The organism is Aromatoleum sp., from assembly GCF_032027225.1.
GTDB lineage: Bacteria > Pseudomonadota > Gammaproteobacteria > Burkholderiales > Rhodocyclaceae > Aromatoleum.
Map to the genome: position 1 here is coordinate 1 of NZ_JAVSMM010000006.1, position 219,025 is coordinate 219,025.

Sequence of the window (219,025 nt, forward strand, 5' to 3'; positions counted from 1 at the left end):
ACTACCGTCAACCCCCACCGTGCTTTTTATTTCAACCCGGGGAAGCTTCTCTTGCCGCCGCCTCGTCGCGCCCCAACCAAAACCACCGAGGCGCTGCGAAGAGCGGCGAATTATAGACACTTCAAAATAGGTGTCAACAGGAGGTGAAAAAAGGCGGCAAGGAAAACGCGCGCGCCGACCGATTCCTTAGTTAGCCGCTCGCCCGCCGCGCTCTGCGAGAGGCTCGCCCCGCCGGCGCCCGGCTTTCCGGCCTGCTCAGTACCCGCCGGGTGCCCCCGCGTAATTCTCGAACCGCGTGCATTCGCCGATGAAGGTCATGCGCACTGTGCCGGTCGGGCCGTTCCGGTGCTTGCCGATAATCAATTCCGCCGATCCCTTGTCGGGCGAGTCCGGGTTATAAACCTCATCGCGGTAGATGAACATGATGATGTCCGCGTCCTGCTCGATAGCGCCCGATTCGCGAAGGTCGGACATTACGGGGCGCTTGTTCGGACGCTGCTCCAGGCTGCGGTTCAGCTGCGACAGCGCGATAATCGGCACGTGCAGTTCCTTCGCGAGGGATTTGATCGAGCGCGAGATCTCCGAGAGTTCCGACGCGCGGTTGTCGCTTTCCTTCGTGCCGCTCATCAGCTGCAGGTAATCAATGACGATCAAACCGAGCTTGCCGCACTGACGCGCAAGACGACGCGCGCGCGCGCGCAGATCGATCGGGTTCAGCCCGGGGGTTTCGTCGATGAACAACGGCGCGTCGTAGAGCTTGCCCATCGCCATCGTCAGACGCTGCCAATCCTCGTCTCCGAGTCGCCCCGTCCGGATCTTCCCCTGGTCGATGCGCCCGACCGAAGAGATGAATCGCGTCGCCAATTGCGTCCCGGGCATTTCCATCGAGAAGATCGCGACCGGCAGACGACAATCCACCGCGACGTGCTCGGCGACGTTCAACGCGAAAGTCGTCTTGCCCATCGCCGGACGGCCCGCAACGATGATCATGTCGGACGGCTGAAGGCCCGAGGTCTTCTCGTCGAGGTCAACGAGGCCGGTCGGCACGCCCGTGACTTCCGAAGGATTGTCACGGTCGTACAGCTCCTGCACCCGATCGACGACCTGTTTCAGGATTGGCTGGATCGAAACGAAGCCGCTGGCGTGCCTCGCGCCGGCCTCGGCGATCTCGAAAACTTTCGCCTCGGCCTCGTCGAGCAAGGTCTTCGCGTCCTTCCCCGATGCACTCAGCGCGCTCGCCGCAATGTCGTCGCCGACCGCGACCAGTTTGCGCAGGATCGCGCGCTCGCGAACGATTTCGGCATAACGGCGAATGTTCGCTGCCGAGGGCGTGTTGTTCGCGATTTCGGCGAGATAGGCGAGACCGCCGGCCTGCTCGGCTTCGCCGACCTTCTCCAGGGACTCGAACACGGTGACGACGTCCGCCGGTTTCCCGAGGTCGATCAGGCGTGCAATCTGCCGGTAGATGCGCCGATGGTCGTCGCGATAAAAATCGGCGTCGTTCACGAGATCGGCAATGCGTTCCCATGCGGCGTTGTCGAGCAGGATGCCGCCAATCAGCGACTGCTCGGCCTCCAGCGAATGCGGAGGGAGCTTGATCGCGGAAATCTGCGGATCAGCGGGGTTGTCGGAAAATCGTCGCTTCGAGCTGGCCATGACGGAAAGTCCACGAAGGAAGGGGAATCTTACCGAAGCCGGCCCGGCGGCTGCCGCGGAAAGAACCCGATGAGGGACAAAAAACAAAGGGGCTGCCGAAGCAGCCCCTCATGGATCGGAAAATCCGACCTGCTTACGCTTGCTCGCCGAGCACCGAGACCGTCACGGGGACGACGACGTCCGAGTGCAGCGCGATGTCGATCTGCGTGTCGCCGATCTGCTTGATCGGGCCTTCCGGCATCCGCACGGCGCTGCGCTCGACCTTGAAGCCCTGGGCTTCAAGCGCGTCAACGACGTCGATGTTCGTGACCGAGCCGAACAGACGGCCGTCCATGCCGGCCTTGCGGGTGACCTGGACCATAAGCCCTTCGAACTTCGACGCGAGCGCCTGAGCTTCCGCCAGCTTCTCCGCGTGCGTGCGCTCGAGCTCGGCACGCAACGCTTCGAACTCGGCCATGTTGGCCTGGGTCGCGCGCTTGGCCTTGCCCTGCGGAATCAGGTAATTGCGGGCGTAGCCGTCCTTGACCTTGACGACATCGCCGAGCACGCCGAGGTTGGCGACTTTTTCGAGCAGAATGATTTGCATGTCCGATCTCTCCTATTACTTGTGCAGATCGGTGTACGGCAGCAGCGCGAGGAAGCGCGCACGCTTGATCGCGGTCGACAGCTGACGCTGGTAGCCCGCCTTCGTGCCGGTGATGCGGGCCGGCATGATCTTGCTGTTCTCGGTGATGAAGTCCTTCAGGATGTCCACATCCTTGTAGTCGACTTCCTCGATCTTCTCGGCCGTGAAGCGGCAGAACTTGCGACGCTTGAACAGACCGCGGTTGCCGCGATCATCCTTTTTCTTGAACTTCGACTTGGGCTTGAAAGCCATTTTCGTTTCCTTCCAGAAATTCGATCTTGCTCAGGTGCAACACCGGCGCCCTGCTGCGAAGACTCTTCGCAGCGAGAAATCCGGTGGCCCGTATCCTCATGCCGGGAGAGGCGCCGGCCAGCACGCTGGCCAGTTCGCCGACCGCGACCGCCTGCAGTTCCACCGAAACATCGCGGGCCATGCCGGCCTCGTCCTGCTTCGATTCGTGCGCGAGGCCGCAAGCGGCGATCGGCACTCCTGCCGGGGTTCGACGCAAGGGCAGCAGCTCCGCTATCCGTGCATCGAGGCGCAGTTCGTTCGCCCCGGGCTCAGCCACCTCAGGCCGACGCGGCTTCGGCCGGCTTCGACTCGGCAGCGGGCGCAGCGGTCAGCGAGCGCGACTTTTCTTCCTTCATCATCGGCGACGGCACCGTCACGGCCTTCTTCATCTTGACCACGAGGTGGCGCAACACGGCGTCGTTGAACTTGAACGCATGCTCGAGCTCGCCGAGCGCTTCGCCGTCGCACTCGATGTTCATGAGCACATAGTGGGCCTTGTGCACCTTCTGGATCGGATAGGCCATCTGACGACGACCCCAGTCTTCGAGGCGGTGGATCTGGCCGTCGCGGGCGGTGACGATCGCCTTATAGCGCTCGATCATCGCCGGGACCTGTTCCGACTGGTCCGGGTGGACGATGAATACAACTTCATAATGTCGCATGCAGACTCCTTGCGGTTTGATGTCAGCTCCCCGGCATGCGGACCGGTGGAGCAAGGGAAAGCCGGGCACGATAGCAGGAAAGACGTGGCGAATCAATGCCATTGGCGGTCACTATGAGATCCGGCAGCCGCGCTCCGGTCGCTCGAGGCAGCAACGCCCGAGCCCGGCCGAAACGCGCCGGGCGAGACGGCGTGCGGCTTAACGCGGCCGCGCGTTCCAGATCTTCTGCAGCCGCTTGACCGACATCGGCATCGGCGTCTTCAGCTCCTGCGCGAACAACGCGACGCGCAGCTCCTCGAGCAGCCAGCGGAACTCGTCGAGAGCCGGGTCGATGACGCTCGCCTTGCGCTTCGCGAGGAGTTCCCGCTCGAACGGTTGCGCGAGCGAACGCCAGTCGGCCAGGAGCTGCGCGTCGCGAGCCGGGTTGTTGCGCAGCTTGTCGAGCCGCACACCGGCCGCCTTCAGATAGCGCGAGCACTGTGCGAGCCGCTCCCATGGCTGCGCGACGAGGAAATTCTTCGGCAGCAGCTCGCGGACTTGCGCCTGGATGTCGGCGGCGACTTCGGGAAAGGCACGGAGCGCGGCGAGACGCTTCTGCAGCGCCGCGTGTTCGGCGATCAGCGCCGTCGCAAGGCGCATGAACTCTTGCGCGACGAGCGTGATGCGCGGCTTCGCCTCGGCACAGCGGCGCTCGAAGCTGGCGGCGTCCATCGGCAGCGGATCGAGCAGGCAGGTGCGGGCGAGCGTCGCGGCGACGAGCTGCGCCTTCAGTTCCGCGTCGGTGCCGAACGGGATGAACGCGAGCGCCAGCTCCCGCAGGCCCGGCAGCTTCTCGATCGCGCGCACCTGGTCTTTCAGCGCGAGCGCGAAGAGACGCGCGAGTCCCTTGCGATGGACTTTCGCCGCTTCTTCCGGCGTGTCGTAGGGACGCAGCGAAACGCTGTCCCCGTCGTCGTGCAGCGCCGGGTAGCCGATCACGTCGCGGCCGGCGACCTTCACTTCGAGGAGTTCCGGCAGCGGGCCGAAAGTCCAGGCGGTCAGCCCTGCGAGACCGGTCGCCGCAGCCGGGTCTTTGGTCCGCCCCGCTGCGGCACCCTTCGCCGCCTCACGGCCGCCGCCGGACACGGAGCCGCTCGGCGCCGGCCGTCCCTTGCCCGCTCCGTTGGAGGCCGTCGGCGCACCGGCAGCAATGCCGGCATCGATCGGCCCGGCTGTCGACAGCGCGATGCGCGCGCCGCGGAAACGTTCGGCGACCTGGTCGCGCAAACGCGTCCGCATCTCCGCGAGAGTGCGCGACTGCCCGAGCACGCGGCCGTGCTCATCGACCACGCGGAAATTCATGAAGAAATGCGGATTCAGGTTTTCCGGGCGGAACGACTCGATCGGCAGCTTCAGCGACACGCGCTCCTCGACGAAGCGCTGCAGCGCGCGCAGCAACGGCTCGTCGACATCGAACTCGCCCGCCCCGGATTGCGCGGCGAATGCCGCCGCGCTGTCGGCGATCGGCTGCAGGCGGTGGCGGTGCTTTTGCGGCACGGTACGCAGCAGCGCGGCGGCCTTCTCCTCGAGGAGCCCCGGCACTAACCATTCGCACCGATTCGCCGGGATCTGGTTCAGCATCGCGAGCGGCACCGTCAGCGTGACGCCGTCGTCGGGCTCGCCCGGCTGGTGGAGATACGTCAGCTTCAGCCTCTGGCCGAGCACGTCGAAGCTCGACGGGAAGCGGTCGGTCGTGATGCCTTCGGCCTCGTGACGCATCAGCTGGTCACGCGTCAGATAGAGCAGCTTCGGCTCGGCCTGCTCGGCGGACTTGCGCCAACGCTCGAAGCTCGCGACGTCCATCACATCGGACGGCAGTTTCGACTCGTAGAACGCCTCGATCAGCCTCTCGTCGACGAGCACGTCGGGGCGGCGCGACTTGTGCTCGAGGCGTTCGATTTCGGCGACGAGCCGGCGGTTGTGCTGCAGGAAAGCCATGCCGCGCGCGGGTCCTTCGGCGATTTCGCCCTGCACGAGGCCTTCGCGGACGAAGAGTTCGCGGCACAGCGTCGGATCGATGTCGCGGTAGCCGACGCCGCGTCGGGCGTACAACACCAGACCGTGCAGCGTGCCGCGCTCCCACGCGCGCACCGCGCCCGACGCCTTCGACCAGTGCGGCTCGAACACCTGGCGCTTCACGAGATGGCCGCCGACCTCCTCGAGCCACTCCGGCTCGATCTTCGCGAGGCAGCGGCCGAAGAGCCGCGAGGTCTCGACGAGCTCGGCGCAGACGATCCACTTGCCGGCCTTCTTCGCGAGCGTCGAGCCCGGATGCGGCCAGAACTTGATGCCGCGCGCGCCGAGGTAGCTGCCCGCCTGCGGACCGCTCGCGTCCTCGATCTTGCTGCCGACGTGACCGAGCAGCCCGGTGAGCAGCGCCTTGTGGATCGCGTCGTAGTGCGCGGACTCGGAGTTTTCCTTCCAGCCGTGCTCGGTGCACAGCGTCAGCAGCTGGCTGTGCACGTCGCGCCATTCACGCAGTCGCAGGTACGACAGGTGATTCCGCTTCGCCCACGTCTTCTGCTTGCTGCCGGATTCGTGGCGGACCGTCTCGTCCCACGCCTTCCACAGGTTCCAGTACCACAGGAACTCGGAGCGCTGGTCCTGCTCGCCGCCGCGGAATTTCGCGTGCGCCTGGTCGGCGGCGCCGGGGCTCTCCGGATTGCGCTCGCGCGGGTCCTGCACTGACAGCGCGGCGGCGATCACGAGCACTTCCTTGACGCAGGCACGATCGCGCGCGGCGAGGATCATGCGGCCGATCTTCGGGTCGAGCGGCAGCTTCGCGAGTTCGCGGCCGGTCGGCGTCAGCTCGCGCGCCGCGCTGTCCTCGTCGAGCGCGCCGAGCTCGGTGAGCAGCTGGTAGCCGTCGGCGATCATGCGCGGCAGCGGCGCGTCGAGGAACGGGAAATCCTCGACTTCACCGAGCCGCAGCGACTTCATCCGCAGGATCACGCCGGCGAGTGACGAGCGCAGGATTTCCGGGTCGGTGTGCGGCGGCCGCTTGTCGAAATCGGTTTCGTCGTAGAGGCGGAAACAGATCCCGTCCATCACCCGTCCGCAACGCCCGGCGCGCTGCTTCGCCGCCGACTGCGCGATCCTCTCGACCTGCAGCTGCTCGACATTGTTGCGGTGCGAGTAACGCTTGACTCGCGCGAGGCCGGTGTCGACGACGTAGCGGATGCCGGGGACGGTCAGCGAAGTCTCCGCGACGTTGGTCGCGAGCACGACGCGCCGGCCGCGGCCCGGGGAAAATACACGCGCCTGCTCCTGCGCGGACTGGCGCGCATAAAGCGGCAGGATCTCGATGCTGCCGGCGTGATGCGCCTTGCGCAAGGCCTCGGCGGCTTCGCGGATCTCGCGCTCGCCGGGCAGGAATACTAGGGTGTCGCCGGGGCCGCTGCGGTGCGCCTCGTCGACCGCGTCGACGATCGCGTCGTACAGGTCGCGCCCCTTGTCGCGCCGCGGCGTACGGCGCTCGTCTACCGCGGTGTCGTCGTCCTCAACCGGGCGGTAACGCATTTCAATCGGATACAGCCGGCCGGACACCTCGATCACCGGCACCGGACTCCCCGGCGCGCCGAAATGACGCGCGAAGCGGTCGGCGTCGAGCGTCGCCGAGGTCACGATGACTTTCAGGTCGGGGCGGCGCGGCCGCAGCGTCTTCAGGTAGCCGAGCAGGAAGTCGATGTTCAGGCTGCGCTCGTGCGCCTCGTCGATGATCAGCGTGTCGTACGCCGCGAGCAGCGGGTCGCCCTGCGTCTCGGCGAGCAGGATGCCGTCGGTCATCAGCTTGATGTGGCTCGCGGCGCCGATGCGGTCGGTGAAGCGGATCTTGTAGCCGACCGCCTGGCCGAGTTCGGATTTCAACTCCTGCGCGATGCGGCTCGCCGTCGCGCGGGCGGCGAGCCGGCGCGGCTGCGTATGGCCGATCAACCCGGCGACGCCGCGGCCGAGCGCGAGGCAGATCTTCGGCAGCTGCGTCGTCTTGCCCGAGCCGGTTTCGCCCGAGACGATCACGACCTGGTGCGCAGCGATCGCCGCGGCGATCTCGTCGCGCTTCTGCGTGACCGGTAGTTCCGGCGGGAATTCCGGCTGAGGCAGCCGCGCCCGGCGCTCGGCGAACGCGGCCCGGGAGCGCGCGAGCAGCGCGTCGAAGTCGGCTTGCGCGCGTTCGCGCCGGCCGGTTTGCGGCCGTTTCAGCTCACCGGCAAGTCGCCGCAGCCTGGGCCGGTCGACGCTCAGGCAGTCGGCAAAGGCGGAGCGCTCGCCGGCGCGATCGTTGGGCGTGTCGATGATCGTCAATATCGGAAAGTGGCCGGATGGAAGGTCCGCTCGGCGTCGCAGAGGACAGAAGTCGTTCGTTGGCGGCCGCTGCCGCGCGCCGCAGGTGCGGCGGGATTATGCCAGAAGGCGCCGGGCCGCCGACTTCGCCGGGCGCAAGCCGCGGCAGGCGCTCGCGGCGAGACGCGCGACCGCCTCATCCGGCGGCGAAGCGGGCACGCTCCGCCGCCCGTTCCCGTCAGCCGCGCAAGCCGACGATCATGCTCATCGCGAGCGCAAGTATGACCAGCAGCGCGAACCACGCGACGACCCCGGTCATCAGCACGAAGGACCCCATGATCCGCGCCTTGCCTGGGTGGTCGAGCCGGAACAGCGGATAGACGCCGTGGTAGATCAATGCGGCCGAGGCGACCCACGCGAGCGCGACGACGACTACCGCCACCCACGAGACCGGTATGAACAGCGCGAGCGCCGACAGCCACAGCGGCGTCGGCGCGACCGCCGCGAGCACAAACGCGTCTTCGTACGTCGGTGTCCGCTCGACGACGTCACCCATCTGCTGAATGATCGACGCCATCAGCGCAACCATCGCGAGTTCCGCGACGTAGAACGCGACCGCGACGCCGACCGCCTCGGCAACCGTGATGTGCGGCACCAGCGCCGGGAACACCGAGCCCGGGGTCACCAGCATCGCGTACAGCACCATCGCCGGCGGAATCAGCGACATCGGCATCACGAAGGTGAGAAAAAGCCTGCTCACCGTCGGGTGGATCCGCATCAGCTCGTCCCAGCCCTCGCGATACGAATAAAACATCTTCGGAAAGTTGTGCGTGTTCATCGTCGACCTCCTCTGGTGACGTGGCGAGACTCACATTCGACCGACAGGAAGTTCGAACGATCCCGCCTCGTTCCATTGTAGGCAGCCGGCAGTTTTCGGCTGGCGGACGCGCCGCGCTTGCCGAGCGCAGGTCGCGTCGGTACCTTGCCTGGCTTTCCCCGCCTGTCCGATCCGATGTCCCGACTCGAAGGCTTTGCGCCGATCGCCGCCGCCGGCGCCCATACGTTGATCCTCGGCAGCATGCCGGGCGCCGCGTCGCTCGCGGCGGTCGAGTATTACGCGCATCCGCGCAATCACTTCTGGCCGATCATCGGCGCGGTGCTCGGCATCGACCCGGCGCTGCCGTACGCGGAACGCACGCGCCGCCTCGCCGAAGCGGGCTACGCGCTATGGGACGTGCTCGGCGCATGTCGCCGCGAAGGCAGCCTCGATTCGAACATCCAGACCGACTCGATCGAGGTCAACGACTTCGCGGCGTTCTTCGTACACCACCCGGCGATCGACCGCGTGTTCTGCAACGGCACCGCTGCCGAGCAGTGCTTCCGCCGCCACGCGCTGCCGGTGCTCGGGGAGCATTTCGACTTCACGCTGCGGCGCCTGCCATCGACGAGCCCCGCGAACGCATCGATTCCGTATCCGGCGAAGCTCGCCGCCTGGCGAGAGATCGCGCGGTGCGCGTAGTCGTCATCGGCGGCGGGCCCGCCGGACTGATCGCGGCCGACATGCTCGCCGCGCGCGGCCACGCGGTGGATCTCTACGACGCGATGCCGTCGGTGGGGCGCAAGTTCCTGCTCGCCGGGATCGGCGGTTTGAACCTGACGCACTCGGAAGCGCCCGAAATCTTTCTTACCCGCTACGGCGAGCGACGGCGCGAGCTCGAGCCGCTGCTCGCGGCCTTCGGCGCCACCGAACTGCGGGCCTGGGCGACCGGCCTCGGGGTCGAGACTTTCGTCGGCAGCTCGGGGCGCGTCTTCCCGACCGAGATGAAGGCGGCGCCGCTGCTGCGGGCCTGGCTGCACCGACTGCGGAGCGCCGGCGTGCGCTTTCGCCCGCGCCACCGCTGGCTCGGATGGCAAGACGAAAGCGCTCTCGCGACGCGCGGCCTGCGCTTCGCGACGCCCGACGGCGAGATCGGTGTCGATGCCGACGCGGTGGTCCTCGCGCTCGGCGGCGCGAGCTGGGCGAAGCTCGGGTCGGACGGCGCGTGGGTCCCGCGCCTTGCCGAACGCGGCGTCGCGATCGCGCCGCTGCGGCCGGCCAACTGCGGCTTCGACGTCGGTGCGCGCGAAACGGGCGCTGGTGCGAGCGGCTGGAGCGAGCATTTCCGTACGCGTTTCGCCGGCCACCCGCTGAAATCCGTCGTGCTGTCCTTCACCGACGCCCGCGGCGACCGCCACCAGCGCGCCGGCGAATGCATGATCTCCGACCACGGACTCGAAGGCAGCCTGATCTACGCACTGTCGGCGCCGCTGCGCGACACGATCGCCACCGCCGGCGCGGTGACGCTGTCGCTCGACCTCGCGCCGGGACGCAGCCTCGAACGGCTCGCCGACGAACTCTCACGTCCGCGCGGAACGCGCTCGGTCGCGAGCCACTTGCAGAGCAAGGCGGGCATCGCAGGCGTCAAGGCCGGACTGCTGCGCGAATGCCTGTCCCCGGCCGAGTTCGCGTCGCCGGCGCGGCTCGCCGCTGCGATCAAGGCGCTGCCGCTCGCGCTCGTCGCGCCGCGGCCGCTCGACGAGGCGATCAGCACCGCGGGCGGCGTCGTTTTCGAGGATCTCGACGAGCGGCTGATGCTGCGCGCGCTGCCGGGGGTGTTCTGCTGCGGCGAGATGCTCGACTGGGAGGCGCCGACGGGCGGCTATCTGCTGACCGGCTGCTTCGCCACCGGGCTGGCCGCGGGACTCGGCGCGAGCGACTGGCTCGAGGCGGGCGGCCGATAGCTTCCCGGTCAGCCGCGCCAGGCGTTGAACGCGGCGTAACCCACCCAGGCCATCAGCAGCGAGCCGACGACATGGACGACGGTGTGGACCGCGAGCCAGCCCCACTCCCCGCGCTGCACGAGATGCAGACCTTCGGCTGAAAACGTCGAGAACGTCGTCAATCCGCCGAGAAAGCCCGTCGTCAGCAGCAACCGCAGCGCCGGCGGCATTTCGGGCACCGCGTGGATCCACGCGAGCGCGCCACCCATCAGCAGGCCGCCGAGCAGGTTTGCCGCGAGCGTGCCGAACGGGACCATCAGGAACAGTGGGTTCAGCAGCAGGCCGAGTCCCCAGCGCAGCCACGCGCCCACCGCCGCGCCCGCGCCGATCGCCGCGAACGCCGTCACACCGATTGCCGACGTCATCGTCTCTCCTCAGGACGTGCCCGCGGCGAGCGCCCGCATGTCGGCGCCGCTCGGGTGCTGGAATACGCGCAGCCCGAACTCGGGCAGGATCGCGAGCAAGTGGTCGAAGATGTCCGACTGCGTCGCCTCGTAGTCGACCCACACGATCGTGTTCGCGAAGCAGTACAGCTCGAGCGGCAGACCGTCGGAGGTCGGCGCGAGCTGGCGCACCATCAGCATCATCCCCTGGTGCACGCCCGGGTGGCGCCGCAGGTAGCGCTCGACGTACGCGCGGAAGGTGCCGATGTTGGTCACGCGGCGGCGATTGACGGCGTCACGCCCGGCGCCCACGACCGACTGGTTCCACGCTTCGAGCTCGGCCTCCTTCGCCGGCAGATAGCCGTCGAGCAACGCGAAACGGTCGAGCCGGCGGCGTTCCTCGTCGGTCAGGAAGCGCACGCTGTGCTGATCGAGGAACAGGCTGCGCTTGATGCGCCGTCCGCCGGACTCACGCATCCCGCGCCAGTTCTTGAACGACTCGCTGATGAGGCGCTTCGTCGGGATCGTCGTGATCGTCTTGTCCCAGTTCTGCACCTTCACCGTGTGCAGCGCGATGTCGATGACGTCGCCGTCGGCGTTGAACTGCGGCATCTCGATCCAGTCGCCGACGCGCAGCATGTCGTTCGACGAAATCTGCACACTCGCGACGAGCGACAGCAGCGTGTCCTGGAAGATCAGCATCAGCACCGCGGCCATCGCGCCGAGGCCCGACAGCAGGATCAGCGGCGAGCGGTCGACGAGCGCGGCCACCATCAGGATCGTCGCGATGACGTAGATCGCAATCTTCAGGACTTCGAGATAGCCCTTGATCGGCCGCCGGTACGCATTCGGCCGCCGCATGTAGAGCGCATTCAGCAGCTCGAGCGCCTCGCCGACCGCGAGCGCGATCGTCAGCACGATGAATGCGGCGCAGACGTTGCGCACGACGGTCACGAACGCGTCGGGCAGGTCGAGCAGGCCGACGCCGCCGTACAGGATCAGCGCCGGCACCAGGCCGGCGAGGCGCCCGACGACTTCGAGGCGGGACAGGACCGGGTCGTCGCGCAGCGAGGTCGCCGCGAGCCCGCGCCGCAGCGCGCGCAGCAGGACGTGCCGCGTGAGCCAGTTCGCGAGCCACGCGACCGAGACGAGCGTCACGATCGCGACGACCGTGTAGGCGAACGGGTACTGTTCCAGCCAGGCGTCGGCGCGGACGAGTTCTTCGGGCATCTCTCTCCTTCTGGTCGGGGCCGCGGCGCCCGCGAAGCCGTCGGCGCGCGCCAGGCGCGGATTATAGCCGGCGCGCCCGCCGCCCCCGGGACCGGCCCACGCTCGCGTCATCGGCTACAATCGCCGCCATTCGCAACCCGCGCCGCTGCTGGCGGCGCCCGACTCCCGGAATTGCCCGAACCGATGAATCCGAACACGCCGAAAGAAGGCACTCCCGCCGCCCCGTCCAACTTCATCCGCAACATCATCGAAGAGGACGGGCGGAGCGGAAAATGGGGCGGCCGCGTCGAGACGCGCTTCCCGCCGGAGCCGAACGGCTACCTCCATTACGGCCACGCGAAATCGATCTGCCTGAACTTCGGTCTCGCCGAGCGCTACAACGGCGTCTGCCACCTGCGCTTCGACGACACGAACCCGGAGAAGGAAGAGCAGGAATACGTCGACTCGATCATCGAGGCGGTGCACTGGCTCGGCTTCGACTGGGGCGAGCACCTGTACTTCGCGTCGGACTATTTCGACCGCATGTACGCGTGCGCCGAGTACCTGATCACCTCGGGGCGCGCCTACGTCGAGTCGCTGTCGGCCGACGAGATGCGCGCCTATCGCGGCACGCTGACCGAGCCGGGCCGCGAAAGCCCGTACCGCAATCGCAGCGTCGAGGAAAACCTGGACCTGTTCCGCCGCATGCGCGCCGGCGAGTTCGCCGACGGCAAGCACGTCCTGCGCGCGAAGATCGACATGGCGTCGCCCAACCTGAACCTGCGCGACCCGGCGATCTACCGCATCCGCCGCGCGACGCACCACCGCACCGGCGACGCCTGGTGCATCTACCCGATGTACACCTTCGCGCACCCGATCGAGGACGCAATCGAGAACATCACGCATTCGGTCTGCACTCTCGAGTTCGAGGACCAGCGGCCGTTCTACGACTGGCTGCTCGACGCACTCGCGACCGGAGGCTTCTTCCCGCGGCCGCTGCCGCAGCAGATCGAATTCGCGCGGCTCAACCTGACCTACGTCGTGCTGTCGAAGCGCAAACTGATCCAGCTGGTCGACGAGCGTCACGTGGACGGCTGGGACGACCCACGCCTGCCGACGCTGATGGGCGCCCGCCGCCGCGGCTTCACCGCTGGCGGCTTCCGCCTCTTCGCGGAACGCATCGGCGTGACGAAATCCGACAGCTGGATCGACTTCAGCGTGCTCGAGGAATGCATGCGCGAAGACCTCAACGATGCGGCCGAGCGGCGCGTCGCGGTGCTCGACCCGCTGAAGCTCGTGATCACGAACTACCCCGAAGGCCACACGGAACAGTGCGAGGCGCCGAACCATCCGCTGAAGCCCGAGCTCGGCCGCCGGGAGATGCCGTTCTCGCGCGAACTGTGGATCGAACGCGAGGATTTCATGGAAACGCCGGTAAAAGGCTTCCACCGGCTCTATCCCGGCAACATGGCGCGGCTGCGCTACGGCTATGTCGTCAAATGCACCAGCTGCGAGAAGGATCTCGACGGCAACGTGACCGCGGTGCTGTGCGAGTACCTGCCGGATACCAAGTCCGGCACGCCGGGCGCCGACAGCGTCAAGGTCAAGGGCAACCTGCACTGGGTGTCGGTCGCGCACGGCTACGAAGCGGAGGTGCGGCTGTACGACCGCCTGTTCGCACAGCCCTACCCCGGCAACCGGCGCGAGGACGACCCGGAGGACTTCGAGCGCAGCTTTGTCGACGACCTCAACTACGACTCGAAGCGCACGATCCGCGCGCGGCTCGAGCCCGCGCTGCGCGACGCGCGCGCCGAAGATCGCTTCCAGTTCGAACGCCACGGTTATTTCGTCGCCGACCGCCTCGACTCGAAAGCCGGGGCGCCGGTGTTCAACCGGACGGTCACGCTGAAGGATTCGTGGAGCAAGACGAAGGGGTGATGGCGGTCGTTGACGCGGCCGCGCACGTTCCCCGCATTGTGGTTCCGAGGGGCGCGGCTCGGGTGTGTCGACGCGCGGCCCGCCCGGCTCCGGCCCGCGGTCGCGAACGCAGAAGCTGCGGCGGGCGCCGCGGAGGCACTCGACGAGCAAGTGGCGCAACTCGAGACCGATGTCCCGCCCCGCGCGGCGGTGGCGCGCTTCTTCTCCGCATGGAGGTGACGGCCCCGATGGCCGCGCCTCACGCGCTTGCAAGCTTCATGTCGTCGGCGGATGATCCCCCGAAAATGCCGACTGGAAACCGATGACGCCCTTCCTGCGGCGCAGCCGCGCAATTCTCGTCACCGTCCTCGTTGTCGCTCTCCTCGCCGCCGCCGTCTGGTGGCTGACCCGCCCGAAGCCGATTCCGGTTGTGCTCGTCGAGGTCGGCCGCGGCACGGTCGAAGCGACGCTGTCGAACACCCGCGCCGGCGAGGTCGAGGCCTGCCAGCGCACGAAGCTGTCGCCGATCATCGGCGGGCGCATCGACTATCTCGGGGTCGAGGAAGGCGACCGCGTCGAAAAAGGCCAGGTGCTGATGCGCCTGTGGAACGCGGATCAGGATGCGCGGCTCGCGGTGAACCGGGCGCAACTGGCGACGGCGACCAAGCGCGTCCGGGAAGCCTGCACGCAGGCGGACAACGCCGAGCGCGAAGCGGCGCGCCAGACCGAGCTGTTCCTGCAGAAATTCATTTCGGCGTCGCGCGAGGAGCAGGCGCGGACCGAGGCGCTCGCGCGGCGCGCGGTCTGCGAGACGGCCCGCGCCGACGTGCGCACCGCTGAGGCGCAGATCGACGCGACCGCGGTCGACCGCCAGCGCACGGTGCTGGTCGCGCCGTTCGCTGGCACCGTCGCGAAGATCACTGGCGAACTCGGCGAGTATTCGACGCCGTCGCCGCCGGGGGTGCCGACCCCGCCGGCGATCGACCTGATCGACGACAGCTGCCTGTACGTGAAGGCGCCGATGGACGAGATCGACGCACCCAAGATCCGCCCCGGGCAGGCGGCGCACGTGACGCTCGACGCGCTGCCGGGCAAGGTGTTCGAGGGGCGCGTCAAGCGCGTCGCGCCCTACATCATCGCGATCGAAAAGCAGGCCCGCACCGTCGACGTCGAGATCGACTTCGTGCAGCCGGACGAGGCGCACGGGCTGCTCGTCGGCTACAGCGCGGACGCCGAAATCATCCTCGACGTGCGACAGGACACGCTGCGGATTCCGACCGCGACGCTGCGCGAAGGCAACACGGTGCTCGTCTACGACGCGGCAAGCGGCACGCTCGCCGAACGCGCAGTCAAGCCGGGTATCGCGAACTGGGACTACACCGAAGTGCTCGACGGGCTCGCGGCCGGCGAGCGCATCGTCAGCTCGCTCGAACGCGCGGGCGTAGCCCCCGGCGCGCGGGTGGCGCCCGAAGACGCTGCATCGGCCGCGCAGTGACGCCGCGATGTCGCAGATCGAACTGGCCGGCATCGAGCGCGTCTTCAAGCTCGGCGACAGCGAAGTCCATGCGCTGCGCGAGGTGTCGCTGAGGATCGAGGCCGGCGAATATGTCGCAGTGATGGGCCCGTCCGGATCCGGCAAGTCGACGCTGCTGAACCTCCTCGGTTTGCTCGACCGGCCGAACGCCGGCACCTACCACCTCGAAGGCCGCGACGTCACGACGCTGAGCGCTGACGAACAGGCCGAGGTACGCCGCAGCCGGATCGGCTTCGTGTTCCAGAGCTTCCATCTCGTGCCGCGGCTGACGGCGGCGGAGAACGTCGCGCTGCCGCTGATGCTCGCCGGCGTACCACCCACGGAGCGGAAGCACCGGGTCACCGAGGCGCTGCGCAACTTCGGCCTCGAGTCGCGCGCCGGCCACCGCCCGGACGAGCTTTCGGGCGGCCAGCGGCAGCGCGTCGCGATTGCGCGCGCGACGATCATGCGCCCGGCGCTGATCCTCGCCGACGAACCGACCGGCAACCTCGACCGCGCAACCGGGCAGGACGTCACCGCGCTGCTCGAAGGGCTCAACGCATCCGGCGTCACGTTGATCGTCGTCACGCACGACCCGGTGATGGGCGCCCGCGCGCGGCGACGGCTGATGATGGAAGACGGCGCAGTGGTTGCCGACCTGCACACGGCCACCTCCCCACCGTCGTCGCCGTCACCATAGATGACGCCCGCGGACACGCTGCGTTTCGCCCTGCGCGCCGCGGCCGGCTATCCGCTGCGCACCGCGCTGATGATTCTCGCGATGTCGATCGGCGTCGCCGCGGTCGTCATCCTCACCGCGCTCGGCGACGGCGCCCGGCGCTACGTCGTCAATGAGTTCTCGTCGCTCGGCAGCAACCTCGTGATCGTGCTGCCCGGCCGCTCGGACACGGGCGGTCTCGGACTCGGTGGCCTCTTTACGAACACGCCGCGCGACCTGACGATTCGCGACGCGCAAGCGCTGCTGCGCGCGCCGTCCGTGCAACGGGTCGCGCCGATGTCGGTCGGCAATTCCGAGATCGCATACGGCGGGCGGCTACGCGAAGTCGTCGTCGTCGGCACAACCGCCGCGTACCTCGACATCCGCCGCATGGGCACCAGCGTCGGACGCTTCCTGCCGGCCGGAGACCCCGAGCAGGCAACGGCGGTCGCGGTGCTCGGCGCGACGCTGCAGAACGAACTCTTCGGCACCGAGCCCGCGGTCGGCCGCATGATCCGCGTCGGCGACCGCCGTCTGCGCGTCGTCGGCGTGCTGCAGAAGTCCGGTCAGGGCCTGGGCATGAAGAACGACGAGCTCGTCATCGTCCCGGTCGCGACCGCACAGGCGATGTTCAACACGAACACGCTGTTCCGCGTGCTCGTCGAAGCGCGCGGCCGCGACGCGATCGCGTCGGCCCAACGGCAGGTCGAGGATCTGATGCGCCAGCGCCACGACGGCGAGCTCGACATCACGGTGATCACGCAGGATGCGGTGCTCGGCACCTTCGACCGCATCCTCGGCGCACTGACGTTCGCGGTCGCCGGCATCGCCGCGATCAGCCTCGCCGTCGCCGGCATCCTCGTGATGAACGTGATGCTCGTCGCGGTCACGCAGCGCACCGGCGAAATCGGCCTGCTGAAGGCGCTCGGCGCCACCGCGCGCAACATCCGGCTCGCCTTCCTGATGGAGGCGGCGCTGCTGTCGCTCGCCGGCGCGCTCGTCGGCTTCGCCCTCGGGCATCTCGGCGCATGGGGCCTGCGGCTCGCGTTCCCGGTGCTGCCGGCGTGGCCGCCGGACTGGGCGGTCTACGCCGGCATCGGCACCGCGCTCGGGACCGGCATCCTGTTCGGCGTGATGCCGGCCCGGCGCGCCGCGCGCCTCGATCCGGTCCAGGCGCTCGCGAAACGATGAAATTCGCGGACTTCCTCCAGCTCGCGCTGCGCTCGCTCGTCGCGCACCGGCTGCGCAGCTTCCTGACGCTGCTCGGCATCGGCGTCGGCATCGCGGCGGTGATCCTGCTGACGTCGATCGGCGAAGGCCTGCACCAGTTCGTGCTGAAGGAATTCACGCAGTTCGGCACGAACATCATCCAGGTCACGCCCGGTCGCCAGGGCGCGCGCGGCGGCCCGCCGGGTCTGCCGAGCACGACCCGCGAACTCACGCTCGACGACGCCGCGGCGCTCGCCCGGCTGCCACACGTGACCGGCGTGACGCCCATCGTCTACGGCAACTCGGAGGTGCATGCCGCGGGACGCGTGCGCCGCACGAGCATCTACGGCGTCGGCGCCGACATGGCGCGGATCTTCTCGATGCGCGTGGCGATCGGGCGCTTCCTGCCGCCGGACGACCCGGTCGGCGCGCGCGCCTTCGTCGTGCTCGGTGCGAAGCTCGAGCGCGAGCTGTTCGGCAACGCCAACTCGCTCGGCGAGCGCGTGCGGATCGGCGACGAGCGCTTCCGCGTGATCGGGGTGATGGAGGAGAAAGGCCAGTTTCTCGGGGTCGATCTCGACGACACCGCCTACGTGCCGACGAGTCGTGCGATGGCGCTGTACAACCGCGACGGACTGATGGAGATCAACGTCACCTATCCGGAGACGACGCCGGCTGCGCCCGTCGCGGCCAGCATCCGCGCGTTGCTCGCGGCGCGCCACGGCCAGGACGACGTCACGCTGACGACGCAGGAAGACATGCTCGCGCGGCTGTCTAACATCCTCGGCATCCTCACCGCTGCCGTCGGCGCGCTCGGCGGCATTTCGCTCGCGGTCGGCGGCGTCGGCATCGTCACGATCATGACGATCGCGGTCAGCGAGCGCACGAACGAGATCGGTCTGCTGGTCGCCCTCGGCGCGCGACGCTCGACGGTGCTCGGGCTCTTCCTCGGCGAGGCGGTCGCGCTCGCCGCCGTCGGCGGCGCACTCGGCCTCGTCGTCGGCATGGGGCTCGCGCAACTCGTCGGCCTGCTCGTCCCGGCGCTGCCGGTGCATACCCCGTGGCATTTCGTCGCCGTCGCGGAAGTGCTCGCGGTCGTGATCGGACTGCTTGCCGGCGTCCTGCCGGCGCGCCGCGCAGCCGGGCTCGACCCGGTCGAAGCCTTGCGCTCGGAATGAACCGCGGCGCTCGATTTGTTGCGCCAGGTCAAGCCGGCGTCATTCCCGGCGGCACGCTGCCCGGGCGCTGACTACAGTGAAATATGGATACGTCTTTCGCATCACCCTTCAAGGAGACCGTCATGTGCTTCTTCGATTCGCCGATCGGCCGCTGCGAGGCGGTAAGGGAATTGGTGCTGCTGGACGAGACCCAGCACGAGTGCGCGTGCGAACACGGATGCGCGGCGGGTTTCGACTGCCCGCTGAAAGGCTGGTTCACCGAGCAGTCGGGCGTCAGCGATGCGGCGAGCCTGCCGTGGGGCGCGCGCTTGCGTCCCGCGGCGGCCGGTTCGACACGGGTCGAAGCGCCGCGGGTCGAGGCGCCGCGCCTAGAAGCTTTCGTCTTCTCGTAGAAAGCGCCACTGCCCGAGCGGGAGGTCGCCGAGCCTGACGCCGCCGATGCGCACGCGCTTCAGGCCGACGACCTTCAGCCCGACCAGTTCGCACATCCGCCGGATCTGGCGCTTGCGGCCTTCACGCAGCAGAAAGCGCAGCTGATCCTCGTTGAGCCACTCGACTTTCGCCGGCCGCAGCTTGCGGCCGTCGAGTTCGAGGCCGTGATTGAGCAGCGCAAGCCCGCCTTCATCGACTTCGCCTTCAACGCGGACGAGGTATTCCTTTTCGACTTTCGAATCCTCACCGATCAGCTGCCGCGCGATCCTGCCGTTCTGGGTCAGCACGAGCAGGCCGGTGGAGTCGATGTCGAGCCGGCCGGCCGGCGCGAGGCCTTTCAGGTGCGAGTCGTGAAAGCGCTGCGCGTCCGCGACATCGAACTGGTTGTCCGGGCCGATCAGCGCCACTGCCGGCTCGAAGCCCGGCTCGGGCTGACCCGAGACGTATCCGACCGGTTTGTGCAGCAGGATCGTGACCTGCTCGGCCTGCCGGCGTTTCGCCTGCGCCGCGAGCGTGATCTCCGCGTTCGGGTCGATGCGGATGCCGAGTTCGCTGACGCGTTGGCCATCGACGAACACCCAGCCGCGCTCGATGATCGCGTCGGCCTCGCGGCGCGAGCAGATGCCGCGATCGGCCATCACCTTCGACAGGCGCACGCCTTCCGCGCGCGCCTCGGACGGCGCGGCAGCGGCACGTGCGGGTTCGCGCGGCGCTTCGTACCGGTGCGGCGCCCCGGCGCTCCCTTCCGGACGACGAGTCCGCGGCGGCCGTTCGTCCGCTACCGTCTTCCGCTTCGCCGAATCTCCCGCCGGTATGCGCCCGCCCGCAGACGGCGCGGGTCCGGGCAGCCCCGAGAATCCGCCGCGGCCGGCCTCCGATCCGGCTCCGCGCGGACGCTTCGCGTCGTATCCCGAACTCGCCTCGCGCTCGCCGCGGCCCGACGAACGAGGGTTCGCGCCACCGCGAGCTGCGCCGCGCTCGCTCCGTTCGCCCCGCGGCTCGCTCCCCGGACGTCGCGCATCCGCCGGCCCCGGGCCCCGCGCGGGCCGATCGTCCCGCTCGCGGCGATCGTCGCGCACCGAGCGATCCTCGCGCGACGCCCGAGCCTCATGCGCCGGCCGACCTTCGCGCGCCGGACGCCTCTCGCGCGCGCCCCGGTCGTCCCGTGCTGGCCGATCGTCGCGCTCGCGGCGCCCCTCGCGCGGTTTCTCACGACCGGGGGAGGCTGAGTTTTCGCGCTCCGCACGGTTTTCCCGCGGCCCGCGATCGTCACGCGCCGGGCGCTCGTCGCGAAGCGCGCGTTTCTCCGGCGCCGCGCCGCGTTCATTCGACGCCGCGCGACGGTCTGCGCCGCGGTCCTCACGCGGGCGCTCGTCGCGCCGCGGCCGATCCTCCCGCCCTCCGCGGCGCGGCGCTTCGTCGCGACCCGCTGCTTCGCCGCGCCCCTCGCGCTCCCGGCGCGGACCACGCGCCTTGTCCGCTGCGGCGGCCTTCGCCGCATCCCGTGGCTGGCGCTCGCGCACCTTCGGTCCGGCGTTCCGTTCCGGCGGTTTCCCGGTCCCGCGCCGCTCCGCCGACGGGAGGAAGCGCGCACGCAGGCCCGCCTTCTTTGGCGTCGCGTCGCCACTCGCAGCCGTCGACTTGACGCCGAGCGTCTTGCGCCCGGTGCCGGTAGCTGCGTCCTTGCCGCCGGCAGCCACGCTGTCGGATGGCGCGCCGGGGACTTCGGGATCGGTCTTGCCGGCGTCGCCGGGGGTGGAGGAGCGTTTCATGGATCTCTGCATTCGAAAGGAACGGCGCCGGACGGCCGGAGGCGAATCATACGCGCGGCGGGCGCTGCGGTCTTTGCTCGCGCGACGGGCGGACCTCTTCCGAGGACGACGGCTCGAACCTCGCCCAGCCCGCTTCGCGGCATGCCGGCGGCAGGCGGCGCACCCGGTCCGGATGGCGGTGGAGATAGGCTTTCGCGAGGAAATGCGCGGTGACGGGCGCGGTCAGGAACAGGAACAGCGTGATCAGCAGCTCGTGCGCGGACAGCTCGCCGGTCCGCAAGAACGCATACGACATCGACGCGAGCAGCACGCCGCCGACGCCGGCAGTCGTCGCCTTCGTCGGCGCGTGCAGACGCATCATCAGATCGGGCAGCTTGACGAGCCCGATCGAGCCGATCAGCGTGAAGCTGCTGCCGGCGACGATCAGCAGCGCGACGAGGACTTCTCCGAGCGTGTGCATGCCGGCCTCCTTACTCGATTACGTCGCCGCGCAGCAGAAAGCGGCAGTACGCGACCGTCGAGACGGTGCCGAACATCGCGTACAGCAGCGCGGCCTCGAAATACACGCTGGTCGCCTCGCGCATCCCGTACAGGATGATCAACGCGATCGTGTTCGTGATCATCGTGTCCGCGGCGAGCAGCCGGTCCACCGGCGTCGGCCCCTGCGCGAGCCGCCACAGGTTCAGCAGCAGCGCGAGCGAAATCGCGAAAAAACCGAAGTCGAGCGCGAGGTCGATCATTCGAAGATCTCCTTCAAGCGGGCCTCGTAGCGCTGCTTCAGCAGGCGCACCGTGCCCTCGGGGTCGTCATTGTCGAGGCAATGGACGAGCAGGCTGCGCCGGTCGGCCGACAGGTCGCAGCTCACGCTGCCGGGCGTCATCGTGATCGTGCCGGCGAGCACCGCGATCGCTTCCGGCGACTCGAGCTCGAGCGGCACGACGAGCCAGCAGTAGTTCAGGCGAGCGGCGGGCCGGAACAGGATCAGCCGCGCGACATGCACGTTCGCGGCGAGGATGTCGCCGAGCACCAGCAGCACGTACGCGAGCCCCTTCCCGCAGGCGCGGATGCGCGGTCGGCGCGGCCAGAAACGGGCGGTCACGCGGGCGACGACGACCCCGAGCACGAGGCCGACAAGCAGCGCGCCGACGGTGAAGCGGTTCTGCAGCAGCAGCCACAGCGCGGCGAGCGTCAGCGTCAGTCGGGGATACGGCAGCCCGCCCATCCGCGTCCGCGTGCCCGGGGACCGGCGCATCACTCGTTCCCTCCTTCCGCACCGAGCACGGCGTCGATATAGCCGGCGGGGGCGAACAACTGTATCGCGGCGGCATCGAGGTAGCCGAGCACCTGACCGGCGCCGAGCGTCCACGCGATGTTGGCAGCGAGCAGCAGGCCGATCGCGATGAGCGGCAAAACGGCGGCGCGCGCCGGCTGAACAGCGGCGTTCTGGGCGCTCTCGCCACCCTTCCAGAACAGCACGCTGCCGGCGCGGGCGAAACCGACGATCGCGAGCAGCGAGGTCGTGAGCAGCAGACTCCAGATCCAGCTGCGGTTAAAGGCGTCGCGCGTCGCGTCGAGGATCAGCAGCTTGCCGACGAAGCCGGCCAGCGGCGGCAGACCGGTCATCGCGATCGCCGCGACCAGGAACAGCGAGCCGAGGAGCGCGGCCTGCGCGATTCGCGGTCCAGGCGCGAGCAGATCGCCGAGCGCAGGCCGGCGTTCGCCGACGAGATCGACGACGAGAAAGAGCGCGCCCGCGGCGAGCGTCGACTGGACCAGGTAGTAAAGCGCCGCGGCGATCGCCTGCGGCGTGAACAGCGCGACCGCGATCAGCAGCGTGCCGACCGAGCCGACGACGGCGAAGCTGATCATCCCTGCGAGGCGACGCGCGGCGAGCACGCCGAACATGCCCAGCGTCAGCGTCAGCATCGCCGCGGGCATCAGCCACGGCGTGACGAGCCACGCGAGCTCCCCGGCGGCGTCGCCGAACGCAAGCGTCGAGAGGCGGACGATGGCGTACGCGCCGACCTTCGTCAGCACGGCGAACAGCGCGGCGACCGGCGCCGGCGCGTTCGCGTACGTGCCCGGCAGCCACAAGTGCAGCGGCACCAGCGCGGCCTTGAGCGCGAACACGAAGAGCAAGAGCAGCGCGCCGCTGCGCAGCACGCCGTGGTCGGCAGGCGGGACGGCGGGCACCTTCAGTGCGAGATCGGCCATGTTCAGCGTGCCGGTGACCCCGTACAGCAGGCCGACCGCGAAGAGAAAGAGCGTCGAGCCGACGAGGTTCACGACGACGTACTGAAGCCCTGCCCGCACCCGTTCCGCGCCGCCGCCATGAACCATCAGGCCATACGACGCGATCAGCAGGATCTCGAAAAAGACGAACAGGTTGAAGAAGTCCCCGGTCAGGAACGCCCCGTTGAGGCCCATCAGCTGGAACTGGAACAGCGCGTGAAAATGGCGCCCGCGGGCGTCCCAGCCATTCGCGCAGTGCAGCAGCACCGCGAGCGCGAGCCCGGCGGTCAGCGTCAGCATCAGCGCCGCCAGTCGGTCGACGACGAGCACGATGCCGAACGGCGCCGGCCAGTCACCGAGCGCGTAGGTCCGGATCATGCCGTCGCTCGCGCCGACGACGAGCGCGATCGCGACGAGCAGCAGCACCGCGGCCGACGCGAGCGAGATCGTCCGCGCAAGCACGAGGTCGCGCCGCCCGGCGAGCGCGAGCAGCGCCGCGACGATCGCGGGCAGCAGGATCGGCAGGATGGCCAAGTGGGTCATCGGCGCCCCGCGTCCTCTTCGTCGGCCGCGCCCGCCGCACCCACGCCGTCATCGCCCGATTCGAGGAAGGAGCGGACGGCCATCGCGACCGTCACCGCGGTCATCCCGAACGAGATCACGATCGCGGTCAGCACCAGCGCCTGCGGCAGCGGGTCAGTGTAGGAGCCGGCCGCGCGGATCACCGGCGGCAGATCGACCGCGAGCCGGCCGGACGCGAACAGGAACAGGTTGACCGCATACGACAACAGCGCGAGGCCGAGCACGACCGGGAAGCTGCGCCCGCGCAGGACCAGATACACGCCCGATGCCGTGAGGACGCCGATCGCGGACGCGACGAGCAGCTCCATTTCAGTCCTCCGCCCGGCGTGCGGCGGTGGGCGGAACCGCGGGCGCCGCGGCGCGTTTCGCCCGGCCGCGCCCGACGCGCGCAAGGGACGCGAGCATCAACATCACCGCGCCGACCACGGCGAGGAAGACGCCAGCGTCGAATGCCGTCGCGCTCGCGACTTCGACCGCACCGACGAGCGGCAGCGCGAAATGTCCGTACGTGCTCGTCAGGAACGGGCGCGCGAAGACCCATGCTGCGAGACCGGTCGTCGCGGCAAGCAGCACGCCTGCACCGATTAGCACGGGGGCATCGACGTGCATCCGCCGCACGGCCCACCCGGTGCCGCCGGCGACGTGCTGCATGATCAACGCGATCGCGACGATCAGGCCGGCGACGAAGCCGCCGCCGGGCGCGTTGTGTCCGCGGAAGAACACGTAGGCGGCGACGACGAGCGCGAGCGGAAGCATCACGCGCGCGACGACCGCGAGCAGCAGCGGGTGGAGGTCCGCGGCGAGCATGCCGGGCGCGACGCCCGTCCGCGTCAGGCCGCGCGCGCCATCGACCAGGGCGAACACCGCGAGCGCGGCGATGCCGAGGACGATGATCTCGCCGAAGGTATCGAAGCCGCGGAAGTCGACGAGGATCACATTGACGACGTTCGCGCCGCCACCGTCCGGCAGCGAGCGCTCGAGGTAGTAGCTCGACAGGCTGTCGAAATCGCGCGTCATCAGCGCAAACGCCGCCGCACCGGCACCGAGGCCGGCGACTGCGGCGAGGGCCGCATCCCCGAGGCGCCGCAGGCGCCGCGTCCCGCGCGGCGTCTCATGCGGCAGCACCGTCAGCGCGAGCAGCATCAGGATCACCGTGACGACTTCGACCGCGATCTGCGTCAGCGCGAGGTCCGGCGCGGAGAGGTAAAGAAAGCCGAACGCGACGATCAGGCCGACCACGCCGAGCATCACGAGCGCGAGCATGCGCCGGCGCTCGAACGCGAGCACGCCGGCGCAGCAGGCGACGAGCAGCAGCCACGCGACGATCGCGACCGGGGGGGCGGCGAGCGTCGCCCGCGTCCCGGCCTCGTGCCCGCCGCCGAGGAAGCCGCCGACCCCGACGACGAGCGCGCCTGCGATGATCCAGCCGAGGTAATGTCGGAGCGAACCGTCGTGCAGGCCATCGGTGACCGCGCGACAGAACTCCGTCACCGCCGCGACCGCCGCGTCGAACGCCGGCTTCGCCTGCGGCTGCGGCGCGGCCAGCCACAGCCGCCGAGCGTCCGCGTAGCGCCACAGCAGGATGCCGCCGCCGGCGAACGCGAAGACCGACAATGCGAGCGCCGGCGTGACACCGTGCCACAGCGCAAGGTCGTAGCTCCGGACCGGCGCACCGACGACGGCCTTCGCCGCCGTCGTGACGAGCGGTCCCGCGAACGTGCCCGGGAACACGCCGATCAGCACGACGAGCGCGACGAGCAGCATCGGCGGCAGCCACAGGCCGAGCGCGGGATCCCGTACCTTCTTGCGGTAGGCCTCGTGCCGGCGGACGAAGAACGCCTGCGCCGCGTAACGGAGCGAGTACGCGACCGAGAACATCGCGGCGAGCGTCGCGACGAGCGGCACGACCCAGCCCTGCCCCGCCCACTGCGCCTGCGCCGCCGCGTCGAGCATCATCTCCTTCGACAGGAAGCCATTCAGCAGCGGAACGCCGGCCATCGACGCGGCAGCCACGGCGCCGATCGTCGCGGTCAGCGGCATCAGCGCCGCGAGCCCGCCGAGATGGCGCAGGTCGCGCGAGCCGACCTCGTGGTCGACGATGCCGGCGTTCATGAACAGCGCGGCCTTGAAGATCGCGTGATTGAGAATGTGGAACACGCCGGCGACGGCCGCGAGCGGCGTACCGAAGCCGAACAGCATCGTCACGAGCCCGAGATGACTGACGGTCGAATACGCGAGGAGCGCCTTCAGCTCGTCGCGGAACAGTGCGACGACCGCGCCGACCAGCATCGTCACGAGCCCGGTCGTCGCGACGAGGTAGAACCACGCGTCGGTGCCCGACAGTACCGGCCACAGCCGCGCAAGCAGGAACACGCCGGCCTTCACCATCGTCGCCGAGTGCAGATAGGCCGAAACCGGCGTCGGTGCGGCCATCGCGTGCGGCAACCAGAAATGGAACGGGAACTGCGCCGACTTCGTGAAGCAACCGCCGAGGATCAGCAGCAGCGCCGGCAAATACTGCGGCGAAGCGCGAATCGCGTCGCCGCGCTGCAGAATCACGGTGAGGTCATACGAGCCGGCGATATCGCCGAGGATCAGCATTCCGGCGATCAGCGCAAGGCCTCCGCCCGCGGTCACCGTCAGCGCCATCCGCGCGCCCTGCCGGGATTCCGGCAGGTGCCGCCAATAACCGATCAGCAGGAAGGACGCGAGGCTCGTCAGTTCCCAGAACACGAGCAGTAGCAGCACGTTGTCCGACAGGACGATGCCGAGCATCGCGCCCTGGAACAGCAACAGCAGCGCATGGAAGCGCCCGCCGGGATCGCGTGCCGGCAGATGGAAGCGCGCGTAAACGATCACCAGCAGGCCGATGACGAGGATCAGCAGTGCGAAGAGGAAGCCGAGCCCGTCGAGGAAAAGATGCGCGTTGAGACCGAGACGCGGCAGCCACGGCCGGCCGGCGTGCACGACCTCGCCGCCGAACACCTGCGGCGCCAGCGATAGCAGCAAACCGAGCGCGAGCGCACTGACGCCGAACGCCGCGAGTGCCGACGCCCCGCGGCCGAGGCGCGCGAACAGCGCCGGCAGGAGCGCCCCGGCGAACGGCAGGATGACGATCAGCGCGAGCGCCACGTTCGGCCGACGGTGGAAATCCCGGGCGCCGCGCGACGGGCGCGATCAGGCGATTCGACCCTGCTCCGCCGCCCCCGCGTCGCCGGAACAGCGACGGCGGCGAAACGCATCGCGGGCGGAGCGCCCGTCACGTCTACAACAGCTGGAACGCGAGGACCGCGACGAGCGTCGCCGGCAGCGCCGTCACGAACAACCCCAGCGGGTTGATCGCCTCGTCGTCGAAGTGCCCGCGCAGGATCGCGAAGCCGGCCGGATTCGGCGCGTTCGCGATCACGGTCAGGCCGCCGCCGGTCACCGCGCCGGCAACGAGCGAGTACTTGAACGCCGCGTCGGTCCCCTCGACGAGCGAGCCGAGGTAGGTCAGCGCCGCATTGTCGGTGATCGCCGTCAGCGCGGTCGCACCGAAATAAAGCGCGGTCGAATCCATCCCCGCGAGCACGTCCTGCAGCCACCACTGCTGGAGCGCGCCGAGCGTCACGAGCCCGGCGAGGAAGAAGCCGACGAGCAGCCCCTCGCGCAGCATCAGCCGGTCGTGATAGTGGCGGTAGGCTTCGGCGACCCCGAGGAAGAATAGGAACAGGCCGACGAACACGATCGGGTGATGCGCGAAATAGACGATACCGGCGAGAAACGCGACATGCGCGACGATCAGCGTCCACGGCACCGTGCGGTCGCTCGTGGCTGCGTCGACCTGCAGCGCCTTCAGCTCCTTCGCGAACAGGAAGGTCACGACGCCCGCATTGACGAACACGGCGATCGCCGCCTTCCAGCCGAAATGTCCGAGCATGAACCAGGTGTCCCAGTTCCACTTAGCCGCGACCATCAGCACCGGCGGCGCGGCGAAATGGGTCAGCGTGCCGCCGATCGACACGTTGACGAACAGCGCGCCGAGGGTGACGTACTTGAGTTTGTGCGAGATCCCCTTCGCGTAGAAGTTGTCGCGCAGCATCAGCGCCGCGAGCGTCATCGCTGCGGGTTCGGTGATGAAGGAGCCGAGCAGCGGCAGCACCGACAGGCAGATGAAGAAGAACGCGACGCTGTCGTTCACCGGCACATAGTGCGCCAGCGCGCGCGCGCCGACCCGCGCGAGATCGAGGATCGGCCGGCTCGCCGCGACGACCATGATCACGAAGACGAACGCCGGCTCGGTGAAGTTCAGGCGTTCGAGATACGCGGTCGGCGCATCCACGCCGCTCGTGAGGGCGAGAAAGATCAGCAGCACGAAGGCCCAGAACCCGAACACGACCTCGACCTCCCCGAGCAGGTGCCAGATGCCGGCGTGGTTCGGGTGACGATGCGCGAGGTGCTCGAAGTATTTGGTCAGAAAGGTATGCGCGACGGCAACGGCGAACAGAACGGTGCCGACGACTTCGATGAAACTCGGATTCATCAGGATCCTTGCCGGGAAAGAGAGGAAGTGGCGGATTATAGGGGCTTAGAACAGGAGGCGCCCCGTGCGCACGCATCCCGGGCCACGTTCCGCCCGGCGCGCAGCCATTTCACTGGGCGAAATCCCGCTCCACGGTTACACTGCGCATCTTCCGGAAAACCCTGCAGCCTCCGCGTGACCCCTCCAACCGAAACGAAGAATCCGATCCAGGTCGTCGAGCGAATGATGAAACTGCTCGATGTCCTCGCGCATCACCCCGATCCCGCACCGCTGAAACAGATCGCGCAGGAGACGGGCCTGCACCCGTCGACGGCGCACCGCATCCTCGGCGCGATGGCGCAAAGCGGATTCGTCGAGCGCGGGGAAGGCGGCACCTATCGGCTCGGGATCCGTCTGCTCGAACTCGGCAGCCTCGTGAAGTCGCGCATTTCACTGCGCGAGACCGCGATGCCGGCGATGCTGAAGCTGCATGCGGCAACCGGCGAAAGCGTGAACCTCGGCATCCGCGACGGCGACGAGATCGTCTATGTCGACCGCACGTCGAGCGGGCGCTCGGCGGTGCGGGTCGTGCACATCGTCGGCGCGCGCGCACCGCTGCACACGACCGCGACAGGGAAACTGTTCCTCGTCGAAGAAGGGATCGAGCGCGTGCGCGATTACGCGCGCCGCACCGGGCTGCCGGCGTCGACGTCGAACTCGATCCACGAACTCGGCGCGCTCGAAAAGGAACTGGACAAGGTTCGCCGTCACGGCGTCGCGTTCGACCTCGACGAAGTCGAATCCGGCGTGCGCTGTGTCGCCGCCGGCGTGCGCGACGATTCGGGCGAGCTCATCGCGGGACTGTCGCTGTCGACGCCGTCCGAACGCTTCGACACGAGCCGCGCACCGCTGGTGCGCGAAGCAGCCGACGAGATCTCCCGCGCCCTCGGCTACGTCGGAAGGCGCAGCTCCCGCTGAAGCACGGCGCGGGGATTATCGAATTGGCGACTGATTACAACTGTTCGCCCTGAGCCTGTCGAAGGGCGCTGCCAGCGCTGCGACAGGCCCGCCCCGAGCGCAATCGAAAGACTTACCCGGGACGGTGCCAGATGCCGGACCAGCAGGCGATCAGCTGCTGCCGCCGGGTCCGACCGCGACGCGCTGGGTCGCCGCCGCCTCCATCCATTTCTTCACGCGGACCGCATCGGCGGTACGGGTGTAGCGACCGTCCGAATCCATCAGCACGATGATCACCGGCTGCTTGTTGACCCACGCCTGCATCACGAGGCAGCGCCCGGCCTCCTGGATATACCCAGTCTTCGACAAGCCGATTTCCCACTCGGGACTGCGCACCAGCGAATTCGTGTTGCCGAAGCGCTGCACGCGGCTGCCGATCTGGACATGCTCCTCGGACGAGGTCGAGAACTGCCGGATCAGCGGGTAGGTCGACGCGGCCGACACCATGCGGGCGAGGTCGCGCGGGCTCGATACGTTCATCGGGTTCAGCCCGGTGCTGTCGCTGAAATGGGTGTCGGCGAGGCCAATCATCCGCGCCTTGATGTTCATCGCGTTCACGAACGCGGCGATTCCGCCCGGATAGCTGCGGCCCAGTGCCGACGCGGCGCGGTTTTCCGACGACATCAGCGCCAGATGGAGCAATTGCTCGCGCGTCAGGCGCGTGCCGAGTGCAAGCCGCGAGCCGGTGCCCTTCAGCGTATCGAGGTCTTCGTCGGTGATCACCACCTCTTCGGACAGGCTCTGACCGCCGTCGAGGACGACCATCGCGGTCATCAGCTTCGTGATCGACGCGATCGGCAGGACGGCGTCGCTTTTCTTTTCGAGCAGGACTTCGCCGGTGTTCTGGTTCTGGATCAGGAATGCGGACGAGCGCAGCAGCGGCAGACCGAGGCGGTCCACCTCGACCGCCGCCGCGACCGGAGCCGCCGCTGCCAGCGAACGTTGCGCCGACACCTTTCTCGGCGCGGCCTTGGCTGCCCGCTTGCGGACCGTTTGACGGGTCGATGCCTTCTTGGTTTTCGTGGCCTTCGTGGCCTTCGAGACTTTCGTCGAGGTCGCCCCGGAGGCGGCGCCCACGGGTTCGGCAAAGCCGAACTGCAGCGCCGCGCAACTCAGCACGGCGATTACGAGATGATGAAATTTCATGGCGGGGCGGCCCGGAATGCGACAAGAAGCGGATGCTTCTATTTTTAATCAAATTAGGCGGATATCAAGTTTTTCTGAAGTGTTTTCAAAAAAACTTCCAAGACATTGTTACACAACCGCAGCGCTGCAGATTGCGCTGAGGCAAGCAGCGGGAAAATTTTTGCTCAGATCCTCAGGAACGCTTCCACCTCGCGCCGCCGCGCGAACGCATCCTCGTAACCGAGCTGCATCAGCGCGTGCGTGTATCCCGGCTCGAACAGCAGGTAGGACAGCAGCGCCGAGCCCTCGCGGCGCATCGCGCCGACACCGCGCAACAGGGTTTTCAGCGGCCGCGGCAGCGCGTCGCGGTGGCGCCCGGCGATCGCGTCGAGGCGCTGCGACGGCGAGATCACGAGGGTTTCGATCGGTCTCAGGACGATGCCAGCCGCGTCCCGCTCCGCCTCATCGAACGCATTCAAGGTCGAGTTGATGCGCTGCATCCGCTCGAGGTCGACGGTGAGGCCGTCGAGGAAAATGCTCGACAGTGCGTGACCGGCAATCTGCGCGAGCGACGGATAGCCGTCGGCGTGCTGACGCCCCTCGTCGGCCAGCCTGCCCGAGCCGATCACGAGGATGCGGGTGGCGCCCATGTGGATCGCCGGGCTGATCGGCGCGAGCTGTCGCATCGAGCCGTCGCCGAAATATTCGCGGTTGATCATCACGGCGGGAAACAGGAACGGTATCGCGCTCGACGCCATCAGGTGCTCGACGCCCAACGTCGTCGGCGTCCCGACGCGCTGCGCGCGGCGCCACGGCTGCACCTCCGGCACGCCTTCGTAGAACGCGAGGTTTTCGCCCGACGAATAGCCCGACGCGGACACGCTGACCGCATGCAGATGGCCCGCGTCGATCGACTGCCGGATCCGGGAAAAATCGAGCACACGGACGAGGAGGTCGCGCAGCGGGCTGTTGTCGAGCAGTGAGCGCGGCGTCTGCCGCACGACCCAGCCGAGCAACAACGCACCGCTCCAGCGCAGCCCGGTCGTCAGCAAGGTCGGGGCGTCGGACCGATACACCTGGTCGACGTGAAAATGCCGCCAGATCCACGCGAGCTTGCGCACGCCGGCGTTGAAGTCGGCCGAGTAAACGGCGAGCGCCGCGGCGTTGATGCCGCCCGCCGAAGTGCCGCACAGGATCGGGAAGGGGTTGCCTCGTCGTCGCCCGCGGATCTCGCGGATCGCGGCGAGCACGCCGACCTGGTACGCGGCGCGTGCGCCGCCGCCGGTCAGAACGAGTGCCGCCTTGCCATCCGCCATGCAGATCCCGATTGCGTGCAGGTATGCCCGGGATCATGCCACGGCCGTGCGCGGCCCCGGAAGGCCGGCACGACCGGGATTGCGGCGACGCGCCTCAGGCCGGGGTCTGCGACGCCTCGACGGCGGTCAGCGCGGTCATATTGACGATGCGGCGCACCGTCGCCGACGGCGTGAGGATATGCACCGGCTTGGCCGCGCCGAGCAGGATCGGCCCGATCGTCATGCCTTCGCCGGCCGCGGTCTTAAGCAGGTTGAACGCGATGTTGGCGGCGTCGAGCGTCGGGAAGATCAGCAGGTTCGCCGGTTCGCGCATGCGCGCGTTCGGGAAGATGCGCAGGCGCAGCTCGGCGTCGAGCGCGGCGTCGCCGTGCATCTCGCCCTCGACCTCGATCTCGGGATGACGCTCGTGCAGCAACTGCAGCGCGGCGCGCATCTTCTCCGAAGTCGGCGAGTCGGCCGAACCGAACGACGAATGCGACAGCAGCGCGACTTTCGGCGTCAGACCGAAGCGCGACATCTCTTCGGCGGCGAGCAGCGTCATCTCGACGATCTGCTCGGGCGTCGGGTCGTAGTTCACGTAGGTGTCGGCGAGGAACAGCGTGCGCCCGGGCAGGCTCACGACGTTGATCGCGTAGCAGTTCTCGACGCCCGGCTTGCGGCCGATGACCTTCTCGATGAACTCGAGGTGCAGCCGGTGCATCCCGTAGGTGCCGCAGATCAGGCCGTCGCCGTAGCCGTGCTTCAACATCAGCGAGCCGATCAGCGTCGTGCGCCGGCGCACTTCCTTCTTCGCGTAGTCGACCGAGACGCCGTGGCGCTCCATCAGCCGGTGGTAATCCATCCACAACTCCTTGAAGCGCGGATCGGAGTCGGGATTGACGAGCTCGAAGTCGCGCTCGGCGCGGATGCGCAGGCCGAAGCGCTCGATGTTGGTCGCGACAACGTCGGGACGGCCGATCAGGATCGGGCTCGCGAGACCTTCGTCGACGACGGTCTGCACTGCGCGCAGCACGCGCTCGGACTCGCCTTCGGAGAAGATGATGCGCTGACCGGTGCCGCGCGCGGCCGCGAACACGGGCTTCATGATCAGGCCCGAGTGCCAGACGAAGTTGTTCAGCTGACCGCGGTAAGCGTCCCAGTCGGTGATCGGCCGCGTCGCGACGCCCGAGGCCATGCCGGCGACGGCGACCGCGGGCGCGATCTTGACGATCAGGCGCGGGTCGAACGGGCGCGGGATGATGTATTCGGGGCCGAAGCCGGAGACTTTCTCGCCGTAGGCCGCGGCGACGATGTCGCTCTGCTCGGCGCGCGCGAGCTCGGCGATCGCGTGGACCGCGGCGAGCTGCATCTCGTCGGTGATCGTCGTCGCGCCGACGTCGAGCGCGCCGCGGAAGATGAACGGGAAGCACAGCACGTTGTTCACCTGGTTCGGATAGTCCGAACGCCCGGTCGCGATGATCGCGTCGTCACGGACCGCGTGCACCTCTTCCGGCAGGATCTCGGGGATCGGGTTCGCGAGCGCGAGGATCAGCGGCTTCGCCGCCATCTTCGCGACCATGTCGCGCTTGACGACACCACCGGCCGACAGGCCGAGCAGCACGTCCGCGCCATCGATGACTTCGGCGAGCGTGCGCGCCGAAGTCGGCTTCGCGTAGCGCGCCTTGATCGGGTCCATCAGCGCAGTGCGGCCCTCATAGACGACGCCTTCGATGTCGGTGACCCAGATGTTCTCGACCGGGATGCCGAGCTTCTCGAGCAGGCGCAGGCACGCCAGCGCCGCGGCACCGGCGCCGGAGGTCACGAGCTTGATCTTCTTCAGGTCCTTGCCCAGGAGATGCAGGCCGTTGAGCACCGCCGCGCCGACGACGATCGCGGTGCCGTGCTGGTCGTCGTGGAAGACCGGGATGTTCATCCGCTCGCGCAGCTTCGACTCGATGTAGAAGCACTCCGGCGCCTTGATGTCCTCAAGGTTGATGCCGCCGAAGGTCGGCTCGAGCGCGGCGATCATGTCGATCAGCTTGTCCGGGTCGTGCTCGGCGATCTCGAGGTCGAACACGTCGATGCCGGCGAACTTCTTGAACAGCACGCCCTTGCCTTCCATCACCGGCTTCGCGGCGAGCGGGCCGATGTTGCCCAAGCCCAGCACCGCGGTGCCGTTCGTGACGACGCCGATCAGGTTGCTGCGCGCGGTCAGCGTCGCCGCCTCGGCCGGGTCCTCGACGATCGCATCGCACGCGGCGGCCACGCCGGGCGAATAGGCGAGCGACAGATCGCGCTGATTGGACAGCACCTTCGTCGGCATCACCGAGATCTTGCCGGGCTGCGGATATCGGTGGTACTCAAGGGCGGCGGAGCGTATCAGTTCATCCATGGCGGTCTCTTCGTTCGAGTTGTAGGGCGCGGCGAGTGGGACTTCGGGCGCGCGGAGCGCGAAAGCGGGCCCGGCACGAGTATCGAAAGAAAAGCTTTCAATGCCATTTCGGGCCAATGCGCTGACGTGGCATAATATTAGGCTTTCGCCGACTGCGGTTAACCCTAGTACTTTCCGCAGCCGCGACAGCAAGGCGGACGCCTTGCGCCCGCCGGCCAGCACGCCAGAGGCACGACCGACGGGACCGGTTTCGCACGTGCAATCTGGAGAATATCCAACCATGAATCAACGCTTCGCCGAGGCCGCCCTGGCCGCCGCTCCCACCTACGTCCGTCATGAAGGCCTCAAGAAGTGGGTCGCCGGCATCGCCGCCCTCACGCAGCCCGAGCGGGTCGTGTGGTGCGACGGCTCGCAGGACGAGTACGACCGCCTGTGCGCCGAAATGGTCCAGGCCGGCATGCTGGTCAAGCTGAATCCGGAAAAGCGCAAGAATTCCTACCTCGCGTGTTCCGATCCGTCGGACGTCGCGCGCGTCGAAGACCGCACCTACATCTGCTCGAAGGACAAGGCGGACGCCGGTCCGACGAACAACTGGGAAGACCCGGCCGAGATGCGCGACACGCTGAACGGCCTCTTCGCCGGCAGCATGCGCGGCCGCACGATGTACGTGATCCCGTTCTCGATGGGTCCGCTCGGCTCGCCGATCGCGCACATCGGCGTCGAGATCTCCGACAGCCCGTATGTCGTCGTCAACATGCGCACGATGACCCGAATGGGTCGCGCCGTATTCGACGTGCTCGGCGCCGACGGCGAGTTCGTGCCGTGCGTGCATTCGGTCGGCGCGCCGCTGGGCGAGGGCGAGAAGGACAGCCGCTGGCCGTGCAATCCCGACACGAAGTACATCGTGCATTTCCCCGAGACGCGCGAAATCTGGTCGTACGGTTCGGGCTACGGCGGCAACGCGCTGCTCGGCAAGAAGTGCTTCGCGCTGCGCATCGCCTCGACGATGGCGCGCGACGAAGGCTGGCTCGCCGAGCACATGCTGATCCTCGGCGTCGAGTCGCCCGAAGGCGAGAAGACCTACGTCGCGGCGGCCTTCCCGTCGGCCTGCGGCAAGACGAACTTCGCGATGCTGATCCCGCCGAAGAGCTTCAACGGCTGGAAGATCACGACGATCGGCGACGACATCGCGTGGATCAAGCCGGGCAAGGATGGCAAGTTCTACGCCATCAACCCCGAAGCCGGCTTCTTCGGCGTCGCGCCCGGCACGTCCGAGAAGACGAACTACAACGCGATGGCGACGCTGAAGGAAAACATCATCTTCACGAACGTCGCGCTGACCGACGACGGCGACGTGTGGTGGGAAGGCATGAGCAAGGAAGCCCCTGCCCACCTGATCGACTGGCAGGGCAAGGACTGGACGCCGGAGATCGCGAAGGAAACCGGCCGCAAGGCGGCGCACCCGAACTCGCGCTTCACCGCGCCGGCTTCGCAGTGCCCGTCGGTGGATCCGCAGTGGGAAGACCCGGCCGGCGTGCCGATCTCGGCGTTCATCTTCGGCGGCCGGCGCGCGACGACCGTGCCGCTCGTCTATGAAGCGTTCAACTGGAACTTCGGCGTCTATATGGCCGCGACGCTCGGCTCGGAGACGACCGCCGCCGCGTTCGGCGCGCAGGGCGTCGTGCGCCGCGACCCGTTCGCGATGCTGCCGTTCTGCGGCTACCACATGGGCGACTACTTCAACCACTGGCTGAAGATGGGCCACGTCGTCGAGGACACGCCGCGGATCTTCTGCGTGAACTGGTTCCGGATGAACGAGCGCGGCGAATTCATGTGGCCGGGCTTCGGCGAGAACATGCGCGTGCTGAAGTGGATCGTCGACCGCGTGCGCGGCCGCGTCGGCGGCAAGGAAACCAGCCTCGGCTGGATGCCGAAGTTCGAGGACATCGACTGGACCGGCGCCGACGTCACGCGCGAGCAGTTCGACGCGCTGACGAGCGTCGACGCGGATGCATGGAAGAAGGAACTCGCGCTGCACAAGGAATGGTTCGACAAGCTGCAGGATCGCCTGCCGCGCGAACTCGTACTGAAGCGGGAGCTGTTCGAACTGACGCTCGCCGTCTGAGTCCGATCCGCTGCCGGACGCCCGACCGACAGCCCGACCGAAAGCCGAAAGCGCCGATTCGTCGGCGCTTTTTCATTTTCGCCCCTGCCCGCCCTTCATCCCGGCGTTGCCGCTGAAAGGAAACCCGATGACCTCGCACTTCGCCCGACGCCTCGCCGACATCCAGCCCTTTCACGTGATGGAGCTGCTGCGCCGCGCGCGCGAACTCGAGGCGCAAGGGTGCGACATCATCCATATGGAGGTCGGCGAGCCGGACTTCTCGACGCCGCCGCCGATGGTCGAGGCCGCGACCCGCTTTCTCGCGACCGGCGACGTGCAGTACACCGCGGCGCTCGGCCTGCCGCGCCTGCGCGATGCGATCGCCCGCTTCTACCACGACCATCTCAAGGCCGACGTGGCACCGGAGCGCATCGTCGTCACCCCCGGCGCGTCGGGAGCGCTGATCCTCGCGCTGGCCGCGACGACCGACCCCGGCGACGAATGGCTGCTGCCCGACCCCGGCTATCCGTCAAACCGCCACATCGTGCGCAGCTTCGAAGGCGTCGCGCGTGCGCTGCCGGTCGACGCCGCGACGCGCTACCAGCCCACCCCCGGGCAGCTAGGCGCGGCCTGGTCGCCGCGGACCCGTGGCATCGTGGTCGCGAGCCCGTCGAACCCGACCGGCACCCTGCTCGACGCCTCCGAGCTCGTCGCGCTGCGTGACGCGGTGCGGGCGCGCGCCGGGACGCTGATCGTCGACGAGATATATCAGGGCCTCACGTACGGCGTCGACGCGAGCACGGTGCTGCAGTCGGTCGACGATGTCTTCGTCGTGAACAGCTTCTCGAAGTACTTCGGCATGACCGGCTGGCGGCTAGGATGGCTCGTCGTGCCGGCCGGCTACGAGCGGGAAATCGAGAAGCTCGCGCAGCACTTCTTCATCTCCGCGTCGACTCCGGCCCAGCACGCGGCGCTCGCCGCGTTCGCGCCGGCGACGATCGAGCTTCTCGAAGCGCGCCGCGCCGAGTTCGCCGTGCGCCGCGACACGCTATTGCCCGCGCTGCGCGAGCTCGGCTTCGTCGTCGCGGCCGAGCCGCAGGGCGCGTTCTACATCTACGCGGACGTGTCGCGCCTCGCCGATGACAGCGCCGCCCTCGCCCATCGCCTCATCGAGGAGGCCGGCGTCGCCGCGACGCCCGGTCTGGACTTCGGCGATCACGAGTCGCGCCGTCATCTGCGGATCGCCTATACGACCCGAGCCGAGCGGCTGCTCGAAGCCGCCGAACGGATCGAACGACTCCATCTGTCGCGTTGAGCGCCGGGCGCCACGCGCTCCGTGCGGGAATGCCGGCGGCCTGGCAGCGACCGGATGTCGAGAACGCCGATCAGGCGTCGGTAGCGCTCGGCAGGTCTCGACCGGCTGCAGTCAGCAAGCGGCGCTTCATCGCCAGCACCTTGTTCGCGTAACGCGCCTGCGGATCGCTGAGCGCGCCACCGTAGTACTGCAGCGCAACCTGCAGGCTGCCGAAGCGGCGCAGGCCTTCGGCAAGGACCTGCGTGCCGACGCGCACATTGGTCTGCGGGTCGAACAGCGGATTCTTCCCGCGCGCATCGCCGATCTTGTCCATGTGGTAGCGCGGAATCACCTGCATCAAGCCCTGCGCGCCCATGCTGCTGACAGCGACCGGGTTGAAGCTCGATTCGATCGCCATCATCGCGACGATCAGCAAGGGATCGATGCCGGAAGTGCGGCCGTGCTGCTCGGCGGCGGCGAGCACCGGGTCGAGCTCCTTCGTCGGCACCTTGTAGCGCCCCGCGACGTAGTCGCGCACGCGGCGCATTTCGGACGAGAGCACTTCCTCGACGATCGCGGAGCGCCGGACCGGCTCCTTCAGCGCAAGAACGGGCACCGCTGGCACGGGCTCCGCCGCCGCGACGGCAAAGGTCTCGCTCGCCGCGCCGCTGCCGCTCACTCCGACGTCGGCAAACGCGACAGGTTCATGTTTGAGATAGCCGGTACCGAGCCATCCCGCTACGAGCATGCCCGCCACCACCGTGGAGGCCTGGGCAAAATGGGTGACGGCGTCGGACGCGGTTCGCTTCCGCCCGTCACGAGTTGCGTTGACCATGGTTCCTCCGTGCTGCGATCGGGCACATCGATCTCCCGCGGCGCCAAAAAACGGCGTGACGGTGCCCTTGGTCTTGCTTGGGCTGGGAACCGGCGCGGCAGAACTGCCGACACCCGATATCGACGTACTCGGTCTTCAGTGGTCGTTGAGGCAAGCCGACGCAACTTGACGACGTGCCCCCGCGGTGCGCGCGGCCATGCTGTTATGCGCCGTCCTCCCTCGGGGAAAACCCGGCGCCGCACCTTATCTATTCAATCTAATCAAGACGTTGCTACTGGTTACTGCGACGCAGCAACGGCTGAAATGTATTTATCGGAGGCATCCCTGTCAACGCGCGCGGGGCAAGATCGAGTCCCGCTGCGGGGGAATTCGGGCGGCAATCCTTTGTGTCGCGCGGGTTTTTCGTTTTGTGAGGAAATGTAGATTTCGACGCGAAAGCAGGGTTTCGGGCTTGACGCCGTGCGAATTTCGCGAGCGAAACTAACCCATTCAGAGTATCCGGGCATACCGCAGCAATGCTTTCCGGCTCGGCCCGACGGCCATCCGTGGCGCTCGCCGTTCCCCGGGGCAACAGCAGTCGCGTCCGGCCCCATTGCTAGCGGACGGCAGCGGGCGTCGTATGGGTGGCAGACCTCGCGATACGGCGCCCGTCGACGCCGGATAGGGGCCCCAGCAAACGGGCGTAACGACCCTTAGCGCTCCCGTCGCCAGCGTTGGGCAAACCGCTGCGCATCGCCGATGAAGGCGAAGAAGTCCGCCTCGAAGCCTGCGTAATCGGCGACCAAGTCGGCACCGCTGCCGCGCAGCAGGTTTTCCCGGCTCAGCCGCACGCCGATGCGGTCGAGCGCGAGCGCGGTGCTGTCGATCGAGCGGTACGAACCGAGCCAGTCGGTTTCGCGCATCCGCGGCAGGATCTCCAGCAGCCGCGGCGGCAGCAGCGCCGCATTCGCATCCATCAGGCGATACATCCGGGCCGTGAAGGCATCGAGCGGCTCGGCGTGGAAGCGGCTCCAGTGCAGCGCGAGGAAGTGGTCGTAGACCATGTCGACGATCACTCCCGCGACACGACGGCGCGGCGGAGAAACGCGCGCGCGGCTGCGTCCGAAAGCCGCTTCGGTTTCAGCGAACACGTCGATCAGGCGGTGCAGCTTCACGCCGGCAGCTACGTCCGCGGGCAGCCCGGCGGGCAACGGCCCCTTGACGAAATCGCCGATCAGACCGCCGAGCTGGTCTGCGGGCGCATCGCCGGCGAGAAAGGCATGTGCGAGGAAGTTCATCGGAAGGAGACGGGTAGGGAGCTCACAGGAGGGACGGCGCCGCTCGTCGGGAGTTCAGAGCACGGTGCGAAGTGGTCGAAGTCCCGACCTCATCGCCCCCGCTCGCGCGCAATCCGCGCGACTTCGGCGTGGCGAAAACACCCGACCGGGTGGTCATTGACGATGCCGACCGCCTGCATGAACGCGTAGCAGATCGTGCTGCCGACGAACTTGAAACCGCGCGAGCGCAGCGCCTTGCTCATCGCGTCCGACGTCGGCGTCGAGGCCGGCACGTCGGCGGGCGACGCGAACGCGTTGTCGACCTGGCGTCCGCCGGTGAAGCCCCACAGCCACGCGACCGGGTCGATGCCCGCCTCGCGCAGCGCGAGCCAGGCACGCGCATTGCCGATCGCGGCGTCGATCTTCGCCCGGTTGCGGACGATGCCGGCGTCCGCGAGAAGCTCGGTCTTCTTCGCGTCGTCGTAGCGCGCGATGCGTTCCGGATCGAAGCCGTCGAAGACTTCGCGATAGCGCGTGCGCTTCTTCAACACCGTGATCCACGACAGCCCCGCCTGCGCGCCTTCGAGCAGCAGATATTCGAACAGCCGGCGCTCGTCATCGACCGGCACGCCCCACTCGGTGTCGTGATACGCACGGTAGAGCGGGTCGGCGCCGGCCCATGCGCAGCGGCGCGGAAAATCATCGTCGGAGTTCAAGCGGACGCCTCGTGCAGAGCAGGTTTCGATCGGGATCGGACAGGCGGAAGTTTACCCGCAAGCGCGTCGCATCTTGGTCCGCAGCCGAAGCGCGGCCGCCGCCGTCGGCGGTCGGCGTGACGCCGCGGGGAAGCACGCCGGACGGATGTTTGTCACCGATCAATACATTTGTGCAAAACGGTTCCCGACTAAACTGTCTGGTCCCTCGGACAAATGAGGAGACGAATCGATGTGTGGAATCGCCGGAGAGATCCGTTTTGACGCCGTTGAGGCCGACGCCGCCGCGGTCGGGCGCATCGCCGAAACGCTCCGCCCGCGCGGGCCCGACGCGAGCGGCACATACCAGCAGGGACGTGTCGCGTTCGCGCACCGTCGGCTGAAGATCATCGATCTGAGCGAGCGCGCGCAACAGCCGATGGTCGCCCCGGATCTCGGCCTGACACTGGTCTTCAACGGCTGCATCTACAACTATCGCGAACTGCGCGCCGAACTCGAAAATCTCGGCGAACGCTTCTTTTCCGACGGCGACACCGAAGTCCTGCTGCGCGCGTATCGGCACTGGGGCATCGGTTGCGTGTCGCGGCTGCACGGGATGTTCGCGTTCGCGATCCACGAACGCGACAGCGGCCGCGTCGTGCTCGCGCGCGACCGCTTCGGCATCAAGCCGCTGTACCTCGCCGAGTCGGCCGACGGACGCCGGCTGCGCTTCGCGTCGTCGCTGCCGGCGCTGCTCGCGGGCGGGGACGTCGATACGCGCATCGACCCGGTCGCGCTCGAGCATTACCTGATGTGGCACGCGGTCGTGCCGCCGCCGCTGACCATTCTGCGCGGCGTGCGCAAGCTGCCGCCGGCGACCGTCGCGGTCTTCCAGCCCGACGGCACGCGGCAGGACAGCTGCTACTGGAATCCTCCGTTCGCGACCGACCTCGCGCTCGCCGCGGCGCCCGTCGAAGAGCGCGAGCGCCTCGTGCAGACGGCGCTCGAGATCGCGGTGGAACGGCGCATGGTCGCCGACGTGCCGGTCGGCGTGCTGCTGTCGGGCGGGGTCGATTCGAGCCTGATCGTGTCGCTGCTCGCGCGCGCCGGCCAGAAGGACCTCAACACCTTCTCGATCGGCTTCGAGGCCGCGAACGGCGAGCTCGGTGACGAGTTCAAGTACTCCGACCTGATCGCCGCCGAGTTCGGCACGCGCCATCACAAGATGCGCATCGACGACGCGACGCTGCTCGCGACGCTGCCCGACGCGATCCGCGCGATGTCCGAGCCGATGGTCAGCTACGACAACATCGGCTTCTACCTGCTGTCGAAGGAAGTCTCGCGCCACGTGAAGGTCGTGCAGAGCGGCCAGGGCGCGGACGAGGTGTTCGCCGGCTACCACTGGTATCCGCCGCTCGCCGCAAGCGGCGACGCCGTCGCTGACTACATGCGCGTGTTCTTCGACCGCGACCCCGAGGAGTACCTGCGCACGGTTACCGACGCGTACGCCGCGCCGGGCGCGAGCCGCGACTTCGTCGCCGCGCACTTCGCCCGTCCCGGCGCAGCGACGCCGCTCGATCGCGCGCTGCGGCTCGACTCGACCGTGATGCTCGTCGACGACCCGGTGAAGCGGGTCGACAACATGACGATGGCCTGGGGCCTGGAAGCGCGCGTGCCCTTCCTCGACCACGAACTGGTCGAGCTCGCCGCGCGCCTGCCCGAGCAGGACAAGCTCGGCGACCGCGGCAAGGCGGTGCTGAAATCGATCGCGCGCCGGCTGCTGCCGAACGAAGTCATCGACCGGCCGAAAGGCTACTTCCCGGTGCCGACGCTGAAATACCTGTCGGGCCCGACGCTCGACTGGGTCCGCGACGCGCTGCACAGCCCGTCGGCCCGGGCGCGCGGGCTGTTCCGCGAGGACTACCTCGACATGCTGCTCGCGGCACCCGAGCGCCACATCACGCCGCTGCGCGGCTCGAAGCTGTGGCAGGTCGCGCTGCTCGAACTGTGGCTGCAGTCCCACGGCCTGTGAGCGGAGGCGACGACATGAACGCAACGCACGAACGCAACCCGCTCGACCCGCAGGACATGATGTCGCTGCGCCACTGGGAAGACCCGACCGGCGACCCGGATCTCGAAGCCGCCGACAACGACTCGATGGTCGATTGCGGCTGGGGCCGACTGATCTTCGGCCAGACCTTCGCCGACCCGCACACGCTCGCCGACGCGATCTGCCACGAGCAACCGGGCAAGCGCGACATCGCGCTGTACCTGCGCGACCCGCAGGTCGTCGTGTCGCTCGCGCCGCAGGATCTCTTCATCGATCCGTCGTACACGTATCGACTCGCGCTGTCGCGCGCGCCCGGCCCGGCGGACGCGGGCTGGAACATCCGGCGGGCGCGGGTGCAGGACGCGGAGGCGATCCGGCGCATCTACCAGACCCGCCAGATGGTCCCGCCACCGAAGAGCTTTTTCGCGACGGTCGAGGATCGGGACGAGATCGACGTGCTCGTCGCGGAGGACAGCAGCGGCATCATCGGCGTCGTGACCGGCATCGATCACGTGCGCGCATTCAACGACCCGGACGGCGGCGCGAGCCTGTGGGCGCTCGCCGCCGACTCGCAGAGCTGTCACCAGGGCGTCGGCGCGGGCCTGACACGCGCGCTCGCCGACCTGTTCCGCGCGCGCGGGCGCACCTTCCTCGACCTGTCGGTCGTGCATGACAACGCGCAGGCGATCGCGCTGTACGAGAAGCTCGGCTTCGTGCGCGTGCCGGTGTATTGCGTGAAGAAGAAGAACCCGATCAACGAGCCGCTGTTCCTCGGCCCGAACGGGGCCGCGGACCTCAACATCTACGCCGGGATCCTCGTGCGCGAAGCGCGCCGGCGCGGCATCGGGGTCGAAGTGCTCGACGCCGACAACGGCTACTTCCGGCTGACGCTCGGCGGGCGTTCGATCACGTGCCGGGAATCGCTGTCCGAGCTCACGTCGGCGATCGCAATGAGCCGCTGCGACGACAAGAGCCTGACGCTGCGCGTGCTCGCCGCCGCCGGCCTGTCGGTCCCGGCGCAGATCGACGCGAACGACGACGCCGCGGTCGAAGCCTTCCTCGCGCACCACGGCCGCGTCGTCGTCAAGCCGGTGCGCGGCGAACAGGGCCAGGGCGTGCGGGTCGACCTGCAGTGGCTCGACGACATGCGCGCGGCGATCGACGCCGCACGCCGCTTCAGCGACCACGTCATCGTCGAGCAGATGGTCTCCGGCGACGACCTGCGCATCGTCGTCATCGACCACCGCGTCGTCGCCGCCGCGACGCGCCGGCCGGCGGAGGTCGTCGGCGACGGCCGCAGCAGCGTCCGCGCACTGATCGAACGCCAGAGCCGGCGGCGCCAGCTCGCGACCGCCGGCGAGAGCCGCATCCCGATCGACGACGAGACCGGACGTTGCCTCGCCGAACAGGGCTACACGCTCGACGGCATCCCGGCCGCCGGCACACGGGTCGCGGTGCGCAAGACCGCGAACCTGCATACCGGCGGCACGATCCACGACGTCACGCCGATCCTGCATCCGGGCTTGCGCGATGCCGCCGAGCGCGCGTCGCGCGCGCTGGAGATCCCGGTCGTCGGCTTCGACTTCATCGTCACCGCGCCCGACCGGCCCGACTACGTGATCATCGAGGCGAACGAGCGGCCCGGACTCGCGAACCACGAGCCGCAGCCGACCTCCGAGCGCTTCATCGACCTGCTGTTCCCGCAGACCGTCGCGGCGAACCGCGACAGCGGCCACGGAGGCGCGAATGGCGCCTGATCGCGACTACCTCAAGGACGTCCTGAACCGCCTGTTGAACACGCCGAGCCCGTCGGGGATGACCGACGCGGTCGTGCATCTGGCGTGCGGCGAGCTGCGCGAGCTCGGCATCCCCTACGAGCTCACGCGGCGAGGCGCAATCCGCGCGCGGCTCGAGGGCGTGCGGCGCACTCCCGCCCGCGCCGTCGTCGCCCACCTCGACACGCTCGGCGCGATGGTCAAGGGCTACCTGCCGAACGGCCGGCTGCAGGTCGTACCGATCGACTTCTGGTCGGCGCGCTTCGCCGAAGGCGCGCGCGTGACGATCTACTCGGACGGTGGCGTGATCCACTGCGGCACGCTTCTGCCGGCGAAGGCCTCCGGCCACACCTTCAACCTCGAGATCGACACGCAGCCGGTCAGTTGGGACAACCTCGAATTGCGCATCGACGCGCGTACGCGCAGCGAAGCCGAGACCCGCGCGCTCGGCATCCATGTCGGCGACACGATTGCGGTGCATTCGCGGCCGGAGTTCGGCGCCGAAGGCTTCGTCAATGCCCGCCATCTCGACGACAAGGCCGGCGTCGCGGCGATCCTCGCGGCGCTGCGCGCGATCCGCGAGTCCGGCGAGCTGCCGCCGGTCGACTGCTTCCCGCTGTTCACGATCTCCGAGGAGGTCGGCGTCGGCGCGTCGCACGTGATGCACGGCGACGTCGCGGAGCTGATCTCGATCGACAACGGCACCGTCGCGGAGGGCCAGTACACCTGCGAATTCGGCGTCACGATCGCGATGCAGGATTCGAGCGGGCCGTTCGACTGGCACCTGACGCGGCGTCTGCTCGACTTGTGCGCGACGCAGGGTATCGAGCATTCGCGGGACGTGTTCCGCTACTACCGCAGCGACGCCGCGTCGGCGCTCGAAGCGGGCAACGACATCCGCACCGCGCTGGTGTGCTTCGGCCTCGACGCGTCGCACGGCCACGAGCGCGTGCACCTCGACTCGCTCGACGCGCTCGCGCGGCTGCTCGTCGCGTACCTGACGAGCCCGCCGCTGTTCCACCGCGATCGCACGCCGCTCGGACCGATGGACGACTTCCCGCCCGGTGAGACGCAGACGCCCGACTGGCACGAACATCTTCCCGATTCCCCAGCCGACGAGTGACCGGCTCGACGTGACCGCGCTGATCGCGAGCCTCGGTATCGGCGGCATCGCGCTCGCGGCGCACAACATCCGTGGCGGCCGATCCGCGCCGCGATCGAGGCGCAGCACGGCAAGCTCCGCTTCGACCGCGCGCATTTCAAGGGCTTCGGCGCGTCGTCGCTGGAGTTCGAGGCGGTCTATATCGTGCTGAGCGCCGATTTCAACATCTACATGGACGTGCAGCAGGCGATCAACCTGCAGCTCGTGCGCGCGTTCGCCGAGCGCGACATCAAGTTCGCGCTCCCGACGCCCACGCTCCATCTGAACGGCGGACTGCAGCTCGAAGGCGATGGCGACGTCGGTCGTTCGCGGACGAAAAAGCCGGCGTCGGACGAGGCCGACGCGCGACCTTCCCCGGTCATCGTGCCGGTCGAAGCGGCGCGAGCGGGCGCCCGCTGACGGGCGCCGGTGCGCCGAGCGCCCGAACTTCATCCGCGCTTACGCCCCCCGGAAACCCGCGACCGGCGGCCGCGGTGCGGGCGATATCCTCCCGACTGACGTAACGGCAGCTTGCGGAACCCGTCGGTCATCGCCTATCCTCGCGCTGTTTTCGATCCGGGTTCCCCGCCATGCGACCGCGTGACGGGGTGAAACGGGAAGTCCGGTGACGTCCGGGGACGAGATCCCCGACCAGTCCGGCGCAGCCCCCGCTGCTGTAAGCCTGACGGATTCGCCAGATGCCACTGAGCCTTGCGCTCGGGAAGGCGGCGAAATCCGAAAGAAGGCAAGCCAGAAGACCGGCCCGATCGAATAGTTAGGTTTGTGCCCCGGGGTGAGGGCTTGCCGACTGGATTTCGATCGCGTCTGACGCGGGCATCGCAGCCTGCCCCGCCGCAGTCATCGACCAGCCACAAGAATCGACCGGATCGTCCGCGGTTTTCGCGGTTGCGGTCTGTCGTCTCCGCTCCCGGTGCGCGTTCGTCACGCATTCGTCGGGAGCTGGCATGCAGATCGATCAATCCGGGCCGCGCGAGGTCGCCGCTTTCACCGCCCGTCGGGCGCCCAGGGGCAGCTGATGGCGACGGGCACCGTGTGGTTCGTCGGCGCCGGGCCGGGCGATCCGGACCTCATCACCGTCAAGGGCCGCCGCCTGCTGGAACAGGCGGGCGGCATCCTGTTCGCCGGTTCGCTCGTCGACCAGGCGGCGACGCGGTATGCACCCGAAAACTGCGCGATCCGCGACTCGAAGGACATGACGCTCGAAGAGATGGGCGCGTGGCTGATCGACGCCGCGGCGCGCAATGAAACCGTCGTGCGCCTGCAGACCGGCGACCCGGGCCTGTATGGGGCGCTGGTCGAGATGGCGCGGCTCCTCGACGCCGCCGGCGTGCCGTGGAAGGTCGTGCCGGGCGTGTCTTCCGCGATGGCCTCGGCCGCTGCCGCCGGCGAGACGCTGACGCTGCCCGAAGTCACGCAGACCGTGATCCTGACGCGCGTCGCCGGCCGCACGCCGATGCCGCCGGGCGAGGAGCTCGACGCGCTCGCGGCCCATCGCACGACGCTGTGCATCTTCCTGTCGATCACGCTGCTGCACGAAGTGCAGGACGCGCTGCGCCGGGCCGGCTGGCCGGAAGATGCGCCGATCCTGGTCGTGCAGAAGGCGAGCTGGCCGGGAGAGGAGAAGGTCGTCCGCGGCACGCTCGCCGACATCAAGAAGAAGTGCCAGGCCGAGAAAATCGCCTCGCAGGCGATGATCATCGCGAGCCCGGCGCTGGGCGCGCGCGACTGGCCCGAAGTCGCCCGCTCGAAACTCTACGATCCCGCGTTCAGCCACCGCTTCCGCCGCGCCGCGGCTGTCGCGCTCGCAGGCGCGGAGATCCCCGTAGCGCGCGGCGAAGCACGTTCCGTTTCGTCGGCGCCGAGCGAGGCGACGAAACACCCGGCCCCGTCCGCGGCGAGCTTGTCGAACGCCACGCCCTCGCCGGAGCTGCGCCAGGACGCCCCCAAACCCGGCCGAAAGGCTCGCCACGTACCACCAAGCGGAGAACGCACATGACGGCGCACGACACGACTGTCCTGCTGGTCGGCCACGGCTCGCGCCGACGCGCGGGCAACGACGAGATCGAGCGCTTCGCCGCCGAATGGCGCGCACGCCGACCCGGGTGGCGCATCGAAGTGTGCTTCATCGAGTACGCCGACGTGCTGCTCGACGCCGGCCTCGACCGCGCCGCGGCGCACGTCGGGCGCGTGATCGTGATCCCCTTCATCCTGAATGCCGCCGGCCACGTGAAGATGGAAATTCCCGCCGCGATCGACGCGGCGCGCGCACGTCACCCCGACGTCGCCTTCCACTGCACGCGCCACCTCGGCATGGGGCGCGAAGTCTTCGCGGTGCTGATGGCGCGGCTCGACCGTCTGATGGACGAGCTCCACATGCCCGATCCGCGCACGACCGGCGTGATCCTGCTCGGCCGCGGTTCGTCCGACGCGGGCGCGAACGGCGAGCTCGCGAAGATGGCGCGCTGGGTGTTCGAGGACGGCGACCACGAGCTCGTCGACCTCGCCTTCACCAGCGTGACCTGGCCTCGGCTCGAGACCGCGGTGCAGCGCCAGGTACACCTGGGGATGACGCAGATCGCGGTGGTGCCGGTGTATCTCTTCACCGGCGTGCTGATCGAACGCATCGACGCACAAGTCGCGCGGCTGCGCGCGCAGTATCCGCAGATCGCGTTCGCGCTCGGCACGCACTTCGGCTTCGACAAGGGCATTTTCGAGCTGGTCGACGCGCGCGTCGCCGATGCCGGGGGCGCGGAAGGCAGCCTCCTCGAATGCGACGGTTGCAAGTACCGTCTCGCCGCCGAGGCCGAGCATCTGCACGACCACAGCCACACCGCAGGTCACCAGGCGTCCGGCGGGGACGACGATCGGCATCACCGCCACGATCACGTCCACCACGCCGACGGTCACGACCATGCCTGCGCCCACCCTCACGCGCCGCACACCGGCTGCGCACATCACGCCCACGCCTGAAACCATGAACAACAACGTCATCACCGAACAGCTCACCGCCGCCGGACGCGCAATCGAGCACGATTCCTTCGCGATCATCGACGCCGAGGTCGGCCATCACGACTACCGGCCGGACCAGTGGCCGGTCGTGCGCCGCATGATCCACGCGAACGCGGACTTCGAATTCAACGGCCTGACCGATTTCCACACCGACGCGGTCGCCGCGGGGCTGGCCGCGATCCTCGAAGGCGGTACCCGCATCGTCGCCGACGTCGAGATGATCTGCGTCGGGCTGTCGGCCTCGCGGCTCGCACACTTTGGCATGCGCACGCACCAGTTCATCTCCGACGCGGACGTGATCGCGCAAGCGAAGGCCGAGGAGACGACGCGCGCAGTGCAGGCGATGCGCAAGGCGCACCGGCAGGGGCTGCTCGACGGCGCGATCGTCGGCATCGGCAACGCGCCGACCGCGCTGATCGAGGTCGTGCGCCTGATCCGCGAGGAAGGCGCCCGGCCGGCGCTCGTGATCGGGATGCCGGTCGGCTTCGTGTCGGCGGCGGAGTCGAAAGACCTGATGGCGGAAGTCGCGGACGTGCCGTGGATCGTGATCCGCGGCCGCAAGGGCGGCTCGACGCTGGTCGTCGCGGCGATCCACGCGCTGCTGGGGCTGGCCGAGGCGCGCCAGCGCGAGCAGCAGGCGCCGACGGCGTAAGGGGGTCCGTGTTGCCGACATCCCACAGGTCCGTTCGTCCTGAAGCCGTCGCAGGGCACAGGACGGGCTCCGACCGGCTCAGCCAGAACGGCGTTTGGCCGCAGCAGGGTCAATAGGCGTAGCGATGGCAGCAGGCCACTCCCTGCCGGAGAAGGTACGCAAGGGCGACGCGAAGCGCGCGCGCGGCAACCGCACGGGTTTCACGACCGGCGCGAACTCGGCCGCCGCGGCGGCTGCGGCGACGCTCGGCCTCGTCCGCGGCGAAGTGCCGGCCGAGATCGAATGCGTGCTGCCGAACACGACGCGCGTGACTTTCCGCATCACCGACGGGCGCGTCGAAGGCGATTGCGCGCACGCGGTGAGCATCAAGGACGCGGGCGACGACCCGGACGCGACCGACAAGGCGCACCTGACCGTCGACGTGACGCGCATCCGCGACGGCGGCGGCGAAGTGATCCTGAAAGGCGGCCCCGGCGTCGGTGTCGTCACCAAGCCGGGGCTCGGGCTCGAAGTCGGCGGCCCGGCGATCAACCCGGTGCCGCGCAAGAACATCTGCGAGAACGTCGCGCGTGCCGGTGCTGCGATCCTCGCCGCGGGCGACAACCTGGAGGTGACGATCTCGGTGCCGGGCGGCGAGGAGATGGCGAAGAAGACGCTCAATGCGCGCCTCGGCATAGTCGGCGGCATCAGCATCCTCGGCACCACCGGCATCGTGCGTCCGTTCTCCACGGCCGCCTGGCGGGCGAGCGTGGTGCAGGCGATCGAAGTCGCCGCCGCCCAGGGTCAGACCACGGTGGTGCTGACCACCGGCGGGCGCACCGAGAAAGGCGCGATGCGCGTGTTCCCCGAACTCGACGAAGCCTGTTTCGTCGAGTTCGGCGACTTCGTCAAGGCCGCCTTCACCACCGCGGTCAAGCTCGGCATGCGCCACATCGTGCTCGGCGCGATGGTCGGCAAGTTGACCAAGATCGCGCAAGGTCTGTCGGTGACGCACGCGTGGCGCGCGGAAATCGACCGCGCGCTGATTGCCGACGCCGCGATCGAAGCGGGCGCGCCGCCCGACGTCGTCGAGCAGATCCGCGCCGCCGAGACCGCTCGCTTCGCCGCCGAAAGCCTCGCCGAACTGGGGCTCACCGTGCCCTTCCACCGCGCGCTCGCGTTGCGCGCGATCCGTACCTTGCGCGAACGCTATCCCGGCCCGCACCGCCTGACCGTGCTCGCGTTCAACTTCGAAGGCGTGCCCATCGTCACCGTGGAGGAATCCGAATGTCCGACCTGCGCTGCCTGATCCTGGGCATTCTCGACGACGGCTGGGAGGGGCTATCGGCGGCCGGCCGCGCGCGCCTTGCCGCGAGCCGCGTCGTCATCGGCGCACGCCGCACGCTCGATCTCGTCGCGCCGCATCTCGGCGGCGAGGTCGAGCTGCGCGACATGGACGGCGCGCTCGGCAAGACGCCCGAATGGGTGCGCGCCGCGCTCGCCGACCGCCTGCCGGTGACCGTGCTCGCGACCGGCGATCCGCTGTGCCATGGAATTGCGCGCTTCCTCGTCGACAAGCTGGGAGCGGGCGTGATCGAAGTGCTGCCGGCCCCTTCGACGGTCGCGCTCGCCTGCGCGCGGCTCAATAAGACCTGGCAGGACGCGGCAATCCGCTCCTGCCACGGTGCCGACGCCGGCGAATGGTTCGACGGTGCGACGCCCGGACACGGCCTCTACGGCATCGTCCGTGCGGTCGCCGAACACTCGCGCGTCGCCGCCTTCACGGGCCCGGCGAACAGCCCCGACCGCATCGCGCGCGCGCTCCTCGCCGCCGGTTACGCCGACGACGCGCGCATCTCGGTCGCGGCGCGCCTGTGCCTGTCCGACGAGGCGATCTTCGCCGACCTCACGCTCGCGGACGCCGCCGCACGCCGCTTCCCCGACCCCAACGTCGTCGTCATCGACCGGATTGCGAAACCAGGGACTGCCGCAGTCATTCCCGCAGGCGCCGATCTGCCTCCGGATTTTCCGCTGTTCGGCCTGGAAGACGCGGCCTACGTACAGCGCCAGCCCGAGAAGGGGCTGATCACGAAGCTCGAAGCGCGCGCGGTGTCGCTCGCGAAGCTCGGGCTGCACGCGGACAGCGTCGTGTGGGACATCGGCGCCGGTTCCGGCTCGGTCGGGCTCGAAGCGTCGCGCGTCGCGCGGCTCGGCCACGTCTGGGCGATCGAGAAAAACGCCGGCGACGCGGCGAATGCACGCGAAAACGCCGGCCGTCTGCGGGCGACGAACTACACGCTGACCGAAGGCAGGGCGCCGGAGGGTCTCGACCAGTGGCCGGATCCGGACGCGGTCTTCATCGGCGGCTCGGGCGGCGAGCTTGCGTCGCTGATCCGGCTGTGCCTCGACCGGCTGCGCCCACACGGTCGCCTCGTGATGAACTTCGTCACGCTCGAGAACCTCGCGACCGCGACCGCCGCGCTCGCTGCCGCCGGCGCCGGGTGGGAGGTGACGATGCTGTCGGCCGCGCGCAGCCAGCCGATCCTCGACATGCACCGCCTCGCCGCACAGAACCCGGTGTGGATCGTCAGTGCACGCAAGCCCCTGCCCGCCCCCTCCACCGTTCGCCCTGAGCCCTTCGACTGCGCTCAGGACAGGCCTGTCGAAGGGCAATCGCAGGGTTCCGACAAGCTCGGCCCGAACGGTAATTGATTCCGCATCATCGACAGAGAACAAGAATGAACAATGAACTCCCCCCGCCCCGCTACGGCCGCCTGATCGGCGTCTCGCTCGGCCCCGGCGATCCCGACCTGATCACGCGCCGCGGCTGGACCGCGCTGCAGTCGGGTGCGCGCTGGACCTATCCGGTGAAGAAAGCCGAGGAACGCTCCTACGCGCTCGACATCGTCGTGCGCGCCGACCTCGATGTGCCGGCGGACGCGGTCGAGCTGGTATTCCCGATGACGCGCGACGCCGCCGCCCTCGCGAAAGCGTGGGCGCGCGCCGCCGCCCAAACCGCGGAGCTCCTCGCCGAAGGGCGCGACGTCGCCTTCCTCGTCGAGGGCGACGCGTCGACCTATTCGACCTTCCGCCACCTCGCCCGCGCGGTGCGCGAGCTGGCGCCGGAGGTCCGCGTCGAGACCATTCCCGGCGTCAGCTCCTTCGCCGCCGCCGCCGCGTGCGCCGACATCGCGCTCGCCGAGGAAGACGAAACGGTCGCGGTGATCCCGGCGGCCTACGGCGTGTCGGTGATCGACCACCTGCTCGACGAGTTCGACACGCTGGTGCTGATGAAGGTGAAGCCGCTGCTCGACGAAGTGCTGGATCTGCTCGCAGCGCGCGACCTGCTCGCGACGAGCTGCTTCGTCGAGAAGGTCGGCTCGCCCGAGGAGCGCGTCGTCATGGACATCGCGAGCCTGCGCGGCGAGAAGGTCAATTACCTGTCGCTGCTGCTGGTGCAGAACCCGAAGCGCGCGCGTGGCGAGCTGCGTCGCGGCTGCCGCAAGCGGGCCAGCGCCGAGTCGACGACCGAGACCGCGGCATGAACGCCCAGCTGCCCTTCCCCGACAACCGCGTCGCGGTCGTGTCGATCACGAAGCACGGGATCGCGCTCGCCGGCCGCGTCGTCGCGACGATTCCCGGCGCGCAACTCTTCGCGCCCGAGAAATTCCGCACCGAGGCGGAAGCCGCCGCGCCGGGTGCCGCAAGCTGCTACAGCGGCAAGACCGGCGACCAGATCCCGGCGCTCTTCGCAGGCTTCGACGGCATCGTCGCGATCGTCTCGCTCGGCGCGGTCGTACGCCTGATCGCGCCGCATCTGAAGGACAAGGCGCAGGACCCGGGCGTCGTCGTCCTCGACGAGGGCGGGCGTTACGCGATCCCCGTGCTTTCCGGGCACCTCGGCGGCGCGAACGCGCTCGCGGGTGTGCTCGCCGCGGCGCTCGGTGCGCAGCCGGTCCTGACGACCGCATCGGATGCACGCGAAACGCTCGCCGTCGACCTCCTCGGCCGCGAACTCGGCTGGAGCTTCGACGCGAGCCACGACGAGATCGTACGCGCGAGCGCCGCGGTCGTGAACGACGAGCCGGTCGCGCTCGTGCAGGAAGCCGGCAGCCACGACTGGTGGGCGCGCCACGCGAACGGCCGCAGCGGTCCGCTGCCCGCAAACCTCAAACGCTTCGAGCGGCTCGAGGACGTCGATCCGACCCAATTCGGCGCGGTGCTGTGGATCAGCCATCGCCCGCTTCCCGCCGGCTGGGCCGAGCGCCTCAAAGGCCGCCGCGTGATCTACCGTCCGCCGCAGGAGGCCGCGTGAGCCCGTCACCCCACGTCGTCGCCCTCGGCCTCGGCTGCGACCGCGGCACGCCGGCTGAGACGATCGCGCGGGCGATCGATGAGGCGCTCGCGCAGGCAGGAGCCCGCCTCGCCGATGTCGGCGCGGTCTCCAGCATCGACCTCAAGGCGGACGAAGCCGGGCTGCTCGCAGTTGCCGCGCACCACGGCTGGACCATCGTCTTCCACCCCGCTGCGACGCTCGCCGCCGTCGACGTGCCGAACCCGTCCGAGACGGTGCGCCGCTACACCGGCACGCCGTCGGTGTCGGAAGCCGCCGCCCTGCTCGCGGCCGGCGCCGACCTCACGCATCTGGTCGTGGAAAAACACAAGCTGCGCGGCCCGGACGGCCGCAACGCCACCGTGTCCATCGCCCGGATGCCGGCATCGAACTGATTTTCAACGCTGTCACACCCATCGAAAAAGGAGAACTACCATGCAACAGCAAGCCACCCTGCACATCGCCCGCCCTAAGAGCGTCCTGCTCGCAATCGCGCTGCCGGTCGTCACGGCCGCGCTGCTCGGCGCCGTGATCATTCATGGCGTGGGCTTCAGCCACATCGCGGCAGCCCACAACGCGGCGCACGACTCGCGCCACGCGAACGTCTTCCCCTGCCACTGAGCGCGGAGCCCCAGATGCTGTTCCGCCGTATCGTCCTGTGCGCGCTGCTGGTCGGCGTGCTCGCCGGCCTGCTGACGAGCGCCGTGCAGCACTGGCAGGTGATCCCGATCATCGCCGCGGCCGAAGTATTGGAAGGATCGGGCCCGGCGGTCGAAGAAATGGCGGCCGCCTCGCACGCTCACGCCGACGGCGACGCGCCGGCCCACGGCCAGACCGAACCGGCATCCGACACCGGGCGGCATCTGTGGACCGCGCTCGCGAACGTGCTCACCGCGACCGGCTTCGGCCTCGTGCTGGTCGCGGCGATCACGAGCTGGGAACACGTGCGCGGCCGCGCGCTGGCGTCGGCGCGCAGCGGTCTGCCATGGGGCGCGGCGGGATGGCTGTGCGTCTTCGCGCTGCCGGCGCTGGGCCTTCCACCGGAGCTGCCGGGCAGCGGCGCGGCGCCGCTCGCGGACCGGCAGGCGTGGTGGCTGCTCGTCGCGGGCAGCGGCGCGGCGGGCCTCGCGCTCCTCGCCTTCGTCCGCGGTCCGCTGCGCTGGGCGGGCCTCGCGGTGCTCGCGCTGCCGTTTGCCGTCGGCGCTCCGCATCTTGCGGGCGGACCGTTCGCCGGTTACGACGCCGACATCGCCACGCAGATGCAGGCTCTCACCGGCCCCTTCGCGCTCGCGACGACGATCGTCACCGCCGTGCAGTGGCTCGCGCTCGGCACGCTGTCGGGCTGGGCGGTCGGCCGCTGGGTGCGGCCGGCGCTCGCCCGTTCGTACGCGTGGGATTCGTACGGTGGATGAGCGGCGGCCGTCATCCGCCGCGGAGCTCGTCTACCGGCGTCGGGTGGCGGAAGGCGCTGCGCTTTTCCGCCCTACCGACGCGGTCCGGTCGGGCGGTAAGACGTCGCGGGTACGCGCCACGTGCCCGTCCGCCTTTTTGGGCCGAACGGGGTCGCAGGCCTTACCCGCCGCCTACCGCCTCCGCCGGCAACACCCGGCGCAAGGCATTTCGCGTCGGCCTGCACCGCAACTCCCTTTTTCGCCCTTGAGGCGACCCAACCCCAACGAGAACAAACACATGACCACCGGAAAAATCATGCTGGTCGGGCTCGGCCCGGGCAGCGTCGAGCACATGAGCGGGCGCGCGCGCGCTGCGATCGCCGAGGCCGACACCATCATCGGCTACGTCACCTACATTCGCCTCGTCGCCGACCTCGTCGAAGGCAAGGAAGTGGTCAAGAAGTCGATGACCGAGGAGCTCGACCGCGCGATCGAAGCGCTCGATCGCGCGAAGCAGGGGAAGAAGGTCGCGCTGATCTCGTCGGGCGATGCGGGCGTCTATGGCATGGCCGGACCGACCTTCGACGTGCTGTTCCAGGCGGGCTGGACGCCCCCCACCGGCCGACCGGGCGACATCGAAGTCGAGATCATCCCCGGCGCCTCCGCGCTCAACACCTGCGCGGCGCTGGTCGGCGCGCCGCTGACGCATGACTTCTGCGCGATCTCGCTCTCGGATCTCCTCACGCCGTGGCCCGCGATCGCGCGCCGCCTCCACGCTGCGGCCGCCGCCGATTTCGTCGTCGCGCTGTACAACCCGAAGAGCGGCCGCCGCGCGCGCCAGATCCTCGAAGCGCAGCGCCTCTTCCTCGCGCACCGCCGCCCCGACACGCCGGTCGCGATCGTCAAGTCCGCCTATCGCCCGAAGCAGCGCATCGAATTCACGACGCTCGAAAAGATGACCGAATGCGACATCGGCATGCTGAGCACGGTGCTGATCGGCAACTCCAACACCTTCGTGCGCGACGGCCTGATGGTCACGCCGCGCGGCTACGCGAACAAATACGACGTCGAATCGGGTACGACGCGCGACGGTGAAAAGGCCGGCCGTTCGCTGTCGACCGGCCTCCTCGGCTGGCTCGAAAGCCTGCGCGAGAGCGGCGAGAGCGTCGAGGAACTCGCGCGCCGCCACGGCCTGCCCGTCGCCTACATCGCCGCAGCGCTCGCCGACAGCAGCGACGACGAACCCGCGGACACGGACGAGGCCGTGGCGTGAGCGCGCAGCCGGATCGGCCGCAGGGCCCGCCGGACATTCCAGCCGCCCCGCTGGACAAGCCGAGACTCGGCACCTACCGCCGCCACCTGCTGGTGTGCACCGGGCCGCGCTGCACGCAGAACGGCGACGCGCAGGCGCTCTTCGACAGCCTCGGCGACACCTTCAAGGCGGCCGGCCTCGATAAAGGTGAGCTGCGCGTCAAGCGCACCCGCGTGTCCTGCTTCGCCGCCTGCAAGGGCGGGCCGCTCGTCTGCGTGCAGCCCGACGGGGTCTGGTACTACAACGCCACGCCGGAGAACATGCAGCGCATCGTCGATCGGCACCTCGTCGGCGGCGAGCCGGTCGAGGACCTGATCTTCCACCGCGGCCCCGGCCGGGGCGAGAACGACCGGGAGGCAACGCCCACCTCCGCCTGACGCTCTCTTTCCCCCTTTTTTGCGGCGGTGACCCGCCAGCATCACGGGTGAAACGGGAACAGGGCGCGCCCCTGCGGATCTCCCGCGGGTCGTCATGCCGCGGGCCGTCATGCCGCTGGCCGTCGCGAGGGGCCGGCGTTGCGCCCGCTGGTCGTTGCGCCGGCTGCTCGTCGTGCCGGGTGGTGTTGCGCCGCTGGTCGTTGTATCGAGCGGCGTCATGCCACAGCGATCGTCGCGCCGCCGGGTCTCATGCAGAAGGCGCCGGCCGCAATTCCCGGCGCCCGTCCGCTCAGCGGATGTCGCCGGCGGCCGCCTGCGCTTCGCGCACCGACTCGACGAGTGCGGACGCGGAGTCCTCCGCCGCCCCCTGCCAGCGGTCGAAATGCAGCAGCTCTTCGAGCGGCCGGCGTGCGATCCAGCCGGCGGACTCGAGCTCCGGCTTGCGGTAGAAATGGCTCACGTGGCCGATGCATAGGTACGCGATCGGCACGATGTTGCGCGGAATGCCGAGCGCTTCGCGCAACGCCTCCTGGTGGAAGATGCTGACCCAGCCGACGCCCAGGCCTTCGGCGCGCGCGGCGAGCCACAGGTTCTGCACCGCGCAGACGCTGCTGTAGACGTCCATCGTCTTGATATGCGTGCGCCCGACGACGACCGGCCCGTTGCGGTCGCGGTCGCAGGTGATGCACAGGTTCACCGGCGCTTCGAGGATGCCCTCGAGCTTCAGGCTCCGATAGGTATCGCGCTTGTCGCCTTCGAACATGAGCGCGGCTTCCGCGTGTGCGCTGCGGAAGGCCTCATGCACCCGCCCCTTGACCTCGGGCGAGCGCACGACGATGAAATCCCACGGCTGCATGAAGCCGACCGACGGCGCATGGTGCGCGGCGCTCAGCACGCGTGCGAGCACGTCGTCCGGAATCGGCTGCGGCGTGAACTGGCCGCGCACGTCGCGCCGGGTGTAGATCGCGCGGTAGACGGCCGCTTTCTCGTCGTCGCTGAACGAAGGCCGGTGCTGCTGTTCCTGCATGGAGCTGCTCATGGATAGTCCCCTTCTGATGGAGCAGTCGGGCGCCGCGGTCCAGGCGGCTGCCTACAAGTCTCGAGGCCGGTCTTCCGACTGAGGCTCGACTCGTCCGGGCGCCTTCCCGGCTTTCGCCAGTGGCTGACGCCTGCCCGGACGATCCTCATCACGGCGCTGGGCACGTGGCGGAATCGCACCGCCTTCCCGATTCTCCCGCTGGCGCGGGCACCTCGAGACGGTTGAAAAGCTGTTCGACGTTTCCGCTATTCCTGGTTCTTCCTTGTTCTTCCGGGTCCTCGCGTCCGCGTTCCTCGTCCGGGGTCGCGTCGACCGTCCCCCGCCATCGCCTTCCGCTTGCGGAACTCCGCGTCGCCGCGGGGTCCGGGTCACGCGCCGAACAAGCGGGCGACCGCGGCGGGATTCGACGGGAAATAGAAATGCACATACGACGCGGTGAGCCGGTCGCGACGGTAGATCGCCTCGCCCTCGCGCCCGTCGGGCGTCTGCGCCCGCAGCAGCGGCTGCAGCGAGGTGTCCGACTTCGAATAGTGAAAGGTGTGGCCGGTGAGCCGCCCTTCCGGCAACTCGGCGACCTGCATCCCGAGCGCGGCGAGCCGCGGATGCATCACCGCGCGTCCGGGCAGCAGGCCGACGAACGCGTGCGTCTGCCCGGCCTTGTCGACGACCTCCTCGAACAGGCTCATCATGCCGCCGCATTCGGCGAGCACCGGCTTGCCAGCCGCGGCGTGCGCGCGCAAGTCGCGGACGAAAGCCGCGTTGCCCGCGATCGCGGGAGCATGCAGCTCCGGGTAGCCGCCCGGCAGCCAGACGGCGTCGCACGCGGGCAGCGGCTCGCCGGCGAGCGGCGAGAAGAACGCGAACGTCGCGCCGAGCGCGCGGAGCGTGTCGAGATTCGCCGGATAGATGAAGCCGTACGCGGCGTCGCGCGCAATCGCGATCGTCCGACCGGCGAGCGCGGGTGCGACTTCGGGCCCGGGCACCGCGCGAAACGCGACCGGCGGCGGCAGGCCGGCCGCGCCGGTCGCGGCGAGCGCATCCGCCATGCGGTCCAGCCGCGCGACGAGGTCGTCGATTTCGGCGGCCTGCAGCAGGCCGAGATGGCGCTCCGGCAGCGCCGCTTGCGGGTCGCGCGCGATCGCGCCGTACCAGCGCATGCCTTCGGGTAGCGCGGCGCGCAGCATCTCGGCGTGACGCGCGCTGCCGACGTGGTTCGCGAGCACGCCGGAGAACGGCAGGTCGGCCTCGTAATGCGCGAGCCCGTACGCGATCGCGCCGAAAGTCTGCGCCATCGCGCGCGCGTCGATCACCGCGAGCACCGGCAAGCCGAAGCGGCGCGCGATGTCGGCGCCCGACGGCGCGCCGTCGAAGAGCCCCATGACGCCCTCGACGAGGATGAGGTCCGCATCCGCGGCCGCGCGATGGAGGCGCGATGCGCCGTCCGCTTCGCCGCACATGCCGAGGTCGACGTTGTACACCGGCGCACCGCTCGCGACCGCGTGGATCTGCGGGTCGAGGAAATCCGGACCGCACTTGAACACGCGTACCCGCCTTCCCTGCCGCGAGTGCAGACGCGCGAGCGCCGCGGTGACGGTCGTCTTGCCCTGGCCGGACGCAGGCGCCGCAACGAACAGCGCCGGGCAGGACGCCGCGCCCGATTCGGTCCCGGTCGTCATCGGCGAGCCCCTCCGCGGAGGGGACTGCGCGCATCGATTCGCAGCCGGCCCACACGTCCGGACGTTGCACAGCGTCGGGACGTCATGACTTCGGCTCCGCCTGCGGATGCACCGCCGTGCAGCCGACATGCGGCGCGTGCTGCGGCTGCTCGACCGTCTCGGGCGAGAACCACGCGAGCCGCGGGTACAGGCCGACGACGTCGCCGACGATCGTCAGCGCCGGCGGCCGGATGTCGGCGTCACGCACCACGTCGGCGAGCGTCGCGAGCGTGCCGGTCGCGACGCGCTGCGCCTGAGTCGTGCCGCGCTCTACGACTCCCGCCGGCGTCGTCGCGGGCAGCCCGTGTTCGATCAGCTGGCGGCAGATCTCGGCGAGCCGCGAAATGCCCATGTAGACGACTAGCGTCTGGCCGGGCCGTGCGAGCATCGGCCAGTCGAGGTCGAGCGCGCCGTCCTTCAGGAAGCCGGTCGTGAAGATCACCGAGCGCGCGTGGTCGCGGTGCGTCAGCGGAATGCCGGCGAAGGCGGCGATGCCCGCCGCGGCGGTGACGCCGGGCACGACCTCGACGGTGACGCCGGCCGCGACGAGCGCCTCCATCTCCTCGCCGCCGCGGCCGAAGATGAACGGATCGCCGCCCTTGAGCCGCACGACCCGCTTGCCTTCGGCCGCGAGCCGCACCAGCAGCCGGTTGATCTCGTCCTGCGGCAGCGTGTGGTCGGACGCCTTCTTGCCGACGTAATGCCGCTCGGCCGACGGCGGCGCGAGGTCGACGATCACCGGGCTGACGAGGTTGTCGAAGACGACCGCATCGGCGCCCGCGATCAGGCGCGCGCCGCGCAAGGTCAGCAGTTCCGGGTCGCCGGGGCCGGCGCCGACGAGATAGACGTGGCCCGCGGACGGCCCTGGGCGCGGCGCGGGAACATCAGGAAGGGACATCGTTTTCTCTCGGTTCCATTGCAGTGTCAGTCAAGCCCCCCGAACCGGGGCAAACAGCGAAACGCAGCGCGGGCAACGTCCGATCCGGCGCAGCGGTGTGCTCGTTCGGCGCGGGAGAAACCGGAACCGCGCGGGCATCCGCTCCGCGGCCGTCCGCCGGTGCGCTCGCAGCCGTTCCGGTTTCGCCGAGTTCAGAACTCGACGCCCGGCATCGCCTTCACGCCGGCGATGAACGCGTGCTTCACCAGCGCCATCTCGGTGACGGTGTCGGCAACCGCGAGCAGTTCCGGCGGCGCGGCGCGCCCGGTGACGACGACGTGCTGCGCGACGGGCCGCGCGGCGAGGTCGGCGATCACGCGCTCGACGTCGAGGTAGCGGTATTTCAGCGCGACGTTCAGTTCGTCGAGCACGACGAGGCCGATCGCCGGATCGCGCAGCAGCGCGCGGGCCTGCTCCCAGGCGGCTTCAGCCGTCGCCACGTCGCGCGCGCGGTCCTGCGTGTCCCAGGTGAAGCCTTCGCCGGATACGTGCCAGGCGACGTCGGGCTGACGGCGGAAGAACGCCTCCTCGCCGGTGTCCGACCGTCCCTTGATGAACTGCACGACGCCGACTTTCATGCCGTGGCCGAGCGCGCGGGCGACGACGCCGAACGCCGCGCTCGATTTCCCCTTGCCGTTGCCGGTGTTGACCAGCAGCACGCCGCGTTCGATCTGCGCCGCGGCGATTTTTTCATCGACGACCGCCTTCTTGCGCTGCATTCGCGCCGCGTGGCGCGCGTCGCGGTCCGTGTCTTCGATCGGTTCGTTCATGACTCACTCCGGAAGAAAGACGATACGCCCGTCGACGTCGACGCCGCGGATCGGGTGGTCGTAAGCGTGGCTCAGGCGCTCGGGCCGCAGCACGTCGTCGCGCGAACCGGCGGTTACGCCGCCGCGTCCGTCGAGCAGGATCACGTGGTCGGCAAAGCGCGCCGCGAGGTTGATGTCGTGCAGCACCATCACGACGCCGCGCCCGTGGCGCGCGAGCCGGGCGAAAAGTTCGAGGGTCGCGACCTGGTAATGCAGGTCGAGGTGATTCGTCGGCTCATCGAGCAGGAAAAGCCGCGGCGCCTGCGTCAGCAGCCCGGCGATCGACACGCGCTGCCGCTCGCCGCCGGAGAGACTCAGGATGTCGCGCTCGGCCAGGTCGGCGAGCCCGACTTCGGTGAGCGCCGCGCGCGCGATCGCGACGTCGTCGTCGCTCTCCCAACCCCAGCGCCCCAGATGCGGATGGCGGCCGACGAGCGCCGTCTGCAGCACCGTCGCCGAGAAGTGGTCCGGCTGCTGCTGCGGCAGCAGCCCGCGAAAGCGCGCCGCGGCGAGGTGATCCCAGTCCGCATACGGCCGCCCGCCGAGCCGCACCGTCCCGACCGAGGGCGCGCGCAGACCGGCGAGCGTATGCAGCAGCGTCGTCTTGCCGGCGCCGTTCGGCCCCAGCAGCACGAGGCACTCGCCGGCCGCGAGACGCAGGCTGAACTCGCAGCACAGCCAGCGCTCGCCGACTTTCAGCGCGAGGCGGTCGGCTTCGAGCAGGGTCTCGTCGCCGGCCCGGACGGGAGACTCGACCGCGCGAGCGGCATCGACGGAAGCGCGAGGCGGAAACGCAGTCATGGCTGCCCGTCAGCGCGGATGCCGCGACAGCAGGAACAGGAACACCGGCACGCCGATCAGCGCGGTCAGCACGCCGACCGGCAACTGCATCGGCGCGATGACGATGCGCGCCGCGGTGTCCGCGACCGTCAGCAGCGTGCCGCCGGCGAGCATCGACGCCGGCAGCAGCACGCGCTGGTCGTTGCCGATCGCGAAACGCACGAGGTGCGGCACGATCAGACCGACGAAGCCGACCGAGCCGACGAGCGTCACCGCGGTCGCAGTCAGCAGCGACGCGACCAGATACAGCAGATAACGCAGCCGCTCGACGCGCACGCCGAGCGCGCGAGCGGAGAGTTCGCCGCGCGCGAGCACGTTGAGATCGCGCGCGAACGGCAGCACCGCGACGAGCCCGACGACCATCAGCACCAGCGCCGGCCACGGTCGCGACGCGCCGGACGCGTCCCCCATCAGCCAGAACAGCATCGACTGCAGGCGCATGTCGGTCGCGAGCGACAGCATCAGCGTCACCGCCGCGCCGCAGCCGGCGGCGACGATGACTCCCGTCAGCAGCAGCCGCGTCTGCGTCCACGACCCGTCGCCATGCGCGAGCCCGAACACCAGCAGCATCGCGCCGAGCGCCCCGGCGAACGCCGCGAGGTCGACCAGCCACGGCGCAAGCCCGAACAGCATCGCCGCGAGCGCGCCGACCGCCGCCCCGCCCGAGATCCCGAGCACGTACGGGTCCGCGAGTGGATTGCGCAGCAGCACCTGCATCAGCGCCCCGGCGATCGCGAGCAGCCCGCCGCACGCGAACACCGCGACCGCACGCGGCAGGCGCAGCTCGCGCACGACGGTCGCCGACATCCCGTCGTCGCTGCCGGCGAGCGCCGAGAGGATGTCGGACAAGCCGATCGGCAGCTCGCCGGCCGACAGCGCCCAGACGAGCGCGAGCGCGCCCGCGAGCAGCAAGGCCGCTATCGTGCGAAGTGCCGGGAGCGAGCGGAGCATCGGCGGTTGTGTCCGGATAGGAACCGTACGGGCTTACTTCGGTGCGTAGCGGACGCCGATGAAGGCGTTGGCGCGCGGCGTGTTGTAGTCCTTGATCAGCTCATAGTCCTTGTCGAAGACGTTATTCACGCGCCCCTCGATCGACCAGTCGCGATCGACTGCGTAGCGCGCGAACACGTTCGCGATCGCGTAGCCGCTCAACCGTTCGATGTTCGCGTTCTTGCTGTAACGATAGCTGCTGGCGAGCACTTCGCCGCCGAGCGACAAAGCCCCGAAGGAACGTGCGAGCCGTAACGTCGCGCTGCGATCAGCGCGGCGTTGCAGATGGTCTCCCGTTTCCTCGTCCCGGGCCCTGAGGAAATCCAGCGTCGCGGACGCGCGCCAGACGCCCACTTCGGACGACGCACTCATGCTGACGCCCTCCAGCTTCGCGGCGCTGACATTGGCCGGCATCAGCAGGTTGACGCCCGGCACGGGCCTCGTGGATTGCCAGTCGATCAGGTTCCGGACCTTGTTGTTGAAGTACGTCACCGACGCGGTCGTCGACTCGCCCTCCCAATGCATCGCGAGTTCGCGGTTACGGCCTTCCTCCGGCTTGATATTCGGATTTCCGCGCGTGATGTACGTTTCGCCGCAGATCGCGGCCGGGCAAACATCCTCCGGCCAATAGAGGTCGTTGAAGGTCGGAGCCGAGAAGGACGTGCCGTAGGAGGCATGCATGCGCAGCCGCTCGGTGAGCTGATACCCGTATGCGATCGACCCGGTCGCCTTGTCGTCGAAACCCGAGTTGTCGTCGTGCCTCGCGTTTGCCTGCAAGCGGTGCTTTCCGAAGCTGCCCTGCCAGCCCACGAGTACGGAATCGGTCGTCCGCTCGTCCACTGCGATTTCCTGGTCGGTATCCACCTGCTGCTTCAGATGTTCGTAGCCGAGCAACAGGCGCCCGACCGGCAGGCGGATGTCGTTCTGCCACACCGTCTGGTCCTGGATCGTCTCGAAATTCGACTCCGGCAAGAAGGCCGAGAAGCGGTCGGTCCCCTTGTCGATCGAGCGACCATGCCGCAGCGTCGACTCCCAGCTGTCCGTCAGCCGGTTCCGGGTATGGACGCTGAGAGTCGAGATCTCGCTATTGCTGTGGATATCGGCAGGCGTCGCGGAAAAACTGTTGTCGTACCACGTCCGGGTATCGCTATAGAGCAGCGATGCGCCGATCTCGTGCCCCGCCGCCGGGCGGAACGAAACGCTTCCCGCGAAGTTGCTGTTGCGATGCCCGTCGTGATCCGGATCCGCAACCGCCTTGCGCCTGGCGCTGAACCCGTCGGATTCGGCATATCCGCCCGAGACGCTGTAGATCCACCGGCTGTCGCCTCCCGAAACGCCGACCGAGGTTTCGCGCAGACCGTAGCTGCCGACGCCGGCAAAAGCGTTCAGACGGGCCGGACCGGCTTCACCGCGCCGCGTGAAGATCTGGATGACGCCGCCGATCGCGTCGCTGCCGTACAGCGCGCTCGCCGGCCCGCGAAGAATTTCGATGCGTTCGATCTGGCTGAGCGGAATGTTCTGCGGCGACGGCTCACCGAGCGTCGCGGAACCGGTCCGCATGCCGTCGATCAGGATCAGCGTATGGCCGGCAGCGCCCCCGCGAAGGTAGATACCCGTCTGCGTTCCGGGCCCTCCCGCCTGCGAAAACTGGACGCCGGCCTGGCTTGCGAGGAATTCGGCGAGCGTCGACTGGCCGGCCTGCTCGATGGCGTCGCGTTCCAGCACCGTCAGATCGCTCAAGAGCTCGTTCACCGGCGTCGGCGTTCGCGTCGCCGTCACCACGAGGGTCTCGCCTTCGGTCGCCGCCAACGCGGGAGTGGACAGAAAAAACGGAAACGCAGCAGCGACCGCGACGGTCGTCGCGGACAGGTGGATGTTCATCGGGATTCTCCCTGTGCCTCGGCAGCGTCCCCGCTTACCGTGGCGATGTTTCACGAGTCAGCGCCGCATCGGGGAGCGCGATGCGAGCACGGGAATAGCGTGCTTCGCCGCCACCCCGCGGCACTTCAGCCAATTCGCGTTCGGGCCGGTATCCGGGCTCGTGGGCTGGCCGGCGTGTCGTCGCCGGACCGGTCGCATCGCCTTCCCGGACTCGTCGTCCAGTGGCGGTTGGATGCGCCTTGCGTCCACTTACCGTTGCGGGGGCAGCACAGGCATTGCGTCGCGCTTCGAGCGCGCGCGCACCTGTTTCCCGTTTAACCTTCCGGCGAGACTCGCCTTCGGGCACCTGAAACACGTCGCATCCGAAATCGGGATGCGGGCGCGGATAATAGCGTTTTCCACGACTTCCTGCAGCGCGAAATCCGCGCGCATCGCCATGACATGTCCGCCCACCTGATCCTCGGCGGCGCGCGCTCGGGCAAGAGCCGCCTCGCCGAAACGCTCGCTCGCGACAGCGGCCTGCCGGTCACCGTCATCGCCACCGCCGAAGCCCTCGACGCCGAGATGGCCGAGCGCATTCGCCGCCACCGCGAGGACCGGCCGCCGGCGTGGCGCGTCGTCGAGACGCCCGTCGCGCTGGCCCCGACGCTGCGCGAAGAAGCGCACGAAGGGCGCTGCGTGATCGTCGATTGCGTGACGCTGTGGCTGATGAACCTGATGGCGGGCGCCGAGGGTCTGCCCGCGCCGCTCGCCGCGGACCACTTGCCGCGCTTCCTCGCCGAGCGCACCGCGCTGCTCGACTGCGTGCCGCAACTGCCGGGGCCGATCCTGCTGGTCGCGAACGAAGTCGGCCTCGGCCTCGTCCCGGAGACGCCGCTCGGCCGGCTGTTCCGCGACGAAGCCGGACGGATGAATCAGGCCCTCGCGGCGGTCTGCGAGAAAGTCACCTTCGTCGCGGCGGGGCTTCCGCTGAGGCTGAAGGGCTGAGCCGCGCGCTTCCCGCCACCGGCACGCACGGAAAGGCGTGCCGCGACGCCGTGCTACCATCACCGCCCTTCAGGACAACGTCACACACGCCGATGGACTTCGACATCCGCCCTCCCGAGACCGAACTCGCGGCCGCGCTGCAGCACCGCATCGACCGCAAGACGAAGCCGCAGGGCGCGCTCGGGCGCCTCGAAGCGCTCGCGCTGCAGATCGGCCTCGCGCAGCAGACGCTCAATCCGCAGATCCGCCAGCCGCACCTCGCGATCTTCGCCGGCGACCACGGCGCGGCCCGCGCAGGGGTCTCCGCGTTCCCGCAGGAAGTGACGTGGCAGATGGTCGAGAACTTTCTCGCGGGCGGCGCGGCGATCAACGTGTTCTGCCGGCAGATGGGGCTCGACCTGACGATCGTCGACGCGGGCGTCAATCATGATTTCGGCCGCCGTCCCGGCCTCATCGACGCAAAAGTCGCGAACGGCACCGCGAACTATCTCGAAGCGCCCGCGATGAGCGCCGACCTGTGCCGCACGGCCATCGCCCGCGGGCGCGAGCTCGCTCATGCGCTCGCGGCCAATGGCTGCAATCTCGTCGGCTTCGGCGAGATGGGGATCGGCAACACCGCGTCGGCGACGCTGCTGACCTGCTGCCTCGCCGGCGCCGATCTGCATTCCGTGACGGGCCGCGGCACCGGGCTCGACGACGCCGGCGTGATCCGCAAGCAGAAGCTCCTCGGCCAAGCGCTCGCGCGCGGCGGTCGCATTGCCGACCCGCTCGCGGCGCTCGCCGAATACGGCGGCTTCGAGATCGCGATGATGGTCGGCGCGATGCTCGGCGCCGCGGAAAAACGCATGATCCTGCTGATCGACGGCTTCATCGTCACGTCGGCGCTGATCGTCGCGCACGCGATCGCGCCGCAGATCCTGCCGTACTGCGTGTTCGCGCACCGCTCGAAGGAGCTGGGCCACGCGATCCAGCTCGAGCATCTCGGCGTCGAAGCGCTGATGGATCTCGACCTGCGCCTCGGCGAAGGCACCGGCGTCGCGCTCGCATTCCCGCTCGTGCAGGCCGCGGTGAATTTCCTCAACGAGATGGCGAGCTTCGACTCGGCGGGCATCGACGACCAGCTGGAGTCGGGCCGATGAACGCGCGACACGAATGGCGCCGCGCTCGCGCAAGCCGATGAACGCGCTGCGCTACCAGCTCGAACTCTTCTTCACCGCGCTCGGCTTCTTCACCCGACTGCCGGTCCCGGCGTGGGTGCCATGGTCGCCGGAGCGGCTCAATCACGCGGCGCGCTACTTTCCGCTCGTCGGCTGGCTGGTCGGCGGCATCGGGGCGGCGAGCTACTTCGCGCTCGCTCAGAGCCTGCCGGCGACGCTCGCGGTGCTGATCTCGATGGCGGTGACGATCCGTGCGACCGGCGCCTTCCACGAGGACGGCTGGGCGGACGCGTGCGACGGGCTCGGCGGCGGCTGGGACAAGACCCAGGCGCTGACGATCATGAAGGACTCGCGGATCGGCAGCTACGGGACGGTCGGCCTCGTGCTGATGCTGCTCGCGAAGGCTGCGGCGCTCATCGAGCTCGCCGGCGCGGGCGACATGACGGTCGTCGGCGCGCTGCTCGTCGCGCACCCGCTGTCGCGGCTCGCATCGACGAGCCTGATTCACACGATGGAGTACGTCCGCGAGGACGAGAGTTCGAAGTCGAAACCGCTTGCGCGGCGTCTGTCGGCCGCGGAACTCGCAATCGCGGCGCTCTTCGGCCTCGTCCCGCTCGCGCTGCTCGCGCCGCTCGAAGCCGCGACCGCGCTCCTCGCAACGCTGGCCGCCACCGCGTGGGCCGCGCGCATCTTCCTGCGCCGCCTCGGCGGCTACACCGGCGACTGCCTCGGCGCCGCGCAGCAGGGCAGCGAGCTCGCGTGTTATGTCGGCATCCTCGTCGCATGGAACTTCACCTGATCCGCCACCCCCGCCCGGACGTCGCGGCGGGTGTCTGCTACGGGCAGTCCGACGTCGGCGTCGCCGAATGTGTCGCGACGGTCGCCGCGCGCTTGCGGCCGCTGCTCCCGGCAGCCTATGCGCTGCACGCGAGCCCACTCGTCCGCGCGCGTCTGCTCGCCGCCGAACTCGGCACCCCGGTCCTCGATGACCGGCTCCGCGAGATGCACTTCGGCGAATGGGAACTGCGGCCCTACGCCGAGATCGGCGCGGCGATGGACGCGTGGGTGAACGCGCCGCTCGACTTCTCCGCGCCCGGCGGCGAGTCCGCGCGGCAGATGGCGGCGCGCGTGCACGAATGGCTAGGCGAAGTCGTCGGCGGCGGGTCCGCCGAGCCGGTCGTCGTCGTCGCGCATGGCGGCCCGCTGCGCGCGATCACCGGTCAGCTGCTCGGCCTGCCGCCCGAGCGCTGGCTGACGCTCGATTTCGCGTGCGGCCACGTCACGCGGCTCGACGTCGAAGACTGGGGCGTCGCGCTGAAGTGGTTCAACCGCTGAGCCGTCCGCCGGCGTCGCGCGGGCAGATCCTCGGCGCACCGGCGGGACGCCTGCCGTGGGTGGTACGGCAGGGCAAGCACGGGGCCGCCGCCGGGGCGGGAGCAGGGTCGTGAAAGCCCGGCCGCCCCGCGCCGGACTGCCTGGCCGCGTCGGCGCGAAACGCTGACGCGGCCCGCGCTTCAGGCGCGAGCGGGCCAGGCGCCGCGACGCCGACAGGTCGAAAACAGCCGTTCGTGGGATAATCTCCGACTTTTCAGCACGCCGATCACGCCCGCCGCCTCATGCCGCCCACCCTGCCCGACTTCTCGAACGGCCGCGTCCTCGTCGTCGGCGACGTCATGCTCGACCGCTACTGGCACGGCTCGACGACGCGCATCTCGCCCGAAGCGCCGGTCCCGGTGGTCAAGGTCGAGGCCGACGAATTCCGCGCCGGCGGCGCCGGCAACGTCGCGCTCAACATCGCGTCGCTCGGCGCGAACGCGCAACTCGTCGCGCTCGTCGGACGCGATGAAGCCGCACGGCTGCTGCGCGAGCGGCTCGAAGGCGGCGGCGTCGTCTGCCGCCTGCTCGAAGCGCCACAGCATCCGACGATCACGAAACTGCGCGTGATCAGTCGGCACCAGCAATTGATCCGGCTCGATTTCGAAGACAGCTTCGCGGTGCTCGAAAGCGCCGGCATCGAAGAAGCGTTCCGCAACGCCGTCACCGGCAGCGGCGCGATCGTGCTTTCCGATTATGGCAAGGGAACGCTCGCCGAAGTCGGGACGCTGATCCGCGTCGCGCGCGAACATCGCGTCGCGGTCGTGGTCGACCCGAAGGGCACGGATTTCGGCCGCTACGCCGGCGCGACCGTGATCACGCCGAATCTCAGCGAGTTCGAGGCGGTCGTCGGTCATTGCGCGGACGAAGCCACGCTCGTTTCGCGCGGCGAGGCGCTGCGCGACATGCTCGATCTCGAGGCCCTGCTCATCACGCGCAGCGAGCGCGGCATGACGCTGCTGCAAAAGGGCGCCGAACCGCTGAACCTGCCGACTCAGGCGCGCGACGTGTTCGACGTCACCGGCGCGGGCGACACGGTCGTCGCGGTGCTCGGCGCGGGCCTCGCCTGCGGTCTGTCGCTGCCCGACGCGACCACCTTCGCGAATCTTGCGGCCGGCGTCGTCGTCGGCAAGCTCGGGACCGCGACCGTCAACATGGCCGAACTCGATCTCGCATTGCAGGCCGCGACCACCGCGGTCCGCCCGGCAGGACCGCGCGCGTAACGCAAGCGCACTCAGGAGGGAAAAGATGATCATCGTCACCGGCGGCGCCGGCTTCATCGGCAGCAACATCGTGCAGGGCCTGAACGACCGCGGCCAGCGCGACATCCTGGTCGTCGACGACCTGACCGACGGCCGCAAGTGCCTGAACCTCGCCGACGCCGACATCCGCGACTACATGGACAAGGACGATTTCCTGCGCCGCATCGAGGCGAACGAGGACTTCGGCCCGGTCGAAGCGATCTTCCACGAAGGCGCGTGCTCCTCGACGACGGAGTGGGACGGCCGCTTCGTCATGTCGGTGAACTACGAGTACACGAAGTCGCTGCTCGCGTGGGCGCTCGCGCGGCGCGTGCCGTTCCTGTACGCGTCGTCGGCGTCCGTCTACGGCATGGGCCCGACCTTCCGCGAGTCGCGCGAGTTCGAGCGCCCGCTCAACATGTACGCGTACTCGAAGTTCCTCTTCGACTGCCACCTGCGCACGCTCGCGCCGCGAATCGAGAGCCAGGTCGCGGGCCTGCGCTACTTCAACGTCTACGGGCCGCGCGAGCAGCACAAGGGCAGCATGGCGAGCGTCGCCTACCACTTCCACAACCAGCTCAACGAGAGCGGACGGCTACGTCTGTTCGAAGGGGCGGACGGCTACGGCCCGGGCGAGCAGCAGCGCGACTTCATCCACGTCGACGATGTCGTCGCGGTCAATCTGTGGCTGCTCGACAACCCGGGGGTGCGCGGCATCTTCAACGTCGGCACCGGCCGCGCGCAGACCTTCAACGAGGTCGCACGCGCCGCGCTGGCGTGGCACAAGGGCGAAACGGGCGGCGGCGGCATCGACTACATCGCGTTTCCCGAGCACCTCAAGGGCCGCTACCAGAGCTTCACGCAGGCGGACATGACGGCGCTGCGGGAAGCGGGATACGACCGCGAGTTCATGCCGGTCGAAGTCGGCGTGCCGCGGTACATGGAATGGCTGGCGCTGCGCGACTGATGGCGTCCAGCCGCAGGATTCTCGTCGTCGGCCCGTCATGGGTCGGCGACATGGTGATGGCGCAGAGCCTCTTCATGACGCTGAAGGCCGCCGGCCCCTGTGACATCGACGTGCTCGCGCCCGGCTGGTCGCTGCCTATCCTCGAGCGCATGCCCCAGGTGCGGCGCGGCATCGCGATGCCGCTCGGTCACGGAGAGTTTGACCTCGGCACGCGCTGGCGGCTCGGGCGCGAGCTGGCAAAGACGCGCCACGACCAGGCGATCGTGCTGCCGGGGTCGCTGAAATCCGCGCTCGTGCCGTTCTTCGCCCGCATTCCGCAGCGCACCGGTTTCCGCGGCGAGATGCGCTACGGCCTGCTCAACGACATCCGTCCGCTCGACAAGCAGGCGCTGCCTATGACCGTGCAGCGCTTCATCGCGCTCGGGCTGCCGCCGCGCGCGCTGCTGCCGCACCCGCTGCCGCGACCGTGCCTGACGCCCGACCCGGTGAACCAGGCGCGCCTGCGCGAGACGCACCAGCTCGCCTCCGACCGCCCGGCGATCTGCTTCATGCCGGGCGCCGAGTACGGGCCGGCAAAACAGTGGCCGCTGCCGCATTTCGCGACGCTCGCGCGCGAGCTCGTCGCGCGCGGCCATCAGGTCTGGATCCTCGGCTCCGACAAGGACGCACCCGGCGGCGACGAGATCGTGCGCAGCGGCGGCGACGGCATCATCAATCTGTGCGGACGCACGCGGCTCGCCGACGCAGTCGACCTGCTCGCGATGAGCGAGGCCGCGGTGACGAACGACTCCGGACTGATGCACGTCGCCGCCGCGCTCGACCGGCCGCTCGTCGCGATCTACGGTTCGTCGACGCCGGACCACACGCCGCCGCTCGCGGATCGCGTCGTCGTCCGTTACCTGCGCCTCGAATGCTCGCCGTGCTTCGAGCGCGTCTGCCCGCTCGGCCACACCAACTGCCTGAAGGAGATCACCCCGCAGAGCGTGCTGCGCGCGCTCGAGACGCTCGGGCTGGCCGCGCCGCTACGCTGCGTCCGCTCCGCCGGAGCCGTCTGAATGCGCGTGCTCGTCGTCAAGACGTCCTCGCTCGGCGACGTCATTCATACGCTGCCGGCGCTCACCGACGCGACGCAGGCGATCCCCGGCATCCGTTTCGACTGGGTCGTCGAGGAAGCTTTCGCGGAGATTCCCGCGTGGCATCCGGCCGTCGACCGCGTGATCCCGGTCGCGGTCCGGCGCTGGCGCAAGGCGCCGCTGCGCGCGCTGATGAGCGGCGAATGGAGCGGCTTCAAGCGGCAGATCGAGAAAGGCCGCTACGACGCGACGATCGATGCGCAGGGATTGCTGAAGAGCGCGGTCCTGACACGCTACAGCGGCAAACCGGTGCACGGTCTCGACCACAATTCGGCGCGCGAGCCGCTCGCGAGCCGCTTCTACTCCCATCCTCATACAGTCGCGGTCGGACGCCACGCCGTCGACCGCGTGCGCGAACTGTTCGCGAAAGCGCTCGGCTACGCCGTGCCGGACGGACCGGGGGATTACGGGCTGGATCGCCGCCGCATTGCCGGCGCCGACGACCACGACCCGTACCTGCTATTCCTGCACGGCACCACCTGGGTCACGAAGCACTGGCCCGAAATCTACTGGCGCCGGCTGGTCGAGCGCGCGGCGGGCCATGGATGGGCGGTGCGCCTGCCGTGGGGCAACGACGTGGAATTCGAGCGCGCCTGCCGGCTCGCGCGCGACCTGCCGAACGTGACGGTGCTGCCGCGCCTCCGGCTCGAAGGCATCGCGCGCGAGGTCGCGGGCGCGCGCGCCTGCGTCGCGGTCGACACCGGCCTCGGCCATCTCGCTGCGGCGTTCGGTGTGCCGACGCTGTCGCTGTTCGGCGCGACGAACCCCGGTTACACCGGCGCGTGGGGCCCGAACCAGTTCCATCTCGCGTCGAACCTCGCCTGCGCGCCGTGCCTGCAGCGGCAATGCACGCACGTGCCGACGAGCGAGGAACGCGCGCGCTTCGACCTCGTCACCGAACACCCGCTGTGTTTCACGCGGCTCGATCCGGAGCGAGTCTGGACTTCGCTGCAGTCGATCCTCGCGTGCAACAGCCTGCCCGACGCACTCGAAGTGCCGGCCGGCGGCGCCGACGGCTCGCTTGCCGACACGGGGGGCTCACAGCCGCCGCTGATCCGCTCGATGTTCGACCGCAAGGCGAGCGGCTGATGCAGCTTGCGTTCTGCCTGTACAAGTTCTTCCCGTTCGGCGGCCTGCAGCGCGACTTCCTGCGCATCGCGCTCGCCTGCCAGGCGCGCGGCCACGCGATCCGCGTCTACACGCTGCACTGGGAAGGCGACGTTCCGCCCGACTTCGAGGTGATCCGGGTGCCGGTGTGGGCGATCACGAATCCGACGCGCAACGAGAAATTCACCGCCTGGGTGCAGCAGGACCTGGCGCGCCGGCCGGGGGACCGCGTCGTCGGCTTCAACAAGATGCCCGGCCTCGACGTCTATTACGCCGCCGACCCCTGCTTCGAGGACAAGGCGCGCACGCTGCGCAACCCGCTGTACCGCCTGTCGCGCCGCTATCGCCACTTCGCCGCCTACGAGCGCGCGGTGTTCGCACCGGAAGTGCACACCGAGATCCTGATGATCTCGGCAGCCCAGCAGCCGCTCTTCATGCAGCACTACGGCACGCCGGCGCGCCGCTTCCATCTGCTGCCGCCGGGCATCGCGCCCGACCGTCGTGCACCGGCGAACGCCGCGGAGATCCGAGCCGAGTTCCGGCGCGATTTCAAGCTCGGCGAACGCGACCTGCTGCTCGTGCAGATCGGCTCCGGCTTCAAGACGAAAGGGCTGGACCGCAGCCTGAAGGCGCTCGCGTCGCTGCCGGAGCCGCTGAAGCAGCGCACGCGGCTGATCGCAATCGGCCAGGACGATCCGAAGCCCTTTCTCGTGCAGATGCACACGCTCGGGCTGGGCAACCGCGTCAGCATCCTGCAGGGCCGCAACGACATCCCGCGCTTCCTGCTCGGCGCCGACCTGCTGATCCATCCGGCGTACAACGAGAACACCGGTACGGTGCTGCTCGAAGCGCTCGTCGCCGGGCTGCCGGTGCTCGCGAGCGCGGCCTGCGGCTACGCGCATTACATCGAGGATGCGGACGCCGGGCGCGTCGTGCCCGCGCCCTTCGAACAGGCCGCGCTCGACCGGATGCTCTCGCAGATGCTCGCCGACGACGCCGCGCGCGCGAAGTGGAGCGCGAACGGCCTTGTGTTTGCCGACCGCGCGGATCTCTATGGTCTGCCGGAACGCGCGGCCGACATCATCCTGCAGGGACGCGGATGAGCGGGACCGCAGTGCTCGTCGTCGACGAACCCTTCCGCTCGCTGTGGGCGGGGCGCGACCCGTTCGACGCGGTCGAAGCGTTGCGGGGCGAAGTCTTTCGCGAGCTCGAAGGCCGCCGGACGCTACGCGTCGAGATCGACGGCCGCGGCTACTTCGTCAAGATCCACCGGGGCGTGGGCTGGGGCGAGATCGTGAAGAATCTCGCGTCGGCACGCTTGCCGGTGCTCGGCGCGCGCAACGAATGGCGCGCGATCGCGCACCTGACGGGGCTAGGCGTCGCGACGATGAAGGCCGTCGCGTATGGCGAGCGCGGCACGAACCCGGCGAAACAGCATTCCTTCATCGTCACCGAGGAGCTCGCCCCGACGGTGAGCCTCGAGGATTTCTGCCGCGATTGGCCGCGCCGTCCGCCCGCTTTCGCACTGAAGCGGGCGCTGATCGCACGCGTCGCCGACGTCGCCCGCAAGATGCACGGGAGCGGCATGAACCACCGCGACTTCTACATCTGCCACTTCCTGCTGCACCTCGACCCCGCGCCGACGCCGGCGGCGCTGCGATTGTCGCTGATCGACCTGCATCGCGCGCAGATTCGCGCGCGCACGCCACGGCGCTGGCGCGACAAGGATCTCGCGTCGCTGTACTTTTCGGCGCTCGACATCGGCCTCACGCAGCGCGACAAGCTGCGCTTCCTGCGCGGCTATTTCGGGCGTCCGCTGCGCGAAATCCTGCGCGACGAAGCCGCTCTGATCGCACGACTCGAAACCCGCGCGGCCCAGCTGCAGACGCGCTACCTGCGCAAATACGCGCCCGCGGAAGAGCGCCGGTGACGACGACCGCCCCGGCGCTGCGCGAGGCGGGCCGTACGCCGGCGCTACCCTTCACCGTCGCGCTCGACGACGGCCGGCTGCTGACGGTGCACCGCGTACTGCGCCTGCTGCCCGGCAAGCGCATCGTCGGCGACGCGGAGTTAGACGGTCGGCGCGTGGTCGCCAAGCTTTTCATCGCGGGCTGCAGCGCGCGCCACATGCGGCGCGAGCATGAAGGACTCGGGGCGCTCGCGGCCGCCGCACTCCCGACCCCGGCCCTGATCCACGCCGGCCCGCTCGCCGGCGACGGCCACGCGCTGCTGACGGATTACCTCGCGGACGCCGAGAGCCTTGCCGAGCGCTGGGCACTGCACGCGAATCGCCCGCCCGGCGATGCGGATGCGCTCGCGGTGCTCGCACCGGCGTTCGCGATGCTCGGCCGCCTGCACGCCCGCGGCCTGCTCCAACACGACCTCCATCTGGGCAACTTCCTGCAGCAGGACAACCGGCTCTTCGTCATCGACGGTGACGCGGTCGATGCGACTCACGCCGGAAGTCCGCTCTCCGCGGCGGATGCGACCGCGAACCTCGCGCTGCTGGTCGCGCAATTGCCCACCGGTTGGGACGATCAACTGCCCGCCCTCCTCCCCGCCTACCGCGCCGGCTATCCGTCGCTCGATCCCGATCCGTCGCATCTCGCTTCAGAGATCGACCGGCTGCGCGCCGCGCGGCTGAAGGACTATCTCGGCAAGGCGCTGCGCGACTGCACGCTGTTCCGCGTCGAGCAGGACTTCCGCCGCTTCGCCGCCGTCGTCCGCGAGGAAGCCGACACGCTCGCGCCGCTCGTCGCCGAGCCCGACCGCTGGCTCGCGGCCGGAACCTTGCTCAAGGACGGCGGCACCTGCACGGTCGCGCGCGTCGATCTCGGCGGCCGCACACTCGTCGTCAAGCGCTACAACCTGAAGCACGCACGCCATGCGCTGTCGCGGGCGTGGCGCCCGAGCCGCGCATGGCATTCCTGGCTCGAAGGCCATCGGCTGCGCTTTCTCGGCATTCCGACGCCGGCGCCGCTCGCGCTCGTCGAGGCCCGCATCGGGCCGCTGCGCGGTCGCGCTTGGCTGATCACCGAACACTGCCCCGGCCCGAACCTTCTCGAGCACCTCGCGCCGCATGTCGCCTCCGGCCCGCCGCCGGCCGAAGCCGCCGCGCTACGAGCACTGTTCGGCGCGCTGCACCGTCAGCGCATCAGCCACGGCGACATGAAGGCCACGAACCTGTTGTGGCAGGACGGTTCCATCGTCGTCATCGACCTCGACGCGGCCATCCATCATCGCAGCTCCCGGACCTACGCCCGCGCATGGCGTCGGGACCGCGCTCGCTTGCTGCGCAACTGGCCGGCGGACAGCGGGCTGCACCGCTGGCTCGACGACAATCTGTCGTCGGCCTAGGCGCGCGCGGGCTCCGCCGCGCCCCCCGCGTCATCGTGGAACTGCCTCGAGTGCAGCCGCGCGTAATGACCGCCCGCCGCAAGCAGTTCGGCATGTGACCCGCGTTCGACGAGCCGTCCCTGGTCCATCACCATGATCACGTCGGCCTTCTCGATCGTCGACAGCCGGTGCGCAATCACGACCGTCGTGCGCCCGCGCGTCGCGTGATCGAGAGCCGCCTGGATGTGGCGTTCGGATTCGGTGTCGAGCGCGGACGTCGCCTCGTCGAGAATCAGGATCGGCGCGTCCTTCAGCAGCGCGCGTGCGATCGCGAGGCGCTGCCGCTGCCCGCCCGACAGCATCACCCCGTTCTCGCCGATCGGCGTGTCGAAACCCTGCGGCAGCCGATCGATGAATTCCTTCGCGTACGCCGCTTCCGCTGCCGCCTCGATCGCCGCGCGCGGCGCGCCGGCGAGGTCGCCATATGCGATGTTGTTCGCGACCGTGTCGTTGAAGAGTGTCACCTGCTGCGTCACCAGCGCGATGTGCCGGCGCAGGTTGCGCAGCGTGTAGTCCTCGACGTCGACGCCGTCGATCAGGATCTGCCCGCGCTCGTGGTGGTAGAAGCGCGGAATCAGGTTCGCGAGCGTCGACTTGCCGCTGCCCGACCGCCCGACGAGCGCGACCATCTGCCCCGGCTCGACGATGAAGCCGACGCGATCGAGCACGTCGCGCTCGGCGCCCGGGTAGCGGAAGCTCAGCTCGCGCACCTCGATGCGCCCGCTCACCCGCTCGCGCTCGACCGTGCCCCGATCCGCTTCCGGCGCCTCGTCGAGCTGCTCGAAGATGCTCTCGGCGCCGGCGACCCCGCGCTGGATCGTCGAGCTGACCTCGGACAACTGGCGCACCGGTTTCGGCAGCAGGCCCGCCGCAGTGATGTACGCAACGAGATCGCCGGCTGTTGAATCCCCGCGCAGCAACAGCACGAGGAACAGCACGACCGCCATGGCAATGTAAGTCACGAGCTGAAGCGACGGCGTGAACACGGCACCCGTCTTGACCATGCGCAGTTGCTTGCGCGTGTTGTCGGCGCTCGCGACCCGGAAGCGCTCGGATTCGTACGGCTCTCCGCCAAAACTGCGCACGACACGGTAGCCGTGAATTGTCTCGGATGCGACATGCGTGACGTCGCCCATCGCCGTCTGGATCTTCTTCGCCTGCTTGCGGAACTTGCGGCTCGCGTTGCCGACGAGCACGCCGATCACAGGAAGAATCGCGATCATCACCAGCGTGAGCTTCCAGTTCATCCACAGCAGGTAGCCGAACAGGAAAACCGCGGTGAGGCCTTCGCGGATTACGATCTTGATTGCGTCAGTCGCCGCTCCGGTGACCATCGTCACGTTGAACGTGATGCGAGAAATAAGGTGCCCGGAGTTGTGCTCGTCGAAGTAGCGGTTCGGCAGCCGCAGCAAACTATCGAACAGCGCGAGACGCAGGTCGTGCACGAGCCCGAGCGATACTTTCGCAAGGAAGAAGTTGCCGAGATAGGACCCGACGCCCTGCCATGCGGCGATCAACACAATGAGCACGGGCACCGCGTGCATCAGCGGCAGCTCGGCAAAAAACGGGACGCCGGAGAACGGCGTCGCCGTCGGATCGATCAGCCCATCGACGAAGTACTTCAGGACCGCAGCCAACATTGGCTGCGAGGACGCGAAGATGATGTAACCGAGAATGCTGATCGCGAACAGCCCGACATAGGAACGCACGTAGCGCAGCAGGCGGAAGTAGATCGTGAGGCTATGTGCGGCCGTTGCTTCGTCGGGTCGCATGGGCGGTCCGGGCGATAAAACGGGAGATGCTATCATGCGGCCCGAACCTCGCCCTTAACCGCGTCCGCACGTGGACGGCGAAGCCCACCGCGTCACCGATGAAGGTTCGCTTCGCGCACCTCGTCCCGACGCGGGTTTCGGCACGAACACCACCCGGAACCGCGTCCATTGCCTTGCCACCCGATCCCGTAGCACAAAACCCCGCAACCTCGCGTCACCAGGAATCCACATCGAGTGCAGCGAACAAGCTCCTCCGCCCTTCTTCCCCCCCCGCCCGCCGCTGGCGCCGTCGCAGACCTGCTGTCCGGCTACGTGCTGCCGGCCGGGCTCGTCGTCCTACTAACCGGCATGGTCTGGAGCGGCGAGCGCAGTATCTACCACCAGCTCTTCTACGCCCTGATCGCGGCGCCCGCCCTCGTACTCGCGGCAACCCGGCGCGAATTGCTGCCGGCGCTCGCACGCTCGCCGGTATTCGTTGCGTTCGTCGCATTCGCGTCCTACTTCGCGCTGAGCGTCGCGTGGACCGACGCCGAACGCAGCGCCGGCTCGCTTCTGAAGCGCCCCCTCTACGTGCTGATGCTGTTCGTCGCCTGCATCGAGCTCGGCCGCCTGCTGCCGGACCGGCTCGCGCTCGTCGTGCGCGCCGCGGCGTGCGGCGCGGCCGCCAGCGCGACAATACTGCTGGTCGAGCACTTGCGAATGCAGCCTTTCGCGAGCGCGCGGCTCGTCGGTCATGGCGCGCTGATCAATCCGCTGCTGACATCGCACGTGTTCGGCTTCTTCGCGGCGCTGTGGATCGGCCATTGGATCTCAGCGCCACTGCGCTGGACGCCCCTACACCTCTTCGCGGTCGCGCTCCTCGGCGGGCTGATTGTCGCGACCGGATCCCGAACGCCACTCGTCGCGCTCGCAGCGACGGTGTTGTGGCTCGCGGCGCTGGTCCGTGGCCCGCGCGGGCTCATCGCTTGCGCAGCTCTCGTCGCCATCGCCGGCTCGGTCGCACTCGCGTGGCCGGACGTTATCGCCCAGCGGGGCCTGTCCTACCGGCCGCAGATCTGGGCCGACGCCTTGCGCCAGATCTCCGAGCACCCGGTCGTCGGCCACGGCTTCGAGCACCCGCTACGAATTCATGTCGGGGACCTCGGCTACGCGCTGTGGGATCCGCACAACATGACGCTCGGGGTGCTGTATCAGGGCGGCGCCATCGGCCTCGTGCTGTGGGTCGCGCTGTATGGCGCCGCGTTCGTTGCGGCATGGCGTGGGCGAGCGAGCCGCGCCGTCCTCGTCTGTTCGGCGCCGCTCGTCTATGGTCTCGTCGCCGGCATGACCGAAGGCGGTTCCTTCTTGTCGCGCCCGAACGAGCACTGGTTCCTGATCTGGATTCCTCTCGCGCTCGTCGCCGCGTTCACGGTGCGCAGCGAATCGCCGCCCTCTCAGCGCGACGGGCGCGAGAACAGGTAGCGCAGCATCCCGCGCACCGTCTTGCCGTTCCAGCTTCGCAGCGGCAGCTGCGCGAGCAGTTCACGCGCGAGTGCGCGGTCACGATTCGCCGATTTCACGAACATCGAATTCAGGAAGCGCAGCCGGACCTCGTCGTAGCGCGGATCGTCAGCGTAGTCTCGGTAGATCCGCAGGATTGCGTCCGTCATAAAGCGCAGGTTGCGGTAACTGTTCGTGTCGTGCTTCCGGTAGCGCGCGAGCACGTCGCCGAGGACGTCGATGAAATAGCCGGCGTGCGTAATCTTGAGCTCGATGTAGAGGTCTTCGAGGCGAATCGCCGGATCGAAGCCGCCAACCCGCTCGAACGCCTCGCGTCGGATCAACAGCGTCGGCGCGGCGGGGCCCGGTTTGCGCTCGTTGAACATGTCGTCGAAATCGAGCCTGCGGAACGGAAGCTCGCGCGACTGGCGCGCGTCACAGAAAGGCGTGCCGTCGGCGTGGATCAGCTCGATGTTTCCGGCGCAGATGCCGACTTCGGGCTTGTCCGCGAGGTAAGCGGTTTGGATCGCGAGACGCTCGGGGAGCATGATGTCGTCGCTGCCCAACGGCGCGATCAGCTCGCCGCGCGCGCGCGCGACCGCGTCGTTCAGCGTCCGCGTGAGCCCCTTGTTCTCCTGCACGCGAAAATCGAAGCCGTACTCCGCCTGAAGCCGCGCGATGCGCTCTGCGCTGTCGTCGGTCGAGCCGTCGTCGACGACGAGCAGTTCGACGCGCGGGTAGGTCTGCGCAAGCACGCTGCGGATCGCATCCTCGACGTACGGCGCATGGTTGTACGACGAGATGATCACGCTGACGAGCGGTGCCGCACTCATTCGGTGCCCTCCGCGACGCGCGCGAGCGCACCCTCGATGGCGTCGCGGTATGCGCGCCGGTAGCGGCCAATGGCGTGATGTGCGCGCAGATATGCATGTGCGGACGCGCCTTTGTCGACGAGCCCCTCGCGCGGCAGCACGAGATGCTCGGCGAGCGCGTCGGCGAGCGCGACGTCGTCGGCCGGCGGCACGAGCGCACCGCCCGCCCCGGCGACGAGGTCACGCATCGACGGGATATCGGACGCGATCACCGGCAGTCCCGCTGCCATCGCCTCGAGCAGTGCGAGGGGGAACCCCTCCTCGAGCGACGGCATCGCCCACAGGTCGAACGCGCGCAGGAAGCGCAGCGCGTCCGGGACGGTGCCGGGCAGCACAACGCGGTCCTCGATGCCGAGCCTGCGGACTTCGTCGCGTAACTCGCCGGACTGGCGCCCAGCGCCGATCAGCACGAGCACGACATCCGGGAAACGACCCGCCACGCGCGCAAACGCACGGACGAGGTGAAGGTAGCCTTTGACCGGAACCTGCCGGCCGATCGTGCCGACGACACGGGCGTCGGGGGCGATGCCGAGCGTGCGCCGCGCGTCATCGCGCGCGAGCAGCAGATCGGTCGCCTCGTCGATGTCGATCGCGTTCGTGATCGCATGCGCGTTGTGCGGGCCGAGGCCGCAGCGCGCGTCGAGCAGCGCCTGCCGGACCGCCGGCGAGACGCCGACGAAGCGCCAGCGCTCGTCCACCAGCGCGCGCACGTGCAACCGTCGCGAAAGACGGTCGTAGTCGCTGACACCGTGGACGATCGCGATGCATGCTGGAATGCGCAGCCGCTTGTTGAGCAGCAGCATCAGACTAATCGTCTTCCAGCGATTGCAGATTACGACGTCGAAGCGTTCGGTCCGGCAGAAGCGAAAGAGCTCGCGCGCAACGCCGACGCGCGCGCCCTTGAGCTCTGCGTCCGAGAAGCCGAAATGCACTGCGCGCTCGGCCCGGCTAACCGGCCCGCCCGGCTCCGGACGCCCGGCGAGATACGCCGAAACGACTTCGAAGCGCTCCGCGGGCAGACTCAGCACGATCTGCTCGGCGAGGTCGGCGAAGCCGTAGCGCTTGACGTTGTAGTCAGGCTGAAGTTGCAAGACCTTGACGCGGCGAGTCATACGGACGTGATATTCCTTTCTCGTTCGAGGAGTGTTTCGAGCTCTGCGATGATCTGGCCGCAGGTGATGAACGGTCGCCAGATCGAGTCCCGGATTCCGGGCAGGCAGATCTTCGGACACACGACCCTGCTGGGGCCCCACGCCGGGCGCCAGTGGAATTTCTCGTTCGGCTTGCGGTAGATCGTGATCACCGGTACGCCGAGGAACGAGGCGAGGTGTCCGTTGCCGGAATCGTTCGCGATGAGCGCGCCGGATTCGAAGACGTGGGCTGCGAGCGCATCGATCGTGTCGAACCGCGGCGTTTCGAACACGTTGCCCTTCATCGCACGCCAGCGAGCATGATTGGGTGGAGCGACGATGATCTGTGGCTCGTAGCCGCGTCGGCGCAGCGCGTGGCACAGGCGGATGAACCTCGACGGGCTCCATTCCTTCTTTTCCGGCCCCGCGGAATCCGGGCTGACGATGATCCGTCGCGCGTGACGGCCGCGCCGCAAGCCCTCCGGTGGAGAGAGCGGCACGTTTCGGCGCACCTCACGCAAGCCCATCCTTTTCTGCATGTATTCCAATGTGATATCGACGACGCTCTCGGTGGAAAAACTGCGAAAGCGGATCGATCCGCCACTTGCCGCGAGCGCATCGAACGCCGCATAACGCTCCTCGGGAAGCGCGGCCCGAAGCCGCTCACGATGATCGGCGTACCAATCGGGCGGCACCTTCTGACACAGCAGCACCCACTTGTCGCGCGCCGCGGCAAGCGCATCGCCGGTCAGCGTTTCGCGCAGGAAGCGCGGCGGACTCATCAGCACCAGACGGAAGTGGTCGAACGCGTGGGCGAAATCCGCCTCGGGGGGATACGGTTGCACCTTCAGGTGCGGCACCCACTCGCGCAGCTGGTGCGCGACGCGCCCGAACAGTGTGACGTCGAAGCCATTGAGCTGCAGGTTGTCCGCCATCATCACGTAGATGAGGCTATCGCCGAGCGAGTCGAAGGAGACGAGCGCAATCGGATCTTCGGCCACCTTAGGCCCCTCCCGGGCTTGCGCCGACCTGCTCGGACTGCGCTGCGACGCCCGCGGGCCTCAAGCCGAGCTGCACCAGCAACTGGGCGGCGCGCCGCTCCCAGGTGAACTCGCGCAGAAAGCGCTCGTGGCCGCGGCGCGCCACGGCTGCGCGAGCCTCAGGATTCTCGAGATAGAACCTCATCTTGTCGACGAGCTCGGACGAACTCCGGAACATCTCGAGTTCGACGCCGGGCGTGAACAACTCGGCGACCTCGTCGCAATAATCGGTCAGCAGGAATGCACCGGCGGCGAGCGCCTCGAAGATGCGCAGGCTGATCCCGGTCTCTGCGGCGTAGAACGGGGTGCGCGTGATGTTGAGCACGATCTTCGCATCAGCGAAGTGCTGGTGCAGCTGCTCGCCCCAGACGGCGCGATCGGTAATGCGGCGCTTGAGCCCGGGCGAGATCAGCGGATAGTTGCGCTGCCAGCGGTTACCGAACACCGAGACGTGATCGCGGATGTGCTCGAGCAAAAAGATCCGGCGCAGGTCGGAACTGCCGACGAACAGCACGTCGTGCGCCTGCCCGCTCGGTACCGGCATGTCGATCGGACTCGCGCCGAATGGAAAGTACGTCGCATCGAGGCCTCGTGTGTCGCGGAAGAAGCCTGTTGTCACCCGCGAGAACGAGAGAATGCGGTCGTAGATGGGAAGTTCGTTCTCGATGAAGAATACGAACTCGCGCCGCTTGCTGTACAGGTTGCAGCTATCCGTGTCGAACAGCACGAGCGAAAAGCCGAGCTCGCGCTTCAACGCGAGCAGGAACGCCGGGTCGATGAATTTGTAGACGAAGCCGATGACCAGCACGACCGCCGGGGCCTCGCGGCGGATGGCTCGCTCTACCGCCTTACGGGCGAGTCGCGGCAGGTGGAAGAACGAGTCACTGGCGCCGCGATTGACCGCCTTCGTCCACGCCGAGCGCAGCCCGTAGAGCGGGATCTTCGGAAACTCCGCGCCGTCGCGGTACGAAGCAGCTACCCCGAGCGCCTCGCACGCGCGGTGAATCTCCCGACCGAGCGGCACGCCGCCGATCCCATCGAGGATCAGCAGTTTTTCGTTCTTCAACGGCAAGGTCATCCTCGTTTCAAGACCGTTTCGGAAGCCGGACTCGGCCCCGCGCCGACCGCCCCCGCCATCGGCAGCGAAAAGAACCGACGCCGCGCGGCCGCATCGGAAAACTCCGCGAACAGACGCTCGCTGGCGTGCTCGACGCGCAGGGCACGCTGGACGGGTTCCTCGCGCGCGGCCGCGACGAGCAATGCCGCGAGCGCGTCGACGTCGCCGAACGGAAACAGTGCGGTCCGGTCGCCGACGACTTCCGGAGCGCCGCCGCAATCGGTCGCGACGACCGGCACGCCGGCGGCGAGGGCCTCGACGAGTACCATGCCGAACGGCTCGCGGTCGGAGCTCAGCGCAAACAAATCGAACGCCCGGAATGCACGGCGTGCGTCGGGCACCTGCCCGAGGAAGCGGACCTGCGCGCCGATGCCCAGTTCGGCGGCGAGCGACGCGAGCGATGGCGCGAGCCGTCCGGCGCCGACGACCGCGAGCAGCGCCCCGGCGGGCAGCGCCGGGAGCGCCGCGGCGAACGCGCGCAGCAGCGTCGCCTGGTCCTTGTCGGGGTGCAGCCGGCCGACGTTGCCGACGACGAACGCGTCCTGCGGCAGGCCTAGCAACTCGCGCGCCTCCGCGCGCGGCAGCACGGCGTTCCGCACCGCCTCGACGTCGAGCCGATTGTGCAGCGTCTCGATTCGGTCCGCGGGCCAGGACGGCAAATCGTGCCGGATGTCATCGCGCACCGCGTCCGACACGCCGAGCAGCGCGAGGCGCTCACGAAAGAAGCGTGCGAACAGGCGGCGCGAGAGGCGGGCGTAATCACCGAACGCGTGATGGACGCCGATCACCGGCAGGTCGGTCCCGAGGCACGCGACGTACACCGGCTTGAACCGGTGCGCGATCGCGAGCGCGAAATCCCGGCCGGCAGTAATCCGGCGGATCGCGCGGATCGCGCCGAGCTTGAGTCCGCGCACGTCCTTGCCAGAATAGTCGAGGAATACCACCTCGTCCGAGGCCGCCTGTGCGGCGACCGCGTCGTTCGGCGGATCCGTCAGGAAGACGGTCGTGACCTTGTACGGCGTGTCCCGAAACAGCACCGCGTACTGTCGTGCGACGTCGGCAAACGGGCCGTAATGACAGTGGCAGATTTGCAGAATGCGACGCTCACCCAACGGCTTCCTCCGCCCCGGCCTTCACGACCAGCACGTCCTCCATCACCAGATACTGCAGATCCGAGCCGTAGAACATGTTCAGCGCGTCGGTCGGCGAGCAGATCATCGGTTCGCCGCGGCGGTTCAGCGAGGTGTTCAGCACGACGCCGTTGCCGGTGAGTTTCTCGAGTTCCTTCATCAGGTCGTAGTAGCGCGGGTTGTAGTCGCGCTTGAGCACCTGGGCGCGCGACGTGCCGTCCTCGTGCACGACTTCGGGCACCCGCGATTTCCATTCGTCGGCCACTTCGAACGTGAAGGTCATGAACGGCGCCGGATGTTCGGTCTGCAACATCTGCGGGCCGACGGTGTCGAGCATGCTCGGGCAGAACGGCCGCCAGCGCTCGCGGAACTTGATCTGCTCGTTGATGCGGTCAGCGACGCCCGCGGCGCTCGGGCAGCCGAGGATCGAGCGGCCGCCGAGCGCGCGCGGACCGAATTCCATGCGCCCCTGGAACCAGGCGACGGGGTGACCGTCGGCGAGGATCTTCGCGATGCGGGCGGGCACTTCGGTATCGCCGTTATCAATGCGCTCCCACGTCGGCTGCGCCGGATGCTTCGCGCACGCGGCGATGACGTCCTCGTTCGTGTAGCGCGGGCCGAGATAGACGTGCTCCATCTTTTCGACCGCGACGCCGCGCGCGTTCGACACGTAGGACGCCGCACCGAGCGCGGTGCCGGAGTCGCCCGACGCCGGCTGCACGAAGAGTTCGCGCACGTCCGGGCGCGCGATGATCTTCTGGTTCAGCTTCACGTTGAGCGCGCCGCCGCCGGCGAACGCGAGCCGCCCGGTCTCGCGCAGGATGTCGCCGAGGTAGTAGTCGATCATCTGCAGCGCGAGGTCCTCGAACAGCTTCTGCATGCTCGCGGCGTAATGGATGTAGGGCTCGTCGGCGATGTCGCCGGCGCGCTTCGGGCCGAGCCAGTCGACGAACTTCGGCGAGAAGTAGTAGCCCTTGCCGTCTTCCTTGTAGCGGCGGAAGCCGATCACGTTCGCGTACTCGGTATCGACGACGAGTTCCCCGTTCTCAAATTTCGCGAGCCGCGAGAAATCGTACTTGCCGGGGTCGCCGTACGGCGCCATGCCCATGACCTTGTATTCGCCGTCGAGCATCTCGAACCCGAGGTACTCGGTGATCGCGCCGTACAGGCCACCGAGCGAGTCGGGGTCGTAAAACTCCTTGATCTTGTGGATGCGGCCGTTCTCGCCGTAGCCGAAGAAGGTCGTCGCGTACTCGCCCTTGCCGTCGATGCCGAGGATCGCGGTCTTTTCCTTGAAGCCGGAGCAGTGGTACGCGCTCGAGGCGTGCGCGAGGTGATGCTCGACCGGCACGATCTGCGTCTTCTTCAGATCGAAGCCCAATTGCTGCAGGCACCATTCGATGCGGCGCTTGTAGCGGTGGAAGCGCCGGTTGCCGGTCAGGATCGCGTCGAGGCCGCGGTCGGGGGCGTACCAGTAGCGCTTCGCGTAGTGCCAGCGCGCGGGCTCCATGATGCTGATCGGTGCGAACGGGATCGCGACGGCGGTGACGTCGCCCGGCTTGATGCCGGCGAATTCGAGGCAGAACTTCGCCGCCTCGTACGGCATGCGGTTCTTCGCGTGCTTGTCGCGGACAAAGCGCTCTTCTTCGGCCGCCGCGACGAGTTCGCCGTCGATGTACAGCGCGGCGGAAGGGTCATGCGTGAGCGCGCCGGAGAGTCCGAGTATGGTCAGAGCCAAGGGGAAGGCCTCGAGATTTCAGCCGCCGCTCCGGAACGGGAGCGGGCGATGTGAAGACGTAAGAAAGCGCGCAAGTATACCTTGCTCGCGCGCAACGCCGAACGCGTGCTTCCCGTTGCGATTTCGGCCAACAGCAAGCCCCGTCATATTCGACGACGCGCGGAGGAAGCGGCTGTGCAATCCGCTGACGAACCGGCTTGCTCGCTTTATGCGGTGGGTTTTCCGGTCTTGGCGCTGCAGTGATCTTCCGCTCAGTGCGCCTCGTCCCAGTTCTCGCCGCTGCCGACTTCGACGAGCAGCGGGACCGACAGCGCGGCGACTCCGCCCATCAGCGACGGCAGCGTCGCCTTCACCGTGTCGAGTTCCGCGCGCGGCACTTCGAGGACGAGTTCGTCGTGCACCTGCAGCACGAGGCGCGACTGCAGCTTCGTATCGGCGAGCCATTTGCGCGTCGCGATCATCGCCTTCTTGATCAGGTCGGCGGCGGTGCCCTGCATCGGCGCGTTGATCGCCGCGCGCTCGGCGGCCTGGCGGCGCCCGGCCTGGCTCGCGCGGATTTCGGGCAGATAGAGGCGGCGGCCGAACACCGTCTCGACATAGCCGCGCGCCTTCGCGTCGGCGCGCGTGCGCTCCATGTACGCCGCGACACCGGGATAGCGCGCGAAATAGCGGTCGATGTAGGCGGCGGCCGCGGCGCGCTCGAGGCCGAGGTTCTTCGCCAGCCCATGCGCGCTCATGCCATAGATCAGACCGAAGTTGATCACCTTCGCGTAGCGCCGCTGCTCGCTCGTGACCTCCGTCGGTGCAAGGCCGAAAATCTCGGCCGCGGTCGCGCGGTGCACGTCCTCGCCTTCGGCGAACGCCTGGGTGAGTCGCGCGTCGCCCGACAGGTGCGCCATGATGCGCAGCTCGATCTGCGAGTAGTCGGCCGACACGATCACATGGTCGCGCGGCGCAATGAACGCCGCGCGGATCCGGCGCCCTTCGGCTGTGCGGATCGGGATGTTCTGCAGATTCGGCTCCGAGCTCGCGAGCCGCCCCGTCACCGCGACCGCCTGCGAAAAACAGGTATGCACGCGTCCGGTCTTGGGATTGACCATGCGCGGCAGCTTGTCGGTGTAGGTGCTCTTCAGCTTCGCAAGGCCGCGGTGTTCGAGCAGCAGCTTCGGCAGCGGGAAGTCCTCGGCGAGCTGCTGCAGCACCTCCTCGTCGGTCGAGGGCTGGCCGGTCGAGGTCTTCTTCACGACCGGCAGCCCGAGCTTGCCGAACAGGATCTCGCCGAGCTGCTTCGGGGAGCCGAGGTTGAACGGCTGGCCGGCGAGCTCGTGCGCGTCGCGCTCGAGCGTCATCAGCCGGCGCGCGAGCTCCTCGCTCTGCTGCGCGAGCAGGAAGGCGTCGATCAAGACGCCCGTGCGCTCCATGTCGAACAGCACCTGCATCGCCGGCAGCTCGATCTCGCGGTACAGCGCCGCGAGCGCGGGCGCGGCGTCGAGCTGCGGCCACAGATTGCGGTGCAGGCGCAGCGTGATGTCGGCGTCCTCGGCAGCGTATTCGGTCGCGCGATCGACCGCAACCTGGTCGAAGCAGATCTGCCCGACGCCCTTGCCGCATACCGCGACGTACGGAATCGTGTCGATGCCGAGGTGACGCTTCGCGAGCGAATCCATGTCGTGCGGCTTGTCGCTTTCGAGCACGTAGGATTCGAGCAGCGTGTCGTGCTCGATGCCGCGGAGCGTCACGCCGTGGTTCGCGAGCACGTGGGCGTCGTATTTCAGGTTCTGGCCGAGCTTGCGACGGCGGTCGGATTCGAGCCAGGGTTTCAGCTTCGCGAGCACCTCGTCGATCGGCAACTGTGCCGGAGCGTCCGGGTACGTATGCGTCAGCGGCAGGTAGGCGGCTTCGCCCTCGACGGTCGCGAACGACAGGCCGACGAGCTTCGCCGCCATCTGGTCGAGACTCGTCGTCTCGGTGTCGAACGCGACGAGTTCGGCGGCTTCGAGCTTCGCATGCCAGCGCTCGAACGCCGGCCAATCGAGGATGCTCTCGTACGCGGTTCGATGCGCGCCCGGCTCGCCGGCCGGGACTTCGACGATCGCCGCGCCGCCATTGCCCGCCGCTGCCGTCGTGTTGCTGCCCGCCGCATCGATCGCCTGCAGCCAGCCCTTGAACTCGAAGCGCTCGTACAGCGCGCGCAGCGCCACCCTGTCGTCGTCGCGCGCGGGCAGGTCTTCGAGCGCCACCGGCAAGACGACGTCGGTCGAAACCGTGACGAGCCGGCGGCCGAGCGGCAGGAATTCGAGGTGCTTGCGCAGATTTTCACCGACCTTGCCGCCGACCTTCGCGGCGTTGGCGACGAGGTTGTCGAGCGTGCCGTATTCGGTGAGCCATTTCACCGCGGTCTTCGGACCGCACTTCTCGACGCCCGGCACGTTATCGACGGTGTCGCCGACGAGCGCCAGGTAATCGACGATGCGCTCGGGCGGCACGCCGAACTTCGCCGTCACGCCGGCTTCGTCGAGGACTTCGTCGCTCATCGTGTTGACCCAGCGCACGCCCGGGCCGACGAGCTGCGTCAGGTCCTTGTCCCCCGTCGAGATCACGACTTCCCAGCCGCGCTCGAGCGCCTGGCGCGTCAGCGTGCCGATGACATCGTCCGCCTCGACGCCGTCCACGCACAGCAGCGGCCAGCCTTCGGCCTTCACCGCTTCGTGCAGCGGCTCGATTTGCGCCCGCAGGTCGTCGGGCATCGACGGGCGGTTCGCCTTGTAGTCCGGGTACCAGTCTTCGCGGAACGTCTTGCCTTTCGCATCGAACACACAGGCGCGGAATTCCGCCTTGTAGTCGCTTTCCAGCCGACGTAGCATCGACAGCACACCCCGAATCGCCCCGGTCGGCTCGCCCTTCGACGTGCGCAGGTCCGGCAGGGCATGGAACGCGCGATAAAGATAGCTGGAACCGTCGACGAGCAGCAGGGCGGGCATCAGGGAAATCCTAGGGAGAACGGGGCGAGGCGAAGATCCACGAATCGGGGTCGGCCCCCGTTTTCCATCGAGAACAATATGACGGCGAAAGAAAAAATCCCCCGCAGTGTCCCGAGCAGCACCGCGCCGCGATTCAACGCGCGCGAGTCGTGGCGAATCTTCGGAATTATGGCAGAGTTCGTCGAGGCGACCGAACGGCTCAACGCGATCCGGCCGGCGGTGTCGATCTTCGGCAGCGCCCGCACTCCGCCCGACCACATGTACTACATGCTCGCCGAACGCATCAGCCGCCTGCTCTCCGACGCCGGTTTCGCGGTGATCTCGGGCGGCGGCCCGGGCATCATGGAAGCGGCGAACAAGGGTGCGTACTTCGGCAAGAGCCCGTCGATCGGCCTCAACATCCAGTTGCCGCTCGAGCAGGCGGCGAACCCATACCAGGACATCTCGCAGACCTTCCAGCACTTCTTCGCGCGCAAGTTCATGTTCGTGAAGTTCGCGTCGGCCTACGTCGTGCTGCCCGGCGGCTTCGGCACGCTCGACGAGCTGATGGAGGCGATGACACTGATCCAGACCGGCAAGAGCCGCAATATCCCGATCATTCTCGTCCACGAGCCGTTCTGGAAAGGTCTGTTCGACTGGTTCCGCGACCGTCTCGTCGCCGAGCGCATGGTCGGTCCCGCGGACCTCGATCTGATCCAGATCATCGACAAGCCCGAAGACGTCGTCGAGGCGATCTTCAAGCATTACGAAGCGCGCGGCTTCATGCCGCTGCCGGAGGAACACGAGCTGATGCTGAACCTTTGACGGCGCCCGGGACCCGTTCTCGGGCGCAGCGGTCCAAACCACGGACGATGGAGGCGGTCGGGCGGCCCTTGCCGCTGCGTACCGCGATGCCGTCGGCTTCGGAGCGGCGCCGGGTGCCGCTCCGCGCAAGGCGATTCGACCCGCCTCTGCTAGAATCGCCGGGATCCAAGGAGAGCAACATGCGCCGTGCCCTGACCGTTCTGCTGATGGCCGCTGCCGCCCCGCTCGCGGCGCAGCAACCCCCGAATCTCGAACCGCTGCCCGAGCCGCCGCCGATCCCGCCGGGCGCGACCGACGAGTCGCTCGAACCCGACGTCACGATTCTCAAGCGCGGCGAGGACACGGTGCAGGAATATCGCATTCGCGGCCACCTCTACATGGTCAAGGTGACGCCGCCGCACGGCGTCCCCTACTACCTCGTCGACCGCGACGGCACGGGCGTGATGGCACGCCAGGACGTGATGCCCACGCTGGCTGTGCCGATGTGGGTCATCAAGTCCTGGTGATCGACGCTCACTGACTTCCCGACGATCCCATGTCCGTCTTCACCCCGGTATCCACCGAGGCCCTGTCGGGCTGGCTCGGCCGCTACGCGGTCGGCCGGCTCGTCGAGCTGCAAGGCATTTCGGCCGGTGTCCAGAACAGCAACTTCTTCGTCACGACGACGCTGGGTCGCTACGTGCTGACGCTGTTCGAGGCGATCCCGCGCGCCGAACTGCCGTTCTATCTGCACCTGATGGCCCACCTCGCGCGCCACGGCCTCCCGGTGCCCGCGCCGATCGCGGACCGCGACAACGAGTATCTCGGCACGCTGAGCGAGCGCCCCGCGGCGCTGGTCCGCCGCCTTTCCGGCCACTCCGAGATGAACCCGGACGCGCGCCAGTGCGAGCAGGTCGGCGCGATGCTCGCCGGCCTGCATCTCGCGGGTCTGTCGTACGGCCGTCGCCAGGACAATCCGCGCGGCGCGGCGTGGCGCGATGCGGCCGCGCAGCGCGTGCGCCCATACCTGGCAGCCGACGAACAGGCGCTGCTCGACGCCGAGCTCGCGTTCCAGGCGGGCATCGACTACGCGCGTCTGCCGCAGGGCGTCATCCATGCCGATCTCTTCCGCGACAACGTGTTGTGGGACGACGACGGCATCGGCGGCGTCATCGACTTCTACTTTGCGGGCCACGACGCACTGCTGTTCGACGTCGCGGTCACCATCAATGACTGGTGCGCGACCGATTCCGGCGAACTCGATCCGGTCCGCACGATCGCCCTGCTCGACGCCTACAATGCCGAGCGGCCGTTCGACGACATGGAGCGCGAGTGCTGGCCGGCGATGCTGCGCGCCGCGGCGCTGCGCTTCTGGCTGTCGCGCGCCGAGGATTTCCACCTGCCGAAAACGGGCGAGCTGGTGCTCGTCAAGCCGCCCGCGGAATACCGCGACATCCTGTGCCAACGGATCGCTGCGCCACATGCGCTGCCTCGCTGATCGATGACCGTCCCACCATCCCAAGCTTCCGCCGAGCGCCGCCGGCGCCACCCGCTTCCGCACCCGGGCCGCGTCAACCCCGGCGATACCCTGCAATGGCTCGCGGCCGGCTGGCGGACCTTCGTCGCGAAACCCGGCATCTGGATCGTCCAGACGCTGATCCTGATCGTGATCCTCACCGCGCTCGGCTTCGTGCCCTTTCTCGGCTGGGCGGTCGCGCCGCTCGCATTCCCGGTGCTCGTCGCAGGGATGCTGGCCGGCGCCCAGGCGCTCGAACGCGGTGAGCGGCTGCGCGTCGACCATCTCTTCGACGGGCTGCGCCGCCACGCCGGCAACCTGCTGATGATCGGCGCATTCCACCTGTTCGGCGCGCTGCTCGCGGCGCTGATTGCCGCCGCCGTGGGCGGCAGCGCAGCGCTGACCGGGATGCTCGTCGGCGCCTTCGCCGGGATGGGCATGGCGGCCGGCGGCATGATGCTCGCAGTCGTCGTGTTCACCGTGCTGTGGGTGCTGCTGCTGATGGCACTGTGGTTCGCGCCGGCGCTCGTGATGCTGCAGGACGTCTCGCCGCTCGACGCGATGAAGATCTCGGCGCAGGCGTGCCTGTCGAACCTGCTGACCTTCGTCGTGTTCGGCCTCGTGCTGTACGTCCTGACCTGGGTCGCGATGCTCCCGGCCGGCCTCGGCATGCTGATCCTCGTGCCGGTACTCGCCGGCGCGCTGTACGCCGCGTGGCAGGACACCTTCATCAAGCGGACGCTGCTGCCGCCGCCTTCCGAATCCGACCGCGAATCCTGAACCGCATGCAAGTACGACAACTCCCGCTCTCCCGCGGCTGGGCGTGGATCACGGAAGGCCTCGCGATCTGGCGCCGCAACCCCGCGCTCCTCACGTTCGCGTCGCTCGGCTACCTGTTGATGCTGCTCTTGATCAGCATCGTGCCGCTGGTCGGGCAGCCGCTGGCGTCGCTGCTGATGCCGGTGTTCTCGCTCGGCGTGCTCAACACCTGCCGCGCGATCGACGAAGGCCGCAAGGCCGGGCCCGACATCCTGTTCTCGGGCTTCCAGCAGAACCTGCCCGCGCTCGTGACGATCGGCGCGCTCTATCTCGGCGGGAGTCTGCTCGTGCTGTTCCTGACCTCACTCGCGGACGGGGGCACGCTGCTGCAGATCATGACCGGCGCCGAACAGGTCGACCCTGAAGCCGCGGCCGGCACGCCCGGCTTCACGCTCTCGCTGCTGATCGCGGTCGCGCTGTCGACGCCGGTGATGATGGCGTACTGGTTCGCGCCTTTGCTCGCCGGCTGGTGGAAGATCCCCGCGCCGAAAGCGATGTTCTTCAGCTTCGTCGCGTGCCTGCGCAACTGGCGGCCGTTTCTCGCGTACGCGATCGCGCTGACCGTCTTCGTCGCGATCCTGCCCGGCATCGTCATCGGCGTGCTCGGCCTGATATCGCCGATGCTCGCGACGCTGGTTTCGGTGCCGCTCCCGGTGCTGCTGATTCCGATCGTGTTCGCGAGCTTTTATGCGAACGCCCGCGACGTGTTCGACCTTGCTTCCAACGTCCGTGCCACGGAGTGAACCCGGCCCGCTGGGCGTCTTCGGCGGGACTTTCGATCCGATCCATCTCGGCCATCTGCGCCTGGCCGAAGAGGCGCGCGAGCGGCTCGGTCTCGAAAGCGTGGCTTTCATCCCCGCCGGACAGCCGCCGCACCGCGACGCGCCTCGCTCGACGGCGGCCGACCGGCTCGCAATGGTGCGGCTCGCAACCGCATCGAACCCATCGTTCTCGGTCGACGACAGCGAAGTGTTCGCCGCCGCCATGAGCTACACCGTGCCGACGCTCGAACGGCTGCGCGCCTCAGTCGGCCCGAAGCGGCCGCTCGTGGTGATCCTCGGCGCCGACGCCTTTCAAGGCTTGCCGACCTGGCACCGGTGGCGCGAGATCGTGCAACTGGCGCACATCGCGGTCGGCAACCGGCCGGGGCACCCGCTCGAACACGAACTGCGGCAAACGGCATCGGCGGAACTCGATGCGCTCTGCAAGAATCACAGGGACAACGATCCGACATCCGTGCACCAATCCCCTGCCGGCCGGATCGTGCCCTTCGACATGACGCCGCTCGCGATCTCCGCATCGCAGGTGCGCGCCCTGACCCTCGCGGGACGAAGCGCCCGCTACCTGCTGCCCGAAGCAGTCCTCCACTACGTCGGGCAACATCATCTCTACCAGCCTATCTGATGGACATACGCAAACTACAGAAAATCGTCGTCGACGCGCTCGAGGACATCAAGGCCAAGAATATCGAGGTCATCAACACTGCGAAGCTCACATCGCTGTTCGACCGCATCGTCGTCGCGAGCGGCGACTCGAATCGTCAGACGCGCGCGCTCGCGCGCAACGTGCAGGACAAGGTCAAGGAAGCGGGCGGACACATCGTCAGCGTCGAGGGCGAAGAGACCGGCGAATGGGTGCTGGTGGATCTCGGCGACATCGTCGTCCATATCATGCAGCCGGCGATCCGCGACTACTACAACCTCGAAGAACTTTGGACGACGACGCCGAAGCGAGTGCGGCTGACGGCCGACGCCGCGCATTCGGCTGAATGACCCGCCGCAGCGGCCGGCCGCGCCCGGTCAGCGGGGCGCGGGGATGAAGCTGCTGATCGTCGCTGTCGGCACGCGGATGCCGGCGTGGGTCGAAGCCGGCTTCGACGAGTTCGCCCGGCGCATGCCGCGCGAACTGCCGCTGCATCTCGTGGAAGTGAAGGCCGAACCCCGCACGACCGGCAAGACGGTCGAGGCGATGATGTCGGCTGAAGCCACGCGCATCGAAGCAGCGCTGCCGACGCGCTGCCGGCGCGTAATCCTCGACGAGCGCGGGACGGACATCACGACGAAAGCCCTCGCACAGCGGCTCGAAGCATGGCAAGGAGAAGGCGAGGATGTCGCGCTGATCGTCGGCGGACCGGATGGTCTCGCACCCGCGCTGAAGGCGAGCGCGGACGAGCGCCTCCGCCTGTCGAGCCTGACGCTGCCCCACGCCCTCGTCCGGCCGCTGCTCGCCGAGGCGCTGTACCGCGCGTGGACGGTGCTGAAGAACCACCCCTACCACCGCGAGTAGCAGGTTCGGCTTTCGCGCTATCGATCGGCAGACGGATAACGTTCGGACCGAACACGCCGCAGCGCAAAGCCCTGGGCTTTATCGCTCGGCCGCAAGAACCGCTTCGGCCCCTCACTTCACGGTCGACAAATCAAACACAAGCGGTTCCGACACGCTCTTGTGCTCGCCCGAGCTGCGATTGAACACCGCGATCTGTCCGGTCACGCGATCGCCGGGCTTCAGCGCGACGTCGTCCGCGTTGCCCGTCGCCAGGGCGCGGCTGAATTCGAGGTGCCAGTATCCGGTCTTCCAGACGCCCTTCGCGGCGACGTCGGCGGCGCTGCCGCTCGCCGTCGCGGCGGTGAACGACGGCACTCGCGCGCCCTTGTTCTCCTTCGGTCGTGGCAGCATTTCATACGGCGCCGACCCCTCGTCACGGCGTTTCGCGATGTAGACGACCGGCCCGTCCTTCAAGTGATATTCCGCCGCGGATTCCAGCACTCGCGTCGTCACGTGATGGCTCATGTCCTCCGCGACGCCCGCCGGATTTGTCCGCGCAGCCGACCACAGCCACACATCGACCTTGTAATCCCGCGTCGCGAGCATCGAACGATCGAAATCGCCCGCGAGATGGAAACGCAGCGCGAACATGTCCTCATGCTGCGTCTCGCGCTGGTATTTCTCTCCGCGCCACGTCCATTCCTTGTGCACGGTGTCGGCCGCATCATCAGGATAGCGAACGGCAACGAAAAGGCGGCCGGCAGCGACGCCCGCTTTTATCTCGACCGTCAGGCTGCCGGTGACGTTGCGGTCGCCCGCCGGTTCGAGCCCGTACTTCGCTCGCTCGTCGCGTTCGAGCGCGGGCTTCACCGGCACCTTGATCCACCCGCCCGCACCCCACTCGCCGAGCTCGCCGTCGACCTTCGGTGCGTTCGGCAGCGCTGAAACCGGCACGGTCAGCGGTGGCTGCGCGGACGCGAGAATTGGCGCGGCAAGCAGCAGGGAGACGGCAAACTTTTGCATCGATCGGCCTCGCTCCACGGAAAATCCTCAGTCGACAGTAATCGTCCCCTTCATCCCCTGCTCCTTGTGGTCCTCGATCGTGCAGACGACTTCGAACGTCCCCTTGTTCACCGGAACGAAGAACAGCTCGACGACGCCGCCGTCCTTGTACGCCTCAACTGCGGTGAAATACGGCGCCTTGATTTCGCCGCCGCTCGGCCGCGGCGTCTGCGCCTTGCGCCACGCCACGGCCTTGAAGAACTCGGCGGCCGTGTAGTAGTGGTCCTTCTCACCCACGTTCTTGATCACCAGCTTGTACGGCTGCCCGGCCTTTAGCTTGAGGTCCTGCGGGGCGAAGCTGTGCTCGTCGAGCTCGACGGTCACGGTCTCCATCTTCTCCCAGTCCGCGGCCTTGACGATGTCGCCCGCATTCGTGACGTAGTCCGCAGCGAAAGCCGCGACGGGCGCGGCGAGCAGAGCGCCGGACAGGACAACCGGAAACAGCGACTTACGCATGGAATTTCTCCTGAATCGTGGGATGAGGGCAGCGCCTTGCTCGCCGCCCAACCAAAAAGAATAGACGCGCCGCGCTCCTCGCGCCCCGCCGCGGGCATGTTGCGAGCGGCGAATTGTAACAACTAATTTCATGACACCCGCGATGATAGAACTCGGCATCAACACTGCGCGCGCTAAAATGCCCGCGTCGCGTCAGGTTGCGGTCGCCCGACACCGTTTCCCCGCTTTTTTCCGGCCCGATTCCCATGTCAACCATTCCAGCCCGCATCTACCTCGCGTCCCGCAGCCCCCGACGGCGCGAACTGTTACGCCAGATCGGCGTGAATTTCGACTCGCTGGTGTTTCGTGGCGGTGCGCGCGGAGAAGATGCCGACGTCGACGAGACGCCTTTTCCGGACGAGCCGGTCGAGCGTTACGTCGAGCGCCTGGCCCTGACGAAAGCCGAGGCGGGCTGTCGGCGGCTGCAGTGGCGCACCTTGCCGCAGCACCCGGTGCTCGCGGCGGACACGACGCTCGAACTCGACGGCGCGATCATCGGCAAACCTATCGACAAGGCCGACGCGGCCGCGATTCTGCAACGCTTGTCGGGGCGCTCGCACCGCGTGCTGACCGCCGTCGCGATCAGCGACGGGGCGCGGACGCGCAGCCGCACCTGCATCAGCGAGGTCCGCTTCCGCCCGCTGACCGACACCGAAATCCGTCATTACGTCGCGTCCGGCGAGCCGATGGACAAAGCGGGGGCTTACGGCATCCAGGGCCGGGCCGCGATCTACATCGAGGAAATCCGCGGCAGCTACAGCGGCATCATGGGGCTGCCGCTGTTCGAAACCGCCCAGCTGCTCGAAGCGTTCGGCTATCCTCTCTAGCTGCCCGCCGATCCGCGGGCAAGGCGCGATGGGCAATGCGCAATCGCGAGACGACATCGTCTGCGATTGCGCATTCCCCATTACCCGTGTCCCCATGATCGAATTTCTCATCAACTTCACACCGCAGGAAACGCGGGTCGCAATCGTCGAGCAGGGCGTCGTCCAGGAACTGCATGTCGAACGGACGACGAGCCGCGGCATCGTCGGCAACATCTATCTCGGCCGCGTCGTCCGCGTGCTTCCCGGGATGCAGTCGGCGTTCATCGACATCGGCCTCGAACGGACCGCCTTCCTGCACGTCGCCGACATCTGGACCGAGCGCCACAACGGCGAAGCGGGCCGGCCGATCGAGCGCATCCTCGCCGAAGGCCAGAATCTGACGGTCCAGGTACTGAAGGATCCGATCGGCACGAAAGGCGCACGGCTGTCGACGCAGGTCAGCATCGCCGGGCGGCTGCTGGTCTACCTGCCGCAGGAAAAGCACATCGGGATCTCGCAGCGCATCGAGGACGAATCCGAGCGCGAAGCGCTGCGGGAACGGCTCACGCGGCTGGTGCCCGCGGACGAGCCGGGCGGCTTCATCGTCCGCACGATGGCCGAGTCGGCGTCCGACGACGAGCTCGCCGCGGACATCGGCTATCTGCGCAAGCTGTGGGGCGAAATCCGCAGCAGCGCGACGGGACGGACGCCCCCGAGCGCGTTATACGAGGACCTCGGCCTCGGACAACGGGTGCTCCGCGACCTCGTCGACGGCGATACCGCGCGGATTCTCGTCGACTCGCGCGAAAACCATCAGAAGCTCGTCGCCTTCGCCGCCGAATACACCCCCAAGGTCCTGCCGCTGCTCGAACACTACAGCGGCGAGCGTCCGCTCTTCGACCTCCACAGCGTCGAGGAAGAGATCCAGAAGGCGCTCGCGCGACGCGTGAATCTGAAATCGGGCGGCTACCTGATCGTCGACCAGACCGAAGCGATGACGACGATCGACGTCAATACCGGCGGCTTCGTCGGCGCGCGCAACTTCGACGACACGATCTTCAAGACGAACCTCGAAGCAGCACAGGCCATCGCGCGCCAACTGCGCCTGCGTAACCTCGGCGGCATCATCATCATCGACTTCATCGACATGGAGAACGTCGAGCACCGCGACATGGTGCTCGACGAATTCAAGAAAGCGCTCGCGCGCGACCACACGAAGATGACGGTAAACGGCTTCACCGCGCTCGGTCTCGTCGAAATGACGAGGAAGCGCACGCGCGAATCGCTCGCCCACCTGCTGTGTGAAATCTGCCCGACCTGCGAGGGGCGTGGCGAAGTGAAGACCGCACGCACCGTCTGCTACGAGATCCTGCGCGAGCTGCTGCGCGAGGCACGGCAGTTCAACGCGCGCGAATTCCGCGTTCTCGCCGCCCCCAACGTCATCGACCTCTTCCTCGACGAAGAGTCGCAATCGCTCGCGATGCTGTCGGACTTCATCGACAAGAAGATCTCGCTGCACGCCGAAGCGAGCTACTCGCAGGAACAGTTCGACATCGTGCTGCTGTGACATCCGTTCGCACCCGGCGCGGCGAGCCGAGCCCGCAGCGGTTCGCCTCCGACCCGCTGCGTTACCTCGCGGCGACGCGGCCCGCCTTTCTGAGCGTGACCCTCGCCGGCTGCCTCATCGGGCTCGCCGCGGCATATGCGGATGGCGTCGCGCACGACCCCGCACGAGCAATCGTGACCGTGCTCTTCGCGCTGCTCGCGCACGCCGGAGCCAACGTCATCAACGACTATCACGATGCGCTGAACGGGACCGACGCGGCGAACGTCGAGCGCGTGTTCCCCTTTACCGGCGGCAGCCGCTTCATCCAGAACGGCGTGCTGACGGTTCGAGCGACGGCAACGTTCGGCTACGCGCTGCTCGGGCTCGTCGTGCCGGCGGGGCTATGGCTCGCGGCCCAGTCCGGACCGGGACTGATCGGTATCGGGCTCGCGGGCCTCGGGCTCGGCTGGGCGTACTCGGCGCCGCCGCTGAACCTCGTCAGCCGCGGCCTCGGCGAGTTCGCGGTCGCCGCGTGCTGGCTGCTCGTGGTCGTCGGCGCGGACTATGCGCAGCGCGGCGCATTCGCGTGGACGCCATTCGCCGCGGGACTTTCGTTCGCGCTGCTCGTCGCGAACCTGCTGTACATCAACCAGTTCCCGGACCGCAGGGCGGATGAGGCAGCGGGCAAATCCACCCTCGTCGTGCGTCTCGGCGCCGACACCGCGAAATGGGGCTACTTCGCGATCGCGCTCGTCGCCTACGGCTGGCTCGTGCTGCAGATCGGCCGCTACAACCTGCCGCAAGCCTGCGGCGCCGCCGCACTGACGCTCGTACTGTCGTTCCACGCCGCCCGCATCCTGCGCGAACACGCGTCGGAGCCCGGCGCGCTCGCGCCGGCGATCAAGATGACGATCGCCGCGACGAATCTCCACGGCCTCCTGCTCGCGGCCGCACTGGCGTTCGGCACGCGCAGCTGAGTTGCGCCCCATCGAAACCTGGACACCCTCATGATCGGAAGACTCACCGGCATCCTGCTCGAAAAGAATCCCCCGCAGATCGTCGTCGACGCACACGGCGTCGGTTACGAGGTCGACGTCCCGATGAGCAGCTTCTACGGGCTGCCCGCGACCGGCCAGACGGTGTCGTTGTTCACGCATCTCGCGATCCGCGAGGACGGCCATTTCCTGTACGGCTTCGCAACGGCCGATGAGCGCGCGGCATTCCGGCAGTTGTTGAAAGTCTCGGGGATCGGCGCGCGCACTGCGCTCGCGGTGCTGTCCGGCCTGTCGGTGACCGACCTCGCGCAAGCCGTCGCGCTGCAGGAGGCCGGCCGCCTCGTCAAGATTCCCGGCATCGGCAAGAAAACGGCCGAACGCCTGCTGCTCGAACTGCGCGACAAGCTCGGCAAAGCGTTGCCGACCCTCGCGAACGCTGCCGCACCCGGGGTCGTCACCGGACCTGCCGACGCGCGCAGCGACATCCTCAATGCCCTGCTCGCGCTTGGCTACAACGAGAAGGAAGCGCTGTCGGCGATGAAGGCGGTGCCGGAGGACGCGAGTGTCTCCGACGGCATCCGCCAGGCGCTGCGGCTGCTGTCGAAAGCCTGACGAGACCCGCTGCGAAGCAGGGACACGGTAAACTGCCGCGATGATCGAAACCGACAAACTCCAGGCGTCCCGCCTGATCTCCGCGCAGCCCGCCGACCGGCAGGAGGACGCGGTCGAGCGCGCGCTGCGGCCGAAGCGGCTCGCCGAATACGTCGGCCAGGCGAAAACCCGCGAGCAGCTCGAAATCTTCATCCAGGCCGCGCGACATCGCGCCGAGGCGCTCGACCACGTGCTGCTGTTCGGCCCGCCCGGACTCGGCAAGACGACGCTCGCGCACATCGTCGCAGCGGAGATGGGGGTGAACCTGCGCCAGACGAGCGGCCCCGTTCTCGAACGCGCCGGCGATCTCGCGGCGCTCTTGACGAACCTCGAACCGCACGACGTGCTGTTCATCGACGAGATCCACCGCCTGTCGCCGGTCGTCGAGGAGATCCTTTACCCGGCGCTGGAAGATTTCCAGATCGACATCATGATCGGCGAAGGCCCGGCGGCGCGCTCGGTGAAGCTCGACCTGCCGCCCTTCACGCTGGTCGGCGCGACGACGCGCGCCGGAATGCTGACGAATCCGCTGCGCGACCGCTTCGGCATCGTCGCACGCCTCGAGTTCTACACGCCGGAGGAACTCGCCTTCATCGTCAGCCGCTCGGCGCGTCTGCTCGACGTCGCGATCGACGACGGCGGCGCCTTCGAAATCGCCCGTCGCGCCCGCGGCACGCCGCGGATTGCGAACCGGCTGCTGCGCCGCGTGCGCGACTATGCGCAGGTAAAGGCCGATGGCGACATCACCGCGAAAGTCGCCGACGCGGCGCTCCTGATGCTCGACGTCGATCACCTGGGGCTCGATCTGATGGACCGCAAGCTGCTCGGCGCAATGCTGGAGAAGTTCGCCGGCGGCCCGGTCGGGCTCGACAACCTCGCGGCGGCGATCGGCGAATCCTCCGACACCATCGAGGACGTGCTGGAACCCTATCTGATTCAGCAGGGCTACCTGCAGCGCACGCCGCGCGGCCGCGTCGCCACCGCGTCGATCTGGCAGCATTTCGGCCTCGCACATCCCGCGCGCCGCGGTGACGACGGCGATCTCTTCCCGGCGTCCTGATCCGCGCGATGCGCACCTTTCTCGCGCTGACGATCGTGCTGTGCGTCGTCGGCGGCCTCTACCTGCTGCAGGGGCCGGCGTTTTTCTGGCCCGACCGCTTCGATCCGTCGCAAGGGGTCGCGCTCGGCGGGGCATCGTCGCAACTGCTCGGCGCAGGCCTGCTCGTGATCGGGGCGAGCGGACTGATCGCGGCACGTCAGGCAGGGCGCTCGCCGACGCGCATCGCGCCGCGGCGCTGGCAGCTCGGCTATTTCGTGCTGATCCTCGTCGCGCTCGGCCTCGTCAGCGCCGCATTCACGCTCGGAGAGCGCGGCCCGAATCCGGACTGGCGCGCTCCTTCCGGCGCACGCACGCCGTCCGACTGAAAGCCGGTCGGCTCCGCAGAATCGGCTCAATAACCGATCTGCACTGTCTGGCCCTTCAGGTATTCGCTTTCCGGCACTGCGAGCCCGACGAGATGATCCGCGGCTGCGGACAGTCGGTGCGGGATGCGCGTCGATACCGGTGCTGCTCGCCGCGCCGGCGCCCGAATCTAAACGCTCGTACACCGCGCGGCAGCCCGTCGCCTGAACGAGGCCGGCGACGATCGCGTCGCGCCATTTCTCGGCGCCCGCGCTCGTCAGTTGCACGACGTCACCCCCTCGGGAGAGCGAGACCCAGGTGCGTACGCGATTGCGCGGCGGACGCAGTCAGTCGTTGAGAACGCGACGGACGCGATCGGCGGTTTCGAGAAATTCCGGCAGATCGCGCGAATTCATCAGGCTGCCGAAGTGGGCAAAGGCGCGCTCGGTCAGATAGAGGTGACCGTTGCCCTGCTTGTGTATCCAACCTAGCTCGACGAGGCGGCCGATCTTGCGCCGCACCGTTTCGCGCGGCAGCCCGGTCGCAGCGGAAATCGAATACGCGTTGCACGGCCGCATCGGCGGTACGTGCCCTTGTCCTTCGTGCGCTTCCGGTCCCGCCGCGGGATCGTGATTCGGCAAGCCCGGGGGGCGATGCTCGAACGCACCGATGTTGTGCAGCGCGATTTCGCCGAGCAGGATCGGCAGCAGGATGTCGCGCTCGAATTCCTCGAAAACCCGCCGCAAGTTCCGGATTTGATACCGCGCGAGCAACATGACCGCGGTTCTCAGTGTCGAATTACGCGCGACGGCGGATCCGTTCTTGTCGGCCGGGAAGGCAGGGGCCCCTGCGTCTTTGGGTTCAGGAATGGTTGGCATAACTGCCTTTTACCCACGATCCGTCATGGCAGATCTAAGGCAGACTCTCTAAAGTGTTTGTTGCGTCGAGCATAGCCGAAGCGCCGTACGGGCTCGGGATCTTCGATGCCCGAACTGGGCATTGCGTCACGGAGAGGCGCGTTTTCGTCCCGCTACGCGTTTCGGATGGTCTGCGGCAGGGGTGATCGGCCGTGAGTCAGCCTTTTTTTGCGCGCGGGTGCGCTGCGTCGTACACCTTCGCGAGATGCTGAAAATCGAGATGGGTATAGACCTGCGTGCTGCGGATGCTGGCGTGGCCGAGGAGCTCCTGCACCGCACGCAGGTCGCCGCTCGACTGCAGCAGATGGCTGGCGAAGCTGTGCCGCAGCATGTGCGGGTGGACGTGCACTCCGAAACCGTGGATTTTGGCCCAGCGCGCAAGCCGCGATCGGATCGCGCTCGGACTCATCCGCCCGCCGCTACGCGTAATGAAGAGCGCGCGGCCGTCACCAGTCCCCGGATCCCGGGCGCCGCGCTGTACAAGCCACGCCTGCAGTGCCTGCACCGCATGGGAGCCGACCGGAACCGTGCGCAACTTGCCGCGCTTGCCCCGCACCGTGACGAGGCCTTCGACGAGGTCGAGCCCTTCGCCGACGTTGAGCCCGACGAGTTCCGCCAGCCGCAGACCGGAAGAATAGAAGAGTTCGAACATCGCGCGGTCGCGGACTTCGAGCCGGTCATCCGGCTCGGCGTCGAGCAGCGCGCTCGCCTGGTCCGGCGACAGCACCTTGGGCAGGCGTTGCGGCGACTTCGGCGCCCGCACGCCTTCGGCCGGATTCACGCGGAGCAGCCCGCGCTGGCGGATCAGCCAGCGGAAGAGACCGCGCCACGCCGACAGGGCGCGCGCGATCGAACGACCTTCGAGCCCCTCGGCATGCAGGCGGGCGACGAAGCGGCGGATGTCATGGACACCGAGTTCGGCCGGCCCGCGCCCATCTGCAAGCCGGTTCAGCCGCACGAGATCGCGCCGGTAATGTTCGAGCGTCAGTGGCGCCGCGCGACGCTGGGTTGCAAGGTAGCCGAGATAGGCGCCGAGCCACTCGGGTACCGGGTCCGCAATCATGTGAGAGGCGCCAGGCGCCGCCATCGTCAGCCGAGTTGCCGGCGCAGCGCGGATGCGACGAGGTCTCCGATGCGCGAGAGGTAAAGCGTGCCCATCTCGGAGTAGAAACGCTCGCCCTCCTCGCTGCCGAGCGCGAGCAGGCCGAACACCTGGGCCTCGCGGCGCAGCGGCACGAGCGCCACCGAGCGCACATGCGGCGCGAAGTCGCCGAACCAGTCGACGATTTCGAGGTTCGCCGGCACGCCGCAGTACGGATGACGCAGGTCGCCGGCAAAGAACCGGACTTCCTCGCTCACCGGCGCGAAGTCCTCGCCTTCGCGCGTCAGCACGCTGTTCCAGACGCGCAGCGCGACATTCGGCACCGCGAAGTCGTCGCGCATGTTCTCGAACAGCGCAAAGCGCAGGCCGTCGTAGTCTTCGGCTTCGAGGAGGCCGAGCGTGAGGCGATGGACCTTCTCGCCGATCTCGTCGTTTTCCTCGCCGAACCGGATCAGCTCGGCGAGCTTTCCTTCGAGCAGGCGGATCTTGTCCCGCAGCGCGTGCAGCTGCCGCTCCGCGAGCGAGATCGCCTGGCCGCCGTGGGGGTGCGGCACGGTGAGCTGCGTGAACAGTTCGCCGTGTTCGACCAGAAAATCGGGGTGGTCCTTCAGGTAGCGCGCTACGTCAGTCGCATTCATCGCAAACAGCTCCATCGGACGGCAAGCGCCCGTCGTGTTCGGTTGCCGGCCGGCGACGGGGGCGTGCGCCCGCGCGCGACCGGAGTCGGTCAGAGCTCGATCTCGCCGTCGAAAACGGTCACCGCGGGACCGGTCATCAGGACCGGCTGTCCGCGGCCCGCCCACGCGATTTCGAGTTCGCCGCCCCGCGTCTCGACTCGCACTGGCGACGTTAGCAATCCGCGCAGGATTCCGGCGACGACCGCGGCGCACGCGCCCGTCCCGCACGCGAGCGTCTCGCCGGCGCCGCGCTCGAAGACCCGCAGCCGCACGCGATGCGCGTCGACGATCTGCATGAACCCTGCGTTGACGCGGGCCGGAAAGCGCGCGTGGCGCTCGATCAGCGGCCCCTGCGTGTCGACCGGCGCAGCGTCGACATCGGCGACGACCTGCACCGCGTGCGGATTGCCCATCGACACGGCGGTGATCGCGAGCGCCGCGCCGCCGACTTCGAGCGGCTGCACGACCGCGTCCGAGTCCGACACGAAAGGCACGCGTGCGGGTTCGAGCACCGGCACCCCCATGTCGACCGTGACCATCCCGTTGTCTTCGAGGCGCGGCGCAATGATGCCCGAGCGCGTCTCGACGTGGATCTCGCGCTTCGCGGTCAGTCCCTGCTCATGCACGAAACGCACGAAGCAGCGGGCGCCGTTGCCGCATTGCTCGACCTCGCCGCCGTCTGCGTTGAAGATCCGGTAGCGGAAATCGACGTCCGGCCGCGACGGCCGCTCGACGACCAGCAACTGGTCGCAGCCGACCCCGAAGTGGCGGTCCGCGAGGAAGCGGACCTGCTCGGGCGTGAGTTCGACCGGCTGACGGACCGCGTCGATGACGACGAAATCGTTGCCGAGTCCGTGCATCTTGGTGAAGCGCAGGCGCATGGGAAATGACCGGGAGCGGAGGCGGGTGAGCGGATTCTCGCGCAGCGCCCCCGGCGCGTCCAGCAGCGATTGCCGCAATGCGTCAATACGGTCGCGGCTCGCCGACGGGGCGCGTCTTGAAGCGGCGGTGCACCCAGTAATACTGCTCCGGCATCGTGCGCACGACGGACTCGATCCACAGGTTCATCCGCACGGTGTCCGCGTCCGCGTCGCGGGTCGGGAAATCGGGCCACGGCTCGCCGAACTCGGCGACATAGCCGCGGCCGCCCGGCAGCATGCGCGTCACGCAAGGCACGATCGCGGCGCCTGCAAGCCGGCCGAGCCGCGACAGCCCGGTGATCGTCGCCGCCGGCACGCCGAAGAACGGCACGAAGATCGCGTCCTTGCGACCGTAGTCCATGTCGGGCAGGTAATAGAACGGCCGCCCGGCCTTCATCGCCTTGACCGTCCCGCGCACCCCGTCCTGGCGCGACAGCAGCAGCTGGTCGCCGAAACGGCTGCGCCCGTGGAGCAGCCAGCGGTCGAAGACGGCGTTCTTCTGCCGCGCGTAGATGCTGACGCTGTCGAACTCCATCGCGACGCGCGAGCCGCCCATGTCGAGGCCGAGGAAATGCGGCGCGAGCATGATCACCGGCCGGCCGGCGTCGAGCAGCGCACTCAGACGCTCGGCGCCTTCGAGACGGATCAGGCGCTTGAGCCGCGCCTCGCTCGCCCACCACAGCAGCCCGCGTTCCAGCAAGCTGCGGCCGAGGGCGCGAAAGTGCGCGCGCGCGAGGCGCCGCCGCGCCGGCAGATCGAGCTCGGGAAAGCACAGCCCGAGATTCACCATGACGATGTGACGGCGGTTCGACGCGAACCAATAGAAGCACTCGCCGACGATCTGCCCGAGAACGGCGAGCACCGGCAGCGGCAGCCAGTGCAGCAGCCAGAACAGCGCGACCGCGAGATGGCTCGACAGGCGGCTCAGCATGTCGCGTCTCCGGGCGGAGGCGGAACCCCGGCTGGCCGCTTGTAGCGGTTGTACCCCCACAAGTATTGCGACGGACACGCGAGAATCAGCCGCTCGATCTCGCGATTGATCGCGGCGCAGCGCTCGTCGAGCGAACCTTCGATCGGCTCGACCGGCTCGGACAGCCGCAGCACGTAGCCCGCGCCGCGCGGCAGCCGCTCCGTCCACACCATGATCACCTTCACCCCTTTCACTTCGGAGAGCCGCGCCGCCAGCGTCATCGTCCACGCGGGACGGCCGAAAAACGGCGCCCACACGCCTTCGCCCTGCCCCGGCGCCTGGTCCGGCAGCATGCCGACCATCTCGCCGCTGCGCAGCGCCTTCACGAGCCGCCGCACGCCGGACACGTCGGCCGGCGCGACGCGGATCTCGCCGCGCGCCCGCCCGGCTTCCATCAGCGGCTGCAGCGCCTTCTTGCGCGGAGGACGATAGAGCACCGTGATCGGTCCATGCGTCGAGCAGTACTGCGCGCACATTTCGAAGCACCCCAGATGCGGCGTCAGCAGCAGCACGCTCCGGCCCTCGGCGCGCGCGCGCGTGATCAGTTCGGCGCCCTCGACGCGCACGATTCGCGACAGCACTTCGGGTTGCGGCCGCAGCCAGACGAACGGCAATTCGAGCGCCTGCCGGCCGGCTTCGACGATCGCGGCGCCGCGCAGCGCCGGGTCGTCGCGGCCGAGCGCTAAGGCGAGGTTTTCGCGCAGCCGACGGGCGTACGACGGCGAGAACCGCCACGCGAGCCGCCCCGCGACGCCACCCAGCGCATGCGCCCACGAAAGCGGCAGCCGGGAAAGAGAACGGAAAAGGAAATTTACGATCACGGTCCACGCAGACGGCGGCGGAACGGGTCCGCGCAATTGACCGTCAGGTCACAAAGCTTATAATTATCGCCCAGCCGCCGAGTTAATACGACAACTTGCAGGGCGGCGCCGCGAACGCACCTAACCGGTCGTGGCACACAAGTACTGCTAAAGCGTCGCCTGCTCGACGAAATCCCCGGAGCCGGCCACGCCGGAACGCTTTGGGGATTTTTTGTTTCAGGAGCAGCGCATGGGCCAGGAGTACCTCTTCACTTCGGAATCCGTCTCCGAAGGCCATCCCGACAAGGTCGCCGACCAGGTCTCCGACGGCGTCCTCGACGCGATCCTCACCGACGACCCGCACGCCCGCGTCGCGTGCGAGACGCTCGTGTCGACCGGCCTCGTCGTGATCTCCGGCGAGATCACGACCAGCGCCCACCCGAATTACAAGGAAATCGCGCAGGACGTCATCCGCCGCATCGGCTACGACAACTCGGAGATCGGCTTCGACTACAAGTCGTGCGCGATCCTGACCGCGATCAACCGCCAGTCCTCCGACATCGCGCAGGGCGTCAATGAAGGCGAAGGCATCGACCTCGACCAGGGCGCCGGCGACCAGGGCCTGATGTTCGGCTACGCGTGCAACGAGACGCCAGCCCTGATGCCGCTGCCGGTCTACTACGCGCACCGCATCATGCAGCGCCAGGCCGAGCTGCGGAAGGACGGTCGCCTCAACTGGCTGCGCCCGGACGCGAAGAGCCAGCTCACGGTGAAGTACGTCGACGGCAAGCCGGTCGCGATCGACGCCGTCGTCGTGTCGACGCAGCACAGTCCGGAAGTGTCGCACGCTCAGATCACGGAGCTCGTCGTCGAGGAGATCATCAAGCCGGTGCTGCCGAAAGAGCTGATCCAGGGCGAGGTGCGCTACCTGATCAACCCGACCGGCCGCTTCGTCATCGGCGGCCCCCACGGCGACTGCGGCCTCACCGGGCGCAAGATCATCGTCGACACTTACGGCGGTGCGGCGCACCACGGCGGCGGCGCATTCTCGGGCAAGGATCCGTCGAAGGTCGACCGCTCGGCCGCGTATGCCGGGCGCTGGGTCGCGAAGAACATCGTCGCGGCCGGCCTCGCCGAGCGCTGCGAAGTGCAGGTCGCGTACGCGATCGGCGTCGCGCGTCCGGTGTCGATGATGATCGATACCTTCGGCACCGGCCGCATCAGCGACCAGCGCATCGTCGAGCTCGTGCAGGCGCATTTCGACCTGCGGCCGAAGGCGATCATCCAGGAGTTGAACCTGCTGCGGCCGATCTACAGCAAGACCGCCGCCTACGGCCACTTCGGCCGCGACGAGCCGGAATTCACGTGGGAGTCGACCGCCAAGGCGGCCGCGCTGAAGGCCGACGCCGGTCTCTGAAACCCTTCCCCGATGCCGGACGGCAACGCCGCCGGCATCGGAAGTCCTCACGCACGCCGCCGCTTGCGACGTGCATTGCGCGCCGGCGTGACGTAGCACGCAGGCGATTCGCACGCCCTCTCCTATTCTCCGATTTTCGAGCACTCGCACGCGATCCGCTGTGGTCGCGGGGCGAATGCCGATGATGCGAGCGCTGCCGGCGGTCGCCGAACGCGATCGCCGTTGCCTCGACGGATCGTATCGCCGTCACGCGCCGGTCCGCGGCATTTCGGGGGGAACAGTTGAGCAGAAATTCCTGGCACGCAGGGCGACGTGCGGGCGGCGCGAACGTGCCGCCCGAAGCGGCCTGCCGCGTGCTGATGGCGCTGACCGGCGTCGTCGTCCTGCAGCTCGATCCACCGGATTTCACGATCGCGCCGCAGGCGACGCTGCCGATGCTGCTCGCGTACCTGGCGTTCGCAATCGCGACGCTCGTACGCGAACGCCGCGGCGCGCCCCGCCATCCGCACATCGCGTGGTTCGACCTCGGCTGGTGCCTCGCGCTGACCGCGGTCACCGGCGGGACGAGCAGCGTGCTGTTCTTCTTCCTGCTGCTGCCGATCGTGTCCCGATCGTTCCGCGACGGGTTCGACGCCGGCTGGACGATGACCTGGGTGACGACCGCAGGCTTTCTGATCGTCGGTCTGCCGACATCGCCCGGGGGCATTCTCTTCGAGTTCAATCGCGCGATGATCCGGCCGATCACGCTGCTGATCCTCGGCTACATCCTCGCGCGAGAGGGTGGCGCGCAAAAACGTGGGCAACGGAAGCTAGCGTTGCTCGCGCAGCTCAACACGATCGCGAACCCGCGCTTCGGCGTCGACCGCACGCTGCTGAACGCGGCCGAAAGCATTCGCGACAGCTACGGCAGCGCCGAATGCCTAATCATTCTCGCGCGCGACCCCGACGGTGAGTGCGTCGTCGCGCGCAGCGACGCGGAACGATCGACGATCGAAGCGCTGCCCGCCGTGGCCGCAGCCCCGCTGCTCGCGCTGCCTCCCGATGTGCTCCTTCTGCATTCACCAACCGCCTTCGTCTGCATCGGCAACACGCCCGACGCCCTCGGCGAACGGTGTCGCGGACTCGGCGACACGCTCGGCGCCGCTGCGTTTGCAAGCGTTCCGGTCGGTCGGGACACGGCGACGCGCGGTCGCATCTACGTTCTCGACGCGCAACTGCCGCAATTCGACGAAGCCGAACTGACCTTCCTTTCGGACGCCGCACTGCACCTGCTGCACATCGTCGACAAGGTCGATCTGCTCGACCGCCTGGCATCGCTCGCCGCCGAACGCGAACGACGGCGGATCGCGCACGACCTGCACGATCTCGCGATCCAGCCCTACCTCGGCCTCCAGCTCGGGCTCGAAGCCGCGCTGCGCCGGCCGGACAATTCCGCACAGACGACCGACGATCTGCGCGGCCTGCTGCAACTCGCCCACCAGGGCGCCGACGAGCTGCGCCGGATGCTCGCGGGGCAGCGCGCGACCGCAGCCGACGGGGAGCTCATCCCCGAATCGCTCGGCCGTCTCGCGCAACAGTATCGCGAGCATTTCGACATCGAGTTCCGCTTCGACGCCGAGCCCGGAGTTCGGGTAAGCGATCGGCTCGCCGCCGATCTGCTCGCGATGATCGGCGAGGGGCTCAGCAATATCCGTCGGCACACCACGTCACGCTGGGCGAAGCTGTGCATCTTTCGCGACGGCGAGGACATCCGGCTCACGCTCGAGAACGAACGCTCCGCGGGCGATACGACCACCTTCATTCCGAAATCGATCCGCGACCGCGCGCAGGGCCTCGGCGGCGACGCGCGGGTCGAGCACGCCGTCACCGGCGACACCATCGTCCACGTACGCATACCGCTATGAACGCCATGACCATCGCCGTCGCGATCATCGACGATCATCCGAGCATCACATGGGGGTTCGAACGCCTGATCGAAACCGAAACGCCGCGGATGCGACCGGTCGGCAGCGCGCACGACCTCGCTGCCGGACGCGAGCTGCTGCGGCGGACGCTTCCCGACGTCGCGCTCCTCGACCTCGACCTCGACGGCGAGCACGGCGCGGAGCTCATCGCGGAATTCGCCGACACGCCGATCCGATTTCTCGTGCTGACCGGGCTGCGCGACGAAGAGATGCACCGGCAGGCGATGCGCGCGGGCGCGCGCGGCGTGCTCGGCAAGCACGAGCGGCCCGAGACGATCGTACGAGCGATCGGCCGCGTCCACGCCGGCGAACTGTGGCTCGATCGCACGAGTACCGGCAATCTCGTCGACGTGCTGCGCCGCCAGGCCCAGCCAACCCCCGACCCGTTCGCGTCCTTGACCACGCGCGAGCGCCAGATCGTCGCCGTCGTCCTCGAGTACAACGGCGTCCCGAACAAGAAGATCGCCGACGTCCTCGGCATCGGCGAAAACACGCTGCGCAACGCACTCTCGACGATCTACTCGAAGACCGGAGCCGCGAACCGGCTGCAGCTCTTCGCCCTGGCGCTGCGCCATCCGCCGAAGCCCTGAGCTCCCCGTGAGCTTTTTCACGCCGGACGCACGAGACATTACAAAAGTCACGTAACCGGAGTGACGGCGCTAACTGCCGGCGAAACCGGTTGCCGCTTAGCATTATTCCAACGCGATCGGGCAGCACGCCTGCGCGAAAGGCGAAACCGCCGATGACGCGGCTTCATGAAACGAGCGGCTGGACGGCGCCCGATCGAAGGCAAGGTTCGTCCACCGGAAACGACCTTGGGGGGAAATGGAAATGGCTGAATATCTCGGCGGCAACGGCACGCAAACCTTGACCGGCAGCGACGGCAACGACCTGATCAACGGCGGCAATGACAGTGACGTCCTATACGGCGGCGCGGGCGATGACGTGCTCGGCAAGTACAGCTACGACAGCGTCAACAGGAAGGGCGAACCCATCGTCGTGACGGTCGAAGAGAACGGCGACGACAAGCTCTATGGCGAAGCCGGCAACGATACGCTCAACGGCGGCAACGGCAATGACACGCTCGACGGCGGCCCCGGCGACGACACCTTGACGGGCGGCTCGGGCGACGACAAGTTCATCTTCAACTTCAAAGTCACCAGCGCCGCAGAACTGAAGACCGTCTACTTCCGCGACGGCGACTCGCCGAGCCTGAATGCGGATTACAAGGCCTGGTACAACTACGACACGCAGCTCGATGCGTGGCGCGCCGAGCTCGACAAACTGTATGGCGGCGACCTCGCCGCAGGCGAGACCTACGACGTGGATATCACGGTCAATGGCGGCACCGTTAAGAAGCCGATCTACTCGACCGTGAACTTCACCGGCGACAACAGCTACGCGTACTACGACACGACGACGAAGGCCACGATCACAGGCGAAGGCACCGACGTCGTGCTCGACTGGGGCAAGGGCGCCGACAAGGTGGTGCTGACAGGTCTTAGCAACAGTACGACGGCCGAGAACTACTGGGGCAACTTCCTGACCTCGGACACCGCCGCCGACGGCAAGACGGTGATCAGCTTCGACGGCGGCTCGATCACGCTGGTCGGCACCGACGCGTCGATTGCCGACCTCGTCGCCGGCGGCTACGTCCAGTTCGGCTGATCAGCTGCGAACCTATTCACGGCCCGATCGATTTTCGGGCCGCGAGCCCGGGCAGAGCGATCCGCCCGGGCTCTTTTTTCGCGTACTCTCATACACTTACAGACGCGACCCGGGCGGCATAATGAGCGCAACTTCAGGCACGGCTAGCGGGGAATTGAGCGGGACGATCCGCGCCTTCCGAAGCGCCTTCCTCGCCGTCAGCAGCTTCAGCTTCGTCACGAACCTGCTGATGCTGATGCCGACGATCTACATGCTGCAAATCTACGACCGCGTGCTCGCGAGCCGCAATGAAGCCACGCTGCTGATGCTGACGCTGATCATGCTCGGCCTCTACGCGCTCGAAGCCGGGCTCGAGCTCGTGCGGGCGCGGATCCTGATCCGCGTGAGCTCCGCGCTCGACCTGCGGCTCGGCAGCCGGATATTCGACGCGTCGTTCCGCCGCCACCTCGCGTCCCGCAACGGCAACCCGTCGCAGGCCCTCGGCGACCTGACGAACATCCGCCAGTTCCTTACCGGCAAAGGCCTGTTCGCGTTCTTCGATGCGCCGTGGGCGCCGATCTACCTTCTCGTGATCTTCCTGCTCAGCCCGTGGCTCGGCATGTTCGCGGCGGTGTCGATGCTGCTGCTCGTCGCGCTCGCGTACCTCAACGAGCGCGTGACCGCTGACCGGCTGAGCGAAGCCGGCAAGCTCGCGCACGCAGCGGGCAACTATGCGAGCAACAGCCTGCGCAACGCCGAAGCAATCGAGGCGATGGGGATGCTGCGGAATCTGCGCCAGCGCTGGTTCGCCCGTCAGGCGGGCGTGCTGAACCTTCAGGCCGACGCGAGCGAACGCGCCGCGCTCGTCGCCGCCGCGAGCAAGTTCATCCGCCTGACGACGCAGTCGGGCATCCTCGGTGTCGGCGCGCTGCTGGTGATCGAGAACCAGTTGAGCGCCGGCGGCATGATCGCAGGCTCGATCCTGCTCGGCCGCGCGCTCGCGCCGGTCGACCTCGCGATCGGAACATGGCGCGGCACCGTCTCGGCGCGCGGCGCGTATGCACGCGTGAGCGAGCTGCTCGACGCGAATCCCTCACCGCTCGAACGCACCGCGCTGCCGCGGCCGAAGGGTTTCGTGCAGGCCGAGAACCTCGTGCTCGCCTCGCCCGGCAGCCGCGCCCCGATCCTCAAGGGCGTCACCTTCGGCGCATCGCCCGGCATGCTCGTCGCGGTGATCGGCCCGAGCGCGTCGGGCAAGTCGAGCCTCGCGCGCGGTCTCGTCGGTGTGTGGCCGCCGCTGGCGGGCACGGTCCGGCTCGACGGCGCAGACGTGGCGAAGTGGGACAAGGACGAGCTCGGGCCGTGGGTCGGCTATCTGCCGCAGGACGTCGAGCTGTTCGAAGGCACGGTCGCCGAGAACATCGCACGCTTTGGCGAACGCGATTCCGAGAAGGTGGTGCAGGCGGCTCGGCGCGCGGGCGTTCACGACATGATCCTGCGCCTGCCGGAAGGCTACGAGACGCCGATCGGAGACGCCGGCGTCGCGCTGTCGGGCGGCCAGCGCCAGCGCGTCGCGCTCGCGCGAGCGCTGTACGGCGAGCCCGCGCTCATCGTGCTCGACGAGCCGAACGCGAATCTGGACGAGGCCGGCGACGCCGCCCTGCTCGAAGCGCTGCAGGAGATGAAACGCGAGGGGCGCACCGCGTTCGTGATGACGCATCGCCTGAACATTCTCAACGTCGCCGACGCGGTGATGATCCTCGCGGGCGGTGCGATCAAGGCGTACGGTCCGCGCGACGCGGTATTGAAGTCCATGCCCGGGCTCCCGCGGGCGACCGACGGACGCGACAGGCAGCTTGCGAAGGAGGAAGCCGCGTGAGCGCCGATTTTCTGCCGACAGAGAACGCGCCCGTGACGCGCGCCGCGAACCCTCTCGCCACCGCCATCGAGTTGCCGACCGAGGTTGTCGCGCTACCGGAAACCGACTTTGGCCGCGTCGTCCGGCTCGGGCTGTGGCTGCTCGCAGTGGGCTTCGGCGGCTTTCTGGTCTGGGCGTTTCTCGCACCGCTCGACGAGGGTGTCCCGGCCGCGGGGATCCTCTCGGTCGAATCGAGCCGCAAGCGCATCGACCACCCGAACGGTGGCGTCGTCGAAGAGATCCTCGTGCGCGACGGCCAGCCGGTGAACGCCGGCGACGTGCTCGTCGTTCTGAACGAAACACAGTCGAAGTCAGCGCTCGACGCGACACTGAGCCAGTACCACACGTCGCTCTCGACACTCGCGCGCCTGCACGCCGAGCGCACCGGCGCGCCCACGATCGCGTTCGCGCCGGAACTCGTCGCCGCCGAACGCGAACCGGCGGTCGCCGCCGTAATGCGTGCGCAGCAGGACCTGTTCGGCTCGCGCCGTCGCGCGCTCGATGGCGAGCTGCGGATCCTCCGCGAGTCGGCGCTCGGGCTCGAAACGCAGCTCGCGAGCCTGTCGCAGCTCAGGGCGGGTCGCGAGAAGCAGATCGCGTTGTTTCGCGAGCAGCTCGACTCGTACGAAACGCTGAAAGAGCGCGGCTTCCTGTCACGCAACCACGTGCTCGAAGTCGAACGTCAGCTCGCCGAGGTGCAAAGCAAGCAGAGCGAGGACCTGGCGAACATTTCGAGCATCAACGCGCGCCTCGCCGAGTTCCGCATGCGCGGCGCGCAGCGCGAAGTCGAGTACCGCCGCGAAGTCGAAACGCAGTTGGCCGAGACGCAGCGCGACGTCGCCACACTCGGCGAGCGGCTCACCGCGCAGCGCGACACGTTCGACCGGCTCGCGATCCGCGCGCCCGTGTCGGGCACGGTCGTCGACCTCGCGATCCACACCGTCGGGGGCGTCGTGAAGCCCGGCGACCGCCTCCTCGACATCGTCCCCGACAGCGACGAGCTGATCGTCGAGGCGAAGGTCGCGCCACAGTATGCCGACCGCCTGCGCGTGGGGCTGCCGGCCGACGTGCATCTCGATGCCTACGCCGACCGAGCGCAACAACCGCTCGTGAGGGGCGAAGTCGCGGTCGTGTCGGCCGACGCGCTCGTCGATCCGCACGCCGGGCAGCCTTACTACGCGGTTCGGGTGTCGGTGCCGCGGTCCGAGCTCGGCAAGCTCGGCGACCTCCGCCTCGCACCCGGCATGCTCGCGACGGTGATGCTGCGCGTAGGCGAGCGCTCGCTCGCAGCCTATCTCGCGCGACCGCTGCTGCGTCGCTTCAAGACCGCGATGACGGAATGAGCCGCAGCGTCGCGATCGGCACCCGATGCCGGGCGAGCAGGAAGCAAGCGGGCGCACACCGCGTGTGAGATTCGCCCGTCCGTTCCGGGCCCCCTTGCCGCACGTTCCCTCGTCGACCAGACTGGGACGAGAACGTCGCCTGCATGGACGGCGTCGCGGACAAACCGAGGAGGATGCCCACGATGGACCAGCCCACCCTGCTTCTGCTACCCGGATTGCTGAACGACGCGAGCCTTTACGAACATCAGGCGGAGGCGCTGGCCGACTGCGCAGCGATCTCTATCGGCGACCTCACCCGCTCGGACTCGATCGCCCAACTCGCCGCCGACGTGCTCGCCGAGGCGCCCGACGGTCCGTTCGTGCTGTGCGGGAAGTCGATGGGCGGCTACGTCGCGTTCGAAATCATGCGCCGCGCGCCTGAGCGCGTGCGAGGGCTGGCGCTGCTCGACACCAGCGCCCGAGCCGACACGGCGGAAGCCACAGCCGCGCGGCGCGAACAGATCGAGCAGGGCCGCACCGACTTCCCTGCCGTCGTCGAAAAGCTCATCACGCGCCTCGCGCATCCGGATCACGCCGACACGCCCGAAATCGGCGGCGTCTTCCAGTCGATGGCGACCGGGCTCGGCTACGAGGTGTTCGTCCGCCAGCAGCACGCGATCATGGGACGGGCGGACAGCCGCCCGACACTGGCGGCGATCCGCTGTCCGACGCTCGTGCTGTGCGGCCGCCAGGACGAAGTCACCCCGCTCGCGCTGCACGAGGAAATTGCGGCCGGAATCGACGGCGCGCGGCTCGAGATCGTCGAGGAATGCGGGCATCTGTCGCCGCTCGAACAGCCCGAGCGCGTCACCGAACTTCTCCGCGACTGGCTCACGCGGCTCGACGCGCGCTGACGCCGCCCCTCCTCGCGCCGGAGAAGCGCCGCGCCGACAGCGAGGCGACAAACCGCGAACGTCTGCGCAGTTGGAGGCGCAGAATCAGACGAGCCGCGACAACTGGTAAGCGCGGCGCCACGCGGTGCGGGATCCCTGCCACCACGCGCGGTCGAAGACCAGCGACAGCGCCGGCAGCAACGGCGCGAGATAGGCGTCCGCGGCCGTGATCCGCTCGCCGTGCGAAACCGACGGGCCGACCCGGAGCGCGGCCAGCCGCTCGACGAGGGACGGATGGAAATCGGGCGTGAAACCCGCGTCGTCGAACAGTTCGCGGATGTCGACCGCCCCCGGCAGCGGGCGGCGGAAGCCGGCCATCACGCCGAGCCCCATCTCGCGGTACGGACGGATCGACGGCTGTGGCTGAAGGCGGCTCTGCGCCATGACCTTGCGCCAGTAATCCTCGCTGAGAAATCGTTCCTTCAGCGCCACTTCGACCAGCGCTTCGCCGACCAGTCCGGCGCCGACTGCGCGGGCCGCGCCCGCGTCCGCCTCGAACTCGTCGAGGCGCGCGAGCCGCAGCGCGCCGCGGAGGTCGACCTCCGACCAGCGCTCGAGCAAGCGGCCGAACCACCGCGTGTCCTCGATGCAGCGATCGAGCACGCGGAACCACCACGCGCGAAAGTGACCCCACCACGCGGCAGCGCCTTGGCGCTGATACGCGAGATGAGCGAATTCGTGCGCGAGAATCGCGCTGAACTGACGCCGCGAGACGCTGTGCACGAGCGGCAGGCCGATGATCAGATGACTTTCCATCCGACCGAAACAACCCCAGCGCGGGCGCTGCAGGATCGCCGCGTTCATGTCGCCGCCGATCCAGATCGCGTCTACGGCGGCACCGCCGAGGCGGCTGCCGATGCGCCGGACCATGCGATGCAGAGGTCTCGCGGCTTCGTAGGGCACGCACACGCCGCCCGGACAGGGCGCGGGCGCCGACAGCCACAGCAGGCAGCGCACCGTCGAGGCGATCGACAGCAAGAAGCCGACCGCCGAAATCACCGCGATGCCCACCGCTCCGCGCGTGAGCGCGCCCCATGCGCTGGCGGCGAACCAGACAGCGCAGCCCGCGAGGACGAGCGCGAGCAACGCGAAGACCGACAGTCCGGTCACTGCGCGCAAACCGAGAACGAAGGCCAGGCGGCCGCGAACCCGCGCAACGCGGGAACTGAGTGGAGGCATCAGCAGCGTCCGTGAAACCATCGAGCGAACGAGGACTATACCTGCCCCACCGTTTCCGAAACATTGCACCTTGGTGATAAAGAAGGCGCCTCTTCATCGCCGCGAAAGAATTTCGCTCCCCACGTACGATAGCCCGTACAATGCTTCCTTCCGCGAGCCCAGCCAATCGGCCGCGGTCCCATCCCAACGACCGTTCCGGTCCACTTTTCCCGCCCGCCTCGATTGGTGTCACTCAGCTTGAGCGACAGGCCGTCGCTGGAGCAATTTTCTCGATGACATCAGACGTCACTTTCGCCGGTCTCGGACTGGCCGAACCCCTGCTGCGCGCCATTTCCGACTCCGGTTACACGACGCCGACGCCGATCCAGGCCCAGGCGATCCCGCTGGTGCTTGCCGGCGGCGACCTGCTCGCGGCCGCGCAGACCGGCACCGGCAAGACCGCCGGCTTCACGCTGCCGGTCCTGCACCGCCTCTCCGCCGCCCCCGCGGCGAACCCGAAAGCAGGCCGCCCGCGCTGCCTGATCCTCACGCCGACCCGCGAACTCGCGGCGCAGGTCGAGGAATCCGTGCAGACCTACGGCAAGCACCTGCCGCTGACCTCGATGGTGATGTTCGGCGGCGTCGGTATCAACCCGCAGATCCAGGCACTGAAGAAGCGCGTCGACATCCTCGTCGCGACGCCAGGGCGACTGCTCGATCACGTCGGCCAGAAGACGCTCGACCTGTCGGGCATCGAGATCCTCGTCCTCGACGAAGCCGACCGCATGCTCGACATGGGCTTCATCCGGGACATCCGCAAGGTGCTCGCACTGTTGCCGAAGACCCGGCAGAACCTGCTGTTCTCGGCGACCTTCTCCGACGAGATCCGCGCGCTCGCGAACGGGCTGCTGTACAACCCGGGCTGCGTCGAGGTCGCCCGGCGCAATACCGCGTCCGAACTCGTGCAGCAGTCGGTCTATTCGATCGCGCAGAAGCAGAAGCGCGACCTCCTGGTGCACCTGGTCAAGCAGAACGACTGGCATCAGGTGCTCGTCTTCACCCGCACGAAGCACGGCGCGAACAAGCTCGCCGAATATCTCGCGAAGCACGGCATCCCCGCGGCCGCGATCCACGGCAACAAGAGTCAGTCGGCGCGCACCCGTGCGCTGGCGCAGTTCAAGGACGGCTCGCTGCCGGTGCTCGTCGCGACCGACATCGCGGCGCGCGGGCTCGACATCGACCAGTTGCCGCATGTCGTGAACTTCGAATTGCCGCACGTGCCGGAAGACTATGTGCACCGCATCGGCCGCACCGGTCGCGCAGGGTCGAGCGGCGCGGCAATCTCGTTTGTCGATTCGGAGGAGCGTCAGCACCTCGCGTCGATCGAGCGGCTGATCAAGCGGACGATCGAGCGCGAGCCGGTGCCCGCATTCGCGACCCTCGCGACCGAGGCCGACACCGATGCGCGCCCGCCTCGCGCGCAGCCGCGACGCAACGACGGCAGCGCGGCGCGCCAGCCCCGCACCGAGCGCCCGGGGCCGCGCCAAGTCACTCACGGCTCGCCGGAGCGGACGAACGCACGGACGCGAAACGGCATGCCGTCCGGCACTGACCGCGGCGCGCGCGCCGACATTGACGGCAATCGCGGACCGCGCCGCAGTGACACGAACGGCAAGGGCGCTCCGCGCGACGGCAACCGCGCGACATCGCCGAGAGCCGACGTGGACGGCAACCGTGCGCCGACGCGCAATCGCGACACGAACCGTCGCCCCGCCGGGCGTCAGGCGGACACGGCACACGCCGGACAGCGCCCCAACGCCGGAAGGCAGCCGCAGCGCGCCGCGCTCTTCAGTGCGAAGCGCGACGATCGCGACGAGTGATTCGGGAGTGATCACACGACCGGCCGGGCGAACCGGCCTTGCCGGTCGGACGCATGCGCCCGCGCTTCAGGCGCGGCGCACGCCGACGAGTTTCTGATATAGACCACCGAAACAGGTGGTCTTTTTCCATTCGAAGTCCGCTGCGCGCGGAGAACGCGACTCGATGCTGCGCTCGAACAGCGACGGCGCGTAGGGCTCGAGCCACCGGAATACCGCCGCCATCACCGGTCGCAGCGGATGCCAGCGCCGCGGGCGATGGTAGTCGACGAACACGATTTTTCCGCCCGGCCGGACCGCAGCGAGCAGATGGTCCACGGCCCTTCGGCGTTCCTCCTCCGGGATCTCGTGCAGCAGGAAGAAGCAGCAAACAGCGTCATGAGTTTCCGCGCGGAGACAGCCCGGCAACGACAGGTCCGCCTGGCGCAGCGCCACGTGGGCCAGCCCGGCGAGCTTTCGCCGCGCGTTGGCGATCTGCAATGCCGCGACATCGACGATTTCAAGCGTGCCGGAGGCGCCGATCCGCTCCGCAAGCATCCGCGAAAACGCGCCGTAAACACACGCCGCCTGCAGCACGCGCTGCCCGCCGGAAAATTCCGCGACCGCACTGCGCATCAGGCGATTCGCGTTTCCCCACAGGATCGCGGAGACCACCACCGGCCGGTCCAGGAAGCGCAAGGTCCGGGGGTCCAGATAGGCCCAGGTGTAAGTCCTGCTGAGGTATTTCGGGATTCCGACGTCGTCGGACATCGGCTGCGGTGCGGCGCGGAGCGCAGGGTCACGGGGCATCGGTTCCATGCCGGCGAGCATAGCGCAGCTACCGGATCGGCGGTACGTAAATACTTCCCGCTGAGGCGCCATTCCGTCCGGCTTTGCGTCGGCGATGGACAGCCGTGCTTTCGCATCGCGGCCCGTGATCTCGAGCGAGGCGGTTGCAAACAAATGCTATTGACATTTCCGGACGACCTTCGTGAAAATGCTGTCGCCATATGGCATCCATCTTCGGAGACATCAACGTGATCAAACTGCTTCGTTCGCTGGTTTTCGCCGTTGCCCTTTCGCCGCTGGCGGCACTCGCCGCTCCGGTCGATATCAACACCGCCGATGCCACAGCACTTGAAGAAGTAAAGGGAATCGGCCCCGCACGAGCCAAGGCGATCGTGGAATACCGGACGGCGAACGGGCCCTTCGCGAGCGTCGACGATCTGACGAAAGTCTCGGGCATCGGCGACAAATCGGTGAATCAGCTGCGCGATCAGGTCACCGTCAGCGCAGCGAAGAAGCCCGTAGCGAAAGCGAAGGCGAAGTAAGGGAGGGGACTCGGGCGGGGCCGCGCAGGGGCCCCGCCATCCGCGGAGATTTCCGCTTGTCGTGCAGGACGACGAGCGTAAGGCACGGCTCGCACTGTTCCGTTTCGTGCGCTAGTGCCACGTGCGGCTCCGTTCCGTCAGCGAGAGAGGACGTCGCCACCGGTCCGGTTCGGGGGCGCTGGTCGATGCCTTGCGGTGATCGACGCGATCAGTGCAAACGGTTGCTAGCGATTGGGGAAGTAGACGTCGCCAGCACGCGCCACGGTTCACCACAGCGAGCGCGTGTCGAGCCAGGTCACCCGCGCGTGTCGCCGCCGCGCCTCGCCGTACAAGTGCGCAGTACCGCCCGCGCCGTCGGCGCCGCCGCCATTCCACACACACAAGAAGTGCAGCTTGTCGGCGCCCCACGTCAATGCGGTGTGCAGCAGCCACAGGTTGCAACGTTCATAAGGGCCCGCGTCTTCGGGAACGCCGAGGCACGCGGGCAGTTCGAGGTCGGCGGGCATGACCCGCGGCGGGACGGCGAGCCGCGACTTCAGCGCGTAATAGCGCTCGCGCCAGTGCCTGCCGTCGGCCGACGGCAGGATCGACGTTTCGATGAACTCCGATTCGCCGAACGGCAGCAGCATGAGCAGCCGCAACCCGCGCGCGAGACACGCTTCGAGAAACAGCAGGTCTCCGCCGCTGGCGCCTTGGGCCAACGCAAGGTCGCCCGGCCTCGCGCCCCACGCGTCGAGCGCCGCACCGATGCCGACGGCAGCGATCGCTTCGCTCTGCGGCGGAAAGCGCGGTGTGCGTCGATCGCGCGCGTCGATCCGGTGCCCGCTGAATAGAAATACCCGCTCCGGCACGAAAGATCCCAATGGGTCGGCGTCAGAATACAAGTCGAATTTCCTCCTGGACCGGATTCAGGATCCGATCGACCGCACAACGATGCGCGTCCGCGGCCGTGGGACTTGCGCGAAGTCTGGAACGTGCGGAGACGGTAAACGCGAGACGCGGCGCGTGCGGCATCATGCGATCAAAGGAAATCGCGCCGACTCGCTCGTCGTTCTCAGCCTTCGCCCGGTGCGAAAACGGGGCGAAGGCTGCGCGGCTCCGTCCCGGATTACCACGAAGGTCCGTCCATCAGCGGCCCGCCGACCTGGCAGCCGTGGAGGTCCGTGTCGCCGCACTCGCAAGTGGGCCGCACTCGCGTGGACGCGTGGGCCGCGAAAAGCGCAAAACGCCGACAACAGGGACAGGGGCAACGTGCTCGTCATTACGAATCGGCGATGTACGCCCCGCCGGAGCGACCGCGCCGCAGAGCAACGCGAACAATGACATCGACAAAAAGGCCGCCAATGTACCAGACGCCGGACGCGAACGGATGCACTCCTATAGGAGGCGCCGCCCGACGCGCCTGTATAATTCCGCGCATTTCCAATCGTTCATCGGAAGCATCGGGGATTCTATGGCGGGTCATTCGAAATGGGCCAACATCCAGCACCGCAAGGGTCGTCAGGACGCTAAGCGGGGCAAGGTCTTCACCAAGCTGATCAAGGAGATCACGGTCGCCGCGCGGATGGGTGGCGGCGACCCGAACTTCAACCCGCGACTGCGCCTCGCCGTCGACAACGCCAAGGCGCAGAACATGCCGGGCGAGAACATCGACCGGGCGATCAAGCGCGGCACGGGCGAACTCGACGGCGTGAGCTACGAGGAAATCCGGTACGAGGGCTACGGCATCGCCGGGGCCGCGGTGATGGTCGACTGCCTCACCGACAACAAGACGCGCACCGTCGCCGACGTGCGGCATGCGTTCTCGAAGTACGGCGGCAACATGGGTACCGACGGCTGCGTCGCGTTCCAGTTCAAGCACTGCGGCGTGCTGCTGTTTGCGCCGGGCACGGACGAGGATGTGCTGATGGAAGCGGCGCTCGAAGCCGGCGCCGAGGACGTCGTCACGAACGACGACGGCTCGATCGAAATCCTGACCGCGCCCTACGAGTACTCGAACGTCAAGGACGCGCTGGAGAAAGCCGGACACAAGGCGGAATTCGGCGAAGTGACGATGAAGCCGCAGAACGAGACCGAGCTGTCCGGCGACGACGCCGAGCGCATGCAGAAGCTGCTCGACGCGCTCGAGTCGCTCGACGACGTGCAGGAGGTTTACACGTCGGCGGTTATGGGCGACTGAGAGCGTTGGTCCACCGCACGAAAAGCCGCCCGCGAGGCGGCTTTTTTGTGCGAAACAGTTTGACCTCGAACTAATCAGGCGTCGTAAGATCGGGGGCACACTCTCTATCCGCCCGAGCCTCCCACGCGACGACACGCCGATGCCGCCCCTGCCCTCACGCCTCACTGCCGCCGCCCCGTTGCTGTTCGTGCTCCTGTGGAGCACCGGTTTCATCGGTGCGAAATTCGGCCTGCCGTATGCCGAGCCACTGACCTTTCTGTCGACCCGCTACGTGCTCGTGATCACGCTGATGAGTCTGCTCGCGCTCGCAACCCGGGCACGCTGGCCGACGGACTGGCGGCAATTCATGCATATCGGCGTCACCGGACTGCTCGTGCATGCGACATATCTCGGCGGCGTTTTCGTCGCGATCCACCGCGGCCTGCCGGCCGGCGTCACCGCGCTCGTCGTCGGCATGCAGCCGCTGCTGACCGCGCTCGGTGCCGGCTGGCTGCTCGGCGAACGCGTCGCGGCGCGCCAGTGGGCCGGCCTCGCGCTCGGCTTCGCCGGCGTCACGCTGGTCGTCAGCAACAAGCTAACAGTCGGCTCGGGCTCTGCCGGCGAACTCGGCTGGATGCTCGCGCCCGCGCTCGCAGCACTTGCCGGCATCACCGTCGGAACCCTGTATCAGAAGCGCTTCTGCCCGAGCTTCGACCTGCGCACCGGGTCGGTCGTACAGTTCGTGCCCAGCCTGCTGCTGACCGCGTTCGTCGCGAGCCGCAGCGAGACGATGCAGATCGACTGGACCGAGGATTTCGTATTCGCACTGCTGTGGCTCGTGCTGGTGCTCTCGCTCGGCGCGATCAGCCTGCTGAACCTGCTGATCCGCAGCGGCAGCGCGGTGAATGTCGCGAGCCTGTTCTATCTCACGCCGCCGACGACCGCGCTGATGGCGTGGCTCCTGTTCGGAGAAACGCTGACCGGGCTCGCGCTCGTCGGCATGATCGTCGCCGTCGCCGGCGTCTGGCTCGCACGGAAGACCTGATACGGGAATCTGCGCGGCGGCGGCCTCAGCCAGGTAGCAGCACGCCGGCCGTGCGGATCGCCTCCTGGTACTCGCCTGAAGACTCCTCGATGATCCGGATCGCGGCTTCGACGTTGCCGTGGCCCGCCATCGAGTCCGCATCCTCACGCAACTTGCCGGCGCGCAGCAGGTGCGCTTTCATCCCGGACTCGTTCGGTCCGCCCGGAGGCACGAGCAAGGGCACGAGCATCCTGTAGCTTTCGTTGCGATCCAGCTCGTAACGGTACTCGTCCTGCGGAGTGTCGAACTGCAGCGCGCGGACGAGCGTCTCACCGCCCCGCAGCCGTTCGAGTTGGACCTTCGCGCGCAGGTACGCATGGTCGAGGACCGCGCGCCCGCGCCTCACCTGCTGTTCGGCGACCAGACCGTCGGCCTGCCGCAGCAGCCGGTCGATCACGCCGACCTCCGCGCGGGCGGTTTCGTCGCTCTTTTCGCCGGCCACCCGCACCAGCGCGTCGCGCAGCGTCTTCGTCGACTCCATTCGCGCCACGTAGCCGTTGCGCTCGTCCGGTCCGGCCGGCTCCCCGCGCGGCGCGAGCGCAGAAGTTCCAAGGTGCTGCTGCATCAGTTCGATGATCGCGAGCTTGCTGCCGAGATAGGCGTCATCGAGCAGCACCCTCGCGTCGGCGAGCCGGCCTTCCGCGAGCGCCGCTTTCGCAGCGTCCATCTTCAATTCGCCGGCGCGGATCACCGCGTCGTTGTCGACCTTGTTCTGCTTGCTGACCCGCTTGAGCGCCTCATTGAGGCCCTTCGCGCTGTCGAACAGGCGTGCGAAGTCATCGCGCTGGCGCGCCGCGCTCACCGCGGCGACCCGGCTGGAGGAGACGTCTGCAAGCGCCTCCCAGCAAGGGAGGATTCCCGCCCCGGCGAGCAGGAGCGCGTAAATCGCGCGTTTCGATTTCTTCGACATGATGACTCCCCTTCTCGTGACAACAGGAATCCGGTGGCGGCGACGGCACCCGTCAGGTCGCCCGGGCGGGTACGGCCGGAGTGCCGATCGCACCCCCAGCATCCGTCCTGATATGTCACAAGTTTATCTCAATACCCATACTTGGATAATGGTCGGAGTTCACGCTGAGCGAATCATTCTTCCGCGACGATCCTCCACGCATACATCACACTCGCTTCCGAAAACACACGGCCGGTCTCCTCGTCGCGCCAGGACACCACCCCGCGGGGATCGACTCCGAGAAAACGCCAGCGGCGGTGCTCGCCGCTGCACAGTTCAATGACGTAGACGCATCCCTCCCGCGCTTCCATTTGCCCTTCTCCTCGTTCGACGGCCGCGATGCGACCGATCGTGTTCGTTGCGACCGACCGAGCCGCGCCGCTGCGAGCGAAACGCGGCGAAGCATGCGACGGCCGATTAGAATGCGGGACATGAAAGCCGCCTCGACCGTCGTCGCCACCCGCATTCTCGGACTCGATCCGGGGCTGCGCATCACCGGCTTCGGCGTCGTCGACAAGCTCGGCACCCAACTACGCTACGTCGCGAGCGGCTGCATCCGCACGCGCGACGGCGAATTGCCCGGCCGCTTGAAGACGCTGCTCGACGGTGTGCGCGAGGTGGCGGCCGCCTACACGCCCGACCAGGTCGCGATCGAGAAAGTGTTCGTCAACGTCAACCCGCAATCGACGCTGCTGCTCGGCCAGGCGCGCGGCGCGGTGATCTGCGGCGCGGTGTCGCTGGACCTGCCGGTGCATGAATACACCGCACTGCAGGTCAAGCAGGCAGTCGTCGGCTACGGCAAGGCGGCGAAGGAGCAGGTGCAACACATGGTGCAGCGCCTGCTCGAACTGGACGGCAGCCCGAGCGCCGACGCGGCCGACGCGCTCGCCTGCGCGATCTGCCACGCGCACGGCGGACAGGGCTTGTCCGGCACGCTCGCGGCCCTCGGAAGCCGTCGCCGGGCCGGTCGTATCCTCGTCGCGCCCGACGCCGGCTGAGGGGCGTCCCGGCTGCCCGCTCCCGCGCGCGGCAGCGCCACGCGCGGCCTCTGCTCGCTCAAGCTTTCGGCACGCGCCCCATCAGGAAGAACTCGTCGTTCGGGCGCATGCTCGAGACGTTCGCGAGGCGGTTGCTCATCGCGAAGAACGCCGCGATCGCACCGATGTCCCAGATCGCATCGTCGGTGAAGCCATGCTCGCGCAGCGCGGCGAAGTCGGCGTCGTCGACCGTCGCCGAGTCGAGCGAGACCTGCATCGCGAAGTCGAGCATCGCGCGCTGGCGCGGCGTGATCTCGGCCTTGCGGTAGTTCGTCGCGACCTGGTCGGCCACGCGCGGGCTCTTCGCACGGATGCGCAGGATCGCGCCGTGCGCGACGACGCAGTAGAGGCAACCGTTCGCGCCCGAGGTCGCGACGACGATCATCTCGCGCTCCGCCTTCGTCAGCCCTTCGTCCTTTTCCATCAGCGCATCGTGGTAGGCGAAGAACGCGCGGAACTCCGCCGGCCGGTGCGCGAGCGTGAGGAACACGTTCGGCACGAAGCCGGCCTTCTCCTGAACCGCGAGGATCTTCGCGCGGACGTCTTCGGGCAGGTCCTTCAACTCCGGCACCGGGAAGCGGCTGATCGGGCGTTCGCTCATGTTTTTTCTCCCTTTTCGTTCAACGAGACTTCGATTATCGGTCAGTGATCGACGTTCACGATCAAGCGCCCCCGGACCTGTCCTGCAAGCAGTTCGCCGGCGAGCCGGATCACGTCGGAGAGGCCGACTTCGTGCGAGATCAGATCGAGGTGCTGAGGATCGAGGTCGCGCGCAAGGCGCTGCCAGGCCTCGATCCGCTCCTCGCGCGGACAATAGACGCTGTCGATGCCGGCGAGCGTGACGCCGCGCAGGATGAAGGGCGCGACGGTGGCCGGAAAATCCATGCCTTGCGCGAGCCCGCACGCGGCGACGACCCCGCGGTATTTCATCCCGGCGCAGACGTTCGCGAGCGTGTGGCTGCCGACGGTGTCGACCGCGCCCGCCCAGCGCTCCTTCGTCAGCGGTTTGCCGGACGTCGAGAACTGCGCGCGATCGACGATCTCGGCGGCGCCGAGCGCCTTCAGATATTCGACCTCGTTCGGGCGGCCGGTCGACGCAACGACGCGATACCCGAGCCTCGCGAGCAAGGCCACGGCGACGCTGCCGACGCCGCCGTTGGCGCCGGTGACGAGGACCTCGCCGTGCGCGGGGGTCACGCCGAGCTGCTCGAGCCGCATCACGCACAGCATGGCGGTATATCCCGCGGTGCCGATCGCCATCGCCTGCTTCGGCGAAAACGCGGCGGGCAAGGGCACGAGCCATTCGGCATTCACGCGCGCCTTCTGCGCGAGGCCGCCCCAATGTCCTTCGCCGACACCCCAGCCATTGAGCACGACGGTGTCGCCGACCTTGTGCGCGGCGTTCGAAGTCTCCTCGACCGTGCCGACGAGGTCGATGCCCGGGACCATCGGGAACTTGCGCACGACCGGGCCCTTGCCGGTGATCGCGAGGCCGTCCTTGTAATTCAGCGTCGAGTACGCGACGCGCACCGTCACGTCGCCCTCGGGCAAGCGTGCGTCATCGACGTCGGTCAGCGTCGCCCGGTAGCCCGCATCGTCCTTTTCGATCAGCACAGCCTTGAACATGTTGCCTCCTGAGGTGAAGCGCCGACCGGCGCAACAAGTCGGCAGGAATGATTTCGGCGAACGGCACGACCGGGCGCGGGGGCACGCGGGGCCGCGCACAGGACGGGACTTTGCCGATCGCCCCGAATACGACGCCACCAACCCGAACAGCACATCGGCTGGCGCCTCGCCGCCGTTGCGGTGCTCACGCCAGCAAGCAGCGAGCCCACCAGGTCGCCCGTGCAGGCCGATGGGCACGAACGTTTCCTGCCACTGCAGCGATCCGTTTCCGGGCGCAACCTCGACCGGCACGTGCGTCGCCGACCGACCCTGATCGCGGTCACGGGCGCTGTTCAGTCGCGCGCAGGCGAAGCCGCTCCCGCTGCGCGCGAAGCCTCCGGCGTACCTGCGCTCGGTGGAACGCCGTCGCGCAGCAAGCGGGCGGCGACCAGGCCATTGACGAGGCCGAACAGCGTCGCCGCCGCGGCGAAGACCGGGACGAGGTAGAACACCCCGTCATGCGGCACGAGCCATAGCCGCGCGAGCACGAGCTGGCCGCCGATGTGCGCGAACGCCGCGAACACGCTCAGACTGACCGGGCCGAACCAACGCCGCGGCAGGTGCATCGAGACGCCGAGCGCAGCGAGGCTCGTCAGCGAGCCGGCGAGGCTGAGGAAGAATCCCGGCGCGAACAGCTGGCCGAGCAGCAGATTGCTCGCGAACACGCGCAACAGCGCGACCCACACCGCGTCGCGCCAGCCCCAGCGCATCAGCACGATCAGGATCACGATGTTCCCCAGCCCGGGCTTGACGCCGGGCAGCGGCAGCGGGATCGCGGCCTCGGCGACCGTCAGCACGATCGCCGCGGTCGCGAGGCGAGCGATGCGCCGGTCGTCGGCGGTCGGATGGATCTCAATAGTTGAGGGAGTCATAGTCCGCCGTGCCGCCGCTCAAGCTGAGGCTGACTTCATTCGGCGCGCAGATTGCGACCGAACCCGCCCGAGTCAGCCAGCCCTGTCGGACGCAATACTGGCGCGGCCCGGGGTCGGCGGCGACGCGCGCACGGCCCGGCTCGATCTCGATCCGCGTGACGCCGAGCGGGCCCGGCACCTCGACGACCTGCGCGCGCGCGAGACCGTACTGGCCCACCACCTTGCCGCCGGCGCGGACGATCGCCTTGTCCGGCGCGCCGCCGCGCCACAGCAGCAGCGCGGCCAGGACGCAGACGGCGACCGCGGCGACGAGGGTCGCGAAATCGCCCGGCCGCAGCAGCGCCGCCCATTCGGCGACGCGCCCGCGATTCACTTTCCGCTCGCAGCCGCCGCGCCCTGATCGAGGATACGGCGCGCGGCCGAGCGGTGGCGGACGAGCACGCGAACCTCGTCGCGGAAACGCGCGCCGAGCCATTCGGCGATATATACGGAGCGGTGCTGGCCTCCTGTGCAGCCGATCGCAACGGTGAGGTAGCTGCGGTTGTCGCGCGCATAGGCCGGCAGCCAGTTCGCGACGAAGCGCCGGATGTCCTCGCACATCTGGCCCACCTCGGGAACGCTTTCGAGAAACTCGATCACGCAGGCGTCGCGGCCGGTGAAGGGGCGCAGGACCGGGTCGTAATGCGGGTTCGGCAGGCAGCGCACGTCGAACACGAGGTCGGCATCGAGCGGAATCCCGTACTTGAACCCGAACGACTGGAACATCAGCGTGAGGCCCTCGGTCGGTTCGATCTCGAGGAAGTCCTTGATCCACGTGCGCAGCGTGTTCGGCTGCAGGTCGCTCGTGTCGATGTGATGGCCGAGTTCGGCGATGCCGGCGAGCGCATCGCGCTCCTTGTGGATCGCCTCGGCGAGCGTGACCTCCTCGTCCGCGAGCGGATGGGTACGCCGCGTCTCCGAAAAGCGTGCGATCAGCGTGTCGTCGCGGGCGTCCAGAAAGATCACGCGCAGGTCCGACGTGATCCCGCGCAGCCGCTCGACCTGCTGCGGCAGTGCCGCGATGCTGGTTCCGGAGCGGACGTCCACGGCGACGGCTACCCGGCGGTAGCCGGCCGCCTGGAGATCGATGATCAGTTCCGGCAGCAGCGTCGCCGGCAGATTGTCGACCGCAAAATAATCAGCGTCCTCCAGCACCTTCAGCCCGATGCTCTTGCCGGACCCGGAAACCCCACTGATCAGCACGATCTGCATGACGAATCACTCCGCATTTCGCGACGATTATGGCGAAAGTCGTAGGCGATCGCCAGCGCCGGACGGGCGGCCGAAGGTCCGCGGCGGCGCTCAGGCCGCGACGAGCCGGTCGCCGTCGCGCCGCACGACGCCGGCACGGAGGAGTTCCGCGACGAGCCAGTCGGCGAGCGCGTCGAACGTCATGCCGAGGAAGCGTTCGTTCGCCTCGCGATACAGCGGCACGCGCGCGAGCTGCTCCGCGACCGCATCGAGCGCGATGCTGCGGGTGTCGAGCAGCGAAAACGTCATGCACGCGCGGATCGCGTTACGCGCCATGCGGGCGCCGTCCTCTTCGAACGCGCGCAGCCGGGCGAACGCGCGCGCCAGCGCGTCGTCGACTTCGACGAAGGGCGCACCGTGGCCCGGAATCACGACGTCGATCGGCAGGCGTGCGATCGCTTCGAGCGTGCGACGCGCCGCGCCTATGCCGTCGCCGCTGCCGAGCACGTCGGCGAACAGGATTCCGAAGCCGTCGCGCCACAACGCATCGCCCGAAATCAGCGTCCGCCGGTCGGCGCTGTAGAACACCAGCGCGTCCATGTCGTGCCCCGGCGCCGGCAGCGCCTGCCATTCCAGATTCGCCATCTCCAGCGTGTCGCCGGCGCACACGACGTCGTCCGCGCGAAAGCGCTCGCCGAGTTGCTCGGCGGTACTGAGCAGCAGCGCCGCCTCGTCCCACGTCGCGACCGCCTCGGCGATACCGGCCGGCACCGAGATCGTGCAGTCGAACTCGCGCTGCAGTGCGGCGTTGCCGCCGATGTGGTCCGAGTGCGAGTGGGTGTTGATCAGCCGCCGCAGTTGTCGGCCGTCGAGCGCCTCGCGCACCAGCGCGACCGTCTGCGGCGCGTGACTGACGTAGCCGCTGTCGATCAGCGTCGCGTCGCGCTCGCCGTCGAACAGCACGACGTTGTTCGCGGACAGCCAGCCGCGTTCGAGCACCTGCACGCCCGGCGGCAACGAGACCTTGCTCATTCCGTGCCCTCCCCGACCAGCGCGACGACATTCGGCGGCAGCAGCGCGGGTTGCGGCGCCGCTGGCAGCGGCGGTGCGGCGGGCACGCCTTCGATCTCCTCCGCAGTGCGGCCGCAGCCGAGACACACGCCCGAATCCCAATCGATCATGCAGACGCCGACGCACAACGCATCGTTCATCGGAAAACCTCCGGCGATGTTCGATCCGTCGTGCCGACTCGGCGTGCAGCTTCGCGCCGTGTCGCGATCACCGACAGGATGCGGCGCTTGCCGTGGTCGTCCTGCCGGCTCCATCCAGCGATTTCATCGAGGGTCCGGAAACAGCCTTCACAGAGGCCGGTGTCGGCCGTCATCCGGCAGACATTGATGCAAGGGGAAGGAACGCTCATTTCTCGTCGGGGGGAATCGTGTTGTGGTTGTCGTTGTTGGGCCGTTGTCGTTGCAGCGGGTTCCGCCCGGAGGCACGCGCGCTGCGCGCGGGAGGCGACTCAGCGCTGCGGCACCCACGCTGCCGGACGCTTCGCGAGGAAGGCGTCGAGGCCCTCCTTCGCTTCCGGCGTAACCCGCAGGTCGGCGATGCGGCGCGAGGTGTCCTCGACGACTGCGTCGTCGACCGGACGGTTCGCGACGGCCCGGATCAGGTCCTTCGCCGCCGCCTGTGCCTTCGGCCCGCCGGCGAGTAGCGCGGCGACGACCTCGGCGATCTTCGCGTCGAGTTGCTCGGCGGCGGTGACTTCGTGCGCGAGGCCGACTTCCTTCGCGCTAGAAGCGTCGATCCGCTCGGCCGTCTGGAAATAGCGGCAGGACTGGCGTTCGCCGATCGCCCGGATCACGTAGGGACTGATCGCCGAAGGGATGATGCCGAATTTCACTTCGGAAGTCGCGAACACCGCCTTGTCGGACGCCACGCAGATGTCGCAGGCGCTCGCGAGCCCCATGCCGCCGCCAAGCGCCGCACCCTGCACGCGCGCGATCGTCGGCTTGCGCATCTCGGCGAGCGTGCGCAGCATTCCGGCGAGCTTGCGTGCGTCGGCGAGGTTCTCCTCGACGCTCGCCTCGCCCGCAGCCTTCATCCAGTTCAGGTCGGCGCCGGCCGAAAAGCTTTTTCCCCGTCCGGCGAGCACGACCACACGCACTGCGTCGTCCGCGTCGAGCGCGCGGCACGCGGCGGTGATGTCGGCGATCAACTGCGCGTTGAAGGCGTTATGCACGTCCGGCCGGTTCATCCACACGGTCGCGACGCCGTGCTCGACGACGATTTCGAGGGTTTCGTACATTTCTTCGTCTCCTGTGTTGTTCTGTTCGACGCGCGGCGCACGACGCGCCGTCACCGCCAGGGCTCTACGCGGCCCTGTTCCCGGAATACGAAATAACAACTCGCGACCGACGTTAGGGCGGATGAGCCGAAGGCCTATCCGCCGCATGAATCACGTCGGGAACATCGTTTCATGCGGCGGAAGACGCTGCGCTTTCGGCTGCGCCAAAACTTTCGTTTCCCGCCCTGCGCCGCCGAGCCGGATGCCCCCGGCTCTTTTGCCTACGCTTACTGCGCCAGCGAACGACCGATCACGAGGCGCTGGATGTCGCTCGCGCCTTCGTAGATCTGGCATACCCGCACGTCGCGGTAGATGCGCTCGACGGGGAAGTCGCTGACGTAGCCGTAGCCTCCGTGGATCTGGATCGCATCCGAGCACACCTTCTCCGCCATCTCGGAAGCGAAGAGCTTCGCCATCGACGCTTCCTTCAGGCAGGGCCGGCCGGCGTCCTTCAGGCTCGCGGCATGCCAGACGAGCTGGCGCGCGGCTTCGAGCTGCGTTGCCATGTCGGCGAGGCGGAAGTTCACCGCCTGGTGCTCGAAGATCGGCTTGCCGAAGGTCTCGCGCTCATGCGCGTACTTCACGGCAGCTTCCAGCGCTGCTCGCGCCATGCCGAGACACTGCGCGGCGATGCCAATGCGGCCCGCCTCGAGGTTCGACAGCGCGATCTTGTAGCCCTCGCCTTCGGCACCCAACAGCGCACCTGCCGGCACGCGGCAGTTCTCGAAGAGGATCTGCGCGGTGTCCGAGGCCTTCTGGCCCATCTTCTCCTCGATGCGCGCGACGATGTATCCCGGCGTGTTCGTCGGTACGAGGAAGCACGAGATGCCCTTCTTGCCGGCAGCCTTGTCGGTCACCGCAAAGACGATCGCAACGTCGGCTTCACGGCCGGTCGTGATGAACTGCTTCACGCCGTTGATGACCCAGGAATCACCCTCATTGTCCTTCACTCGCACCGCGGTCGTCTTCAGCGCGGCGGCATCGGAACCGACATGAGGCTCGGTCAGGCAGAAGCAGCCGAGCTTCTCGCCGCGCGCGAGCGGCTTCAGCCACTCGTCCTTCTGCGCGTCGTTGCCGTAGCGGTTCGGGATGCCGCAGGCGAGCGAGTTCTGCACGCTGACGATGGTCGAGGTCGCGCCGTCGCCGGCTGCAATCTCTTCCAGCGCGAGCACGAGGCTCACGTAGTCCATTCCCGCGCCGCCCCACTGCTCGGGCACGACCATGCCCAGCGCGCCGAGCTCGGCGAGCTCGCGCAAAGCCTCGCGCGGAAAGGTGTGGTTGCGGTCCCATTCAGCGGCGAAAGGGGCCAGACGCTCCTGCGCGAAAGCGCGCAGGGAGTCGCGGATCATTTCCTGTTCTTGCGCGAGGATCATTTACGCGAGCTCCACCGCCACCGCCGTCGCTTCGCCGCCGCCGATGCACAGGCTTGCGACACCGCGCTTCTTGCCGTACTTCTTCAGCGCGCCGAGCAGCGTGACGATGATGCGCGCGCCCGAAGCGCCGATCGGATGGCCCAGCGCGCAGGCGCCGCCATGCACGTTGACTTTGTCGTGCGGCAGGTCGAGTTCCTTCATCGCCGCCATCGTGACGACCGCGAAGGCTTCGTTGATCTCCCACAGGTCGACCTGGTCCTTCGTCCAGCCGGCCTTCGCCAGCACCTTCTGCATCGCGCCGACCGGGGCGGTCGTGAACCACTTCGGCTCCTGCGCATGCGTCGCGTGGCCGACGATCGTCGCGAGCGGCTTCAGGCCCAGCTTGTCGGCAGTCGAGCGGCGCATCATCACAAGCGCGGCGGCGCCGTCGGAGATCGAGGACGAGTTCGCGGCGGTGACGGTACCGTCCTTCGCGAACGCGGGCTTCAGGCCTGCGATCTTGTCGATCTGCGCCTTCGGCGGCTGCTCGTCCTTGTCGATGACGACGTCGCCCTTGCGGCCCGACACCGTAACCGGCGCGACTTCCCACGCGAAGCTGCCGTCCTTGATGGCGGTCTGCGCACGCGTCGTCGAGGCGATCGCGAACTCGTCCTGCGCACTGCGCGTGAAGTCGAAATGGCCCGCGCAGTCCTCAGCGAAGGTGCCCATCAGGCGCCCCTTGGTCTCCTTCGAGTAGCTGTCCTCGAGGCCGTCGTAGAACATGTGGTCGAGCATCTGGCCGTGGCCGAGGCGATAGCCGCCGCGCGCCTTCGGCAGCATGTAGGGCGCGTTCGACATCGACTCCATGCCGCCCGCGACCATCACGTCGTTGGTGCCGGCCACCAGCAGGTCGTGCGCGAGCATCGTCGCCTTCATGCCCGAGCCGCACACCTTGCTGATCGTCGTGCAGCCGGCGGACAGCGGCAGGCCGGCGCCAAGCGCCGCCTGGCGGGCCGGCGCCTGGCCGACGCCCGCGGGCAGCACGCAGCCCATCAGCACTTCCTCGACCTGCTCGGGAGCGATCCCGGCGCGTTCGACGGCGGCCTTGATCGCGACAGCGCCGAGCTGCGGGCCGGTCAGGCCGGCGAGCTCGCCCTGGAAACCGCCCATCGGCGTGCGTGCGGCGGAAACGATAACGACGGGATCCTTCATGTTTCTCTCCTGTAGAACAGCTTGTCAGTCCGGCGTTCGCGCCGGTGTTTCGAGTGGACGCAAGGCGGAAAACGCGGCTCCGGCGCCGCCGGGAACGAAGGGTTTTCCGCCAAAAAAACGTCCGGTATTAATTTCATGCATCGACGGATAGCGCTTTCGGCTCATCCCCATATGGCATCCGTCGATCTTGCGCTCAACCCAGCGTCTCGAGCGCCGCGACGTAACGCGGCATCAGGTCTTCGGCGCGGCGCACGTTCAGTCCGAGGTCGCGCACGAGACCGTTCTTCAGGCCGTAGATCCAGCCATGAACCGTCAGCGGCTGGCCGCGCTTCCAAGCATCCTGGACGACGATCGTCTGGCATAGATTGACGGCCTGTTCGAGAACGTTCAGTTCGCACAGCCGATCGTGCGCGAGTTCGGACGGCAGCGCATCGACCTCGGCGCGGTGCTTGACGTGGACGTCCTGCACGTGGCGCAGCCACAGATCGACGAGCCCGACGCGCTCGCGCCCGAGCGCCGCCTTCACGCCACCGCAGCCGTAATGTCCCACCACCATGATGTGCTTGACCTTCAGCACGTCGACGGCGAACTGCACGACCGACAGACAATTGAGATCGGTATGCACGACGACGTTGGCGACGTTGCGATGCACGAACACTTCGCCGGGCAGCAGACCGATGATCTGGTTCGCGGGCACGCGCGAGTCCGAGCAGCCGATCCACAGGTACTCGGGCGCCTGCAGCTTCGACAGCTTCTCGAAGAAACCCGGATCGGCCTGCTGCATCCGCTGCGCCCAGGCGCGGTTGTAGTCGAACAGGTGGAACAGGTTTTCGTTCGCGACGTCCTGCTCGGACCAGTTCTCGAGATCGAGCGCGAGGAAGATCGTGCCCTCGATCGGCGTCGGATAGTAGGCCGGCGCCTCGGTGAAGCCGAGTTCGCGGTAGAGCTTCACCGCGATGCGCATCGCGGGCAGCGTGTCGAGCAGGACACGTCGGTAGCCGATCTCCTTCGCCGCGCGGATCGCCGCGAGTGCAAGCGTGCGGCCCACGCCGAGCCCGCGCAGCTCCGGCTCGACGTAAAGGCGCTTCATCTCGCAGACGCCTTCCGAGAACGGCCGGATGCCGACGCAGCCGGCAGCCTTGCCGTCGACTTCGGCGAAAAAGAGCCGCCCTTGCGGCGCGGAATACGCACCGGGCAGCGATGCCATTTCCTCGCCGAAGCCCTGAAACCCGAGGTCGACCCCGAGCCATGCGGCGTAATTGCGAAAGAACTGGCGGACGTGCTCGACCGCCGCGCCGTCCTCGTTGCCTACCAGGCGAAGCTCGATTGCCATTGAAATTCCGTTCCGTTTGCGCCGCCTTTCGACAGCACGATTCGCCTCTCCCGCGCCGTCCGCGGGCGACCGTGCGCAGCAGGCGACCGCCTAGACGCGTTCCTTCTTGCCGTGCATCGCCATGATCGTCTGCTGCATCACCGCGCACAGCGTCCATTGCTCCTGTTTCACCGCGAACACTTCTGCGCGGGTGATCAGCAGCGTGCGGCCGGGCTTGATGACTTCGCCGCGCGCGACGAGACGATCGCCGTCGGCCGGGGCGACGAGGTTCAGTTTGTATTCGACGGTCAGCACGCTGGTGTCGGCCGGCGTCAGGGTGTTCGCCGCGTAGCCGGCGGCCGAATCGGCGATCATGCCGACGACGCCGCCGTGGATTACCCCGTGCTGCTGCGTGATTTCCGGCTTGAACGGCAGATGGATCTCGGTGTAGCCCGGCTCGACGACCGCCAGCTCGGCGCCGATCAAGGTCATCGCCTGCTGCAGGACGAAACTCGCGTGAACGCGCTCGGCGTACGCCGCATCCTTCGGCTGAAAAATCGGCATCTCGCGATTCATTCCGTCCGCTCCGGGGGATTTTTTGTTGTCGTTACGTTTACGTCAACGTAAACTAATCATCAAAAAAATCAAGCTTCGCTACGCATCCGTCGCACGACTTTGGCCCGCTCCTCCGTCGCCTTCGCAGGGTCGTGGCCAAGCAGCTCGGAGCACTGTTTCTCCAGCATCGCGATCTCGCCGAGCACCGCCTCGATGTCCTCGCGCTGCTGTTCGAGCGCTTCGCGGCGATCGGCGAGAACGACGAGGAAACGCAGCAGTTGCGCGGCCGGATTGCGGACGCCGCCGTGCATCTCGAGCAGCTCCTTGATTTCGGCGAGCGACAGTCCGAGGCGCTTGCCACGCAGCGTGAGCTTCAGGCGCGTGCGGTCGGCTTTCGTGTAGATGCGGGAACGTCCCGCGCGGGCGGGCTTCAGAAGGCCCTGGTCCTCGTAGAAGCGGATTGCGCGCGGCGTGACGTCGAAGTCGCGTGCCAGTTCGGTGATCGTGTAGGTTTGTTCGCTTGCCATTGGCGGACGCCCGAAGTAAAAACGACCCGAGCCGCCGGATGCGGCACTGCGGGAAGACGAAAAAGTTAATCAGAATTCAGGGGTTTGGGCAATCGACGATTGCGCCGCCCTCGCAACGGAGAGATCACGATGAACAGCATCAACGCACTGCAGTATCCGTTCGACGACACCCCGGCGGGCGGGGAAACCTTCGCGGTCGCGCCCGGTGTGCGCTGGCTGCGGATGCCGCTTCCCTTCGCGCTCGACCATATCAACCTGTGGCTGCTCGACGACGGCGACGCCTTGACCGCGGTCGATACCGGCCTCGGCGCCGACGAGATCCGCGCGCACTGGACCACGGTTCTGGAACGCGACGCGCGCCCGGTGTCCCGGGTCGTCGTCACCCATCACCATCCGGACCATCTCGGTCTCGCGAGCTGGCTGGCCGCGCGCGACGGCGCGCCGGTACTCATGACCCAGGGCGAATTCCTCGCCGGCCACGCGATCTGGAACCAGATGCCGGGGATGTGCGTGCCGGACATGGTGGCGCAGTTTCGCGCGCACGGCCTCGACGATGCGCGCCTCGAAGCGCTCGCCACCCGCGGCAACGCGTATCGACGCGGGGTGCCGGAACTGCCCCGTTGCTTCCATCGCCTATTCGACGGCGACCAGATCCGGATCGGCGACAAGGACTGGCGCGTCATCGTCGGCTACGGGCACGCACCCGAACACGCGAGCCTCTACTGCGAACAACTTGGCATACTCATTTCGGGTGATATGCTGCTGCCGCGCATCTCGACGAACATCAGCGTCTACGCGGCCACTCCGGAGGGCGATCCGCTCCGCTGGTTTCTCGAATCGCTTAATCGCATCAAGGACTTGCCGAACGACACGCTCGTGCTACCATCGCACGGTCGACCATTCCGCGGCATCCGGGAAAGGGTCGCGCAGCTCGAAGCGCATCACCGCGAACGTTGTGACGAATTGTTGCAAGCGATGACTGCGCCAAGCACTGCCGGCGACCTGCTGACGACACTTTTTCCCCGGCCGCTGGATACGCATCAGGTGATGTTTGCGATGGGAGAGGCAATTGCTCACCTGAATTACCTGGTCGGCAAAAATGAGTTGCGTAGGTCAGCCGCACGGGACGGTCTGGTCCGATTCGAACGCATGAGATGAAAAACAGGAGCATTACTTAGATGTCAGCACCCGCCCCCGAGACCCTATTTGCCGAGCTTCCGGACCCGAAAGAGGTTGCGAAGACGTACGCCGAGGTCGCGCAGCGCGCCTCCCACCTGATCAGCGAGCACGTTCAACGCCAGTTGAAGAAAGGCGTCGCCACGCCGAGCGACGAGCTCGGCATCGCCCAGGCCTTCATGGACATGATGGCCAAGCTGCTCGCGAATCCGTACCGGCTCGCACAGTCGCAGATGAACCTCGTCTGGGACTACTTCTCGCTGTGGCAGCACTCGATGCTGCGTGTGATCGGCATGCACGGCGCGCCGATCGCCCAACCGGAGAAAACCGACAAGCGCTTCAAGGACGAGCAGTGGGAAGAGCACTTCCTGTTCGACTTCATCAAGCAGTCCTACCTGATCGCCGCGCGCCACGTGCATGACACGGTGTGCTGCGTCGAGGGTCTCGACGAGCAAACGCAGAAGAAGGTCAATTTCTACACGCGCCAGTACATCGACGCGCTGTCGCCGTCGAACTTCGCGCTGACGAATCCGGAAGTGTTCCGCGAGACCGTCAAGAGCAACGGGCAGAACCTGATCAAGGGCCTGAACAACCTGCTGCGCGACATGGAAGACGGCGGCGGCCAGATCCGGGTCAAGATGACCGACACGACCGCGTTCGAGCTCGGTCGCAATGTCGCGACGACGCCTGGCAAGGTCGTGTTCCAGACCGACATGATGCAGCTGATCCAGTACACGCCGACGACCGACAAGGTTCTCAAGCGCCCGCTGCTGATCGTGCCGCCATGGATCAACAAGTTCTACATCCTCGACCTGCGCGAGAAGAACTCGTACATCAAGTGGTGCGTCGACCAGGGCCACACGGTGTTCGTGATCTCGTGGGTCAACCCGGACGAGCGCCAGGCCGAGAAGACGTTCGAGTCCTACGTGCACGAAGGCATCATCGCCGCGCTCGACGCGATCGAGAAGCAGACCGGCGAGAAGGAAATCAACGCCTGCGGTTACTGCCTCGGCGGCACGCTGCTCGCGACGACACTCGCCTACCTCGCCGGCAAGAAGCAGAAGCGCATCGCGAGCGCGACCTTCTTCACGACGATGACCGATTTCGCCGAACCGGGCGAGCTCGGCGTCTTCATCGACGAAGGCCAGGTGTCGAGCCTCGAAAAGAAGATGTTCGAGCGCGGCTACCTCGAAGGCTCGGAGATGGCAGGCACCTTCAACATGATGCGCGCGAACGACCTGATCTGGTCCTTCGTCGTCAATAACTACCTGATGGGCAAGGATCCGTTCCCGTTCGACCTGCTGTACTGGAACTCCGACTCGACGCGCATGCCGGCGAAGATGCACAGCTTCTACCTGCGCACGATGTACATGGAGAACCGACTGGTCGAGCCGGGCGGCATCGTCATCGACGGCGTGCCGATCGATCTGTCGAAGATCAAGGTGCCGTGCTACTTCATCTCGACGCTCGAAGACCATATCGCGCCGTGGAAGAGCACCTACATGGGCGCGCAGAGACTGGGCGGCCCGGTGCGCTTCGTCCTGGGCGGCTCCGGCCACATCGCCGGCATCGTCAATCCCCCGGTCGCGAACAAGTACGGCTACTGGCTGAACCCGGCGGCGAAGCTCGCGAAGGACGCCGACGCGTGGTTCGAAGGCGCGCAGCACCAGCAGGGGTCGTGGTGGACCGACTGGCAGGCGTGGGTCACGCCGCAGGATCCGGAGCAGACCGACGCGCGCGATCCGTCCACCGGCAAGCTGAAGGTGCTCGAGGACGCCCCGGGCACGTTCGTCAAAATCCGCCTCGACGCGACGAGCGTCACCTGATCTTCGGCCGCACGTGATCCACGCGAGGGGGCGCCGCCCCCTCGCCGTCGTTTACGCCGCCGATCCCGACCGCTTGTGGTCCGGCGCATGCGGACCTTCCCCGGCAAGTGCCGCAACCCGGTCCGCGCGGGGAGTGTGCTCCGATGGACGTGGGCGCTTGCCAGGCGTCGTCGGCGTTCCGATTCCTTCCCCTCTGCCGGGTCGCACCGGCGCCAATCTCCATTGCGATTCCCGATGCCGGACTTCCCGCCGCCCCGCCTGGTCCTCGACACCAACACCGTCATGGCCCTGTGGTTCTTCGAAGACCCGCGGCTCGCACGCTTGCGCGACGCGATCGAGCACCACGCGCCGCCGCTGCTCGCGCGCGCCGACACACTCGAGGAACTGCGCCACGTGCTCGCCTACCGGCAGTTCGGCGCGAGCCCCGACCGTCAGCGGGACATCCTCGACGCCTACACCGCACGCGTGACGCTTGCCGAGCCCATGGACCCCACGGACGGGGACGACCCGCTCTCCGTCCCGGCACTGCCGACATGCCGCGACAGAGACGACCAGAAGTTTCTCGAAGTCGCGCGCGACGGCCGCGCGAGTCATCTGCTCAGCCGCGACAAGGTACTGCTGAAGCTCCATCGCCACCGGCTCGTGCGCGGGCTTTTCGCCGTCGTGACGCCCGAGAGCTTTGCGGCAACACTCGAAAGCGACTGAAGAATGACGGCGGGCGAGCGCGCCCGAGCTCTCGGCTGGCGTACCCGCCGGCTACGGCCGGACTTTTCGCTCCGTCCCCGAGCGACAGGTCGGGGTGAGCGAAGCGATACGACAAATGTCGCGCCGGGGCCGAACGCACTCGCTGACGACCGCAGCTTCATCCGCATCGCCCCACATCGCGTGCACCGCTCGCGAAAACCTCCGCGTCGGCCCTCCACCCCCGCGTAACCCGCTGGGCGGGGCCTTCGCCGGCGGCCTCACAGCGACGCAAGCCTTCCCCCATCCGCTATCTCGCTGCGCAAGCGCGCGAGATAGCGCAGCCCCGCCGCGGCGCGGCTGCCGTACCAGGACGTCATTTCCCCGTCGATCAGCACGGCCGGCCGGCGCGCGAGGCGCTCGACTTCGCCGAGGTCGGCTTCGCTGAAGCGATACGGCTCGGTCGACAGGAACACGCGCGCCGCACCCGAGATCGACGCCCAGTCGACTTCCGGATAGCGGTTCGCCGACGCTTCGGGCAGCGTCTGCCAGCCGACGGCGGCGAGCGTCGACGAAATGTAGGTTTCCCGCGAGACGGTCATCCACGGAGCCCGCCAAATCAGGTACAGCACGCGCTCGACCGGCAATGCAGCGGCGACCACGCGAGCTTCGGCGAACGCGGCGTCGAGATCGGCGACGAGCCGTTCCGCTTGGGCCTCGCTGCGGAAGATCGCGCCGAACATCCGATACAAGCCGATGTTGTCCTCCGGCCGGCACGGATGCGTGACGATCACGTTCGGGACGAACTCGGCGAGCTCGTCGACCGTCTCGCGCCGGTTCTCGTCGATGTTCACGATCAGGTGAGTCGGGGCGAGCGCGCGCACGACGTCGAGTTTCACATCCTTGGTGCCGCCGACCTTCGGGATCGGCTTCAAGGTTTCGCGCGGATGGATGCAGAAGCCGGTGCGTCCGACGAGCCGGTCGACGAGGCCGAGGTCGCAGACGAGCTCGGTGAGCGACGGCACGAGCGACACGATACGCACCGGGCCGTCCGCCGGGCGGTGGCGAGTGCCCACCGCGTCGGTCAGCACATCGGAGGCGTTGGAGAAGGCGGATACTTCCATGGCAGATCGCGATCGAAGGGAAAGAGGGAGTCGATTGTAGGCGACGGCAGCGACCGCAGTTCCATTGCTGCACGTCGGCTCAGCCCAACGGGAGGTCAGGATGCGCGTCGGGGTGCCGAAGGAAATCAAGGTCCATGAGTACCGGGTCGGACTCACGCCGGCGAGCGTCCGCGAAGTCGTTGCGGGCGGGCATCGCGTGACCGTCGAACACGACGCCGGCGCCGGCATCGGCGCGAGCGACGACGATTACCGGCGGGCGGGTGCGCAGATCGCGGACACCGCGGAGCAGGTGTTCGCCAGTGCCGAACTGATCGTCAAGGTCAAGGAACCACAGCCGCAGGAGCGTGCGTGGCTGCGCCCGGACCACGTCCTCTTCACCTACCTCCACCTCGCGCCAGACCCGGACCAGGCGCGCGATCTCATCGCGTCCGGCGTCACCGCGATTGCCTATGAAACCGTCACCGACCCCGGCGGCGGGCTGCCGCTGCTCGCGCCGATGTCGGAGGTCGCCGGCCGGATGAGCGTGCAAGCCGGCGCGCACTGCCTCGAGAAAGCCGCGGGCGGCCGCGGCGTGCTGCTCGGCGGCGTCCCGGGAGTGGAGCCGGCGCGCGTCGTGATCCTCGGCGGCGGCGTGGTCGGGGCGAACGCCGCGCTGGTCGCGCTCGGAATGGGCGCGGAAGTGCGCGTCATCGACCGCTCCGTGCCCGCGTTGCGCCGCCTCGACGAGCGCTTCGGGCCGCGCCTCGCGACGCTGCACGCGAGCGCCGAGGCGATCGAGAACGCGGTCGTCGATGCCGACCTCGTGATCGGCGCCGTTCTCGTCGCCGGCACGACCTCTCCCAAGCTCGTCGGCCGCGACCTCGTGCGCCGCATGCGGCCCGGAGCGGTGATCGTCGACGTCGCGATCGACCAGGGCGGCTGCATCGAGACTTCGCGGCCGACGACACACGCGGACCCGACCTTCGTCGTCGACGGCGTCGTGCATTACTGCGTCGCGAACATGCCGGGCGCGGTCGCGCGCACTTCCACGTTCGCGCTCAACGCCGCGACCTTGCCGCACGTGCTCGCGATCGCCGGCAAGGGATGGCGTGCGGCGCTCGCGCAGGATCCCCACTTGCTGCAGGGGCTGAACGTATGCGCGGGACACCTCACGCACAAGGGTGTCGCCGCCGCGCTCGGACTCGGGTTCCGGCCGGCGGGAGAAATGTTGTGAAAAGGGGGTGAAGCGCCCGCGCCACACAACTGCTGCCCGATTGGCTGCGGGTGCTGCACTGCGGTAAGCTCTGCGCCCGCGCTAACGCCCCTTCCCCGGGAGTTCCCATGTCGACCGTCGATCCTGCGGAAGATCCGTCACCCGCGATGGCATCCGGCCCCGGCCGCCCGCCCGCGGTCGATGCCGACACCGACACTCCCGCTTCCCCACACGGCCACCGCGCAGGGATCACCGGACTTGCGGTCGCCGCGATCGGCGTCGTCTACGGCGACATCGGCACCAGCCCGCTCTACACGCTGAAGGAAGTATTCAACGGTCCGCACGCGGTGCCGGTGACGCCGGAGAACGTCTACGGGATCCTGTCGCTCGTGTTCTGGGCGCTCGTTTTCGTCGTCTCGGCGAAATACGTGGTCTTCATCACGCGTGCCGACAACCGCGGCGAAGGCGGCATCATGGCGCTGACCTCGCTCGTGCTGCGCACGGTGCCGCCGGGACGCAAGGCGTGGCTGCTGTCGGTGCTGGGCGTGTTCGGCGCCGCGCTGTTCTACGGCGACGGCATGATCACTCCGGCGATCTCGGTGCTGTCCGCAGTCGAAGGCCTCGAAGTCGCGACGCCCGCGTTCCGCCCCTACGTGCTGCCGATCGCGCTCGTCGTGCTGTTCGCGCTCTTCCTGATCCAGCGCCGCGGCACCGGCAGCGTCGGCAAAGTGTTCGGCCCGGTGATGCTGTGCTGGTTCATCGTCCTCGCGGCGCTCGGCATCCGCGGCATCATGCTGCATCCCGAGATCGTCGGTGCGCTCGACCCGCGTTGGGCGCTGCGCTTTTTCGCCGACATGCCGCTCGTCGGCTGGCTGTCGCTCGGGGCCGTGGTGCTCGCGATCACCGGCGGCGAGGCGCTGTACGCCGACATGGGGCATTTCGGCCGGCGCCCGATCAAGTTCGCGTGGTTCCTGGTGGTGTTTCCCGCGCTGTACCTGAACTATCTCGGCCAGGGCGCGCTGATCCTCGACCATCCCGAAAACCTGCGCAACCCGTTCTACCTGCTCGTGCCCGACGCACTCGTCTACCCGATGGTCGCGATGGCGACGCTGGCGACGATCATCGCGAGCCAGGCCGTCATCTCGGGCGCCTATTCGCTGACCCGCCAGGCGATGCAGCTCGGCTACGCGCCGCGGATGCGCACGATCTTCACGTCCGAGCGCGAGATGGGCCAGATCTACGTGCCGAGCATCAACTGGATGCTGCTCGGCGCGGTCGTCGCGCTGGTCGTCGGCTTCCGCTCGTCGAGCGCGCTCGCCTCCGCGTATGGCATCGCGGTCACGCTGACGATGATGATCGACACGCTGCTCGCCTTCGTGGTCGTGCGCGCGCTGTGGGGCTGGGGCAAGGCTCGGGCGGCGCTGTTCCTCGTCGTGTTCCTGACGGTCGACATCGCGTTCTTCTCGGCGACGACCGTGAAGATCCTCGCCGGCGGCTGGTTTCCGCTCTTGATCGGCATGCTGATCTTCACGCTGCTGACGACGTGGAAACGCGGCCGGGACATGCTGAACGCGCGCATCCGCAGCGACACGATGCCGCTCGACACCTTCATCCAGTCGATGTTCGCCAGCCCGCCGCCGCGCGTCGACGGGACGTCGGTGTTCCTGACCACATGGCTCGAAGGCGTGCCGCGCGCCTTGCTGCACAACCTCGTGCACAACAAGGTGCTGCACCGCCGCGTCGTGCTGCTGACGGTCGAAACCGCCGACGTGCCGCACGTGCCCGACAGCGAGCGCGTCGCGGTCGAGGAGCTCGACTACGGTTTCTTTCGCGTGCGCGTGAACTACGGCTTCATGGACGACCCCGACTTGCCGGTCGCGCTGGAACGCTGCGCCGAATTCGGGCTGAAGTTCCAGATGATGGAAACCTCGTTCTTCCTCGGCCGCGAGACGCTCGTGTCGCGCGTCGCTGGGGGCATGGCGCGCTGGCGCGAGAAGCTCTTCATCCTCATGTTCCGCAACGCCGGCAGCGCGGCGGACTACTTCCGCATTCCGCCGAATCGCGTCGTCGAACTCGGCACGCAAATCGAGCTGTAGCAATGCGGCCGGGCGGGACGGCGCCCGCTTCGGCCGCCACCCCGTTCAGTCCATGCCGCGCAGCTCGCGCATCAGCACCGACAGCATCGCCATGTCGATCGCGCCCGCGGTCTTCACGTCCGCGAGCAAATGCCGGTAGCGCTCGACGTTCACGCGGTTGCGCTCCTGCCAGGCCGCGATGACCTCCTCCGGCGCCTCCACGCCGGGGCAGTGCTTCAACGCGTCCGCGGCGAGAATCCGCGCCTGGGTAGACAGTTCGAGACGCAGCGCGCCGCGCGCGAGCGCCTGCCAGCGGCTGTCGGCCGGCAACGCGCTGATCTGCAGCCCGAGCCAGTACAGATCGAGCTCGTCGCCGAGCGCGTAATAGATTTTCGCGACGGTCGCCTCCGGACGCCCGGTTTCCTCGGCGACCTCGACGAAATCGAGCGCGGAATACAGCTCGTCGAGCGATGCGATGCGGTGCGCGAGCGGCGCGGGCACGCCCTTTCCGACGAACGTGGCCGCAACGCCGTCGATGACTTCGAGGTACGCCGGGCGAACGAATTCACGCAGGCCCGCCGACAGGCCGGTGGCGCCGGACGAAAAATGGTCGAGCGTCCCCTGCAGATCGGCGAGCCGGCTGCGGTGGCGCAGGAACCACATCGTGCCGCGATGAACCAGGCGCACCGTCTCGAGGATCATCTCGGTCTGCACGGCGTCCGGAACGACGTTGTCGAGCGCCTCGATTTCGCGCCACGTCGGCACCAGCGCGAAGATTTCGCGGGTCGCCATGTATGCGCGCACGATGGCGGCCATCGGCTCGCCGGTTTCACCGTGCAGCCGGCTGACGAAGGTCGGACCAACGCGATTGATCATGCTGTTGACCACATGCGTCGCGATGATTTCGCGACGCAGCGGATGGCGCTGGATCTGCGCGGCGAAGCGGTCGCGCAGCGGGTTCGGAAAGTAGCGCGTCAGCGCGGTCGAGATGTACGGATCCTCGGGCACGTCGGATTCGAGCACTTCGTCGAAGAGCTCGATCTTGCTGTACGCGAGCAGCACCGCCAGTTCCGGCGTCACGAGACCGATGTGCGCAAGCGCGCGGTCGGCGATTTCCTCGTCGAGCGGCAGGTACTCGATCTTGCGGTTCAGCCGTCCCGCATGACTCAGCCGGCGAATGAATTCCGCCTGCTCGTCGAGCAGCGCACCGCCGCGCGAGCGGGTCACCGACAGCACTTGCGTCTGCGCGTAGTTGTCGCGCAACACGAGTTCGGCGACCTCGTCGGTCATCACAGCGAGCAATTCGTTGCGCTGCTTGCCGGTCAGGTCGCCTTCGGCGACGACGCTGCCGAGCAGGATCTTGATGTTGACCTCGTGATCCGAGCAATCGACGCCACCCGAGTTGTCGATTGCGTCGGTGTTGATCTTGCCGCCCTTCAGCGCGTATTCGATGCGACCGAGCTGCGTGACCCCGAGGTTGCCGCCTTCGGCGACGACGCGGCAGCGCAGGTCGGCGCCATTGACGCGCAGCGCGTCGTTCGCCCGGTCGCCGACCGCGGCGTCGGTTTCGCTCGTCGCCTTGATGTAGGTGCCGATGCCGCCGTTGTAGAGCAGGTCGACCGGCGCGGTCAGGATCGCGCGCACCAGTTCCGACGGCGGCAAGGCTTCGGCGGCGATGCCGAGCGCCTCGCGCGCCTGCGGTGACAGCCGGATCGACTTCGCGGCGCGCGGCCACACCCCGCCGCCTTCGGAGATCAGCGCCCGGTCGTAGTCGTCCCACGACGAGCGCGGCAGCGCGAAGAGGCGCTCGCGCTCGACGAACGAGGTTTCCGGGTCCGGCGTCGGGTCTATGAAGATGTGCCGGTGGTCGAACGCCGCGACGAGCTGGATTTTCCGCGAGCGCAGCATGCCGTTGCCGAACACGTCGCCGGACATGTCGCCGATGCCGACGACGGTGAAGGCCTGCTCCTGGGTGTCGAGCCCGAACTCGCGGAAGTGGCGTTTGACCGACTCCCACGCGCCGCGCGCGGTGATGCCCATCTTCTTGTGGTCGTAACCGGCCGAGCCCCCGGACGCGAACGCGTCGCCGAGCCAGAAGCCGTATTCGAGCGCGATCGCGTTCGCGTGATCCGAAAAGCTCGCGGTGCCCTTGTCGGCGGCGACAACGAGGTAAGGATCGTCCTCGTCGTGGCGGACGACGTCGCGCGGCGGCACGACCTTGCCCTGCACGCGATTGTCGGTGAGGTCGAGCAGCCCGCGCAGATATTGGCGGTAGCACGCGATGCCTTCGGCGAGCAGGGCCTCGCGGTCGCCCGCCGGCGGGTTCTTGACGACGAAGCCGCCCTTCGAGCCGACGGGCACGATGACGACGTTCTTGACGATCTGCGCCTTCACGAGACCGAGGATTTCAGTGCGGAAGTCCTCCATGCGGTCCGACCAGCGCACGCCGCCGCGCGCGACGCGGCCGCCGCGCAGATGCACGCCTTCGAAGCGCGGCGAGTAGACCGAAATTTCGAACATCGGCAGCGGCTGCGGCAGGTTCGGGATTCGCCGCGGGTCGAGCTTCAGCGAAAGCCAGGATTTCGGCTGCCCGTCGGCTTCGCGCTGGTAGTAGTTCGTGCGCAGCGTCGCCTGCACCATCGCGAGGAACTGCCGCAGGATGCGGTCCTCGTCGAGATTCGCGACTGCGTTGAGCGCTTCCTCGATGCGCGCGGCGAGCGCCCCGGCGCGCCCGGCCCGATCGGCGTCCTGCTGCGGATCGAAGCGCAGCGCGAACAGTTCGACGAGCTGGCGCGCGAGCGCCGGATGCGCGGCGAGCGTGTTCTCCATGTACGCCTGGCTGAACGTGAAGGCGGCCTGGCGCATGTGCTTCGCGTACGCGCGCAGCACGACGATCTCGCGCGACGTCAGGCCGGCGAGCAGCGTCAGGCGGTTGAAGTCGTCGCTCTCGATGTCGCCCCGCCACGCACGCAGGAACGCGTCGTGGAACAGGGGGCGCAGCCGCTCGATGTCAAGCTCCTCGGCGGCCTCGTACGCGAGCCCGAAATCGTGGATCCAGACGCAGCGCCCGTCCTGGCGCTCGATCTCCGACGGGTTCTCGTCGATGACCTTGACACCCATGCGTTCGAGCATCGGCAAGCTCTGCGACAGCGGCACCGGCGCGCCGACGCGATAGATCTTGAAGTTGAGCCGCCCGGGCCGCGCCTCTAGCGGGATGTAGAGGCTCATGCCGAGGTCGTCGTCGTCGACAAGTGACTCGATCTGCTCGACGTCGAACACCGCGACGCGTGGCGAATATTCCTCGCGATAGCCAGCCGGGAAGCCTTCGCCGTAGCGGCGCAGCAGCGCCATCCCGCGCTCCTCGCCGAAATGCTCGATCATCGCGCGGTGCAACTCGTCCTCCCAGCGTCGCGTCGCGCGCACGAGCCGCTGCTCGAGCTCATAGACGTCGTACGGCGGAATCGACGAATCGCGCGTGCGGATGATGATCAGCACGCGCGCGAGCGCGGACTCGGAGAACTGCACGTCGAAATCGGAACTCGTGCCGTTGAACGCTTCCATCAGCACGGCCTGCATGCGCAGCCGCTGGTCGGTCGTGTAGTGCTCGCGCGGCACGTAGATCAGGCACGAGACGAAGCGCGCGAACGGGTCGGCGCGCACGAAGAGCCGGGTGCGCTGACGCTCGCCCAGCCGCAGGATGCCCATCGCCTGATGGAAGAGCTCGTCGGTCGAGATCTGGAACAGCTCGTCGCGCGGGTAGCGTTCGAGGATCGTCAAGAGCGCCTTCGCGGCGTGGCTTTTCGGCATCAACCCGGCGCGCTCGATGACCGCCGCGATCTTGCCGCGCAGGAACGGAATCTCTCGCGGGCTCGCATTGTACGCAGTCGACGCGAGCAGGCCGATGATGCGCCGCTCGGCCCGCGCGTTGCCCTGCTCGTCGAACACCTTGACGCTGAAGCGGTCGATGTAGCCGGTGCGATGGACGGTCGAGCGCGTATTCGATTTCGTCACCGTCAGGAGCACGGGCAGGTTCGGCAGCGTCGCCTTGAGATGGGTGGGGAGCGCCGAGAACGACCGCGACACGCGTTCACCTGCGCGTTCCCGCAGCAGGCCGAGACCGGAGCCGGGGCGGATGTGCAGCTCGCTCTCGCCGTTCGCGTTGACGAGCTCGTAGTCGCGGCAGCCGAGCAGCACGATGTTGTCGTCGAGCAGCCATCTCAGGAAGGCGAGCGTTTCGGCGACCTCTTCGGCCGGTACCGGCGGATGGTTGTCCTCGATACCCTTCACGATCTCGACGACGCGCTGCTGCATCGCCGGCCAGTCCGCGACCGCAGCCTGCACGTCGCCGAGCACGCGCTCGAGCCCGTTGCGCAGCGCGTCGAGGTCGTTCGCTTCGGCGCGGCGGTCGACTTCGATGTGGATGATGGATTCGAACCGTCCCTGGTCCGCCTTCCCTTCTTCGGCGAGGCGCAGGTAGCGCCCGGAGCCGTCGCGCACGACGCGCATCACCGGGTGGATGATCAGGTGCAGCGTGAGCCCCTGCCGGTTGACTTCCATCGTGATGGAATCGACGAGAAACGGCATGTCGTCATTGACGATCTCGACCACCGTGTGCGTCGATTCCCAACCGTGCTCTTCGAGCTTCGGGTTGTACACGCGCAGCCGCGCGCCGCCGCGATGCCGTCGCACGAACTGCCAGTGACTGACGACCGCGCCGTAGAGGTCGTCGACGCTGCGGTCGGCGAGATCTTCCGGCGCGACCTGACTGAACCAGCGCCGCGCGAACGGCTCGACCAGCGCCGCCTCGTCTGCCGGCAGCTTCTTGGCGATCTGTTCCAGAACCGCGTCGAACTGCGCGGTGCCCGTTGCTGCCTCGCGTGACTTCATGCTTGTCTCCCGTCCCCGGAGGTCGTGCCGCGATACGCCGCGCGGTCCGACAAGGCCGCCGGACAATGTTCAGGCAACCATACTCGGATCGCTCAGGCGGCGAAAGAGGACAATTCGGGAAACGCGGCGGGCCGCCGCGGCAGGCGCCGCGCCCGGGAGGGGCGCAGCGACGGGGGCAGTCGAACCGGGAGCGGTCAGCCCTTCTTCTCGTTGCGCGAGCGCGCGATGAGTTCGTCGACGGTCTTCAGCATCTGATCGTAGCCGCCGGCGGTGCTCGCCGAAATGATGTAGCGGCCGTCGACCGCCATCATCGGCACGCCGCTGACCTTGTACGCCGCGGCGATCTGGTTCGAGCGCTGCACCTTCGACTGCACGCCGAACGACTTGTAAGTGTCGCTGAAACGTTTCGCGTCCATGCCGCTGCTCGCGACCCATTCCATCAGCACGTCCTCGCGGTACAGCGGGCGCTTCTCGTCGTGGAGCGCCGCGAACACCGCCGGCCCGCGCTTGGCGGCTTCGCCCATCGCGTCGAGCGTGTAGTAGAGGCGCGCCAGCGTCGTCCATTCGGCGCGATTGAAGGTGATCGGCACCTTGATGAAGTTCACGTCGCCCGGCAGACCTTTCGACCAGTTGTTCAGCAGCGGCTCGAAGTCGTGGCAGTGCGGACAGCCGTAGGAAAAGAACTCGATCACTTCGACCTTGCCCGCGACCTCGGTCGGCACCTTCGTGCCGAGCGTCTGGTACGCCTGGCGCTGCGCGAACGCGCCGGTGCCGAACGCGGACAGCGCGCCGAGCGCGGCAAGTTGCTTGAGTGCGAGACGACGATTCATTCAGTACTCCCGGGTTGATGACAGCGTGTCTGACGGCGCCGGATGCCAGGCGGTTCCCGCCATACGGATCGGGTAGGCTCCGGCGCCCGGATCAGGGGTTGCCCCTGACGACCGTCGCGGTGAAACCGGCCTCGGCGAGGCGCGTGCGGACCGGGTTCATGTCTTCGGGCTTCGCGAACGGGCCGATGCGCACGCGGTGCATCGTGCGTCCGTCTGGCAACTGCGCACGCAGCGCGCTCGCCTCGATGCCGTTCAGCGCGAGCTTGGCCTTGAGGTTGTCCGCTTCGGCCGGGTTCTCGAACGCGCCGATCTGCAGGTACAGGCGCTCGGGCGCCTGCGCCGGCGCGGGTTCGCGCGGCGGCGGCGCTTCGGTCGGCGCGCCGTTGCCCTGCGGCAGGATCTTGTAGAACTCGAAGTCCGGTTTCGTCACCGGCCGGTCGCCCGGCTTCCCGGGGAGCGACACCGGCGGTCGCGGCTCGTCGGGCGGCTGGGCGCGGTTCGGCAGCGTCGGCGAGGACGGCGACGCCGGCTGGAACGGCGACGAGCGGGTGAACCACCACGCGGCGCCGGCGGCGAAGAGCGCCCCGAGCACGAGGCCGATGAAGATCCCGACGATCACGCCGCCGCCGCTCTTCGCGGGGCGGCTGGATGTCCTGGATCGGGGCTTGCGGTCACGACTCACGAGATTCTCCGGAGGGGTCGCCGTTGTTTCGACGGCATTGCAGACGATGCGCGAGGCTTCACATCGACTCCGGCGCCGAGACGCCGAGCAGCGCAAGGCCGGTCGCGAGCACCCGGCGCACCGCCGCCGCGAGCGCGAGGCGCGCGGCGCGCAGCCCTTCGTCCTCGACTAGCATGCGTTCGGCGTTGTACCAGCTGTGGAATTCGCCCGCGAGGTCCTTGACGTAGAACGCGATCTGGTGCGGCGCGTAATCGGCCGCGGCGTTCTGGATCAGCTCGGGGAAACTGCCGAGGCGCGCGCACAGCGCGAGCTCGCGCTCGTTCTCGAGTCGGCCGAGGTCGGCCGCGGCGAGCTCCGCGACGTCGCCGCCCCACTGCTGCAGCACCGAGCAGACGCGCGCGTGCGCGTACTGCACGTAATAGACCGGGTTCTCGTTGCTCTGGCTCTTCGCGAGGTCGAGGTCGAAGTCGAGGTGCTGATCGCTCTTCCTCAGCACGTAGAAGAAGCGGCAGGCGTCGTTGCCGACTTCGCGGCGCAGCTCGCGCAGCGTGACGAACTCGCCCGAGCGCGTCGACATCGCGGCCTTCTGGCCGTTGCGGTACAGCACCGCGAACTGCACCAGCGCGACTTCCAGCTTTTCCGGCGGCAGGCCGAGCGCGGCGATCGCGCCTTTCACACGCGGGATGTAGCCGTGGTGGTCGGCGCCCCAGATGTCGATGATGCGATCGAAACCGCGCTCGTACTTGTTCAGGTGGTACGCGATGTCCGACGCGAAATAGGTATACAAGCCGTTGTCGCGCTGCACGACGCGGTCCTTCTCGTCGCCGAACGCGGTCGAGCGGAACCACTTCGCGCCGTCCTGCAGATAGACGTGCCCCTGGCGTTCGAGCTCGGCGACCGCGCGCTCGACGAGCCCGGTGTCGAACAGGCTCTTTTCCGAGAACCACTTGTCGAAATGCACGCCGAACTCTTCGAGGTCCGCGCGGCCGTCGCCGAGCTGCTCGTTGAGCGCGAAGCCGTGCACGAAGTGGTAATCCTCGCCGAGCAGCCGCTTCGCGTTCGCGATCAGCACGTCGAGGTGGTCCTCGCGCTGGTTCTTCGCTTCGTCGTCCTTGCGGTCGGCGACCGGCAGGCCGGGCGCGCCGTCGACGACCTGCTCCGCGGTGAAACCAGCGAAGCGGTCCTTGTGCGCGTCGCGCAGGTCACGCGCCATCGCGACGACGTAATCGCCCTGGTACGCGTTCGGCGGAAACGCGACTTCGACGCCGAACGACGCGAGGTAGCGCAGCCACGTCGACAGCGCGAGGATGTCCATCTGCCGGCCGGCGTCGTTGATGTAGTACTCGCGCGTGACGTCGCAGCCGGCGAAGTCGAGCACCGACGCGAGCGACGCGCCGTACGCGGCGCCGCGGCCGTGGCCGACGTGCAGCGGACCGGTCGGGTTCGCCGAGACGAATTCGAGCTGCACCTTGACGCCACGGCGTGCGCCGCGGCCGAACGACTCGCCGCGCGCGAGGACCTCGCCGACCACGGCGGTCTTCGCACCCGCCGCGAGCGTGAAGTTGATGAAGCCGGCGCCGGCAATTTCCGTCGTCGCGACGAGCGGCGACGCGGGCAGCTCGTCTAGCAGCTTCGCCGCGAGGTCGCGCGGGCTGCGACGCAGCGGCTTCGCGAGCTGCAGCGCGAGGTTCGTCGCGAAATCCCCGTGGCCGGCCTGTTTCGGGCGCTCGAGGTGGATGTCGGTGTCGGCGAGTTCCGGCGCCACACTTTTCAGCGCGGTACGCAGCAGGTCGGCGAGTTGGGCTTTCGGATCGGCGCTCATGGCCCTCGGCAAATCGTAAAAGGGCGAAATTATAGCGGATCGCCTACCGGCCACCCGGTCTCGATCGAAAAGCGCCGGCCGGGCATCGCTTTCGCACTCGACCCTTTCCGGCTAAAGTCCCGCCTTTCGTTTCTGTGCCTGTCCACGTGCGCCTGTTCCGCCTCGCCAAGATCATCACCGTGGCCCTGCGCTTCGGGCTCGACCAGATGGTGCTCGACGCCGATCCCAGTGGCCGGTTGATGCGCCTGTGGCACGCGGTGTTCTTCTGGCGCCATCCGACGGAACCGCGCGGCGTACGGCTGCGCCGCGCGCTCGAATCGCTCGGGCCGATCTTCGTGAAGTTCGGGCAGATGCTGTCGACCCGGCGCGACCTGCTGCCGCCCGACCTTGCCGACGAGCTCGCGCTGCTGCAGGACCGCGTGCCGCCGTTCCCGACCGAGGAAGCGCTGCAGCTGCTCGAGAACTTCTACGGCCGCCCGGTCGATGACGTCTTCGTCGATTTCGAACGCACGCCGGTCGCGTCGGCGTCCGTCGCGCAGGTACATTTCGCGAAGTTGCCGAACGGCACCGACGTCGCAGTGAAGATCCTGCGCCCGGGGATCCAGCGCGTCATCGCGCACGACCTCGCGCTGATGGACTCCGCGGCGGCGCTGCTCGGCCGGCTGTGGCCCGAGGCGCGGCGGCTGAAGCCGCGGGAAGTCGTCGCGGAGTTCTCGAAATACCTCAACGACGAGCTCGACCTGATGCGCGAGGCGGCGAACTGCTCGCAGCTGCGGCGCAATTTCATCGATTCGAAGCTCCTCGTCGTGCCGGAAGTGTATTGGGACTGGTGCGGCAAGACCGTGATGGTCATGGAGCGCATGCGCGGCGTGCCGATCTCGCAGCTCGCGACGCTGCGCGAACAAGGCGTCGACCTCAAGCAGCTGTCGCGCGCGGGCGTGGAGATCTTCTTCACGCAGGTATTCCGCGACGGCTTCTTCCACGCCGACATGCACCCCGGAAACATCTTCGTGCATCAGGACGGCCGCTACATCGCGCTCGATTTCGGCATCGTCGGCACGCTGAGGGAAGTCGACAAGAACTACCTCGCGCAGAATTTCCTCGCGTTCTTCAAGCGCGACTACAACCGTGTCGCGCGCGCGCACATCGAGGCCGGCTGGGTGCCGGCGCACACGCGCGTCGACGAGTTCGAGAGCGCGATCCGTGCGGTGTGCGAGCCGATCTTCGACCGGCCGCTGAAGGACATCTCGTTCGGCAAGACGCTGCTGCGCCTCTTCCAGACCGCGCGACGCTTCGAGATGGAAGTGCAGCCGCAGCTCGTGCTGCTGCAGAAGACACTGCTGAACATCGAAGGCCTCGGCCGCCAGCTCGACCCGGAACTGGACCTGTGGAAGACCGCGAAGCCCTTCCTCGAACGCTGGATGGACGAGCGCATGGGCTGGCGCGCAGTCTTGCGCGGCGTGCGCGAAGAGGCGCCCGCCTGGGCGGGCACGCTGCCGCAGCTGCCGCGCCTCGTGCATCGCGCGCTCCTCGCCCCGGAGCAGCAGCTCTCCGAGCAGCGCGAAGTGCTGATGCGCGTCGATACCGCACAGCGCCGCCAGGGGCGCATCCTGACGGTCGTCAGCGTGCTCTTCGCCGGCCTCGTCGCGCTCGAGCTCTACCGCCTCGCGGGGTGATCGCGCGGAAACCGACCTCGCTCGGACGGCAGCGATCGAATCCCGCTCGTGCCGCGTCCGTCGAATACCGCTCAAGCCGGCTCGTCGAATATCGCTCCTTCCGCTCGTCGAATACCGTCCGGGCCGTACCTTCGAATACCGTTCGGGCTGAGCCTGTCGAAGCCCGCCTTCATCCGGCTGAATCCTCTCGCCGGCTTCGGCCGCCCACGCCCTCGTACCTTCCTTAGTGCCCGCCCAGGCCGCTCGCGCCCGCTTGCCGCCCGGCCGCGCGTCGCATCCGCGACGCCCGCGCCGGGCGCGCGCTTTGCTGAACGATTCCCTTACCGCACCGTCGAACTTTCGATCGTTCTGACTTGTTCGTCCGCAGCGACTGCGACCAGGGAGGAAGGCCATGACCCATTCGGCTCCGCTTCATGTCTCGACTCACACGGAGGCGCTTGCGCCGGTGAAAATCATCGGCGTCGCCTCCGCGCTCGGCGCACCCGGCGCGGGCCCCGATGCCGCGCCCGCGGCGCTCGAAGCGTCGGGCCTCCTGCAACGCCTACGCGCGATGGGCATCGCCGTCGACTGGCACGAAACCCTGCTTCCGGACGCCGACCGTGCGCCGGGCACGACGCTCGAAGCGCGCATCGCGGCCGTCGGCGGAATCTCGCGGCGGCTCGCCGACAGCATCGCAGCGCTCGATGCGGATGCGTTCCCGCTCGTGCTCGGCGGCGACCACTCGGTCGCGATGGGCACCTGGCCGGCGGTCGCCGGCCGGGTCGGGCGGCGCGGCGAACTCGGGCTGATCTGGATCGACGCGCACCTCGACAGCCACACGACCGCGAGCACGCACTCCGGCAATGTCCACGGCATGCCACTGGCGGCGCTGCTCGGCGAAGGCAGCCCGCTGCTGACCGGAATCGGCGGGCCGCGGTTGTCGCCCGAAAACATCTGCATCATCGGCGCGCGGTCGTGGGAAGTCGAAGAGTTCGACCGCCTGAAGCGGCTCGGCGTGACCATCTTCGACATGGAGGCGATCCGCGAGCGCGGGCTCGCCGCGGTGTTTGCGGACGCGCTCGACGCCGTCCGACGCAACACCGTCGCGTTCGGCGTCACGATCGACCTCGACGCGCTCGACCCGGCCGCATTCCCGGCGGTCACCTGCCGTGAGCCGGGCGGCATCCTCCCCGAGGAGCTGTCGAGCACGCTGCTGTCGCTGCGCGCGTGCAGCGATTTCGTCGCGCTCGAGATCGTCGAGTACGTCCCGGATTTCGACCGCGCCGAAGTCGGCGCCGGGTGGGTCGCCGAGCTCGCGGGCGCCGCGCTCGGGCCGGGCAGCGACGCGCTGCGCGCGAAGGAGCGGCAGTTCGGCGCGCACAACTACGACCCGCTGCCGGCGGTGTTCCATCGCGGCGACGGCGTATGGCTGTGGGACGTCGAGGGGCGGCGCTATCTCGACATGATGAGCGCGTACTCCGCGGTGAGCTTCGGCCATTCGAACCCCCGCCTCGTGCGCGCGCTGCACGACCAGGCGCAACGCCTCGCGCTGACGTCGCGCGCCTATTCGAACGACCGCCTGCCACTGCTGCTCGAACGGCTCTCGGCGCTCTTCGGCTACGAGCGCGCGCTGCCGGTCAACACCGGTCTCGAAGCGGTCGAGACCGCGCTGAAAGCCGCGCGCAAGTGGGCCTACAAGGTCAAGGGCGTCGCCGCGGACCGCGCCGAGATCATCGTCTGCGAGAACAACTTCCACGGCCGCTCGATCACGATCGTCGGCATGTCCTCGGAGCCGCAGTACCGCGACGGCTTCGGGCCCTTCGCTCCCGGCTTTATCCGCATTCCGTTCGGCGATGCCGATGCGCTCGAAGCGGCGATCACGCAGCACACCGCGGCCTTCCTCGTCGAACCGGTCCAGGGCGAGGGCGGCATCATCGTGCCGCCCGACGGCTACCTGCGGCGCTGCGCCGAGATCTGCCGCCGTCACGACGTGCTGCTGATCGCCGACGAAGTCCAGACCGGGCTCGGCCGCACCGGCCGCCTGCTCGCGTGCGAACACGACGGCGTGCGGCCGGACGGAATCATCCTCGGCAAGGCGCTCGGCGGCGGCCTGCTGCCGGTTTCGGCCTTCCTCGCCGACTCGGCGGTGATGGACGTGTTCCACCCGGGCGACCACGGCTCGACCTTTGGCGGCAATCCGCTCGGGGCCGCCGTCGCGCTCGAAGTGCTCGACCTGCTCGAAGAGACACGGCCGTGGGAGCGCGCGGCGCACCTGGGCCAGCGGCTGATGAAGCGCTTCTCCGACGACGCGCCGGACTGCGTCACCGCCGTGCGGGGCCGCGGCCTCCTGGTCGGCATCGAGCTCGACGGCGCCAGGCTCGACGCGGTCACCGGCGCGCGCGTACTGCTCGCGCGCGGCATCGCGACGAAGGACACGCACCACACCGTGCTGCGCTTCGCACCGCCGCTCGTGATCGAAGAGGCGGTCCTCGACGAGGCCGCGGGAGTCATTCTCGACACCCTCGCGGAGGCCGCGCGACGGCGCGGGCAGCCGCTGCCCGGCTGATCCCCCACCGCTTCGGCGGACGATCTTCGGCATCGCAAAAATTCCACGAATTCAGGGGGTTTCACCACCCCCTGCGGTGGAATTCGTTGCTAAACTGCGGCCCGCAAATTTTCTCCAGCGCCGCATTCCCTGAAGAGTCCGCCCATGCTGATCGGCTTCGTCATCGCTTATCTACTGCTTTCGATCGCGGTCGGGCTTTACGCGGCAACGCGCGTCAAGAGCACGACGGACTACGTCGCCGCCGGCCGTCATCTCCCGCTCTACATCGTCACCGCGACCGTGTTCGCGACGTGGTTCGGCTCCGAAACCGTGCTCGGGATTTCGGCGACCTTCATCGACGAAGGCCTGCGCGGGCTGTGGTCCGATCCGTTCGGCGCGTCGCTGTGTCTGATCCTCGTCGGCCTGTTCTTCGCCCGCCCGCTGTACCGGCTTAACCTGCTGACGCTCGGCGACTACTACCGGCTGCGTTACGGCCGCACGGTCGAGGTGCTGTGCTCGTCCGCGATCGTCATTTCGTACCTCGGCTGGGTCGCGGCGCAGATCACCGCGCTCGGCCTCGTCTTCAACATCCTGTCGGACGGCGCGATCGCGAACGAGACTGGGATGCTGATCGGGGCCGGCATCGTGCTTGTCTACACGCTGTTCGGCGGCATGTGGTCGGTCGCGCTGACCGACTTCATGCAGATGATCATCATCGTCGTCGGACTGCTCTACATCGCGTGGCTCGTCGGCGACATGGCGGGCGGCGTCGACACCGTCGTCATGCACGCGACAGAGTCGGGCAAGCTGAACTTCCTCCCCGCGTTCGACGCGAAAGACATCATCGCCTTCCTCGCCGGCATCCTGACGATGGGCTTCGGCTCGATTCCGCAGCAGGACGTGTTCCAGCGCCTGAATTCGGCGCGCAACGAGAAGACCGCAGTGCGCGGCACGCTCCTCGGCGGATCCGGCTACTTCGTGTTCGCGTTCGTGCCGCTCTTCATCGCGTATTCGGCGACGCTGATCGACCCGGCACTCGTCGCTCGACTTCAGGAGACCGACAGCCAGCGGATCCTGCCGCAGCTGATCCTGCAGCACACGCCGCTCTTCGCGCAGGTGATGTTCTTCGGCGCGCTGCTGTCGGCGATCATGAGCACCGCGTCGGGCACGCTGCTCGCGCCGTCGGTGACCTTCTCGGAGAACATCCTGCGCGGCACCTTCGGCCGGGTCAGCGACCGCGGCTTCCTGTGGCTCACGCGCATCGTCGTCGTTGCGTTCGCGCTGCTGATCACCTGGTACGCGACGCATACCGACGAGAGCATCCACGGCATGGTCGAGAACGCGTACAAGGTCACGCTCGCGACCGCGTTCGTGCCGCTCGCGTTCGGCCTGTACTGGAAGCGCGCGAGCACCCAGGGCGCACTCGCGTCGATCCTCGCCGGCCTCGTCGTCTGGGTCCTGCTCGAAATCGTCGCCCCCGAGGCCGACGTGCCGCCGCATTTCGCCGGCATGCTCGCCGGCATCGTCGCGATGATCGCGGGTTCGCTGCTGCCGCAGACGCTCGTCAAGCCGACGCACGGCCACGTCGCGGCGCACCTCGAGCCGCAAGCGGAATCGCCGGGCGTCCGATAGGTTTTTCGCTGCACCGCGGCGCCGCGCCTTGATGCCCGTCAACGCGCCCGCGGGCCGCGCGAACTATGGTGGCGGAGCTTTTTTCCCGCCCCCGACATGACCAATACCAAAATCGAACTAGTCTGCCCGGCAGGAAGCCTGCCGGCGCTGAAGACGGCGGTCGACCACGGCGCCGATTGCGTCTATCTCGGCTTCAAGGACGCGACCAACGCACGGAACTTCACCGGCCTCAACTTCGACGCGAAGGCGATGAACGAAGGCGTGCGTTACGCGCACGACCGCAAGCGCAAGGTGCTGCTCGCGCTGAACACCTACCCGCAGGCGTCGAACTGGTCCGGCTGGACCGCCGCCGTCGACCGCGCCGCCGACCTCGGCATCGACGCGATCATCGTCGCCGACCCCGGCCTGATGGCCTATGCGCAGAGGACCCATCCGCAGCTGCGGCTGCACCTGTCGGTGCAGGGCTCGGCGACGAGCTACGAGGCGATCAACTTCTACGCCGAGCGCTTCGGCATCCAGCGCGCGGTGCTGCCGCGCGTGCTGTCACTACCGCAGGTCGAGCAGGTCATCGCGAACACCGACGTCGAGATCGAGGTGTTCGGCTTCGGCGGGCTGTGCGTGATGGTCGAGGGCCGCTGCGCGCTGTCCGCCTATGCGACCGGCGAATCTCCGAACTGCAACGGCGCGTGCTCGCCGGGCAAGCACGTGCGCTGGGAGCAGACGCCGCAAGGCATGGAGACGCGCCTCAACGGCATCCTGATCGACCGCTTCGGCGACGGCGAGCGCGCCGGCTACCCGACGCTGTGCAAGGGCCGCTTCGACGTCAACGGCGAGACCTACTACGCGATCGAGGAGCCGACGAGCCTGAACACGCTCGAACTGCTGCCCGATCTCGTCCGTGCCGGCGTGCGCGCGATCAAGATCGAGGGACGTCAACGCAGCCCGGCCTACACCGGCCAGGTCACCCGCGTGTGGCGCGATGCGCTCGACCGCGTCACGCGCGACATCGACAGCTACTCGGTGCAGCCCGGGTGGATCGCCGAACTCGACAAGGTCTCCGAAGGGCGCAGCCACACGCTCGGCGCCTACTACCGCCCCTGGAAATGACGCCGCGGCAGGCCGCACCCGGCCTCCCGCCGCAACCGCGTCCGATCGCCACCGCGATCCGTCTGGAAATGAACCGATGAAAATTGCGCTCGGCCCCCTCCTTTACTACTGGCCCCGCCAGGCGACGCTCGACTTCTACGCACAGATCGCCGACAGCCCCGTAAACACCGTCTATCTCGGCGAAACCGTCTGCTCGCGCCGGCACGAGCTGCGCCTCGACGACTGGCTCGACGTCGCCGCGATGCTGAAGGCAGCCGGCAAGGACGCAGTGATGTCGTCGCAGTCGCTGATCGAGTCCGAATCCGACCTGAAGGCGCTGCGCCGCATCGTCGCGCAGGCGGACTTCCGCGTCGAGGCGAACGACATGTCCGCCGTCCGGCTGCTGACGGCCGCCGGCCGGCGCGACTGGATCGCCGGCCCGACGCTGAACATCTTCAACCCCGCGACGCTCGGCCTGATGGCAGAGGCCGGCGCGACGCGCTGGGTCGCGCCGCCGGAAATGTCCGGCGCAGTGCTCACCGAACTCCTCGGCAGCGGCGCACCGGCAATCGAAACCGAAGTCCTCGGTTGGGGCCGGCTGCCGCTCGCGCATTCGGCGCGCTGCTTCACGGCGCGCCACTACAACCTGCAGAAGGACACCTGCGAGTTCCGCTGCCTCGGGATCAACGACGGCCTGATGCTGCGCACGCGCGAGGGCGAACCCTTCCTGACGCTGAACGGCGTGCAGACGCAATCGGCGCGCGTGCATAACCTGCTCGGTGACCTGCAGTCGGTGCGTCAGTCCGCGCAGGTCGTGCGCGTGAGCCCGCAAGGCGAGCACACGGTGAAGGTGCTCGAACTCTTCCGCGACGCGACGGCGGGCGACCTCCCGTCGCAGGAGGCGTTCCGTCGCAGCACCGAGTGGATGGTCGAAGCGCCGTGCAACGGCTTCTGGCATGGCCGTCCCGGCGTCGAGCAGTTCGTCGCTTCCTGAACCGATTCCCGGAGTCCGCCCCATGTCGACGCTCAGCATCCCCGCCTTCACACTGCCGCCATCGCTCGCCCGCCTCGCCGCGCACCTGCCGCAGCGCCCGCCGACGTTCGCGCTGACGACCGCGCTGAATCTTGCCCTCGACCGCGTGCTGTCGCGTGACGACCTCGAACCGCTCACCGGGCGTCACTTGCGCATCAAGGTCCGTGACGCCGGCCTGACGCTCGACTTCACCTTCGGCCCGCGCGGCTTCCGTCCGCTCAACGCCGGCGGCACGCCCGATCTGACGCTGACCGCGAACGTGCGCGACTACCTCGCGCTCGCGCTGCGCGAGGAGGACGCCGACACGCTGTTCTTCGGCCGGCGGCTGCTGACCGAAGGCGACACCGACCTCGGCCTGCTCGTGAAGAACACGCTCGACGCCGTCGACTGGGACGCGCTGCAAAAGGAATACTCGCCTTCCAGCGTGCTGCGCCGCCTGAATCCGCTCGCCCGTTGCACGACAGGCCGCAGCGCCGCGTCCGACAGCCGGCCGTTCTGACGCTCGGGGGTCCGCCCGCGCCGCGTCGCTTTCCGGCGCCTCGATCCGGATCGACGCCGCCGGCTCGAATCCCACCTTCGCCGAACGAGCGGGCCGCTCGGGACCATTCGCCGATCGCTGGTCTCCACCGAGCTCCCGCCCCGCGCGGACGGTGACTGTCCGCATCGGCTCCGCTCGGCGGACCGTGCGCCATCCGGGCTAGAATGCAGGTCGCCGAACCCATCCCCCGGACCCGCCGATGCCCGTCGCGCGCGACGTTTCCGCCCTGCCGCGCCACCTCGCCGTCGCCTACGGAATACTGATCGTCTACGCGTGCCTGCATCCGCTCACTGGATGGAGGCCGACCGGGCTGCCGCTGCTCGACTTCCTGTCCGCGCCGTGGCCCAAGTACTACCGCGCCGCGGACATCGTGCTCAACCTGCTCGGCTTCCTGCCGTTCGGCTTCGTGCTCGCACCCGCCTTGCCGGCCCGCCTCGGCCCTGCGGGAGCCGTCATCGTCGCAACGCTGATTGCCACCACGCTGAGCTTCACGATGGAAGTCACGCAGAATTTCCTGCCGACCCGGGTGTCCTCGAACATCGACCTCGGCATGAACATCGCCGGCGGCTTCCTCGGCGCCTTGCTCGGCGCGCGGTGGGGTCACGCGCTGTTCGACCGCAGCGGCTGGCTGCATCGGTGGCGCAGCGAGCGCATCATCGCCGGACATTCGGGCGATCTCGGGCTGATGTTGCTCGGCCTGTGGCTGCTCGCGCAGCTCGTGCCCGAGAGCCTGCTGTTCGGCGGCGGTGACCTGCGCCAGATGCTCGGCCTGCCGACGCCGCTGCACTTCAATCCGGAACGCTACATCAAGCTCGAATCGACGCTGGTCGCAATGACCACGGTCGCGGCCGGTCTCTTCGCCCGCTGCATGATGCGCAAAGCGAGCCCGTGGCCGATCGTGCTCCTGCTGCTGCTCGGCATCGGCGCGAAAGCGATCGCGACGTCGTCGTTCTACGCATCCGGTGCGGCCCTACTGTGGCTGACGCCCGGGACGTCCCGCGGCCTACTGTACGGCATCGCGCTGCTCGCGATCGCGCTGGTGCTGCCGCGTCTGCTGCAGCACGCGCTCGCCGGACTGACGCTGCTCACCGCAACGACGCTGACGAACCTGCTGCCCGAGAACCCGTACTTCGTCCTCGACGGGGCGCTGCAGCAATCCGGCAATTTCCTCAACTTCCACGGCCTGACCCAGCTCACCGCGAACCTTTGGCCCTTCCTCGCACTCGCTTACCTGTCTGCCGTCGGATTGTGGCGCGGCGAGCATCTGGACGACGGGCGCGACGCGGCGGACGGCCCGACGCCCCGGCTATAATCGGCGGCATGTCCACGGGCCGGGCGCCGCGGCGCTGCCCTCCACGGAGATGTCGATGAGCTATTTCAAGCACCACGTTTTCTTCTGCTGCAACCAGCGCGCCCCGGGCGAGACCTGCTGCAACAACCACAACGCGACCGCGATGCAGACCTACGCGAAGGATCGGATCGGCGCGCTCGGCCTCAAGGGCCGGGGCAAGATCCGCATCAACAAGGCCGGCTGCCTCGACCGCTGCGACGAAGGCCCGGTGCTGGTCGTCTATCCCGACAACGTCTGGTACACCTACATCGACCAGGAGGACATCGACGAGATCATCGACGAGCACCTCGTGCATGGCCGCGTCGTGACCCGCCTGCGCCTGCCCGACGCCTCATGAACCGTCCGACCACTCCCGAATCGGTGCTGCTGCGCGGACCGGACGGCGCGATCGAAGCGCTGATCGACACGCCGGCCGATGTCCGCGGCATCGCGCTCGTCTGCCACCCGCACCCGCTGTTCGGCGGCGCGAACACGAACAAGATCACGCACACGCTCGCGCGCAGCTTCCGCGAACTTGGCTACGTCGCGGTGCGCCCGAACTTCCGCGGCGTCGGCAAGAGCGAAGGTGGGCACGAACACGGCGACGCCGAAACCGAGGACATGTTGTCGGTGATCAGCTGGGCGCAGTCGCGCTGGGGCAGCCTGCCGCTGGCGCTCGGCGGCTTCTCGTTCGGCGCATTCGTCCAGACCCGAGTCGCGCAACGGCTTGCCGGCGGCGTCACGCCGGCGAAGCGCATCGTCCTCGTCGGCACCGCGACCGGCGCGGTGGCTGGCGCGCGCAGCTACACGACCGAAACCGTGCCGAAAGACACGCTCGTGATCCACGGCGCCGACGACGAGAACGTCCCGCTCGCGAACGTCCTCGAATGGGCGAAGCCGCAGGATCTCCCGGTCATCGTCGTGCCCGGCGCCGACCACTTCTTCCACGGCAAGCTGCATCTGATCCGCGACATCATCGCGCGCAACTGGGCGCCGCTGTAGACGCCGGACAAGGAGACGCACATGAAGCTCTTCGCCTCGCTGACGAGTCCGTACGCCCGCAAGATCCGCATCCTCCTCGCGGAGAAACGGCTGCCGTTCGAACTGGTCGTCGATTCGCCGTGGGAAGCGAACACGCGCGTCCCCGACATCAACCCGCTCGGCAAGGTGCCGGCGCTCGTCACCGACGACGGAGAGGTTTTCTTCGATTCTCCAGTCATCGCCGGCTACCTCGAGACGCTCGACGCATCGCCGGCGATGCTGCCCGAGGACCGGCTCGAAGCGGTACGCGTACGGCAGACCGAGGCACTCGCCGACGGCATCATCGACGCGGCGGTCGCGACCGTCCTCGAAGGGCGCCGCCCGCAAGCGCAACGCAGCGAGAGCGAAGTCGCGCGCCAGATCGACAAGATCGAACGCAGTCTCGCCGAGCTCGAACGGCGCGCGCACAACCGCCAGTGGCTGCACGGCGACGCCATCGGCCTCGGCGACGTCGCGGTCGGTGTCGCGCTCGGCTACCTCGACCTGCGGCGACCGGAGCTCGACTGGCGCGCCCGAAATCCGCTGCTCGCGACGCTCGCCGAGCGCCTGTGCGCTCGCGAGAGCTTCGTCGACACGAAGCCTCCGGTTAGCTGAACGCATGTCGGGCGCGACCCTTCGTGCCTCCGGGCGAGCGAGCAACGAGGCCGCCTCGGCGCTCGCCGCCGCGCCGCCGCGCCCGCCGCTGTCGATCCGCGGCCTCCGGAAGCGCTACGGCGACACCGATGTCGTCGCCGGCATCGACCTCGAACTGCGTCCGGGCGAATGCTTCACGCTGCTCGGGCCCAACGGCGCCGGGAAGACGACGACGCTGCGCTGCGCGCTCGGGCTCACCGCGCCGTCGGCGGGCGAGATCCGACTCGCCGGACTGCCGGTGCCGGAACGGGCGCGCGAGGCGCGGATGCGGGTCGGCATCGTGCCGCAGCAGGACAGCCTCGACCCGGACTTCACCTGCAGCGAGAACCTGGTCGTCTATGGCCGTTATTTCGGCCTCGACGACGCGACGATCCTCGCCCGCGTCCCGGAGCTTCTCGCGTTCGCCGGCCTCGAGGGCAAGCGCGACGCACGCATCCAGCAGCTGTCGGGCGGCATGAAGCGGCGCCTGACGCTCGCCCGCGCGCTCGTCAACCGGCCCGAACTGCTCATCCTCGACGAGCCGACGACCGGCCTCGACCCGCAGGCCCGCCACCTGATCTGGGAGCGGCTGAAGCAGCTGATCCGCGCCGGCACGACGGTACTGCTGACGACGCATTTCATGGATGAAGCCGAGCGGCTCGCCGACCGGCTCGCGATCCTCGACGCCGGCCGGATCCTGACCGAAGGCAGCCCACGCGACGTGATCGCGAAGGAGATCGAGCCCCAGGTCGTCGAGGTCTACGGCGACTGGAACGGCCGCGGGCACGACGGCGCCGATGGGGACGCCGAAGCGTGGGCCGCACGGCACGCGGCGGAGTTCTGCCGGCGCCATGAGGTCAGCGGCGAAACCGCGTTCTGTTACGTCGAGGACGCCGCGCCCCTCCTCGCGCACCTCGCCGCGCAATCCGGCCTGCGCTACCTGCACCGCCCGGCGAACCTCGAGGACGTGTTCCTGAAACTCACCGGCCGCGAGCTGCGGGACTGATCGCATGGACCGCCAACCCTCGCAGCTGCACGACCACGACCTTGACGCGACCGCGGCTCCCGATCTCCGCCCGCGCGGGCGCTCCGCGTGGCGCCCGCCACAGCTGTCGCGACGCTTCGTGCCGGTGTGGCGGCGCAACTTCCTCGTCTGGCGCAAGCTCGCGCTGCCGTCGGTGCTCGGCAATCTCGCCGACCCGGTGATCTACCTGTTCGGCCTCGGCTTCGGCATCGGCATGCTGGTGCCCGAAGTCGCCGGCGTGCGTTACATCAGTTTCCTCGCCGCCGGCATGGTCTGCTATTCGACGATGAACGCGGCGTCCTTCGAAGTGCTCTATTCGGGCTTCTCGCGGATGCACGTGCAGAAGACGTGGGAGGCGATCATGAACACCCCGGTCGACCTCGACGACGTTGTCTTCGCCGAGCTGGTCTGGGCGGCGTCGAAGGCCTTGCTGTCGGGCCTCGCGATCCTGCTCGTCGTCTCGCTCGCCGGCATCGTCGACACGCGCTACGTGCTGTGGCTGCCCCCGCTGATCTTCGTCGTCGGGCTCACGTTCGCCGCGCTGGGCCTCGTGATGACGGCACTGGCGCCGAGCTTCGATTTCTTCATGTACTACTTCACGCTGTTCGTCACGCCGATGACGCTGCTGTCAGGCGTGTTCTTCCCGATCGAGCAGCTTCCCGCGCTATTGCAAACCGCGACGAAGCTGCTGCCCTTGACCCACGCGATCGAACTCGCCCGCCCGCTGCTGCTCGGCCGCGCGCCCGAGGACATCGCGCTGCACCTCGCGGTCGTGCTCGGCTACGGGGCGGTGGCGTTCTGGCTCGCGCTCGCGCTGACGCGACGCCGCCTGCTCCGCTGAGCCAGGGTCACTTGCGCTGCAACGCACCGAGCTGAGCAATCAGGAAACCGAGGCGCCGGCGCAGCGCGTCATGACCGACGTTGTCGGCGTTGGCGAGCCGCGCGCGCAGCGCGGCGATCTCGCGCCGCAGCCCGATTTCGGCCGGCACGACCCCGGCATTCTTCAGGATGCGATTCGCCATCCGCTGCTCCGGTGACAGCAGCGGATCGTCGTCGAGGTCGAGCGGGCGGCCCGCGCCGGGCAGATTGTCGAGTTCGCCGCGCTTGATCGCGTCGGCAATGCGCTGCTCGGCAAGGAGGTCGAAGATCGATAACGGCATGACGTTTGCTGCGCGAGAAGGGGTTGCGGACAGCGCCCGCGTCGCCGGCACCAGCTCGGGACTCCTTCTTGCTACGCAAGGTTCGCGCGCACGTGACCCGGGGGGCATGCAATCGCCGCCGGGCACAATCCCGCTTGCCAAGCACCGCGACGGTGCGGAACATAGCGCGTCCGTCATCCAAGTTCCATCGCCGCGCGCTCCCGCAAGCGCCCGACGGCGCGTCAACGAAGGAGTTTCTACGTGTTCGAGTCCATGATGGGCGCCGCGTTCTGGGTGTCCGTGCTGCAGATCATCGCGATCGACATCCTGCTCGGCGGCGACAACGCGGTCGTGATCGCGCTCGCCTGCCGCAAGCTGCCCGAGCATCAGCGCAACAAGGGCATCGCGTGGGGGGTAGTGGGCGCGATCGTGCTGCGCGTCGTGCTGATCTTCTTCGCGCTTCAGCTCCTCGAACTGCCGTTCCTCAAGATCGTCGGCGGACTGCTGCTGCTGTGGATCGGTGTCAAGCTGATGCAGCCGGAGGACGAGGGCGCGCACGGCAATATCGAGGGCAGCGCGCATCTGTTCGGCGCGATCAAGACGATCGTGGTGGCCGACGCGGTGATGAGCATCGACAACGTCATCGCGGTCGCCGGCGCGGCGAAGGGCGACCTCAGCCTCGTCATATTCGGGATCATCGTCAGCATCCCGGTCATCGTCTGGGGCAGCAAGTTCGTACTGAAGCTGATGGACCGCTTCCCCGTGGTCATCACGCTCGGCGCGGCGCTGCTCGGCTGGATCGGCGGCGGCATGTTGGTCGGCGATGTCGTGCTGCAGCCTTACCTCGAAGGCACGCCGTCTTGGCTGCATTACGCGACGTCGGTCGCCGGCGCGATCTTCGTCGTCGCGCTCGGCAGCGTGCTCGCGCGGCGGCTGCGCGGCGAAGCGCCGGCCCCGATCGTCGAGCTTGCCGTCGCTCCGACGAAGAATCCCTCGCACAAGGCGTAACGGAGAAACCGATGCTGAAGATACTGGTGCCGGTCGACGGTTCGGAAAACGCGAACCGCGCAGTCGCGCACGTGATCAACCTGTACCGCAACAACGCGCAGGTCGACATTCACCTGTTCAACGTGCAGCTCCCGATCGACTCGGGCCACGCGCGCCTCTTCGTCAGCGCCGACGAACTCGAGAACTACCGCCGCGAGGAAGGCATCGCCGAGCTTGCGGGTGCCCGTCGCATGCTCGACGAGGCCGGCGTTCCCTACACCCACCACATCGCCGTCGGCCGTGTCGCCGACACGATCATCCGCTACGCCAAGGAGCGCGGCATCGACAAGATCGTGCTCGGCTCGCACGGCCGTACCGGGCTGATGCAGGTGCTGCTCGGTTCGGTCGCACAGGAAGTGCTCAAGCGCTCCGACGTGCCGGTGACGCTCGTGAAGCCTGCCATCGCGCCCTGAACGGGGTCGCCGGCAGCCTCGCCGGCGGTGGTCTAGAGTGTAGCGAGGCGCGGCCTGGTGCCGTACCGATGCTCGCAAGGAGGACCGCATGGACGAACTCGACAAGGAAGCCGTCGTCGCAGCTCTGAACCGCATTCTCGAGTCCGAACTTGCCGGAGTCGTGCGCTACACGCATTACTCGTTTCTCGTGTTCGGTTTCGGGCGCATCCCGATCGTGTCGTGGCTGCGCGAGCAGGCCGACGAATCGCTGATGCACGCGCGCGCCGTCGGAGAATGGATCACGACGCTCGGCGCCTACCCCTCGCTGACGATCGGGCCGCTGCTCGACGCCCACAAGCACGACATCGGCGCGATCCTGCGCGAATCGCTCGAAGCGGAACGCGCCGCGCTACAGCTCTACCGCGACCTTCTCTCGCGCGTCGCCGACCGCTCCGTCGCACTCGAAGAGTTCGCGCGCCGGATGATCGAAGTCGAGGAGCTGCATCAGGCGGAAGTCGACAAGATGCTGCGCAAGCCCGGCGACGTCGCCGCGTTCGCCTCGTCGCCGACACCGCCCCCTGCATCCTCGGCGCCACCGCTCGCCTGAGTGCGCGGCGCCGCGGTGCGGCGAAGCTTCCTCGCCTTCGTCACCGGCGGCCTCGCGGCCCCGCCGGCGTCGTCAGCCGGTGCCAACCAGTTCCGCGTGCTCGTTTCGCCCGCCCCGCTAGCGTTCGAGAGCTGAGCGCGGCCGCCGCGCACTTATAACTTTTTGGCTAGCCGATATGGTTTGCTGCGGTGCGGTGCGGCAGTACAATCCGCCGCCTCGAACCCAGGAACATCCGCACGCATCATGGCCGCCTTCATCACTGAAAAGATCGTCAGCGTTCATCACTGGAACGACACGCTGTTCTCCTTCACGACGACGCGCGATCGGGCGCTGCGCTACGAGAACGGCCAGTTCGTGATGATCGGCCTCGAAGTCGACGGCCGCCCGCTGATGCGTGCGTATTCGATCGCGAGCCCGAACTACGAGGAAAATCTCGAGTTCTTCAGCATCAAGGTGCCCGACGGCCCGCTGACCTCGCGACTGCAGAAGATCCAGCCCGGCGACGAACTGCTCGTGTCGCGCAAGCCGACCGGCACGCTGGTGCTGCACGACCTGCTGCCCGGCAAGCACCTGTACCTGTTCTCGACCGGCACCGGTCTCGCGCCGTTCATGAGCGTGATCCGCGACCTCGACGTCTACGATCGCTTCGAGAAGGTCATCCTGATTCACGGCGTGCGCTACGTCAGCGAAGTCGCCTACGAGCACTACATCACGCACGAGCTGCCGCAGCACGAGTTTCTCGGCGATCTCGTGCGCGAGAAGCTGATCTACTACCCCACCGTCACGCGCGAGCCGTTCCGCAACCAGGGGCGGCTGACCGAGCTCATCGAGAGCGGCAAGCTCTTCGCCGACATCGGTCTGCCGCCGCTCGACCCCGCCGTCGACCGCGTGATGATCTGCGGCAGCGCGGCGATGCTGAAGGACTCACGCGAGCTGCTCGACCGGCGTGGATTCCGGATGTCGAAGCGCATCGGCGACCCGGGCGACTACGTCATCGAGCACGCGTTCGTCGAGAAGTGAGGCGGCGGGCGTCTCAGTGGCGCGAAGGGGCTGCGGCCCCTTTTTTCACGTCCGCGTCGCACCTCACGTCCGAGCAGCGGAAAATCGTCGTCGCCGACGCGATTTCCTGCCGTGTCCGCGGCCGCGCCCTCACTTCGGGCGGTTTTCGGCTCCCGCAAGCGCTGCGCACCGCGCCCCTTTGGCCTAGGATGGCGAAAGACGAGCATGCATCACGCCTTTCTGCACTTCGGCGGGCTAAAGTGTCGCTCGCGTCATACAACAAACTGACTGGAGATCGTTCATGCGCAAGACCCTCACGATGATCGCCCTGAGTCTCTCGGCAGCCGGTCTCGCTGCCCCCGCCCACGCCCAGCTCACGGGAACGCTGCAGAAGATCAAGGACAGCGGCGCCATCACCGTCGGTCACCGGGAATCCTCGGTGCCGTTCTCCTACCTCGACGCGCAGCAAAAGCCGATCGGGTACGCGATGGATCTTTGCGCAAAAGTCGTCGACGCGGTGAAATCCGAGTTGAAGATGCCGAACCTGAAGGTCAATTACCAGGCCGTCACGTCGCAGAACCGCATCCCGCTGATGCAGAACGGGACGATCGACCTCGAATGCGGCTCGACGACGAACAGCGTCGCGCGCCAGCAGCAGGTCGGGTTCTCGGTCGCGTACTTCATCACCAGCGTGCGCATGGGCGTGCGCAAGGATTCGGGCATCAAGGACATCGGCGACCTCGACGGCAGGCCGGTCGTGACGACGACGGGGACGACGTCGGATCAGCTGATCAAGCAGAACGAGAAGGGCAAGACGATCGACGTCAAGAACATTTACGGCAAGGACCACGCCGACTCGTTCCTGATGGTCGAGAGCGGGCGCGCCGCCGCGTTCGTGATGGACGACATCCTGCTCGCCGGCCTGATCGCCAGCTCGAAGAACCCGAGTGCGTTCGCGATCGTCGGTCCGTCACTGCGCGACGAACCGTACGCCGTGATGGTGCGCAAGGACGACGCGCCGTTCAAGGCGATCGTGGACAAGACGCTGGTCGGCCTGATGAAGTCCGGCGAGGCCGAGAAGCTGTACAACAAGTGGTTCACGCAGCCGATTCCGCCGCGCAACGTGAACCTGAACTTCCCGATGAGTCCCGCGCTGAAGGCGGCGTTCGAGAACCCCACCGACAAGGGCGTCGAGTAACAGAAACGGTGGCCGCGGCGCGACGCGCGCGGCCGCATTCCCTTTCATCCGACGCTTCGCGGCGCCGCCGCGGAGCAAAGAGGCGCGAATGGACTATCACTGGAACTGGATGTTCTTCTTCCAGGAAACCGACGACGGTCTCAAGTATTACGACTGGATCCTTTCGGGCCTGGGCTGGACGACGGTCGTGTCACTCGCGTCGCTCGCGGTCGCGCTGCTGCTCGGCTCGGCGCTCGGCGTGATGCGCACGACGCCGAACCGGTGGCTCGTCGGGATCGGCGACGCCTACGTCGATCTGTTCCGCAACGTGCCGCTGATCGTCCAGCTTTTCATGTGGTTCTTCGTCGTGCCCGAGCTCGTCCCGGAGAAGCTCGGCCTGTGGATGAAGCAGGACCTGCCCTACGTCGTCATCGCCGTCGTCGGACTCGGCCTCTACACGGCTGCGCGGATCGCCGAACAGGTGAAGGCAGGCATCAATTCGCTCTCGCGCGGCCAGCGCGCCGCCGGCCTCGCGCTCGGCTTCACCGAATGGCAGACGTACCGCCACGTGCGCCTGCCGATGGCGTACCGCATCGTGCTTCCGGCGCTGACGTCGGAAGCGATGAACATCTTCAAGAACTCGGCCGTGACCTACGCGGTAGGCATCCTCGAGCTGTACTTCCAGTACAAGCAGATCATCGAAAAGACTTCGCAGGTGCTCGAGATCACGATCGTCGTGACCCTCGCGTACTTCGCGCTCGCGTTCGTGATGAACCGGCTCCTCGCCTCCATCGAGCGCCGCACCCGCGTGCCGGGGCTGATCGTCGGCGGCAAGGGGAGCAACTGAGATGACGGACTTCGACTTCTCGGTCATCGTCGAAAACTGGGGCTTCCTCCTCGAAGGACTGCGCTACACGATCCAGGTCACGATCGTCGCGATGCTCGGCGGCATCCTCATCGGCACGCTGCTGGCGCTGATGCGGCTGTCGTCGATCGCGCCGCTGCAATGGTTCGCAGCCGGCTACGTCAACGTGTTCCGCAGCGTGCCGCTGGTGCAGGTGATTCTCGCGTTCTACCTGATCCTGCCGCTCGCGCTACAGGCGATCACCGGCAAGCCGATGCCGATCGGCGCGGCGAACTCGGCGTACTTCACCTTCACCGTGTTCGAAGCCGCGTATTACTCGGAGATCATGCGCTCGGGCATCCAGTCGGTGCCGCGTGGGCAGATCGCCGCCGGCTACGCGATGGGCTTCACGTACGGCCAGACGATGCGCCTCGTCGTGCTGCCGCAGGCCTTCCGCAACATGCTGCCGGTGCTACTGACGCAGACGATCATCCTGTTCCAGGACATCTCGCTCGTGTATGCGATCGGCGCGACCGACTTCTTCGGCGCCGCCGACAAGATCACGCAGCGCGACCTGCGCCCGGTCGAGATGTACACGACGGTCGCGGTGGTCTATTTCATCATCTGCTTCACCCTGTCGCGGCTCGTGAAGCGGCTGCAGAGCCGCATCGCGATCATCCGCTGACACCCGGGAGCCTTTCGACGTGATCGAGATCAAGAACATTTCCAAGTGGTACGGCAGCTTCCAGGTGCTGACCGATTGCACGACGCAGGTGAAGAAGAGCGAAGTGGTCGTCGTCTGCGGCCCTTCCGGCTCGGGGAAGTCGACGCTGATCAAGTGCGTGAACGCGCTCGAACCCTTCCAGAAGGGCAGCATCGTCGTCGATGGCATCGCGGTCGAGAACCCGAAGACGAACCTGCCGAAGCTGCGCGCGAAAGTCGGCATGGTGTTCCAGAACTTCGAGCTGTTCCCGCACATGACGATCACCGAAAACCTGACGATCGCGCAGATCAAGGTGCTCGGGCGCCGCCGCGACGAAGCGGTCGACAAGGGCCTGAAGCTGCTCGACCGGGTCGGCCTGAAGAGCCAGGCGGCGAAATATCCGGGGCAACTGTCGGGTGGCCAGCAGCAGCGGGTCGCGATCGCGCGCGCGCTCGCGATGGACCCGATCTGCATGCTGTTCGACGAACCGACTTCGGCGCTCGATCCCGAGATGATCAACGAAGTGCTCGACGTGATGGTCGAACTCGCGCAGGAGGGCATGACGATGATGTGCGTGACGCACGAGATGGGCTTCGCGCGCAAGGTCGCCCACCGCGTGATCTTCATGGACCGCGGCGCCATCGTCGAGGATGCGCCGAAGGACGAATTCTTCGGCCAGCCGCGCTCGGAGCGCGCGCAGAACTTCCTCGCGAAGATCCTGCAGCACTAGCGGCGGCGTGCTTTAGCGGGCCGCGTGCAGACTGCAAAAGCCTGGCCGGAAGGCGCGATGCGGGGCGTTCTGCCTCGCCGCATCGCCGCTGCAGCGACACGCTGTATAGCCCGCCCGATAACTCACGGAGACCGTCGATGACCGACACCCTCGTCGTCCTGACCAATCTTCCCGACGCCGCGGCCGCCCACGCGCTCGCGACACGCCTGGTCGAACTGCGCCTCGCCGCGTGCGTGAACATCCTCGCGCCGTGTCGGTCGGTGTATCGCTGGCAGGGTGCCATCGAGGATGCGGAGGAGTTTCCGCTGCTGATCAAGACCACGGCTGAACGCTACCCCGCCCTCGAAGCGGAGATCCGCGACCGGCATCCGTACGAACTTCCCGAGATCGTTGCTGTCCCTCAGGTACGGGGCTTGCCTGCATACCTCGATTGGATCGCCGCCGAGACGACTGCGGCATCCAGCGGGAGCAGCGCAGCCCCGTAATCGCGCCCCGATTGCGGACATACGGTTTGATCGGGATCCAGTACTCGCCGCCGGCAACACCTTAAAATCCTCTCAATTCCGACACGCCCTTCCGAACCGATGCGTCGCCTCCTGCTCTGGCTGACCCTGCTGGTCAGCACCGTTGCCCTGTCCGCTTACGCGCAGGGCAAGCCGATCGAACCCGAAAAAGCCTTCCGTTTCGCCGCCCGCACGCTCGACCCGACGACCGTCGAAGTCACGTTCGACGTCGCCGACGATTACTACCTGTACGGCGACAAGTTCAAGTTCACGGCCGATCCCGAGACCGTCGTCCTCGGCACGCCCGAGCGCGCGCCGGGCAAGATCAAGCACGATGAATTTTTCGGCGAGGTCGAGACTTACCGCGACGAAGTGAAGATCCTGTTGCCGGTGACCGCGCCGCCCGGCGTCACGAAATTCCGGCTCACGGCGACGAGCCAGGGATGCTGGGACGGTGGCATCTGCTACCCGCCGACCCCGCAGAGCACCGACATCGATCTGACCGCGAAACCGACCCGCACCGGCCTCGGCTTTCTCGATCGCGTGATCTCGGGCGGCGACTCCGCGCCCGGGCAAAGCGTTCCGGGCAGCACGCAGGTCAGCGGCGACGAGAGCGGGCGCATCGCCGGCCTGCTGCGCGACGCGAGCGTGCCGCTGGTGCTCGCGAGCTTCTTCGGCTTCGGCCTGCTGCTCGCCTTCACGCCCTGCACCTTCCCGATGATCCCGATCCTGTCGGGCATCATCGTCGGCCAGGGTCACCACATCTCCCGCGGCCGCGCGTTCGCGCTGTCGCTCGTGTACGTGCTCGGCATGGCGATCGCGTATGCACTGGCGGGCGTCGCCGCGGGCCTGTCGGGCACGCTGCTGTCGGCCGCGCTGCAGAACGCGTGGGTGCTCGGCGCATTCGCGCTGGTGTTCGTGCTGCTGTCGCTGTCGATGTTCGGCTTCTACGAACTGCAGCTGCCGACCGCGCTGCAGAGCCGACTGAGCTCGACCGCGAACCACCAGAAAGGCGGACATGTTGGCGGCGTCGCGGTGATGGGCGTGCTGTCGGCGCTGATCGTCGGCCCGTGCGTCGCGGCGCCGCTCGCCGGCGCGCTGCTGTATATCGCGCAGACCGGCAACGCGACGCTCGGCGGCGTGGCGCTGTTCGTGATGGCGCTCGGCATGGGCGCGCCGCTGATCGCCGTCGGCGTCGCCGCGCGCTCGGTGCTGCCGAAAGTCGGGCCGTGGATGGAGGGCGTCAAGAAAGCGTTCGGCGTGATGCTGCTCGCCGTCGCGTTATGGCTGCTGACGCCGGTCGTGCCGGCCGTCGCGACGATGCTCGCGTGGGCCACGCTGCTGGTGTTTTCCGGCATCTTCCTGCATGCGCTCGACCCGCTGCCGGCGCATGCGAAAGGCTGGTCCCGCTTCTGGAAGGGCGTCGGCGTCGTGATGCTGATCGGCGGCGCCGCAATGCTCGTCGGGGCGCTCGCCGGCTCGCGCGATCCGCTGCAGCCGCTGGCGGTGCTGCGCACCGGCGGCGCCGCGGCGGCGACGACCCAGCCTCGCTTCGAGAAAGTCGCTTCGGTCGCTGAACTCGACGCCCGCCTCGCCGCCGCCGACCGGCCGGTGATGCTCGACTTCTATGCCGACTGGTGCGTCTCGTGCAAGGAGATGGAACGCTTCACTTTCAGCGACGACGCGGTGCAGACGCGGATGAATCGAATGCTGCTGCTGAAAGCCGACGTGACGGCGAACAACGACGACGACAAGGCCTTGCTGAAGCGCTTCAACCTGTTCGGCCCGCCCGGAACGATCTTCTTCGACCGGGGCGGGGTGGAACGCGACGGCCTGCGCGTCGTCGGCTTCATGGAAGCCGGCGCGTTCGCCGAACTGCTCGACCGCGCGCTGCGCTGAAGGCCCGCGTTCGGCATCCCGGGCGCCCGGCCCGGTCCTCCCTGCCTCCGCCACGGCGGCTCCGCTCCGGCGCGCCAGTATTTTGTAGCGGAACGGGCAACACTGAAAGTTGCTGGCGATCCACCGTTTTCCGGCAACTTTCGCCTACAATTGCCGCTCCCCCTTTCGCCAGCGTGCCTCCCATGTTCTCCGGAATCATCGCCGCGTGCGGTCGCATCGAGCGCATCGAACCCCTTCAGGACGGCGTCCGCCTCACCGTGGACACCGGCGATCTCGATCTCTCCGACGTGCAGATCGGCGACAGCATCGCGAACAGCGGCGTCTGCCTGACCGTCGTCGCGCTCGACGGCCGGCTCGCCCGCTTCGACGTGTCGCGCGAGACGCTCAACTGCACCGCCGGGCTCGACCAGGTCGGCAACGAGGTCAACCTCGAAAAGGCGCTGCGCCTCGCGGACCGGCTCGGCGGTCACCTCGTCACGGGACACGTCGACGGCGTCGGTGAAGTCGTGCGCTTCGCGCCGGTCGGCGAGAGCCACGAACTCGTGATCCGCGCCCCGGCCTCGCTCGCCGGCTATATCGCGAAGAAAGGCTCGGCGACCATCAACGGCGTGAGCCTGACGGTAAACCAGGTCGAAGGACGCGACTTCTCGATCAATCTGATCCCGCACACGGTCGCGGTGACGAACCTCAAGCGTCTCGCCGCCGGCAGCCCGGTGAACCTCGAGATCGACCTGATCGCACGCTACGTCGAGCGCATGCTCGCGTGGCGCGAGGAGGGCGCGCAATGAACGCCAACACCCCGCTTATCCCGCAAACGGCTGTGGCGGAAAGCACCGCGAATCGCGCGTCCGGCGGTGCGAGCACGCTCGCACCGATCACCGAAATCATCGAAGAAATCCGCGCCGGCCGCATGGTCGTGCTCGTCGACGAGGAGGACCGCGAGAACGAGGGCGACCTCGTGCTCGCCGCGGAGCACGTGACGCCGGAAGCGATCAATTTCATGGCCAAGCACGGCCGCGGACTGATCTGCCTGACGCTGACCGAAGCGCGCTGCCGCCAGCTCGGCCTGCAGCCGATGGTGCGCGACAACCGCTCGCCGCACGGCACCGCCTTCACGACATCGATCGAAGCCGCCGAAGGCGTCACGACCGGCATCTCGGCGCACGACCGCTCGCGCACCGTCGAAGCCGCGGTCGCCCGTCACGCGAAACCATCCGACATCGTCCAGCCCGGCCACATCTTCCCGCTGATGGCGCAGAAGGGCGGCGTCCTGATCCGCGCCGGACACACCGAGGCCGGCTGCGACCTCGCCGCGCTCGCCGGGCTCGAGCCGGCGTCGGTGATCTGCGAAATCCTGAAGGACGACGGCACGATGGCGCGGCTGCCGGATCTCGTCGAATTCGCGAAGGAACACGGCCTGAAGATCGGCGCGATCCGCGACCTGATCGAATACCGTTCCGCGAACGAGCACCTGGTCGAGCGCGTCGCCGAAAAGGACGTCGAAACGCCGTATGGCCGATTCCGTTTGGCGGCGTTCGAAGACAAGACGAGCGGCGAAGTGCATTTCGCGCTGAGTCATGGCGAGATCCGCCCCGACCGCGAAACGATCGTGCGGGTGCACGAACCGATCTCGGTCGTGGACTTCATCGACCCCGACCGCAGCCGCCACACCTTTCCCGTGAACCAGGCCTTCGCCCGCGTCGCACAGGCCGAACAGGGCGTCATCGTGCTGCTTTACCGACCGCAGTCGGGCAACGAGCTGCTCGCCGGCCTGCGTGGCGACGGCGGCGACGCGCCGAAATGGGACGCCCGCCTGTTCGGCGTCGGCGCGCAGATCCTGCGCGACCTGAAGGTCGGCAAGATGCGGCTGCTCGCGAGCCCGCGCAAGATTCCGAGCATGGCCGGCTTCGGCCTCGAAATCACCGGCTTCGTCGAGTCGGACTGAGCCGCAATTCATCCGCACCGGGAGCAGCGGCCGCGCCGCGCTCCCGGTCCCTTTTTTCAAGAATCGAAAATGCCCCGTTACGACAACATTCCTGAATTCGACATCGACCTCGACGGCCGTGGGCTACGCATCGGCATCGTCATGAGCCGCTTCAACCAGGACGTCTGCGAAGGCCTGCTGTCGGCCTGCACCGCCGAACTGCTGCGCCTTGACGTCTCGCCCGAGCTTGTGCGCATCGCGACCGTACCCGGCGCACTCGAGATCCCGTTGACGCTGCAGGCGATGGCACGCACCGGCCACTACGACGCGTTGATCGCGCTCGGCGCGGTGATCCGCGGCGAGACCTATCATTTCGAGCTGGTTTCGAACGAGATGGGCAGCGGCATCAACCGGATCGGCCTCGACGCCGGGCTGCCGATCGCGAACGGCGTGCTGACGACCGAGGACGACGACCAGGCCCTCGCACGGATGCAGGAAAAAGGCGCCGACTGCGCCCGCACCGCGGTCGAAATGGCCAACCTGCTGAAGAAAGTCCGATGAGCGGCAAGGCGGCCCGTCGCCGCGCGCGCGAGTTCGCGCTGCAGGGAATCTACCAGTGGCTGCTGTCGGGCAACTCGCTGCCGGTCATCGAGGACCACGTCGCCCAAGTCACCGGCTTCGAGCGCGCCGACCGCGAGCTTTTCGTCAGCCTGCTGCGCGGCACGCTGAACAACGTCGAATCCCTGCAGGCGGAGTTCGAGCCCTTCATCCATCGACCGGTGCACGAGCTGTCGCCGGTCGAGCGTGCGATCCTGCTGCTCGGCACGCACGAGCTCAAGAACGGTCTCGACACGCCCTACCGCGTCATCATCAACGAAGCGATCGAACTCGCAAAAGGCTACGGCGGCACCGAAGGACACCGCTTCGTCAACGGCGTGCTCGACAAGCTCGCGGCGAAGCTGCGCGCCACGGAGATCGCGGCCGGCCGCAGCAGCTGAGGCCGCCGGCGCACAAAGCGCGGGGGTCGTCGGAGCCCAGTCAAGCGCGAGCGATTCGACGCCGTCGGAGGCTCGTACGCGCTGCGCGCTGCGTCCCGCGATGGCCCAGAACTAGGCGAGGCCGACGCTCGGCTGATGAATCGAAGGAGTGGCGCCACAGGCAAGCGCTGTATGCCGCGCCATCGGCCCCGTCCCGAACGCTGCCGCCCCGCGGGCTGCCAAACGATACGGAACAAAAAATGAAGCCCGAACCGCGGACAACGCGTTTCGGGCTTTTCCTTTTCGGCGGGCGATTATCGATCGGGAAGCGCGGTCGGAACAGCTAACCGAACGCATTCTCGAAGCGATGGGGCGCGGAAACGCCTCCTCAGCCGCGCGCGGACGGACGCGGACGGCGCGCGCCTTCGGGACGGTCGCTGCCGAACCGGCCGCCTTCGCTGCGGCCACCCCCGTCACGAGCGTCCCGGCCGTAACCGCCGCGCGACCCCGACGGCCCTTCCGAAGACCAACCCTTGCTCGCACCCGGACGTCCGTCGCGGTTGTCGCGGCCGTAGGACGATCCGCCGCCCGAAGGGCGGCCGCCGTAACCCGGCTTGCCGCCGCCCGGGCGACGCGGCGACGACGGGCGCAGCGTCGGCTCCAGACCTGCGATGGTATGCACGGCAAGAGGCTTGCCAGTGAAGCGCTCGATCGCGCGGATGATCCCCATTTCGCGCGGCCCCGAGAAAGTGATTGCGATGCCGTCGCGTCCCGCGCGGCCCGTCCGGCCGATGCGATGCACGTAGTCCTCGACCTGCCGCGGCGGATCGAAGTTGATCACGTGGCTAATGCCGGCAACGTCGATGCCGCGCGCGGCAACGTCGGTCGCGACGAGCACGCCGATGCGTCCCTGACGCAGCTTGTCGAGCGTGCGGTTACGCGCCGTCTGGTGCATGTCGCCATGCAGCGCCGCAGCGGAAAAACCCTTCTCCTGCAGGTTCAGCGACACTTCCTCGGCACCGCGCTTCGTCGCCGTGAAGACGACGGCCTGTTGCATGTCGTCGCCGCCGAGCAGCGACTCGAGCAGGCGGTTCTTATGCACCATGTTGTCGGCCATCAGCAGGCGCTGCTCGATATTCGCGCGGTTCTCGACCGTCGCGGCGATCTCGATCCGCTGCGGCTCCCGCTGTAGCTTGCGCGCGAGATTGCCGACGACGCCGTCGAGGGTCGCCGAGAACAGCAGCGTCTGCCGGCTCGCGGGGGTCGCCGCGACGATGGTTTCGATGTCTTCGACGAAGCCCATGTCGAGCATGCGGTCGGCTTCGTCGAGGACGAGCACTTCGATGTCGGACAGCTTGATCTTGCGACGCGTCAGGTGGTCGATCAGCCGGCCCGGGGTCGCGACGACCACATCGACCGAGCGCGACAGCTGCTTCACTTGCGCGAAGAACGGCGCGCCACCGACGAGGCACGCCGTGTTGAGGTAGCGCAGGTTGCGGGCATAGGTCTTGACCGCCTTTTCGACCTGTAGCGCGAGTTCGCGCGTCGGCGTCAGCACGAGCACCCGCGGCCCGGCGCCCGGCGCGGGCTTGCGGTCGATCAAGCGATGCAGGCTCGGGAGCGTGAAGGCTGCGGTCTTGCCGCTGCCGGTATGTGACGACACCATCAGGTCGGTACCGGCGAGCGCAGCAGGAATCGCCTGCTGCTGGACAGGCGTCGGGACGGTGTAGCCGGTCGTGGCAATGGCTTGCAGCAGGGCCTCGTGGAGGCCGAGTTCGTTGAACGTCATGAGTTCTTCCTTATTGCCCGGAGACTTGTGATCGGGCCGGGAGGGATTCGGTCCGGGGAATCGGACCTATGAAAAGGCATCGCACCGTCCGGGACGGACGCGGTGGCGGCGAGCGCGCGATGGGCTATGGGCCGGTCGATTCCGCCTCCTCAAGGACGGAAAGGGACCGTGCATCGGCACCAACCTGCATTCGCGATGCCATACGATCAGAAGAACGAATGGAGTTCGACGGGACGGTCGGGGGCGATGGGGCTGTGGATACAGTCCCGCGGCTGCGGTCGACGGAATCCTGATTCCGCGCATCGACCTGTTAAAACCGGCTGCTGCATTGCACAACGGCGGCTATGTTAGCCGATATCGTGCGCACGGGGAAGGGAAAGGCGTAAGGCGATGCAAAAAAGCCCGATGCCGAGCGGCATCGGGCACGATTCGGATACTACGGAGCGCGGTGATTACTTCGTGTTGACGGCGCCCTTCAGCGTGGCGCCGGCGGTGAACTTCGGCACGCGCGACGCGGCGATCTTGATCGAGGCACCGGTTTGCGGGTTGCGGCCGGTGCGCTCGGCACGCTCGGAAATCTCGAAAGACCCGAAACCGGTGAAGGCAACCTTCTCGCCGGCAGCCATGCGCTCGGCGATGATATCCAGCACGGTGGACAGGGCGCGGTCGGCCTGAGCACGCGATACATCCAGACGGTCGGCCAGGGCTTCGACGAATTCACCTTTGTTCATGCTTTTCCTCGATTGGTGTGTGTGTGGTACGGGATACGGGTTTTACGGGCGGATTCTAGCACCGTCATTGCCTTTGGCGCATTGGGCTTCAGCGCCGATACAACAAGAAATGCACGGACTTCCGTCGTATCGGATCGTCATTCCGCAAGGGTGGGATAGTCGATGAAGCCCCTGTCGCCGCCCTGGTAGAAGGTGTCGGCATCCCACTCGTTGAGTGGCGCGTCGACACGGAAGCGTTCGACGAGGTCCGGATTCGAGATATAGGGCCGGCCGAACGCGACCGCGTCGCAGGAACCCGCGGCCAGTGCAGCCTCCGCGCTCGCCCGGTCGAAGCCGCCGTTGCTGAGGATCGGCATCGTCGCGATGCTGCGGAAGTGGCCCGCGACATCGGAGATCGCGCCCGCGGCGCCGTCGAGCTGGCTCGGCTGAGACGGCTCGGTCAGGTGCAGGAACGCAAGGCCGTAGTCGTTCGCGCGCCGGACCAGGTGCTCGAACATCGGCACCGTGTCTTCATCGACGGTGATGCCGTGAAAGCGGTTCAACATCGGATTGAGCCGGAACCCGATCCGCGACGGCGACCATTCCGCGGCGACCGTGTCGAGCACCTCGAAGAAGAAGCGCGCGCGGTTCTCGTGGCTGCCGCCGTACTCATCGTCGCGCCGGTTCGCAACGGGCGAGAAGAACTGATGGAAGAGATAGCCGTTCGAGGAGTGGATTTCGACGCCATCGAAACCGGCGAGCACCGCATTCCGCGCCGCGCGGCCGAAATCGGCGACGATCGCGGCGATCTCCTCGCGGCTGAGCGCGTGCGGCGCGACGGTCGCCTTCATGCCTTGCGGGGTGAACATCTTCCACCCCGGATCAACCGCGGACGGCGCTACCGGCAGTTCACCGCCGTGAAACTCGGGCAGCGACAAGCGCCCGCAGTGCCACAGCTGGCAGACGATCCGTCCGCCGGCATCATGCACTGCATCCGTGACCCTGCGCCAGCCGGCCACCTGTGCCGGAGACCAGATGCCCGGAGTAAAGGGGTAGCCGCGCGCCTGCGCGGAGACGATCGTTCCTTCGGACACGATCAGGCCGGCGCTCGCGCGCTGGGCGTAATAGCGCGCCATCGATTCGGTCGGGGCGAAGTCGGGGTTGTCCGCGCGGCAACGCGTCAGCGGAGCCATGACGACGCGGTTCGGCAGTTCGAGCGCGCCGAGGCGGACGGGCGAAAGCAGTCTGGAGGTCATGCTGTCTCCTGGGATCGTGACGACGACGGGCGCAATACCCGCCTGAGCAAGCAAGCCGTCATTGTGCCAAGCGCATCGCGCGATGCAACCAGACAGCTGATGAAATCCTGCGGAGCTGCGGCGAAACTGCGCAGATCGCCCGTGCAGCGCCGTTTCGCCACCATTTCGCCACCGTCGTCACACCGGTCGCCATGTGGGCGCCGGAGGCAGCGTGGAAGGCACCTCACGGAGAATCTTCCGCCCGACGACCGCTCGATACTCCGATCGCAACCGCGGCGGGGAGCACGCCGCGATCGGGCGTGCTCCCGGTCGCGGGGTCGCTGCCCGCGCTGGAGCGGCGCAGTTGTTCCCGCATCGGGAACGGCCGCCAACGGCACGACAGGGGAAGCGGCTATCCCGCCTCGCGTCAGGTCGAGAGCATCGCCTGATGCTTGCCGCCGAGGCCGAGATAAGCCTCGATGACCCGAGGGTCGTCGGCGAGCTGCGCAGCGGGGCCCTCCATCGCGATCGCGCCGGTCTCGAGCACGTAAGCGTAGTCGGCGACCTGCAGCGCCGCGCGCGCGTTCTGCTCGACGAGCAGGATCGACACGCCGCGGCGGCGCAGTTCAGCGATGATGCGGAAGATCTCGCGCACGATCAGCGGCGCGAGGCCGAGGCTGGGTTCGTCGAGCATCAGGAGCTTCGGCTTCGCCATCAACGCCCGCCCGACCGCGAGCATCTGCCGCTCGCCGCCGGACAGCGTGCCGGCGAGCTGCGTGCGCCGCTCCTTCAGCCGCGGGAAGAGCTGATAAACCTCTTCCATGGTCTGCGCGTGGTCACGGCGGCCAGAGCGATAGCGCTGGAAGGCGCCGAGCAGCAGGTTGTCCTCGACGCTCATCTCGCCGAAAAGCTCGCGCTTTTCCGGCACGAGGTTCATGCCGCGCGCGACCATGCGTTCGACCGCCGGCACGCCTTCGACGGTGCCGTCGAAATCGACCTTCCCCTTCGAATCGAGCAGCCCTATGATCGCCGACAGCATCGTCGTCTTGCCGGCGCCGTTCGGCCCGATCACGGTGACGATCTGGCCTTCGCCGACGCGGATGTTCGCGCCCGACAGCGCCTCGACCTTGCCGTACGACACGGAAAGATCACGGACCTCGAGAACGGTTTTCACGAGAAGCTGGTTCATATGGGTGTTCGCATTCATTCGACGCCTCCGAGGTAGGCTTCGAGCACCGCCGGGTCCTTCTGCACATCCTCCGGCAAACCTTCGGCGATCTTCTGGCCGAATTCCATCACGACGACGCGGTCGACGAGGCCCATCACGAAGTCCATGTCGTGCTCGACGATCAGGATGCCGAGACCTTCACCACGCAGCTTTTTCAGCAGCTCGGCAAGCGCCTGTTTTTCCTTGAAGCGCAGTCCGGCCGCAGGCTCGTCGAGCAGCAGCAGGCACGGATCGGCGGCGAGCGCTCGCGCGATCTCAAGGATACGCTGCTGGCCGAGCGCGAGGCTGCCGGCCGGCTCGAACATGTGCTCGGCCAGCCCGACGCGCTCGATCTGCCGCGCCGCCTCCTGCAGAAGCCGGGCCTCCTCCGGCCGATCGAGGCGCCAGGCCGACGCGAGCACGCCCCTGTCGCCGCGCAGATGCGCGCCGATGGCGACGTTCTCGAGCACGCTCATGTTCGATAGCAGCTTGACGTGCTGGAACGTGCGGCTCATCCCCATCCGCGCGATCTCGCGCGAGTCGCGACCGGCGACCGGCTTGCCGAGGAACAGCACCTCGCCCGAGGTCGGGGTGTCGACGCCCGAGATCTGGTTGAACATCGTGCTCTTGCCGGCGCCGTTCGGGCCGATCAGCGCGAGGATTTCGCCGGCGCGCACTTCGAGGCTCATGTTGTTGTTCGCAACGAGCCCGCCGAACTTGCGCGTGACGTCCTTCGCTTCGAGGATCACTTCGCCCTTCGCCGGCAGCGGCTTCCTCGGCAACGCCTCGGCGGGCGCGAGTTCGCGCCGCTTCTCTCGGACCGGGACGAGTCGCGCGAGGATCGGCCACAGGCCGTCGCGCGCGCGCTGCAGGATCACGATCATCATCAGGCCGAAGAAGATCACCTCGAAGTTGCCGCTCTGGCCGAAGAGCTGCGGCAGGATGTCCTGCAGCCACTGCTTCGCGACGGTGATCACGCCGGCGCCGACGAGCGCGCCCCACACGTGGCCGGCCCCGCCGACGACCGCCATGAAGAGATACTCGATACCGATGTGCGAGCCGAACGGGGTCGGGTTCACGAAGCGCTGCAGGTGCGCGTACAGCCAGCCCGAGGCACAGGCGTGCAGCGCGGCGATCACGAAGATGATCATCCGCGAGCGCGCGGTGTTCACGCCCATCGCCTCGGCCATCACCATGCCGCCCTTCAGCGCGCGGATCGCGCGCCCTTCGCGGGAATCGAGCAGGTTCTGCGTCGTCAGCACCGCCGCGAGCAGGAACAGCCAGATCAGATAGTAGAGCTCGCCGCCCTCGTCGAGCTCGAAGCCGAACACGCTGATCGCCGGGATGCCGGTGAGGCCGGTGTGGCCGCCTAGCGTCTCAAGCGTGCCGAACAGGAAATACAGGCTGATGCCCCACGCGATCGTGCCGAGCGGCAGGTAGTGCCCGGACAGGCGCAGCGTCATCGAACCGAGGACGATCGCGACCGTCGCCGTGAAGACGAGGCCGACGACGAGTGCCAGCCACGGCGAGCCGCCGGCCCACGCGAGCCACCACGGCAGCTCGGTCGCGGTCGTCAGCACCGCGGTCGTGTAGGCACCGAGACCGACGAAGGCAGCCTGCCCGAAGCTCGTCAGGCCGCCGACGCCGGTCAGCAGCACGAGGCCGAGCGCAACCAGCGCGTACATGCCAATGTAGTTGAGCAGCGTCACATAAAACGGCGACAACATCAGCGGCGCGGCCGCGAGCAGTGCGAGAAAGACGCCCAGGACGAGCCGCGGCGGGATGCCGCCCTTCGTTACCGCGGGCGCGAGCTCCGCAGTCTTGATTTCCAGGGTTTTCGTGCCCACGGATTTCATTCCTCTTCCTCCACGTGACGGCCCTTCAGCGAACGCCACAACAGCACCGGGATGATCAGCGTGAAGACGATGACTTCCTTGTGCGCGCTCGCCCAGAACGAGCTGAACGCTTCGAGGATGCCGACGAGCACCGCGCCCGCGGCGGCGACCGGGTAGCTCGCGAGCCCGCCGATGATCGCGCCGACCAAGCCCTTCAAGCCGATCAGGAAGCCGGTGTCGTAGTAGATCGTCGTGATCGGCGCGATCAGCACGCCCGACAGCGCGCCGATCAGCGCCGCAAGGAAGAACGTCAGCCGCCCCGCGAGCGCCGGCGAGATGCCCATCAGCCGCGCACCGACGCGGTTGATCGCGGTCGCTCGCAGCGCCTTGCCGTACAGCGTGCGCTCGAAGAACTGGTACAGCGCGATGATCAGCACGAGCGACGACACGACGACCCAGATCGTCTGGCCGGAGATCATCAGTGGACCGGCATCGAAGCGAGCCTCGGAGAACGGCGGCGTACGTGACCCTTCGGCGCCGAAGAACAGCAGCCCGAGGCCGACCATCGAGACGTGCACCGCGACCGACACGATCAGCAGGATCAGCACCGGCGCCGCAGCGATCGGCTGGAAGATCAGCCGGTACATCAGCGGACCCATCGGCACGACGACCGCGAGCGCAAACAGGATCTGGACAAGCATCGGCAGCTCCGCGACCGGCAGCGCGTACAGCAGCCCGATCAGCGCGAGCGGATACCCGACGTTCCACCCCAAAACCTGGACCAAGCGCCGGGGATTACGCGAATGTAACGCGTGCCGCGCGTCGAGCACGGCGGCGAGAACGCCCGCACCGAGCAGCAGCCACACCGTCGCCGGGATACCCCCGGCCTGGATCATCACCAGGGTCAGCGCCCCGTACGAGACGAACTCGCCCTGCGGAATGAAGATCACGCGGGTGACCGCGAACACGAGCACGAGGGCGAGCGCGAGCAGCGCGTAGATCGCCCCGTTCGTGATCCCGTCCTGCCCGAGCAGCAAAGCAATCTGGAAATCCATCGTTGAACCTCGTTACCCGAGCGACCCTGTGCGGGCCGCTTCGGGTTGTCTGGATGGAACGCCCGGCTTTCGCGGCGCGCGAGCGGCGCCGGCGGAAGTCGACGACGCGAAGCTTGAATCAGCGCATCAGTTTCCAGGTTCCGTTCTGGATCTGCACCATCACGCGCGAGCGCTGGTCGAGCCCCAGGTGGTCGGTCGGGCTCATGCTGAAGATGCCGTGCGCGGCCGGCACTTCCTTGAGGTTCTCGAGGGCGTCGCGCAGCGCGGCCCGGAACTCCTTCGTCCCCGGCTTCGCCTTCTTCAGCGCCTGGGGCGCAGCCGCGGCGAGCAGCACGCCGCTATCCCAGCCATGCGCGCCGAAGGTCGAGACGCTGCCCTTGCCATGCGCCGCCTCGTACTTCGTGATGTATTCCAGCGCGCTCTTCTTCACCGGGTTGCCGTCGGCGAGCTGGCTCGCGACGAGCACCGGGCCGGCCGGCAGCAGCGTACCCTCACAGTCCTTGCCGCAAACGCGCAGGAAGTCGTTGTTCGCGACGCCGTGCGTCTGGTAGATCTTGCCGGTGTAGCCACGCTCCTTCAGCGCCTTCTGCGGCAGCGCGGCGGGCGTGCCGGAGCCGGCGATCAGGATCGCGTCTGGGCGCGCCGACATGAGCTTCAGCACCTGGCCGGTCACCGAGGTGTCGTTGCGGTTGAAGCGCTCGTTCGCGACGACCTTCAGCTTGCGCGCGTCGGCGACCGACGAGAACTGCTCGTACCAGCCTTCCCCGTAGGCATCGGCGAAGCCGATGAACGCGACGGTCTTCACGCCGTTGTTGGTCATGTGCTCGACGATCGCCGTCGACATCTGCGCGTCGTTCTGCGGCGTCTTGAAGACCCAGCGCCGCTTTTCGTCGACCGGATCGACGATCTTCGCCGAAGCGGCCATCGAGATCATCGGCGTTCCGGTCTCGGCGGCGACGTCGATCATCGCGAGCGAGTTCGGCGAGGTCGTCGAACCGAGCACGATGTCTACCTTGTCTTCGGAGATCAGCTTGCGGATGTTCTTGACCGCTGCGGTCGTGTCGGATGCATCGTCGAGAACGATGTAGTTGACCTTCTCGCCCCCGATCGTCGTCGGCATTAGCGCGATCGTGTTCTTTTCGGGGATGCCGAGCGAGGCGGCGGGGCCGGTCGCCGACACGGTCACGCCAACGTTGATGTCGGCGTGCGCAACCGACGCCGCGGCCAGCGCGAGCGCTGCGATCACTGAACTGCGAGCCTTCATGATGTCTCCTCCTCTTTGGATTATCGGTGGCCGGCCCCGAGGCGGGCTTCGGTCACGCGCAACATTTTTTGTTGCTGTGTCGGATTATTGTGTATCAAATCGGTGGCTGGCGAGCAAAATTTACTTATCGGTCGAAAATACTTCGCTACCGCCCCGACAGCGTCGCCCCGATCCCGCCGGACGACCTCCCCGCGCGGGCCGGCGACGTCGCCGATTGCCCCGTGTTGCGCCGGCCGACGCCATCCCACGCATGCCCGGCCGCCCACCCTTGCCACCCGCCCCGGCGTCAAGCCGGCAGCCGGTTTTCCTGCTCGACGTAGCCGCGGACGCCGTTCAGGAAGATGCCGGTGATCACCGGCGCCATGTCGCGGAACGTCAGCCGTCCGTCGGTCCGCATCCATGTGAACGTCCAGTTGATCATCCCGAACAGGATCATCGCCACCGGCCGCTCGAGCTTGCGCCGCGTCAGCCCCGGTTCGATCCGCGCGATCGCCCGCGCGAAGGCCGCGACGACCGCGCGCTGCTTCCCTGCGACCTGCTCGGCCAACTCCCGCTGCAGGAACTTCACATCCTGCACCAGCACGATGTGCTGTGCCTGCGCATGTTCGTACTCTTCCATGAAACGGGTCACGAGCGCCGAGAAGTGCTCCTCGTCGTCGAGCTTGCGGTCCTCGACTTCGCCGACGATCACGAGCAGCCGGTCGATGTAGCTGTCGGCAACGTCGAACAGGATGCGGTCCTTGTCGCGGTAATAGTGATACAGCAGCGGCTTGGAAATCCCGCAAGCCTCGGCGAGCGCGGCCATCGACGCATGGTGGAAGCCCTTGCGGGCGAACAGCACCGCCGCCGCCTCGAGAATCGCCGCACGCTGCGTTTCGAATGTCGCTGCCTTGCCTCTGGCCATGCCTGTTCCGTCGCTTCGGCGTCGTCGCCAACCGGCCCGCGCCTTTCTTTAAGTTTAAATTAAATCAGTTTCAAGTATCAGGGTCCAGATTTTTCCGACCCCGCTACTTCGCCTGCATCCGGTGCGCGGGCCGGAGTCCACGGAGCGACACATCCCGGCCCCGCGGTGCTCCGCATCGGCCTTCCCTGCGATCTACGATTCGTCGCAGAACAGACCGGGCTCGCCGCCGCTCGCCGCGTCACCGCTCGTCGAACGAGATCACGACGCGCTCGGTCAGCGGGTGGGCCTGGCAGGTCAGGATGTAGCCGGCCTCGATGTCGGGCTGTTCGAGCGTGAAGTTCTTGTCCATGCGCACCTTGCCTTCGACGACCTTCGCGCGGCAGGTGCAGCAGACGCCGCCCTTGCACGAATATGGCAGATCCATGCCGGCAGCGAGCGCGACATCGAGGATCGACGGGTCTTCGGCGCGAAACTCCATCTCGCGCTTGAGGCCGTCGGCGATCACGGTGATCCTCGACTGCACCGCGTCACCGGGCTCGACATGGTGGTCCGGCGCACTCGCGGGCACGCCGAAACGCTCGACGTGAAGATGCTCGGAAGGAACGCCGGCCTGCGCGAGCGCCGCTTCGACGTCGTCGATCATGCCGCCCGGTCCGCAGACGAAGGCTTCGTCGATCGAGTCGACCGGGATCAGCGTGTCGAGGAAGGCGGCGACGCGCTCGCCGTCGAGCCGGCCGTTGAAGAGCGGCACTTCCTGTTCCTCGCGCGAGAAAAGGTTGTACAGCGTGAAGCGCGCCAGGTAGCGGTTCTTCAGATCTTCGAGCGCCTCGGCGAACATCACGCTCGACTGGCGGCGGTTGCCGTACACGAGCGTGAAGCGGCTCTTCGGCTCGGCCCGCAGCGTCGTCTTGATCAGCGACAGGATCGGCGTGATGCCGCTGCCGGCAGCGAACGCGACATACTGCTTCGCGTGCGCCGGATCGAGCGGCGTGTGGAAGCGGCCTTCGGGCGTCATGACTTCGACGACGTCGCCGACCTTGATCCCGTCGGCGTTGACCCAGGTCGAGAACGCGCCGCCGGACACTTTCTTGATCGCGACGCGCAGCTCCGCGTCCTCGACGCCGGCGCAGATCGAGTACGAGCGGCGCAGTTCCTCGCCGCCGACCTTCACTTTCAGGTTCAGGTGCTGCCCCTGCACGAAGCGGTAATCGTCGGCGAGCTCATTCGGCACGTCGAAGCGCAGGCTGATCGCCTCGGGCGTCTCGCGCCGCACTTCGGCGACTTTCAGCGGATGGAATTTCGGTGTTCTGTGCGTCGTCGTCATCGCGTTGTCTCCTCGATCGCTTCTTCGAGCGACTCGATCCTCATATGGGTTTGAAATACTCGAACGGCTCCAGGCAGCTCTGGCAGCGGTACAGCGCCTTGCACGCGGTGGCGCCGAACTGCGACAGGCGCACCGTGTCGGTCGAGCCGCAGCGCGGGCACGCGAGCTTCCGCGGCACGAAACGGATCGGCTGCGGGCCGGCCGGCGCATCGCCCTGCGGCGGCGCGATGCCGTAAGCGCGGAGCTTTTCCTTCGCCGGTTCGGTGATCCAGTCCGTCGTCCAGGCGGGCGCGAGGCGCGTCTCGACGGCCACCTCGCCCGCCCCGGCGGCGACCAGCGCGTCGCGGATGCTCTGCGAGATGACCTCGGTCGCCGGGCAGCCGGAATAGGTCGGCGTGACGACGACGTGGAGACCGCCTTCGCGCGCGTGCACTTCGCGCACAATGCCGAGTTCGGTCACCGAGATCACCGGGATCTCGGGGTCCGGCACCGCCGCGAGCACGTCCCACGCCTGCGCTTCGGTCAGCACGGCCGTGACGCCTACCACTGCGCGCCCGGATAGGTCCGCTGCAGGTACTGCATCTCGGTGAGCAGATGCCCGAAGTGCTCGCTGTGGCGGCCGAATTTGCCGTACGACTTGAACGGCGTGCGCGCCGGGACGGTCAGCGTCGCGGTGTTGAGCACCGCCACGACCTCGGCCTCCCACGCGTCTTCGAAGTCGCTCCAGGCCGGGCCCACGCCGGCCGCCGCGACCGCGCCGTCCGCGGGTGTCGCGTCGAAGAATTCCGTGGTGTAGGGCCACAGGTAGTCGAGCGCCGCCTGCATCCGCGCGTGCGATGCGTCGGTGCCGTCGCCGAGGCGCACGGCCCAGTCGCCGGCGTGCTGCGCGTGGTAGCGCGCTTCCTTCAGGCTCTTCGCCGCGATCGCCGCGAGTTCCGCGTCGGTCGATTCGGTGAGGCGCTGCCACAGCAGCTTCTGGAAGCTCGCGAAGAGGAAATTGCGCAGCATCGTGCGGCCGAAATCCTCGTTCGGCAGCTCGCACAGCGTCAGATTGCGGTACTGCGGCTCGGTGCGCAGGAACGCGAGTCCATCCTCGTCGCGGCCGCGGCCTTCGAGTCGGCCGGCGTGCGTCAGCAGCATCCGCGCCTGGCCGATGAGGTCGAGCGACATGTTCGCGAGCGCCATATCCTCTTCGAGGACCGGCGCGTGGCCGCACCACTCCGACAGGCGCTGGCCGAGGATCAGCGCGTTGTCGCCGAGGCGCAGCACGTATTCGATATGTTCCGGGGTCGGGGTCATTCTTCGTCTCCGTGGGACCCGAGGGTCGGGGCGTCGCGGTTACGGCCGGGCACGCAGCTCATGTGAGCGTTGCGCCTGCCTGTGCCCGCTGACTGCCGGCGGCCGCTGCGGGCCCTGCCTCACATGTGGTTCACTTCGTCCGGCAGCTGGTAGAACGTCGGATGCCGGTAGATCTTGTCCTCGGCCGGGTCGAACAGCTCCGGCTTCGCGTCGGGGTCCGACGCGACGATGTGGTCGGCCTGCACGACCCAGATGCTCACGCCTTCCTGCCGCCGCGTGTAGACGTCACGCGCGACCTGCAGCGCGAGCTTCGCGTCGGGCGCGTGCACGCTGCCGCAATGCTTGTGATCGAGCCCGTTGCGGCTGCGCACGAAGACTTCCCACAGCGGCCATTCCTTGCGTTCCATTTTTGTCTCCTCCAGTGCGGGACCGTCTTGCGCGGCCCCGTTCTCCAAACCTGTATCCGGGTCGGCCGTCGCGCCGAAGCGACGTCCGACGTTGCTGGCCCGTCACTTACGCCGCGTCGCGTTCGCGCGCCGCCCGCTTGCGTTCGTGTTCCAGCGCCGCTTCGCGCACCCACTCGCCGTCGTCCCATGCCTTCACGCGCGCTGCGAGACGGTCGACGTTGCCCTGACCGTAGCCATTGACGACGTTCCAGAACTCGTCCCAGTCGATCGCGCCGAAGTCGTAGTGGCCGCGCTCCTCGTTCCATTTCAGCTCCGCGTCGGGCAGCGTGACGCCGAGGACTTTCGCCTGTTCGACGGTCGCGTCGACGAATTTCTGCCGCAGGTCGTCGTTCGAGATGCGCTTGATGCCCCAGCGCGCGCTCTGCGCCGAATGCGTCGAGTCCTTGTCGTGCGGGCCGAACATCATGATCGACGGCCACCACCAGCGATTCACCGCGTCCTGCACCATCTCGCGCTGCTCATCGGTGCCCTTCATCATCGTCAGCAGCAGGTCGTAGCCCTGGCGCTGGTGGAAGGACTCTTCCTTGCAGATGCGCACCATCGCCCGCGCGTACGGCCCGTAGCTGCACTTGCACAGCGGGATCTGGTTCATGATCGCGGCGCCGTCGACGAGCCAGCCGATGACGCCGATGTCCGCCCAGGTCAGCGTCGGGTAGTTGAAGATCGAGCTGTACTTGGCCTTGCCGGTGTGCAACGCGTCGAGCAGCTCGTCGCGCGACACGCCGAGCGTCTCGGCCGCGGCGTACAGGTACAGCCCGTGGCCGCCCTCGTCCTGCACCTTCGCGAGCAGGATCGCCTTGCGCTTCAGTGTCGGCGCGCGCGTGATCCAGTTGCCCTCGGGCAGCATGCCGACGATTTCGGAATGCGCGTGCTGGCTGATCTGGCGGATCAGCGTCTTGCGGTAGGACTCGGGCATCCAGTCCTTCGCCTCGATGTAGCCGCCCGCGTCGATCTTCGCGTCGAACTCGGCCTGGTAGGCGGGGTTCTCGAGCGTGCGCGGCCCTTTCGGCTCGGCGTTCTGCTGCGGGATGTCCAATGCTTGCGTGTACATGTGCTGACTCCTCGTCTCTCACTCTTTCGGCCGGCGGTCGATGACACGCCGGGCCTTGCCGACCGTCACGCGCTCGATCGTGAACGGCTCGCCAACGACGACTTTCGCCGACACGCCGATGAAAGTCTTGATGCGATGCGCGAGCTCGCCGCCGATCGCCTCCTTCTGCTCGGAGTGGCGGCCGACGACCGCATCGGGGTCGAGCTCGACTTTCACCGTCAGCGTGTCCATGTGGCCCTGCTTGTCGACCTCGAGTACGTATTGCGGCGCGAGCTGCGGCATGTGGCAGATCAGCTCCTCGATCTGCGTCGGGAAGAGGTTTACGCCGCGGATGATCAGCATGTCGTCCGAGCGTCCGGTGATCTTCGCCATGCGCCGCATGCTGCGCGAAGTCGGCGGCAACAGCCGCGTCAGGTCGCGCGTGCGGTAACGCACGACCGGCATCGCCTCCTTCGTCAGCGTCGTGAAGACGAGCTCGCCTTCCTCGCCGTCGGGCAGCACTTCGCCGGTCACCGGGTCGATGATCTCGGGGTAGAAGTGGTCTTCCCAGACGACCGGGCCGTCCTTCGACTCGACGCACTCGCTCGCGACGCCGGGGCCCATCACTTCGGACAAGCCGTAGATATCGACCGCTTCGAGCCCGGCGCGCGCCTCCATCGCCTCGCGCATCCCCTGCGTCCAGGGCTCGGCACCGAAGATGCCGACTTTCAGCGACGTCGCCTTCGGATCGATCCCCATGCGCTCCATCTCGTCGAGGATCGTCAGCATGTACGACGGCGTCACCATGATGATGTCGGGCTTGAAGTCCTGGATCAGCTGGATCTGCTTCTCGGTCTGTCCGCCGGACATCGGCACGACGGTGCAGCCGAGCCGCTCGGCGCCGTAATGCGCGCCGAGTCCGCCGGTGAAGAGACCGTAGCCGTACGCGATATGCACCATGTCGCCGGCCCGCCCGCCGGCGGCGCGGATCGAGCGCGCGACGAGGCCGGCCCACGTGTCGATGTCCTTCAGCGTGTAGCCGACGACGGTCGGCTTGCCGGTCGTGCCCGACGACGCGTGCACGCGCGCGAGTTGCCGGCGCGGCACCGCGAACATCCCGAACGGGTAGTTGTCGCGCAGGTCCGATTTGGCGGTGAAGGGGAACTTCGCGAGGTCCGCGAGGGTTTTCAGGTCCTCCGGATGCACGCCCTTCGCGTCGAAGGCCTTGCGGTAATGCGGGACGTTCTCGTACGCGTGCTGCAGGCTCCATTTGAGCCGCTCGAGCTGCAGCGCGCGCAGTTCGTCACGGCCGGCGGTCTCGATCGCTTCGAGTTCGCCGGGCGACGGATTCTTGACGGGCATGGTGTCTCCTCCACCTCGTTGTCTCACCCTGCGCGGATTTCGTCCCGGAGCGGAAGTCCTGCCGCCCGGAGGCGGCGTCGCTCTCGTCGATCCGCGTCAGGATCGGTTCACTTCACAGTTCGACCACTGCGCGGCCCTTGAGCCGGTACGACTTGCCGCGCATCACCGCGACGAGTTCCTCGCGCTGATTGACGACGGTCACGTCATAAAGGCCGGTGCGCCCGGCGACGAACACTTCCTTCGCCTCGGCCGTCAGCACGTCGGCGGGACGTCCGGGCGCCATGAAGTCGACGCTGAGGCCCGATGCGACGGTCTGCTCGTTGTGGCTGTTGCACGCGTACGCGAACGCCGAATCCGCGAGTACCGTGATGTAGCCGCCGTGGCAGATGCCGAAGCCGTTCAGCATTTCGTCGCGCACCGTCATGCGCAGCTTCGCGTAGCCGGGGGCCACCGCGTCGAAGCGGATGCCGAGCGAACGCACCGTGCGGTCGTTCTCGGACATGCCGTCGCGCACGTGTTCGGCGAGGCGCTGGGGGTCGAGGCCGTTCGTCATGTCTCGGTAGGCGGCCTCGGTCATCGCCGGCCTCCGGCGCGCCTATCCATTGCGATGGGTCGCATCTCAGTCCCCCTTGAAGCGCGGCGCGCGCTTCTCGATGAACGCCGCGACGCCTTCGCGGTAGTCGTTCGACCGGCCGCACACCGACATCAGGTCGCGCTCGAGGTCGAGCTGCGCCTCGAAGTCGTTCGTCGAGCTCGCCCAGATCGCCTGCTTCGTCTTCGCGTAGCCGAAGGTCGGACCGGCCGCGAGCGCCGCGGCGACGCCCTGCACCGTCGGCATCAACGCCTCGTCATCGACGCATTTCCAGATCAGGCCCCAGGCTTCGGCCTGCTCGGCGGGAAGCTTCTCGCCGAGCAGCGCCATGCCGAGCGCGCGCGCCGGACCGACGAGCCGCGGCAGGATCCAGCTGCCGCCGGTGTCGGGCACGACGCCGAGCTTGCTGAAGGACTGGATGAAGCTCGCCGAACGCGCGGCGAAGACCAGGTCGCAGGCGAGCGCGAGGCTCGCGCCCGCACCGGCGGCGACGCCGTTGACCGCCGCGATCACCGGCAGCTCGAGACTGCGGATCGCCAGCACCAGCGGCTTGTAGTTCTTCTCGACCGATTCGCCGAGATCGACCGGCGCCTCGCCCGGAGCGACGGCCCGGTCGGACAGGTCCTGCCCGGCGCAGAAGCCGCGACCCGCACCGGTGAGGACCAGCACGCGCACCGCGCCTGTCCCCCGCCCCTTCCTCACGACGGCGAGCGCCGCACGCACTTCCTCGTGCATCTGTTTCGTGAAGCTGTTGAGCCGCTCCGGCCGGTTCAGCGTCAGCGTCGCGACGCCGTCAGCCACGTCCAGACGGACCGTTTCGCCCTGCATGTCAAGCTCGCTGCTCATTCAGGTCTCCTTGTTGGTCGTGCAGGTCGGCCGGTCCTGACGCCGATCGCCGCCGCGGTGGCGATGTCGAAAGGCTTATACGTTTTAGCTTGATTTGACCGACCGGTCAATCAATAGTAATCTTGATCCAGATCAAAAAACAACTGATTTCTGCTTGACGATTTGTTTCAGCTGAACACCGCCGCCGGCAGCGCCCGCAGAGGCTCGGCGGCTTGCCCGACCACGACGCGAGGAGACAACCCGATGACGCACCCGCTGTTCGAAAAGCACCAGGCAACGCTCGACGCCGCCGTCCACGCCATCCGCACGCGCGGCTACTGGACGCCGTTTCCGGAAATGCCGAGCCCGAAGGTCTACGGCGAGACCGCCGCCGAAGATGGCAAACGCGCCGTTGAAGCGTACTTCGGCAACGAATTCGCGCTCGACCAGCCCGGTCAGAGCGGCTGGCTCGCGCCCGAACAATCGCCGTACGGCATCGAACTCGGCGTCCGCTACCCCGTCTGCGATCCGGCGTCGCTCATCGCCGCGGCCGCCGCGGCGCAGTCGGGCTGGCAACGCATCGGGCCGCAAGGGCGGGTCGGCGTGTGCCTCGAAATCCTCGAGCGGCTAAACCGGCGCAGCTTCGAGATTGCGCACGCCGTGATGCTGACGACCGGCCAGGGCTGGATGATGGCGTTCCAGGCCGGCGGCCCGCACGCGCAGGACCGCGGCCTCGAAGCGGTGGCGTACGCATGGGACGAGATGAGCCGCGTGCCCGCCGAAGCGGTGTGGGAGAAGCCGCAAGGCAAGAACCCCCCGTTGGCGATGAAGAAGCAGTTCGAGATCGTCGGCCGCGGCGTCGCGCTCGTGATCGGCTGCGGCACCTTCCCGACCTGGAACACCTATCCGGGCCTCTTCGCCGCGCTCGCGACCGGCAACCCGGTCATCGTCAAGCCGCACGGCAACGCGGTGCTGCCCGCAGCAATCACCGTGCGCGTGATCCGCGAAGTGCTCGCCGAACAGGGCCTCGACCCGAACCTCGTGAGCCTCGCGGTCGTCGCCAAGCGCGAGGACACGCAGGCGCTCGCGCTCGATCCGCGCGTGAAGTCGATCGACTTCACCGGCGGCAACGTGTTCGGACAGTGGCTGATCGACAACGCGCGGCAGGCGCAGGTGTACGCCGAACTCGCCGGCGTGAACAACGTCGTCGTCGAGTCGACCGACCAGTACAAGGCGATGCTGCGCAACCTCGCCTTCACGCTGTGCCTGTATTCCGGCCAGATGTGCACGACGACGCAGGCGATCCTCGTGCCGGCGGGCGGCATCGACACCGACCAGGGCCACAAGAGCTTCGATGAAGTCGCGGCCGACCTCGCCGCCGCGGTCGAGAAGACGCTCGCCGACCCGGCCGTCGCGGTCGCGGTGCTCGGCGCGATCCAGTCCGAGGACACGCTCGGGCGGATTCGCGAGGCCGGCGAATACGGCGACGTCGTGCTCGCGTCGAAAAAACTCGACCACCCGGAATTCCCGAATGCCGAAGTCCACACGCCGGTGCTACTGACCTGCGACGCGGCCGACGAGAAGCGGTACATGGTCGAGCGCTTCGGACCGATCTCGTTCGTCGTTCGCGTCGCCGACGGCGAGGCCGCGGTCGCGCTGTCCGAACGCATCGTGCGTGACCACGGAGCGCTCACGGTCGGCGTCTATTCGACTAAACCTGAAGTCCTCGACGCGATGACCGAAGCGACGATGCGCGCCGGCGTCGCGCTGTCGATGAACCTGACCGGGGCTGTCTTCGTCAACCAGTCGGCAGCCTTCTCCGACTATCATGGGGTCGGCATGAACCCGGCGGCGAACGCGAGCTACAGCGACAGCGCGTTCGTCGCGAACCGCTTCCGCGTCGTCCAGCGTCGTCAGCACATCGTCTGATTCGCGCTCGGCCGGGAGATCGGGGCGCCGCGCGCGCCCCTTTTTCATTTGCGCGCGTCGCGGCGCAACCCAGAACACACGCATGCTCAATATCGGCACTCACCTCACACTCTCGACCTCACTCGAAACGATCGGCGCGGCCTTCGCGATCTTCGAAATGCCACTGGATTCGCCCTCGCAAGCCATCCTGATCAGCGCGAACTCGGCGTTCGAAGAAATCAGCGGCCGCGCGGTGGCGGTCTGCATCGAACGCCCGCTGACGGAGTTCCTGCCCCGCTATATCGAGAAGGCGCTGCGGGAATGCCTCACGGCCTGCCTCGCCCAGCAGGAGCCGCAGGAAATCGAGATCGTCGTCGAGCGCTCGGGCACCAGCGGCTGGTGGCGCCTCGTCGCGTCGCCGCTCAAGCCGGCGGCCGCCGAGCGGCAGCGCGTCATCGCGACGCTGATCGAAATCACCGAACGCAAGCTGCTCGAGCAGCAGCTCGAGGTCGCGCGCCAGCGCTTCGAAGCGGTCGTCGAGAACGGTTACGACGCGGTGATCACCGTCGATGAGCAGCAATCGATCAAGCTGATGAACGAGGCGGCGCGCTACCTTTTCGGCGTCACCGGCGAGGACGTCATCGGTACGCCGCTGTCGCGCTTCATCCCGGCGCGGTTCCACGGCAAGCACACCGAATACATGACGTCGTTCCGCGACTCGCCGCTGAGTTCGCGCCCGATGGAGTCGCGCAGCGCGGTGCGCGGGTTGCGGACCGACGGGACCGAATTCCCGATCGAGGTCTCGATCGCGAAGATCCGTGTCGGCAACCACATCGAGATGACGGCAGTGATCCGCGACATCTCGGAGCGCGCGCGGCTGATCGACGAGTTGTCGCGCGCCGCGACGCACGACGCGCTGACGGGTATCTTCAACCGCCGGCTCGCGGATTCGGCGCTGAAAAGCGAAATCAGCCGCAGCCTGCGCTTCAACCACGCGATGACGGTCGCGCTGTTCGACCTCGACCGCTTCAAGCAGATCAACGACAGCTTCGGGCACGCGTGCGGCGACCGGGTGCTGCAGGCGGTCGCGAAGAAAGTCGCGGCGGGACTGCGCGAGATCGACGTCTTCTGCCGCTGGGGGGGCGAGGAGTTCCTCGTCGTCCTGCCCGAGACGACCCTCGACAATGCGACGATCTGGGCCGAGCGCACGCGCGCGATGATCGCAGCCGAACCGGTCGTCGGCCCGGGCGACGAGCGGATCGAGGTGACGGCGAGCTTCGGTCTCGCGACCCTGCAGCGCAGCGCGCCGGAGGCCGACGACCTGATCACCCGTGCCGATCATGCGCTCTACCGCGCGAAACAGAACGGCCGCAACCTCGTCGTGCGCGCCTGAGTCCCCGAACGAGATCCCGCCCATGTCCTGCTACGAAATCGACGGGCTGAGACCCGTCGTCCATCCGACCGCCTTCGTGCACCCGGACGCGGTGCTGATCGGCGACGTGCACGTCGGCCCGCGCTGCTACGTCGCGCCGCTCGCGAGCCTGCGCGGCGACTTCGGCCGCATCGTGCTCGAGGCGGGCTCGAACCTGCAGGACAACTGCGTGATGCACGGCTTTCCGAACATGGACACGGTCGTCGGCGAGGACGGCCATATCGGCCACGCCGCGGTGCTGCACGGCTGCCGCATCGGGCGCAACGCGCTCGTCGGCATGAACGCGGTGGTGATGGACAGCGCGCTCGTCGGCGACTCCGCGGTCGTCGCCGCGTGCGCGTTCGTCAAGGCCGGCATGGAGATCCCGGCGCGGATGCTCGTCGCCGGAATGCCCGCGAAACTCGTGCGCGAACTAACGGCGCAGGAGCTCGAATGGAAAGTCGACGGCACACGTTGCTACCACGAGCTGACGGAGCGCAGCCTCGCGACGCTCAAGCGCTGCGAGCCGCTGACCGAAATCGAGGCGAACCGCCCGAGCTTCGACCTGCCAGCGGGCATCGTGCCGCTCGTCGCTCTGAAACGGGGCGCGTGAAGGGCCCGCTCCCGAATCGCCCCGCGCCGCGATGATGCCCGACCACGGAAACCTGACCGACGACCTGCCGCCCGCCGGCGACGCCGAAGCGTTCGACACGCTGTTCGCGAATCCGAGCCTGCGCATCGAGCGCATCGTGTCGCACGGCCACGCGAGCCCCGAAGGCTTCTGGTACGACCAGCCGCAGGACGAATGGGTCGTCGTCGTGCAGGGCGAAGCCGTGCTCGCGTTCGCCGACGGCGGACATCTCACGATGCTCAGCGGCGACTGGGTCGCGATTCCCGCGCACTGCCGGCATCGCGTCGAGTCGACCGGGATGAACACCGTGTGGCTCGCGGTGCACGCGTCGCCGAATCCCTGAGCTGTCCTGCACGTCGCCGCCTTCAACGGACGCGGAAGCGGGCCCCTCGCTAGTAGCCGCGGCCTAGATCGATCTTGCCGCCTACTGCTTCTCCATGTTCCAGGCTGCGAATCCTCTCGGCGATCTGGCCGATGCTGGCGGCAATCGTCGTCCGCGCCGCGATGTGCGGCGTGATGTCGATGCGCGGGTGGTGCCAGAACGGGTGATCCGGCGGCAGCGGCTCGTCGCGGAATGCGTCCAGCGACGCCCCGGAAAGCTGCCCGGCATCCAGCGCGGCGAGGAGGTCGGCCTCGACGAGATGGCCGCCGCGCGCGATGTTGACGATCCGCGCTCCGCGGGCGAGCCGGGCAAACAGGCGGCGGTCGAGGATGCCTTCCGTTTCCGCGGTCAGCGGCAGCAGATTCACGACGACCTCCAGACCCGCGAGGAAGCCGTCGAATTCGCGCTCGCCGGCGAAGCAGCGCACGCCTTCGACATGTTTCGCGCTGCGCGCCCAGCCGCGCACCGGAAAACCGAGCGCGACGAGCGCCCGCGCAACGTCCGAACCGAGCGCGCCCAGCCCCATCACGCCGACCGGAAAATGCGCGGCTTCCCGCGTCGGCAGCTGCGTCCATGCCGCCCGCTGCTGCTGGCGCGCGTATTCGTCGAAGGAGCGGAAGTGGCGCAATACCGCGTAGGCGGCGTAATGCACCATCTGCTCGCTCATTCCCGCGTCGTCGAGCTTGAACACCGGCACGTCCGGCGCCAGCATGGCGGGGTCGTCGCGCAGCAGCGCGAGCAGGGCATCGACGCCGGCGCCGAGATTGAAGACCGCTTTCAGCCCGCGCCGCCCGCGCAGCAATTCCGCCGGCGGTCGCCATGCCAGCACGTAGTCGGCCGGCGCGTCGTCGCCCGCCTGCCAGACGCGGCATCGCGCGTCCGGCAGCCGGCGAGCGAGTTCCGCCCGCCAGGGTTCGGGGTCTTCGCCGTGCATGTAGAAGAGAATGTCCATCCCGATCGTCTCCTGTATTCCGTCCGTTCAGCTTAGCGGCAAATTCGCGCGTGGCAGAGCGTTCGCGGACGCGGAAGATTTGCGGACCGGGTGAGCGGAGGTTTGGTGAACAGGGTTCGGAGAGCGTTTGGTGGGCACAGCTTCGTGGGCACGGTTGGGTGGGTGCGCGATTTGTCGGGCGGTTTGCAGAGACGGGCGATCGCCGGACCAGGCGTTCGACCCGGCGCGCCCGTCTCAGCTCGGTGCGCCGGCCGAACTTTACCTACGTTCGACATCTCGATCGGGAAGAAACCCGAGGGCGATCCGAAGCGATGCAAGACAGTTCGAACCACATGATCGACGCCCGGCGTTCCGCCGGTAGCGCGCGCACGGCCCTTCGTCTCACCGGATTCGGGCGAGCCACCCTTCGCCTGGCCGCAGCGATCGCGTTCGCAGCTGCGGCGCCGGCCCCCGCGGCCCCTCCGACCGTGACCCCGACGGTCGCCGTCGACGTCGGCCACACCCTCGCGGCTTCCGGCGCGCGGAGCGCACGCGGCCGGACCGAGTTCGAGTTCAACCGCGACCTCGCGTTGCGGGTTCTTTCGGCGCTCGAGCGCCTCGGCGTGACGACGCGCGTCGTCAATCTCGACGGTCGCATCGGGTCGCTGGCCGAGCGGCCGGCGCAGGTGCCCGACGCGGATTTCTTCCTGTCGATCCATCACGACTCGGTCAGCGAGTCGGAACTCGAATTCTGGGAGTGGGACGGACGGACCGAAAGCTACAGCGACCGCTGGGCCGGCCATTCGCTGTTCGTGTCACGGCGCAACTCGGACCCCGAGCGCAGCGCATTGTGCGCGAGCGCGATCGGCGCACGTTTGCAGCGCGCCGGCTTCGAGCCGACGCACAAGAACGGCCGCCGCCGCGACTACGCCGACCGCCGGCACGCGGTGCACTATTACGACGATCTGGTCGTGCTGTACCGCGCGCTGCAGCCCGCGGTGCTGTTCGAAGCCGGCGTGATCAAGCACCGCGATGAGGAACTGTTACTGCGCGACCCGCAGCGGCAGTCGCTGATGGCCGGCGAAATCGCGACCGGCATCGCCGCGTGCATGATGGCGGGCCGCTGAAGCGATGCGCAGCGCCCCGCGCACCCGCGGGGACGACAAGCGCGCACGTGGATTCGAGAAGGACCTGCCCGGTCGCGCTCAACGAGGACAGCGGCGCGCGCCCCGTGGAGCGCACCTCCGGCTGCGACGCTCCAAAGGTTTCCAGGGGGGGCACCTACGAACAACGGAAGCACGGACGAGCCTCCGAGCGTGCTTCCCGCGAAAGCTCAGACGAGTCTCTGCCCGTGCTCCCGGGTCGCGTGGAAGCCGACTTTCGGCCACTTCTCCATCGTCACCTCGAGGTTGTAGCGGCTCGTCGCGAGATAGACCGGGTTGCCGTCGACGTCCTTGCCGACGCGGAACCCCTGCTCGCGCTCGAAGTTGCGGCGCGTGATCTCGTCCGGGAAGGTCAGCCAGCGGGCGGTGTGGATGTCGGCGGATTCGAAGATCGCGTCGACCTTGTACTCGTCCTTCAGGCGCTGCGCGACGACTTCGAACTGCAGCTGGCCGACCGCGCCGAGCAGCATGTTGCCGCCTTCCTGCTCGAACACCTGAATCGCGCCTTCCTCGCCGAGTTCCTGCAGGCCTTTCTGCAGTTGCTTCGACTTCAGCGGGTCGCGCAGCCGCGCGGCACTGAAGAGTTCGGGCGAGAAATACGGGATGCCCTTGTAGCCGAGCGACTCGCCTTCGGTCAGCGTGTCGCCGATGTGCAGCTGGCCGTGGTTGTGTATGCCGATGATGTCGCCGGCGACGCCGTCTTCCTTCAGCACGCGCTCGTTCGCCATGAAGGTCAGCGCATTCGCGAGCTTCATCTCGCGCCCCATGCGCACGTGCTTCACCTTCATCCCCGAGCTGTAGCGCCCGGAGCAGATGCGGAAGAAGGCGATGCGGTCGCGGTGCTTGGGATCCATGTTGGCCTGGATCTTGAACACAAAACCCGAGAACGGCGCTTCGGCCGGCATCACGAGGCGCTCGTCCGCCGCCGCATTGACCCCTGCCGCATTGACGCCAGCGATTCGCGGCTGCGGCGGCGGCGCCCAGTCGAGCAGCGCCTGCAGGATCTCCTGCACGCCGAAGTTGTTGATGCCGGAGCCGAAGAACACCGGCGTCTGGCGGCCGGCGAGGAAGTCGCCGATCGAGAACGGGTGTGACGCGCCCTGGATCAGTTCGACGTCGTCGCGCAGCTTGCCGACTTCGAGCGGGAACAGCGCGTCGAGTTGCGCGTTCGCGACGCCGGAGATGACTTCGGCCTCGCTGCGCTTCTCCTCGCCGGGCGTGAAGCGCAGCACGCGGTCTTCGAGCAGGTGATAGACGCCGCGGAAGGTCTTGCCCATGCCGATCGGCCACGTGATCGGCGCGCAGTCGATCTTCAGCACTTCCTCGATCTCGGACAGCAGATCGAAGGGGTCGCGCACCTCGCGGTCCATCTTATTGATGAAGGTGATGATCGGCGTATTGCGCAGCCGACACACTTCGAGGAGCTTGATCGTCTGCGTCTCGACGCCCTTCGCGGCGTCGATGACCATCACCGCGGCGTCGACCGCGGTCAGTACGCGGTAAGTGTCTTCGGAGAAGTCCTGGTGGCCCGGCGTGTCGAGCAGGTTGATGGTGTGCCCAGCGTAGTCGAACTGCATCACCGAGCTGCTCACCGAGATGCCGCGCTGCTTCTCGACTTCCATCCAGTCGGAGGTCGCGTGCCGCGCGCTCTTCCTCGCCTTCACCGTGCCGGCGAGCTGGATCGCGCCGCCGAACAGCAGCAGCTTTTCGGTCAGCGTCGTCTTGCCGGCGTCGGGGTGGGAGATGATGCCGAAGGTGCGGCGGCGTTCGACGTCGCGCAGCAGTTCGGGCGGGAAAGGGGTGTCGGGGGAAGTGTCGGACATCGTCGGATCGCAAAAAACAAAGCCGCCGGGCCGAACGGCAGGGCGGGGCAAGGCGAATTCTATCAACTAACTACCGGGCGGCCGCGGGAGAATCCGGGGCGGCCGCGGCGCTCGCGGGAAAATCTGCGATGATGCGGGCCGTCCGAAACCACACCACGCCATCATGCCGAAAACCGCGCCCACGCTGCGCCAGCGCAAGATCTTCGCCCTCACCCGCATCCTCGGCGGCCTCGTCGCGGCGGGCTACCTCGGCTACGTCGTGCTCGCGAACCTCGCTGCCGGCTTGCCGTTCGAAGGGACGCTGGTGTTCACCGCGCTGGTCGCGGCGGCCGGCTTCGGGTACGCCGCGTGGTACCTGCGCGACCTCTCGGCGGTCGCGCGCGAGGAACGCGAACAGGGCGGCGACGGCAAATAGACCGTCAGACGGTCGTCGACGGCGGGCGAATGTTGAGCTGCCATGCCGACCGGGCCGCTCTCGGCGCGCCCGGGCGAGGGCCCGGACGCGCCGTCACGATCAGCCCCGCCCGGACGCTTTCTCCGGAACGTAGGCCTCGTGCAGGCCGACCGGCTTCGCGGCGTGCTTGCGAATTCGGATGTTGAGCATCTCGACGACGACCGAGAACGCCATCGCGAAGTAGATGTAGCCCTTCGGCACGTGGTGGCCGAAGCCTTCGGCGATCAGCACGACGCCGACGACCATCAGGAACGACAGCGCGAGCATCTTGACCGTCGGGTGACGCGACACGAACTCGCCGATCGGGGCCGACGCGACCATCATCAGCGCGACCGACGCGACGACCGCGGCGACCATCACCGCAAGGTTATTGACCATGCCGATCGCGGTGATGATCGAATCCAGCGAGAACACGAGGTCGATCACGACGATCTGCATGATCACCGCGGTGAAGGTCGCCTTGACGGTCGAGGACGCCTCGCCTTCCTCGCCTTCGAGCAGCTGGTGGATTTCGCCGGTGCTCTTCCACACGAGGAACAGGCCGCCGAACAGCAGGATGATCTCGCGCGCCGAAAACTCCTCGCCCATGAGTTCGAACAGCGTCGTGTTCAGCCCGGCAAGCCACGCGAGGATCGACAGCAGCGCAAGTCGCATGAACATCGCGAGAAACAGGCCGAGCCGGCGGGCGAACGGGCGCCGCTCGGGCGGCAGCTTGTCCACGAGGATCGAGATGAAGATGATGTTGTCGATCCCCAGCACGAGCTCGAGTGCGGTCAAGGTCAGGAAGGCGACGATCAGTTGCGGGTCGGTCAGGAATTCGAGCATGGTGTGCGCGAGAAATGAGGGTCCGCCTATATAACATGGGCCCCTAAAAAACCGAACCGCGGGCCCCTTCCGGGCGCCCGCGGTTCATTACCGGGCGCGACCGCGATTCAGCGTCGGCGTTTGCCGACCTGGTCACCGATGACGCCGCCGACTGCTGCACCGCCGACCGTGCCGAGCACGCCGCCATCGGTGGCGACCGCTCCTGCGGCCCCGCCGACGCCGGCGCCGATCACGGCACTTTTTTCGCGCGACGACATCCCGTCCCAGGTCGCGCAACCGCCGACCGCGACGGCCAGCACGAGAGCCGAAATACAAGTCCTGATGTTCATGACGACCTCCTCGCCCGCCGGAGACCGCTCGCGTGCGAACGCGAACATTCGCGGGCACAGAAGTCCGACGGCGGCGAGGAGGAGGATGTTCCACGACACCCACCGGACAGGTAACGAAGTTTGTCGCATCGCGAGCCGGAGGAAGCGCGTTTGTCCACGTCCCTGCGGGGGAAGTGCCGAAGCCGGCCGCGCGCCCTCTACACACCTGCTTACACTGCGCCGCCCGGCGACCGCGCAGGCCGTCGGTAGGCGCTCGGATGTTCGCTTCCGCTCAAAGGCGTCTGCGCGGACCGTGGCGGCATTGCGCGGGCGCCGGAAGTACCCCGTTCGATGTAGGGAACGGTTATCCTTCGCGGCGTTTTCCAGTACCGGCCTTCACGGGAAGGTTATTCCGATGAACTTTCGCCCGATTCGCAGCCTCGGCGGCCTTTTTGCCGCGCTCGCCGTGTCCTGTGCGGGCGCAGCGGGCGGCGAACTGCCGTATTTCGAGGATCTGCCGCAGGTGCTGACCGCGTCGCGCCTGCCGCAGCCGCTGCACGAAGCGCCTGGCGCGGTGACGGTGATCGACCGCGAAACGATCCTCGCGACCGGCTACCGCGACCTCGCCCGCGTGTTCCGGCTCGTCCCGGGCATGCAGGTCGGGCAGGAGCGTGGCCATGCGCAGTGGGTGACCTATCACGGCCTGTCGAACGACAATCCGACCGAGATGCAGGTCTTGATCGACGGCCGCTCGGTGATCACCGCGAGCGCGTTCGGCGGCGTCGACTGGAGCGCGCTGCCGCTGACGCTCGACGAGATCGACCGCATCGAGATCGTCCGCGGCACCAACGCGAGCAGCTTCGGCGCGAACGCCTTCCTCGGCGTCATCAACATCATCACGCGCCACAGCAGCGCAGGCGCGCGGGAGAGCGCGCTCGTACGCACGGGGACTTCCGGCGTGCGCGACGCGGTCGCGAGTTGGAGCGGCGGCGGTGAAAATCTGTCGCTGCGGATCAGCGCGGCAAGCCAGCGGGACGATGGCTTCGACGATCTCAACGACCGCCGCCGCATCGCGAAGGCGAGCGTGCGCAGCGACTGGCAGCCTTCGCCTCAGGACTCGCTGCTACTGCGCGCGGCCGCGACGACGGGGCGGCGCGGCGAGGGGTATCCGGACTCGATGTTCGGCAACAACGCTCCGCGCGACACCGACACCGACGCCCACACCTTGCACCTGCAATGGCGGCATAGTCCGGGCGCGGGCGAAGAGTGGCTGGTGAACTACTACCGCAACCACGAGCGCATCACCGACGAATGGGTCTCGAGCGCGCCTCCGCTCTTTCCAGTGGTGCCGCTCGACCGCAGCCGCGAAAGCGAGCGCGACGACATCGAACTGCAGCACCGCAGCACGCCATCGCCGACGCTGCAGCTGGTATGGGGCGGCGAAGCGCGGCGCGATCGCGTCGACTCGCCCTTCCTGGTCTTCTCCGGGAATCCGCATCCGCAATATCTCTACCGGCTGTTCGGTAACGTCGAATGGCGCGTGCTCGCGCCGCTGACGCTGAACCTCGGCGGCGCGCACGAAAAGTACTCGGGCGAACCGGGCCGTTTCAGCCCGCGTGCGTTCGCGAACTGGCAGGCGACGCCGGACGACACGCTGCGCCTCGGGTATTCGCGCGCATGGCGACAGCGCATTCCGTTCGAACTCTTCGGCGATATCCGCGCCACGGACCCCGCGAGCGGCGCGGTTCTCGTGCGCCCGTTCCTGCCGAATCCGGACCTGCGGCAGACGCGCATCGACGCGGTCGAGCTCGGCTACTTCGGACGCTTCGAAACCTGGAGCACCACGCTCGACGTGCGGGCGTTCAACGAGGACATCCGCGACTTCATCGTGCGCGTGCCGCAAGCGGACCCGGATCCGGCGCCGCTCCTTTCGCCGAGCCGCTGCCCCCCGGGTCAATTGGGCCTCGGCTCGACCCGCTACGAAAATCTCGACCGCCCGTTGACTTTGCGCGGCATCGAGTACCAGCTCATCACGCGCCCCCGCCCCGGCACGGAGTTGCGCATCGCGCACAGCCTGATCGACCGTCGCTCCGGCGAGCGGGACATCGGCGACCGCAGCGCGCCCTACACGGCGAGCGTCAGCTGGCTGCAGGACTACGGCGGCGGCTGGACGAGCATGCTGAGCGTCCTGCGCAGCGGCCCGCTCGCCGGCGGAGACGGCTACGTACCCAGCTTCCGCTACGTCGCGCGGCCGTATACGACCGTCGATGTGAGCATCCGCTACGCAACCCGCCTCGGCGGCACTCCGCTGACCTTCGCCATCACCGCGCTCAACCTTGGCGACGAGCACCAGGAGATCGCCGACCGCACCGAGCAGGCGCTGCCCGCGCACCGGGAGCATCCGGCGAACTTGGCGACGCGCTCGGTTTACTTCACCGCGTCGGTCGCGCTCGACTGATGGCCCACGTCCTGCACCCGCACCCGTCGGCGCCCGCGCCCGCCTTGCGCGTGCTCGCGTCGGTCGCGACGGAGGCGGCGGACGGATTCGCGCTCCGCTACCGGGTCGAAGGCGAAGTCGCCCGCCTGCGCATTCCCGCGCGGCAGCCGCGCACGGCGAGGGACGGACTGTGGGCGCACACCTGCTTCGAACTCTTCGTCGGCGACGCCGGCACCGCGCGCTACCGCGAATTCAACTTCTCGCCATCGGGCGAATGGGCCGCCTATGACTTCCGCGGCTACCGCGAACGCGACACCGCGCAGGAGCTTGCCGCCGACGTCGAACCGCCGCGCATCGCGACGACATCCGGGGCGGCGTGGCTCGAAGTCGAAGCCTTCGTGCCCGCCCGCCGCCTGCCGCCCGTGACGAATCCCGCGCTGCGAATCGGCCTGACCGCCGTCATCGAGACCAACGATGGCAGCCTTTCGTACTGGGCGCTGCACCACCCCGGTGCGCGCCCGGATTTTCACGACCGCGACGCTTTCGTGCTGGCGCCCGGCAACGGAACCTTCCACCCTTCGGCCGCGAGGAAATCATGACCGCCGCTATCCAGTTCGGCCTCGACCGCCTGCTCGACGATGCCGCGCTGCGCCGCCCGCTCGCCGGACGCCGCGTCGCGCTGCTCGCCCACCCGGCCTCGGTGACCCGCGGCCTCGTGCATTCGCTCGACGCGCTCGCGGCGCTGCCCGACCTGCGGCTCACCGCGGCTTTCGGCCCGCAGCATGGGCTGCGCGGCGACAAGCAGGACAACATGGTCGAGTCGCCGGACTTCGACGACCCCGTCCACGGCGTCCCGGTGTTCAGCCTGTACGGCGACGTACGCCGGCCGACCGACGCGATGATGGACAGCTTCGACGTGCTGCTCGTCGATCTGCAGGACCTCGGCTGCCGCATCTACACTTTCATCACGACGCTGCGCTACGTGCTCGAAGCCGCCGCCGCACACGGCAAGGCGGTGTGGGTGCTCGACCGCCCGAACCCCGCCGGGCGCCCGATTGAAGGACTGCGCCTGCGGCCCGGCTGGGAGAGCTTCGTCGGCGCCGGCCCGTTGCCAATGCGCCATGGCCTGACGATGGGCGAGCTCGCACGCTGGTTCATCGCGACCCTGAAGCTCGATGTCGATTGCGAAGTCATCGCGATGCAAGGCTGGGAACCGGAGGCCGCGCCGGGCTACGGCTGGCCGCTCGGCGAGCGCAGCTGGATCAACCCGAGCCCGAACGCGCCGAACCTGTCGATGGCGCGCGCCTATGCCGGCACCGTGATGCTCGAGGGCACGACGCTGTCTGAAGGCCGCGGTACGACGCGCCCGCTCGAACTTTTCGGCGCGCCGGATCTCGACGCACACGCGCTGCTTGCCGCGATGCGTGCGCTCGCGCCCGACTGGCTGGGCGGCTGCGTGCTGCGCGAATGCTGGTTCGAGCCGACCTTCCACAAGCACGCCGGCAAGCTGTGCAGCGGCCTGCAGATCCACGTCGAGGACCCGGCGCATTACGGGCACGCCGCGTTCCGGCCGTGGCGGCTGCAGGCGCTCGCGTTCAAGGCGCTGCGCCTGCTGCGGCCCGATTACCCGCTGTGGCGCGACTTCGCGTACGAGTACGAGCACGACCGTCTCGCGATCGACCTGATCAACGGCAGCGAGCTGCTGCGGGAATGGGTCGACAATCCGGCCGCAACGCCGGCCGACCTCGACGCGCTCACGCAGCCGGACGAAACCGCGTGGCTGCAGGAGCGCGAACCTTTCCTGCTGTACCGCTGAGCACTTCGCGCGGCGGCGAGGACGCGGCGGCGCGGCAGGCACTCCAGGCATGACGCGCGATCGCCTACCGCGGCCGGCTGCATCGTTACCGGTTGTTGCGGCGATAACGGAAAGGCCTACAATCGGCGCCGGACTCTACCCGGACGCGCCTCGGCGCGAATAGCGGATCCCTCCCTCCATGACCGATCGCGCTGACGCGAACTACCGTCATCGAGGCCCCGGACCGGTCGGCGATGGACGCAGACTTCCCCCGACGAAGGCCCTGCGTTATCACCGGCGATCCCTTCGACCGACGCGACAGGAGCAAACGCGATGAACGACGCCCTCCGTATCTTCGCCTGCAACTCGAATCGCCCGCTCGCCGAGGAAATCTGCGGGCGGCTCGGCATGCGGCTCAGTCCCCTCGACATCTCGCGCTTCTCCAACGACAACCTGCGCGTGCAGGTGCTCGACAACGTGCGCGAGCGCGACGTGTTCGTGATCCAGTCCTTCACCGAGCCGGTCAGCGAACACATCATGGAGTTGCTGATCACGCTCGACGCTTTGAGAAGCGCCTCGGCCCGGCGCGTCACCGCGGTGATCCCGTACTACTCGTACGCGCGCTCGGACAAGAAGGACGCGCCGCGGATCTCGATCACCGGCCGGCTGATCGCCGACATGCTCGCGACCGCCGGGGCGAACCGCGTGCTGACGATGGACCTGCACGCCGACCAGGTGCATGGCTTCTTCAGCATCCCGGTCGACCACCTGACCGCGGTCCCGACGATCGCCGAGCATTTCCGGCAGAAACACGACCTGTCGCGGATGGTCGCCGTCGCGACCGACGCAGGCGGCGCGAAACGCGTCGGGCGCTTCTCCGAGCGCCTCGGCATCCCGATGGCGATCATCGACAAGCGCCGCGTCAGCGACACCGACGTCAAGCAGGGCCGCGTCGTCGGCGAAGTCGCCGGGCGCGACGCGGTGATCTTCGAGGACGAAATCTCGACCGGCGGCACGCTGCTCGCGACGATCGACACGCTGCGCGCAGCCGGCGTGCGCTCGATCCACGCCGGCGCCGCGCACGGGGTGCTGTGCGGCCCCGCGATCGACCGGCTGCGCGATGCGCCGATCGAATCGATCGTCGTCACGAACACCGTCCATATGCCGCCGCGCAAGCACCTGCCGAAGATCACGCAGCTGACCGTCGCCCCGCTGTTCGCCGCCACGATCGAGCGCATCCACTCGGGCGAGAGCGTCGGCGCGCTGTTCGAGTAGCGGTCCCCGCTCAGATCGGGCGGTTCGCGGCGATCCAGGCGTCGTAGCCGCCCTTGAGCGGGCGTACGGCGACAAATCCGAGCTCGTTCAACACGCGCGCGGCACGCACCGCAGTCGCATCCGCAGGGCATGCGCACATCGTCACGACGGGCCGCTCGTGCGGCCAGTCGCCCACTGCGTCCAACAGCTTTTCGACGTCCGCCGCGCGCGCCCCGGCGATCGGGCCCGTCTCGGCAACCATCGCCGCACTGCGCAGGTCGAGCAGCAGCGGCGGCGTCTCGGACGCCAGCGCTTCCATCAACTCCAGCGGCGTGACATGCGGGATGGCGGCGAGCTTCTCGAAGCGGTAGCGCTGCCACAGCTTCCACGCCAGCCAGCCCGCGACTGCCCCCGCGACGACGACGATCACCGTCGTGCCCTGACGGCTCATCACTGCAAGCGCCTCCTGCAACTCGTCGCGCAACCACCAGCCCGCGAGGATCGCCCCGCCCGCCCACAGCGCGGCACCGGCGCCCGCCGCCAGCAGGAAACCGGGCAGCGGCATGCGCAGCGAGCCGGCGATCGGCGGCGCTACGGTCGAAAAGCCCGGTACGAACTTCGCGACGACCAGCGACCACAGGCCCCAGCGCATGAAGCGCGCCTCGGTCTGGGTCACGCAGGACGCCGGATTGATCGACAGCCGGCACAGGCTGGACAGCACGCGATAGCCGAACTGGCGTCCGGAGAGGTACCACAGCCAGTCCGCAACGACCGACGCAAGCACCGCCGCGGCGAGCATCGCGCCCACCTGGCCGAAACCCGCCGCGAGGCTGCCGGCGACGAGCAGCGTCGGCACGGCCGGCACCGGCAGGCCCACCTGTTGCAACAGCACGTTGACGAACACGACCGATACCGCATCACGCTGGATCGATTCGGCGATCTGGCTGAGATCCATCTTCCCGCCCCGCACGTCGCCGCCGGGAGCCCCAAATGAGCAGAGCCACGATTCTCTCGCGAAAATCGTGGCTCCGCGCAGCGGCGGTAACGCCGGCTCAGCGTTCCGGCTCGCCCTTCAGTCCGCGCACGAAGGCCTTGCTTCCGTCGCGGACCGTGCGGCCGACGGTGACGCCCGCTTCGCGCACGTGGTACCAGCTCACGACCGCCGCGTCGCGCACCGATCGCCCGACCGTCCGTCCGGCCTGTGCCGCGCCGTGGCCGATCTCCCTGCCCGTCTCGCCGACTTCGGCGCCGAAGTCGCGCGCGCGGGCGCCGGCTTCATGGGCCGCGTCCGCCGCGGGCGAGCGGCGGCCGAGCGGGTCGGTTGCGGCCGAGCGGCTTTCGAATCCCTCTGCCGGCGCGGCGCGGTGATCGAATTCCCCGACCGCGCCCCCGTTGCCGCGAATTTCCACGGCCCCGGCCGGCGCGCAGACGGCCGCAGCCGACACGGCCGCGGCGACGAGCAGCGAGCGCCCGACCGGGCTACACGGTTTCGCAGTTGTTCTTCTTCGACTCATCACGCAACTCCTGTTCGTTCCGGCCCCGAAGGCTTTGCCGCCGCCGGAGTCTCGCGATCGGAGCGTAGCGCGCGGATACCCCGGGTTGGGTAAGAAGGCGTAAGCGGTCCGCCTGCCTCATCCGGCGATCACTGCAGCGGCGCGAGCCAGCGCGCCGCCTCGTCGACGGTCCTGCCGGTCCGTGCCGCCCAATCCTCGAGCTGGTCGCGGCCGATCTTCGGGATCGCGAAATAGCGTGCGTCGGGATGCGCGAGGTAGAAGCCGCTGACCGCCGCCGCGGGCGCCATCGCGAACGACTCGGTCAGCGTCATGCCGGCGTTGCGGGGCGCGTCGAGGAGTTCGAAGAGCCCGCCTTTCGCGGTGTGATCCGGGCACGCGGGGTAGCCCGGCGCGGGGCGGATGCCGCGGTAGGTCTCTCGGATCAGCGCGTCGTTGTCGAGCGCCTCGTCGGCGGCGTAGCCCCAGAACTCCTTCCGCACGCGCGCATGCAACCACTCCGCGCAGGCTTCGGCGAGGCGGTCGGCGAGGCTCTTCAGCATGATCGCGTGATAGTCGTCGTGCGCGTCCTGGAACTGCGCGAGCTTCCTCTCGATGCCCAGGCCGGCCGTGACGGCGAACGCGCCCGCATAGTCGGAGACGCCAGAATCCTTCGGCGCGACGAAATCCGCGAGGCAATAGTGCGGTTTGCCGCTCGGCCGCTCGTGCTGCTGGCGCAGGCCGTGCCAAACCATCAGCGCTGCCGAGCGCGTCTCGTCACCGTAGAACGCGATGTCGTCGCCGATGCTGTTCGCCGGGAAGAGCCCGAACACCGCGCGGGCTTCGAGCCAGCCGTCGGCGACGATCTGCGCGAGCATCCTCTTGCCGTCCGCGAACACGTTGCGCGCGGCTTCGCCGACGATCTCGTCGTCGAGGATCTTGGGATAGCTGCCGGCGAGATCCCAGGTCTGGAAGAACGGGCCCCAGTCGATGAACGGGACGAGATCGGCGAGCCGCACGTCGAGCGCGTGCACACCGAGGACGTTCGGCTTCGACGGCACATAGGGCCGGTACCCGGCCTGGTGACTGTTGCTGCACGCGGCGACCGGGTCGGCGGTCCAATCGGTGCGGAACGCATTCGCGCGCGCCACTTCGAGGCTCACGAGCTGCACCCCCTTCTTGTTCGCGTGCTGCGCGCGGATCTTGTCGTAATCCGCGGCGAGCTGCGCCTTGAATGCCTCTGCACCGCCTTCGGACAGCAGCGCGGTGACGACGCCGACCGCACGCGACGCGTCCGGTACATAGACGACCGGGCCGGTGTAGTGCGGCGCGATCTTGATCGCGGTGTGCGCGCGGCTCGTCGTCGCGCCGCCGATCAAAAGCGGCAGCGGCGCCTCGCCGGCGAAGCCCTGGCGCTGCATCTCGGCCGCGACGTGGCTCATCTCTTCGAGCGACGGCGTGATCAGGCCGGACAGACCGATCGCCTGCGCGCCGTGCTCGCGCGCGGCGTTGAGGATCTTCTCGGCCGGCACCATCACGCCGAGGTCGATGACTTCGTAGCCGTTGCAGCCGAGCACGACGCCGACGATGTTCTTGCCGATGTCGTGCACGTCGCCCTTCACCGTCGCGACGACGATGCGGCCTTTCGACGTCGCGCCGGTGCGCAGCTTCTCGGCCTCGATGAACGGGATCAGGTGCGCGACCGCCTGCTTCATCACGCGCGCGGATTTGACGACCTGCGGCAAGAACATCTTGCCCGCGCCGAAGAGGTCGCCGACGACGTTCATGCCGGCCATCAGCGGTCCTTCGATGACCGCGAGCGGCGGCCTGCCCTCGGCTTCGAGCCGCGCCCGCACTTCCTCGGTATCGGCGACGACGAAGTCGGTGATGCCTTTCACGAGCGCATGCGACAGCCGTTCCTCGACCGGCAGCGCGCGCCACGCGAGATCCGGTCCGGCGCTCTTCGAAGAGCCTTCCTTGACGCTCTGCGCCGCTTCGACAAGCACCTCGCCGGCACCCGGCCTGCGGTTCAGCACCACGTCCTCGACCTTTTCGCGCAGCGCCGGATCGAGCTCGTCATAGACGCCGAGCTGGCCGGCGTTGACGATGCCCATCGACAGCCCGGAACGGATCGCGTGGTACAGGAACACGGTGTGGATCGCTTCGCGCACCGGATCGTTGCCACGGAAGCTGAAACTGACGTTCGACACGCCGCCGGAGGTCTTCGCGAAAGGCAGGTTCTGCCGGATCCACGCAATCGCGTTGATGAAATCGACCGCGTAGTTGTCGTGCTCCTCGATGCCGGTCGCGATCGCGAAGATGTTCGGGTCGAAGATGATGTCCTCGGGCGGAAAGCCGATGCCGGTAAGCAGGTCGTAGGCGCGCTTGCAGATCTCGGTCTTGCGCGCGTAGGTGTCTGCCTGGCCCTGCTCGTCGAACGCCATCACGATCACCGCCGCGCCGTACTGCCGGCACAGCCGCGCCTGGCGCAGGAACTCGGCTTCGCCTTCCTTCATCGAGATCGAATTGACGACGCCCTTGCCCTGGATGCACTTGAGGCCCGCCTCGATGACGCTCCACTTCGACGAATCGAGCATGATCGGCACGCGCGAGATGTCCGGCTCGGACGCGATGAGCTTGCAGAAGCGCTCCATCGCGGCCTGCGAGTCGAGCATCGCCTCGTCCATGTTGATGTCGATGACCTGCGCACCGTTATCGACCTGCTGGCGCGCGACCGCGAGCGCGTCGTCGAAGCGGCCCTCGAGGATCATCCGCGCGAAGGCCTTCGAGCCGGTCACGTTGGTGCGCTCGCCGACGTTTACGAACAGGCTGTCGGCACCGACGTTGAAGGGCTCGAGACCCGACAGGCGCAGCTTCTTCTCGACTTCGGGCACGGCCCGGGGCGCAACGTCGGCAACCGCCTGCGCAATCGCGCCGATGTGTGCCGGCGTCGTGCCGCAGCAGCCGCCGACGATGTTGACGAGGCCGGCTTGGGCCCACTCGCGGATCGCGGCGGCGAGCGCTTCCGGGGTCTCGTCGTAGCCGGTCGGCGACAGCGGGTTCGGCAGGCCGGCGTTCGGGTGTGCGGAGACGTTCGTGTCGCAGACGTGCGACAGGTCTTCGACGTACTGACGCAATTCCTTCGCGCCGAGCGCGCAGTTCAGGCCAAACGAGATCGGCTGCGCGTGCGCGAGCGAGTTCCAGAAGGCTTCCGCGGTCTGGCCGGACAAGGTGCGGCCCGACGCGTCGGTGATCGTGCCGGAGACCATCACCGGAACCCGCCGCCCGATCTCGCCGAAGAGCTTCTCGATCGCGAACACCGCGGCCTTCGCGTTGAGCGTGTCGAAGATCGTCTCGATCAGCAGCAGGTCCGCGCCGCCGTCGAGCAACCCGCGCGCCGAATCGTGGTAGTCGTCGACGAGCGCGTCGAACGTGATGTTGCGGAAGCCGGGGTCGTTCACGTCCGGCGAGATCGACAGCGTGCGCGAGGTCGGTCCGAGCACGCCGGCGCAAAAGCGCGGCTTGTCGGGGGTCTTCGCGGTGTATTCGTCGCACAGCGCACGCACCAGGCGGGCGCCTTCGACGTTGATTTCGTACGCGAGCTCGGCGAGCCCGTACTCGGCCTGCGACACGCGCGTGCCGTTGAAGGTATTGGTCTCGATGATGTCCGCGCCGGCTTCGAGATAGGCGCGGTGAATGCCCGCGACGATCGCGGGCCGCGTCAGCACCAGCAGGTCGTTGTTGCCCTTGAGGTCCTTCGGATGCGCCTTGAAGCGCTCGCCGCGGTAGTCCGACTCGGTCAGCTGGTGCTGCTGGATCATCGTCCCCATCGCGCCGTCGAGAATCAGGATGCGGCGGGCGAGAAGGTCGCGAATTTCTTGGCTGCGGTCGGCTTGCATGGTCTACCTCGGTCGTTCGGTTCAGGCACCGGAGGAGGCCGCAAGAGCGCGCAAAAGCGAACGGCGCGGCAAACCCCCGGGGTGGTTTGCGAGCGCCGTTGTTCGGTTGCCGAGCCTGGCCCGCAATTCATCGGGTCGCAGCGCTCCTCGGCAAGAGGGCAATTCTAGGGAATCCGTAGCGGCGTGCCAAGGCGAAAGACGCGCGCAGCGCGGCAGCGATCCGGCTCACAACGGTCTCGCAATTCGACCAGCATGAACATGCGCAAGCGCCGCATTCCGGCACATCCTGTTTGACATATGTCTATGTCGTATTGAAAATGCCGCCTCCTTCCCTCGCGCGCTTTCTTCATGGGATCTTCCATCCTCGCCGACCTGCGGACCGTGGGTGCCGCAGTCTTCGGCCACGATCGTCGGCTGCTCGAGTTGCGCCTCGCCGAATCCGCCGGCGTCGACCCCGACCTCCTGCTGCCCTTGTCGATTCGCGGCGAAGAGCGGCTCTCGGCGTGCTTCCGTTACGAACTCGACTGCCTCAGTCCCGATGCGTTCGTCGAACTGAAATGCCTGTTCGGTCAGCCGATCGAAGTCGCGCTGCGGCTCGCCGACGGCGGGGTACGGCTTCTGACCGGCCTCGTGACCGAGGCCCGCGCGCTCGGGGCGGACGGCGGATTCGGGCACTATCAGCTCAAAATCGAACCCGCGCTCGCCGCCCTCGCACACCGCAGCAACAGCCGTGCGTTCAGCGACAAGAGCGTGCCGGAAATCGTCGCGTCGATCCTCGACGAACATCTCGTGGCCAGCGCCGTGCTCGCGGCGAGCTTCAACTACGAACTCCGCCTCGACCGGAGCTACCCGAAGCGGTCGTACTGCCTGCAATACCGCGAGAGCGACCTCGCATTCATCGAGCGCCTGCTCTTCGAGGAAGGGATCGTCTACCGCCACATCCACGGCCCCGACAGCAGCACCTCCGTGCAGGCGGGGGTCGGGACCGAGGTGCCGCTGCATACGCTCGTGCTGTGCGACGCGGGTTACACGCCGCCGCAAGGTCACGCTGCCGCAATCCGCTTTCACCGCACCGATGGCACCGAAAGCGAGGACGCGATCGACCGTTGGGAGGGCATGCGCCAGCTCGCCGCCGGCCGGTCGAGCCTCGCTTCCTACGATTACAAGACCGTCGACGTCTATCGCGGCTCCCGTGAGCAGCGGATCAGTCATGGCGAGGGCGGGGCCGAACTCACCGCCACGCTCGAAAGCTACGATCCGCAGGGTCCGTACTACGGGCGCAACCGGGACGAGATCGAGCACTACGCCCACCTGCGGCAGCAGGCGCGCGATCTGGCGAACAAGACATTTCGCGGCGCCGGAAGCGCCCGCGCGCTCGAAGTCGGCACCTGGTTCGAGCTGCAGGACCATCCGGAGCACGACCAGGACGATCTCGAGGACCGGCAATTCCTCGTCACCGGCCTGACTTTCAAGGCACACAACAACCTGCTGCCGGAGGAGCGCGAACGCCTGCGCGCGGCGGCAGACCCGGACGGTGCTACTACCGAAAACAGCCCCCCGTACCGCAACACACTCACTGCCGTGCGTCGCCACATTCCGGTCGTGCCGGAATACGAGAAGACGCGGCACCAGAAACCCACCGCCCCCGCCGCGACGACCGCAATCGTCGTCGGCCCTGCCGACGAAGAGATCTTCACGGACGAGCACGGGCGCATCAAGGTGCAGTTCCACTGGCAACGCAAAGAGGACCACGTGGCCGGCGGCGCGGATTTCGACGACCGTTCGTCGACGTGGGTGCGCGTCGCGGTGCCGAGCGCGGGCGCCGAGTGGGGCTCGCAATACATTCCGCGCGTGGGCCAGGAGTGCGCGGTCACGTTCCTCGAAGGCGACATCGACCGGCCGCTCGTCACCGGCATCGTCCATAACGGCACCCATCGCCCGCCGACGTTTTCGGGGGTCGGCGAGCTGCCTGCGAACAAGACGCTGTCGGGGCACAAATCGAAGGAACACAAGGGCCGGCGCTTCAACGAACTGCTCTTCGACGACACGACCGGCGAGATCCGCGCGAAGCTGTCGTCCGAACACGGCAAGACCCAGCTCAACCAGGGATATCTGGTGCACCCGCGCAGCAACGGGCGCGCGGAGCCACGCGGCGAAGGCTTCGAGCTGCGCACCGACGAAGCGGGCGCGCTGCGCGCGGCCAAGGGGCTGCTGCTGACCGCCTGGCACCGCCTCGACGCCGCCGGCGCGCAGCTTTCGCGCGACGAAACGCTGTCACTGATGGAGACCTGCCTCGATCTGTTCAAGCAGTTCGGGGGGTACGCCACCGAGCACCAGGCGCTGCCGGTGGACAGCGCGCCGCAGGCAGAACTCCGGGACGCCTTCCGCAACTGGGAGCACGGCAGCAACACCGCGTCCGGCACGGCGCAGGCGGGCGGCGCACCGGTGATCGGAGTCAGCGCGCCGGCCGGCCTCTCCTTCACGACGCCGGAATCGTCACTCAGCTACGCCGGCAAGAACCTCGATCAGGTCGCGCAGCAGCATCTGCAGCTCACCGCGGGCCAGCGCTTCAACCTGAACGCGGGCCGCGGGATTTCGCTCTTCTCCCACGCGGACGGTCTCAAGGCGATCGCGCATCACGACAAGCTCCAGTTGCAGAGTCAGCATGGCGACACCGAGATCGCCGCGAGCGACAACATCAAGCTGACCGCAAGTCGCGGCAAGACTCTCGCGTTCGCGCACGACGAAATCCTGCTCGCCGTCGAAGGCGGCGCGGGCCTGCGGCTCAAGGGCGCCGACATCGAATTGATCTGCCCGGGCCGTTTCAGCGTGAAAGCCGCGACGCACAGCTTCGAGGGGGCGGGATCGATCGGCACCGACCTGTCGCGCTTCGGGGAAGGCGAGCTCGGCCGCAAGTTCCGGCTGATCCGCCCGACCGACGGAGGTCCGCTGGCCAACCTCCCTTACCGGATCACACTCGCCGACGGCAGCCTCCGGGAAGGCACGACGAACGCCGCCGGCGAGACCGAACTGCTGGAGAGCGACCGCTTCGACATCGCCCGAGTCGAATTCGGCTTGCCGCGCGAGGCCTGAACGCCAATGACCTTCTCCCGACCCCTTGCCCAAGCCCAGGCGCTGCTGCAGCCGGCGAAGGACTGCCACGAGGCGGCTGCGCCGCTCGCGCTGCCGG

198 protein-coding genes, 4 pseudogenes and 4 riboswitches are annotated in these 219,025 nt (G+C 68.0%); of the genes and pseudogenes, 107 read left to right on the forward strand and 95 right to left on the reverse strand.

From position 1 onward, the window contains the following. Positions 1–255: 255 nt before the first annotated feature. From dnaB to ROZ37_RS08545, 7 genes are all read right to left on the reverse strand, one after another. On the reverse strand, positions 256–1,656 hold the full coding sequence (gene dnaB, locus ROZ37_RS08515) for a replicative DNA helicase (RefSeq protein ID WP_312658876.1): 1,401 nt from the start codon (positions 1,654–1,656) through the stop codon (positions 256–258). A 133-nt stretch (positions 1,657–1,789) separates the two neighbouring features. Next, positions 1,790–2,242: a 50S ribosomal protein L9 gene (gene rplI / locus ROZ37_RS08520; protein WP_312658878.1), complete on the reverse strand. Its 453-nt coding sequence runs from the start codon at positions 2,240–2,242 to the stop codon at positions 1,790–1,792. Between the two features lie 15 nt (positions 2,243–2,257). After that, the gene (rpsR, locus tag ROZ37_RS08525; RefSeq protein WP_312658880.1) at positions 2,258–2,533 is read right to left on the reverse strand and encodes a 30S ribosomal protein S18; all 276 of its coding nucleotides are present in this window, start codon (positions 2,531–2,533) and stop codon (positions 2,258–2,260) included. Continuing rightward, positions 2,493–2,849 (reverse strand): primosomal replication protein N, encoded by a 357-nt coding sequence (gene priB / locus ROZ37_RS08530; protein WP_312658881.1) that lies wholly within the window; start codon positions 2,847–2,849, stop codon positions 2,493–2,495. Before priB ends, rpsR begins: the two co-directional genes overlap by 41 nt. A 1-nt stretch (position 2,850) precedes the next feature. Continuing rightward, entirely contained in the window at positions 2,851–3,234 is a 384-nt protein-coding gene (gene rpsF, locus ROZ37_RS08535; protein ID WP_312658882.1) for a 30S ribosomal protein S6, read from the reverse strand. 198 nt (positions 3,235–3,432) lie between these two features. Then, positions 3,433–7,575 carry an ATP-dependent RNA helicase HrpA gene (hrpA, locus tag ROZ37_RS08540; protein ID WP_312658883.1) on the reverse strand — a complete coding sequence of 1,381 codons (4,143 nt, stop codon included), beginning with the start codon at positions 7,573–7,575 and terminating at the stop codon, positions 3,433–3,435. Positions 7,576–7,792: 217 nt separating this feature from the next. After that, complete coding sequence (locus ROZ37_RS08545; protein ID WP_312658884.1) at positions 7,793–8,392, reverse strand: Yip1 family protein; 600 nt, start codon at positions 8,390–8,392, stop codon at positions 7,793–7,795. Between the two features lie 174 nt (positions 8,393–8,566). Between ROZ37_RS08545 and ROZ37_RS08550 the strand changes: the two genes are divergently transcribed. Beyond that, entirely contained in the window at positions 8,567–9,073 is a 507-nt protein-coding gene (locus tag ROZ37_RS08550) for a DNA-deoxyinosine glycosylase (RefSeq protein WP_312658886.1), read from the forward strand. Beyond that, positions 9,064–10,335 carry a TIGR03862 family flavoprotein gene (locus tag ROZ37_RS08555; RefSeq protein WP_312658887.1) on the forward strand — a complete coding sequence of 424 codons (1,272 nt, stop codon included), beginning with the start codon at positions 9,064–9,066 and terminating at the stop codon, positions 10,333–10,335. The genes ROZ37_RS08550 and ROZ37_RS08555 overlap by 10 nt, the downstream gene beginning before the upstream one ends. 8 nt (positions 10,336–10,343) lie before the next feature. On the opposite strand, the gene crcB is transcribed toward ROZ37_RS08555, so the two are convergent. Continuing rightward, entirely contained in the window at positions 10,344–10,739 is a 396-nt protein-coding gene (gene crcB, locus ROZ37_RS08560; RefSeq protein ID WP_312658888.1) for a fluoride efflux transporter CrcB, read from the reverse strand. Positions 10,740–10,748: 9 nt separating this feature from the next. Next, complete coding sequence (locus tag ROZ37_RS08565; RefSeq protein ID WP_312658889.1) at positions 10,749–11,987, reverse strand: mechanosensitive ion channel domain-containing protein; 1,239 nt, start codon at positions 11,985–11,987, stop codon at positions 10,749–10,751. Positions 11,988–12,170: 183 nt separating this feature from the next. On the opposite strand from ROZ37_RS08565, the gene ROZ37_RS08570 reads away from it, so the two are divergent. From ROZ37_RS08570 to ROZ37_RS08595, 6 genes are all read left to right on the forward strand, one after another. Next, the gene (locus ROZ37_RS08570; protein WP_312658890.1) at positions 12,171–13,904 is read left to right on the forward strand and encodes a glutamine--tRNA ligase/YqeY domain fusion protein; all 1,734 of its coding nucleotides are present in this window, start codon (positions 12,171–12,173) and stop codon (positions 13,902–13,904) included. Between the two features lie 301 nt (positions 13,905–14,205). Next, positions 14,206–15,378 (forward strand): efflux RND transporter periplasmic adaptor subunit, encoded by a 1,173-nt coding sequence (locus ROZ37_RS08575; protein ID WP_312658891.1) that lies wholly within the window; start codon positions 14,206–14,208, stop codon positions 15,376–15,378. Between the two features lie 7 nt (positions 15,379–15,385). Continuing rightward, positions 15,386–16,096, forward strand: a complete 711-nt coding sequence (locus ROZ37_RS08580; protein WP_312658892.1) for an ABC transporter ATP-binding protein — start codon at positions 15,386–15,388, stop codon at positions 16,094–16,096. Further along, positions 16,097–17,305 carry an ABC transporter permease gene (locus ROZ37_RS08585; RefSeq protein ID WP_312658893.1) on the forward strand — a complete coding sequence of 403 codons (1,209 nt, stop codon included), beginning with the start codon at positions 16,097–16,099 and terminating at the stop codon, positions 17,303–17,305. It abuts the gene before it with no gap. Further along, on the forward strand, positions 17,302–18,501 hold the full coding sequence (locus ROZ37_RS08590) for an ABC transporter permease (protein ID WP_312658894.1): 1,200 nt from the start codon (positions 17,302–17,304) through the stop codon (positions 18,499–18,501). The genes ROZ37_RS08585 and ROZ37_RS08590 overlap by 4 nt, the downstream gene beginning before the upstream one ends. Before the next feature lie 122 nt (positions 18,502–18,623). Then, positions 18,624–18,893 (forward strand): hypothetical protein, encoded by a 270-nt coding sequence (locus ROZ37_RS08595; protein ID WP_312658895.1) that lies wholly within the window; start codon positions 18,624–18,626, stop codon positions 18,891–18,893. On the opposite strand, the gene ROZ37_RS08600 is transcribed toward ROZ37_RS08595, so the two are convergent. From ROZ37_RS08600 to ROZ37_RS08635, 8 genes are all read right to left on the reverse strand, one after another. Continuing rightward, the gene (locus ROZ37_RS08600) at positions 18,870–20,705 is read right to left on the reverse strand and encodes a pseudouridine synthase (protein ID WP_312658896.1); all 1,836 of its coding nucleotides are present in this window, start codon (positions 20,703–20,705) and stop codon (positions 18,870–18,872) included. The two genes, ROZ37_RS08595 and ROZ37_RS08600, sit on opposite strands and share 24 nt — an antisense overlap. Before the next feature lie 46 nt (positions 20,706–20,751). Then, positions 20,752–21,165 carry a Na+/H+ antiporter subunit G gene (locus ROZ37_RS08605; RefSeq protein ID WP_312658898.1) on the reverse strand — a complete coding sequence of 138 codons (414 nt, stop codon included), beginning with the start codon at positions 21,163–21,165 and terminating at the stop codon, positions 20,752–20,754. A 10-nt stretch (positions 21,166–21,175) separates the two neighbouring features. Then, a complete protein-coding gene (locus ROZ37_RS08610) occupies positions 21,176–21,445 on the reverse strand; it encodes a K+/H+ antiporter subunit F (RefSeq protein ID WP_312658899.1) in 270 nt (89 codons plus the stop codon). Next, complete coding sequence (locus ROZ37_RS08615; protein ID WP_312658900.1) at positions 21,442–21,957, reverse strand: Na+/H+ antiporter subunit E; 516 nt, start codon at positions 21,955–21,957, stop codon at positions 21,442–21,444. The genes ROZ37_RS08610 and ROZ37_RS08615 overlap by 4 nt, the downstream gene beginning before the upstream one ends. Continuing rightward, positions 21,957–23,480, reverse strand: coding sequence for a monovalent cation/H+ antiporter subunit D (locus ROZ37_RS08620; protein ID WP_312658901.1), 1,524 nt, complete (start codon positions 23,478–23,480; stop codon positions 21,957–21,959). The genes ROZ37_RS08615 and ROZ37_RS08620 overlap by 1 nt, the downstream gene beginning before the upstream one ends. Continuing rightward, entirely contained in the window at positions 23,477–23,827 is a 351-nt protein-coding gene (locus tag ROZ37_RS08625; RefSeq protein ID WP_312658902.1) for a Na+/H+ antiporter subunit C, read from the reverse strand. Before ROZ37_RS08625 ends, ROZ37_RS08620 begins: the two co-directional genes overlap by 4 nt. Before the next feature lies 1 nt (position 23,828). Further along, positions 23,829–26,651, reverse strand: a complete 2,823-nt coding sequence (locus tag ROZ37_RS08630; RefSeq protein WP_312658903.1) for a monovalent cation/H+ antiporter subunit A — start codon at positions 26,649–26,651, stop codon at positions 23,829–23,831. Positions 26,652–26,784: 133 nt separating this feature from the next. Next, a complete protein-coding gene (locus ROZ37_RS08635) occupies positions 26,785–28,041 on the reverse strand; it encodes a putative Na+/H+ antiporter (protein ID WP_312658904.1) in 1,257 nt (418 codons plus the stop codon). A gap of 222 nt (positions 28,042–28,263) precedes the next feature. On the opposite strand from ROZ37_RS08635, the gene ROZ37_RS08640 reads away from it, so the two are divergent. Beyond that, complete coding sequence (locus tag ROZ37_RS08640; RefSeq protein WP_312659091.1) at positions 28,264–28,998, forward strand: IclR family transcriptional regulator; 735 nt, start codon at positions 28,264–28,266, stop codon at positions 28,996–28,998. Positions 28,999–29,148: 150 nt separating this feature from the next. On the opposite strand, the gene ROZ37_RS08645 is transcribed toward ROZ37_RS08640, so the two are convergent. The 3 genes from ROZ37_RS08645 to ROZ37_RS08655 all read right to left on the reverse strand — a co-directional run bounded on the left by ROZ37_RS08645 (position 29,149) and on the right by ROZ37_RS08655 (position 33,849). Continuing rightward, the gene (locus tag ROZ37_RS08645; protein ID WP_312658905.1) at positions 29,149–30,183 is read right to left on the reverse strand and encodes a serine hydrolase; all 1,035 of its coding nucleotides are present in this window, start codon (positions 30,181–30,183) and stop codon (positions 29,149–29,151) included. A 164-nt stretch (positions 30,184–30,347) separates the two neighbouring features. Then, positions 30,348–31,478: a patatin-like phospholipase family protein gene (locus ROZ37_RS08650; RefSeq protein WP_312658906.1), complete on the reverse strand. Its 1,131-nt coding sequence runs from the start codon at positions 31,476–31,478 to the stop codon at positions 30,348–30,350. Positions 31,479–31,572: 94 nt separating this feature from the next. Continuing rightward, positions 31,573–33,849, reverse strand: a complete 2,277-nt coding sequence (locus ROZ37_RS08655; protein WP_312658907.1) for an NADP-dependent malic enzyme — start codon at positions 33,847–33,849, stop codon at positions 31,573–31,575. A gap of 280 nt (positions 33,850–34,129) precedes the next feature. On the opposite strand from ROZ37_RS08655, the gene ROZ37_RS08660 reads away from it, so the two are divergent. Continuing rightward, positions 34,130–35,974 carry a phosphoenolpyruvate carboxykinase (GTP) gene (locus ROZ37_RS08660; protein WP_312658908.1) on the forward strand — a complete coding sequence of 615 codons (1,845 nt, stop codon included), beginning with the start codon at positions 34,130–34,132 and terminating at the stop codon, positions 35,972–35,974. A 127-nt stretch (positions 35,975–36,101) separates the two neighbouring features. Further along, a complete protein-coding gene (locus ROZ37_RS08665) occupies positions 36,102–37,268 on the forward strand; it encodes a pyridoxal phosphate-dependent aminotransferase (RefSeq protein WP_312658910.1) in 1,167 nt (388 codons plus the stop codon). Between the two features lie 70 nt (positions 37,269–37,338). Here ROZ37_RS08665 and ROZ37_RS08670 read toward each other — a convergent pair whose 3' ends face one another. From ROZ37_RS08670 to ROZ37_RS08680, 3 genes are all read right to left on the reverse strand, one after another. After that, entirely contained in the window at positions 37,339–38,082 is a 744-nt protein-coding gene (locus ROZ37_RS08670; protein WP_312658911.1) for a transglycosylase SLT domain-containing protein, read from the reverse strand. Between the two features lie 692 nt (positions 38,083–38,774). After that, entirely contained in the window at positions 38,775–39,359 is a 585-nt protein-coding gene (locus ROZ37_RS08675; RefSeq protein ID WP_312658912.1) for an ACP phosphodiesterase, read from the reverse strand. Between the two features lie 89 nt (positions 39,360–39,448). Then, positions 39,449–40,054, reverse strand: a complete 606-nt coding sequence (locus ROZ37_RS08680; protein ID WP_312658913.1) for a DNA-3-methyladenine glycosylase I — start codon at positions 40,052–40,054, stop codon at positions 39,449–39,451. Between the two features lie 229 nt (positions 40,055–40,283). Between ROZ37_RS08680 and ROZ37_RS08685 the strand changes: the two genes are divergently transcribed. The 16 genes and pseudogenes from ROZ37_RS08685 to ROZ37_RS08760 all read left to right on the forward strand — a co-directional run bounded on the left by ROZ37_RS08685 (position 40,284) and on the right by ROZ37_RS08760 (position 56,070). Further along, positions 40,284–42,062: an N-acetylglutaminylglutamine amidotransferase gene (locus tag ROZ37_RS08685; protein WP_312658914.1), complete on the forward strand. Its 1,779-nt coding sequence runs from the start codon at positions 40,284–40,286 to the stop codon at positions 42,060–42,062. A gap of 14 nt (positions 42,063–42,076) precedes the next feature. Then, positions 42,077–43,837 (forward strand): N-acetylglutaminylglutamine synthetase, encoded by a 1,761-nt coding sequence (ngg, locus tag ROZ37_RS08690; RefSeq protein ID WP_312658915.1) that lies wholly within the window; start codon positions 42,077–42,079, stop codon positions 43,835–43,837. Beyond that, positions 43,827–44,978, forward strand: coding sequence for an osmoprotectant NAGGN system M42 family peptidase (locus tag ROZ37_RS08695; RefSeq protein ID WP_312658916.1), 1,152 nt, complete (start codon positions 43,827–43,829; stop codon positions 44,976–44,978). The genes ngg and ROZ37_RS08695 overlap by 11 nt, the downstream gene beginning before the upstream one ends. 93 nt (positions 44,979–45,071) lie before the next feature. Then, a complete protein-coding gene (locus ROZ37_RS08700) occupies positions 45,072–45,416 on the forward strand; it encodes a hypothetical protein (RefSeq protein ID WP_409449946.1) in 345 nt (114 codons plus the stop codon). A 141-nt stretch (positions 45,417–45,557) separates the two neighbouring features. Next, positions 45,558–45,778: riboswitch (cobalamin riboswitch) on the forward strand. Positions 45,779–46,032: 254 nt separating this feature from the next. Beyond that, a pseudogene (gene cobM, locus ROZ37_RS08705) lies at positions 46,033–46,818 on the forward strand (precorrin-4 C(11)-methyltransferase); the annotation flags it as partial. A gap of 191 nt (positions 46,819–47,009) precedes the next feature. Further along, a complete protein-coding gene (locus ROZ37_RS08710; RefSeq protein WP_312658918.1) occupies positions 47,010–47,987 on the forward strand; it encodes a sirohydrochlorin chelatase in 978 nt (325 codons plus the stop codon). A 4-nt stretch (positions 47,988–47,991) separates the two neighbouring features. Beyond that, positions 47,992–48,678 carry a precorrin-8X methylmutase gene (locus ROZ37_RS08715; protein ID WP_312658919.1) on the forward strand — a complete coding sequence of 229 codons (687 nt, stop codon included), beginning with the start codon at positions 47,992–47,994 and terminating at the stop codon, positions 48,676–48,678. A gap of 124 nt (positions 48,679–48,802) precedes the next feature. Then, on the forward strand, positions 48,803–49,966 hold the full coding sequence (locus ROZ37_RS08720; protein ID WP_312658920.1) for a cobalt-precorrin-5B (C(1))-methyltransferase: 1,164 nt from the start codon (positions 48,803–48,805) through the stop codon (positions 49,964–49,966). Beyond that, on the forward strand, positions 49,945–51,369 hold the full coding sequence (cbiE, locus tag ROZ37_RS08725; protein WP_312658921.1) for a precorrin-6y C5,15-methyltransferase (decarboxylating) subunit CbiE: 1,425 nt from the start codon (positions 49,945–49,947) through the stop codon (positions 51,367–51,369). The genes ROZ37_RS08720 and cbiE overlap by 22 nt, the downstream gene beginning before the upstream one ends. A gap of 26 nt (positions 51,370–51,395) precedes the next feature. Further along, positions 51,396–52,202 (forward strand): precorrin-2 C(20)-methyltransferase, encoded by an 807-nt coding sequence (gene cobI / locus ROZ37_RS08730; protein WP_312658922.1) that lies wholly within the window; start codon positions 51,396–51,398, stop codon positions 52,200–52,202. Continuing rightward, entirely contained in the window at positions 52,199–52,972 is a 774-nt protein-coding gene (locus ROZ37_RS08735) for a cobalamin biosynthesis central domain-containing protein (protein WP_312658923.1), read from the forward strand. The genes cobI and ROZ37_RS08735 overlap by 4 nt, the downstream gene beginning before the upstream one ends. Continuing rightward, positions 52,969–53,385 (forward strand): cobalamin biosynthesis protein, encoded by a 417-nt coding sequence (locus ROZ37_RS08740; RefSeq protein ID WP_312658925.1) that lies wholly within the window; start codon positions 52,969–52,971, stop codon positions 53,383–53,385. The genes ROZ37_RS08735 and ROZ37_RS08740 overlap by 4 nt, the downstream gene beginning before the upstream one ends. A gap of 40 nt (positions 53,386–53,425) precedes the next feature. Then, a complete protein-coding gene (locus ROZ37_RS08745; RefSeq protein WP_312658927.1) occupies positions 53,426–53,611 on the forward strand; it encodes a CbtB-domain containing protein in 186 nt (61 codons plus the stop codon). 14 nt (positions 53,612–53,625) lie between these two features. Next, positions 53,626–54,402, forward strand: coding sequence for a CbtA family protein (locus tag ROZ37_RS08750; protein WP_312658928.1), 777 nt, complete (start codon positions 53,626–53,628; stop codon positions 54,400–54,402). Between the two features lie 277 nt (positions 54,403–54,679). Further along, entirely contained in the window at positions 54,680–55,654 is a 975-nt protein-coding gene (gene cobJ / locus ROZ37_RS08755; protein WP_312658929.1) for a precorrin-3B C(17)-methyltransferase, read from the forward strand. After that, complete coding sequence (locus ROZ37_RS08760; protein WP_312658930.1) at positions 55,651–56,070, forward strand: ferredoxin; 420 nt, start codon at positions 55,651–55,653, stop codon at positions 56,068–56,070. Before cobJ ends, ROZ37_RS08760 begins: the two co-directional genes overlap by 4 nt. 289 nt (positions 56,071–56,359) lie before the next feature. Here ROZ37_RS08760 and bluB read toward each other — a convergent pair whose 3' ends face one another. The 7 genes from bluB to ROZ37_RS08795 all read right to left on the reverse strand — a co-directional run bounded on the left by bluB (position 56,360) and on the right by ROZ37_RS08795 (position 64,281). Further along, positions 56,360–57,109: a 5,6-dimethylbenzimidazole synthase gene (bluB, locus tag ROZ37_RS08765; RefSeq protein WP_312658931.1), complete on the reverse strand. Its 750-nt coding sequence runs from the start codon at positions 57,107–57,109 to the stop codon at positions 56,360–56,362. Between the two features lie 46 nt (positions 57,110–57,155). Beyond that, positions 57,156–57,339, reverse strand: a riboswitch (cobalamin riboswitch). Between the two features lie 138 nt (positions 57,340–57,477). After that, positions 57,478–58,785 (reverse strand): cobyrinate a,c-diamide synthase, encoded by a 1,308-nt coding sequence (locus tag ROZ37_RS08770; protein WP_312658932.1) that lies wholly within the window; start codon positions 58,783–58,785, stop codon positions 57,478–57,480. An 82-nt stretch (positions 58,786–58,867) separates the two neighbouring features. After that, complete coding sequence (gene cobA / locus ROZ37_RS08775) at positions 58,868–59,722, reverse strand: uroporphyrinogen-III C-methyltransferase (RefSeq protein WP_312658933.1); 855 nt, start codon at positions 59,720–59,722, stop codon at positions 58,868–58,870. 191 nt (positions 59,723–59,913) lie between these two features. Then, positions 59,914–60,531: a cob(I)yrinic acid a,c-diamide adenosyltransferase gene (gene cobO / locus ROZ37_RS08780; protein ID WP_312658934.1), complete on the reverse strand. Its 618-nt coding sequence runs from the start codon at positions 60,529–60,531 to the stop codon at positions 59,914–59,916. 3 nt (positions 60,532–60,534) lie between these two features. Then, the gene (locus ROZ37_RS08785; protein ID WP_312658935.1) at positions 60,535–61,371 is read right to left on the reverse strand and encodes an ABC transporter ATP-binding protein; all 837 of its coding nucleotides are present in this window, start codon (positions 61,369–61,371) and stop codon (positions 60,535–60,537) included. A 9-nt stretch (positions 61,372–61,380) separates the two neighbouring features. Beyond that, entirely contained in the window at positions 61,381–62,361 is a 981-nt protein-coding gene (locus ROZ37_RS08790; RefSeq protein WP_312658936.1) for an iron ABC transporter permease, read from the reverse strand. A gap of 33 nt (positions 62,362–62,394) precedes the next feature. Continuing rightward, on the reverse strand, positions 62,395–64,281 hold the full coding sequence (locus ROZ37_RS08795; protein ID WP_312658937.1) for a TonB-dependent receptor domain-containing protein: 1,887 nt from the start codon (positions 64,279–64,281) through the stop codon (positions 62,395–62,397). A gap of 125 nt (positions 64,282–64,406) precedes the next feature. Then, positions 64,407–64,646, reverse strand: a riboswitch (cobalamin riboswitch). Positions 64,647–64,722: 76 nt separating this feature from the next. Between ROZ37_RS08795 and cobU the strand changes: the two genes are divergently transcribed. The 11 genes from cobU to ROZ37_RS08850 all read left to right on the forward strand — a co-directional run bounded on the left by cobU (position 64,723) and on the right by ROZ37_RS08850 (position 75,604). After that, complete coding sequence (gene cobU / locus ROZ37_RS08800; RefSeq protein ID WP_312658938.1) at positions 64,723–65,268, forward strand: bifunctional adenosylcobinamide kinase/adenosylcobinamide-phosphate guanylyltransferase; 546 nt, start codon at positions 64,723–64,725, stop codon at positions 65,266–65,268. Positions 65,269–65,360: 92 nt separating this feature from the next. Then, positions 65,361–66,407 carry a nicotinate-nucleotide--dimethylbenzimidazole phosphoribosyltransferase gene (cobT, locus tag ROZ37_RS08805; protein ID WP_312658939.1) on the forward strand — a complete coding sequence of 349 codons (1,047 nt, stop codon included), beginning with the start codon at positions 65,361–65,363 and terminating at the stop codon, positions 66,405–66,407. Between the two features lie 46 nt (positions 66,408–66,453). After that, positions 66,454–67,224 (forward strand): adenosylcobinamide-GDP ribazoletransferase, encoded by a 771-nt coding sequence (locus ROZ37_RS08810; protein ID WP_312659092.1) that lies wholly within the window; start codon positions 66,454–66,456, stop codon positions 67,222–67,224. After that, on the forward strand, positions 67,209–67,760 hold the full coding sequence (gene cobC, locus ROZ37_RS08815; protein ID WP_312658940.1) for an alpha-ribazole phosphatase family protein: 552 nt from the start codon (positions 67,209–67,211) through the stop codon (positions 67,758–67,760). Before ROZ37_RS08810 ends, cobC begins: the two co-directional genes overlap by 16 nt. Before the next feature lie 281 nt (positions 67,761–68,041). Then, positions 68,042–69,022, forward strand: coding sequence for a D-glycero-beta-D-manno-heptose-7-phosphate kinase (gene rfaE1 / locus ROZ37_RS08820; RefSeq protein WP_312658941.1), 981 nt, complete (start codon positions 68,042–68,044; stop codon positions 69,020–69,022). A gap of 25 nt (positions 69,023–69,047) precedes the next feature. Then, positions 69,048–70,007, forward strand: a complete 960-nt coding sequence (gene rfaD, locus ROZ37_RS08825; protein WP_312658942.1) for an ADP-glyceromanno-heptose 6-epimerase — start codon at positions 69,048–69,050, stop codon at positions 70,005–70,007. Then, a complete protein-coding gene (gene waaF, locus ROZ37_RS08830; RefSeq protein ID WP_312658943.1) occupies positions 69,986–71,062 on the forward strand; it encodes a lipopolysaccharide heptosyltransferase II in 1,077 nt (358 codons plus the stop codon). Before rfaD ends, waaF begins: the two co-directional genes overlap by 22 nt. Next, positions 71,063–72,229 (forward strand): lipopolysaccharide heptosyltransferase I, encoded by a 1,167-nt coding sequence (gene waaC, locus ROZ37_RS08835; protein WP_312658944.1) that lies wholly within the window; start codon positions 71,063–71,065, stop codon positions 72,227–72,229. After that, positions 72,229–73,350 (forward strand): glycosyltransferase family 4 protein, encoded by a 1,122-nt coding sequence (locus ROZ37_RS08840; RefSeq protein WP_312658945.1) that lies wholly within the window; start codon positions 72,229–72,231, stop codon positions 73,348–73,350. The genes waaC and ROZ37_RS08840 overlap by 1 nt, the downstream gene beginning before the upstream one ends. Next, positions 73,347–74,177, forward strand: coding sequence for a lipopolysaccharide core heptose(I) kinase RfaP (rfaP, locus tag ROZ37_RS08845; protein WP_312658947.1), 831 nt, complete (start codon positions 73,347–73,349; stop codon positions 74,175–74,177). Before ROZ37_RS08840 ends, rfaP begins: the two co-directional genes overlap by 4 nt. Next, on the forward strand, positions 74,174–75,604 hold the full coding sequence (locus ROZ37_RS08850) for a lipopolysaccharide kinase InaA family protein (RefSeq protein ID WP_312658948.1): 1,431 nt from the start codon (positions 74,174–74,176) through the stop codon (positions 75,602–75,604). The genes rfaP and ROZ37_RS08850 overlap by 4 nt, the downstream gene beginning before the upstream one ends. Here ROZ37_RS08850 and msbA read toward each other — a convergent pair. Continuing rightward, on the reverse strand, positions 75,601–77,415 hold the full coding sequence (gene msbA, locus ROZ37_RS08855; RefSeq protein WP_312658949.1) for a lipid A export permease/ATP-binding protein MsbA: 1,815 nt from the start codon (positions 77,413–77,415) through the stop codon (positions 75,601–75,603). The two genes, ROZ37_RS08850 and msbA, sit on opposite strands and share 4 nt — an antisense overlap. A 234-nt stretch (positions 77,416–77,649) precedes the next feature. Between msbA and ROZ37_RS08860 the strand changes: the two genes are divergently transcribed. Further along, the gene (locus ROZ37_RS08860; protein ID WP_312658950.1) at positions 77,650–78,876 is read left to right on the forward strand and encodes an O-antigen ligase family protein; all 1,227 of its coding nucleotides are present in this window, start codon (positions 77,650–77,652) and stop codon (positions 78,874–78,876) included. Here the strand turns inward: ROZ37_RS08860 and ROZ37_RS08865 are convergent. From ROZ37_RS08865 to polA, 7 genes are all read right to left on the reverse strand, one after another. Beyond that, positions 78,849–79,727, reverse strand: coding sequence for a glycosyltransferase (locus tag ROZ37_RS08865; protein ID WP_312658952.1), 879 nt, complete (start codon positions 79,725–79,727; stop codon positions 78,849–78,851). The genes ROZ37_RS08860 and ROZ37_RS08865 overlap by 28 nt on opposite strands. Continuing rightward, positions 79,724–80,878 (reverse strand): glycosyltransferase, encoded by a 1,155-nt coding sequence (locus ROZ37_RS08870; protein WP_312658953.1) that lies wholly within the window; start codon positions 80,876–80,878, stop codon positions 79,724–79,726. Before ROZ37_RS08870 ends, ROZ37_RS08865 begins: the two co-directional genes overlap by 4 nt. Beyond that, positions 80,875–81,897: a glycosyltransferase family 9 protein gene (locus ROZ37_RS08875; protein WP_312658954.1), complete on the reverse strand. Its 1,023-nt coding sequence runs from the start codon at positions 81,895–81,897 to the stop codon at positions 80,875–80,877. Before ROZ37_RS08875 ends, ROZ37_RS08870 begins: the two co-directional genes overlap by 4 nt. 1 nt (position 81,898) lies before the next feature. Next, a complete protein-coding gene (locus ROZ37_RS08880; RefSeq protein WP_312658955.1) occupies positions 81,899–83,002 on the reverse strand; it encodes a glycosyltransferase in 1,104 nt (367 codons plus the stop codon). An 8-nt stretch (positions 83,003–83,010) separates the two neighbouring features. Further along, complete coding sequence (locus ROZ37_RS08885; protein WP_312658956.1) at positions 83,011–84,165, reverse strand: glycosyltransferase; 1,155 nt, start codon at positions 84,163–84,165, stop codon at positions 83,011–83,013. After that, positions 84,158–85,921: a carbamoyltransferase gene (locus ROZ37_RS08890; RefSeq protein ID WP_312658957.1), complete on the reverse strand. Its 1,764-nt coding sequence runs from the start codon at positions 85,919–85,921 to the stop codon at positions 84,158–84,160. The genes ROZ37_RS08885 and ROZ37_RS08890 overlap by 8 nt, the downstream gene beginning before the upstream one ends. Positions 85,922–86,172: 251 nt before the next feature. Then, positions 86,173–88,902 (reverse strand): DNA polymerase I, encoded by a 2,730-nt coding sequence (gene polA / locus ROZ37_RS08895; protein WP_312658958.1) that lies wholly within the window; start codon positions 88,900–88,902, stop codon positions 86,173–86,175. A gap of 78 nt (positions 88,903–88,980) precedes the next feature. On the opposite strand from polA, the gene ROZ37_RS08900 reads away from it, so the two are divergent. From ROZ37_RS08900 to rlmH, 8 genes are all read left to right on the forward strand, one after another. Next, positions 88,981–89,706, forward strand: a complete 726-nt coding sequence (locus ROZ37_RS08900) for a TIGR00730 family Rossman fold protein (protein WP_312658959.1) — start codon at positions 88,981–88,983, stop codon at positions 89,704–89,706. A gap of 179 nt (positions 89,707–89,885) precedes the next feature. Further along, positions 89,886–90,212: a DUF2782 domain-containing protein gene (locus ROZ37_RS08905; RefSeq protein ID WP_312658960.1), complete on the forward strand. Its 327-nt coding sequence runs from the start codon at positions 89,886–89,888 to the stop codon at positions 90,210–90,212. Positions 90,213–90,241: 29 nt separating this feature from the next. Further along, positions 90,242–91,183, forward strand: a complete 942-nt coding sequence (locus ROZ37_RS08910) for a homoserine kinase (protein ID WP_312658961.1) — start codon at positions 90,242–90,244, stop codon at positions 91,181–91,183. Between the two features lie 3 nt (positions 91,184–91,186). Next, positions 91,187–91,981: a BPSS1780 family membrane protein gene (locus tag ROZ37_RS08915; protein WP_312658962.1), complete on the forward strand. Its 795-nt coding sequence runs from the start codon at positions 91,187–91,189 to the stop codon at positions 91,979–91,981. A gap of 5 nt (positions 91,982–91,986) precedes the next feature. Continuing rightward, entirely contained in the window at positions 91,987–92,763 is a 777-nt protein-coding gene (locus tag ROZ37_RS08920) for a BPSS1780 family membrane protein (protein ID WP_312658963.1), read from the forward strand. After that, positions 92,750–93,424: a nicotinate-nucleotide adenylyltransferase gene (gene nadD / locus ROZ37_RS08925; RefSeq protein WP_312658964.1), complete on the forward strand. Its 675-nt coding sequence runs from the start codon at positions 92,750–92,752 to the stop codon at positions 93,422–93,424. The genes ROZ37_RS08920 and nadD overlap by 14 nt, the downstream gene beginning before the upstream one ends. Further along, on the forward strand, positions 93,424–93,792 hold the full coding sequence (rsfS, locus tag ROZ37_RS08930; RefSeq protein WP_312658965.1) for a ribosome silencing factor: 369 nt from the start codon (positions 93,424–93,426) through the stop codon (positions 93,790–93,792). Before nadD ends, rsfS begins: the two co-directional genes overlap by 1 nt. A gap of 43 nt (positions 93,793–93,835) precedes the next feature. Beyond that, positions 93,836–94,306, forward strand: a complete 471-nt coding sequence (gene rlmH / locus ROZ37_RS08935) for a 23S rRNA (pseudouridine(1915)-N(3))-methyltransferase RlmH (RefSeq protein ID WP_312658966.1) — start codon at positions 93,836–93,838, stop codon at positions 94,304–94,306. Positions 94,307–94,417: 111 nt separating this feature from the next. On the opposite strand, the gene ROZ37_RS08940 is transcribed toward rlmH, so the two are convergent. Then, a complete protein-coding gene (locus ROZ37_RS08940; RefSeq protein ID WP_312658968.1) occupies positions 94,418–95,308 on the reverse strand; it encodes an ethylbenzene dehydrogenase-related protein in 891 nt (296 codons plus the stop codon). A 27-nt stretch (positions 95,309–95,335) separates the two neighbouring features. Then, on the reverse strand, positions 95,336–95,803 hold the full coding sequence (locus ROZ37_RS08945) for a cupredoxin domain-containing protein (RefSeq protein ID WP_312658969.1): 468 nt from the start codon (positions 95,801–95,803) through the stop codon (positions 95,336–95,338). A 245-nt stretch (positions 95,804–96,048) separates the two neighbouring features. Between ROZ37_RS08945 and ROZ37_RS08950 the strand changes: the two genes are divergently transcribed. The 6 genes from ROZ37_RS08950 to ROZ37_RS08975 all read left to right on the forward strand — a co-directional run bounded on the left by ROZ37_RS08950 (position 96,049) and on the right by ROZ37_RS08975 (position 101,265). After that, positions 96,049–96,669 carry a Maf family protein gene (locus tag ROZ37_RS08950; RefSeq protein ID WP_312658970.1) on the forward strand — a complete coding sequence of 207 codons (621 nt, stop codon included), beginning with the start codon at positions 96,049–96,051 and terminating at the stop codon, positions 96,667–96,669. Positions 96,670–96,763: 94 nt separating this feature from the next. Continuing rightward, a complete protein-coding gene (gene rng / locus ROZ37_RS08955; protein WP_312658971.1) occupies positions 96,764–98,215 on the forward strand; it encodes a ribonuclease G in 1,452 nt (483 codons plus the stop codon). Then, on the forward strand, positions 98,212–99,171 hold the full coding sequence (locus tag ROZ37_RS08960; protein ID WP_312658972.1) for a prenyltransferase: 960 nt from the start codon (positions 98,212–98,214) through the stop codon (positions 99,169–99,171). The genes rng and ROZ37_RS08960 overlap by 4 nt, the downstream gene beginning before the upstream one ends. Positions 99,172–99,201: 30 nt before the next feature. After that, positions 99,202–99,801 carry a Holliday junction branch migration protein RuvA gene (gene ruvA, locus ROZ37_RS08965; RefSeq protein ID WP_312658973.1) on the forward strand — a complete coding sequence of 200 codons (600 nt, stop codon included), beginning with the start codon at positions 99,202–99,204 and terminating at the stop codon, positions 99,799–99,801. A 40-nt stretch (positions 99,802–99,841) separates the two neighbouring features. Further along, positions 99,842–100,900: a Holliday junction branch migration DNA helicase RuvB gene (gene ruvB / locus ROZ37_RS08970; RefSeq protein WP_312658974.1), complete on the forward strand. Its 1,059-nt coding sequence runs from the start codon at positions 99,842–99,844 to the stop codon at positions 100,898–100,900. A gap of 8 nt (positions 100,901–100,908) precedes the next feature. Next, complete coding sequence (locus ROZ37_RS08975) at positions 100,909–101,265, forward strand: hypothetical protein (protein WP_312658975.1); 357 nt, start codon at positions 100,909–100,911, stop codon at positions 101,263–101,265. A gap of 117 nt (positions 101,266–101,382) precedes the next feature. Here the strand turns inward: ROZ37_RS08975 and ROZ37_RS22090 are convergent. The 7 genes and pseudogenes from ROZ37_RS22090 to ROZ37_RS09005 all read right to left on the reverse strand — a co-directional run. Beyond that, positions 101,383–101,556 (reverse strand): annotated as a pseudogene (locus tag ROZ37_RS22090) (23S rRNA (cytosine(1962)-C(5))-methyltransferase RlmI); the annotation flags it as partial. A gap of 33 nt (positions 101,557–101,589) precedes the next feature. Then, positions 101,590–102,018, reverse strand: a complete 429-nt coding sequence (locus ROZ37_RS08980; RefSeq protein WP_312658976.1) for a hypothetical protein — start codon at positions 102,016–102,018, stop codon at positions 101,590–101,592. A 298-nt stretch (positions 102,019–102,316) separates the two neighbouring features. Next, positions 102,317–103,222 (reverse strand): tyrosine recombinase XerC, encoded by a 906-nt coding sequence (locus ROZ37_RS08985; protein WP_312658977.1) that lies wholly within the window; start codon positions 103,220–103,222, stop codon positions 102,317–102,319. A gap of 26 nt (positions 103,223–103,248) precedes the next feature. Then, positions 103,249–103,899: a DUF484 family protein gene (locus ROZ37_RS08990; protein ID WP_312658978.1), complete on the reverse strand. Its 651-nt coding sequence runs from the start codon at positions 103,897–103,899 to the stop codon at positions 103,249–103,251. A gap of 89 nt (positions 103,900–103,988) precedes the next feature. After that, the gene (gene dapF / locus ROZ37_RS08995; RefSeq protein WP_312658979.1) at positions 103,989–104,819 is read right to left on the reverse strand and encodes a diaminopimelate epimerase; all 831 of its coding nucleotides are present in this window, start codon (positions 104,817–104,819) and stop codon (positions 103,989–103,991) included. Positions 104,820–104,901: 82 nt separating this feature from the next. Further along, on the reverse strand, positions 104,902–105,789 hold the full coding sequence (locus ROZ37_RS09000) for a lipid A biosynthesis acyltransferase (protein WP_312658980.1): 888 nt from the start codon (positions 105,787–105,789) through the stop codon (positions 104,902–104,904). After that, positions 105,783–106,649 carry a lysophospholipid acyltransferase family protein gene (locus ROZ37_RS09005; protein WP_312658981.1) on the reverse strand — a complete coding sequence of 289 codons (867 nt, stop codon included), beginning with the start codon at positions 106,647–106,649 and terminating at the stop codon, positions 105,783–105,785. The genes ROZ37_RS09000 and ROZ37_RS09005 overlap by 7 nt, the downstream gene beginning before the upstream one ends. A 229-nt stretch (positions 106,650–106,878) precedes the next feature. On the opposite strand from ROZ37_RS09005, the gene metK reads away from it, so the two are divergent. The 7 genes from metK to ROZ37_RS09040 all read left to right on the forward strand — a co-directional run bounded on the left by metK (position 106,879) and on the right by ROZ37_RS09040 (position 115,810). After that, entirely contained in the window at positions 106,879–108,045 is a 1,167-nt protein-coding gene (metK, locus tag ROZ37_RS09010; protein ID WP_312658983.1) for a methionine adenosyltransferase, read from the forward strand. Between the two features lie 281 nt (positions 108,046–108,326). Further along, positions 108,327–109,949, forward strand: a complete 1,623-nt coding sequence (locus ROZ37_RS09015; protein ID WP_312658984.1) for a histidine kinase — start codon at positions 108,327–108,329, stop codon at positions 109,947–109,949. Further along, positions 109,946–110,599 carry a response regulator transcription factor gene (locus tag ROZ37_RS09020; RefSeq protein WP_312658985.1) on the forward strand — a complete coding sequence of 218 codons (654 nt, stop codon included), beginning with the start codon at positions 109,946–109,948 and terminating at the stop codon, positions 110,597–110,599. Before ROZ37_RS09015 ends, ROZ37_RS09020 begins: the two co-directional genes overlap by 4 nt. Positions 110,600–110,840: 241 nt before the next feature. Beyond that, positions 110,841–111,677, forward strand: coding sequence for a calcium-binding protein (locus ROZ37_RS09025; protein ID WP_312658986.1), 837 nt, complete (start codon positions 110,841–110,843; stop codon positions 111,675–111,677). Between the two features lie 121 nt (positions 111,678–111,798). After that, entirely contained in the window at positions 111,799–113,535 is a 1,737-nt protein-coding gene (locus tag ROZ37_RS09030; RefSeq protein ID WP_312658987.1) for a type I secretion system permease/ATPase, read from the forward strand. Continuing rightward, positions 113,532–114,917 carry an HlyD family type I secretion periplasmic adaptor subunit gene (locus ROZ37_RS09035; RefSeq protein ID WP_312658988.1) on the forward strand — a complete coding sequence of 462 codons (1,386 nt, stop codon included), beginning with the start codon at positions 113,532–113,534 and terminating at the stop codon, positions 114,915–114,917. Before ROZ37_RS09030 ends, ROZ37_RS09035 begins: the two co-directional genes overlap by 4 nt. Positions 114,918–115,099: 182 nt before the next feature. Then, positions 115,100–115,810 carry an alpha/beta fold hydrolase gene (locus ROZ37_RS09040; protein WP_312658989.1) on the forward strand — a complete coding sequence of 237 codons (711 nt, stop codon included), beginning with the start codon at positions 115,100–115,102 and terminating at the stop codon, positions 115,808–115,810. A gap of 84 nt (positions 115,811–115,894) precedes the next feature. On the opposite strand, the gene ROZ37_RS09045 is transcribed toward ROZ37_RS09040, so the two are convergent. Next, positions 115,895–117,028: a M48 family metalloprotease gene (locus ROZ37_RS09045; protein WP_312658990.1), complete on the reverse strand. Its 1,134-nt coding sequence runs from the start codon at positions 117,026–117,028 to the stop codon at positions 115,895–115,897. Positions 117,029–117,300: 272 nt separating this feature from the next. On the opposite strand from ROZ37_RS09045, the gene ROZ37_RS09050 reads away from it, so the two are divergent. Then, a complete protein-coding gene (locus tag ROZ37_RS09050; RefSeq protein ID WP_312658991.1) occupies positions 117,301–118,887 on the forward strand; it encodes a DEAD/DEAH box helicase in 1,587 nt (528 codons plus the stop codon). Between the two features lie 66 nt (positions 118,888–118,953). Here ROZ37_RS09050 and rquA read toward each other — a convergent pair whose 3' ends face one another. Beyond that, positions 118,954–119,673 carry a rhodoquinone biosynthesis methyltransferase RquA gene (rquA, locus tag ROZ37_RS09055; protein ID WP_312658992.1) on the reverse strand — a complete coding sequence of 240 codons (720 nt, stop codon included), beginning with the start codon at positions 119,671–119,673 and terminating at the stop codon, positions 118,954–118,956. Between the two features lie 227 nt (positions 119,674–119,900). On the opposite strand from rquA, the gene ROZ37_RS09060 reads away from it, so the two are divergent. After that, positions 119,901–120,194 (forward strand): helix-hairpin-helix domain-containing protein, encoded by a 294-nt coding sequence (locus tag ROZ37_RS09060; protein WP_312658994.1) that lies wholly within the window; start codon positions 119,901–119,903, stop codon positions 120,192–120,194. 266 nt (positions 120,195–120,460) lie between these two features. On the opposite strand, the gene ROZ37_RS09065 is transcribed toward ROZ37_RS09060, so the two are convergent. After that, entirely contained in the window at positions 120,461–121,078 is a 618-nt protein-coding gene (locus ROZ37_RS09065) for a hypothetical protein (protein ID WP_312658995.1), read from the reverse strand. 569 nt (positions 121,079–121,647) lie between these two features. Between ROZ37_RS09065 and ROZ37_RS09070 the strand changes: the two genes are divergently transcribed. Further along, the gene (locus tag ROZ37_RS09070) at positions 121,648–122,373 is read left to right on the forward strand and encodes a YebC/PmpR family DNA-binding transcriptional regulator (protein WP_312658996.1); all 726 of its coding nucleotides are present in this window, start codon (positions 121,648–121,650) and stop codon (positions 122,371–122,373) included. Positions 122,374–122,512: 139 nt separating this feature from the next. Then, on the forward strand, positions 122,513–123,397 hold the full coding sequence (locus tag ROZ37_RS09075; protein WP_312658997.1) for a DMT family transporter: 885 nt from the start codon (positions 122,513–122,515) through the stop codon (positions 123,395–123,397). A gap of 25 nt (positions 123,398–123,422) precedes the next feature. Here the strand turns inward: ROZ37_RS09075 and ROZ37_RS09080 are convergent, their stop codons facing one another. Continuing rightward, on the reverse strand, positions 123,423–124,346 hold the full coding sequence (locus ROZ37_RS09080; protein WP_312658998.1) for a hypothetical protein: 924 nt from the start codon (positions 124,344–124,346) through the stop codon (positions 123,423–123,425). A 173-nt stretch (positions 124,347–124,519) separates the two neighbouring features. After that, the gene (locus ROZ37_RS09085) at positions 124,520–124,696 is read right to left on the reverse strand and encodes a hypothetical protein (RefSeq protein WP_312658999.1); all 177 of its coding nucleotides are present in this window, start codon (positions 124,694–124,696) and stop codon (positions 124,520–124,522) included. 120 nt (positions 124,697–124,816) lie between these two features. Here ROZ37_RS09085 and ruvC point away from each other — a divergent pair, with 120 nt between their 5' ends. After that, positions 124,817–125,383 (forward strand): crossover junction endodeoxyribonuclease RuvC, encoded by a 567-nt coding sequence (gene ruvC / locus ROZ37_RS09090; protein ID WP_312659000.1) that lies wholly within the window; start codon positions 124,817–124,819, stop codon positions 125,381–125,383. 58 nt (positions 125,384–125,441) lie between these two features. Here ruvC and ROZ37_RS09095 read toward each other — a convergent pair whose 3' ends face one another. From ROZ37_RS09095 to ROZ37_RS09160, 14 genes and pseudogenes are all read right to left on the reverse strand, one after another. Then, a complete protein-coding gene (locus tag ROZ37_RS09095) occupies positions 125,442–126,023 on the reverse strand; it encodes a peroxidase-related enzyme (RefSeq protein WP_312659001.1) in 582 nt (193 codons plus the stop codon). A gap of 41 nt (positions 126,024–126,064) precedes the next feature. Next, on the reverse strand, positions 126,065–127,048 hold the full coding sequence (locus ROZ37_RS09100; protein WP_312659002.1) for an MDR family oxidoreductase: 984 nt from the start codon (positions 127,046–127,048) through the stop codon (positions 126,065–126,067). 332 nt (positions 127,049–127,380) lie between these two features. Beyond that, positions 127,381–127,959, reverse strand: coding sequence for a Gx transporter family protein (locus ROZ37_RS09105; protein WP_312659003.1), 579 nt, complete (start codon positions 127,957–127,959; stop codon positions 127,381–127,383). Beyond that, positions 127,940–128,332: a NusG domain II-containing protein gene (locus ROZ37_RS09110; RefSeq protein ID WP_312659004.1), complete on the reverse strand. Its 393-nt coding sequence runs from the start codon at positions 128,330–128,332 to the stop codon at positions 127,940–127,942. The genes ROZ37_RS09105 and ROZ37_RS09110 overlap by 20 nt, the downstream gene beginning before the upstream one ends. After that, positions 128,329–129,210 (reverse strand): RNase adapter RapZ, encoded by an 882-nt coding sequence (gene rapZ, locus ROZ37_RS09115; protein WP_312659005.1) that lies wholly within the window; start codon positions 129,208–129,210, stop codon positions 128,329–128,331. The genes ROZ37_RS09110 and rapZ overlap by 4 nt, the downstream gene beginning before the upstream one ends. Positions 129,211–129,300: 90 nt before the next feature. Next, positions 129,301–130,221: an MBL fold metallo-hydrolase gene (locus ROZ37_RS09120; RefSeq protein WP_312659006.1), complete on the reverse strand. Its 921-nt coding sequence runs from the start codon at positions 130,219–130,221 to the stop codon at positions 129,301–129,303. Then, positions 130,218–130,400 carry a DUF1289 domain-containing protein gene (locus tag ROZ37_RS09125; protein WP_312659007.1) on the reverse strand — a complete coding sequence of 61 codons (183 nt, stop codon included), beginning with the start codon at positions 130,398–130,400 and terminating at the stop codon, positions 130,218–130,220. Before ROZ37_RS09125 ends, ROZ37_RS09120 begins: the two co-directional genes overlap by 4 nt. Beyond that, positions 130,397–130,609, reverse strand: coding sequence for a DUF1289 domain-containing protein (locus ROZ37_RS09130; protein ID WP_312659008.1), 213 nt, complete (start codon positions 130,607–130,609; stop codon positions 130,397–130,399). The genes ROZ37_RS09125 and ROZ37_RS09130 overlap by 4 nt, the downstream gene beginning before the upstream one ends. Positions 130,610–130,708: 99 nt before the next feature. Next, entirely contained in the window at positions 130,709–131,497 is a 789-nt protein-coding gene (locus ROZ37_RS09135) for an enoyl-CoA hydratase/isomerase family protein (protein ID WP_312659009.1), read from the reverse strand. A 266-nt stretch (positions 131,498–131,763) separates the two neighbouring features. Then, complete coding sequence (locus tag ROZ37_RS09140; RefSeq protein ID WP_312659010.1) at positions 131,764–132,909, reverse strand: acyl-CoA dehydrogenase; 1,146 nt, start codon at positions 132,907–132,909, stop codon at positions 131,764–131,766. Next, the gene (locus ROZ37_RS09145) at positions 132,910–134,100 is read right to left on the reverse strand and encodes an acetyl-CoA C-acetyltransferase (RefSeq protein WP_312659011.1); all 1,191 of its coding nucleotides are present in this window, start codon (positions 134,098–134,100) and stop codon (positions 132,910–132,912) included. A gap of 193 nt (positions 134,101–134,293) precedes the next feature. Further along, positions 134,294–135,451: pseudogene (gene can / locus ROZ37_RS09150) on the reverse strand (carbonate dehydratase); the annotation flags it as partial. Between the two features lie 72 nt (positions 135,452–135,523). Further along, a complete protein-coding gene (locus ROZ37_RS09155; RefSeq protein WP_312659012.1) occupies positions 135,524–135,988 on the reverse strand; it encodes a PaaI family thioesterase in 465 nt (154 codons plus the stop codon). A gap of 68 nt (positions 135,989–136,056) precedes the next feature. Continuing rightward, complete coding sequence (locus ROZ37_RS09160) at positions 136,057–136,494, reverse strand: MerR family DNA-binding transcriptional regulator (RefSeq protein ID WP_312659013.1); 438 nt, start codon at positions 136,492–136,494, stop codon at positions 136,057–136,059. A gap of 129 nt (positions 136,495–136,623) precedes the next feature. Here ROZ37_RS09160 and ROZ37_RS09165 point away from each other — a divergent pair, with 129 nt between their 5' ends. The 3 genes from ROZ37_RS09165 to ROZ37_RS09175 all read left to right on the forward strand — a co-directional run bounded on the left by ROZ37_RS09165 (position 136,624) and on the right by ROZ37_RS09175 (position 140,201). Beyond that, a complete protein-coding gene (locus tag ROZ37_RS09165) occupies positions 136,624–137,652 on the forward strand; it encodes an MBL fold metallo-hydrolase (protein ID WP_312659014.1) in 1,029 nt (342 codons plus the stop codon). A gap of 20 nt (positions 137,653–137,672) precedes the next feature. Then, entirely contained in the window at positions 137,673–139,496 is a 1,824-nt protein-coding gene (locus ROZ37_RS09170) for a class I poly(R)-hydroxyalkanoic acid synthase (protein WP_312659015.1), read from the forward strand. A 234-nt stretch (positions 139,497–139,730) separates the two neighbouring features. Beyond that, positions 139,731–140,201, forward strand: a complete 471-nt coding sequence (locus ROZ37_RS09175; RefSeq protein WP_312659016.1) for a putative toxin-antitoxin system toxin component, PIN family — start codon at positions 139,731–139,733, stop codon at positions 140,199–140,201. 257 nt (positions 140,202–140,458) lie between these two features. Here ROZ37_RS09175 and ROZ37_RS09180 read toward each other — a convergent pair whose 3' ends face one another. Beyond that, a complete protein-coding gene (locus tag ROZ37_RS09180; protein ID WP_312659017.1) occupies positions 140,459–141,301 on the reverse strand; it encodes a helical backbone metal receptor in 843 nt (280 codons plus the stop codon). A 100-nt stretch (positions 141,302–141,401) separates the two neighbouring features. Between ROZ37_RS09180 and ald the strand changes: the two genes are divergently transcribed. Beyond that, the gene (gene ald / locus ROZ37_RS09185; protein WP_312659018.1) at positions 141,402–142,514 is read left to right on the forward strand and encodes an alanine dehydrogenase; all 1,113 of its coding nucleotides are present in this window, start codon (positions 141,402–141,404) and stop codon (positions 142,512–142,514) included. 107 nt (positions 142,515–142,621) lie between these two features. Next, entirely contained in the window at positions 142,622–144,589 is a 1,968-nt protein-coding gene (locus ROZ37_RS09190; RefSeq protein WP_312659019.1) for a potassium transporter Kup, read from the forward strand. A 45-nt stretch (positions 144,590–144,634) separates the two neighbouring features. Here ROZ37_RS09190 and ROZ37_RS09195 read toward each other — a convergent pair whose 3' ends face one another. The 4 genes from ROZ37_RS09195 to argS all read right to left on the reverse strand — a co-directional run bounded on the left by ROZ37_RS09195 (position 144,635) and on the right by argS (position 152,789). After that, a complete protein-coding gene (locus ROZ37_RS09195) occupies positions 144,635–149,455 on the reverse strand; it encodes an NAD-glutamate dehydrogenase (protein ID WP_312659020.1) in 4,821 nt (1,606 codons plus the stop codon). A 194-nt stretch (positions 149,456–149,649) separates the two neighbouring features. Continuing rightward, on the reverse strand, positions 149,650–150,285 hold the full coding sequence (locus ROZ37_RS09200) for a thiol:disulfide interchange protein DsbA/DsbL (protein ID WP_312659021.1): 636 nt from the start codon (positions 150,283–150,285) through the stop codon (positions 149,650–149,652). 91 nt (positions 150,286–150,376) lie between these two features. Beyond that, entirely contained in the window at positions 150,377–150,967 is a 591-nt protein-coding gene (locus ROZ37_RS09205) for an SPOR domain-containing protein (protein WP_312659022.1), read from the reverse strand. Positions 150,968–151,025: 58 nt separating this feature from the next. Beyond that, positions 151,026–152,789: an arginine--tRNA ligase gene (argS, locus tag ROZ37_RS09210; protein WP_312659023.1), complete on the reverse strand. Its 1,764-nt coding sequence runs from the start codon at positions 152,787–152,789 to the stop codon at positions 151,026–151,028. A gap of 146 nt (positions 152,790–152,935) precedes the next feature. Between argS and ubiB the strand changes: the two genes are divergently transcribed. From ubiB to ROZ37_RS09270, 12 genes are all read left to right on the forward strand, one after another. Continuing rightward, a complete protein-coding gene (ubiB, locus tag ROZ37_RS09215; RefSeq protein ID WP_312659094.1) occupies positions 152,936–154,465 on the forward strand; it encodes a ubiquinone biosynthesis regulatory protein kinase UbiB in 1,530 nt (509 codons plus the stop codon). A 391-nt stretch (positions 154,466–154,856) separates the two neighbouring features. Then, the gene (gene rocD / locus ROZ37_RS09220; RefSeq protein ID WP_312659024.1) at positions 154,857–157,010 is read left to right on the forward strand and encodes an ornithine--oxo-acid transaminase; all 2,154 of its coding nucleotides are present in this window, start codon (positions 154,857–154,859) and stop codon (positions 157,008–157,010) included. Positions 157,011–157,154: 144 nt separating this feature from the next. After that, positions 157,155–158,621 (forward strand): sodium:solute symporter family protein, encoded by a 1,467-nt coding sequence (locus ROZ37_RS09225; RefSeq protein ID WP_312659025.1) that lies wholly within the window; start codon positions 157,155–157,157, stop codon positions 158,619–158,621. Positions 158,622–158,717: 96 nt separating this feature from the next. Next, positions 158,718–159,728 (forward strand): peptidase U32 family protein, encoded by a 1,011-nt coding sequence (locus ROZ37_RS09230; RefSeq protein WP_312659026.1) that lies wholly within the window; start codon positions 158,718–158,720, stop codon positions 159,726–159,728. A 76-nt stretch (positions 159,729–159,804) separates the two neighbouring features. After that, positions 159,805–160,701 (forward strand): U32 family peptidase, encoded by an 897-nt coding sequence (locus ROZ37_RS09235; RefSeq protein ID WP_312659027.1) that lies wholly within the window; start codon positions 159,805–159,807, stop codon positions 160,699–160,701. Positions 160,702–160,723: 22 nt separating this feature from the next. Beyond that, positions 160,724–161,239, forward strand: a complete 516-nt coding sequence (locus ROZ37_RS09240; RefSeq protein ID WP_312659029.1) for an SCP2 sterol-binding domain-containing protein — start codon at positions 160,724–160,726, stop codon at positions 161,237–161,239. A gap of 238 nt (positions 161,240–161,477) precedes the next feature. After that, positions 161,478–162,590: a VanZ family protein gene (locus ROZ37_RS09245; protein WP_312659030.1), complete on the forward strand. Its 1,113-nt coding sequence runs from the start codon at positions 161,478–161,480 to the stop codon at positions 162,588–162,590. A gap of 55 nt (positions 162,591–162,645) precedes the next feature. Then, the gene (locus ROZ37_RS09250) at positions 162,646–162,966 is read left to right on the forward strand and encodes a (2Fe-2S) ferredoxin domain-containing protein (RefSeq protein ID WP_312659031.1); all 321 of its coding nucleotides are present in this window, start codon (positions 162,646–162,648) and stop codon (positions 162,964–162,966) included. After that, positions 162,963–163,610, forward strand: coding sequence for an alpha/beta fold hydrolase (locus tag ROZ37_RS09255; RefSeq protein ID WP_312659032.1), 648 nt, complete (start codon positions 162,963–162,965; stop codon positions 163,608–163,610). Before ROZ37_RS09250 ends, ROZ37_RS09255 begins: the two co-directional genes overlap by 4 nt. Positions 163,611–163,631: 21 nt before the next feature. Next, a complete protein-coding gene (locus ROZ37_RS09260) occupies positions 163,632–164,243 on the forward strand; it encodes a glutathione S-transferase (protein WP_312659033.1) in 612 nt (203 codons plus the stop codon). Between the two features lie 4 nt (positions 164,244–164,247). Continuing rightward, entirely contained in the window at positions 164,248–165,267 is a 1,020-nt protein-coding gene (locus ROZ37_RS09265) for an ATP-binding cassette domain-containing protein (protein ID WP_312659034.1), read from the forward strand. A gap of 4 nt (positions 165,268–165,271) precedes the next feature. Next, the gene (locus tag ROZ37_RS09270; RefSeq protein WP_312659035.1) at positions 165,272–166,126 is read left to right on the forward strand and encodes an ABC transporter permease; all 855 of its coding nucleotides are present in this window, start codon (positions 165,272–165,274) and stop codon (positions 166,124–166,126) included. Positions 166,127–166,133: 7 nt separating this feature from the next. On the opposite strand, the gene ROZ37_RS09275 is transcribed toward ROZ37_RS09270, so the two are convergent. Continuing rightward, positions 166,134–166,445, reverse strand: coding sequence for a DUF1992 domain-containing protein (locus ROZ37_RS09275; RefSeq protein WP_312659036.1), 312 nt, complete (start codon positions 166,443–166,445; stop codon positions 166,134–166,136). Positions 166,446–166,685: 240 nt separating this feature from the next. On the opposite strand from ROZ37_RS09275, the gene ROZ37_RS09280 reads away from it, so the two are divergent. The 14 genes from ROZ37_RS09280 (at position 166,686) to nusB (ending at position 178,247) form a co-directional block, all read left to right on the forward strand. Beyond that, the gene (locus ROZ37_RS09280) at positions 166,686–167,432 is read left to right on the forward strand and encodes a TerC family protein (protein WP_312659037.1); all 747 of its coding nucleotides are present in this window, start codon (positions 166,686–166,688) and stop codon (positions 167,430–167,432) included. An 11-nt stretch (positions 167,433–167,443) separates the two neighbouring features. Continuing rightward, positions 167,444–167,884 (forward strand): universal stress protein, encoded by a 441-nt coding sequence (locus ROZ37_RS09285; protein ID WP_312659038.1) that lies wholly within the window; start codon positions 167,444–167,446, stop codon positions 167,882–167,884. Positions 167,885–167,972: 88 nt separating this feature from the next. Continuing rightward, positions 167,973–168,470 carry a ferritin-like domain-containing protein gene (locus ROZ37_RS09290; protein WP_312659039.1) on the forward strand — a complete coding sequence of 166 codons (498 nt, stop codon included), beginning with the start codon at positions 167,973–167,975 and terminating at the stop codon, positions 168,468–168,470. Positions 168,471–168,713: 243 nt separating this feature from the next. Further along, complete coding sequence (locus ROZ37_RS09295) at positions 168,714–169,490, forward strand: ferredoxin--NADP reductase (RefSeq protein WP_312659040.1); 777 nt, start codon at positions 168,714–168,716, stop codon at positions 169,488–169,490. A gap of 280 nt (positions 169,491–169,770) precedes the next feature. After that, the gene (locus tag ROZ37_RS09300) at positions 169,771–170,667 is read left to right on the forward strand and encodes a transporter substrate-binding domain-containing protein (protein WP_312659042.1); all 897 of its coding nucleotides are present in this window, start codon (positions 169,771–169,773) and stop codon (positions 170,665–170,667) included. An 88-nt stretch (positions 170,668–170,755) separates the two neighbouring features. Continuing rightward, positions 170,756–171,493 carry an amino acid ABC transporter permease gene (locus ROZ37_RS09305; RefSeq protein WP_312659043.1) on the forward strand — a complete coding sequence of 246 codons (738 nt, stop codon included), beginning with the start codon at positions 170,756–170,758 and terminating at the stop codon, positions 171,491–171,493. Between the two features lies 1 nt (position 171,494). After that, positions 171,495–172,175, forward strand: a complete 681-nt coding sequence (locus ROZ37_RS09310) for an ABC transporter permease subunit (protein WP_312659044.1) — start codon at positions 171,495–171,497, stop codon at positions 172,173–172,175. Positions 172,176–172,194: 19 nt separating this feature from the next. Further along, positions 172,195–172,923: an amino acid ABC transporter ATP-binding protein gene (locus tag ROZ37_RS09315; RefSeq protein WP_312659045.1), complete on the forward strand. Its 729-nt coding sequence runs from the start codon at positions 172,195–172,197 to the stop codon at positions 172,921–172,923. A gap of 137 nt (positions 172,924–173,060) precedes the next feature. Next, on the forward strand, positions 173,061–173,408 hold the full coding sequence (gene cutA / locus ROZ37_RS09320) for a divalent-cation tolerance protein CutA (RefSeq protein ID WP_312659046.1): 348 nt from the start codon (positions 173,061–173,063) through the stop codon (positions 173,406–173,408). A gap of 99 nt (positions 173,409–173,507) precedes the next feature. Beyond that, the gene (gene dsbD / locus ROZ37_RS09325) at positions 173,508–175,325 is read left to right on the forward strand and encodes a protein-disulfide reductase DsbD (RefSeq protein ID WP_312659047.1); all 1,818 of its coding nucleotides are present in this window, start codon (positions 173,508–173,510) and stop codon (positions 175,323–175,325) included. A 182-nt stretch (positions 175,326–175,507) separates the two neighbouring features. Beyond that, positions 175,508–176,113: a riboflavin synthase gene (locus ROZ37_RS09330; RefSeq protein ID WP_312659049.1), complete on the forward strand. Its 606-nt coding sequence runs from the start codon at positions 175,508–175,510 to the stop codon at positions 176,111–176,113. After that, the gene (gene ribBA, locus ROZ37_RS09335; RefSeq protein WP_312659051.1) at positions 176,110–177,270 is read left to right on the forward strand and encodes a bifunctional 3,4-dihydroxy-2-butanone-4-phosphate synthase/GTP cyclohydrolase II; all 1,161 of its coding nucleotides are present in this window, start codon (positions 176,110–176,112) and stop codon (positions 177,268–177,270) included. Before ROZ37_RS09330 ends, ribBA begins: the two co-directional genes overlap by 4 nt. Positions 177,271–177,339: 69 nt before the next feature. Beyond that, on the forward strand, positions 177,340–177,810 hold the full coding sequence (ribH, locus tag ROZ37_RS09340) for a 6,7-dimethyl-8-ribityllumazine synthase (protein WP_312659053.1): 471 nt from the start codon (positions 177,340–177,342) through the stop codon (positions 177,808–177,810). Next, entirely contained in the window at positions 177,807–178,247 is a 441-nt protein-coding gene (gene nusB, locus ROZ37_RS09345; protein WP_312659054.1) for a transcription antitermination factor NusB, read from the forward strand. The genes ribH and nusB overlap by 4 nt, the downstream gene beginning before the upstream one ends. Positions 178,248–178,614: 367 nt before the next feature. Here nusB and ROZ37_RS09350 read toward each other — a convergent pair whose 3' ends face one another. The 16 genes and pseudogenes from ROZ37_RS09350 to paaG form a co-directional block, all read right to left on the reverse strand. Beyond that, positions 178,615–180,015, reverse strand: coding sequence for a DEAD/DEAH box helicase (locus ROZ37_RS09350; protein ID WP_312659055.1), 1,401 nt, complete (start codon positions 180,013–180,015; stop codon positions 178,615–178,617). A gap of 452 nt (positions 180,016–180,467) precedes the next feature. Beyond that, a pseudogene (locus ROZ37_RS09355) lies at positions 180,468–180,749 on the reverse strand (HU family DNA-binding protein); the annotation flags it as partial. A 134-nt stretch (positions 180,750–180,883) separates the two neighbouring features. Further along, the gene (locus tag ROZ37_RS09360) at positions 180,884–181,981 is read right to left on the reverse strand and encodes an alkene reductase (protein ID WP_312659056.1); all 1,098 of its coding nucleotides are present in this window, start codon (positions 181,979–181,981) and stop codon (positions 180,884–180,886) included. Between the two features lie 406 nt (positions 181,982–182,387). Next, complete coding sequence (locus ROZ37_RS09365) at positions 182,388–183,167, reverse strand: ABC transporter ATP-binding protein (protein ID WP_312659057.1); 780 nt, start codon at positions 183,165–183,167, stop codon at positions 182,388–182,390. Then, positions 183,164–184,894: a branched-chain amino acid ABC transporter ATP-binding protein/permease gene (locus tag ROZ37_RS09370; protein ID WP_312659095.1), complete on the reverse strand. Its 1,731-nt coding sequence runs from the start codon at positions 184,892–184,894 to the stop codon at positions 183,164–183,166. The genes ROZ37_RS09365 and ROZ37_RS09370 overlap by 4 nt, the downstream gene beginning before the upstream one ends. Before the next feature lie 125 nt (positions 184,895–185,019). Continuing rightward, the gene (locus tag ROZ37_RS09375; RefSeq protein ID WP_312659058.1) at positions 185,020–186,057 is read right to left on the reverse strand and encodes a branched-chain amino acid ABC transporter permease; all 1,038 of its coding nucleotides are present in this window, start codon (positions 186,055–186,057) and stop codon (positions 185,020–185,022) included. Between the two features lie 118 nt (positions 186,058–186,175). After that, on the reverse strand, positions 186,176–187,321 hold the full coding sequence (locus tag ROZ37_RS09380) for an ABC transporter substrate-binding protein (protein ID WP_312659060.1): 1,146 nt from the start codon (positions 187,319–187,321) through the stop codon (positions 186,176–186,178). Positions 187,322–187,607: 286 nt separating this feature from the next. Continuing rightward, positions 187,608–188,225 (reverse strand): TetR/AcrR family transcriptional regulator, encoded by a 618-nt coding sequence (locus ROZ37_RS09385; protein WP_312659062.1) that lies wholly within the window; start codon positions 188,223–188,225, stop codon positions 187,608–187,610. A 238-nt stretch (positions 188,226–188,463) separates the two neighbouring features. Continuing rightward, entirely contained in the window at positions 188,464–189,549 is a 1,086-nt protein-coding gene (paaE, locus tag ROZ37_RS09390; protein ID WP_312659063.1) for a 1,2-phenylacetyl-CoA epoxidase subunit PaaE, read from the reverse strand. Between the two features lie 40 nt (positions 189,550–189,589). Beyond that, positions 189,590–190,078, reverse strand: a complete 489-nt coding sequence (gene paaD / locus ROZ37_RS09395) for a 1,2-phenylacetyl-CoA epoxidase subunit PaaD (RefSeq protein WP_312659064.1) — start codon at positions 190,076–190,078, stop codon at positions 189,590–189,592. 11 nt (positions 190,079–190,089) lie between these two features. Beyond that, positions 190,090–190,848: a 1,2-phenylacetyl-CoA epoxidase subunit PaaC gene (paaC, locus tag ROZ37_RS09400; RefSeq protein WP_312659065.1), complete on the reverse strand. Its 759-nt coding sequence runs from the start codon at positions 190,846–190,848 to the stop codon at positions 190,090–190,092. 119 nt (positions 190,849–190,967) lie between these two features. Further along, complete coding sequence (paaB, locus tag ROZ37_RS09405; RefSeq protein ID WP_018989543.1) at positions 190,968–191,255, reverse strand: 1,2-phenylacetyl-CoA epoxidase subunit PaaB; 288 nt, start codon at positions 191,253–191,255, stop codon at positions 190,968–190,970. Positions 191,256–191,361: 106 nt separating this feature from the next. Next, positions 191,362–192,366, reverse strand: coding sequence for a 1,2-phenylacetyl-CoA epoxidase subunit PaaA (paaA, locus tag ROZ37_RS09410; protein WP_312659069.1), 1,005 nt, complete (start codon positions 192,364–192,366; stop codon positions 191,362–191,364). Positions 192,367–192,384: 18 nt separating this feature from the next. Continuing rightward, positions 192,385–193,707 carry a phenylacetate--CoA ligase PaaK gene (gene paaK / locus ROZ37_RS09415; protein WP_312659070.1) on the reverse strand — a complete coding sequence of 441 codons (1,323 nt, stop codon included), beginning with the start codon at positions 193,705–193,707 and terminating at the stop codon, positions 192,385–192,387. Between the two features lie 112 nt (positions 193,708–193,819). Then, positions 193,820–194,284, reverse strand: coding sequence for a hydroxyphenylacetyl-CoA thioesterase PaaI (gene paaI / locus ROZ37_RS09420; protein WP_312659071.1), 465 nt, complete (start codon positions 194,282–194,284; stop codon positions 193,820–193,822). Between the two features lie 42 nt (positions 194,285–194,326). Then, entirely contained in the window at positions 194,327–195,145 is an 819-nt protein-coding gene (paaG, locus tag ROZ37_RS09425) for a 2-(1,2-epoxy-1,2-dihydrophenyl)acetyl-CoA isomerase PaaG (protein WP_312659072.1), read from the reverse strand. 243 nt (positions 195,146–195,388) lie between these two features. Between paaG and paaN the strand changes: the two genes are divergently transcribed. The 4 genes from paaN to ROZ37_RS09445 all read left to right on the forward strand — a co-directional run bounded on the left by paaN (position 195,389) and on the right by ROZ37_RS09445 (position 199,417). Then, positions 195,389–197,053: a phenylacetic acid degradation protein PaaN gene (gene paaN, locus ROZ37_RS09430; RefSeq protein ID WP_312659073.1), complete on the forward strand. Its 1,665-nt coding sequence runs from the start codon at positions 195,389–195,391 to the stop codon at positions 197,051–197,053. Positions 197,054–197,135: 82 nt separating this feature from the next. Continuing rightward, the gene (locus tag ROZ37_RS09435) at positions 197,136–198,425 is read left to right on the forward strand and encodes a diguanylate cyclase (RefSeq protein WP_312659074.1); all 1,290 of its coding nucleotides are present in this window, start codon (positions 197,136–197,138) and stop codon (positions 198,423–198,425) included. Positions 198,426–198,447: 22 nt separating this feature from the next. Next, positions 198,448–199,056 (forward strand): phenylacetic acid degradation protein PaaY, encoded by a 609-nt coding sequence (paaY, locus tag ROZ37_RS09440; RefSeq protein ID WP_312659075.1) that lies wholly within the window; start codon positions 198,448–198,450, stop codon positions 199,054–199,056. A 34-nt stretch (positions 199,057–199,090) separates the two neighbouring features. Beyond that, positions 199,091–199,417, forward strand: coding sequence for a cupin domain-containing protein (locus ROZ37_RS09445; protein ID WP_312659096.1), 327 nt, complete (start codon positions 199,091–199,093; stop codon positions 199,415–199,417). A gap of 49 nt (positions 199,418–199,466) precedes the next feature. Here the strand turns inward: ROZ37_RS09445 and ROZ37_RS09450 are convergent, their stop codons facing one another. Beyond that, a complete protein-coding gene (locus ROZ37_RS09450; RefSeq protein ID WP_312659076.1) occupies positions 199,467–200,408 on the reverse strand; it encodes a glyoxylate/hydroxypyruvate reductase A in 942 nt (313 codons plus the stop codon). A 467-nt stretch (positions 200,409–200,875) separates the two neighbouring features. Here ROZ37_RS09450 and ROZ37_RS09455 point away from each other — a divergent pair, with 467 nt between their 5' ends. After that, a complete protein-coding gene (locus ROZ37_RS09455; protein WP_312659078.1) occupies positions 200,876–201,514 on the forward strand; it encodes an N-acetylmuramoyl-L-alanine amidase in 639 nt (212 codons plus the stop codon). Between the two features lie 206 nt (positions 201,515–201,720). Here the strand turns inward: ROZ37_RS09455 and ROZ37_RS09460 are convergent, their stop codons facing one another. Next, positions 201,721–203,373: a peptide chain release factor 3 gene (locus ROZ37_RS09460; RefSeq protein ID WP_312659079.1), complete on the reverse strand. Its 1,653-nt coding sequence runs from the start codon at positions 203,371–203,373 to the stop codon at positions 201,721–201,723. 163 nt (positions 203,374–203,536) lie between these two features. Between ROZ37_RS09460 and ROZ37_RS09465 the strand changes: the two genes are divergently transcribed. Continuing rightward, a complete protein-coding gene (locus ROZ37_RS09465) occupies positions 203,537–203,788 on the forward strand; it encodes a hypothetical protein (RefSeq protein ID WP_312659080.1) in 252 nt (83 codons plus the stop codon). 99 nt (positions 203,789–203,887) lie between these two features. Here the strand turns inward: ROZ37_RS09465 and ROZ37_RS09470 are convergent, their stop codons facing one another. Further along, positions 203,888–204,652, reverse strand: a complete 765-nt coding sequence (locus tag ROZ37_RS09470; protein ID WP_312659081.1) for a TerC family protein — start codon at positions 204,650–204,652, stop codon at positions 203,888–203,890. A gap of 107 nt (positions 204,653–204,759) precedes the next feature. Beyond that, positions 204,760–204,981 carry a glycine zipper 2TM domain-containing protein gene (locus ROZ37_RS09475; RefSeq protein ID WP_312659082.1) on the reverse strand — a complete coding sequence of 74 codons (222 nt, stop codon included), beginning with the start codon at positions 204,979–204,981 and terminating at the stop codon, positions 204,760–204,762. Between the two features lie 394 nt (positions 204,982–205,375). Here ROZ37_RS09475 and ROZ37_RS09480 point away from each other — a divergent pair, with 394 nt between their 5' ends. From ROZ37_RS09480 to ROZ37_RS09495, 4 genes are all read left to right on the forward strand, one after another. Then, entirely contained in the window at positions 205,376–207,418 is a 2,043-nt protein-coding gene (locus tag ROZ37_RS09480) for a TonB-dependent receptor domain-containing protein (RefSeq protein WP_312659083.1), read from the forward strand. Next, positions 207,418–207,996, forward strand: coding sequence for a DOMON-like domain-containing protein (locus ROZ37_RS09485; RefSeq protein WP_312659084.1), 579 nt, complete (start codon positions 207,418–207,420; stop codon positions 207,994–207,996). Before ROZ37_RS09480 ends, ROZ37_RS09485 begins: the two co-directional genes overlap by 1 nt. After that, complete coding sequence (locus ROZ37_RS09490) at positions 207,993–209,213, forward strand: DUF1343 domain-containing protein (protein WP_312659085.1); 1,221 nt, start codon at positions 207,993–207,995, stop codon at positions 209,211–209,213. Before ROZ37_RS09485 ends, ROZ37_RS09490 begins: the two co-directional genes overlap by 4 nt. Positions 209,214–209,525: 312 nt before the next feature. Continuing rightward, the gene (locus ROZ37_RS09495; protein WP_312659086.1) at positions 209,526–210,467 is read left to right on the forward strand and encodes a ribose-phosphate pyrophosphokinase; all 942 of its coding nucleotides are present in this window, start codon (positions 209,526–209,528) and stop codon (positions 210,465–210,467) included. Positions 210,468–210,477: 10 nt separating this feature from the next. Here ROZ37_RS09495 and ROZ37_RS09500 read toward each other — a convergent pair whose 3' ends face one another. From ROZ37_RS09500 to metH, 3 genes are all read right to left on the reverse strand, one after another. Further along, entirely contained in the window at positions 210,478–211,401 is a 924-nt protein-coding gene (locus ROZ37_RS09500; RefSeq protein WP_312659087.1) for a VTT domain-containing protein, read from the reverse strand. Positions 211,402–211,498: 97 nt separating this feature from the next. Further along, a complete protein-coding gene (locus tag ROZ37_RS09505; RefSeq protein ID WP_312659088.1) occupies positions 211,499–211,960 on the reverse strand; it encodes a hypothetical protein in 462 nt (153 codons plus the stop codon). 128 nt (positions 211,961–212,088) lie between these two features. Continuing rightward, a complete protein-coding gene (gene metH, locus ROZ37_RS09510; protein ID WP_312659089.1) occupies positions 212,089–215,835 on the reverse strand; it encodes a methionine synthase in 3,747 nt (1,248 codons plus the stop codon). An 83-nt stretch (positions 215,836–215,918) separates the two neighbouring features. Beyond that, positions 215,919–215,990: riboswitch (S-adenosyl-L-homocysteine riboswitch) on the reverse strand. A 193-nt stretch (positions 215,991–216,183) separates the two neighbouring features. Between metH and ROZ37_RS09515 the strand changes: the two genes are divergently transcribed. After that, positions 216,184–218,928, forward strand: coding sequence for a type VI secretion system Vgr family protein (locus tag ROZ37_RS09515; protein WP_312659090.1), 2,745 nt, complete (start codon positions 216,184–216,186; stop codon positions 218,926–218,928). The last annotated feature ends 97 nt before the right edge of the window (positions 218,929–219,025 follow it).

Bases quoted from the DNA above. Each gene is read 5' to 3' on its own strand.
- dnaB (WP_312658876.1), bottom strand. From the start codon at position 1,656: ATGGCCAGCTCGAAGCGACGATTTTCCGACAACCCCGCTGATCCGCAG.
- rplI (WP_312658878.1), bottom strand. From the start codon at position 2,242: ATGCAAATCATTCTGCTCGAAAAAGTCGCCAACCTCGGCGTGCTCGGC.
- rpsR (WP_312658880.1), bottom strand. From the start codon at position 2,533: ATGGCTTTCAAGCCCAAGTCGAAGTTCAAGAAAAAGGATGATCGCGGC.
- rpsF (WP_312658882.1), bottom strand. From the start codon at position 3,234: ATGCGACATTATGAAGTTGTATTCATCGTCCACCCGGACCAGTCGGAA.
- ROZ37_RS08545 (WP_312658884.1), bottom strand. From the start codon at position 8,392: ATGAACACGCACAACTTTCCGAAGATGTTTTATTCGTATCGCGAGGGC.
- ROZ37_RS08550 (WP_312658886.1), top strand. From the start codon at position 8,567: ATGTCCCGACTCGAAGGCTTTGCGCCGATCGCCGCCGCCGGCGCCCAT.
- crcB (WP_312658888.1), bottom strand. From the start codon at position 10,739: ATGACGTCGGCAATCGGTGTGACGGCGTTCGCGGCGATCGGCGCGGGC.
- ROZ37_RS08565 (WP_312658889.1), bottom strand. From the start codon at position 11,987: ATGCCCGAAGAACTCGTCCGCGCCGACGCCTGGCTGGAACAGTACCCG.
- ROZ37_RS08570 (WP_312658890.1), top strand. From the start codon at position 12,171: ATGAATCCGAACACGCCGAAAGAAGGCACTCCCGCCGCCCCGTCCAAC.
- ROZ37_RS08575 (WP_312658891.1), top strand. From the start codon at position 14,206: ATGACGCCCTTCCTGCGGCGCAGCCGCGCAATTCTCGTCACCGTCCTC.
- ROZ37_RS08580 (WP_312658892.1), top strand. From the start codon at position 15,386: ATGTCGCAGATCGAACTGGCCGGCATCGAGCGCGTCTTCAAGCTCGGC.
- ROZ37_RS08585 (WP_312658893.1), top strand. From the start codon at position 16,097: ATGACGCCCGCGGACACGCTGCGTTTCGCCCTGCGCGCCGCGGCCGGC.
- ROZ37_RS08590 (WP_312658894.1), top strand. From the start codon at position 17,302: ATGAAATTCGCGGACTTCCTCCAGCTCGCGCTGCGCTCGCTCGTCGCG.
- ROZ37_RS08595 (WP_312658895.1), top strand. From the start codon at position 18,624: ATGTGCTTCTTCGATTCGCCGATCGGCCGCTGCGAGGCGGTAAGGGAA.
- ROZ37_RS08600 (WP_312658896.1), bottom strand. From the start codon at position 20,705: ATGAAACGCTCCTCCACCCCCGGCGACGCCGGCAAGACCGATCCCGAA.
- ROZ37_RS08605 (WP_312658898.1), bottom strand. From the start codon at position 21,165: ATGCACACGCTCGGAGAAGTCCTCGTCGCGCTGCTGATCGTCGCCGGC.
- ROZ37_RS08610 (WP_312658899.1), bottom strand. From the start codon at position 21,445: ATGATCGACCTCGCGCTCGACTTCGGTTTTTTCGCGATTTCGCTCGCG.
- ROZ37_RS08615 (WP_312658900.1), bottom strand. From the start codon at position 21,957: ATGCGCCGGTCCCCGGGCACGCGGACGCGGATGGGCGGGCTGCCGTAT.
- ROZ37_RS08620 (WP_312658901.1), bottom strand. From the start codon at position 23,480: ATGACCCACTTGGCCATCCTGCCGATCCTGCTGCCCGCGATCGTCGCG.
- ROZ37_RS08625 (WP_312658902.1), bottom strand. From the start codon at position 23,827: ATGGAGCTGCTCGTCGCGTCCGCGATCGGCGTCCTCACGGCATCGGGC.
- ROZ37_RS08635 (WP_312658904.1), bottom strand. From the start codon at position 28,041: ATGAATCCGAGTTTCATCGAAGTCGTCGGCACCGTTCTGTTCGCCGTT.
- ROZ37_RS08640 (WP_312659091.1), top strand. From the start codon at position 28,264: ATGATGAAACTGCTCGATGTCCTCGCGCATCACCCCGATCCCGCACCG.
- ROZ37_RS08645 (WP_312658905.1), bottom strand. From the start codon at position 30,183: ATGAAATTTCATCATCTCGTAATCGCCGTGCTGAGTTGCGCGGCGCTG.
- ROZ37_RS08650 (WP_312658906.1), bottom strand. From the start codon at position 31,478: ATGGCGGATGGCAAGGCGGCACTCGTTCTGACCGGCGGCGGCGCACGC.
- ROZ37_RS08655 (WP_312658907.1), bottom strand. From the start codon at position 33,849: ATGGATGAACTGATACGCTCCGCCGCCCTTGAGTACCACCGATATCCG.
- ROZ37_RS08660 (WP_312658908.1), top strand. From the start codon at position 34,130: ATGAATCAACGCTTCGCCGAGGCCGCCCTGGCCGCCGCTCCCACCTAC.
- ROZ37_RS08665 (WP_312658910.1), top strand. From the start codon at position 36,102: ATGACCTCGCACTTCGCCCGACGCCTCGCCGACATCCAGCCCTTTCAC.
- ROZ37_RS08670 (WP_312658911.1), bottom strand. From the start codon at position 38,082: ATGGTCAACGCAACTCGTGACGGGCGGAAGCGAACCGCGTCCGACGCC.
- ROZ37_RS08675 (WP_312658912.1), bottom strand. From the start codon at position 39,359: ATGAACTTCCTCGCACATGCCTTTCTCGCCGGCGATGCGCCCGCAGAC.
- ROZ37_RS08685 (WP_312658914.1), top strand. From the start codon at position 40,284: ATGTGTGGAATCGCCGGAGAGATCCGTTTTGACGCCGTTGAGGCCGAC.
- ngg (WP_312658915.1), top strand. From the start codon at position 42,077: ATGAACGCAACGCACGAACGCAACCCGCTCGACCCGCAGGACATGATG.
- ROZ37_RS08695 (WP_312658916.1), top strand. From the start codon at position 43,827: ATGGCGCCTGATCGCGACTACCTCAAGGACGTCCTGAACCGCCTGTTG.
- ROZ37_RS08710 (WP_312658918.1), top strand. From the start codon at position 47,010: ATGACGGCGCACGACACGACTGTCCTGCTGGTCGGCCACGGCTCGCGC.
- ROZ37_RS08715 (WP_312658919.1), top strand. From the start codon at position 47,992: ATGAACAACAACGTCATCACCGAACAGCTCACCGCCGCCGGACGCGCA.
- ROZ37_RS08720 (WP_312658920.1), top strand. From the start codon at position 48,803: ATGGCAGCAGGCCACTCCCTGCCGGAGAAGGTACGCAAGGGCGACGCG.
- cbiE (WP_312658921.1), top strand. From the start codon at position 49,945: ATGTCCGACCTGCGCTGCCTGATCCTGGGCATTCTCGACGACGGCTGG.
- cobI (WP_312658922.1), top strand. From the start codon at position 51,396: ATGAACAATGAACTCCCCCCGCCCCGCTACGGCCGCCTGATCGGCGTC.
- ROZ37_RS08735 (WP_312658923.1), top strand. From the start codon at position 52,199: ATGAACGCCCAGCTGCCCTTCCCCGACAACCGCGTCGCGGTCGTGTCG.
- ROZ37_RS08745 (WP_312658927.1), top strand. From the start codon at position 53,426: ATGCAACAGCAAGCCACCCTGCACATCGCCCGCCCTAAGAGCGTCCTG.
- ROZ37_RS08750 (WP_312658928.1), top strand. From the start codon at position 53,626: ATGCTGTTCCGCCGTATCGTCCTGTGCGCGCTGCTGGTCGGCGTGCTC.
- cobJ (WP_312658929.1), top strand. From the start codon at position 54,680: ATGACCACCGGAAAAATCATGCTGGTCGGGCTCGGCCCGGGCAGCGTC.
- bluB (WP_312658931.1), bottom strand. From the start codon at position 57,109: ATGAGCAGCTCCATGCAGGAACAGCAGCACCGGCCTTCGTTCAGCGAC.
- ROZ37_RS08770 (WP_312658932.1), bottom strand. From the start codon at position 58,785: ATGACGACCGGGACCGAATCGGGCGCGGCGTCCTGCCCGGCGCTGTTC.
- cobA (WP_312658933.1), bottom strand. From the start codon at position 59,722: ATGTCCCTTCCTGATGTTCCCGCGCCGCGCCCAGGGCCGTCCGCGGGC.
- cobO (WP_312658934.1), bottom strand. From the start codon at position 60,531: ATGAACGAACCGATCGAAGACACGGACCGCGACGCGCGCCACGCGGCG.
- ROZ37_RS08785 (WP_312658935.1), bottom strand. From the start codon at position 61,371: ATGACTGCGTTTCCGCCTCGCGCTTCCGTCGATGCCGCTCGCGCGGTC.
- ROZ37_RS08790 (WP_312658936.1), bottom strand. From the start codon at position 62,361: ATGCTCCGCTCGCTCCCGGCACTTCGCACGATAGCGGCCTTGCTGCTC.
- ROZ37_RS08795 (WP_312658937.1), bottom strand. From the start codon at position 64,281: ATGAACATCCACCTGTCCGCGACGACCGTCGCGGTCGCTGCTGCGTTT.
- cobU (WP_312658938.1), top strand. From the start codon at position 64,723: ATGTCCGCCCACCTGATCCTCGGCGGCGCGCGCTCGGGCAAGAGCCGC.
- cobT (WP_312658939.1), top strand. From the start codon at position 65,361: ATGGACTTCGACATCCGCCCTCCCGAGACCGAACTCGCGGCCGCGCTG.
- cobC (WP_312658940.1), top strand. From the start codon at position 67,209: ATGGAACTTCACCTGATCCGCCACCCCCGCCCGGACGTCGCGGCGGGT.
- rfaE1 (WP_312658941.1), top strand. From the start codon at position 68,042: ATGCCGCCCACCCTGCCCGACTTCTCGAACGGCCGCGTCCTCGTCGTC.
- rfaD (WP_312658942.1), top strand. From the start codon at position 69,048: ATGATCATCGTCACCGGCGGCGCCGGCTTCATCGGCAGCAACATCGTG.
- waaF (WP_312658943.1), top strand. From the start codon at position 69,986: ATGGCTGGCGCTGCGCGACTGATGGCGTCCAGCCGCAGGATTCTCGTC.
- waaC (WP_312658944.1), top strand. From the start codon at position 71,063: ATGCGCGTGCTCGTCGTCAAGACGTCCTCGCTCGGCGACGTCATTCAT.
- ROZ37_RS08840 (WP_312658945.1), top strand. From the start codon at position 72,229: ATGCAGCTTGCGTTCTGCCTGTACAAGTTCTTCCCGTTCGGCGGCCTG.
- rfaP (WP_312658947.1), top strand. From the start codon at position 73,347: ATGAGCGGGACCGCAGTGCTCGTCGTCGACGAACCCTTCCGCTCGCTG.
- msbA (WP_312658949.1), bottom strand. From the start codon at position 77,415: ATGCGACCCGACGAAGCAACGGCCGCACATAGCCTCACGATCTACTTC.
- ROZ37_RS08865 (WP_312658952.1), bottom strand. From the start codon at position 79,727: ATGAGTGCGGCACCGCTCGTCAGCGTGATCATCTCGTCGTACAACCAT.
- ROZ37_RS08870 (WP_312658953.1), bottom strand. From the start codon at position 80,878: ATGACTCGCCGCGTCAAGGTCTTGCAACTTCAGCCTGACTACAACGTC.
- polA (WP_312658958.1), bottom strand. From the start codon at position 88,902: ATGCCCGCCCTGCTGCTCGTCGACGGTTCCAGCTATCTTTATCGCGCG.
- ROZ37_RS08900 (WP_312658959.1), top strand. From the start codon at position 88,981: ATGACGGCGAAAGAAAAAATCCCCCGCAGTGTCCCGAGCAGCACCGCG.
- ROZ37_RS08905 (WP_312658960.1), top strand. From the start codon at position 89,886: ATGCGCCGTGCCCTGACCGTTCTGCTGATGGCCGCTGCCGCCCCGCTC.
- ROZ37_RS08910 (WP_312658961.1), top strand. From the start codon at position 90,242: ATGTCCGTCTTCACCCCGGTATCCACCGAGGCCCTGTCGGGCTGGCTC.
- ROZ37_RS08915 (WP_312658962.1), top strand. From the start codon at position 91,187: ATGACCGTCCCACCATCCCAAGCTTCCGCCGAGCGCCGCCGGCGCCAC.
- ROZ37_RS08920 (WP_312658963.1), top strand. From the start codon at position 91,987: ATGCAAGTACGACAACTCCCGCTCTCCCGCGGCTGGGCGTGGATCACG.
- rsfS (WP_312658965.1), top strand. From the start codon at position 93,424: ATGGACATACGCAAACTACAGAAAATCGTCGTCGACGCGCTCGAGGAC.
- rlmH (WP_312658966.1), top strand. From the start codon at position 93,836: ATGAAGCTGCTGATCGTCGCTGTCGGCACGCGGATGCCGGCGTGGGTC.
- ROZ37_RS08940 (WP_312658968.1), bottom strand. From the start codon at position 95,308: ATGCAAAAGTTTGCCGTCTCCCTGCTGCTTGCCGCGCCAATTCTCGCG.
- ROZ37_RS08945 (WP_312658969.1), bottom strand. From the start codon at position 95,803: ATGCGTAAGTCGCTGTTTCCGGTTGTCCTGTCCGGCGCTCTGCTCGCC.
- ROZ37_RS08950 (WP_312658970.1), top strand. From the start codon at position 96,049: ATGTCAACCATTCCAGCCCGCATCTACCTCGCGTCCCGCAGCCCCCGA.
- rng (WP_312658971.1), top strand. From the start codon at position 96,764: ATGATCGAATTTCTCATCAACTTCACACCGCAGGAAACGCGGGTCGCA.
- ruvA (WP_312658973.1), top strand. From the start codon at position 99,202: ATGATCGGAAGACTCACCGGCATCCTGCTCGAAAAGAATCCCCCGCAG.
- ruvB (WP_312658974.1), top strand. From the start codon at position 99,842: ATGATCGAAACCGACAAACTCCAGGCGTCCCGCCTGATCTCCGCGCAG.
- ROZ37_RS08975 (WP_312658975.1), top strand. From the start codon at position 100,909: ATGCGCACCTTTCTCGCGCTGACGATCGTGCTGTGCGTCGTCGGCGGC.
- ROZ37_RS08980 (WP_312658976.1), bottom strand. From the start codon at position 102,018: ATGTTGCTCGCGCGGTATCAAATCCGGAACTTGCGGCGGGTTTTCGAG.
- ROZ37_RS08985 (WP_312658977.1), bottom strand. From the start codon at position 103,222: ATGATTGCGGACCCGGTACCCGAGTGGCTCGGCGCCTATCTCGGCTAC.
- ROZ37_RS08990 (WP_312658978.1), bottom strand. From the start codon at position 103,899: ATGAATGCGACTGACGTAGCGCGCTACCTGAAGGACCACCCCGATTTT.
- dapF (WP_312658979.1), bottom strand. From the start codon at position 104,819: ATGCGCCTGCGCTTCACCAAGATGCACGGACTCGGCAACGATTTCGTC.
- ROZ37_RS09000 (WP_312658980.1), bottom strand. From the start codon at position 105,789: ATGCTGAGCCGCCTGTCGAGCCATCTCGCGGTCGCGCTGTTCTGGCTG.
- metK (WP_312658983.1), top strand. From the start codon at position 106,879: ATGGGCCAGGAGTACCTCTTCACTTCGGAATCCGTCTCCGAAGGCCAT.
- ROZ37_RS09020 (WP_312658985.1), top strand. From the start codon at position 109,946: ATGAACGCCATGACCATCGCCGTCGCGATCATCGACGATCATCCGAGC.
- ROZ37_RS09025 (WP_312658986.1), top strand. From the start codon at position 110,841: ATGGCTGAATATCTCGGCGGCAACGGCACGCAAACCTTGACCGGCAGC.
- ROZ37_RS09030 (WP_312658987.1), top strand. From the start codon at position 111,799: ATGAGCGCAACTTCAGGCACGGCTAGCGGGGAATTGAGCGGGACGATC.
- ROZ37_RS09040 (WP_312658989.1), top strand. From the start codon at position 115,100: ATGGACCAGCCCACCCTGCTTCTGCTACCCGGATTGCTGAACGACGCG.
- ROZ37_RS09045 (WP_312658990.1), bottom strand. From the start codon at position 117,028: ATGCCTCCACTCAGTTCCCGCGTTGCGCGGGTTCGCGGCCGCCTGGCC.
- ROZ37_RS09050 (WP_312658991.1), top strand. From the start codon at position 117,301: ATGACATCAGACGTCACTTTCGCCGGTCTCGGACTGGCCGAACCCCTG.
- rquA (WP_312658992.1), bottom strand. From the start codon at position 119,673: ATGCCCCGTGACCCTGCGCTCCGCGCCGCACCGCAGCCGATGTCCGAC.
- ROZ37_RS09070 (WP_312658996.1), top strand. From the start codon at position 121,648: ATGGCGGGTCATTCGAAATGGGCCAACATCCAGCACCGCAAGGGTCGT.
- ROZ37_RS09075 (WP_312658997.1), top strand. From the start codon at position 122,513: ATGCCGCCCCTGCCCTCACGCCTCACTGCCGCCGCCCCGTTGCTGTTC.
- ROZ37_RS09080 (WP_312658998.1), bottom strand. From the start codon at position 124,346: ATGTCGAAGAAATCGAAACGCGCGATTTACGCGCTCCTGCTCGCCGGG.
- ROZ37_RS09085 (WP_312658999.1), bottom strand. From the start codon at position 124,696: ATGGAAGCGCGGGAGGGATGCGTCTACGTCATTGAACTGTGCAGCGGC.
- ruvC (WP_312659000.1), top strand. From the start codon at position 124,817: ATGAAAGCCGCCTCGACCGTCGTCGCCACCCGCATTCTCGGACTCGAT.
- ROZ37_RS09095 (WP_312659001.1), bottom strand. From the start codon at position 126,023: ATGAGCGAACGCCCGATCAGCCGCTTCCCGGTGCCGGAGTTGAAGGAC.
- ROZ37_RS09100 (WP_312659002.1), bottom strand. From the start codon at position 127,048: ATGTTCAAGGCTGTGCTGATCGAAAAGGACGATGCGGGCTACCGGGCG.
- ROZ37_RS09105 (WP_312659003.1), bottom strand. From the start codon at position 127,959: ATGACTCCCTCAACTATTGAGATCCATCCGACCGCCGACGACCGGCGC.
- rapZ (WP_312659005.1), bottom strand. From the start codon at position 129,210: ATGCAGATCGTGCTGATCAGTGGGGTTTCCGGGTCCGGCAAGAGCATC.
- ROZ37_RS09120 (WP_312659006.1), bottom strand. From the start codon at position 130,221: ATGAGCAAGGTCTCGTTGCCGCCGGGCGTGCAGGTGCTCGAACGCGGC.
- ROZ37_RS09125 (WP_312659007.1), bottom strand. From the start codon at position 130,400: ATGAACGATGCGTTGTGCGTCGGCGTCTGCATGATCGATTGGGATTCG.
- ROZ37_RS09130 (WP_312659008.1), bottom strand. From the start codon at position 130,609: ATGAGCGTTCCTTCCCCTTGCATCAATGTCTGCCGGATGACGGCCGAC.
- ROZ37_RS09135 (WP_312659009.1), bottom strand. From the start codon at position 131,497: ATGTACGAAACCCTCGAAATCGTCGTCGAGCACGGCGTCGCGACCGTG.
- ROZ37_RS09140 (WP_312659010.1), bottom strand. From the start codon at position 132,909: ATGATCCTCGCGCAAGAACAGGAAATGATCCGCGACTCCCTGCGCGCT.
- ROZ37_RS09145 (WP_312659011.1), bottom strand. From the start codon at position 134,100: ATGAAGGATCCCGTCGTTATCGTTTCCGCCGCACGCACGCCGATGGGC.
- ROZ37_RS09155 (WP_312659012.1), bottom strand. From the start codon at position 135,988: ATGAATCGCGAGATGCCGATTTTTCAGCCGAAGGATGCGGCGTACGCC.
- ROZ37_RS09160 (WP_312659013.1), bottom strand. From the start codon at position 136,494: ATGGCAAGCGAACAAACCTACACGATCACCGAACTGGCACGCGACTTC.
- ROZ37_RS09165 (WP_312659014.1), top strand. From the start codon at position 136,624: ATGAACAGCATCAACGCACTGCAGTATCCGTTCGACGACACCCCGGCG.
- ROZ37_RS09170 (WP_312659015.1), top strand. From the start codon at position 137,673: ATGTCAGCACCCGCCCCCGAGACCCTATTTGCCGAGCTTCCGGACCCG.
- ROZ37_RS09175 (WP_312659016.1), top strand. From the start codon at position 139,731: ATGCCGGACTTCCCGCCGCCCCGCCTGGTCCTCGACACCAACACCGTC.
- ROZ37_RS09180 (WP_312659017.1), bottom strand. From the start codon at position 141,301: ATGGAAGTATCCGCCTTCTCCAACGCCTCCGATGTGCTGACCGACGCG.
- ald (WP_312659018.1), top strand. From the start codon at position 141,402: ATGCGCGTCGGGGTGCCGAAGGAAATCAAGGTCCATGAGTACCGGGTC.
- ROZ37_RS09190 (WP_312659019.1), top strand. From the start codon at position 142,622: ATGTCGACCGTCGATCCTGCGGAAGATCCGTCACCCGCGATGGCATCC.
- ROZ37_RS09195 (WP_312659020.1), bottom strand. From the start codon at position 149,455: ATGAAGTCACGCGAGGCAGCAACGGGCACCGCGCAGTTCGACGCGGTT.
- ROZ37_RS09200 (WP_312659021.1), bottom strand. From the start codon at position 150,285: ATGAATCGTCGTCTCGCACTCAAGCAACTTGCCGCGCTCGGCGCGCTG.
- argS (WP_312659023.1), bottom strand. From the start codon at position 152,789: ATGAGCGCCGATCCGAAAGCCCAACTCGCCGACCTGCTGCGTACCGCG.
- rocD (WP_312659024.1), top strand. From the start codon at position 154,857: ATGACCCATTCGGCTCCGCTTCATGTCTCGACTCACACGGAGGCGCTT.
- ROZ37_RS09225 (WP_312659025.1), top strand. From the start codon at position 157,155: ATGCTGATCGGCTTCGTCATCGCTTATCTACTGCTTTCGATCGCGGTC.
- ROZ37_RS09230 (WP_312659026.1), top strand. From the start codon at position 158,718: ATGACCAATACCAAAATCGAACTAGTCTGCCCGGCAGGAAGCCTGCCG.
- ROZ37_RS09235 (WP_312659027.1), top strand. From the start codon at position 159,805: ATGAAAATTGCGCTCGGCCCCCTCCTTTACTACTGGCCCCGCCAGGCG.
- ROZ37_RS09240 (WP_312659029.1), top strand. From the start codon at position 160,724: ATGTCGACGCTCAGCATCCCCGCCTTCACACTGCCGCCATCGCTCGCC.
- ROZ37_RS09245 (WP_312659030.1), top strand. From the start codon at position 161,478: ATGCCCGTCGCGCGCGACGTTTCCGCCCTGCCGCGCCACCTCGCCGTC.
- ROZ37_RS09250 (WP_312659031.1), top strand. From the start codon at position 162,646: ATGAGCTATTTCAAGCACCACGTTTTCTTCTGCTGCAACCAGCGCGCC.
- ROZ37_RS09255 (WP_312659032.1), top strand. From the start codon at position 162,963: ATGAACCGTCCGACCACTCCCGAATCGGTGCTGCTGCGCGGACCGGAC.
- ROZ37_RS09260 (WP_312659033.1), top strand. From the start codon at position 163,632: ATGAAGCTCTTCGCCTCGCTGACGAGTCCGTACGCCCGCAAGATCCGC.
- ROZ37_RS09265 (WP_312659034.1), top strand. From the start codon at position 164,248: ATGTCGGGCGCGACCCTTCGTGCCTCCGGGCGAGCGAGCAACGAGGCC.
- ROZ37_RS09270 (WP_312659035.1), top strand. From the start codon at position 165,272: ATGGACCGCCAACCCTCGCAGCTGCACGACCACGACCTTGACGCGACC.
- ROZ37_RS09275 (WP_312659036.1), bottom strand. From the start codon at position 166,445: ATGCCGTTATCGATCTTCGACCTCCTTGCCGAGCAGCGCATTGCCGAC.
- ROZ37_RS09285 (WP_312659038.1), top strand. From the start codon at position 167,444: ATGCTGAAGATACTGGTGCCGGTCGACGGTTCGGAAAACGCGAACCGC.
- ROZ37_RS09290 (WP_312659039.1), top strand. From the start codon at position 167,973: ATGGACGAACTCGACAAGGAAGCCGTCGTCGCAGCTCTGAACCGCATT.
- ROZ37_RS09295 (WP_312659040.1), top strand. From the start codon at position 168,714: ATGGCCGCCTTCATCACTGAAAAGATCGTCAGCGTTCATCACTGGAAC.
- ROZ37_RS09300 (WP_312659042.1), top strand. From the start codon at position 169,771: ATGCGCAAGACCCTCACGATGATCGCCCTGAGTCTCTCGGCAGCCGGT.
- ROZ37_RS09305 (WP_312659043.1), top strand. From the start codon at position 170,756: ATGGACTATCACTGGAACTGGATGTTCTTCTTCCAGGAAACCGACGAC.
- ROZ37_RS09310 (WP_312659044.1), top strand. From the start codon at position 171,495: ATGACGGACTTCGACTTCTCGGTCATCGTCGAAAACTGGGGCTTCCTC.
- cutA (WP_312659046.1), top strand. From the start codon at position 173,061: ATGACCGACACCCTCGTCGTCCTGACCAATCTTCCCGACGCCGCGGCC.
- dsbD (WP_312659047.1), top strand. From the start codon at position 173,508: ATGCGTCGCCTCCTGCTCTGGCTGACCCTGCTGGTCAGCACCGTTGCC.
- ROZ37_RS09330 (WP_312659049.1), top strand. From the start codon at position 175,508: ATGTTCTCCGGAATCATCGCCGCGTGCGGTCGCATCGAGCGCATCGAA.
- ribBA (WP_312659051.1), top strand. From the start codon at position 176,110: ATGAACGCCAACACCCCGCTTATCCCGCAAACGGCTGTGGCGGAAAGC.
- ribH (WP_312659053.1), top strand. From the start codon at position 177,340: ATGCCCCGTTACGACAACATTCCTGAATTCGACATCGACCTCGACGGC.
- nusB (WP_312659054.1), top strand. From the start codon at position 177,807: ATGAGCGGCAAGGCGGCCCGTCGCCGCGCGCGCGAGTTCGCGCTGCAG.
- ROZ37_RS09350 (WP_312659055.1), bottom strand. From the start codon at position 180,015: ATGACGTTCAACGAACTCGGCCTCCACGAGGCCCTGCTGCAAGCCATT.
- ROZ37_RS09360 (WP_312659056.1), bottom strand. From the start codon at position 181,981: ATGACCTCCAGACTGCTTTCGCCCGTCCGCCTCGGCGCGCTCGAACTG.
- ROZ37_RS09365 (WP_312659057.1), bottom strand. From the start codon at position 183,167: ATGAATGCGAACACCCATATGAACCAGCTTCTCGTGAAAACCGTTCTC.
- ROZ37_RS09370 (WP_312659095.1), bottom strand. From the start codon at position 184,894: ATGTTGTCGCCGTTTTATGTGACGCTGCTCAACTACATTGGCATGTAC.
- ROZ37_RS09375 (WP_312659058.1), bottom strand. From the start codon at position 186,057: ATGGATTTCCAGATTGCTTTGCTGCTCGGGCAGGACGGGATCACGAAC.
- ROZ37_RS09380 (WP_312659060.1), bottom strand. From the start codon at position 187,321: ATGAAGGCTCGCAGTTCAGTGATCGCAGCGCTCGCGCTGGCCGCGGCG.
- ROZ37_RS09385 (WP_312659062.1), bottom strand. From the start codon at position 188,225: ATGGCCAGAGGCAAGGCAGCGACATTCGAAACGCAGCGTGCGGCGATT.
- paaE (WP_312659063.1), bottom strand. From the start codon at position 189,549: ATGACGACGACGCACAGAACACCGAAATTCCATCCGCTGAAAGTCGCC.
- paaC (WP_312659065.1), bottom strand. From the start codon at position 190,848: ATGACCCCGACCCCGGAACATATCGAATACGTGCTGCGCCTCGGCGAC.
- paaB (WP_018989543.1), bottom strand. From the start codon at position 191,255: ATGGAACGCAAGGAATGGCCGCTGTGGGAAGTCTTCGTGCGCAGCCGC.
- paaA (WP_312659069.1), bottom strand. From the start codon at position 192,366: ATGTACACGCAAGCATTGGACATCCCGCAGCAGAACGCCGAGCCGAAA.
- paaK (WP_312659070.1), bottom strand. From the start codon at position 193,707: ATGCCCGTCAAGAATCCGTCGCCCGGCGAACTCGAAGCGATCGAGACC.
- paaI (WP_312659071.1), bottom strand. From the start codon at position 194,284: ATGACCGAGGCCGCCTACCGAGACATGACGAACGGCCTCGACCCCCAG.
- paaG (WP_312659072.1), bottom strand. From the start codon at position 195,145: ATGAGCAGCGAGCTTGACATGCAGGGCGAAACGGTCCGTCTGGACGTG.
- paaN (WP_312659073.1), top strand. From the start codon at position 195,389: ATGACGCACCCGCTGTTCGAAAAGCACCAGGCAACGCTCGACGCCGCC.
- ROZ37_RS09435 (WP_312659074.1), top strand. From the start codon at position 197,136: ATGCTCAATATCGGCACTCACCTCACACTCTCGACCTCACTCGAAACG.
- paaY (WP_312659075.1), top strand. From the start codon at position 198,448: ATGTCCTGCTACGAAATCGACGGGCTGAGACCCGTCGTCCATCCGACC.
- ROZ37_RS09445 (WP_312659096.1), top strand. From the start codon at position 199,091: ATGCCCGACCACGGAAACCTGACCGACGACCTGCCGCCCGCCGGCGAC.
- ROZ37_RS09450 (WP_312659076.1), bottom strand. From the start codon at position 200,408: ATGGACATTCTCTTCTACATGCACGGCGAAGACCCCGAACCCTGGCGG.
- ROZ37_RS09460 (WP_312659079.1), bottom strand. From the start codon at position 203,373: ATGTCCGACACTTCCCCCGACACCCCTTTCCCGCCCGAACTGCTGCGC.
- ROZ37_RS09465 (WP_312659080.1), top strand. From the start codon at position 203,537: ATGCCGAAAACCGCGCCCACGCTGCGCCAGCGCAAGATCTTCGCCCTC.
- ROZ37_RS09470 (WP_312659081.1), bottom strand. From the start codon at position 204,652: ATGCTCGAATTCCTGACCGACCCGCAACTGATCGTCGCCTTCCTGACC.
- ROZ37_RS09475 (WP_312659082.1), bottom strand. From the start codon at position 204,981: ATGAACATCAGGACTTGTATTTCGGCTCTCGTGCTGGCCGTCGCGGTC.
- ROZ37_RS09480 (WP_312659083.1), top strand. From the start codon at position 205,376: ATGAACTTTCGCCCGATTCGCAGCCTCGGCGGCCTTTTTGCCGCGCTC.
- ROZ37_RS09485 (WP_312659084.1), top strand. From the start codon at position 207,418: ATGGCCCACGTCCTGCACCCGCACCCGTCGGCGCCCGCGCCCGCCTTG.
- ROZ37_RS09490 (WP_312659085.1), top strand. From the start codon at position 207,993: ATGACCGCCGCTATCCAGTTCGGCCTCGACCGCCTGCTCGACGATGCC.
- ROZ37_RS09495 (WP_312659086.1), top strand. From the start codon at position 209,526: ATGAACGACGCCCTCCGTATCTTCGCCTGCAACTCGAATCGCCCGCTC.
- ROZ37_RS09500 (WP_312659087.1), bottom strand. From the start codon at position 211,401: ATGGATCTCAGCCAGATCGCCGAATCGATCCAGCGTGATGCGGTATCG.
- ROZ37_RS09505 (WP_312659088.1), bottom strand. From the start codon at position 211,960: ATGAGTCGAAGAAGAACAACTGCGAAACCGTGTAGCCCGGTCGGGCGC.
- metH (WP_312659089.1), bottom strand. From the start codon at position 215,835: ATGCAAGCCGACCGCAGCCAAGAAATTCGCGACCTTCTCGCCCGCCGC.
- ROZ37_RS09515 (WP_312659090.1), top strand. From the start codon at position 216,184: ATGGGATCTTCCATCCTCGCCGACCTGCGGACCGTGGGTGCCGCAGTC.